The organism is Azospirillum fermentarium (assembly GCF_025961205.1).
Taxonomy (GTDB): Bacteria; Pseudomonadota; Alphaproteobacteria; order Azospirillales; family Azospirillaceae; genus Azospirillum; species Azospirillum fermentarium.
Map to the genome: position 1 here is coordinate 515,172 of NZ_JAOQNH010000002.1, position 227,523 is coordinate 742,694.

The 227,523-nt window shown below is 67.4% G+C and carries 208 protein-coding genes and 1 pseudogene (2 of these 209 running past the window's edge); 134 read left to right on the plus strand and 75 right to left on the minus strand.

Features of this window, described 5'->3' with window-relative positions; all coding sequences use genetic code 11:
* The 8 genes from M2352_RS17140 to M2352_RS17175 form a co-directional block, all read left to right on the plus strand.
* On the plus strand, positions 1–108 hold the final stretch of the coding sequence (locus M2352_RS17140; protein WP_257539454.1) for a hypothetical protein. The gene continues 441 nt to the left of window position 1, outside the view; only the last 108 of its 549 coding nucleotides appear in the window; its start codon lies beyond the left edge, outside the window; it ends in the stop codon at positions 106–108.
* A 64-nt stretch (positions 109–172) separates the two neighbouring features.
* On the plus strand, positions 173–589 hold the full coding sequence (locus M2352_RS17145; protein ID WP_257539457.1) for a hypothetical protein: 417 nt from the start codon (positions 173–175) through the stop codon (positions 587–589).
* Positions 582–1,226 carry an antitoxin of toxin-antitoxin stability system gene (locus M2352_RS17150; RefSeq protein ID WP_257539458.1) on the plus strand — a complete coding sequence of 215 codons (645 nt, stop codon included), beginning with the start codon at positions 582–584 and terminating at the stop codon, positions 1,224–1,226. The genes M2352_RS17145 and M2352_RS17150 overlap by 8 nt, the downstream gene beginning before the upstream one ends.
* Positions 1,227–1,384: 158 nt before the next feature.
* Positions 1,385–5,707 (plus strand): strawberry notch family protein, encoded by a 4,323-nt coding sequence (locus M2352_RS17155; protein WP_257539459.1) that lies wholly within the window; start codon positions 1,385–1,387, stop codon positions 5,705–5,707.
* Positions 5,707–6,744 (plus strand): DUF7146 domain-containing protein, encoded by a 1,038-nt coding sequence (locus M2352_RS17160; protein WP_209483351.1) that lies wholly within the window; start codon positions 5,707–5,709, stop codon positions 6,742–6,744. The genes M2352_RS17155 and M2352_RS17160 overlap by 1 nt, the downstream gene beginning before the upstream one ends.
* 307 nt (positions 6,745–7,051) lie before the next feature.
* The gene (locus M2352_RS17165; protein WP_209483349.1) at positions 7,052–7,978 is read left to right on the plus strand and encodes a DUF2493 domain-containing protein; all 927 of its coding nucleotides are present in this window, start codon (positions 7,052–7,054) and stop codon (positions 7,976–7,978) included.
* A gap of 151 nt (positions 7,979–8,129) precedes the next feature.
* On the plus strand, positions 8,130–8,570 hold the full coding sequence (locus M2352_RS17170; RefSeq protein ID WP_257539460.1) for a hypothetical protein: 441 nt from the start codon (positions 8,130–8,132) through the stop codon (positions 8,568–8,570).
* A gap of 569 nt (positions 8,571–9,139) precedes the next feature.
* Positions 9,140–9,466, plus strand: coding sequence for a DUF736 domain-containing protein (locus M2352_RS17175; RefSeq protein ID WP_209483344.1), 327 nt, complete (start codon positions 9,140–9,142; stop codon positions 9,464–9,466).
* Positions 9,467–9,507: 41 nt separating this feature from the next.
* Here the strand turns inward: M2352_RS17175 and M2352_RS26610 are convergent, their stop codons facing one another.
* A complete protein-coding gene (locus tag M2352_RS26610) occupies positions 9,508–9,792 on the minus strand; it encodes a type II toxin-antitoxin system VapC family toxin (RefSeq protein WP_373886134.1) in 285 nt (94 codons plus the stop codon).
* Positions 9,793–9,975: 183 nt separating this feature from the next.
* On the opposite strand from M2352_RS26610, the gene M2352_RS26615 reads away from it, so the two are divergent.
* Together M2352_RS26615 and M2352_RS17185 are read left to right on the plus strand one after the other, a co-directional pair.
* On the plus strand, positions 9,976–10,191 hold the full coding sequence (locus M2352_RS26615) for a transcriptional regulator domain-containing protein (RefSeq protein ID WP_122066901.1): 216 nt from the start codon (positions 9,976–9,978) through the stop codon (positions 10,189–10,191).
* Positions 10,139–10,771 (plus strand): DUF2285 domain-containing protein, encoded by a 633-nt coding sequence (locus M2352_RS17185; RefSeq protein WP_264665756.1) that lies wholly within the window; start codon positions 10,139–10,141, stop codon positions 10,769–10,771. Before M2352_RS26615 ends, M2352_RS17185 begins: the two co-directional genes overlap by 53 nt.
* Before the next feature lie 7 nt (positions 10,772–10,778).
* Here M2352_RS17185 and M2352_RS17190 read toward each other — a convergent pair whose 3' ends face one another.
* A complete protein-coding gene (locus tag M2352_RS17190) occupies positions 10,779–11,075 on the minus strand; it encodes a DNA -binding domain-containing protein (protein ID WP_281066326.1) in 297 nt (98 codons plus the stop codon).
* A 461-nt stretch (positions 11,076–11,536) separates the two neighbouring features.
* On the opposite strand from M2352_RS17190, the gene M2352_RS17195 reads away from it, so the two are divergent.
* The 34 genes from M2352_RS17195 (at position 11,537) to M2352_RS17360 (ending at position 44,093) form a co-directional block, all read left to right on the plus strand.
* Positions 11,537–11,809 (plus strand): helix-turn-helix transcriptional regulator, encoded by a 273-nt coding sequence (locus M2352_RS17195; RefSeq protein WP_165457007.1) that lies wholly within the window; start codon positions 11,537–11,539, stop codon positions 11,807–11,809.
* Positions 11,810–12,901, plus strand: coding sequence for a replication initiator protein A (locus M2352_RS17200; protein ID WP_112520471.1), 1,092 nt, complete (start codon positions 11,810–11,812; stop codon positions 12,899–12,901). It begins immediately after the preceding gene.
* Positions 12,898–13,551, plus strand: coding sequence for a ParA family partition ATPase (gene parA / locus M2352_RS17205; protein WP_209483342.1), 654 nt, complete (start codon positions 12,898–12,900; stop codon positions 13,549–13,551). The genes M2352_RS17200 and parA overlap by 4 nt, the downstream gene beginning before the upstream one ends.
* A complete protein-coding gene (locus tag M2352_RS17210; protein WP_112520469.1) occupies positions 13,548–13,802 on the plus strand; it encodes a hypothetical protein in 255 nt (84 codons plus the stop codon). The genes parA and M2352_RS17210 overlap by 4 nt, the downstream gene beginning before the upstream one ends.
* Positions 13,799–14,317 (plus strand): DUF2840 domain-containing protein, encoded by a 519-nt coding sequence (locus M2352_RS17215; protein ID WP_264665757.1) that lies wholly within the window; start codon positions 13,799–13,801, stop codon positions 14,315–14,317. Before M2352_RS17210 ends, M2352_RS17215 begins: the two co-directional genes overlap by 4 nt.
* Positions 14,314–14,859, plus strand: a complete 546-nt coding sequence (locus tag M2352_RS17220; protein WP_209483340.1) for a S26 family signal peptidase — start codon at positions 14,314–14,316, stop codon at positions 14,857–14,859. Before M2352_RS17215 ends, M2352_RS17220 begins: the two co-directional genes overlap by 4 nt.
* Positions 14,860–14,894: 35 nt before the next feature.
* Complete coding sequence (locus M2352_RS17225; protein ID WP_112520466.1) at positions 14,895–15,230, plus strand: DUF736 domain-containing protein; 336 nt, start codon at positions 14,895–14,897, stop codon at positions 15,228–15,230.
* Between the two features lie 4 nt (positions 15,231–15,234).
* The gene (locus tag M2352_RS17230; protein WP_257539462.1) at positions 15,235–15,945 is read left to right on the plus strand and encodes a lytic transglycosylase domain-containing protein; all 711 of its coding nucleotides are present in this window, start codon (positions 15,235–15,237) and stop codon (positions 15,943–15,945) included.
* Positions 15,946–17,098: 1,153 nt separating this feature from the next.
* On the plus strand, positions 17,099–18,331 hold the full coding sequence (locus M2352_RS17235) for a DUF3363 domain-containing protein (RefSeq protein ID WP_264666357.1): 1,233 nt from the start codon (positions 17,099–17,101) through the stop codon (positions 18,329–18,331).
* 346 nt (positions 18,332–18,677) lie between these two features.
* Positions 18,678–20,186 carry an MFS transporter gene (locus tag M2352_RS17240; RefSeq protein WP_264665758.1) on the plus strand — a complete coding sequence of 503 codons (1,509 nt, stop codon included), beginning with the start codon at positions 18,678–18,680 and terminating at the stop codon, positions 20,184–20,186.
* 13 nt (positions 20,187–20,199) lie between these two features.
* Positions 20,200–20,757, plus strand: a complete 558-nt coding sequence (locus M2352_RS17245; RefSeq protein ID WP_264665759.1) for a TetR/AcrR family transcriptional regulator — start codon at positions 20,200–20,202, stop codon at positions 20,755–20,757.
* A 4-nt stretch (positions 20,758–20,761) separates the two neighbouring features.
* Positions 20,762–21,826, plus strand: coding sequence for a hypothetical protein (locus M2352_RS17250; protein ID WP_166015869.1), 1,065 nt, complete (start codon positions 20,762–20,764; stop codon positions 21,824–21,826).
* 29 nt (positions 21,827–21,855) lie between these two features.
* A complete protein-coding gene (locus M2352_RS17255; RefSeq protein WP_264665760.1) occupies positions 21,856–22,074 on the plus strand; it encodes a hypothetical protein in 219 nt (72 codons plus the stop codon).
* Positions 22,075–22,117: 43 nt separating this feature from the next.
* The gene (locus M2352_RS17260) at positions 22,118–23,029 is read left to right on the plus strand and encodes a cation transporter (protein WP_209483329.1); all 912 of its coding nucleotides are present in this window, start codon (positions 22,118–22,120) and stop codon (positions 23,027–23,029) included.
* 55 nt (positions 23,030–23,084) lie between these two features.
* Entirely contained in the window at positions 23,085–23,381 is a 297-nt protein-coding gene (locus M2352_RS17265; RefSeq protein ID WP_209483327.1) for a DUF3817 domain-containing protein, read from the plus strand.
* Positions 23,382–23,749: 368 nt separating this feature from the next.
* Positions 23,750–24,649, plus strand: a complete 900-nt coding sequence (locus tag M2352_RS17270) for a LysR family transcriptional regulator (protein ID WP_209483325.1) — start codon at positions 23,750–23,752, stop codon at positions 24,647–24,649.
* Positions 24,650–24,803: 154 nt separating this feature from the next.
* The gene (locus M2352_RS17275) at positions 24,804–26,792 is read left to right on the plus strand and encodes a conjugal transfer protein TraG (RefSeq protein ID WP_209483324.1); all 1,989 of its coding nucleotides are present in this window, start codon (positions 24,804–24,806) and stop codon (positions 26,790–26,792) included.
* 14 nt (positions 26,793–26,806) lie between these two features.
* Positions 26,807–27,268 carry a ribbon-helix-helix domain-containing protein gene (locus M2352_RS17280; protein ID WP_237831581.1) on the plus strand — a complete coding sequence of 154 codons (462 nt, stop codon included), beginning with the start codon at positions 26,807–26,809 and terminating at the stop codon, positions 27,266–27,268.
* 146 nt (positions 27,269–27,414) lie between these two features.
* Positions 27,415–28,395, plus strand: coding sequence for a P-type conjugative transfer ATPase TrbB (trbB, locus tag M2352_RS17285; RefSeq protein WP_237831605.1), 981 nt, complete (start codon positions 27,415–27,417; stop codon positions 28,393–28,395).
* Positions 28,392–28,724: a TrbC/VirB2 family protein gene (locus tag M2352_RS17290; protein WP_010336161.1), complete on the plus strand. Its 333-nt coding sequence runs from the start codon at positions 28,392–28,394 to the stop codon at positions 28,722–28,724. Before trbB ends, M2352_RS17290 begins: the two co-directional genes overlap by 4 nt.
* Positions 28,724–29,005: a VirB3 family type IV secretion system protein gene (locus tag M2352_RS17295; RefSeq protein ID WP_257539467.1), complete on the plus strand. Its 282-nt coding sequence runs from the start codon at positions 28,724–28,726 to the stop codon at positions 29,003–29,005. Before M2352_RS17290 ends, M2352_RS17295 begins: the two co-directional genes overlap by 1 nt.
* 10 nt (positions 29,006–29,015) lie before the next feature.
* Positions 29,016–31,466: a conjugal transfer protein TrbE gene (gene trbE / locus M2352_RS17300; RefSeq protein ID WP_257539468.1), complete on the plus strand. Its 2,451-nt coding sequence runs from the start codon at positions 29,016–29,018 to the stop codon at positions 31,464–31,466.
* Positions 31,467–31,468: 2 nt separating this feature from the next.
* Positions 31,469–32,251 carry a P-type conjugative transfer protein TrbJ gene (gene trbJ / locus M2352_RS17305; RefSeq protein ID WP_237831579.1) on the plus strand — a complete coding sequence of 261 codons (783 nt, stop codon included), beginning with the start codon at positions 31,469–31,471 and terminating at the stop codon, positions 32,249–32,251.
* A 20-nt stretch (positions 32,252–32,271) separates the two neighbouring features.
* A complete protein-coding gene (trbK-alt, locus tag M2352_RS17310; RefSeq protein ID WP_237831578.1) occupies positions 32,272–32,559 on the plus strand; it encodes a putative entry exclusion protein TrbK-alt in 288 nt (95 codons plus the stop codon).
* 3 nt (positions 32,560–32,562) lie between these two features.
* A complete protein-coding gene (gene trbL / locus M2352_RS17315) occupies positions 32,563–33,930 on the plus strand; it encodes a P-type conjugative transfer protein TrbL (protein WP_013368414.1) in 1,368 nt (455 codons plus the stop codon).
* Entirely contained in the window at positions 33,927–34,616 is a 690-nt protein-coding gene (gene trbF / locus M2352_RS17320; protein WP_237831576.1) for a conjugal transfer protein TrbF, read from the plus strand. Before trbL ends, trbF begins: the two co-directional genes overlap by 4 nt.
* Complete coding sequence (gene trbG, locus M2352_RS17325; protein WP_257539469.1) at positions 34,613–35,626, plus strand: P-type conjugative transfer protein TrbG; 1,014 nt, start codon at positions 34,613–34,615, stop codon at positions 35,624–35,626. The genes trbF and trbG overlap by 4 nt, the downstream gene beginning before the upstream one ends.
* On the plus strand, positions 35,623–36,756 hold the full coding sequence (locus tag M2352_RS17330; RefSeq protein WP_108130983.1) for a TrbI/VirB10 family protein: 1,134 nt from the start codon (positions 35,623–35,625) through the stop codon (positions 36,754–36,756). The genes trbG and M2352_RS17330 overlap by 4 nt, the downstream gene beginning before the upstream one ends.
* 2 nt (positions 36,757–36,758) lie before the next feature.
* Positions 36,759–36,980 carry a DUF2274 domain-containing protein gene (locus M2352_RS17335; protein WP_108130984.1) on the plus strand — a complete coding sequence of 74 codons (222 nt, stop codon included), beginning with the start codon at positions 36,759–36,761 and terminating at the stop codon, positions 36,978–36,980.
* Between the two features lie 58 nt (positions 36,981–37,038).
* Complete coding sequence (locus M2352_RS17340) at positions 37,039–38,046, plus strand: MarR family transcriptional regulator (protein WP_145693913.1); 1,008 nt, start codon at positions 37,039–37,041, stop codon at positions 38,044–38,046.
* Positions 38,040–38,804: a hypothetical protein gene (locus M2352_RS17345; protein ID WP_108130986.1), complete on the plus strand. Its 765-nt coding sequence runs from the start codon at positions 38,040–38,042 to the stop codon at positions 38,802–38,804. Before M2352_RS17340 ends, M2352_RS17345 begins: the two co-directional genes overlap by 7 nt.
* The gene (locus M2352_RS17350) at positions 38,801–39,925 is read left to right on the plus strand and encodes a hypothetical protein (protein WP_108130987.1); all 1,125 of its coding nucleotides are present in this window, start codon (positions 38,801–38,803) and stop codon (positions 39,923–39,925) included. The genes M2352_RS17345 and M2352_RS17350 overlap by 4 nt, the downstream gene beginning before the upstream one ends.
* Before the next feature lie 65 nt (positions 39,926–39,990).
* Entirely contained in the window at positions 39,991–42,615 is a 2,625-nt protein-coding gene (locus M2352_RS17355) for an AAA family ATPase (RefSeq protein ID WP_257539470.1), read from the plus strand.
* Positions 42,612–44,093: a tyrosine-type recombinase/integrase gene (locus M2352_RS17360; RefSeq protein WP_264665761.1), complete on the plus strand. Its 1,482-nt coding sequence runs from the start codon at positions 42,612–42,614 to the stop codon at positions 44,091–44,093. Before M2352_RS17355 ends, M2352_RS17360 begins: the two co-directional genes overlap by 4 nt.
* A gap of 181 nt (positions 44,094–44,274) precedes the next feature.
* Here the strand turns inward: M2352_RS17360 and M2352_RS17365 are convergent, their stop codons facing one another.
* The 4 genes from M2352_RS17365 to M2352_RS17380 all read right to left on the minus strand — a co-directional run bounded on the left by M2352_RS17365 (position 44,275) and on the right by M2352_RS17380 (position 48,173).
* Positions 44,275–44,424, minus strand: coding sequence for a hypothetical protein (locus M2352_RS17365; RefSeq protein ID WP_264665762.1), 150 nt, complete (start codon positions 44,422–44,424; stop codon positions 44,275–44,277).
* Positions 44,425–44,690: 266 nt separating this feature from the next.
* Positions 44,691–45,413: a PIN domain-containing protein gene (locus M2352_RS17370; RefSeq protein WP_264665763.1), complete on the minus strand. Its 723-nt coding sequence runs from the start codon at positions 45,411–45,413 to the stop codon at positions 44,691–44,693.
* On the minus strand, positions 45,413–46,051 hold the full coding sequence (locus M2352_RS17375) for a hypothetical protein (RefSeq protein WP_264665764.1): 639 nt from the start codon (positions 46,049–46,051) through the stop codon (positions 45,413–45,415). Before M2352_RS17375 ends, M2352_RS17370 begins: the two co-directional genes overlap by 1 nt.
* A gap of 70 nt (positions 46,052–46,121) precedes the next feature.
* Entirely contained in the window at positions 46,122–48,173 is a 2,052-nt protein-coding gene (locus M2352_RS17380) for a type IV secretory system conjugative DNA transfer family protein (RefSeq protein ID WP_264665765.1), read from the minus strand.
* Positions 48,174–48,262: 89 nt separating this feature from the next.
* Here M2352_RS17380 and tnpA point away from each other — a divergent pair, with 89 nt between their 5' ends.
* The 4 genes from tnpA (at position 48,263) to M2352_RS17400 (ending at position 51,002) form a co-directional block, all read left to right on the plus strand.
* Positions 48,263–48,673, plus strand: a complete 411-nt coding sequence (gene tnpA, locus M2352_RS17385) for an IS66-like element accessory protein TnpA (protein ID WP_264665766.1) — start codon at positions 48,263–48,265, stop codon at positions 48,671–48,673.
* The gene (gene tnpB, locus M2352_RS17390) at positions 48,670–49,017 is read left to right on the plus strand and encodes an IS66 family insertion sequence element accessory protein TnpB (RefSeq protein WP_174471014.1); all 348 of its coding nucleotides are present in this window, start codon (positions 48,670–48,672) and stop codon (positions 49,015–49,017) included. Before tnpA ends, tnpB begins: the two co-directional genes overlap by 4 nt.
* 79 nt (positions 49,018–49,096) lie before the next feature.
* The gene (gene tnpC / locus M2352_RS17395) at positions 49,097–50,740 is read left to right on the plus strand and encodes an IS66 family transposase (RefSeq protein WP_264662671.1); all 1,644 of its coding nucleotides are present in this window, start codon (positions 49,097–49,099) and stop codon (positions 50,738–50,740) included.
* 16 nt (positions 50,741–50,756) lie between these two features.
* A complete protein-coding gene (locus tag M2352_RS17400; protein WP_264665767.1) occupies positions 50,757–51,002 on the plus strand; it encodes a hypothetical protein in 246 nt (81 codons plus the stop codon).
* Here M2352_RS17400 and M2352_RS17405 read toward each other — a convergent pair.
* The 5 genes from M2352_RS17405 to M2352_RS17425 form a co-directional block, all read right to left on the minus strand.
* Positions 50,984–51,211, minus strand: a complete 228-nt coding sequence (locus M2352_RS17405) for a hypothetical protein (protein WP_264665768.1) — start codon at positions 51,209–51,211, stop codon at positions 50,984–50,986. The genes M2352_RS17400 and M2352_RS17405 overlap by 19 nt on opposite strands.
* 90 nt (positions 51,212–51,301) lie before the next feature.
* The gene (locus M2352_RS17410; protein ID WP_264665769.1) at positions 51,302–51,730 is read right to left on the minus strand and encodes a hypothetical protein; all 429 of its coding nucleotides are present in this window, start codon (positions 51,728–51,730) and stop codon (positions 51,302–51,304) included.
* A 14-nt stretch (positions 51,731–51,744) separates the two neighbouring features.
* Entirely contained in the window at positions 51,745–52,341 is a 597-nt protein-coding gene (locus M2352_RS17415) for a hypothetical protein (RefSeq protein WP_264665770.1), read from the minus strand.
* Between the two features lie 82 nt (positions 52,342–52,423).
* Complete coding sequence (locus M2352_RS17420; RefSeq protein WP_264665771.1) at positions 52,424–53,590, minus strand: helix-turn-helix transcriptional regulator; 1,167 nt, start codon at positions 53,588–53,590, stop codon at positions 52,424–52,426.
* Between the two features lie 168 nt (positions 53,591–53,758).
* Positions 53,759–54,025 (minus strand): helix-turn-helix domain-containing protein, encoded by a 267-nt coding sequence (locus M2352_RS17425; RefSeq protein ID WP_264665772.1) that lies wholly within the window; start codon positions 54,023–54,025, stop codon positions 53,759–53,761.
* Between the two features lie 161 nt (positions 54,026–54,186).
* On the opposite strand from M2352_RS17425, the gene M2352_RS17430 reads away from it, so the two are divergent.
* The 4 genes from M2352_RS17430 to M2352_RS17445 are packed head-to-tail and all read left to right on the plus strand — an operon-like array spanning position 54,187 to position 57,081.
* Positions 54,187–54,828 carry a hypothetical protein gene (locus M2352_RS17430; RefSeq protein WP_264665773.1) on the plus strand — a complete coding sequence of 214 codons (642 nt, stop codon included), beginning with the start codon at positions 54,187–54,189 and terminating at the stop codon, positions 54,826–54,828.
* A 32-nt stretch (positions 54,829–54,860) separates the two neighbouring features.
* The gene (locus tag M2352_RS17435) at positions 54,861–55,730 is read left to right on the plus strand and encodes a hypothetical protein (RefSeq protein WP_264665774.1); all 870 of its coding nucleotides are present in this window, start codon (positions 54,861–54,863) and stop codon (positions 55,728–55,730) included.
* 20 nt (positions 55,731–55,750) lie between these two features.
* Positions 55,751–56,263, plus strand: a complete 513-nt coding sequence (locus M2352_RS17440; RefSeq protein WP_264665775.1) for a CC0125/CC1285 family lipoprotein — start codon at positions 55,751–55,753, stop codon at positions 56,261–56,263.
* Positions 56,264–56,283: 20 nt separating this feature from the next.
* The gene (locus tag M2352_RS17445) at positions 56,284–57,081 is read left to right on the plus strand and encodes a hypothetical protein (protein WP_264665776.1); all 798 of its coding nucleotides are present in this window, start codon (positions 56,284–56,286) and stop codon (positions 57,079–57,081) included.
* Between the two features lie 56 nt (positions 57,082–57,137).
* Here the strand turns inward: M2352_RS17445 and M2352_RS17450 are convergent, their stop codons facing one another.
* On the minus strand, positions 57,138–57,392 hold the full coding sequence (locus M2352_RS17450) for a hypothetical protein (protein WP_264665777.1): 255 nt from the start codon (positions 57,390–57,392) through the stop codon (positions 57,138–57,140).
* A gap of 78 nt (positions 57,393–57,470) precedes the next feature.
* On the opposite strand from M2352_RS17450, the gene M2352_RS17455 reads away from it, so the two are divergent.
* A complete protein-coding gene (locus tag M2352_RS17455; protein ID WP_264665778.1) occupies positions 57,471–57,992 on the plus strand; it encodes a hypothetical protein in 522 nt (173 codons plus the stop codon).
* 17 nt (positions 57,993–58,009) lie between these two features.
* On the opposite strand, the gene M2352_RS17460 is transcribed toward M2352_RS17455, so the two are convergent.
* Positions 58,010–58,471, minus strand: coding sequence for a hypothetical protein (locus M2352_RS17460; RefSeq protein WP_264665779.1), 462 nt, complete (start codon positions 58,469–58,471; stop codon positions 58,010–58,012).
* Entirely contained in the window at positions 58,468–59,985 is a 1,518-nt protein-coding gene (locus M2352_RS17465) for a type IV secretory system conjugative DNA transfer family protein (RefSeq protein ID WP_264665780.1), read from the minus strand. The genes M2352_RS17460 and M2352_RS17465 overlap by 4 nt, the downstream gene beginning before the upstream one ends.
* Positions 59,986–60,419: 434 nt before the next feature.
* Between M2352_RS17465 and M2352_RS17470 the strand changes: the two genes are divergently transcribed.
* A complete protein-coding gene (locus M2352_RS17470; protein ID WP_264665781.1) occupies positions 60,420–61,094 on the plus strand; it encodes a hypothetical protein in 675 nt (224 codons plus the stop codon).
* Between the two features lie 39 nt (positions 61,095–61,133).
* Positions 61,134–62,210 carry an IS5 family transposase gene (locus M2352_RS17475; protein ID WP_264662801.1) on the plus strand — a complete coding sequence of 359 codons (1,077 nt, stop codon included), beginning with the start codon at positions 61,134–61,136 and terminating at the stop codon, positions 62,208–62,210.
* Between the two features lie 223 nt (positions 62,211–62,433).
* On the opposite strand, the gene M2352_RS17480 is transcribed toward M2352_RS17475, so the two are convergent.
* Positions 62,434–62,946 (minus strand): DUF6650 family protein, encoded by a 513-nt coding sequence (locus M2352_RS17480; protein ID WP_264665782.1) that lies wholly within the window; start codon positions 62,944–62,946, stop codon positions 62,434–62,436.
* 452 nt (positions 62,947–63,398) lie between these two features.
* On the opposite strand from M2352_RS17480, the gene M2352_RS17485 reads away from it, so the two are divergent.
* Positions 63,399–64,319, plus strand: coding sequence for an ArdC family protein (locus tag M2352_RS17485; RefSeq protein WP_264665783.1), 921 nt, complete (start codon positions 63,399–63,401; stop codon positions 64,317–64,319).
* A gap of 49 nt (positions 64,320–64,368) precedes the next feature.
* On the opposite strand, the gene M2352_RS17490 is transcribed toward M2352_RS17485, so the two are convergent.
* From M2352_RS17490 to M2352_RS17505, 4 genes are all read right to left on the minus strand, one after another.
* Positions 64,369–64,581 (minus strand): hypothetical protein, encoded by a 213-nt coding sequence (locus M2352_RS17490; protein WP_264665784.1) that lies wholly within the window; start codon positions 64,579–64,581, stop codon positions 64,369–64,371.
* A 30-nt stretch (positions 64,582–64,611) separates the two neighbouring features.
* Positions 64,612–65,469, minus strand: a complete 858-nt coding sequence (locus M2352_RS17495; protein ID WP_264665785.1) for a hypothetical protein — start codon at positions 65,467–65,469, stop codon at positions 64,612–64,614.
* A 7-nt stretch (positions 65,470–65,476) separates the two neighbouring features.
* Positions 65,477–66,031 (minus strand): YkgJ family cysteine cluster protein, encoded by a 555-nt coding sequence (locus M2352_RS17500; RefSeq protein WP_264665786.1) that lies wholly within the window; start codon positions 66,029–66,031, stop codon positions 65,477–65,479.
* Between the two features lie 94 nt (positions 66,032–66,125).
* Complete coding sequence (locus tag M2352_RS17505; RefSeq protein WP_264665787.1) at positions 66,126–66,596, minus strand: conjugal transfer protein TraD; 471 nt, start codon at positions 66,594–66,596, stop codon at positions 66,126–66,128.
* A gap of 154 nt (positions 66,597–66,750) precedes the next feature.
* Here M2352_RS17505 and M2352_RS17510 point away from each other — a divergent pair, with 154 nt between their 5' ends.
* The 8 genes and pseudogenes from M2352_RS17510 (at position 66,751) to M2352_RS17535 (ending at position 75,736) form a co-directional block, all read left to right on the plus strand.
* Complete coding sequence (locus tag M2352_RS17510) at positions 66,751–70,464, plus strand: AAA family ATPase (protein ID WP_264665788.1); 3,714 nt, start codon at positions 66,751–66,753, stop codon at positions 70,462–70,464.
* Between the two features lie 48 nt (positions 70,465–70,512).
* Entirely contained in the window at positions 70,513–71,313 is an 801-nt protein-coding gene (locus M2352_RS17515; protein WP_264665789.1) for an HNH endonuclease, read from the plus strand.
* A 77-nt stretch (positions 71,314–71,390) separates the two neighbouring features.
* Positions 71,391–72,713: a hypothetical protein gene (locus M2352_RS17520; RefSeq protein ID WP_264665790.1), complete on the plus strand. Its 1,323-nt coding sequence runs from the start codon at positions 71,391–71,393 to the stop codon at positions 72,711–72,713.
* 140 nt (positions 72,714–72,853) lie between these two features.
* Entirely contained in the window at positions 72,854–73,651 is a 798-nt protein-coding gene (locus M2352_RS17525; RefSeq protein WP_264665791.1) for a type IV toxin-antitoxin system AbiEi family antitoxin, read from the plus strand.
* Complete coding sequence (locus M2352_RS17530) at positions 73,638–74,576, plus strand: nucleotidyl transferase AbiEii/AbiGii toxin family protein (protein WP_264665792.1); 939 nt, start codon at positions 73,638–73,640, stop codon at positions 74,574–74,576. The genes M2352_RS17525 and M2352_RS17530 overlap by 14 nt, the downstream gene beginning before the upstream one ends.
* A gap of 17 nt (positions 74,577–74,593) precedes the next feature.
* On the plus strand, positions 74,594–74,797 hold the full coding sequence (locus M2352_RS26620) for a DUF6615 family protein (RefSeq protein WP_406567276.1): 204 nt from the start codon (positions 74,594–74,596) through the stop codon (positions 74,795–74,797).
* A gap of 494 nt (positions 74,798–75,291) precedes the next feature.
* Positions 75,292–75,348 (plus strand): annotated as a pseudogene (locus M2352_RS26625) (hypothetical protein); the annotation flags it as partial.
* Between the two features lie 91 nt (positions 75,349–75,439).
* Entirely contained in the window at positions 75,440–75,736 is a 297-nt protein-coding gene (locus M2352_RS17535; RefSeq protein ID WP_264665793.1) for a hypothetical protein, read from the plus strand.
* Positions 75,737–76,249: 513 nt separating this feature from the next.
* Here M2352_RS17535 and thiE read toward each other — a convergent pair.
* The 4 genes from thiE to M2352_RS17555 all read right to left on the minus strand — a co-directional run bounded on the left by thiE (position 76,250) and on the right by M2352_RS17555 (position 80,509).
* Positions 76,250–76,900, minus strand: coding sequence for a thiamine phosphate synthase (thiE, locus tag M2352_RS17540; protein ID WP_264665794.1), 651 nt, complete (start codon positions 76,898–76,900; stop codon positions 76,250–76,252).
* Between the two features lie 4 nt (positions 76,901–76,904).
* Complete coding sequence (locus tag M2352_RS17545; protein WP_264665795.1) at positions 76,905–77,834, minus strand: class I fructose-bisphosphate aldolase; 930 nt, start codon at positions 77,832–77,834, stop codon at positions 76,905–76,907.
* Between the two features lie 143 nt (positions 77,835–77,977).
* Positions 77,978–80,068: an alpha-galactosidase gene (locus M2352_RS17550; protein WP_264665796.1), complete on the minus strand. Its 2,091-nt coding sequence runs from the start codon at positions 80,066–80,068 to the stop codon at positions 77,978–77,980.
* Between the two features lie 6 nt (positions 80,069–80,074).
* Entirely contained in the window at positions 80,075–80,509 is a 435-nt protein-coding gene (locus M2352_RS17555) for a hypothetical protein (protein ID WP_264665797.1), read from the minus strand.
* 129 nt (positions 80,510–80,638) lie between these two features.
* Here M2352_RS17555 and M2352_RS17560 point away from each other — a divergent pair, with 129 nt between their 5' ends.
* Positions 80,639–81,673, plus strand: coding sequence for an MBL fold metallo-hydrolase (locus M2352_RS17560; protein WP_264665798.1), 1,035 nt, complete (start codon positions 80,639–80,641; stop codon positions 81,671–81,673).
* A 133-nt stretch (positions 81,674–81,806) separates the two neighbouring features.
* Here M2352_RS17560 and M2352_RS17565 read toward each other — a convergent pair whose 3' ends face one another.
* Entirely contained in the window at positions 81,807–82,061 is a 255-nt protein-coding gene (locus tag M2352_RS17565) for a DUF4170 domain-containing protein (protein WP_264665799.1), read from the minus strand.
* 385 nt (positions 82,062–82,446) lie between these two features.
* Here M2352_RS17565 and M2352_RS17570 point away from each other — a divergent pair, with 385 nt between their 5' ends.
* Together M2352_RS17570 and M2352_RS17575 are read left to right on the plus strand one after the other, a co-directional pair.
* Positions 82,447–84,492 (plus strand): ABC transporter substrate-binding protein, encoded by a 2,046-nt coding sequence (locus tag M2352_RS17570; protein WP_264665800.1) that lies wholly within the window; start codon positions 82,447–82,449, stop codon positions 84,490–84,492.
* 73 nt (positions 84,493–84,565) lie between these two features.
* Complete coding sequence (locus tag M2352_RS17575) at positions 84,566–86,569, plus strand: PAS domain-containing sensor histidine kinase (protein ID WP_264665801.1); 2,004 nt, start codon at positions 84,566–84,568, stop codon at positions 86,567–86,569.
* A 43-nt stretch (positions 86,570–86,612) separates the two neighbouring features.
* Here M2352_RS17575 and M2352_RS17580 read toward each other — a convergent pair whose 3' ends face one another.
* Together M2352_RS17580 and M2352_RS17585 are read right to left on the minus strand one after the other, a co-directional pair.
* Positions 86,613–88,991, minus strand: coding sequence for a S8 family serine peptidase (locus tag M2352_RS17580; RefSeq protein ID WP_264665802.1), 2,379 nt, complete (start codon positions 88,989–88,991; stop codon positions 86,613–86,615).
* A 186-nt stretch (positions 88,992–89,177) separates the two neighbouring features.
* On the minus strand, positions 89,178–90,428 hold the full coding sequence (locus M2352_RS17585; protein ID WP_264665803.1) for a hypothetical protein: 1,251 nt from the start codon (positions 90,426–90,428) through the stop codon (positions 89,178–89,180).
* Positions 90,429–90,999: 571 nt separating this feature from the next.
* Between M2352_RS17585 and M2352_RS17590 the strand changes: the two genes are divergently transcribed.
* The 12 genes from M2352_RS17590 to M2352_RS17645 all read left to right on the plus strand — a co-directional run bounded on the left by M2352_RS17590 (position 91,000) and on the right by M2352_RS17645 (position 114,448).
* Positions 91,000–94,782, plus strand: a complete 3,783-nt coding sequence (locus tag M2352_RS17590; RefSeq protein ID WP_264665804.1) for a tetratricopeptide repeat protein — start codon at positions 91,000–91,002, stop codon at positions 94,780–94,782.
* Positions 94,779–101,096 carry a tetratricopeptide repeat protein gene (locus M2352_RS17595; RefSeq protein WP_264665805.1) on the plus strand — a complete coding sequence of 2,106 codons (6,318 nt, stop codon included), beginning with the start codon at positions 94,779–94,781 and terminating at the stop codon, positions 101,094–101,096. The genes M2352_RS17590 and M2352_RS17595 overlap by 4 nt, the downstream gene beginning before the upstream one ends.
* Positions 101,093–102,142 carry a pseudaminic acid synthase gene (pseI, locus tag M2352_RS17600; protein WP_264665806.1) on the plus strand — a complete coding sequence of 350 codons (1,050 nt, stop codon included), beginning with the start codon at positions 101,093–101,095 and terminating at the stop codon, positions 102,140–102,142. The genes M2352_RS17595 and pseI overlap by 4 nt, the downstream gene beginning before the upstream one ends.
* A 23-nt stretch (positions 102,143–102,165) precedes the next feature.
* Positions 102,166–102,909: a glycosyltransferase family protein gene (locus tag M2352_RS17605; protein WP_264665807.1), complete on the plus strand. Its 744-nt coding sequence runs from the start codon at positions 102,166–102,168 to the stop codon at positions 102,907–102,909.
* 44 nt (positions 102,910–102,953) lie between these two features.
* The gene (locus tag M2352_RS17610; protein WP_264665808.1) at positions 102,954–103,187 is read left to right on the plus strand and encodes a phosphopantetheine-binding protein; all 234 of its coding nucleotides are present in this window, start codon (positions 102,954–102,956) and stop codon (positions 103,185–103,187) included.
* A 12-nt stretch (positions 103,188–103,199) separates the two neighbouring features.
* Positions 103,200–103,454 carry a phosphopantetheine-binding protein gene (locus M2352_RS17615; RefSeq protein WP_264665809.1) on the plus strand — a complete coding sequence of 85 codons (255 nt, stop codon included), beginning with the start codon at positions 103,200–103,202 and terminating at the stop codon, positions 103,452–103,454.
* Positions 103,451–104,638 carry an AMP-binding protein gene (locus M2352_RS17620; protein ID WP_264665810.1) on the plus strand — a complete coding sequence of 396 codons (1,188 nt, stop codon included), beginning with the start codon at positions 103,451–103,453 and terminating at the stop codon, positions 104,636–104,638. Before M2352_RS17615 ends, M2352_RS17620 begins: the two co-directional genes overlap by 4 nt.
* The gene (locus M2352_RS17625; RefSeq protein WP_264665811.1) at positions 104,635–105,366 is read left to right on the plus strand and encodes an SDR family NAD(P)-dependent oxidoreductase; all 732 of its coding nucleotides are present in this window, start codon (positions 104,635–104,637) and stop codon (positions 105,364–105,366) included. Before M2352_RS17620 ends, M2352_RS17625 begins: the two co-directional genes overlap by 4 nt.
* A 74-nt stretch (positions 105,367–105,440) precedes the next feature.
* Positions 105,441–106,484, plus strand: coding sequence for a ketoacyl-ACP synthase III (locus tag M2352_RS17630; protein WP_264665812.1), 1,044 nt, complete (start codon positions 105,441–105,443; stop codon positions 106,482–106,484).
* A gap of 210 nt (positions 106,485–106,694) precedes the next feature.
* Complete coding sequence (locus tag M2352_RS17635) at positions 106,695–108,566, plus strand: flagellin N-terminal helical domain-containing protein (RefSeq protein WP_264665813.1); 1,872 nt, start codon at positions 106,695–106,697, stop codon at positions 108,564–108,566.
* A gap of 129 nt (positions 108,567–108,695) precedes the next feature.
* A complete protein-coding gene (locus tag M2352_RS17640; protein WP_264665814.1) occupies positions 108,696–109,109 on the plus strand; it encodes a flagellar biosynthesis repressor FlbT in 414 nt (137 codons plus the stop codon).
* Entirely contained in the window at positions 109,106–114,448 is a 5,343-nt protein-coding gene (locus tag M2352_RS17645) for a tetratricopeptide repeat protein (protein ID WP_264665815.1), read from the plus strand. Before M2352_RS17640 ends, M2352_RS17645 begins: the two co-directional genes overlap by 4 nt.
* Positions 114,449–114,467: 19 nt before the next feature.
* On the opposite strand, the gene M2352_RS17650 is transcribed toward M2352_RS17645, so the two are convergent.
* The 3 genes from M2352_RS17650 to M2352_RS17660 all read right to left on the minus strand — a co-directional run bounded on the left by M2352_RS17650 (position 114,468) and on the right by M2352_RS17660 (position 119,567).
* Entirely contained in the window at positions 114,468–115,193 is a 726-nt protein-coding gene (locus M2352_RS17650) for a sugar phosphate nucleotidyltransferase (RefSeq protein ID WP_264665816.1), read from the minus strand.
* A gap of 44 nt (positions 115,194–115,237) precedes the next feature.
* Positions 115,238–115,933, minus strand: coding sequence for a hypothetical protein (locus M2352_RS17655; RefSeq protein ID WP_264665817.1), 696 nt, complete (start codon positions 115,931–115,933; stop codon positions 115,238–115,240).
* 88 nt (positions 115,934–116,021) lie between these two features.
* Complete coding sequence (locus M2352_RS17660) at positions 116,022–119,567, minus strand: tetratricopeptide repeat protein (protein WP_264665818.1); 3,546 nt, start codon at positions 119,565–119,567, stop codon at positions 116,022–116,024.
* Positions 119,568–119,676: 109 nt separating this feature from the next.
* Between M2352_RS17660 and M2352_RS17665 the strand changes: the two genes are divergently transcribed.
* Positions 119,677–120,930 (plus strand): class I SAM-dependent DNA methyltransferase, encoded by a 1,254-nt coding sequence (locus tag M2352_RS17665; RefSeq protein WP_264665819.1) that lies wholly within the window; start codon positions 119,677–119,679, stop codon positions 120,928–120,930.
* A 45-nt stretch (positions 120,931–120,975) separates the two neighbouring features.
* Here the strand turns inward: M2352_RS17665 and M2352_RS17670 are convergent, their stop codons facing one another.
* Positions 120,976–121,815 carry a universal stress protein gene (locus tag M2352_RS17670; RefSeq protein ID WP_264665820.1) on the minus strand — a complete coding sequence of 280 codons (840 nt, stop codon included), beginning with the start codon at positions 121,813–121,815 and terminating at the stop codon, positions 120,976–120,978.
* 144 nt (positions 121,816–121,959) lie between these two features.
* Between M2352_RS17670 and M2352_RS17675 the strand changes: the two genes are divergently transcribed.
* From M2352_RS17675 to ybaL, 3 genes are all read left to right on the plus strand, one after another.
* Positions 121,960–123,621, plus strand: a complete 1,662-nt coding sequence (locus M2352_RS17675; protein WP_264665821.1) for an MASE1 domain-containing protein — start codon at positions 121,960–121,962, stop codon at positions 123,619–123,621.
* Positions 123,611–124,237 carry a response regulator transcription factor gene (locus M2352_RS17680; protein ID WP_264665822.1) on the plus strand — a complete coding sequence of 209 codons (627 nt, stop codon included), beginning with the start codon at positions 123,611–123,613 and terminating at the stop codon, positions 124,235–124,237. The genes M2352_RS17675 and M2352_RS17680 overlap by 11 nt, the downstream gene beginning before the upstream one ends.
* A 109-nt stretch (positions 124,238–124,346) precedes the next feature.
* Complete coding sequence (ybaL, locus tag M2352_RS17685) at positions 124,347–126,122, plus strand: YbaL family putative K(+) efflux transporter (protein ID WP_264665823.1); 1,776 nt, start codon at positions 124,347–124,349, stop codon at positions 126,120–126,122.
* Positions 126,123–126,128: 6 nt separating this feature from the next.
* Here the strand turns inward: ybaL and M2352_RS17690 are convergent, their stop codons facing one another.
* The gene (locus tag M2352_RS17690) at positions 126,129–126,677 is read right to left on the minus strand and encodes a hypothetical protein (protein ID WP_264665824.1); all 549 of its coding nucleotides are present in this window, start codon (positions 126,675–126,677) and stop codon (positions 126,129–126,131) included.
* Positions 126,678–126,790: 113 nt separating this feature from the next.
* Between M2352_RS17690 and M2352_RS17695 the strand changes: the two genes are divergently transcribed.
* A complete protein-coding gene (locus M2352_RS17695; RefSeq protein WP_264665825.1) occupies positions 126,791–128,014 on the plus strand; it encodes a hypothetical protein in 1,224 nt (407 codons plus the stop codon).
* Here the strand turns inward: M2352_RS17695 and pdxA are convergent.
* From pdxA to lptG, 3 genes are all read right to left on the minus strand, one after another.
* On the minus strand, positions 127,956–128,975 hold the full coding sequence (pdxA, locus tag M2352_RS17700) for a 4-hydroxythreonine-4-phosphate dehydrogenase PdxA (protein ID WP_264665826.1): 1,020 nt from the start codon (positions 128,973–128,975) through the stop codon (positions 127,956–127,958). The two genes, M2352_RS17695 and pdxA, sit on opposite strands and share 59 nt — an antisense overlap.
* Positions 128,975–130,435, minus strand: coding sequence for a peptidylprolyl isomerase (locus M2352_RS17705; RefSeq protein WP_264665827.1), 1,461 nt, complete (start codon positions 130,433–130,435; stop codon positions 128,975–128,977). Before M2352_RS17705 ends, pdxA begins: the two co-directional genes overlap by 1 nt.
* 115 nt (positions 130,436–130,550) lie before the next feature.
* Positions 130,551–131,648 (minus strand): LPS export ABC transporter permease LptG, encoded by a 1,098-nt coding sequence (gene lptG / locus M2352_RS17710; RefSeq protein WP_264665828.1) that lies wholly within the window; start codon positions 131,646–131,648, stop codon positions 130,551–130,553.
* 144 nt (positions 131,649–131,792) lie between these two features.
* On the opposite strand from lptG, the gene M2352_RS17715 reads away from it, so the two are divergent.
* Complete coding sequence (locus tag M2352_RS17715; protein WP_264665829.1) at positions 131,793–132,971, plus strand: DUF3095 domain-containing protein; 1,179 nt, start codon at positions 131,793–131,795, stop codon at positions 132,969–132,971.
* On the opposite strand, the gene M2352_RS17720 is transcribed toward M2352_RS17715, so the two are convergent.
* The 3 genes from M2352_RS17720 to M2352_RS17730 form a co-directional block, all read right to left on the minus strand.
* Positions 132,958–133,845 (minus strand): nuclear transport factor 2-like protein, encoded by an 888-nt coding sequence (locus tag M2352_RS17720; RefSeq protein ID WP_264665830.1) that lies wholly within the window; start codon positions 133,843–133,845, stop codon positions 132,958–132,960. The two genes, M2352_RS17715 and M2352_RS17720, sit on opposite strands and share 14 nt — an antisense overlap.
* 38 nt (positions 133,846–133,883) lie before the next feature.
* Positions 133,884–134,066, minus strand: coding sequence for a hypothetical protein (locus M2352_RS17725; protein ID WP_264665831.1), 183 nt, complete (start codon positions 134,064–134,066; stop codon positions 133,884–133,886).
* 150 nt (positions 134,067–134,216) lie between these two features.
* Positions 134,217–135,011, minus strand: a complete 795-nt coding sequence (locus M2352_RS17730; protein WP_264665832.1) for an HNH endonuclease family protein — start codon at positions 135,009–135,011, stop codon at positions 134,217–134,219.
* Positions 135,012–135,255: 244 nt separating this feature from the next.
* Here M2352_RS17730 and M2352_RS17735 point away from each other — a divergent pair, with 244 nt between their 5' ends.
* The 19 genes from M2352_RS17735 (at position 135,256) to M2352_RS17825 (ending at position 153,820) form a co-directional block, all read left to right on the plus strand.
* Entirely contained in the window at positions 135,256–136,452 is a 1,197-nt protein-coding gene (locus M2352_RS17735; protein ID WP_264665833.1) for a 4Fe-4S dicluster domain-containing protein, read from the plus strand.
* A gap of 3 nt (positions 136,453–136,455) precedes the next feature.
* Positions 136,456–136,932: a cyclic nucleotide-binding domain-containing protein gene (locus tag M2352_RS17740; RefSeq protein WP_264665834.1), complete on the plus strand. Its 477-nt coding sequence runs from the start codon at positions 136,456–136,458 to the stop codon at positions 136,930–136,932.
* Positions 136,933–136,965: 33 nt separating this feature from the next.
* Entirely contained in the window at positions 136,966–137,823 is an 858-nt protein-coding gene (locus tag M2352_RS17745) for an FAD/NAD(P)-binding protein (protein ID WP_264665835.1), read from the plus strand.
* Positions 137,824–137,825: 2 nt separating this feature from the next.
* On the plus strand, positions 137,826–138,641 hold the full coding sequence (locus tag M2352_RS17750) for an NADH-quinone oxidoreductase subunit B family protein (protein ID WP_264665836.1): 816 nt from the start codon (positions 137,826–137,828) through the stop codon (positions 138,639–138,641).
* Positions 138,638–139,954, plus strand: a complete 1,317-nt coding sequence (locus M2352_RS17755; RefSeq protein WP_264665837.1) for a Ni/Fe hydrogenase subunit alpha — start codon at positions 138,638–138,640, stop codon at positions 139,952–139,954. Before M2352_RS17750 ends, M2352_RS17755 begins: the two co-directional genes overlap by 4 nt.
* Before the next feature lie 624 nt (positions 139,955–140,578).
* Complete coding sequence (locus M2352_RS17760; RefSeq protein WP_264665838.1) at positions 140,579–140,803, plus strand: hypothetical protein; 225 nt, start codon at positions 140,579–140,581, stop codon at positions 140,801–140,803.
* A gap of 57 nt (positions 140,804–140,860) precedes the next feature.
* Positions 140,861–142,198, plus strand: coding sequence for a hypothetical protein (locus M2352_RS17765; protein ID WP_264665839.1), 1,338 nt, complete (start codon positions 140,861–140,863; stop codon positions 142,196–142,198).
* 214 nt (positions 142,199–142,412) lie between these two features.
* Positions 142,413–143,276 (plus strand): ABC transporter permease, encoded by an 864-nt coding sequence (locus M2352_RS17770; RefSeq protein ID WP_264665840.1) that lies wholly within the window; start codon positions 142,413–142,415, stop codon positions 143,274–143,276.
* Between the two features lie 23 nt (positions 143,277–143,299).
* Positions 143,300–144,067: an ABC transporter permease gene (locus M2352_RS17775; RefSeq protein WP_264665841.1), complete on the plus strand. Its 768-nt coding sequence runs from the start codon at positions 143,300–143,302 to the stop codon at positions 144,065–144,067.
* Between the two features lie 22 nt (positions 144,068–144,089).
* On the plus strand, positions 144,090–144,842 hold the full coding sequence (locus M2352_RS17780; RefSeq protein ID WP_264665842.1) for an ABC transporter ATP-binding protein: 753 nt from the start codon (positions 144,090–144,092) through the stop codon (positions 144,840–144,842).
* A gap of 204 nt (positions 144,843–145,046) precedes the next feature.
* Entirely contained in the window at positions 145,047–145,631 is a 585-nt protein-coding gene (locus M2352_RS17785) for a thioredoxin family protein (protein WP_264665843.1), read from the plus strand.
* 15 nt (positions 145,632–145,646) lie between these two features.
* Complete coding sequence (locus M2352_RS17790; RefSeq protein ID WP_264665844.1) at positions 145,647–146,411, plus strand: sulfite exporter TauE/SafE family protein; 765 nt, start codon at positions 145,647–145,649, stop codon at positions 146,409–146,411.
* 12 nt (positions 146,412–146,423) lie between these two features.
* Positions 146,424–148,028 carry an FAD-dependent oxidoreductase gene (locus tag M2352_RS17795; protein WP_264665845.1) on the plus strand — a complete coding sequence of 535 codons (1,605 nt, stop codon included), beginning with the start codon at positions 146,424–146,426 and terminating at the stop codon, positions 148,026–148,028.
* Positions 148,025–148,405 (plus strand): 4Fe-4S dicluster domain-containing protein, encoded by a 381-nt coding sequence (locus tag M2352_RS17800; RefSeq protein ID WP_264665846.1) that lies wholly within the window; start codon positions 148,025–148,027, stop codon positions 148,403–148,405. Before M2352_RS17795 ends, M2352_RS17800 begins: the two co-directional genes overlap by 4 nt.
* A 28-nt stretch (positions 148,406–148,433) precedes the next feature.
* Positions 148,434–149,513 (plus strand): ABC transporter substrate-binding protein, encoded by a 1,080-nt coding sequence (locus M2352_RS17805; protein WP_264665847.1) that lies wholly within the window; start codon positions 148,434–148,436, stop codon positions 149,511–149,513.
* Positions 149,510–150,736: an MFS transporter gene (locus M2352_RS17810; RefSeq protein ID WP_264665848.1), complete on the plus strand. Its 1,227-nt coding sequence runs from the start codon at positions 149,510–149,512 to the stop codon at positions 150,734–150,736. The genes M2352_RS17805 and M2352_RS17810 overlap by 4 nt, the downstream gene beginning before the upstream one ends.
* On the plus strand, positions 150,733–151,809 hold the full coding sequence (locus M2352_RS17815) for an ABC transporter substrate-binding protein (protein ID WP_264665849.1): 1,077 nt from the start codon (positions 150,733–150,735) through the stop codon (positions 151,807–151,809). The genes M2352_RS17810 and M2352_RS17815 overlap by 4 nt, the downstream gene beginning before the upstream one ends.
* Before the next feature lie 29 nt (positions 151,810–151,838).
* Entirely contained in the window at positions 151,839–153,458 is a 1,620-nt protein-coding gene (locus M2352_RS17820) for an FAD-binding protein (protein WP_264665850.1), read from the plus strand.
* Positions 153,455–153,820, plus strand: coding sequence for a 4Fe-4S dicluster domain-containing protein (locus tag M2352_RS17825; RefSeq protein WP_264665851.1), 366 nt, complete (start codon positions 153,455–153,457; stop codon positions 153,818–153,820). Before M2352_RS17820 ends, M2352_RS17825 begins: the two co-directional genes overlap by 4 nt.
* Before the next feature lie 2 nt (positions 153,821–153,822).
* Here the strand turns inward: M2352_RS17825 and M2352_RS17830 are convergent, their stop codons facing one another.
* The 26 genes from M2352_RS17830 to M2352_RS17955 form a co-directional block, all read right to left on the minus strand.
* Positions 153,823–154,587: an SDR family oxidoreductase gene (locus M2352_RS17830; protein ID WP_264665852.1), complete on the minus strand. Its 765-nt coding sequence runs from the start codon at positions 154,585–154,587 to the stop codon at positions 153,823–153,825.
* A 110-nt stretch (positions 154,588–154,697) separates the two neighbouring features.
* On the minus strand, positions 154,698–158,549 hold the full coding sequence (locus tag M2352_RS17835; protein WP_264665853.1) for a hypothetical protein: 3,852 nt from the start codon (positions 158,547–158,549) through the stop codon (positions 154,698–154,700).
* A gap of 54 nt (positions 158,550–158,603) precedes the next feature.
* The gene (locus tag M2352_RS17840) at positions 158,604–159,977 is read right to left on the minus strand and encodes an ATP-binding protein (RefSeq protein ID WP_264665854.1); all 1,374 of its coding nucleotides are present in this window, start codon (positions 159,975–159,977) and stop codon (positions 158,604–158,606) included.
* On the minus strand, positions 159,964–163,731 hold the full coding sequence (locus tag M2352_RS17845; RefSeq protein WP_264665855.1) for a contractile injection system tape measure protein: 3,768 nt from the start codon (positions 163,729–163,731) through the stop codon (positions 159,964–159,966). The genes M2352_RS17840 and M2352_RS17845 overlap by 14 nt, the downstream gene beginning before the upstream one ends.
* Positions 163,732–163,745: 14 nt before the next feature.
* On the minus strand, positions 163,746–165,068 hold the full coding sequence (locus tag M2352_RS17850; RefSeq protein ID WP_264665856.1) for an eCIS core domain-containing protein: 1,323 nt from the start codon (positions 165,066–165,068) through the stop codon (positions 163,746–163,748).
* Between the two features lie 9 nt (positions 165,069–165,077).
* Positions 165,078–167,567, minus strand: a complete 2,490-nt coding sequence (locus tag M2352_RS17855; RefSeq protein WP_264665857.1) for a hypothetical protein — start codon at positions 167,565–167,567, stop codon at positions 165,078–165,080.
* Positions 167,564–171,907, minus strand: coding sequence for a hypothetical protein (locus M2352_RS17860; protein ID WP_264665858.1), 4,344 nt, complete (start codon positions 171,905–171,907; stop codon positions 167,564–167,566). Before M2352_RS17860 ends, M2352_RS17855 begins: the two co-directional genes overlap by 4 nt.
* Positions 171,908–171,926: 19 nt before the next feature.
* Positions 171,927–172,355: a GPW/gp25 family protein gene (locus M2352_RS17865; protein WP_264665859.1), complete on the minus strand. Its 429-nt coding sequence runs from the start codon at positions 172,353–172,355 to the stop codon at positions 171,927–171,929.
* A gap of 4 nt (positions 172,356–172,359) precedes the next feature.
* Complete coding sequence (locus tag M2352_RS17870; RefSeq protein ID WP_264665860.1) at positions 172,360–172,659, minus strand: PAAR domain-containing protein; 300 nt, start codon at positions 172,657–172,659, stop codon at positions 172,360–172,362.
* 23 nt (positions 172,660–172,682) lie between these two features.
* On the minus strand, positions 172,683–174,485 hold the full coding sequence (gene vgrG, locus M2352_RS17875) for a type VI secretion system tip protein VgrG (RefSeq protein WP_264665861.1): 1,803 nt from the start codon (positions 174,483–174,485) through the stop codon (positions 172,683–172,685).
* The gene (locus tag M2352_RS17880) at positions 174,482–175,183 is read right to left on the minus strand and encodes a CIS tube protein (protein WP_264665862.1); all 702 of its coding nucleotides are present in this window, start codon (positions 175,181–175,183) and stop codon (positions 174,482–174,484) included. The genes vgrG and M2352_RS17880 overlap by 4 nt, the downstream gene beginning before the upstream one ends.
* Before the next feature lie 2 nt (positions 175,184–175,185).
* On the minus strand, positions 175,186–175,392 hold the full coding sequence (locus M2352_RS17885) for a DUF5908 family protein (protein ID WP_264665863.1): 207 nt from the start codon (positions 175,390–175,392) through the stop codon (positions 175,186–175,188).
* A gap of 30 nt (positions 175,393–175,422) precedes the next feature.
* Positions 175,423–175,911 (minus strand): phage tail protein, encoded by a 489-nt coding sequence (locus M2352_RS17890; RefSeq protein WP_264665864.1) that lies wholly within the window; start codon positions 175,909–175,911, stop codon positions 175,423–175,425.
* 24 nt (positions 175,912–175,935) lie between these two features.
* Positions 175,936–176,385 (minus strand): phage tail protein, encoded by a 450-nt coding sequence (locus M2352_RS17895; RefSeq protein ID WP_264665865.1) that lies wholly within the window; start codon positions 176,383–176,385, stop codon positions 175,936–175,938.
* Between the two features lie 50 nt (positions 176,386–176,435).
* Positions 176,436–178,334, minus strand: coding sequence for a phage tail sheath family protein (locus tag M2352_RS17900; protein WP_264665866.1), 1,899 nt, complete (start codon positions 178,332–178,334; stop codon positions 176,436–176,438).
* Between the two features lie 69 nt (positions 178,335–178,403).
* Positions 178,404–179,648: a T9SS type A sorting domain-containing protein gene (locus M2352_RS17905; protein ID WP_264665867.1), complete on the minus strand. Its 1,245-nt coding sequence runs from the start codon at positions 179,646–179,648 to the stop codon at positions 178,404–178,406.
* The gene (locus M2352_RS17910) at positions 179,648–180,244 is read right to left on the minus strand and encodes a DUF4255 domain-containing protein (RefSeq protein ID WP_264665868.1); all 597 of its coding nucleotides are present in this window, start codon (positions 180,242–180,244) and stop codon (positions 179,648–179,650) included. The genes M2352_RS17905 and M2352_RS17910 overlap by 1 nt, the downstream gene beginning before the upstream one ends.
* A 337-nt stretch (positions 180,245–180,581) precedes the next feature.
* Positions 180,582–181,301: an ABC transporter ATP-binding protein gene (locus M2352_RS17915; RefSeq protein ID WP_264665869.1), complete on the minus strand. Its 720-nt coding sequence runs from the start codon at positions 181,299–181,301 to the stop codon at positions 180,582–180,584.
* A complete protein-coding gene (locus tag M2352_RS17920) occupies positions 181,288–182,052 on the minus strand; it encodes an ABC transporter ATP-binding protein (protein WP_264665870.1) in 765 nt (254 codons plus the stop codon). Before M2352_RS17920 ends, M2352_RS17915 begins: the two co-directional genes overlap by 14 nt.
* Positions 182,049–183,068 carry a branched-chain amino acid ABC transporter permease gene (locus M2352_RS17925; RefSeq protein WP_264665871.1) on the minus strand — a complete coding sequence of 340 codons (1,020 nt, stop codon included), beginning with the start codon at positions 183,066–183,068 and terminating at the stop codon, positions 182,049–182,051. The genes M2352_RS17920 and M2352_RS17925 overlap by 4 nt, the downstream gene beginning before the upstream one ends.
* Positions 183,065–183,934, minus strand: coding sequence for a branched-chain amino acid ABC transporter permease (locus M2352_RS17930; RefSeq protein WP_264665872.1), 870 nt, complete (start codon positions 183,932–183,934; stop codon positions 183,065–183,067). Before M2352_RS17930 ends, M2352_RS17925 begins: the two co-directional genes overlap by 4 nt.
* Positions 183,935–184,003: 69 nt before the next feature.
* Positions 184,004–185,188, minus strand: a complete 1,185-nt coding sequence (locus M2352_RS17935) for an ABC transporter substrate-binding protein (protein ID WP_264665873.1) — start codon at positions 185,186–185,188, stop codon at positions 184,004–184,006.
* Between the two features lie 71 nt (positions 185,189–185,259).
* Positions 185,260–186,252, minus strand: coding sequence for an aldo/keto reductase (locus tag M2352_RS17940; RefSeq protein WP_264665874.1), 993 nt, complete (start codon positions 186,250–186,252; stop codon positions 185,260–185,262).
* Between the two features lie 29 nt (positions 186,253–186,281).
* Entirely contained in the window at positions 186,282–187,229 is a 948-nt protein-coding gene (locus M2352_RS17945; RefSeq protein ID WP_264665875.1) for a Gfo/Idh/MocA family oxidoreductase, read from the minus strand.
* 47 nt (positions 187,230–187,276) lie between these two features.
* Positions 187,277–188,179 carry a DUF1932 domain-containing protein gene (locus tag M2352_RS17950; protein WP_264665876.1) on the minus strand — a complete coding sequence of 301 codons (903 nt, stop codon included), beginning with the start codon at positions 188,177–188,179 and terminating at the stop codon, positions 187,277–187,279.
* Positions 188,180–188,313: 134 nt separating this feature from the next.
* Positions 188,314–189,537, minus strand: a complete 1,224-nt coding sequence (locus M2352_RS17955) for a LysR family transcriptional regulator (RefSeq protein WP_264665877.1) — start codon at positions 189,535–189,537, stop codon at positions 188,314–188,316.
* 282 nt (positions 189,538–189,819) lie between these two features.
* Between M2352_RS17955 and M2352_RS17960 the strand changes: the two genes are divergently transcribed.
* The 5 genes from M2352_RS17960 to M2352_RS17980 all read left to right on the plus strand — a co-directional run bounded on the left by M2352_RS17960 (position 189,820) and on the right by M2352_RS17980 (position 193,793).
* Complete coding sequence (locus tag M2352_RS17960; protein ID WP_264665878.1) at positions 189,820–190,491, plus strand: 4-carboxy-4-hydroxy-2-oxoadipate aldolase/oxaloacetate decarboxylase; 672 nt, start codon at positions 189,820–189,822, stop codon at positions 190,489–190,491.
* Positions 190,484–191,542 (plus strand): 4-oxalomesaconate tautomerase, encoded by a 1,059-nt coding sequence (locus M2352_RS17965; RefSeq protein WP_264665879.1) that lies wholly within the window; start codon positions 190,484–190,486, stop codon positions 191,540–191,542. The genes M2352_RS17960 and M2352_RS17965 overlap by 8 nt, the downstream gene beginning before the upstream one ends.
* 26 nt (positions 191,543–191,568) lie before the next feature.
* Positions 191,569–192,444, plus strand: a complete 876-nt coding sequence (locus M2352_RS17970; RefSeq protein WP_264665880.1) for an amidohydrolase family protein — start codon at positions 191,569–191,571, stop codon at positions 192,442–192,444.
* Positions 192,445–192,592: 148 nt separating this feature from the next.
* Positions 192,593–192,946 carry a protocatechuate 4,5-dioxygenase subunit alpha gene (locus tag M2352_RS17975; RefSeq protein WP_264665881.1) on the plus strand — a complete coding sequence of 118 codons (354 nt, stop codon included), beginning with the start codon at positions 192,593–192,595 and terminating at the stop codon, positions 192,944–192,946.
* A 4-nt stretch (positions 192,947–192,950) separates the two neighbouring features.
* Positions 192,951–193,793: a class III extradiol dioxygenase family protein gene (locus M2352_RS17980; RefSeq protein WP_264665882.1), complete on the plus strand. Its 843-nt coding sequence runs from the start codon at positions 192,951–192,953 to the stop codon at positions 193,791–193,793.
* Between the two features lie 111 nt (positions 193,794–193,904).
* On the opposite strand, the gene M2352_RS17985 is transcribed toward M2352_RS17980, so the two are convergent.
* Positions 193,905–194,843, minus strand: a complete 939-nt coding sequence (locus tag M2352_RS17985) for a helix-turn-helix domain-containing protein (RefSeq protein ID WP_264665883.1) — start codon at positions 194,841–194,843, stop codon at positions 193,905–193,907.
* Positions 194,844–195,058: 215 nt separating this feature from the next.
* On the opposite strand from M2352_RS17985, the gene M2352_RS17990 reads away from it, so the two are divergent.
* The 11 genes from M2352_RS17990 (at position 195,059) to M2352_RS18040 (ending at position 207,472) form a co-directional block, all read left to right on the plus strand.
* A complete protein-coding gene (locus tag M2352_RS17990; protein WP_264665884.1) occupies positions 195,059–196,222 on the plus strand; it encodes a cytochrome P450 in 1,164 nt (387 codons plus the stop codon).
* A gap of 52 nt (positions 196,223–196,274) precedes the next feature.
* Positions 196,275–196,598, plus strand: coding sequence for a 2Fe-2S iron-sulfur cluster-binding protein (locus tag M2352_RS17995; protein WP_264665885.1), 324 nt, complete (start codon positions 196,275–196,277; stop codon positions 196,596–196,598).
* On the plus strand, positions 196,598–197,839 hold the full coding sequence (locus M2352_RS18000) for an NAD(P)/FAD-dependent oxidoreductase (RefSeq protein WP_264665886.1): 1,242 nt from the start codon (positions 196,598–196,600) through the stop codon (positions 197,837–197,839). Before M2352_RS17995 ends, M2352_RS18000 begins: the two co-directional genes overlap by 1 nt.
* 249 nt (positions 197,840–198,088) lie before the next feature.
* Complete coding sequence (locus M2352_RS18005; protein ID WP_264665887.1) at positions 198,089–199,252, plus strand: ABC transporter substrate-binding protein; 1,164 nt, start codon at positions 198,089–198,091, stop codon at positions 199,250–199,252.
* A gap of 34 nt (positions 199,253–199,286) precedes the next feature.
* The gene (locus M2352_RS18010; protein WP_264665888.1) at positions 199,287–200,324 is read left to right on the plus strand and encodes a branched-chain amino acid ABC transporter permease; all 1,038 of its coding nucleotides are present in this window, start codon (positions 199,287–199,289) and stop codon (positions 200,322–200,324) included.
* Complete coding sequence (locus tag M2352_RS18015; RefSeq protein WP_264665889.1) at positions 200,321–202,144, plus strand: branched-chain amino acid ABC transporter ATP-binding protein/permease; 1,824 nt, start codon at positions 200,321–200,323, stop codon at positions 202,142–202,144. Before M2352_RS18010 ends, M2352_RS18015 begins: the two co-directional genes overlap by 4 nt.
* A complete protein-coding gene (locus tag M2352_RS18020) occupies positions 202,141–202,869 on the plus strand; it encodes an ABC transporter ATP-binding protein (RefSeq protein WP_264665890.1) in 729 nt (242 codons plus the stop codon). Before M2352_RS18015 ends, M2352_RS18020 begins: the two co-directional genes overlap by 4 nt.
* 24 nt (positions 202,870–202,893) lie before the next feature.
* Positions 202,894–203,724, plus strand: a complete 831-nt coding sequence (locus M2352_RS18025) for a universal stress protein (protein ID WP_264665891.1) — start codon at positions 202,894–202,896, stop codon at positions 203,722–203,724.
* A 136-nt stretch (positions 203,725–203,860) separates the two neighbouring features.
* On the plus strand, positions 203,861–204,664 hold the full coding sequence (locus M2352_RS18030; protein ID WP_264665892.1) for a crotonase/enoyl-CoA hydratase family protein: 804 nt from the start codon (positions 203,861–203,863) through the stop codon (positions 204,662–204,664).
* A 114-nt stretch (positions 204,665–204,778) separates the two neighbouring features.
* Entirely contained in the window at positions 204,779–206,653 is a 1,875-nt protein-coding gene (locus tag M2352_RS18035; RefSeq protein WP_264665893.1) for a feruloyl-CoA synthase, read from the plus strand.
* Positions 206,654–206,710: 57 nt separating this feature from the next.
* Entirely contained in the window at positions 206,711–207,472 is a 762-nt protein-coding gene (locus M2352_RS18040; RefSeq protein ID WP_264665894.1) for an SDR family NAD(P)-dependent oxidoreductase, read from the plus strand.
* Positions 207,473–207,548: 76 nt separating this feature from the next.
* Here M2352_RS18040 and M2352_RS18045 read toward each other — a convergent pair whose 3' ends face one another.
* On the minus strand, positions 207,549–208,136 hold the full coding sequence (locus M2352_RS18045; protein WP_264665895.1) for a MarR family winged helix-turn-helix transcriptional regulator: 588 nt from the start codon (positions 208,134–208,136) through the stop codon (positions 207,549–207,551).
* Positions 208,137–208,279: 143 nt separating this feature from the next.
* Between M2352_RS18045 and M2352_RS18050 the strand changes: the two genes are divergently transcribed.
* Positions 208,280–210,022, plus strand: a complete 1,743-nt coding sequence (locus tag M2352_RS18050; protein ID WP_264665896.1) for an acyl-CoA dehydrogenase — start codon at positions 208,280–208,282, stop codon at positions 210,020–210,022.
* A 26-nt stretch (positions 210,023–210,048) separates the two neighbouring features.
* On the plus strand, positions 210,049–210,930 hold the full coding sequence (locus M2352_RS18055; RefSeq protein ID WP_264665897.1) for an amidohydrolase family protein: 882 nt from the start codon (positions 210,049–210,051) through the stop codon (positions 210,928–210,930).
* 74 nt (positions 210,931–211,004) lie between these two features.
* On the opposite strand, the gene M2352_RS18060 is transcribed toward M2352_RS18055, so the two are convergent.
* The 8 genes from M2352_RS18060 to M2352_RS18095 all read right to left on the minus strand — a co-directional run bounded on the left by M2352_RS18060 (position 211,005) and on the right by M2352_RS18095 (position 216,146).
* Positions 211,005–211,376 (minus strand): histidine triad nucleotide-binding protein, encoded by a 372-nt coding sequence (locus tag M2352_RS18060; RefSeq protein ID WP_264665898.1) that lies wholly within the window; start codon positions 211,374–211,376, stop codon positions 211,005–211,007.
* A 6-nt stretch (positions 211,377–211,382) separates the two neighbouring features.
* Positions 211,383–211,721 (minus strand): phosphoribosyl-ATP diphosphatase, encoded by a 339-nt coding sequence (locus M2352_RS18065; protein ID WP_264665899.1) that lies wholly within the window; start codon positions 211,719–211,721, stop codon positions 211,383–211,385.
* Positions 211,714–212,496 carry an imidazole glycerol phosphate synthase subunit HisF gene (hisF, locus tag M2352_RS18070; protein ID WP_264665900.1) on the minus strand — a complete coding sequence of 261 codons (783 nt, stop codon included), beginning with the start codon at positions 212,494–212,496 and terminating at the stop codon, positions 211,714–211,716. Before hisF ends, M2352_RS18065 begins: the two co-directional genes overlap by 8 nt.
* On the minus strand, positions 212,493–213,242 hold the full coding sequence (gene hisA, locus M2352_RS18075) for a 1-(5-phosphoribosyl)-5-[(5-phosphoribosylamino)methylideneamino]imidazole-4-carboxamide isomerase (protein ID WP_264665901.1): 750 nt from the start codon (positions 213,240–213,242) through the stop codon (positions 212,493–212,495). Before hisA ends, hisF begins: the two co-directional genes overlap by 4 nt.
* Positions 213,239–213,814 carry a GNAT family N-acetyltransferase gene (locus M2352_RS18080; RefSeq protein WP_264665902.1) on the minus strand — a complete coding sequence of 192 codons (576 nt, stop codon included), beginning with the start codon at positions 213,812–213,814 and terminating at the stop codon, positions 213,239–213,241. The genes hisA and M2352_RS18080 overlap by 4 nt, the downstream gene beginning before the upstream one ends.
* Positions 213,815–213,817: 3 nt before the next feature.
* A complete protein-coding gene (gene hisH, locus M2352_RS18085) occupies positions 213,818–214,462 on the minus strand; it encodes an imidazole glycerol phosphate synthase subunit HisH (protein ID WP_264665903.1) in 645 nt (214 codons plus the stop codon).
* Positions 214,463–214,514: 52 nt separating this feature from the next.
* Entirely contained in the window at positions 214,515–215,114 is a 600-nt protein-coding gene (hisB, locus tag M2352_RS18090; RefSeq protein ID WP_264665904.1) for an imidazoleglycerol-phosphate dehydratase HisB, read from the minus strand.
* 93 nt (positions 215,115–215,207) lie between these two features.
* Entirely contained in the window at positions 215,208–216,146 is a 939-nt protein-coding gene (locus M2352_RS18095) for a nucleoside recognition domain-containing protein (RefSeq protein ID WP_264665905.1), read from the minus strand.
* Positions 216,147–216,251: 105 nt separating this feature from the next.
* On the opposite strand from M2352_RS18095, the gene M2352_RS18100 reads away from it, so the two are divergent.
* Positions 216,252–216,713 (plus strand): hemerythrin domain-containing protein, encoded by a 462-nt coding sequence (locus tag M2352_RS18100; RefSeq protein ID WP_264665906.1) that lies wholly within the window; start codon positions 216,252–216,254, stop codon positions 216,711–216,713.
* 66 nt (positions 216,714–216,779) lie between these two features.
* On the opposite strand, the gene M2352_RS18105 is transcribed toward M2352_RS18100, so the two are convergent.
* A complete protein-coding gene (locus tag M2352_RS18105; protein ID WP_264665907.1) occupies positions 216,780–217,196 on the minus strand; it encodes a bacteriohemerythrin in 417 nt (138 codons plus the stop codon).
* Between the two features lie 265 nt (positions 217,197–217,461).
* On the opposite strand from M2352_RS18105, the gene M2352_RS18110 reads away from it, so the two are divergent.
* Positions 217,462–218,262 (plus strand): Fic family protein, encoded by an 801-nt coding sequence (locus tag M2352_RS18110; protein ID WP_264665908.1) that lies wholly within the window; start codon positions 217,462–217,464, stop codon positions 218,260–218,262.
* Positions 218,263–218,293: 31 nt separating this feature from the next.
* On the opposite strand, the gene M2352_RS18115 is transcribed toward M2352_RS18110, so the two are convergent.
* Entirely contained in the window at positions 218,294–218,809 is a 516-nt protein-coding gene (locus tag M2352_RS18115) for an adenine phosphoribosyltransferase (protein ID WP_264665909.1), read from the minus strand.
* A gap of 190 nt (positions 218,810–218,999) precedes the next feature.
* Between M2352_RS18115 and M2352_RS18120 the strand changes: the two genes are divergently transcribed.
* The 10 genes from M2352_RS18120 to M2352_RS18165 form a co-directional block, all read left to right on the plus strand.
* A complete protein-coding gene (locus tag M2352_RS18120) occupies positions 219,000–220,142 on the plus strand; it encodes an ABC transporter permease (RefSeq protein ID WP_264665910.1) in 1,143 nt (380 codons plus the stop codon).
* A gap of 2 nt (positions 220,143–220,144) precedes the next feature.
* Positions 220,145–220,927, plus strand: coding sequence for an ABC transporter ATP-binding protein (locus M2352_RS18125; RefSeq protein WP_264665911.1), 783 nt, complete (start codon positions 220,145–220,147; stop codon positions 220,925–220,927).
* 5 nt (positions 220,928–220,932) lie between these two features.
* On the plus strand, positions 220,933–221,904 hold the full coding sequence (locus M2352_RS18130; protein ID WP_264665912.1) for an MlaD family protein: 972 nt from the start codon (positions 220,933–220,935) through the stop codon (positions 221,902–221,904).
* Positions 221,901–222,584, plus strand: coding sequence for an ABC-type transport auxiliary lipoprotein family protein (locus M2352_RS18135; protein ID WP_264665913.1), 684 nt, complete (start codon positions 221,901–221,903; stop codon positions 222,582–222,584). Before M2352_RS18130 ends, M2352_RS18135 begins: the two co-directional genes overlap by 4 nt.
* A gap of 105 nt (positions 222,585–222,689) precedes the next feature.
* Complete coding sequence (locus tag M2352_RS18140; RefSeq protein ID WP_264665914.1) at positions 222,690–223,490, plus strand: DUF6969 family protein; 801 nt, start codon at positions 222,690–222,692, stop codon at positions 223,488–223,490.
* 134 nt (positions 223,491–223,624) lie between these two features.
* Positions 223,625–224,752, plus strand: a complete 1,128-nt coding sequence (locus M2352_RS18145; protein ID WP_264665915.1) for a DUF2336 domain-containing protein — start codon at positions 223,625–223,627, stop codon at positions 224,750–224,752.
* 139 nt (positions 224,753–224,891) lie between these two features.
* Positions 224,892–225,524: a TerC family protein gene (locus tag M2352_RS18150; RefSeq protein ID WP_264665916.1), complete on the plus strand. Its 633-nt coding sequence runs from the start codon at positions 224,892–224,894 to the stop codon at positions 225,522–225,524.
* A gap of 100 nt (positions 225,525–225,624) precedes the next feature.
* Complete coding sequence (locus M2352_RS18155; RefSeq protein WP_264665917.1) at positions 225,625–226,377, plus strand: DUF3618 domain-containing protein; 753 nt, start codon at positions 225,625–225,627, stop codon at positions 226,375–226,377.
* Positions 226,374–227,246, plus strand: coding sequence for a YihY/virulence factor BrkB family protein (locus M2352_RS18160; protein ID WP_264665918.1), 873 nt, complete (start codon positions 226,374–226,376; stop codon positions 227,244–227,246). The genes M2352_RS18155 and M2352_RS18160 overlap by 4 nt, the downstream gene beginning before the upstream one ends.
* A protein-coding gene (locus M2352_RS18165; protein WP_264665919.1) for an XRE family transcriptional regulator crosses the window boundary here: on the plus strand, positions 227,247–227,523 show its start. 290 nt of this gene lie beyond the right edge of the window; 277 of the gene's 567 nt are visible here — the first part of the coding sequence; its start codon is at positions 227,247–227,249; the stop codon falls past the right edge of the window. It abuts the gene before it with no gap.

The following is a 227,523-nucleotide window of genomic DNA, read 5'->3' on the forward strand; positions in this document are numbered from 1 at the left end:
GAGGCGAGACGGCTGCGTTACCGCGCCGCAGCGCTGGAGGCCCGGCTGGTCGATCCCTTCTGGCGCGATGCCGCGGCTGATCTGCTCCACCTGCCACAGGCCGCGTGACCGTTACCCATCCCCGTCATTTCGCCCGGTGCCATGCCGGGCTTTCTTGTTTCAGGAGGCTGATATGGCCGATTACCACACCCACTTTTCCTGCCTGCTCGACGTTGGGACACATGAGAATGCCGTCCGTGCCGTCGATCTCTATAAAGCCTTGCCGGACGGAAGCAGCGCCGAACATGAACCCGCCAACAGCTTCCTGCTCTCGATCCAGCCTGAGCATGACGGTACGCAGCTCTGGATACGCGACGATGACACCGGCGACCCCGAGCATGTCATCCGGTTCGTCATACACTGCGCGGCCACCCTCGGCCTGACTGGATTATGGGGACTGCAATGGGCAAACAGTTGCTCTCGACCCCGCCTGGATGGGTTCGGCGGCGGCGCGCATGTCCTCGATCTCGCAACCGGCGAGACGGTGGACTGGATCGACACCGATGGCTGGCTTTCCTCGGTTCTCGAAGGGAGAGATCCCTATGCCTGAGATCATCGAAACCACCGTCTATCGCTTGGGCGAATTGTCCGATGCGGCGAAGGACAAGGCCCGCGCCTGGTATCGTGAGGGAGGCTTCGATTATGACTGGTACGATGCCGTCTATGAGGATTTCCAGCGTATCGCAGAAATCCTCGGGCTGAACCTCAAGACCCGCACCGTCCGGTTGATGGGCGGCGGCACACGGCAAGACCCCTGCATCTGGTTCCGCGGCTTCTCCTCGCAGGGGGACGGGGCTTGTTTTGAATGCTGGTATTCCTACCAGAAACATGGGCCGCGCCAGATTAGGGAATACGCCCCGCAGGACATCGAACTGCACCGCATCGCCGACGCCCTTCAGGCGATCCAGCGCCGCAACTTCTATCAGCTTCGCGCCGAGGCCAGCCATCGCGGCCATTATTATCACGAATACTGCATGGCGATCTCGGTCGAGCGAGACAGCCCGACCTGGCAGGACATGACCGCCGATGCCGAGGAGACGATCATCGAGGCGCTGCGCGATCTGGCTCGATGGCTCTACCGCCAGCTTGAACGCGAATATGACTATCTATCCTCGGACGAGGCGGTCGATGAAACCATCGCCGCCAATGAATACACCTTCACCGAAGCCGGTCGCCGCTTCGGATGATCCTGAGATGACACTGACAAGCGCCCCGCCGTCCGGTCGGGGCGCTTTTTTCATGCTGCGGTTTGAGAGTCAGAGGCTGGCCGGAAGGGGTTAAGTCCGGGTGGTCGAGAGAGAGCGCCGTCCGGATTTGTCCTTCCCGCTCTCCTGAGGTTCCCGACATGAACATGGTGTTTCCCGTGGCCGATGCGGTCACGCCGCTGGCGGCTGCGCCCGCGATTTTGGCTGCGGCCAGTCATTTGCTCCCCCATCTAGAACGCGGTGAGCGCGTCGATGCCGCCACCTTGCGCGGCGCGATGGAAACGGCCTTCGGCGCGTCCGACGCTACTGGCGTCTGGGACTGGAAGCTGGCCTATGAGGCCTGCGAAGTCGCCACAGTTCTCTTCCTTCGCAAATACGGAAAGGCGCTTTTCCGTAAAGCCGCTTCTCCGGCTGCACGGATTTCCGTGCTGGCAAAGATCGCGGGGCTGTTGCCCACGCAGACCCGGCGCTCCGAGGAAAGCCAGAACTTCCAGCAGTTTTCGACGCCGATCCCGCTCGGACTTGCAGCTCTGACGGCCGCCGCGATCATGCCTGATGACAGGGTTCTGGAACCCTCGGCTGGCACCGGCCTTCTGGCGATCCTGGCGCAGACCATAGGCGGTGCGCTGATCCTCAACGAATTCGCTGATACCCGAGCCGATTTACTCTCCTCGCTCTTTCCGGCCTTCGCCGTCACCCGGTTCGACGCCGCCCAGATCGACGATCATCTGGCCGCAGATGCCGTCCCGTCCGTGGTGCTGATGAACCCGCCATTCTCGGTCATGGCCAATGTCAGCGGACGTGTCGCAGATGCGGCCTACCGCCATGTTGCCTCGGCGCTGGCCCGTCTTGCTCCGGGCGGTCGGCTGGTGACGATCACCGGCGCTGGCTTTGGCCCCGAAGCTCCGGCCTGGCGGGAGGCTTTCATCCGCTTGCAGGCGCGTGGCCGTGTGGTGTTCACCGCCGCCGTCGATGGTGCGGTCTATGCAAAGCACGGCACCACGATCGACACGCGGCTGACCGTGATCGACAAACTGCCCGCCGACGATACTGGTATTTTTCCGGCCTCACCGGGCATCGCGCCTGATGTTGCCACGCTGATCGGATGGATCGAGGCGCATGTCCCGCAGCGTTCGCCGGTGTCATTGCCGAAGATTGCGGTGCCCGGTTCAACCGCCGCGCCGAAGACCGTGCGAGGCTATCTGGCCCGCGCGACAGCTGCGCGGCCTGCCGCGGCTCCCGCCAACGATCCCGAGGGCGTCGAACTTGCCTATGAGACCGTGGACTGGACGCCACCGGAAGGCGCTCGCCTGTCCGACGCGATCTATGAGGAATATGCGCTGCAATCGCTACGCATTGCTGGCGCGCAGCCGCATCCGACCAAGCTGGTGCAGTCTGCCGCCATGGCCTCGGTCGCACCGCCGAAGCCGTCCTACCGGCCCATACTGCCCGCTGACATCTGCGCGCGTCTGTCGAACGCCCAGCTCGAAACGGTGATCTATGCCGGGGAAGCCCATGCCGATCATCTCGCCGGCGCATGGACCGTGGATGAGCATTTCGACAATGTGAGCGCCGCGCCCGAGGATGCTGCCGGATCGATCCGCTTCCGCCGCGGCTTCATGCTCGGTGACGGAACCGGCGCTGGCAAGGGCCGCCAGTCCGCCGCCATCATTCTCGACAACTGGCTGCGCGGACGCCGCAAGGCGATCTGGATTTCCAAATCCGACAAGCTGATCGAGGACGCGCAGCGCGACTGGTCGGCGCTGGGCATGGAACGGTTGCTTGTCACGCCTCTGTCACGCTTTCCGCAGGGCGCAAAGATCACGCTGTCGGAAGGCATCCTTTTTACCACCTATGCCACGCTACGCTCCGACGACCGGGGCGAGAAGGTTTCCCGCGTCAAGCAGATCGTCGAATGGTTGGGGTCCGATTTCGATGGAGCCATTATATTCGACGAGAGCCATTCCATGCAGAATGCCGGTGGCGGAAAAGGCGAACGCGGCGATGTCGCCGCCTCGCAGCAGGGACGTGCGGGCCTGCGGCTCCAGCACGCGCTGCCCGATGCCCGCGTGGTTTATGTCTCGGCAACCGGGGCCACCACAGTACACAACCTTGCTTATGCACAGCGCCTCGGTCTCTGGGGCGGTGAGGATTTTCCGTTCCAGACCCGTGCCGAGTTCGTCGAGGCGATCGAAGCCGGTGGCGTGGCGGCCATGGAAGTGCTGGCCCGCGATCTGCGATCTCTCGGCCTCTATACCGCCCGCTCGCTTTCCTATGATGGCGTCGAATATGAACTGATCGAGCACCAGCTCACGGACGAACAGCGGCACATCTACGATTCATATGCTGCCGCCTTCGCCGTGATTCACGGGAACCTGGACGCGGCGATGGAAGCCGCCAATATCACCGGCAGCGAGGGCACGCTGAACCGGCAGGCGAAATCCGCCGCCCGCTCGGCCTTTGAAAGCACCAAGCAGCGCTTCTTCGGCCATCTGCTGACCTCCATGAAAACCCCGACCCTGATCCGGTCCATTGATGCCGATCTGGAAGCGGGCCATGCCGCCGTCATCCAGATCGTCTCGACCGGCGAAGCCCTGATGGAACGCCGGCTGTCCGAAATCCCGACCGAGGAATGGAACGATATTTCCGTCGATGTCACGCCCAGGGAGTATGTCGGCTCGTATTTGCAGCATTCCTTTCCGGTGCAGCTCTATGAGCCGTTCAGCGATGGCGAGGGCAATCTGTCGTCACGCCCTGTCTTCCGCGATGGTCAGCCGGTGGAATGCCGCGAAGCTGTAGCGCGGCGCGACGAGATGCTGGAGCAGCTGGGGTCGCTTCCACCTGTCCCCGGTGCGCTCGACCAGATCGTCCAGCGTTTCGGCACGGATATGGTGGCCGAGGTCACGGGCCGTTCGCGCCGGATCGTGCGCAAGGGCGAAGGAGCATCGGCACGCCTTGCGGTCGAGAACCGTGCGGCTTCTGCCAACCTTGCCGAGACGTCGGCCTTCATGGATGACCAGAAGCGCATTCTGGTCTTCTCGGACGCGGGTGGCACCGGACGCAGCTATCACGCCGAACTCTCGGCGAGAAACCAGCGCCTGCGCGTGCATTATCTGCTGGAACCGGGCTGGAAGGCCGATGCCGCCATTCAGGGGCTTGGGCGCACCAACCGGACCAATCAGGCGCAGCCGCCGCTGTTCCGACCCATCGCCACGGATGTCAAAGCCGAGAAGCGCTTCCTTTCAACCATCGCCCGCCGCCTCGACACGCTGGGCGCGATCACACGCGGCCAGCGCCAGACCGGCGGCCAGGGGCTGTTCCGTCCCGAGGATAATCTGGAATCCGCCTATGCTCGCGATGCGTTGCGCCAGCTCTATCTGCTGATCGTGCGCGGCAAGGTCGAGGGTTGCTCGCTCGAACGGTTTGAATCCGCCACCGGGCTGAAGCTGATGGACAGCAATGGTGTGAAGGACGAACTTCCGCCGATCACCACCTTCCTCAACCGCCTGCTGGCGCTGACCATCGAGTTGCAGGGCATCCTGTTCTCGGCCTTCGAGCAGCTTCTGCAGGCGCGGATCGACGGTGCGATTGCATCCGGCACCTATGATATGGGGCTGGAGACGCTGAAGGCCGAAAGCTTCATCGTCACCGACCGGCAGGTGATCCACACCCATCCGGGCACCGGCGCAGAAACGCGGCTCCTGACGCTCACAGAGCGCAAACGCAATCAGCCGGTCACGCTCGATGCAGCCCTGGCGGAACTGGATGATCCCCGCGCAAGATTGCTCATCAACGAGCGATCGGGACGTGCCGCCGTTCAGATCCCGACCACCAGCGTCATGCTGGATGATGGCGAGATCGAACGGCGCGTACGGCTGATCCGGCCCATGGAGGCGATGAACATTCCGGTTCGGGCGATGAGTGAGACCCATTGGCTTGAGGCCGATCGTTCCGCCTTCACCGTGGCCTGGAAGGCGGAACTGGCCGAGGTGCCGGAGTTCACCGACAGCATCCTGCATATGGTGACAGGGCTGCTTCTGCCAATCTGGAAACGCCTGCCGCAGGACTCCTCCCGCGTCTATCGGCTCCAGACCGACGAGGGCGAACGCATCATCGGTCGCCGGGTATCGCCGGCATGGGCTGCCAATGCCTCGACCAGTGGCGTCACCAGCAACCTGACACCGGATGCCGCCTATGCCGCGCTGATCGAAGGTCGCACGATCCTTGATCTCGCCGAAGGGCTGCAACTGCGCCGCGTCCGGGTCATGGGCGCCAGCCGGATCGAACTGACCGGCTTTACTGACGCAATGCGCGACCGGCTGCGGGCCTATGGCCTCTTCAGCGAGATCATCTCGTGGAAACTGCGCTTCTTCGTGCCGGTCGGCGCGATGGGACCGGAGATCATCGGCAAACTGCTTGACCGCTTCCCGGTCCTGCGCATCGGTGAGAGGGAGGCCGCATAATGGCGCGTCTCAACGCTTCCGAACTGGCGCAGCGTCTCGGCCGACAGGCCGAGGCGGTGTGCCGCCACTATCTGTCGAATGGGCGCAAACAGGGCAATTACTGGCAGGTTGGCGATGTCCGAAACACGGCAGGCCGGTCCATGTTCGTCCGGCTGCACGACAGCGTGAAAGGCATTGCCGGTAAATGGCAGGACTCGGCCACGGGTGAATATGGCGATCTGCTGGACGTGATCCAGGACTCGCTCGGTCTGATCGACTTCGCGGACGTTGCCGAAGAAGCCCGGCGCTTCCTCAGCCTGCCGCATCCTGAACCGCAGCCACCATTCCGTCCGTCCCGAACGCCAGCACCATCCGGATCATCCGAGGCCGCACGTCGCCTCTGGCGCATGACGCAGCCGCTGATCGGCAGTACCGCAGAAGCGTATTTACGCGGACGCGGCATTACGGATTTACGCCAGACCGCAAATCTGCGCTTTCATCCCAACTGTTACTGGCGGCCCGAGGACGATGGCCCGACCGAAGCTTGGCCCGCGATGATCGCCGCCGTCACCGACCTCGATGGCAGGATTACCGGCGCACACCGCACATGGCTGGCACCGGACGGTTCCGGCAAGGCACCCGTCGATCCGCCGAGGAAGGCAATGGGCGACCTGCTCGGACATGCAGTGCGTTTCGGTGATGTGCAGAATGTCATGGCGGCGGGGGAAGGTATCGAAACCATCCTGTCGCTGCGTCAGGCTCTGCCCACCATGCCGATGGTTTCCGCGCTCTCGGCCGGACACCTCGCGGCCATCCTGTTCCCGCCTCACCTGCGCAGGCTCTATATCGTCCGCGACAACGATCCGGCAGGTGACAGCGCCCGTGATAGCCTGGTGGACCGGGCGCACGAGGCCGGGATCGAGGCCATCACGCTCTCGCCCATGATGGGGGACTTCAACGAAGATCTCGCAACTCACGGGCTGGATGCCGTTCGGGCAGAGATCCGGGTGCAAATCGCTCCCGAGGACGTCAGCCGCTTCATGGCTTCAATCGCATAGCCGGCACGGGGCCGTGATCGGGCCGTTCCGATGCTGTCATGCGCACAGGCTGCATCCTGTCATCAGCAGAGGACCGCGCCTTGGCCTTCCGAGAGGGCGATCGGCCCACAAACGCTCCGGTCAGGCAATGGCGGCGCCCGACTGATTTCCGTCGGCGGGCAAGCCCGCCTTTACAGCGCGAAACAAATCAGCCGGGCTTTGCCATCAAGGCCCTCGCCAGAGGCTCGCGCTGCCAGACCGGAGCGCCCGTGGGCTTGTCTCGCCATGAAGGCCGCGACGGTCGCGGTCCAACTGACGGAAGCATCCCATGTACGCGCACGACGATTTCGAACCCGATCACAGCACGTCCCCGACCGGCCACGCCATCGAAGAACTTGAACTCTACGGCTACCGTCCCTCCGAAGACGAGGCCGATCCCCGGATCACACCCGAAGATCACGTCATCCAGGGCGCAGTCTCCGACATCTTCGACGCCCTGATTTCCACCATGGCCGACACCAGCCTCGATTTCGACCTCGACGAGATCCTGTGGTCCACCGTCAACACCTTCCACCGCGCTGTCGAGCGGATCGAGACCAAACTCGACGATAACGAGCAGGCACAGAAGCGTCTTCAGCGTGAACAGGACGGCAGCGAGGTCAAATCCGTCCAGCTCGAAACCCTGATCGGCGCGGGCCAAAGCCTGATCGAGCGCCGCGACAGCATGGAAACCTTCCGCGATACCGCCGCCGACATCTATCTGCGCACCACCGGCACGCCCTGGTCGCAACGCTCCGGCTCACGGGTCAACCATCGCCAGATGACCTCGGCCATGATCGACAGCCGCGACTTCATCGCCGCAAAACGCCGGGCCGACAATGAGGTGCTGCTGCCCGCCGGACCAAAGATCGCCTTCTCGGGCGGTGACACCACCGATCACCGGACGATCTGGGCCAAGCTCGATCAGGTCCACGCCAAGCACCCGGACATGGTCCTGATGCACGGCGGATCGCCCAAGGGCGCGGAACGCATCGCGGCCACCTGGGCCAATAACCGCAAGGTCGCACAGGTCGCCTTCAAGCCCGACTGGACGAAACATGCCAAGGCAGCACCGTTCAAGCGCAACGATCAGATGCTCGCCACGATGCCGATCGGGGTCATCATCTTCCCCGGCACGGGTATTCAGGACAACCTGGCCGACAAGGCCCGCAAGATGGGCATCCCGGTCTATCGCTTCGGGACCGGCAGCGCGTGAGCGCTGCCTTCCCACGTCATCATGAGCATGACGATAGCGCCCGCCGATCATTCCATGTCGCCTGGACAGGCATATTTATGCTATATGTCGCAGCGCGCCGTGGTGGTGGTGGAAGGCGCAACCGTCCAACCTTTTGCACGGAGACACCACCATGATCGTTCTCGGAATCCTCGTTTCCATCGCAGCCATCGGCACCATGTGCTGGCTGCTGTTCAATCTCGCCGTATTCGCCCTGCCGTTCTTTATCGGCCTGAATGCAGGCACCTGGTCCTATGGCACGGGGGCTGGCTGGCTCGGCAGCATCGCTGTCGGTCTTCTCACCGCTGGTCTGACACTGGCAGTCGGTCAGGGCCTGCTCATGCTGGTCCGCCCGATCTGGGCCCGTCTGCTGATTGCTCTGGCCTTCGTCGCTCCGGCGGGGATGGCCGGGTTTTATGCCACGCTTGGTATCGTCAAGCATATGATGCCGTCTGAAAAATGGCAGCTCATCTTCTCGGTGATCGGGGCCATTGCGGTGGGCGTAACAGCGTTCCTGCGCGTTGCGGGCATGGCGGCAGCCGGTCCAGCGGACGGGAACCTTGCACGCACCTGAACCGCAATGATCAGTTGATGGCGACCAGAAGCGAGTGCGGATCATCTTCCATCTTCGTCAGGAAAATGGTGGCAGACAGCGACCAGGCATCGGATCAGCTTGAGGCACAGATGCGGCTGATAGGAGCGCAGAACGGGGAGCACCAGTGTTTGTGGTCTTTCCAGTACCCGGTTGGGGGCAATGCCGGTAGAACAGGCCGGAAAGAGAGATGCGCATGGCCTGAGACGCAGGGCGACCGGCAAGGCCGGTGTTGCCCGTCTGGTCATCGTGATGGGGCCTCAAGATTGCCACGTCTCCGTTCAGCCCCCGTGTCTCGACCGCTCCAAACGGCCTCTTCAATGGCCTGATCTGGCCGAAGAACAGCGCGATGCGCTTCGACCGCTTTAGCGCAACAGCGTCGTCACAACTTTCTTCCCCTGACGGCAGAGCCGCCATTCCGCGCGGAACAAGAAAGTTTCTCCTGTGCTGTCCAGCCCCCAAAGGGGGTGCGCCAGCGTTCGTCTCCGGCCGGTCGATCGCCATAGAGGCCGCAATGGTGCGGGCTCGGAAACGGAAAACGGAGACTTAAAATGGCAACCATCGGCACCTTCAAGAAGACCGGCTCGAACGACTTCACCGGCGAAATCGTCACCCTGAGCGTCAAGGCCAAAGGCGTGCGCATCGTTCCCGACCTGCGCGCCACCGGCGAGAACGCCCCCAGCCACCGGGTTCTGGTCGGCCGCGCCGAAATCGGCGCCGCCTGGTCCAAGCGCTCCAACGAGGGCCGCGACTATCTGGGCCTCAAGCTGGATGATCCGAGCTTCAACGCCCCGATCTACGCCAACCTCTTCGATGACGAAGAAGGCGACACCTTCTCCCTCATCTGGTCCCGCCCCAACGGTCGCCGCGGCGACTGAGGCGCGGAACAAAGGCCCCGACCGGAAGGTCGGGGCCTTTCTCATACCCGCAGGAAAGCCGTCACGCCCACCGCAACCGCTACACCCGGTTCTCCACCCGCACGCCGGGCATGCGGACGAATTCCTTTTACCACGATCAGCCACTCGCTGCGGGCGTGTGCGCCGATCTGCATGTCGTGCGGCCCGCAAGGCGTGCCCGCACGCTCCAACTCGGCGCGGACCTGCGCAAAATGGGCGGCCGCCTTGTTGCCCTGCGGGCCGCGCTCTCGTCTGCGCCGGAACCGCGTAATCGCGCGTTTCCGCCATTCGGCTTCGATCACTGACACGGGAATGTCGTCAGGGTATCTCCCATGTGATGCGCAACAGTGCTAACGAGAGATTCTTTAATGGATTGATCGGGTTAGGCGATCCACTTATCGCGCTAGCCACGCTACCGCAAAACCAATCAATACCGCAGCCTTTTCAAGTCGGGCGTGGCCTTGTGCCGTCCGGCTTTGGGAGGACGCGCCATGCAGAGCATAGATTGGCGTATTCCGGCGGCTTATAAACGCATTAAAGACCTTCCGCCCGCCGGTTTCGCCTGGGAATATCTTCGTCGCAACGAAGACTATCGCCGTGACGTCGAGAGACTCACGCAGAGGAGAGAACCCGCGGGAGAAGAGGTTAACGCCTTTGCTTCCCGCTGGGGGGTGCGATTTCGCACACGACCCCGACGCGCAGCCTGACGGCGCACCGCCTTTCTGGTCGCCGCATTTCAATCCGCAGGCCATTATTCTGTCTCCGGTCGAGCAGAACGATCCGGATGGCGGGCGGCTTGTCGCTCTCGCACATCTCGATGGCCTGATCCTGCGCCGCGCACCGGATGGCTGGCACGCAATCTGGCGTGTCGGTGGGATGGAGCATCAATTCTGGCTGCCACAGGGCGCAATCGATGCAGCAGCTTTCTATGCTGCAATCCTGCCCATGGACGAGTTCATGGAATTACGCGCCCACGCGGCCCGCCGCCTCTGGAGGTGCCTGACAGGCCGCTCTCCGGGGCCGGATATTCGCGCCATGCCAGCGCAGCTTCGGCAATGGCACCTTCTGTCGCTGCGGGCGCTGGACGCACGGCTGCACGGCGAAAGCTATCGCGCCGTTGCCGAAGTCCTGCTCGGCTTCCGTGGCGACAAGGAAGATTTCGAGACTGATCCGCGCAAGAACAAGGCACGTCGTCTTGTTGCCCACGGCATCAGGATGATGCGCGGAGGCTATCGGCTGCTTTTGCATTATCCGGTCAAGCCGATTCCACGATCAAAAGGCGACTGAGGCAATCTCACCGATTCCTGTTTGCCGCAGCCTGTTCCAGTATTTGCCTGTAACCTTCCCGCGACAGCCATTGAGCGCGTTCCAGATGGCTCTGCCAGCATCGCCGGGTGCGCATCTCATCTGATGCCGGATCGCGGTGCAGAACAATTCGCGCCACTTCCTTCCAGTCGGCTTCCTCGGACTTGGCGTCCAGAAGGCGCAGATAGGTCACAAAGTGCTGCTCGTCATAGGCGGTGATGACATGGCCGGATGGAGCCAGATCATCCACATGGGGGTCAAGTTCGACGGGCGCTTTCACGGTCATTCCCCTTCTTTCAGAAGAGTTTCTGCGGTTCGCCCCCGCAATAAAACTCTCTGACTCCTGGTGATCGGGGAGTTAGTAACCGTGTTGAACGGCCCCATGGCCTTTAGCTGGAAAGCCTGTTGCATACGCCACAGGCTCCCCGACCATAGGGTCAAGGAGTGTGGTGCCGTCACGGCCGACACCAACCGTCAACAGGGGTTACTAAGCCCCGGAGCAGTGCGTCTGCCCCATCTGCATCCATAGCCGAACTGCGCGCGGATGTCTTGAGCGAATCCGCATCGGGCTCACTGAGTTGCTGAAATCTCACGTCTTTTCGCGCTGACATAGCCCCTTTCGGGGGTGCCGTCTGCGTATGTACGCAAATGCGGCACGCTACACGCCGCCGATCACTTCCCATGGTTCGCCATAGCGCGCCGCCGTCTCCGGCAGCCGCATCAACCTGACGAACCGGAGGTGATCTCATGGCCGAGCGCCGAAACGCGGACCTGCCACCGCGCATGCTGCGTACTCAGGAAGCTGCACGTTTCCTTGGCATTTCTCTTCGCACGCTGGAAAAACACCGGACCTACGGGACCGGTCCGACCTATCGCAAAATCGGTGGCCGGGTTCTCTACACGGTCGAGGATCTTCAGGCCTGGGCCGACATCGGCGCACGCAAATCCACCAGTGACAAGGACGTCGGCACGGTCTTTCCGGCTCGCCCCCTGACGCCTGAAGAGCGGAGCAAGCTCTGAATGCGGCGCGTCGATCACCCTGACGCCCTGCGACGAGAAGGCGGTAGCGAGCGCAGCCACCTCGATCCCTTCGTGGTCGCAACCGGCGATGCCAGTCCGCGCGACCAGCGCGATCTGATGGAGCGGCCTTTCTTCTCGCTGGCGAAGACGCCGCGCACGAAGCCCATCCTCTACAAGACCGCCGATGTCGAGGTGCAGGTGTTCGGGATGCCCGAACATGGCATGGCGACGATCTGGGATGCCGATGTGCTGATCTGGGCTGCAAGCCAAATCGTTGCCGCCGAAAACAACGGCATCAAGACATCCCGCTTCTTCCGCTTCACGCCCTATCATCTGCTGCGCGCCATCGGCCGCGACACCGGAAACCGCCAATATCTGCTGCTGAAGGCAGCGCTTGCCCGGCTGCAATCCACGGTCGTCGCCACGACGATCCGTAACGGCAAGCATTGGCGCCGCCGCCAGTTCTCCTGGATCAACGAATGGGAAGAGATGACCACGCGCGACGGTCGCGTTGAGGGCATGGAGTTTGTCCTGCCCGAGTGGTTCTACAACAGTGTCCTTGACCGTTCGCTGGTCCTGACCATCGACCCGGATTATTTCCGGCTGACCGGTGGTATCGAGCGCTGGCTCTACCGTGTTGCCCGCAAACACGCCGGACATCAGCCGCATGGCTGGCTGTTCGAGGTTGCGCACCTTTACCAGAAATCCGGCAGCATGGCCCGACCATCGGACTTTGCACTGGACTTGCGCCGCATTGCTGCCCGCCAGCCGCTGCCCGGCTACCAGCTTAAGATCCTGCGCGAGGATCGCCGCGAACTGCTGCGAATCCGCCCTGAAAATCTATCCACAGTGCCTGTGGATAACATTGTGGATGCCGTCGGTACATCAGGCGCAAAGGGTATCGGTACATCAGGCGCAGCACTATCGGCACATCAGGCGCACGAGCCCCAGTTAAGCCTCTGGAACGAAAAGAAGAATCCGACTGCTAACTTAGAATCTAACATAGAATCTAACTTTTCTTCTTTGACGCGCGCGCATGAAAGGCACGGTGCCAGTGCCACTTCCCGCCGACCTGGGCGGGGTACGCCATGATCGTCGCGCTCCTCAATCAGAAAGGCGGCGTGGGCAAGACCACGCTGGCGCTGCATCTTGCCGGAGCCTGGGCTGCGCAAGGCAAGCGGGTCATCCTGATCGACGCCGACCCGCAAGGCTCCGCACTGGACTGGTCAGAGCGGCGCAGCCATGAAGGGCTGCCAAGGCTGTTCACCGTCATCGGCCTTGCCCGCGATACCCTGCATAGGGAAGCGCCGGAACTGGCGCGTGACGCCGATCATATCGTCATTGATGGTCCGCCCCGTGTCGCTGGTCTGATGCGCTCAGCACTGCTTGCAGCCGACCTGGTGCTGATCCCGGTGCAGCCATCCCCCTTTGACGGCTGGGCCTCGGCCGAGATGCTGGCGCTTCTGAACGAAGCGCGCATCTATCGACCGGAGCTGTCCGCCCGCTTTCTGCTGAACCGATGCGGTGCGCGCACGATCATCACCCGCGAAACGGCCGAGACACTGGCTGACCATGATCCGCCCTTGCTGGCCACGACGGTTGGCCAGCGTGTCGCCTTCGCCGAAGCCGCACAGACCGGACGACTGGTCTCCGAGACTGATGGCGGCGAACGGGCCGCACAGGAGGTCACAGCGCTGGCGGCCGAAATCGATGGCCTCGGTATCGGGAGGATCGTGCCATGACACGTCCGCCTGTCAAATCCGGCTTCGCATCACGTCCGGGCAATCCCGATAGCTGGGTCAGAGCCGCCGATGCGCCGCCAACCGGCAAGACGGCGACGGAGGCGTTTACCGCCCGCCTGACCATCGACATCACGCCCGAACTGCGCGGGCGCATCAAGGTTGCCGCTTTCCGGCGTGGCGTCACCGTCGCCGTGATGCTGCGCGAGCTGCTGGTCCGCGAGTTTCCACCCATCGAAGGAGATCAGCCATGACCGGCAAAACCGTGCGCGCTGCGCATGAACATCCGCAGGCGGACGGGCCTGCACCGTTCACCACATTGGTCGAACTGACCTTCCAGAAGAATAAGGTCGAGCGGTGGATACGCTTCGGCCGCAAGAGCTTTGAGCAGATCATCGACCGCCGCCGCAGTCTGATCGGTTTTGCGCCCGAAAGCATCTTCGCACTCAATCGCTGGGCTTCCAACGATTACGGCACCATCGTCTCGCGGCTCGACATCCTGCGCGCTGTCGGGCGTGGCGAACCGTACCAGACCGTGCCCTTCGTTCGTCCTGGCGGCGAGATCCTGCTGCGTATCGATGGCTGGCGACAAGTCCAGCGGGTGTTGGCCCTGATCGATGCCGTGGACGCGCTAGGCGTCGATCCGGCCGATGTTGCGCCGGAGCATTGGCGGCACGTCCACAACCGTTTGAGTGCTGGTCAGGAACCCAATCCCTACACCCCGGAGCGCCATGCCGCATGGGTCAGCCGCCGGAGGATCGCACCATGAGCCGTCGTCATATCCTTGCCGTGTCCATGCTGGCCGTCGGCACGCTTGTCGTCACGGCGGTTGCCGATCTGCCAACCCGGCTGATCTGGAATGCGACTGCCAGCGCGCCCATCGGCTTCTACACAGTTGCTCCCGCCGATGCGCTCGAAGTGCCCGAACTGGTCGCCATCATGCCGTCTGAGCCGCTGGAGCGGTTCATGGTCGATCGCGGCTATATCGGACGCGGCGTGCCGCTGCTGAAGCGTGTCCTCGGCCTGCCGGGACAGCGCGTTTGCCGCAACGGTGCGACCATTACCGTCGATCATGTCGAGATGGGGGACGCGCTGGAGCGCGACCGCATGGGCCGCGATCTGCCGGTCTGGCAGGGCTGCCGCATTATCGGCGACGGTGAACTCTTCCTCATGAATTGGGACATCCGGGACAGCCTCGATGGCCGTTACTTCGGACCTGTTCCCGCCAGTTCCGTCATCGGCCGGGCGCTGCCGCTCTGGACCGATGGGGAAGGTGATGGCCGCTACGAATGGCGGGCGGCCACGCATTGAACCCACGCCGAAACCTCGACGACAGGAGATTTTTCATGCCACAGATCGGATTGTTCACGCGCGATGAAACGGGCTTTTCCGGGCGCGTTCACACGCTCACGCTCTTCCGTGAGCTTACCATCATGCCAGCCGAGCATTCGGACGCCGAAAACGCGCCGGACTACCGTGTCCATCACGGAGCTGATGACGGCCCCGAGGTCGGCGCTGCATGGAAACGCACCGGCGAAAAGGCTGGCGAATATCTCTCGGTGCTGCTCGACGATCCCGCCTTGCCGCAGCCGATCCGCGCCAACCTGTTCCGCGACGACGATGCAGGCTCGTCATGGTCGCTGCACTGGAGCCGCCCGCGGCCCCGCGAAGATCGGGACTGAGATCATGCGATCCCGCGCCCTTCTTCTCTTCACGGCCCTTCTGTCGGCTGGCAGCGGATTGACGCCAGCGCTTGCGCAGGTCACGCAGCAACCCGCGCCTGTCACTGCGCATCCCCATGCTGCTTTCATTGCCGAGGCGTCACAGCGTTTCGGCATTCCAGAGCACTGGATTCGGGCCGTGCTGCGTGTGGAAAGCGCGGGCGATGTGCGCGCCATCTCATCGGCGGGTGCAATGGGACTGATGCAGGTCATGCCCGATACCTGGGTGGGCCTGCGCAGCCGCCATGGCCTCGGACGCGATCCTTACGATCCGCGCGACAACATCCTCGCAGGTACGGCGTATCTGCGCGAGATGTGGGACCGGTATGGCAATGTCGCGGCCATGCTTGCCGCCTACAATGCCGGTCCCGGTCGCTATGATGAGCATCTGGCGACAGGTCGCACTTTGCCCGCAGAAACACGCGCCTATGTCGCCACGCTCGCACCTGTTCTTGGGCTTGCGACTGCGCCTGATGTGCCGACGATCGCGCCGCCGCCACCGCCAGATTGGCGCGAAGCTCCGCTTTTCGTGGCGCAATCCAGCGGCAATTCGGTTGCAGCCAATCAGCCGTCGAACGACGTCCGCGCAACCGTTCCTATGCGCGTTTCCGTCGATCAGGAGCCGCAGGACGGCGGCATATTCGTGGCCCGTGCGAGCAATGGAGATGCGCCATGACCATGACGTCTCCACGCGCTTTCGGTCCGCTTCCGGTGTGCAGTCAGGCAAGGGGTCGCCTGGCTGCATTCCCGGCAGGAAGGGCAAAAAGGGCAGGGAAGGCGGAGGGCAAGATAAAGGAAACCGGCACCCTGTCGGGCCGGTTTCTGGGCAAACCCTTGTCTGCACACTGTTTTGGGGCGCGGCGCACGGCACCCTGCTTTTGGGTCTCGCGTGCCGCGATATGGCGCAAAGCCTTGGCTTTGCTGGATTTTGACCGGCACTATAGCCGAATATCTGCCGTTTGCGTGCTTAAACGGCATGGGATGCGCTCATGAGTGCCGAGGACGAGAACCGCTTTCGCCCCAGGTCAGGTCGGATCAAATCCGACGCGCCGAAGGTGGGCAAGGCGAAGAGCTTTCTGACGCAGGCGAAGAAGCTGGCGCGTCAGCATAGCAACGGCCCCGGCAGATCATCATCATTCGCATCACGGACGTCCTCGTCGCCTTCATCTGGTTCGGCCGGAAAGAGCGGGAAGGCATCGCGGACTGGCAAAGGTCCGGGCGTCAAGCGTGGCCGCGGCGCGGCCTTTGTCCGCGCACGCGCCCTGTCGGGCGGCTGGCGGCACAGTGCGGCCGGCGTGCGCCGCGTCGTCGTCAAAACCCGGTACGTTCAGAACGCGGGGAAGAATGGCAAAGGGGCTGCTCATCTGCGCTATATCCAGCGCGATGGAACCTCGCGTGATGGCGAACGTGGCCAGCTCTATTCCGCCACCGACGATCGCGCTGATGGAGATGCGTTCCTTGACCGAGGCAAGGATGATCGCCACCAGTTCCGCTTTATCGTTTCGCCCGAAGATGCCGCCGATCTTACCGATCTCACCGAGCACACCCGCGATCTGATGAGCCGCATCGAGGCTGACCTTGGCACGAAACTCGACTGGGTGGCGGTCAATCACCACAATACCGGCCACCCCCATGTCCATGTCATCGTTCGGGGCAAGGACGATCTAGGCGAGAACCTGGTCATCAATGGCGATTATCTCGCCAATGGCATTCGTGAGCGGGCGAGCGAACTGACCACGCTGGAACTGGGCCCAGTGACCGAGATCGAGCAGAGCCGCAAGCTGTCTGCCGAAATCGATCAGGACCGCTTTACGCGCATCGACAGCACCATGACCGAGGAGGCCGACGAACGGTTCCTTGATCTGCGCCATGAACCGGCCGATGCACGCCGCCAGTTCAACCGCACGCTTCGCCTGCGCCGTCTCGCCAAACTGGAAAAGATGGGGCTCGCCACCGAACACGCGCCGGGCGTCTGGGAGCTCGGCGCGAAGATGGAACCGGCGCTGCGTGAACTTGGTGAACGCGGCGACATCATCCGCAACATGCACAAGGCGCTGAAGGCCGATGGGCAGGACCGTGATCCAATGACCTTCCAGCTTCACGATGCAGCACCCGCGGCGCCCATCACCGGACGCGTCGTGGACAAATATCTCACCGACGAGATGGGCGAGAACCTGACGCTCGTGGTGGACGGCATCGACGGGCGAACACACCATCTTCCCGGCATTGATCCGGCCCGCGTCGAAGATGCCCGGATCGGCAGCATCGTCGAAGTTGGCCCCGCCGATACGGCGCAGCGGCCGTCCGATCACACCATCGCTGCGATCTCGGAGAATGGTATTTACCGACCGAGCCGCCACCTCGAACAGGCGAAGTTCGAGGGACGTGTACCGGGCGGGGATTACGAGGGCTATGTAGATGCCCATGTCCGGCGACTGGAGGCGCTGCGCCGCGCCGGGATCGCTGAGCGGATCGACGCTGACCAGTGGCGCATCCCCGATGACTTCGAGAGTCGCGCCACCGCCTATGATGCCGGTCGCAACCGGCAGGCCAGCATTCGTGTCGTCTCTACCTTCGATCTGGAAAAGCAGATCGGCGCTGATGGTGCGACCTGGCTGGACCGGCGACTGGTTACGCCGGACGCTTCGGATATTACCCCGGCCGGGTTCGGTCAGCAGGTGCGCGAGGCTATGGACCAGCGGCGAGAGCATCATATTGCACAGGGCGATGCCACACGGCAGCAGAATGGACGCATCCTCTATCGGCGCAACCTGCTCGCCAATCTGCGCGAACGGGAAGTGGCCCGCGTCGGTGCGGAAATGGCCGGGAGCAAGGGCTTGCCGTTTCGTGCGGCTACCGATGGCGAGACCGTCAGCGGCAAGTTCACCGGGACCGCACATATATCGAGCGGCAAGTTCGCCATTATCGAAAAGAGTCACGAGTTCACTCTCGTCCCATGGCGGCCAGTAATCGACCGCCAGATCGGCCGCGAGGTTGCGGGCATCGTGCAGGGCGGATCGGTTTCGTGGCAGCTTGGGAGGCAGCGGGCATTGGGGTTGTAGTCACTGCTAGCCGGGCGCCATCATCGCGAAGACCAGCAGCAACCGGCCCGATCTTAACATGCTCAACTACGCCATTCGCTGAAGGGAATGTCGTGCAGGAAGATAAGGTGATTTTCTGAGCAGGAGTAGCCGTTGGGGTATTCACCGCGACGGCGTGGAGAGCCCTTATACTTAAAACCCGTCACGAAAATCCCGTCTCCCCTCTCGCTACTTTTGCTGCGGAACACTCAGTCCGAAAGGCGCCATTTGCATCATTCAGGGCGACGTAGCGCACAAAACTAATTGGGCTTGAAACCTTACAAACATGTTTGTATAGTTATGGCCATTCAAACAGGATGGCTAACCCATGACCGCCTCGCATTCGAACAGGTGGGTGCTGCTTGTGACCGTCGCCGCCGGTCTGCTGCTGATCACCCTCGATAACTCGGTTCTCTATACGGCGCTGCCGACGCTGACACGCGAACTCGGCGCTTCGCAGACGCAGGGGCTGTGGATAATCAATGCCTATCCGTTGGTGATGGCAGGCCTGCTGCTGGGCACCGGCACGCTCGGCGACCGCATCGGCCATCGGCAGATGTTCCTGATCGGCCTGGTGCTGTTTGGCATCGCTTCGTTGGTCGCGGCCTTCTCGCCGTCGGCCAACATCCTGATTGCGGCCCGGGCGTTTCTTGCCGTCGGCGCGGCGGCGATGATGCCGGCGACGCTGGCCTTGATCCGGGTGACCTTCCTCGATGAGCGCGAGCGCAACATCGCCATTGCGATCTGGGGATCGCTGTCGGTCGTTGGCAGTGCGCTCGGCCCGATCGTCGGCGGCTTCCTGCTGGAGCATTTCTGGTGGGGATCGGTCTTCCTGATCAACGTGCCGGTGGTCATCGTTGCGTTCCTCTCGACACTGGTCGTCGCGCCGAAGGGTGAGACCGACCATAGCAAGCCATGGGATCTGGTCTCCTCGCTGCAAGCGCTCGTGGCGTTGTCGGCGCTGGTGATCGCGATCAAGGAATCGGCGCATGTCGGTCAATCCTGGCTGGTGCCGGCCGGGGCGTTTGTCGTCGCCGTGGTGGCGAGCATCCTCTTCGTGCGCCGCCAGTCGCGCCTGACCTTCCCGCTGCTCGACTTCTCGATCTTCCGCAACGCCGCCTTCTCGTCGGGCGTGATGGCGGCGGCCTTCGCCATGTTCGCGATCGGCGGCATTGAGCTCGTCACCACGCAGCGCTTCCAGCTCGTTGCCGGCTTCTCGCCGCTCGAGGCAGGGCTGCTGGTTTCGGCGGCTGCGCTCGGCTCGCTGCCGACCGCGATGCTTGGCGGTGCGTTTCTGCACAAGATCGGCCTGCGCATTCTGATCGCGGGTGGTCTTGCCGCCGCATCGCTGGCTGTCGTGCTGGCGACCTGGGGCGTCACCCATGGCCTTGGCTGGCTGATCGCCGGCATGGTGTTGAGCGGGGCCGGCGTGGGCGCGGCCATGTCGGTGGCTTCGACCGCCATTGTCGGGAATGCGCCTGTGCATCGGGCGGGCATGGCCTCGTCGGTCGAGGAGGTGTCCTACGAGTTCGGCAGCCTGCTGGCCGTGGCCTTCCTCGGCAGCCTGCTGTCGGCGATCTACACGGCTTCGGTCATGCTTCCGGCGGGAGCGCCAGAGGCGATGCGCGACAGCATGGGCGGCGCGCTCGCGCTGGCAGCGCAAGCCGGAGCCGATGGTCAGGCGATCATCGATGCGGCGAGCCAGGCCTTCGATCGCGGCTATCTGACCGTGATGTATGTGGTCGCGGCGGTGCTGGCAGTGGGTGCGGTCATCACCGCAGTGCTGCTGCGCAACTATGGTCCGGGTTCGCAATCCTCGATCTATTCCTCGCACTGAGAGGAATGATCCGATGCGAACGAGCAAGCGCACGCAGATCCTCGATGCGGTCGTCGCCATCATCCAGCGTGATGGCGTCAACGCCGTCACCTTCGATGCTGTTGCGGAAGAGGCGAAGCTGACGCGGGGCGGGCTGATCTACCACTTCCCGTCGCGGGAAGAGCTGATCTTTTCGACCCACAAGCATCTGGCCGAAGGCTGGGAAAAGGCGATGGCGAAGGCGGCGGGCAAGAAAGCCGCCGCCGCAACGCCGGCGCAGCGATACGCGGCCTATGTGCAGACCTGCGCGCAGGCCGCCGATCGGGCGGAACTCCTGCTGATGCTTGAAAGCGCGGGCGAGGCCCGGCTCGGCGAACTCTGGCAGGATGTGATCGACCGCTGGGCGCCGCCTGTTCCCGAGACCGAAGACGAAGCTGCGCTGTCGCGGTTCATCGCGCGTCTGGCGGCCGACGGTCTGTGGGCGCATGAGGCGCTGTCATCGCGGCCGCTTCCCAAAAAACTCAAGGACCGCATCTGCCGCCGCCTCGTGGCGATGGCCGAGCAGGAGTCGAATCCCGTCAAAGGAGAGTGATGCAATGACCGACCGCACCCACAAACCGCTTACGGCAGTCGTCTTCGGGCTGGGCGTCACCGGACGCAAGATCGTCGAAATCCTTCTGGACCGGGAGGTCCGGATCGTCGCGGCGGTCGATGCCTTCCAGTTCCACGGTCTGGACGTCGGCGCCGTGCTTGGCTGGCCCGATATCGGTGTGAGCGTCATACCCGACGCTGAAGCGGCGTTTGCTGGCGGGGCGGCGGATATCGCGATCGTCTCCACCCAGAACGGCATCAGGGACATCTACCCGACGGTGAAGCTGTGCCTTGAGAACGATACCGACGTCATCACCATCGCCGGGGATGCCTACTTTCCGTGGGTCGACCAGGCGTCGAGCGAGGCGCGCGCCTTGCACGACCTCGCCGTGGCGCGGGGCAAAACGATATTGGGGACCGGCGTCCAGGATGTGTTCTGGGACAATATGCCGGTGCTGCTGTCCGGTGCGGCCGAGAGCATCACAGGCATTCATGGCCGAAGCGTCGCGCTCGTGGACAGTTATGGCGACTGGATCGCCGAGGGCCTGTGCATCGGCAAAGCGCCGGAAGAACTCGATCGGGGCTTCGCATCGCCCTTCGCCGGGGTCTTCATCGGGCCTCTGCACGACATGGCCGACAGGTTCGGTCTGACCGTCATCGACGCCGTCACGACTGTGGAGCCTGTCATCGCGCGCAAGGCCTTCCGGTCGGAAGAAGCCGGGATCGAGGTCAGTGCGGGGCATCTTTCGGGTCTCGATACCTGCCTGCGCCTCAACACCGTGGAAGGCGTGACGCTTTCGGCCCGTTTCATCAGCAAGCTGCGCGAAGACGGCGATTCAAATCACGCGACATGGGACATCGAGGGTAGCCCGGGCCTGAGCGTCTTCATGCAGGACCGGCACGATATCGTCACCACCAGCGCGACCGTGGTGAACCGCATCCCCGATGTCATCAACGCCGCACCGGGCTTCACCACTGTGTCAGCGCTTCCCGCGCCGGTGTTCCGGTTCCGGCCTCTCGGGGCCTATGCGCGCGAAGGTGGGCCGTCAGATGCGGCAATCTCTGAATAGGACGAGGCGAGGCCTCAAGGACAAGGAAGATGGAACGAAGCAAGCGACCGGACGAGAAGCAGCGCAAGCAGGAAGGCATACCGCTGGCCTTGAATTGGGCTGGCTGTGGCTTGGTTCTGCTGGCTTTCGCCCAACTGTTCAAATGGCGAACCAGTGGCTTCGACGGCTTCTATCCGGTCTTTGTCGCCTTCGGCTGCCTGATGATTGCGATCGGCGCGGTCATCTGGTGGCGCAGCAGGAAACGATGAACAGCCCTCAACGGACGAGGACGCCAACAATATCGGGGTAGGAATGACGGATAGTGAACTTGAACTGAAGGTGCTTCGGCTCCCGATCATCACAGGCGTAATCGTGTCAGCGCTGGCGTTGATCGCAGCGCCGCTGACCGGCTCACAGGCGATCCTGCTCGATGGATTCTTCGGGCTGATCTATCTCGTCACAGGGGTTTTTACCTATAGCGTCGGACGGCTCGTGCATCAGGGCGCGAGCCGGCGGTTCCCGTTCGGCTATGCGCCGCTCGAACCCCTGGTCAACCTGATCAAGAGCCTGCTGATCGCCGGCGTCTCCATGTTGTCGGTCTGGTATGCGGCCTCGAACCTCTTTGCCGGCGGCACGGACATCGAGTTCGGCGGCGCGGTCCTGTTCGCGTTTCTCTCGGCCTCGATCACCATCGGCATGGCGGCCTATGTCTGGATCCGTTATCGCCACGTCGACAGCCCATTGGTCCAGGGCGACCTGGCCGCGCGCATGATCGACGCCTTGACCGCCCTCGGCGCGTTGCTGGCGTTCCTGGTCGCCTATGGGCTTCACGCGAATGGCTATCAGGCCGCGGCCCGCTACGTCGACCCGGTGCTGACGCTGGCGCTGGTCGTTCTGACGGTCGGCATTCCGTATTCGCTCGGCAAGGGCGCCCTGTCGGAACTCATCTATGTTTCGCCGCCGGCGGCCGAGGTCGAGCCGCTGGAGGGCAAGGTTCGCGCCGTTCTTGCCGATCTGCCGCTGACTGCCCTGGACATCCGCACGGTCCGGATCGGCCGAACCTGGGAGATCATGGCGCAGGCGCAACTCAGACCCGATATCGATCTGGATGCCCACGCGGCGGACGATTACCGGGAGAAGCTGGCCGGGCAGTTCGCGCATGAGCGGCAGGCGGTCCGGGCGGTTCTCATCTTCACCTATCTGCCGACAGAGCCGCTAACCTGAGGGAGACGGCAATGGCCCCAACGACCCAATTTAAGAACAGGATTTCGAGACAAACATGCGACTTCAACTATTCCGCGGCATTGCCGTCATCGAAGGTATCACCACGCTCATCTTGTTCCTAATCGCAATGCCGCTCAAATATCTCGCCGGGAACGAAGCGATCATGCCGCTTGCCGGCTGGGGGCATGGCTATGCTTTCCTTGCCTATATGCTCTTCCTCGTGCCGGGCATGTGGGGAAAGGGCTTCACCGCGTGGGAGTGGACGCGAACTTTCCTCGCATCGCTGATCCCGTTCGGTACCTTCCTCAATGACCCCATGCTGAAGCGCAAAGCGCTCTCGGCACATGCGTGATCGCTGATGGGGTTTCCCGCCCATCATACTACCGGCACTGATGCCGCTGCGCCAGCCATCGGTCCGGGGCTGGTCGCGCGGGTGATGCGAGCAGTTCCAGCCGGACCGCTGGTCAACGCCGTCCATGTCTCGGTCATCAATATCGGTCGCGCATTCGGCGCTTGGGCAGGAGGTCTCGGGATTCAAGCCGGATATGGGCTTATCTCTCCTCTCTGGATCGGTCTCGTTCTGGCTATAGCGGGCATTCTCAGTCTCGCGCCACCCGCAGCGAGGCAGTTTGAAACAGTAAAGAGGTAGGAATGCGGAGGCGTCAGCAACGATATCGGCCACCGGATGCCCCGCTGACGCTTTCCAGCGTACGCATACCGATGGTAGCCCTCGTCCAAGCCCTCGCTGTCGCGGAATATCTCAGCTTCCATCGTGCGGCGCAGGCGCTCGGGACCAGTCAATCGAGTGTGAGCGCGCGGATCAAGGCGCTGGAGGCTGAACTCGGCGTCATCCTCTTCGACCGCAACACGCGCGGCGTCCGCCTGACCGAAGCCGGACGCCGCTTCGTCGATCAGGTCGATGACGCCATGGGCATCTTGGACCGGGCAATCAAGACCGCCGGGATGCCGGCACGTGGCGAGGAAGGCGAGCTTCACATCGGACTCCATGCCCTGACGCAAGGCTGTTTCCTAGACCAGCTGCTAGGGCGGTTCCGCAGCGAGCATCCGTGCGTCCGCCTGCGCATCACCGAAGGAACGGCGCGAGACGCGCAACTCATGATCCGCGAAGGCCGGCTCGATACCGCCTTTATGGCCTGCACTCACGAAATCCCCGACCTGCATTCCCGTGTAGTCTGGCGAGACTACCTCATGGCGGCGCTGCCAGTCGGTCATCACTTAGCGACACAAGCCGATGTCGAATGGCGACAGCTTTCGGCGGAAATCTTCCTTGTCCGTTATGGTGGCACCGGCCCGCAGGTCCATGATCTGATCGTGACGCGCGCAGCCGGGAAGTGGCCGGTGCCGACAATACTCCGCTTCGATGTCGGTCGCAGCGCGCTGCTCTCCATGGTCGCTGCCGGAAACGGTATTTCGCTCTTCGTCGCGGACGGTGCGACATCCAGCATGGCGAATGTTGCTTTCCTGCCGATCCGCGATGAGCCCGAAACTATCCCGTTTTCGGCCGTTTGGTCGCCCCGAAACCGAAACCCTACACTTTTGAGCCTGCTCACCCTAGCAACGGAAATGGGCCGCTTACGCCCGAAATCTGATTCGCGATAGCCCACTGTTAACGGTGCCGGAATAGTGCCGCCGTCACCCATCCGATTTGCCGCCGATTGTATTCTGCAGGCCGACGGCCACACCTTTGCTATTGCACCACGCGAAAACGACCATTCTCTGATCGGCTCCGTCTCTCTTGCCGATTGGAGCCTGTATGCGTGGAGGCCGAATACTCTGGGGCCAGATCATTGTCGTGCTCACCATCGTCGTGGTGATGGTCTGGGCTGCAACGCAATGGGTGGCTTTCCGGCTCGGCTTCCAGCCCCAGCTCGGCAACCCTTGGTTCGATATTGCCGGATGGCCATTCTATTATCCACCTGCCTTCTTCTGGTGGTGGTTTTCCTATGACGCCTATGCGCCCGGCATCTTTACCGAAGGCGCGTTCATCGCCACGGCAGGCGCGGTTCTTGCCATAGCTGCCGCTTTCCTCATGTCGATCATCCGGGCACGGGAAGCCCGCAATGTCGCCACCTATGGTTCGGCGCGATGGGCCGAGGACAAGGAAATCCATGCTGCCGGCCTGCTTGGTCCAGATGGCGTCGTGCTGGGGCAGCACCGCAAGGATTATCTGCGTCATGACGGCCCCGAGCATGTGCTGTGTTTTGCGCCAACCCGATCAGGCAAGGGCGTGGGCCTAGTCGTGCCGACGCTGCTGACCTGGCCAGGCAGTTGCATCGTCCATGATATCAAGGGCGAGAACTGGAACCTGACAGCGGGCTTCCGGTCAAGGCATGGTCGTGTCCTGCTGTTCGATCCGACCAATGTGCAGTCGGCAGCTTACAATCCGCTTCTGGAAGTAAGGCAGGGTGAATGGGAAGTCCGCGATGTCCAGAACATCGCGGACATCCTGGTTGATCCCGAAGGTTCGCTCGACAAGCGCAACCATTGGGAAAAAACCAGCCACAGCCTGCTCGTCGGCGCGATCCTGCATGTTCTCTATGCCGAGAAGGAAAAGACACTGGCGGGCGTCGCCAATTTCCTGTCCGATCCTCGCCGTCCCGTCGAGGCGACCTTACGCGCGATGATGGACACGCCGCATCTGGGCGAAGCCGGTGTGCATCCCGTCATTGCCTCGTCTGCGCGGGAGCTTTTGAACAAATCAGAGAACGAACGGTCTGGGGTGCTGTCCACTGCTATGTCGTTTCTCGGTCTTTACCGAGACCCGGTTGTGGCCCGCGTGACTCAACGCTGCGACTGGCGCATCGCCGATCTGGTCGGTGAGAAGGAACCGGTCAGCCTCTATCTCGTCGTGCCACCCTCGGACATCAACCGCACCAAGCCGCTGATCCGCCTCATCCTCAATCAGGTCGGGCGGCGGCTTACCGAGGAACTGGAAACCTCCGGCAAGCGGCATCGCCTCCTGTTGATGCTCGATGAGTTTCCGGCACTGGGGCGGCTGGATTTCTTTGAATCGGCGTTGGCCTTTATGGCCGGCTACGGCCTGAAAGCGTTCCTGATCGCCCAATCGCTCAACCAGATCGAGCGCGCCTATGGGCAAAACAACGCCATTCTCGATAATTGCCATGTGCGCGTGGCCTTTGCGGCCAACGATGAACGCACCGCCAAACGGATCAGTGATGCGCTCGGCACGGCTACGGAAATGCGCGATTCCACCAACTATGCCGGCCATCGCCTCGCGCCATGGCTGGGGCATCTCATGGTGTCGCGGCAGGAAACGGCGCGGCCATTGCTGACGCCCGGCGAAATCATGCAGCTTCCGCCCACCGACGAGATCGTCATGGTGGCGGGGGTGCCGCCGATCCGTGCTGCCAAGGCACGCTACTATGCTGATGCGCGGTTTCAGGAGAGGGTGATGTCACCGCCCGATCTGCGCAAGCAGCTGGTGAAAATCACCACATCGGCGCCAGATGACTGGACGAGCCGCATTGTCGCGGCTGCGAGCGGCAATGGACCCGCCTCAGATACATCCGATGACGATCCGGCCAATGCCGGTATCCGTCGTGAACCGGAACTGCCGGAGCATGAGGAAATCATCCCGCCACCTCCGCCACCATCGCAGGAGTTCGATTTTCTTGATGATGAGCCAGATGTCGATGCCGCCAAGGCCCGTGCCATGCGCCAACGGATGCGCATGGTCGCGCGGCAGGCGTCGCTTGACCCAAATGACGGCATCGAGCTGTGAGAACGGAGACAGGCATGACGACGCGCACCCGCATGAATGTCTATTTCGATCCCGCTCTGCTGAAACAGGTGGAAGCGCTGGCCTTGCGCCGAAATGTCTCGAAATCCGCCGTGATCGAGGCTGCTGTGGCATCCTTCATGTCAGGCGATACGACTGAACGGCTGGAAGCCGCCATGTCGCGCCGCCTGGACAAGCTTGGCCGTCAGTTCGACATGCTGGACGAGGATATTGCCGTGCTGGGCGAAACCCTCTCGCTATTTGTACAATTCTGGCTGACCCTCACGCCGCCGCTGCCAGACAGTGCAAAACAATCTGCGCGCATCAAAGGAAACGAGCGTTTCGAGGGATTCATGCAGTCCCTTGGTAAGCGCCTCGCCAACGGTGACAGGTTTCTCAAAGAAATATCGCACGACATGGCTGCGCTACACGACACCTCGCCGGGGGGTAAAACCGAAGGTGACGGCGATGGGATCTAGGATTGCAACCCGTCCTATTCACCGCCAGGCTCCGCCGATGGCCGCACGCGCGTAAACATCTGTTGAAACAGCCCAAAATCAGGTTCTTTTAATCGACCCCGATCCGGGGTCCGTCTTTTGCGCGCCCCGTCATGAACGGGGCCGCCATGACTGCATCACATCAAAAACCGGAAACGATTGCCCGTGGCGCGCGGATGCTGCGCACTGCGCTTGGGGCATCCATCGCCCGGTTTCTGGAAGATCCCGGTGTGGTCGAGGTGATGCTGAACCCGGATGGTCGTATCTGGGTGGATCGGCTTTCCGAAGGGTTGGCCGATACGGGGGAGAGGCTGTCCGCTGCCGATGGCGAGCGGATTGTGCGTCTCGTCGCCCATCATGTTGGCGCGGAGGTTCACGCCCGCGCACCCCGCGTCTCAGCAGAGCTGCCCGAAACCGGCGAACGGTTCGAGGGTCTATTGCCGCCCGTTGTCGCGGCACCCGCCTTTGCCATCCGCAAACCCGCCGTCGCGGTGTTCACGCTCGACGATTATGTGGCTGCCGGGATCATGACCGGTCTTCAGGCCGAAGTGCTGCGCCTGAACGTCGCCACGCGCGCCAACATCCTCGTCGCAGGCGGCACCTCCACCGGCAAAACCACGTTGACCAATGCGCTGCTGGCCGAGGTGGCGAAGACCTCGGATCGCGTCGTCATCATTGAAGACACGCGCGAGCTGCAATGCGCCGCGCCCAATCTCGTGGCCATGCGGACCAAGGATGGCGTGGCGACGCTCTCCGATCTGGTCCGTTCATCCCTGCGCCTTCGCCCTGATCGCATTCCGGTCGGTGAGGTCCGCGGTTCCGAAGCCCTCGATCTGCTCAAAGCCTGGGGCACAGGTCATCCCGGAGGCATCGGCACCATCCATGCCGGTTCTGGCATCGGTGCGCTGCGCCGCCTCGAACAGCTCATTCAGGAAGCCGTCGTCACGGTTCCGCGCGCGCTGATCGCCGAGACCATCGACCTTGTTGCTGTCCTTGCCGGGCGCGGATCGTCGCGACGGCTGGTCGAACTCGCCCGCGTCGATGGGCTGGGACCGGACGGCGATTACGCCATCACCCCTGCAACCACCTCAAAAGGAGACCCTTCATGATCCGCACGATTTCGCGCGGCTGCCGCATCATGGCAACCGCCGCCGCCGCTGTTTCCATCAGCCTGATGCTGGCGCCCGCCGCACACGCCTCCGGCTCCTCCATGCCGTGGGAGGCGCCGCTTCAGAGCATCCTTCAGTCGATCGAAGGGCCGGTCGCCAAGATCATTGCGGTAATCGTCATCATCGCCACCGGCCTGGCGCTGGCCTTCGGCGATACCTCGGGCGGTTTCCGCCGCCTGATCCAGATCGTCTTCGGCCTCAGCATAGCCTTCGCCGCCAGCTCCTTCTTCCTGTCGTTCTTCTCGTTCGGCGGCGGGGCGCTCATCTGATGGCGGGCGGCCTCGAACAGCTCTGCGCGGTGCCGGGATTTTCGATCCCGGTCCATCGGGCGCTGACCGAGCATATCCTGCTCGGCGGCGCACCGCGCTCCATCGCCATTGTCAACGGCACGCTGGCCGGGGCCGTCGGCCTCGGCCTTCGTCTCTGGCTGGTTGGCATCGCCATCTGGGCGGTTGGTCATTTCCTCGCGGTATGGGCAGCAAAACGCGACCCGCTCTTCGTCGAGGTCGGGCGCAGGCATCTGCGCATCCCCGGTCATCTGTCGGTGTGAGGGCGCGCGCATGATGAACCTCACCGAATATCGCCGCACCTCCGCTCGCCTTTCCGACTATCTGCCATGGGCAGCGCTGGTTGGCCCAGGCATTGTGCTGAACAAGGATGGCAGCTTCCAGAGGACCGCGAAGTTTCGCGGGCCGGATCTGGATTCTGCTGTCGCTGCCGAACTGGTTGCGGTCGCCGGTCGCATCAACAACGCCGTGCGCCGTCTGGGTTCGGGCTGGTCGATCTTCGTCGAGGCACAACGCTCCGAGGCCGCGACCTATCCCGACAGCAAGTTTCCAGATGCGGCCTCCGCACTGGTCGATGCGGAGCGCAAGGCCGGGTTCGAGGAAGCGGGCACACATTTCGTGTCCGGTTATTTCCTGACTTTCCTCTGGCTGCCGCCTGCAGAAGACGCCGCCCGTGCCGAAACCTGGCTCTATGAAGGTCGCGAACAATCTGGTGTCAATCCGCATGAGCTGCTGCGCGGCTTCATCGACCGCACCGACCGCGTGCTGTCGCTGCTCGACGGCTTCATGCCGGAATGCCGCTGGCTGGATGATACCGGTACGCTGACCTATCTCCATTCCTCCATCTCCACCAACCGTCATCGCGTCCGCGTGCCCGAAGTGCCCATGCACCTCGATGCGCTGCTGGCCGATCAGGCCCTGACCGGCGGACTGGAGCCGCGCCTTGGTGACGCGCATCTGCGCATCCTGACCATCATCGGCTTTCCTACCGCGACTACGCCTGGCCTGCTCGACGAGATGAACCGGCTCGCGTTCCCGTATCGCTGGTCAACCCGCGCCATTCTGATGGACAAGACGGATGCAACGAAGCTCCTCACCAAAATCCGCCGCCAGTGGTTTGCCAAGCGCAAATCCATCGCCGCGATCCTCAAGGAGGTGATGACCAACGAACAATCGGCGCTGGTGGATACCGATGCGTCCAACAAGGCGCTCGATGCCGACATGGCCTTGCAGGAACTCGGCGCTGACGTTGCCGGGATGGCCTATGTCACAGCGACCGTCACCGTCTGGGACATTGATCCGCGGATTGCCGACGAGAAGCTGCGTCTGATCGAGAAGATCATTCAGGGCCGCGATTTCACGGCCATGCCCGAAACCGTCAATGCCGTCGATGCCTGGCTCGGCTCGATCCCCGGACATGCCTACGCCAATGTCCGTCAGCCACCGATCTCGACGCTCAACCTTGCCCACATGATCCCGCTATCGGCCGTGTGGGCGGGGCCGGAACGGAACGAACACCTCGGAGCGCCCCCCTTGCTGTATGGCAAGACCGAAGGTTCGACGCCGTTCCGGCTTTCCCTTCATGTCGGCGACGTGGGCCATACCCTCGTCGTCGGCCCGACCGGCGCGGGCAAGTCCGTGCTGCTGGCGCTGATGGCGCTGCAATTCCGCCGCTATGAACGCAGCCAGATCTTCGCCTTCGATTTCGGGGGATCGATCCGCGCATCCGCGCTGGCCATGGGCGGCGACTGGCATGACCTCGGCGGCGGGTTGACCGAGGGATCGGAGGTGTCCGTCTCCCTGCAACCGCTAGCGCGAATTGGTGATGCTTATGAGCGGTCATGGGCCGCTGACTGGATCGCTGCGATCCTGATGCGTGAGGGCATGACCATCACGCCGGAGGTGAAGGAGCATATCTGGACGGCGCTGACCTCGCTGGCATCTGCACCCGTCGGCGAGCGCACCATCACCGGCCTTGCTGTCCTGCTGCAATCGAATGACCTGAAGCAGGCGTTGCGACCATATTGCATCGGTGGTGCCTATGGCCGGTTGCTCGATGCCGAGGCCGAACACCTCGGCCACGCCGATGTGCAAGCCTTCGAGATCGAGGGACTGGTCGGCACAGGAGCTGCGCCGGCTGTGCTGGCCTATCTGTTTCATCGGATCGGCGACCGGCTCGATGGTCGGCCAACCCTGCTTATCATCGACGAAGGTTGGCTGGCGCTGGATGATGAGGGGTTCGCCAACCAGCTCCGCGAATGGCTGAAGACGCTCAGGAAGAAGAACGCTTCCGTTATCTTCGCCACGCAGTCGCTCTCGGACATTGACGGGAGCAACATCGCGCCCGCCATCATCGAAAGCTGCCCGACACGGCTGCTTCTGCCGAATGAACGGGCCATCGAGCCGCAGATCACTGCGATCTATCGGCGGTTCGGCCTCAATGACCGGCAGATCGAGATCCTCGCGCGGGCGACACCCAAGCGGGACTATTACTGCCAGTCGCGCCGCGGCAACCGCCTGTTCGAGCTGGGCCTGTCCGAAGTCGGCCTCGCGCTCTGCGCCGCATCATCCAAAACCGATCAGACCCGCATTGCAGATCTCGTCGCCGAGCATGGGCAGGAGGGCTTCCTCGCCGCCTGGCTGCGCGATCGCGGCGTCGAATGGGCGGCGGAGCTGATCCCCGATCTCACCAATCTCATCCCCCAGACCGAAAAGGAGTCCTGACCATGACGATCCGTTTTTCCCGTTCCCGGGCCATGCTCATGGCGGCAACACTGCTCGCCGCGCCGCTTGCATTCTCGCCCATGCTGACCAGTCCGGCCCACGCACAGTTCGGTTTCGGCCGCATCGTCTATGACCCGACCAACTATGCGCAAAACCTGCTCACGGCCGCGCGCACGCTGGAGCAGATCAACCACCAGATCACCTCGCTTCAGAACGAAGCGCAGATGCTCATCAATCAGGCGCGTAACCTGACCAGCCTGCCATATTCCTCGCTCCAGACCTTGCAGCAGAGCGTCCAGCGCACCCAGCAGCTTCTGGCCCAGGCGCAGAACATCGCCTTCGACGTGCAGAACGTCGATCAGATGTTCCAACAGAAATACGGCAATGTCTCGCTCTCTGCCACCGACACCCAGCTTGTCGAAGATGCCCGTTCGCGCTGGCAGAACACAGTTGGCGGTTTGCAGGATGCCATGCGCGTGCAGGCCGGCGTGGTCGGCAATATCGACACCAACCGCGCCGAAATGTCGGCCTTGATCGGCCAAAGCCAGAATGCCACCGGCGCCTTGCAGGCAACGCAGGCGGGCAATCAGCTTCTTGCTCTCCAGTCGCAGCAACTTTCCGACCTGATCGCGCTGATGTCGGCCAATGGCCGGTCCGAGGCGCTGATCGAGGCCGAGCGTGCCACCGCCGCCGAACAGGGCCGCGTGCAGCGCGAGCGCTTCCTGACACCGGGATCGGGCTACCAGCCCGGCAATGCCCGGATGTTCGGCAACGGCAACAACTGACCGGACAGGAGGAGCGCGACATGGACGGCAAGATGCTGGCACGGCTGGGCGCGATCATATTCGTGGCTATCGCCATCACCGCCACGGTGATCGAAATGACCCGCGAGGATGAACCGGCGCAGAACCGTCCGGCTCCATCGCTTCAGCCCTCTGCCGATCCGCTGCGCCAGAGCCTGCGCCGTTGCCAGCAGTTAGGCGAGGCCGCCGTGAACGATCCCGGCTGCCTCGCCACCTGGGCCGAGAACCGTGACCGGTTCCTCGGCCGGACGCCGGTGCCCGCCGCCCCGCATCAGAACGGGGGAGAGTGAACCATGGGCGGCACCGGCGTCATCGACAATTTCCTGGGAGTCTTCACCAGCTACATCGACAGTGGCTTCGGTCTGCTTGGAGGTGAAGTCGCCTTCATCGCCACCACGCTGATCGTCATCGACGTGACGCTGGCGGCATTATTCTGGTCCTGGGGTGCAGATGACGACATCATCGCCCGGCTGGTCAAGAAAACGCTGTTCGTGGGCGTCTTCGCCTATCTGATCGGCAACTGGAACAATCTCGCGCAGATCATCTTCGACAGCTTTGCGGGTCTGGGCCTCAAGGGGTCGGGCACCGGCTTTTCCGCCGCCGATCTGCTGCGGCCCGGCAAGGTGGCGCAGACCGGCCTTGATGCCGGTCGCCCGCTGCTCGAATCCATCTCCGACATGATGGGCTACTGGTCGTTCTTCGAGAACTTCATCCAGATCGCCTGCCTGATGTTCGCCTGGGTGCTGGTGCTGCTCGCCTTCTTCATTCTCGCCGTGCAGCTCTTCGTCACGCTGATCGAGTTCAAGCTGACCACGCTGGCCGGTTTTGTGCTGATCCCCTTCGGCCTGTTCGGCAAGACCGCCTTCATGGCCGAGCGCGTTCTCGGCAATGTCGTGTCCTCCGGCATCAAGGTGCTGGTTCTGGCCGTCATCATCGGTATCGGCTCGACGCTGTTTTCACAGTTCACGGCAGGCTTCGGCGGCGTGACGCCGACCATCGACGATGCCATGGCAATCGTGCTGGCGGCCCTTTCCCTTCTCGGCCTCGGCATATTCGGTCCCGGCATCGCTTCCGGTCTCGTTTCCGGCGGCCCGCAGCTTGGCGCAGGTGCCGCCGTTGGAACCGGCCTTGCCGCAGGCGGCATGATGCTTGCCGGGGGTGCCGCCGCAGGGATGGCCGCGAAGGGAGGAGCCGCTGCGCTCTCTGGTGGAGCGGCTGCCGTTCGGGGTGGTGCCGCCGCCGCAGGTGCGGTGAGCGCCGCCTACAGTGTCGGTTCACTTGGCCAGTCCGGCGCTGCCGGTGTCGCCTCCGGTCTGGGCGGTGTTGCCCGTGCGGCAGGCTCCGCCGCCGCATCGCCCCTGAAGCGCGCGGCTTCCAAAGCCTCCGAAAGCATCAAGTCCAGCTTTTCTGATGGAGCGCGCGCCGGTTTCGGCGTCAGTGGCGGCTCTTCCACGGCTGGAACAGTCGGAGGTGCGGGCGAGGCAGCAAGCGCGGCGGCGTCACCCGCCGCACAGGCTGGCGGCTCTCCGGCATGGGCAAGGCAGATGCAGCGCAAACAGACACTCAGCCACGGCACGTCGATGGCCGCCCATGCCGTGCGCTCCGGCGACAGCCATGGCGGCGGCTCCTCCATCAATCTTTCTGAAAGTGACCGCTCATGAACATCTTCAAACGTCCATCTGCCCATTACGGCAAATCGCCCGAACCCGAGACGCCCTATCAGAAAGCTGCCCAGGCATGGGACGAACGTATCGGTTCGGCCCGCGTGCAGGCAAAGAACTGGCGCATCATGGCCTTCGGCTCGCTGATCCTCTCGGCTGGTTTCGCCGCCGCCCTTGTCTGGCAATCGGCGCGCGGGACGGTCGTGCCCTGGGTGGTGCAAGTCGATAATCTCGGCCAGTCGCAGGCCGTTGCGCCCGCCGTGGCTGACTATCGCCCGACCGATCCGCAGATTGCCTTCCATCTTGGCCGCTTCATCGAGCAGACGCGCTCGATCCCGTCTGACGCCATCATCGTGCGGCAGAACTGGCTGCGTGCCTATGAGTTCACCACGGATCGGGGTGCGGCAACTCTCAATGATTATGCCCGTGCCAATGACCCTTTCACCAAGGTCGGCAGGCAGCAAATTGCGGTCGAGGTGTCGTCGGTGATCCGCGCCTCGAATGACAGCTTCCGTGTCGCCTGGACGGAGCGCCATTACGAAAACGGCCAGCTCTCCACCACCGAACGCTGGACGGCGATCCTGACCATCGTGATCCAGACGCCGCGCGATGCTGAACGTCTGCGTGCCAATCCGCTCGGCATCTACGTCAATGCGATTTCATGGTCGCGGGAGATGAGCCAATGACCCGCAATATGGTCCGTGATTCCGGCTTGCCGGTTTTCCGTAAACCCGCTTTGGCGGCTTTGTTGCTGTCAGCGACCATGCTGGCCGGTTGCGCCACCAACCGCACCCCGCAGTTCAGCTATGATGCCGATGTACCCGCGTTGCCCGTGGTGCCGGCAGCCGTTACCGATGACCGCCCCCGGCCTTTGCACACGCCGCCGGCATGGACTGTGGCGCGCGGCGGGACCGTTGCAGCGACACCGACTGGCCGCGTCGAGAACGCCAATGCCGCCGCCCGTGTCGAACCACGGCGTGAGGGCTACTACAACGCCATCCAGATCTACCCCTGGTCGGAAGGGGCGCTGTTTCAGGTCTATGCCGCACCGGGGCAGATCACGACAATCGCGCTTGAACCCGGCGAAAGCCTGACCGGCGCGGGACCGATTGCAGCAGGCGACACCGCCCGATGGATCATTGGCGATACAGAAAGTGGATCGGGTACAAGCCGCCGCGTCCATATCCTCGTCAAACCGACCCGTGAGGATATTTCCACCAATCTTGTCATCAGCACGGATCGCCGCGTCTATCTCATTGAGCTTCGCGCCCGCGCGGCGCTCTATATGCCCGCTGTGGCCTGGGCCTATCCCGCGCTACCTGCCGGTCAGCGCGTGACCGTTCCGGCAGCCCCCATCATCCCTGTCGAGACGGCCCGCAACTATCGCTACGGACTGACTGGAGACACGCCACCGTGGCGCCCCATCTCCGTCTTCGACGACGGCCGCCGTGTCTATGTCGTCTTCCCGCGCGGCATTGTGCAGGGCGAGATGCCGCCGATCTTCGTCATAGGCTCCGAGGGCGAAACGCAGATCGTCAACAGCCGCATTCACCAGAACATCCTGATCGTGGATCGCCTGTTCGGTGCTGCCGAACTGCGCCTTGGCAGCGGTGATCGCCAGCAAACCGTCAGGATCGTCCGCGTTGAACAAAGGCAGGCAGCCCAGCCCGCAAAAACCGGGGAGAATCCGTCATGAGCGACGAGACCACCACCAACGCGCCTCCTATGCGCCTGCGCGCCGAGCCGCCGCGCGTCACCCGCCTGTCACGCAAGATGCTGGCTGGCGTTGGAGCTGTCGCGCTCCTCGGCATTGGCGGCGCACTGATCTATGCGCTCCAGACCCGCGACATGGGTGGAAATGGCGAGGAACTCTATTCCACCGAGAACCGCCCCACAGCCGACGGGCTGGCTGGTCTGCCGCGCGATTATACCGGCCCCGTCCTGGGTCCAGCTTTGCCGGGCGACCTCGGCGGCCCGATCCTCGACGCCCAGAACAGGGGGCAGCCCGTTACGCCGCCGGTTATGGCAGCACCAGCCCGAGACCCCGCCGAGGAACGTCGTCTTGCCGAAGAGGAAGCTGCACGTCTTAGCACCGTGTTCTTCCAGTCGGGGCAGCGATCAGCGACGACACTTGGCTCCAATATGCCGGGCCTTGCGGGTCTTGACCTTGGCGATCAGCCCGCCACGCAGGACCGCCATACGGCATTTCTGAATGGTCCGGTGGATCGCCAGACCGTTGCCATGGATCGGATCATGGTGCCAGTGTCGCCCTATATCCTTCAGGCAGGGGCCGTGATCCCGGCTGCAATGATTACCGGCATCCGTTCGGATCTGCCTGGCCAGATCACCGCGCAGGTCACGGAAAATGTCTATGATAGCCCGACCGGCGCGCTGCTCCTGATCCCGCAGGGAACGCGCATCATCGGCCAGTATGACGCCGGTGTGCAGTTCGGCCAGCGCCGTGTGCTGCTGGTCTGGAACCGCCTGATCCTGCCCAATGGCCGCTCGATCGTGCTGGAGCGCCAGCCCGGCGCGGACGCTTCCGGCTATGCCGGTCTGGAGGATGGCGTCGATTACCACTGGTGGGATCTGATGAAAGCAGCGGGCCTGTCCACGCTGCTCGGCATTGGCACGGAACTGGCGACCGACGACGAAGACCGTCTGATCCGCGCCATCCGCGACGGCGCACAGGACACCATCAATCAGGCCGGGCAGCAAATCGTCCAGCGTCAGTTGCAGGTCGCGCCGACCTTGACCGTCCGACCGGGCTATCCCGTCAGGGTCATCGTCACCCGCGACCTGGTACTCGAACCCTATAGGAACTGACCATGACAAAGCTGAAACTCGGCCCAGTCGTTGAAGACAAACCCGTCAAAGTGACGGTTGAACTGCCGGGCACGCTCCACCGTGATCTGATCGCCTATGCAGAGGTGCTGGCCCGCGAAAGTGGCCAGCCCGCTGCTGATCCCGTCCGGCTTATCGTGCCGATGCTGGAGCGTTTCATTGCCACGGACCGTGGCTTCGCGAAGGCTCGAAGGGGCAGAGGATAAGAAGATACGATAACGGCGACATTGAACGGTAACGTCATCAATGTTAGTGTGCGTTACCATGTTAGGAAAAGATCTCGATATAAGTGATTCGCAGTTTCTGGAAGCGCTGGAGCGCTATCTGGAAGAACTGCTTCATGCTCGCATCGTTGTTCGTGCATTCGAGGGTACGCGCAGCTTGCCGTCGTTTGTCGGGCGAGCTTACAGGCTTTATGAAACATATATTCTCGGGCACCACTGCATCATCGCTGCCAAGCTCGGAGATACAGGTACACCGGCAGATATCGCTAAGCACATCGACATCATCCGCAATGTCACCGACGCCACGGTGGTTTTCGCGACCATGAGCATTACCGCGCACAACAGGGCGCGGCTAATCGGTCAAGGTGTCCCCTTCATAGTTCCTGGCAACCAGCTTTACATCCCGGATTTGGCGATCGACCTACGCGAACATTTTCGTGCCCCACGCCGCCGGCAAGTGGCAGGACTATCGCCCGCTGCTCAAACGGTTCTTTTCCATCACATTCTGCATCTCGACAGGAATTTGGCAACGCCGTCCGCCTTAGCCGAACGGCTGCATTATTCGGCAATGTCAATCGGCCGAGCGTTCGATGACCTGGTGGCCGCCCGTCTCGCTGAAACCGTCAGACATGGGAAAGAGAGGCACATTAGCTTCAAGGCGGAAGGGCGACGCCTCCTGGAGGAAGCGACACCACATCTCCGCAGTCCGGTTCGTTCCATGAAATTCGTGCGTGGGAGCGCCTTCAGCGCACACCTGAAGTTGGCAGGGGAAACGGCGCTATCCCACCTCACGGAGCTGGCTAGCCCCCGTATCGACACTTTCGCCGTCGCCGCCAGCGACTGGAAAGCGATTTCGCAGGCGGCTGACCTTGTTGAAACTGACCGCGAAGAAGCCGACTGCATCATCGAGACGTGGTCCTACGATCCAGCCGCCTTGTCCGACACAAACACCGTGGACGTCCTGTCCTTGTACGCACAATTCCGGGATCATCGCGACGAGCGTGTCGCCATGGCTGCGGATCGACTTTTGGAGAAACTACCTTGGTAGCTGGCATTGATAAATTTCAGAAGTACTTCGCTGGCCATGAGGACCACTACGCCATCATCGGCGGGGCGGCCTGTGACCTCCTGTTCGATGAAGCCGGTCTCGATTTCAGGGCTACCAAGGATATCGACATGGTGCTCTGCGTTGAGGTGGTCGATGCCGCTTTCGGCACAGCCTTCAAAGCGTTTCTGGATGCGGGTGGCTACCAGGCACGCGAGCGCAGCACCGGCGACAAGGAATTCTACCGCTTCCACAAACCGTCGGATCAGAGCTTCCCCTTCATGATTGAGCTGTTTTCCCGCAGGCCGGGCACCCTCAACCTTCCGGAAAATGCGGAACTCACCCCCATCCCGGTTGAGGAAGACATCGTCAGCCTCTCGGCCATTCTGCTCGACGACGGATATTATGAAGCGTTGCAGTCCGCGAAGCGGAAGATCGAGGGCGTAACCGTCATCGATGAAACACTTCTCATCCCATTCAAGGCGCGGGCATTTCTCGATCTGTCCGCACGGGCCGAAGCCGGGGACAGGATCGACAGCAAAAACATCAAGAAGCACCGCAATGATGTACTTCGTCTGACCCAGCTTCTGCCTGGCGATGCCTCGATCACCTTGCCCGATCAAATTCGCGACGACATGCGACGCTTCCTTGATCTGGCAGCGGCGGACGACACTCTTGATCCAAAAGCGCTCAACGTGCCGTTTACCCGCGACGAGGCGATTGCCCTTCTCAGGTCTGTTTACAAGTTGGTCGATGCATGAGTCGAACCTTCATCTACAGCTTTACTCCGCCATCGCTGGACCCAGCCCCCGGGGCGACCATCACATTGGACGTCTCCGAGATCGAGGATGCCGGCATTCGCGAGGTGCTTCAAACGCCGGGCGCCGCTTACGGCGCATGGTCGATTCTCGATGCGCTGCTATCGCCTACCGGCATAGGCACGCCTTTCATCTTCAAGCAGCCGCTCGGGCAAGCTCGTGAAGTGAAGGTCGCGTTATCGGGTCTGTTCGGCAGATTCGTCGCCCGCGCCTATCTTGAACGCTACTTTGACCTCTCCATCTTTGCCCATCTCGGTAATCGTGTCGTCGATCTTGATCGACGCAAACGCGCCAAGATCGAGCGCCTCGCGCGAGGCGACCTACCCGACTGGATCGCGTGCAAATCCGATCTGACTTCGCTCACGATCGCAGAGGCCAAGGGCTGCCACGACCCAAGCGGAACAGCGAGGGCGCTTTCCCGCGCCTGGACACAAGCCGGACGGATCGACCTCACGGTCAAAGGCCGCAAGGTTACGGTGAAGAGGATCGCTATCGCCACGCGCTGGGGCGTGGCGAGTCCCAGCCCGGCCGACGCATATCTTTCCGTTCACGATCCGGTCGACATGGGCGAGGCCATCGACCCGCAAGACAAGGACGCCCCTTTCGTAGGCCTGCTTCGCTTGCATGTCGCCAGCATGATCGAACACCTCGGCCATGCAGAACTCGCCCAAGCGCTGCGTGATCTGACACGGCAGGCCCTCCCGCGTGCCTTGCAAAACACTTCGGCCCGAGCCCGCGCCACCTTGGACAATGCGGTGATTAGCGAAGTCGAGAAGGACGGCGATATCGGCGGCCTGGTTGGCGGGATCGTCACACGCGCGGGTCCGATCACCGATGCAAGCGCCAGCGCCGTCGATCAGGAGGCGTTGGCCCGGCTTAACCTTCGTCCGGTTTTCGTCGGCATCGATCGGGATCTGGTCCGCGCGGCAATCGATGGCGAAGCGGACACCATTCGCGGTCGTTTGGCCGCGAAGGCCAGTCCTGATGACTTTGCGCGCCGCGACGGCGCAGGCGGCTGGATCATTCCGCTTGGCGCGGAAAAACGCATTGTCGGCGGCGCATGACGGGGTGGCGACAATAGAACATCAGATGGCAGACCGCTGAAGACGGAGCCATGGGGGACCGAACGATGGATCAACAGAAGACTGACCTCTCGAACGAGGCTGCGGCGCTTGCAGACATACTGAAATGGTCAGTCGACCTGCCCGGCTGGCAGCGCGACGCCTTGCGTCGGCTGTGCGGCCAGACAAAGCTAGAACCTGCCGATGTCACGGCGCTCGTTGCGGTCTGCAAGGGCGGCACTCCCGCAGCTCCGCTGGATGCCACCCACATCCGTGACCCTGCCGCAAGCCATGCGGTCGTCAACCTCGGATCCTTGCATGGATTGTCGAATGTGAACGCGCTCGCGCCAGGCGAGCGGCTGTCCTTCGGCAAGACCGGCCTCACCGTGATCTATGGTGACAACGGTGCTGGCAAATCAGGATATGCCCGCGTCCTCAAGCAGCTTTGCCGGGCACGCTCACCGAAGGGTGATGCCATCCTTCCAAATATCTATGCCGGTGCAGGCGGCGTACCGACTGCCAGCATCGACTTTTTCATCGGCGGCCAGAAGCGAAACGCGACGTGGAATCAGGGCGGAGCAGTCGATCCTATGCTGTCCGCCGTCAGCGTCTTCGACTCCCGGACCGCCAATGTCCATGTCGAGAACACCAACGATCTCGCCTATACGCCCCTTCCTCTCCGCATTCTCGCCGGTCTCGCGCAGGCGTGCCAGGATGTGAAAGCCGAACTTTCGGCCGAAATCCATAAGCTGCAACAGCAAACGCCCGCCGTCCTCTCAAAACCCGAATGCAAGCCGGATACGGCGGTCGGCAAGATGATCGCCGGCTTGTCCGGAAAGACCAAACCCGACGCAATTGAGAAACTGGCTGGCCTGAACGCGCAGGAAGACGCGCGGCTTCAAACCCTCATTACCGATCTCGCTGGCGATCCAGCCCGGACCGTCCGTCAACTCCAGACTCAGGAAACCCGCATCAATGCAGTGATCGAACAGATCGGCAAGTTGACCACCGCCGCCTCTGAGCAGAACCGGACCGCGCTCCGTGAGGCTCATGGGCGTCTTGCAACTGCGCGAGCGGCGGCATTGGCTGCATCCGACGATCTTTTCGCCGCGGAACCTCTGCCGGACATTGGCTCGGATATCTGGAGAGCCCTCTGGGAAGCTGCTCGAACCTATTCACGCGAAGCGGCCTATCCAGAAAAGCCTTTCCCCGTGACAGGCCCGGATGCCCATTGCGTCCTGTGCCAACAGCCGCTCGGCGAGGAAGCCGTCAAACGACTGAGCAGCTTCGAAGCCTTCGTCCAAGACGAAAGCAAGCGCCGTGAAGAGGAAGCTGGCGTGGCTTATGACGATTTGCTGGAGGAGCTATCGTCGCAAAGTTTCCCCATGAAGGATCTGCCTTCATTCCTCGCGCTGATCCGCGACGATATCGGCCACGACGAGTTGGCTAAGATCCTTCGCCGCCAGATCGTCCAACTGTCCTGGCGGCTACGGGCGGTACTTCGAACCCACGCAAGCGAGGTTTTGCACACATTGCCGCCGGACGCGATCTCTGCGCCAGAGGAATTGCGTGATGTGCTGGTCGGGATTGCGACGCGGATCGAAGGCCTGGAATCGGAGGTAGGCTCTCCCCAACGTGCCTCCCTTATCATCGAGCGAGACGGCCTGGCCGACCGGAAATGGCTCGGCGTCGTGCAAGCCGACGTCCTTGCCCAAATTGAACGCTGCAAATCCATCGAGGCCCTGGAAAAGGCCAGTAAGGAAACGACCACAAACAAGATCACGACGCAGAGCGCCCGTATCGCGCAGGCTCTTGTCACCAATCGCCTGCGTGGCCGCTTCGCGATTGAAGTCGACAAGCTCGGCGTTGCCGGCCTCGCCATCGAGCTTCAACAGGCGAAGACCTCAGCGGGGGTGCCCTTCTTTCAGGTGCGTCTCATCAACAAGCCGAGCGAACCCGTCGGCAAGGTTTTGAGCGAAGGTGAGCATCGATGTGTAGCGCTCGCCGCTTTCCTCGCCGAGCTGTCGACCATCGACGCGCAGTCGGCGATCGTTTTCGACGATCCCGTGTCCTCTCTTGACCACCTGCACCGTGATAGGGTCGCCGCACGCTTGGCCGAAGCGGGCGAAACACGGCAGGTGATTGTGTTCACACACGACATGGCCTTCTTGCTTCTACTTGAGGAGGCCTGCCGGGCAACCAAGGACCGTGAAGCAACGCCGATCGCCTACCGGCTCATCAGTCGTGGCGCCGACAATTCCGGCTTCTGTCATCAAGACCCGCCAGCCAGCGTCATGCCGCTCGATAAAGTGATAGACGGAATGAAGGCACACCTTACGAATGTGAAAATCCACCACGAGCGCGGTGATCAGGCGAAATGGTTGCGGGAGGTGACATCCTTCCAAGACCAGCTTCGCACCTGTTGGGAACGGGCGGTAGAAGAGGTGGTCGGACCGGTGATCCGTCGCCTGTCACGCAAAGTCGATACGACCGGCTTGATCAAGCTTACCATCCTCACCGATACCGATTGCGCCACGATGCGTGAGGCCTTCGGCCGTTGCTCCGCGCTCCTTCATAGTCAGCCCGGCGAAATCAATCCCCGCCTGCCCTCAGCGGCGATGATCGAAAGCGAAATCAGCGCGCTAGCGAACTGGATCACTGACATTCGTACCCGCCAGGAGAGGGCCGCATGATGTCCATCAAACCGCTATTTCTAATGAATGTCGGTATCGGTAGTTGCGTGTCCCCGCAACCACTTCTTTCTAGGAAAATCAACGGGTTAAGCCAACGGCTTGACCCGTTTTTTATTGCCTGTCAGCCTTACACAGTCGTTACACACTTTTCGCGACTGGAGGCCGCCATGGTCAGCCACTCAATAAGAGGAGAAAAGGTTCAGGTCTACCGGCGCGAAAACAGCCGGTTTTGGCAGTGCTCGACCTTTCTCAATGGGAAAAACTATCGGAAAAGCACCAAGGAGGAGAGCCTTGCCAAGGCCAAGGAGGTGGCCGAGGACTGGTATCTCGAATTGCGCGGCAAAGCTCGGCTTGGTCTCATCAAGACAGAGAAAACCTTCCGGGAGGCATCCGCTCAATTCCTCCGGGAATACGAGGTCATAACCGAGGGCCAACGCAGCAAGAAGTGGGCGGAGGGCCATGCCATCCGCGTGCGCCTTCATCTCGATCCCTTCTTCGGCGATATGGGCCTGTCCGAGATCACGGCGGGCACGGTGCAGGAATATCGCATGCACCGGATCGTGACCGCCAAGGCTGGAAAGCCTGGGAAGAATGGGGAACCTGCCAAGCCCGGCAAAGCCCCGTCGCGCAGCACGCTCCATGATGAGGTCGTGACTCTCCGCCAAGTCTTGAAAACCGCCATCCGTCATAAATGGCTGGATCATCTCCCCGACCTTTCCCCGCCATACAAGACGCAAGGCAAGATTACGCACCGGCCATGGTTCAGCCCGGAGGAATATAAGCAGCTTTACGAGGCTGCACGGGCCTATGCGAAGGAGCCGTTCCACGAACACTATAAGTGGAACGCCGAGCAGGTCTACGATTTCATCCTGTTCATGGCGAATACGGGCCTGCGCCCGGACGAGGCTTTCAATCTTCAGCACCGCGACGTGGCGATTGTGGAAGACGATGCGACCGGCGAGGAAATCCTTGAGATCGAGGTGCGCGGCAAGCGCGGCGTCGGCCACTGCAAGAGCATGCCCGGCGCGGTGCGGGTCTACCGCCGTCTGCTGGCGCGGCCCAAGCCGGTGCGGGGAGAATCGCGCCGGGAAGGGCAGCGCCGCCGGAAGGAAGGGGGCGAGGCCCCGCCGCCGCCGGTGCCGGCGTTGCCGAAGCCGACCGACCTCCTGTTTCCCGGCAACCATATCAGGCTCTTCAACAATCTTCTCGACCGGACGAGCCTCAAATTCGACCGTGACGGCAAGCCGCGTACGGCCTACAGCCTCCGTCACACCTATATCTGCATGCGCCTCATGGAAGGGGCGGATATCTACCAAGTTGCGAAAAACTGCCGCACCAGCGTTGAAATGATCGAAAAACACTATGCGATCCATTTGAAGAACACGCTCGATGCCTCGGCGATCAATGTTCTCAAGACTAAGATGAAACTCAAACGGAAGAAGAAACCTGAAAGAAATGGTGACGATCCGGAGCCGTGATCGGATGTCTTCCGAACCGCCCGGCGGTTCGGGGCGCGCCCCTTGCGGGCAGCGCCTTGGGGGCTTGGCCCCCTTTCTCCGGCCTTGGGCCGTTTTTGTGTCGGTGATCTGCGTTATACCCCCGCCAAGAGTGGAGAGAGTCCGCGCATGCCTTGTCGAGCATGCGCGGCGGCGGGGGAGCCTACCGGCGCTGACGGCGCGGTGTCGCCCGGTAGCAGACCCGGAGCGTGAAGCTCGGGATGATGTGCAGCAGCCAGTGCAGTTCGAGGATAATCGTCAGTATCCGCATGTTTCTCTCCATGTTTCCGACCGCGCCCGTCGCGGCCTTCATGCGGGGGGTCTTTGCGACGGCGGTAGGCGGCTGCACCCTGTAGGGCCGGAACGGAGAGGAGGAGCGCGACAGCGCTTGCGGCCATGAGCCGATGGACGGCGCGATACAGGAACGCCAGAAGGACGCGAGGGGCGTGGGGCGGATGGAGATCGGAAATATGTCAGGCTGACGGGACAAAATCGAACTACGGTGCTGTCAGATAAATATCCGATCAAATATGGTGAAGGGAGCTTCCCGATAACTCGATAGTCCTAATTCAAACAAGATCATGCCCTGTCAATTTCATGCCGCGCCGCCGACCATGATGGGGCGTATTCGAGAGCGGCAGCAGAGAATTCCTGACGCAATGCCGGGTGCAGGCTGCTATGATTCTGCTCATAGTCAACCTTGTTCGAAGTTATAAAAACTTTATTGCGACGAAAACCGCTAGCCGTAAGCTCTGCCGCAATCCGCAGATAAGTCTCAGTTATGAGGCAATCCTTTACAGACTGCTTGCCGCGCGTTGCTGGCGGAGCCGCCATTTGGACACGGCGGACAGCCTTCACATATTCGCCATCGCTGTCTTCGACCATCAGACCCGTGCGCATGATTCTATCGGCAACATTTCTTCCGTGGCCAGGAAAGCCAAAAGCTGTAAGATCGATTGTCGCCGGAATATCTGTCGCTGTCGGAAAGGCGCGCATCCGAGTGAGAATGCCGCCGATCTTCTCGGTGAGTTTCTGAAGTTCTTTTGCAGCCTCCTCTTCGACCTTATCTACATGCTCAGTAAATTCATCGCTCGTTTGCTGATTGACGATCAATACAAGTTGTTGCGGCTGCGCTTCGGCGCGGACGAGCAAGGTATGCGCCGCGTCGATGTCGTGATGCCGGATGCTGTCCCGAATCGGGGAGCGCAGGAGATCCAAGACGGCGCATGTGTCGAGAAACAGCACCGGCGCGTCGGCGGCCAAGATACGCGCCACAGCGTCGTGGCAGAAAACGGGCGGCATCAGGTCTGGTCGTATTCGTTGAGAATGTCGCGCGCGAATTGGTATTCGCTACCGAGCTTCGCTGCGCGGTCTGCGGGCCATTCGAGTTCTTCGACCAGCCATCTCGCCAGGGAGTCAGCATCGAGCGACGAACCTTCCCTGTGGGCCTGAGCGATGAAAGCTGCCCAGCGCTTGAAGTCCAGCGGATGCGACGAGCCGGTGGACATGTTGGCAAGGGCCGAGAACTTCCTGAGAAGTTCGGCAGCCTCGGGCGAAACCCAATCGGTTATCACTGCTCTTCCAGAAGTGACATTCAGAGAAAATGCGCTGTCTACGGATATGAAAGGCCGCAATATATCGGAAAATTGGTCCAGTATATTATTGTATTGATCGAAGCTCAATTCGCCGGATTGGCGTGGAACGATGTTCGGAATGGACAGTTTTCCCGACTCCTTCAATACGAAGACCCCGCTGGGAGGCAAACCATCCTGATCCAGGGCGAAGGCAAATCCCGTGGCATCTTCACCAAAACCCGCAAGCCGCTTCTCAGCGTCAAGGTCTCGTCGCCATCCTGCCGGTAGATTCTTCGATATAACATCGATCAGAGCTATCAGCTTATCGTCGGGGCCAAATACCTCTAGGTCTTTAAATTTCTTCATATTAGCCCTGCCTTAAATATTAATAGTGACCATATCCTTGGCTCTTTGCCCCCTACAAAGCGCGGTACCGCTAGCCATGTGCCACAATATCATACACCGGCGCGAGCCTGACAACATCGCGTCTTGGCACCCTTGCCCTTGTCAGGACGGCAAGGGCGGTGTCGGGTTCGACGACGAGTTCGCCGAACTCCGCCGCTTCGATCAGCGGGGCGACGGCGAGCTTGGAGGCGGGGCTGTCCTGTTCGCCTGCCATGCTCTTCTTGAACAGGTGGAAGGGGTTGATGCTGCGGATGAGATCGCGGATGCGTCCGCCTTCGCCGAGTTCGAGCGTCGCGGCGGCGAGCGGCTGGTGACGGGCGGCGGCGAGGCGGCCCGATCCCTGCTGCGCCCATGCGGCGCTGCGCACTGTCGGGACGCCGGGGATGCTGTCGAGGGTCGGGCGGAAGCTCGCGCCGATGCGGGCCGTGACCATTTCGGCTGTTTTCGGCGAGCGGTTTTGCAGGGCGACGACCGAGCCGAAGAGGGTGAGGTATTTGGCGGCTTCCTGTTCGCCGAGCTGGGCCTGAATGCCTTCGACCGTCTGTGTCGCGGCGACGACGGCGAGTTCGAGGCTGCGGGCGATGCCGAGGATCGAGGCGTCTTCGCCGGTCGCGATTTCCTGCGCTTCGTCCATCACCAGCACGACAGGGGTTTCGCCGTCGCGCATGCCGAGATCGGCGCGGTCGCGGATGGCCGCGAAGAGGCGCGCCTTCAGCAGCGCCATCGCGGTGCGCCCGGCCTGCCCGTAGCGGTGCGCGGGGGCGAGGATGCCGATGCGCCCGCCTTTGAGGGCGGCGGCGATGTCGGCATCGCTCGCGCCTGCCGGGGTTTGCGCCCAGCGGAGCAGATCGGGATGGCCGGTGATCGTCGTGTACCATGCGCGCAGCGTCGCGACGATGCCGGAGCGGGTCTTGTCCTCAATGTTCGGCCATTCCTCGCGGAAGAAGGTCACCGCTTCATCCTGTTCCGGGTTGGCGGGATCGGTCTTGCCGATCAGCTCGGCGCTCGGGCCGCTGCGGGCGATGGACCAGATGCCCGCGAGGCTGTAGCTCGCGCCGCCTTCGACTTTCGCCAGCACGGCGGCGAAGCGCAGCAGCGCGGCGGCGCTGTCGTCGAAGAACTTGTCCTTGGCGTCGCGGCTGGCGAGGATGTCGCGGATGGTGGCGGCGATTTCAGAAGGGCGGAGACCTTCGATGAGCGAGATCGTGGAGCTTGCGGGATCGATGATCGTCATGCCGTGCACGAAGGCCGCGACTTCGCCCGGCAGCGAGCCCTTGCCGTCCATGACGATGAGGCCGATACCGTCCAGCGCGCCGAGCTGCTGGCAGAGCGGGCGCAGCACGCCCGCCGTCTTGCCCGAGCCGGTGCCGCCGGTGACGAGCAGATGTTGCATGAGGTCTTTGAGCGAGAGCGCCATCGGCAGCCCGGCGCTCGGGGCGAGCGCATCGCCGCGCGCGGCCATCAGGCCGAGGGCGGTGCCGAGATGCAGCGTCGGCGTCTGGTCGCGGATGGATTCCGCGATTTGCGCCGTGCGGGCGGCTTCGGTGCGGGCGGCCCATTTCGACGCGCCACCCACGGCCCAGGCGGCGGCTTCGGCGCTGTGCGCGGCGGCGAGATCGAGCAGCCTGGCGCGGATCGTCGCCGGGTTCGGCGCGAGCTTCAGCCGCAGCAGGGCGTGGATCAGCAGCGCCGCGAGCGTGACGAGGCCGAAGGGCGTCAGCGCCAGCGGTGCGAGGCCCGCCGACACCGCGACCCAGAAGCAGGCACGGGCGCGGGTGACGGCATCGGTCGCGCGCAAGTCCGTTTCGGCAATCTCGGCGGCGACGGGGCGGCCATCGGCGAGCAGCCAGCCATGCCGCCACGGGTCGGCGAGATCGGGCGGCGTCCCGGCGGGCACGTCGCGCAGGCAGACGCGCTTGACCAGCGCTTCCGCCGCCATGCGGGCGTCGGTTTGCGCCGCCGGGCGAAGCTGCCAGCGCACGGCATAGCGTGCGCCGAAGAGGCTCGCCGGAGTCGCGAGCAGGCAGAGAACGAGGCCGGTGCCGAGGCCGGTTTCGCCGCCTGCCAGATAGAGCGTACGCATCCGGTAAGCGCCGCCTTGGCAAAGTAGGGTCCGACGTCTGAGTTTTGCGTGGCGCGTCATCGCGCGGACGCAAACGAGTGGCAAACGTCATGGCTTACCAGCGGGTCGAGGTTCTGACGGGGACGGAGCGGCGGCGGAACTACACGCCGGCGGAGAAGGTCCGGATGGTCGAGGAGGCGTTCCGCCCCGGCGTGGTGGTGACGGAGGTGGCCCGCCGGCTGGGCGTGCACGAAAGCCTGCTGTATCGCTGGCGGGGGCTGATGAAGGCCACGGGGATCGCCGTGGGCGAACCGCCCAGCTTCACTGCGGTGACCATCACGCCGGAGCCGACCGTCACGGAACTGCCGGTCGTGGAGCCCCGTGCGCCATTGCCGCCTCCGGCGACGTCGGCCACGAGCCCGGCGATCCTCGAGGTCATCCTGCCCAGCGGGGCACGCCTGCGTCTGGAAGGGCCGGTCAACCCGGCCCTGGCGGCGGCCGTCATCGGTGCCCTGGCATGATCCCGGTGCCGAGCGGGGTGCGGGTGTGGCTGGCCAGCGGGCACACCGACATGCGCAAGGGCTGGGCGAGCCTGGCGTTGCTGGTGCAGGAACGCTTCGCCCAAGACCCGCACAGCGGCCATCTCTTCATCTTCCGCGGGCGCCGCGGCGATCTGGTGAAGATCATCTGGTATGACGGCCAGGGCAGTTGCCTGTTCATGAAGAGGCTGGAGCGGGGCCGTTTCATCTGGCCCACGCCGGCGGACGGCGCGGTGTCGATCTCGGTTGGGCAGATGGGCTATCTGCTCGAAGGCATCGACTGGCGCAACCCGCAGAAGACTTGGCGTCCCGAGACCGCAGGGTGACTGCGACACGGTGAATCGACGGGCCGGTTCAGGGGAGATTGCGACGGCTCGAAGGCGTGATCCCAGGTAAACTGGCGCCATGACCGCCGCCCCGCCCCCTGCCGCCGTGGCCGACGACATCGCCAGCTTGCGCGCCGCCTTGGCGCAGGCCGAGGCGCGGGCGGACGCGGCGGAAGCCGAAGCGGCGCGGGCCAGGGCGATGGCTTCGAACACCGAGGCGCTGATCGCCAGCCTGAAGCTGGAAATCGAGAAGCTCCGGCGCGAGCTCTACGGCACGCGCTCCGAGCGCAAGGCACGCCTGCTGGACCAGTTGGAGTTCCAGCTTGAAGAGCTGGAAGCGACGGCCAGTGAGGACGAGTTGGCAGCCGAGCAGGCCGCTGCCCGAACCACCGGGGTGACGGCCTTCACCCGCAAGCGGCCCTCGCGCCAGCCCTTTCCCGGCCACCTGCCGCGCGAGCGCGTCGTTGTGCCGGCCCCCGCGACCTGCCCGTGCTGCGGCTCGGACAAGCTGTGCAAGCTGGGCGAAACGATTACCGAGACGCTGGAGGTGATCCCGCGCCAGTGGAAGGTGATCCAGACGGTGCGCGAGCGGTTCTCCTGCCGGGCCTGCGAGACGATCAGCCAGCCGCCGGCACCGTTCCACACCACCCCGCGGGGCTGGGCCGGCCCCAACCTGCTGGCCACCATCCTGTTCGAGAAGTTCGGCCAGCATCAGCCGCTGAACCGGCAGGCCGAACGCTTCGCGCGGGAGGGCGTGCCGCTCAGCCTGTCCACCCTGGCCGACCAGGTGGGCACCGCCGCCGCGGTGCTGAAGCCGCTGCACGACCTGATCGCGGCGCATGTGATGGCGGCTGAGCGGTTGCATGGGGACGACACCCCGGTGCCCGTGCTGGCCAAGGGCAAGACCGATACCGGGCGCCTGTGGGTGTATGTGCGCGATGACCGGCCGTTCGCCGGCCAAGCCCCACCGGTGGCGCTGTTCCACTATTCCCGCGACCGCAAAGGCGAACATCCCGAACGGCACCTGGCCGGCTTCAAAGGCTGGCTGCAGGCCGATGCGTTCGCCGGCTACAACCGGCTGTACGAACCCGAGCGACAGCCGGGGCCGATCAGCGACGTGCTGTGCTGGGCGCATGCCCGGCGCGGCTTCTTCAAGCTGGCCGACATCGCTACGAACACCAGGCGCGGCAAGGATGCCCCGCCGATCTCGCCGCTGGCGCTGGAGGCCGTGACGCGCATCGACGCCCTCTTCGATCTCGAGCGTGCCTTGAACGGCAAGCCGGCGGCCGAGCGGCTGGCGGCACGCCAGGAGCATGGCGTCACCCTGGTAGCCGCGCTGGAGGGCTGGATGCGGACGGAGCGGGCCCGGCTCTCCCGCCATGCCCCCGTGGCCAAGGCGATGGACTACATGCTGACGCGCTGGGACGGCTTCACCCGCTTCCTCGGCGATGGCCGGCTGTGCCTGACGAGCAACGCCGCCGAACGCGGCCTGCGCGGGATCGCCCTCGGGAGGAAGGCGTGGCTGTTCTGCGGCTCCGATCGCGGCGGCCAGCGGGCGGCGATCATGTATGGCCTGATCACCACCGCCAAGCTGAACAACGTTGACCCGCAGGCCTGGCTCGCCGACGTGCTGGCGCGCATCAACGACATGCCACAAAACCGCCTGCACGAACTCCTGCCCTGGGAGTGGAAGGCGATGCGCGAGCAGGCAAAAGCTGCCTGACCGCGGTACTCAGCGGATGCTTACGATAGAGCAGCAGCGCGAGCAGGCCCGCAGCACCAAGCGCCAGCCATTCGAGCAGCCACAGGCGGACACTGAGGAGAAAGGCAAGGTGCCGGTGGTAGATCTGGCGGGCGAAGGCGAGATCGTCGTCGGGCTGATCCAGCGGCGGCCAGAAGGCGAGCGCGTCGAGACCTTCAACACCTTGCCAGAGATAGGTTGCGTAGGGCTGGCGGAATGCGTGCATCACCACCCCCGGAAATAGCTGCCGGTCGGCGAGTCGAACCGGGCGAGGACGATGCGGGTTCTGGTGACGGCGAGCGCGATCAGCAGCGCGACGATGAGCGCAGTGATGACAAGGCCCGGCCCGAGCGATGCGCCGCCGCCGGGCGGGCGCTGCCAGCGGACGGGCCGCTGCACTTCTTTGATGGCATTGAGCGCACTGTCACTCGCGCCCGAAGAGTTGGACGACATCCCGCCACCTCCCTGCATCATGCAGAGGAGGAGGTTAGCACATCCTGCTTTATACCGGGAACGCTCCCTTCAGCAGTCCGGATAGATTTGTCAAGGCTTGGGCGGCGATTTTCCAAGCTCAGGCGCGGATGCAGCGGGCTGCGGATCGGGCAAGACCGCCGGCTGGAGAGGCTGTTTGGCTGAATCGACCGGCGGCGACGGTGCAACCTCTTTGCTCGAAGGTGCCGTTGCTGAAGACGCCCCTGACGGCGAAGCGCCTGCCTTGCCGCCTGTGGCGCAAGGTCCGATATATAGAAAGCAGAGAGTGTTGTTTACGGCATTCGCGTTATTGGCAATCGTCGATATGTTGGCCAGAACGCCCAGAAAGGCAACGACACCAATAGCAACTTTGGGCCACAGCCCGAGTTTTGTCTTGCATACGATCAATTGATTATCAAAGTAAAGCTCATGCCCTTTTAACGTGAACCTCTCCAGATCTTTTTCTGTGATCCGGTGATGCCCAGTCAGGAGCTTTTCCATGATGTCTTCCCGTCTTAAGGAGAAGGAGTCCCTTGCGAACCTCTCATCCGATCAAGAAGTTCTTTTACATCCCTCTTGATGTCGCCGATATCTTTTGTATCTGATTTGATGGAAGCGAGCTGGGCGTCAATCCTGTCAAATTCCGGAGAGACGACTTCCTGCAAGGTACGGCGCGTGTCCTGACGACGGCGCTCTTCAATGCTCATTTCTTTGTTAATCTCTTCGATATTTTTCATGATGATATCAATCTCATTTCTATGGTTTATGGTCTTGGCGTTGACATCGCCGACATCGGCATCCTTGCCAACAAATCTCACTTTGTCAATATTCCAGTACCCGCAATACACAATGACGGCGCGCTTCACTGCATACTCTATCGCGTTGTGCTTTTGCTCATCGGTGATGGCGTTAAATTTTTCAATTTCCTTGATGCGATCTTCAAGCTGCAAGCTCGGCAATGCCCCGGCGGCATCCACGATATAGAGAGCTTCTATATTTTCTTCTTCGACGCCGAGAACGCGCCTTCGCAATTCGCTCAGCCGCCACGACGCTGCCTGTGCAAGCTGTTCGACAGGAGCGCCCGTCGCAATCAACTTCAAAATGATGCCCATTTGCGTACCTTCGGCATGCAGATTGTGTCGGAAAGACTAGCACACCCCTCTTGCCGCTTCCTGCGCATTTGTCTCGCGCCTTTCATTCCGCTCGCTCGTTCGCCGCCGCATTGGCGGCGCAGGCGGCGAGCGAGCGGGTCAGGACGGCGATCAGCTCTTGCTGGCTGCTGGTCTGGGTTTTGGCGAACACATGCTCAAGCTGGCGTTTGACGGTGTTGATGCTGAGCCCGGCATGCCGCGCATAGTCGGCGCGGTTCATGCCGTTGAGCAGCGACTCGGCAAGTTTCGCTTCCGCCCGCGTGAGACCGAAGGCGCAGGCGAGCGCGTCGGCGGCGGGGAGCGGCGACAGCACCGGGTCGCTGATGAAAAGGCAGATGCGCGCTGCCGCGAACAGCCGCCCGGCGGTCGCGTCGCTTGCGGTCGCATCTGTCGGGGCCGCCGGGGCGATGTGCAGCAGGAGATCGGGCAGGCCCGAGGGGCGTTTCGCGCGGACCAGCAGGGGCGATGCGGCGGCGTTGCCGTTGGCGGCGTCGGCAATCTGGCGGTCGAGCGCCTTGCGGGCGGCGCGGTCGTCGAGCAGCAGCCGCTTGCCCTGAAGCCGGAGGCCGTCGCCGATGCCAGCGATGCGCCGCGCCTGCCGGTTGGCGAAGGTCGCCGTCCCATCGCTGGCGAGCAGCACGAGAGCCGCATCGAGCCGGTCGAGCGCGCCTTCGAGCCCGGCCTGATCCGACAGCAGCGCCGAGACGCGCATCGTCGCCGCCATCGCCCGTTGCAGATGCGGCAGCAGGGCTTGCAGCAGGCGCTTTTGCGCCGCGCCGTAGAGTTCGGCGCGGTTCGGGCGCAAAAGCTGGACGCTGCCGATCCGCTGCGCGCCGGTTGCGAACGGCACCGACAGCAGCGGGCCGAAGTCGTAGCGCGGCAAGTATTCCTGATAGAGGCCGTCGCGCTGCCGGACTTCGGCGGGCAACTGTTCGTGGTCCGCCACGACCTGCCCGGCATTCGGCGCGCCGTAGCGCCAGCGCGGATCGCGGTCGTACCAGTTGGCATCGTAATCGGCCTGCGCCTCCTTCGGCACGCCCTGCTGGACGAGATAGCGGCGGACAGGAGCACTACCGGAGAAATCCGAGTCGAGGATATGGCCGCCCGTCGCGCCCACGGCGCGGCGCAGCTCGCGCAGCACGACAGCCCAGCCGTCCGGCTGCCATGGCGCGTCATAGATGATGCCGAGCAGTCGTTCATAGTCGGACACGGCCAAGCCCCCGCTCAACCCGCGTGAAGTGTGACTCAATCCGATGCAGCGGTGCAGCGAAATCACCCACCTGGGCGATGCGGCGGAAATTCCGCGCGGGGATGATCGCAAGGTCGGGCCTGCGCTTCGGGGCGCACCGGCATGGGAGGTCCGGCAGAGCAGGCAGCATCAATGCGAACGGAGCGCTTCCTTCACGGTATCGGCGGCGCTCTCCGCGATGCGCGCGAAGACCGGCCCGGCATCGATGCCGAGCGCGGCGGCGATGACCAGAAATTCCAGCAGATCGACGCGGCGCTGGCCGGTCTCATAGGCCGAGACGAAAGATTGCGGCTTGCCGAGACGGCGGGCGAGTTCCGCTTGCGTCACGCCCGCTTCCTTCCGCGCGGCCTCAAGGCAGGCGCCGACAAGCTTATGGTCCTTCGGCCCGATCCACACACCGCTCCCCTTCTCCGGCAGGCGAGCGGTTCGGTTAAATCAGAAAATCCGATATCGAAAATTCCGATATTCCGGAGTAGGATGCTGGCGGGTGCGGCCCAAGGCCGCCGCATCCCTGTTGTTGCGCCGCCTCCCTTCTCTCGCGCCTGAGGAGAAACAGCATGAGCCGGGCGTCTTACAGAAAAGAGCGTCAGGGTACGGATTGGACCTTCGAGACGCGGCCCGCATCCCCGCCCTTCCCGTGGGGCAGCGCCGCTCTCTGCTTTGTCGGCGGATTCGCGCTGTTCGTCATCCTCGCCGGAATGGTCTCGCGCGGCGGATCGGAAGTCCTGCCTTTCGTCGCCCTGTTCGCCTTCGCCATTCCCTTCGTCATGTGGAAAGGGCCGAAGGCGGCGCGCTATCGCCGCCCGGCCAGCTTTGTCGTCACGCCGACAGCGATCCGGGTTGCGCAGAATGTCGGGGATGCCGAACTCAAGCGCGCCGGGATTCACCGCCTCATCCTGCGCAATCACGTCTCGGATGGCGAGCTGGCCTATTCGCCTGCATCCACCTCCACCGTGTGCGTTGGCAGCGGCTTTGCCGGGATGACCGCCGTCGCAAGTGCGGTGGTCGCGACGGCGCTGTCCGACACCGGGCGGCAGGCGGCGGCGCACCACATGAAGCGGCTCGCCAAAGTCTCATGGCGGCTCGACGCTGAATCGGGCGGACGCGCCTGGACGCTCGCGGGCGGGCTCGACGAAAGCACCGCCTACGGACTCATGACCGAGGTCGGCGGCCTGATCGGCATGCGCGACGCGGCGTAACAGAATCGCAAAACACCTTCAGGGAGGTTCCCATGTTTCCGGGCCGGTCCATTGCTGCGGCGGCGCTCGTCTGTCTCGCCATTCCGGCATCCAGCGCGAAGGCGCAGCAGGCCGACAAGGCCGGGCAGACGGATGTCATCGGGCTTCAGCTCGGCATGAGCCGGGCCGATATCGAGAAGACGTTGCGCGCTCATAATCCCGAATTCAAGTTCAAGGAACAGGCGCAGGATATCGTGCTGCCGAACGGGCGGCCCGCGCTCGACGCGGCGACCGGGGAGCCCCGGAAATTCCTGACCTACCTTATCGCGGAGTTTCATGCGGGCGGCGACAATCCCTATTGGAAGCCGATCCGGGAGTTGGTCATCACCGCCTTCGCGGGCGAACCCGGAAAGGAGGTCGCCGGTTCGATCAGCCGCGCCGTCGCCTTCGAGCCGGGGCAGGAGCCGCCGACCGCCACCGTCGCCGACGGGCTGAAGGCCAAGTACGGCGCGAAGCCGACCGGCTATCTGGATGCGAAGACGGCGCATGAGTATTCATGGTACTTCGACACTAGGGGCCGCTATCAGGAGGGGAACGGCAAATCCTCATCCATCGAGCCCGTCATCGGCGGCTGCACCATCTATCGCGTCTATAACAATTTCGCCATCGATGCCAAGGTCGGCGTCCGCATCGCGCCCGCTACCAACGACCGCGAGAATTGCGGACAACTGGTCAGCGCGAAGATCGTCGCGCGGGACGACAACCCTGGGATTGCCGCCGGGCTCGGCGTCTTCCTCTCCAACGAAAAATACTTCCATGAAGGCTTGATCGCGCGGAAGGCATATATCGCGGCCTTGCAGGCGGGTGCACAGGCCAAGGACGCCGAAGCCGCCAAGCAACGCGGCCAGGGCGTCAAGTTCTGACGGCAGGCGGAGGGTGAACCATGTCCCGGAAACTTGCCGCCCTGTTGCCGTTCGCCGCCGCGTTGCTGCTGACGGGCTGTCTCGCGACGCCCTACGGCGAACTCGGTCCGTGGGGCGGCGGCGTGACTTCGACCCGGCTCGACGAGCGGCGGGTGTCAGTCTTCGCCAAGGGCAACAGCCGCACGGAGCTGGTCACGCTGCGCAACTACATCATCCGGCGCGCGGCGGAAGACACGATCAAGGCCGGTTACACAGCGTTCGAAATTCTGAATGCCGAGGGCGAGATCAGGACCGGCTATTACGTGTCGAGCGGGAGTTCATCCTATTCCTGCGGAAAGCGCGGCTGCGCGAGCTACTACACGCCCGCGCAGACGGTCGCCGTGCAGAACCCCGTCATGCAGGCGGATGTCTACATGTCCGACGAGAAGAAGCCCCGCAATCCCGCCAACGCCTTCTTCATCGCCGCCGATGTGCTGAAATTCATGGCGGCCCCGCAGCCTGCATCTTCGCCGCCCGAAACGGCGGCCAAGTGACATCCGGAAGGGAGCCGGTCATGGGGAGCATGAATTTCCGGAAGCTGGTGGTGCTGGGCATTGCGGCGGCGCTGTCGTCCGGGCTTGCGGGCTGCAATCATCAGGCGGGCAGTGCAGGTCTTCCCGGCCTGATCGGCGCGGCGCTCGGGCAGGATCACGGCAAGGCGACGCTTGTCGGCGTCTGGCGGCAATATGCGAACGGGCGGGAACTCGGAACCGCCCGCCTCGACAGATTCGAGGACGGCACTTACGCGATGACCAATCTGTACCAGCCGCCGAACGCGATCCATTCGCGCGGCCTCAGCGACGTCTATTTCGACGGGCGGCGATGGACGTTCAAATCCGACTGGGGCAACGTCGTCGCCAGCTTCGAGCTGGAGCTTGGTCCGGACGGCGCATTCCATGGCTGGTCATACCGGGACGGACGCCGCTACGAGCGGCAGCGCTATGTCAGGATTCAGGGTGGTGCGGCGGCGATCCCGGTGAAGAGCGAAGCCGCGCCGCAAGCGTCCGGGAGCGGCACGCAGGGCGAATCCCTCTGGAAGCTGGCCGAGCGGGAATATCCGCCTTCGGCCTACAAGCGCCGTCCGCCGCTGCGCAGCTTTCCGGATTGGGCGGTCGCCGCCTTTGTGAGCCGCAATGCCGATGACGAAGGGGTTTACCGGGTGCATCTGAAGAAGAGCGGCGGAGGCTGGTCGGTCGCCTGCAAGGAGGACTGGACGGACGTGCAGCCCTACAGCGCCTATGCGCAGCGATGCCCCGGCATCGACAAGGCGACCTATAAAGCGCTTCTCGGGAAGTTTGCCGTCATGGACTGACCATCTTTTGTATGCCCTAAGCAGATATGCGGAACATGCGTCTCCGTATATCGCGTTCAGCCGAAAGATGCGCCTTTGACGCGCCCATGAGCCTTCACTAAAATCACGTTCCGGTCCGGATCGAACTCGGTTTTCTTTGCTTTTTGGTCGGAAAGACTATTTTCAGGCGCGTCTAAGGGTTTTGCCGCAGGCAGGCATGAACGCGACGGGTAGAATATCATGGACAGGCTGCTTGCGATAAGGGTGCCAAGCACAATTCCCTTATAGAAAGACTTTTTGTCGAGCGGCGTATTTTCTTTATTTATGGCCATTTGTTTCTCCTTATTTTGCACGGCAATCAAGTATGGGAACTAGGCTGTTTTGTCAATTCCTCGAAGATGGAGGGCGTGATGAAGGCGGAATACGAGATTATTATAGAGCATGATGCGCCAATATCTTTGAGCGTTCTGTCTGATATACATCTGGAAATCAGCAGCGTCTTGGAAGGCATGGCTTTGGATTTTTTCAATGAGGAAATATTTCCGGGCATTGAACTGAGTGAGCGTGAGAAAGACGAGATTCTGGACCAGATCAAGGCGCAGAGTAACGACCTTGTTTGGATAAATTCCATAGAGCCAGGATCGACCAAAATTAAAGGGATGTTGATCGGTGTCGCTCTCTGGGCCGCCGCGAATATAGGTGGCGGCTTCATCGTGGATGCCATTAAGGGAACGGAGACCTATAAAACCGCTGTACAAGAAGCCGCCAAGCATACAGATAATTTTCTCAATAAATTCAAAAACGGCATAAACAGAAGGCGTGAGTATGAGCGTGACGAAAACAAGCCAATTCTCATAGCTGAAGTAGAAGGCCAGAAGGTTACGATACGTGTCATTCCTGCGGCGCGCCAAATGAATATGCCGCCCGGATAATCAATCACGGCGGCGGGTCATGGTTTCGGGTGCTTGTCTGTAATCATCGACCGGCGAGGGGGTAATATCCGCGCTGGTCGCGGTGCTGCACTGTTGCCCGGCGCTTTATTGCCAGTCGTAGCCACCAGAAGGCGCGAGCCGGGTGTCGGCAGCGTGACCGGCGTTCGGGCCGTGTCGGCGAGATCGCGCAGGCTTTGCCGGAGCAGATCATCGAAGCGCGGATCGGCGAAAGCAGCATTGAGGCATCCGGCAATGCTGAAGGGCACGTTCCATGCCGCCAGCCCGAGACGGGCATAGCGCGCCAGTTCACGCTTTCCGGTGTCGTGCTCCACGAGCGCCGCGAACAGCGGCAGCCAGACATCGCGTTCCGGCAGCTTCGGCTTGCCGGAGCGGGCCTTGAAGCCGTTGGCGGCGGCCCAGCCATAGGCGGCGTAGATCAGGATCGTCTCGACGGGCGGCGGGAGCAGTTCCGGCATCATCGGTGCGCTTCCTTCATCGCGGCGCTGGTCCGGATCGACGGCGCGGCCATGGCGGCGAAAGCCTTGTCGCGCAGGTAGCTCACCTTGCGCGCTCGCATCGGCGGGAGTCCGGCGATGAACAGCAGCTCGTCGGCGGGCGGCAGATTGCGGATTTCCGCCGGGTAGAGCAGCGGGCGGGCAATGGTGCTGTAGCTCTCCCCGCCCTTCATGGTCCTGTCCGCTTTGCGCTGGTCGCTGCGCACCGTCGCGCCGCGCGTCCCGAGCAGGCGGGAGAGGGTGTCGGCGGTGAGCGGATCGTTGACGCCGAACGCCTGAACGGCACCGGCATTGGCGATGAAGCTCTGCCAGCGTTCGCCATACAGCGCGCGGAGCTGCGACAGGTCTTGGATGACCGGCCAGAGCTGGACGCCGTAGCCCGCCATCAGGCCGATGGCCGTCTCGATCATCGGCAGCCGCCCGAGCGCGGCGAACTCGTCGAGGATGAAGAGGACCGGATTGTCAGGTCGCTGCGGCGTGTCGGCGAGCGTCGCCAGCGTCAGGCTCACCAGCAGGCGCAACCACCTTGCATGCGTTGCGATCCGGGGTGAGGGCAGCACCAGGTAGACGGTGGTCGGCCTGTGCTTCAGATCGGCGGGGTGGAAGCTGGAACCTGCCAGCACCGCGCCCATGCGCGGGCTGTCGAGGAAATGCGTGTGTGCCTGTGCGCTCGAAATCACCGAGGCGCGTTCCCGGTCGGGCTTCTGCCGCAGCCGGTTGGCCGCACGAGCGACGAGGCCGCCCGCCGCCTCGCTGGTCGTCATGAAGCCGAGCAGGATTGCGAAGTCCGCCGCATCCAGCGTCAGCAGGGCGCGGAGACGGGCGAGGTTGTGCAGCTCCGGCGGCTCGCTCGTGACGATGTAGAGGATGAGGCCCGCGATCAGCGCCTTTGCTTCCGTCTCCCAATAGGGATCGAGGCCGGAGGCCCCGCCCTGCGGCACCAGCGCCTCGGCGATCAGCGTCGCATCTTCGGCAAGATCGGGACTGGTCCCGTCGAGCAGATCGAAGGGATTGAAGGCGGCGGTGGGCTGGCCGGTGATTCCCCACGGGTCGAGGATATGCACGTCCTGTCCCATCGCCGCCCGCCGCGCTGCCGTCGCGCTTGCGTTCTCGCCTTTGGGGTCGATCACCAGCACCGAGCCGGGATAGGTGAGCAGGTTCGGGATGATTGCCGATACGCCTTTGCCCGCGCGGCTCGGGGCGACGGTCAGGAGATGCTTGTCGGTCTTGATGCGCAGCAGGCGCGGATAGAGCGGCGACGGCCAGCGCCCGAGGATCAGCCCGTCGCGCCCGAACGCACCGGCGCGGCGCAGATCGTGCAAGTTGGCCCAGCGGGCGGAGCCGTGCGCGGTGGCGGTTTCGTCGCGATGCGGCGCGAGGCAGGTCCAGAGTTCGGAGCCGATGGCCGCCGTCGCGGCGATGCCGAGCGCAGCGGAGGCTGGCGATAGTCCTTCCATCCATGACAGTGCATCGAGCATCGGCATAACCTGAAATCGGATGAACGATAGGAATAATATCATAAGTAGAACCGGAATTCCACTGGAAATAGATCGTTTCCAGTTTTTGCATTCGATGAAATGAGGACTGGGAAAGTTCTGATAATCGGGATGATGCATACGGAAATAAGAAAGCGGATATCGCCTATTCTTTATCGGTCTGTCTCAGAATGGAGATTGGCCGTAGCAGGGATGTAAAGGCAAGAGAACAGCAGAATCACTGGGATTCGCATGATGTCGGCGCGGGTATGGATTATTCCCGTAGCATATGAGCAACACGCGAACGCCGGATGCCTGCGGTCAGGCAAGGTATCTTTGCCGCCTTTTCTGACGGCGCGTGATGCGGGAATTGGATAGCGCGACATCGGCGTGGTAGCATGATTGCCCGCATAACGCAGCAGTATCGAGGATGCCGGATGTTCAATTCATTCTGCCCGGATGTCACGCCTGGACGAATAGAACCTTATATTCGAGCCTTCTGCAAAGATATCCGGGCAGAGTACGATCCCGTATATGTAAAAGTAGCCCCATTGGCGAATGCAGCCTTGAGGGACTGCTTTAATGTTGTGAAAAATCACTGCCATGGATATGGCGGAGAAATGGTCTTCGGGTGGAACATCTGGCTTTGGCCGAACGTCTGTCTTAAGGCGGAGCATCACGCGATATGGAGGAGTCCGGAGGACGGATTAATCGACCTGACCCCCAAAGAGAATTCTGCCGAAAATATTCTATTTCTTCCCGATCCTGAAAGAGTATGCGATGTCACCGGCGAGAAACGGACCTACAATATTTGCAAGAGGCTGAAGGCCGACCCTGACATCGAAGCGATGCTGTCCGCCGAACGCGCGCTCTTCGACTATGAAGAAGCTTGCACCGTTCCGGGGACGCAGGAGATGAGAGTCAACCAGAACGAATATCAAGTCTATCAGGTCAATAAGGCAATCGCGACGGCTAAAGTTGCTCTGAAATACTGCCGCGGCCCGAGCCCTTGCTGTTGCGGGAGCGGAGAAAAGTTTGCTCATTGCCATCGACCGGATATGGAAGAACTAACAGGGCGCGGAAAAAGGCTATGCCCGGCTGGCCGGTCGTGATTCTCTCATTTCGTAGAGAATGAGGCCGGCGAGGGGGCGATGCGGGGTTCGGACGAACGCAGCGAGGGTCTGTTCAGCTACGTGAGCTGTGAGGCTCGGGTTCCGGCCAACCACCCGTTGCGGGCGATCCGGGCCATCGTGGATGAAGCGCTGGAGGTGATGTCGCCAGCCTTCGAGGGTCTGTACTCGAAGATCGGGCGGCCGTCGATCGCACCGGAGAAGCTGCTGCGGGCGCTGCTGCTCCAGGCCTTCTACTCGGTGCGCTCGGAACGCCAGTTGATGGAGCAGCTTGATTACAACCTGCTGTTCCGCTGGTTCGTCGGGCTGTCGATGGACGCCCCGGTGTGGGACGTGACGGTCTTCACCAAGAACCGTGAGCGTTTGCTGGCGGGGGATGTGGCGGCCACGTTCCTGGCCACCGTGCTGGATCAGCCGCGGGTCAAGGCGCTGCTGTCGGACGAGCACTTCTCGGTGGACGGCACGCTGATCGAGGCGTGGGCCAGCGTGAAGAGCTTCCGGCCCAAAGATGGCAGCGGTGAGCCGCCGGGGCCGGGCCGCAACGGCGAGCGCGACTTTCACGGTGAGAAACGGTCCAACGAAACGCATGCCTCCACAACCGATCCCGAGGCGCGTCTCTACCGCAAGGGCAACGGGCAGCCGGCGAAGCTGGCCTTCATGGGCCACGCGCTGATGGAGAACCGCCATGCTCTGGTGGTGGATGTCCGGCTGACGGCGGCTACGGGCTTGGCCGAACGCGAGGCGGCGGTGTCGATGGTCGAGGCCATCTCCGGCTGCCACCGCATCACGCTGGGCGCCGACAAGGCTTACGACACCAAGGATTTCGTGGCGAACATGCGCCGCCTGGGCGCCACCCCGCACGTTGCCCAGAACACCAGCAACCGCCGCTCAGCCATTGATGGCCGGACCACCCGTCACCCCGGCTATGCCGTGTCCTTGCGCATCCGCAAGCGGATCGAGGAGGTCTTCGGCTGGATCAAGGGGGCGGGGCTGCGCAAGACCCGTCACCGCGGCACCGCCCGCGTCGGTTGGATGTTCACGCTGACTGCCGCCGCCTATAACCTGATCCGTCTGCCCAAGCTGCTGACAACGGCATAATCATCCCGGAGTCCGCCTGAATGGCGGCTCCAGGAGCCTGAGGGCGCGGAAAAAGGCGCCATCCAGACCAAAACAGGCCCCGAAAACACCATTTCCAAGCTTCAGCGGAGACAATGCCACCGCATCGGTCCGTTTTTCCGCGCCCTGCTAATCCGCCTGACGCAAAAACGGAGTTAGAAAGACGGGAATTCTGTAATGCCGTTGTCTCTTTTGGCGCCTTCTGTCAATCGTTGCCATCCAGCGCCGGAAGAACGGCGGCAAGCGCGCCCTCGACATTGATGTCGTAATAGGCGGCGAGCAGGGCGACTTGTTGTCCGACCGTTGCGCGGAACGCGCCGAGGGCGACAAAGAATCCCGGATTGCCGCCACGGCGGCGCTCGTCATGATCGAAAAAGCGGAACTCTTCGTTCCGGTCGTCATGGAAGCGGCGTCCCGCCTCGCGTATCGCCCGGAGCGGTGCGACGGCGAAGACATCGGGCGCAAGCGCCTGAAGCGTTCGGGTGCACTCCGCCCGGATTTCATGGATCGAGCGTTCGACTTGGCTGACCTCCTCCAATTCCATCGCATTGTAAAGAACGCGCCGGTCTTCGAGGAACAGCAGGAAGCGCCGCATGATTTCCGCGTCGGACGGGCCGGGATCAGCCCATTGCACGCCGCCGAAGGGGATGCTGATGCCGGTGATGCGCCGCGCGGTCGCCGCCGTGACCTTCCCGCTTTTCTTGAACCAGTCGCGCATGACGTTTCCCCCGGACTTGATAGCGCACCTTACCAGATATCCGATCAGAACTCATGTGCCCCGCCTTACAATCGGGTGAAGAGGGCGCGCCCCCGGCCCTGCGGCCAGGGTCAGGCTCTATGCGCCTTTGGCGCACCGGGCCGCCGGTGGCGTCCCGGCCCATGCGGGTGACGATCCTTCGCGCGCTCGCCGCAAACGGCGGCGAGCCGATGGCAGGCTGCGCCTGATTCCGTTCTTCAGAAAGTGGGGGCTTCGCCCCCGCCGGCGTCAAGGCTGAACCGGCGCTTTGCGCCGGCGGATGGCGGGGTTTCCCCGGCCTTCCTTCGCTGCGCGCCGTGCAGGCCGGGCGATCCCCCTCCCCGCCATCCGGCCCTGACGCCGGACACCCCCGCTCCCCGGCGCGGTGCCTCGCTTCGGGTTGCATGTGCAACCCGAATATGAGGAACAAGAAAATGACCAGCACCAGCAGCAAGGCGGATATTTACACCCGCATCACCGAGACCATCATCGCCGCCATCGAGGCAGGAGCAGGGGATTTCCGCATGCCGTGGCATGGTGCGGGCGACATGTCGCGGCCCATGAATATCATCAGCGGCAAACCCTATCGCGGCATCAACACGCTTGCCCTTTGGGCCGCCGGGCAGGAGAAGGGCTTCGCCTCGCCGGTCTGGGGAACCTACAAGCAATGGCAGGACAAGGGCGCGCAGGTGCGCAAGGGCGAGAAATCCTCCCTTGTCGTGTTCTGGAAGATCAGCGAAGCCGCATCATCGGAGGAGCAGGACAACGAAGGGGAGGAGCAGCAGGGGAAGGCCCGAATCCTGGCCCGCGCCTATTATGTCTTCAATGCCGCGCAGGTGGAGGGTTGGGAAGCGCCCGCGCTGCCGGTATTGCCGCCCGCCGAACGCATTGCCCACGCTGAAGCTTTCTTCGCCGGGCTGGGGGCGACGATCCGCGAGGGCGGGACACGCGCCTGCTACATCCCGAGCCGCGACGAAATCCACATTCCGCCCTTCGCCGCCTTCCGCGATGCGGTCGCCTATTACACGACGCTGGCCCATGAGGCGACACACTGGACGGCGCATCCGACACGCTGTGCCAGCGATCTCAAAGGGCGGTTCGGGTCGGAGAGTTACGCCGCCGAGGAGCTTGTCGCCGAGCTGGGGGCGGCTTACCTTTGCGCCGATCTCGGGCTTGCTTCGGAGCCGCGCCCGGATCATGCGGCCTATATTGCTTCATGGCTGAAGGTCCTGCGCAACGACAGCCGCGCCATCTTCACCGCTGCGGCGCGGGCGCAGGCGGCGGCGGACTGGATGCATGGGCGTTTGGTGGTGAAGGAGGGAGGTACAGAGGAGGGGGAGAGGGCCGCCGCGTAGGCGGCCCAGCGACAATGAGACATGAATGCTCACATGCGCAAAACTTGTCTTACATCGAAGGCGATCGATATGTCTTCTTTTTTCTGGCAAAAGAACTGCGAATTTTCTTGAAAAGATCACCAATTGATTCCCGAAGATTCATGGGAGGACCATCTGCTTCGGGAATAGATATCGGAATCATATTTCCATTTTGAGCCACGACATATTTTGCCCCGGTATTTTTATTTGTCTGAACATCATACCCATGCCATTTTTCTTTCATCGCAACCTCCCGCCTTGCCATCCAGCATGATTAGACCGACCTAAGGTGATGGGCAAGAGCTTTTTGGAAAAAGGGGACGACTACAACAAAAAATTCAGACATAATCTTTCTGCTTTTATACAAGCGACCACTATTGTTTGCGTCTATAGATATAGCATATGTAATAATTTTCCCATTTTCAAATTCTGCGACTGCAGAGTATGCGCATATGTAATAATCTCTAGAATAGTCTAGAGATTCTTCGTATACATTTCCAATGTTCTTTGGCGTTCTTCTAAAAATATAAAGATATTTCTTGTTTTGAATTGATCCCCAGCATGGAATTCCGGAAAGTTTAAACGATCTGCCCGCAACGCCTTGATCCGATCCAAACGATATATTTGAATTAAAGGCATGCCTTCCTGTTTTTCTCCCGAACGAAAATCTTAGAAAATCATCGCCGTCATTAACAACCAACAAAGCGATACGCACGTCTTCCAGGCTAAAATTAACGCTTATAGCGTCTACGAGATAGTCCATTATTCTATCTCTCAATATATTGTCTGCACTTCCCTTGCTCTTAATGTCTTCTGTTATGATAATCTTTGCTAGACCATTGAGGTCATCAACAAATTTTCTCGGGAGAACTGCAGAACGACAATGCAAATATACGAAAAACGAAAAAATCGACACAAGCGCCCAGAATATAATTACGTAGAATCTCACATTCTCCGTAAGTTTTGATTTATCCTCTGTCAGATAAGCTTCGCTAAGATTATCTTTAACGAAGTCAATATCCATAACGCTAGAGACCAAAGACTGAGGAATCACCTGAACAACCACAGGCACTATAGTGACGGCAGTAAACAAAATTACTTTAATGATTCCTCTCCACATTTCAATCCTCATGAAGAATCTATGCGCGGCAAGGAAAGAAATCTCGAATATCCCGCACCGTGCCGCCGATCTCAGCCATGGTGAAATGCAGCCAGCGGACATAGCTGGCGTAGATCGGATTCCCGTGGTCCGGCGGCCCGCCATATTGCATCTGAATGCGCCCCGGCTTGCAATCTTCGGGGTCGCCAACAGCATGGTAGATGCGGCAGGCAAGCGGGCGGTGGCGATAGATACCGCAGCCGCGATCCTTGGCAAGAAACGGACAGGCATCTTTATGGCCGGTGGAAAGCCCCGCGCCCGGTCGATACGGAACACCCGTCATCATCTGGATGTATTCCGCTTCCAGCGTGGTGATTTGAACGTCTATTTTGCAGCAGTGCGCACAGCCCATCGAGCAGGTGGCAAAAGTCCGGACAAAGGGGGCGAAGCGGTCGAGATAGGCATATATCGCCGCGAGCTTCTCACCCAGCGTCCGGCTGGCGTCATTCAGATAGGGGACCAGCGCATTTGCCGCATCGACCAGTTCCGGTGGAATCGGCGGCAGCTTGGGAAGAACCGACTTCGAGGTTGCCATTGCCTCTTCTCCGGCGGCGCGCTGTAGCGTTCGGTTGGGCAGTCTACGCGCATCGCGGGTCCAAATGCCACATTCTCGATGCCCGCACGGGCATTCATGGCCCGGCGACCTGCTGAAGCTGGTCAATCTTCCCGCCTGCCGCCGTGACGGCGGCGGTGGCATCGGCGAGTATGACGCGCCCCTCCCACTGTTGCATCAGCTTGTTCCAGCGGAAGCCGAGCTTCCGCAGCGCCGCCGCCGTCTCGGCTGAAACCCGCTCCGGGAACTTTGCCACCGCAACAACGCGGGCGTCCTCTTCGGCCTGAAAGTGCCTCCCACCTTCGCGCTCCCAGCGGGTGACCTGATCCTTGTCCTGTGCCTCATCGGCAATCCGGAGAAAGCACGCATACAAGGCGGACGGCGGCAGATGGTCGATCTTTGCCTTTACGATCAGCCCGCCAAGCTCTATGAGTTGCCGCGTCCGCTCCTTGCGTTGAGCCGCCTTCAGCCGCGACTCTTCCTGTTCGGCCTGCGCTTTCTTCCGCGCCGCCCGTTCCAGCTTTTCCGCGAGCGTGAGCCGTGCCATCGCATCCCTCCCTTTTGGAGGTAGATGAGCACAGCGCGGTTGAAAATCCACCCCCTCCGCCCGCGCCGCAGGTTATGCAGCAAGCCTTCATACGCAATATGCATCGTGCCGATGCAACCTTGCGAAGTGCACGGAGCCATCCCAATTTGGTGGTATGGCAATCGAATTCGCGCGCATCCGCTACGTCAAGCGTAGCGAAGGCGGCAACGCCTGCCGCTCTGCGGCCTATAACGCGCGTTCCGACGTGCGGTGCCAGCGCACGGGCGAGCGCTTTTTCTTCGCTCACCGGGACGGCGTTCTTCACCATGAGATGCTGTTGCCGGAAGGGGCCGACGCCCGCTTCGCCGATCCGGAAGTGCTGTGGAACGCGGCGCAGGCGGCGGAGAAACGGAAGGACGCGCAGGAGGCGCGTGAGCTTCTTCTCGCACTCCCCTGTAACCCTGAATTGGGATTGGACGACTGCCGCACGCTGGCGGCGGAATTCGCCGCCGCGCATTTCGTCAGCAAGGGCGTTGCGGTCCAGCTCGACATCCACGCCCCGCACGAAGGCGATACCAACATCCATGCGCACCTGCTGATCACGACGCGCCGGATCGAGGGCGCGGCGCTGTCGTCGGCGAAGGCGCGTGACCTTGATCCCGAGGTGCGGCGGCTGAAGAACGGCAAGGCGGCGGTGACGGAGGCCGAGCGCTGGGGCGTGGCATGGCGCGAGGCGCAGAACCTCTATTTCGAGCGGATGGGGCTTGATATTCGAGTCGATGAGACCGGCATCGTGCCGCAACGGCATGAAGGGCCGGTGCGGTTGCGGACGGTGCCCAAGGCCGCCGAGGCGCGGGCTGTCCGCACGGCGGCGGACAATGCCCTTGCCGCCCGCGATCCGGCGGAGATCGTCGCCACGCTGACGCGGCGGCAGGCGACCTTCACGGAACTGGATATTGAGCGCCTGATCAGGAAGCATGTCGCCGATGCCGGCGAGCGGCAGGCCATCCGCGCCGCCGTGCTGGCCCGGCCCGAGATCGTGCCGCTGCATGCCCGCTCTTCGGGCGAATTCGCCGGGCGCTACACGACGGTGCAGGTCCGCGCCGAGGAGCGGCAGGTTGCAGCCGACGCGGCTTCCATCGGCGTCGCGCGGGAAGCCGTCGCCGCGCGGCATGTGCGGGCGGCGGCAGAAGCCCGCACACTCGACGCCGAGCAGCGCGACGCCTTCCTGAAGGCGACGGGCACGGATGGGCTGGTCGTGATCGAGGGTCTTGCCGGGACGGGCAAGAGCTACAGCATCGACGCCATCCGCGATGCGCATGAGCGCGCGGGCTGGCGGGTGATCGGTCTCGCCCCGACCAACACCGTCGCCGACGATTTGCGCCGTTCGGGATTCAGGCACGGCAGCACGGTCCATCTTGAGCTTTACTATCAGGAGAACCCCGCCAAGCGCCGCGACCTGCCCGCATGGGACCGGCGCACGCTGGTGATTGTGGACGAAGCGGCGATGCTCGACACCCCGACCTATGCCCGCCTGATGCGCCGCGCCGCCGAGGCGCGGGCGAAGGTGGTGCTTGTCGGCGACGACCGCCAGCTCGCCAGCGTCGAGCGCGGCGGCATGTTCAGCGAGATCAAGGAGCGGCACGGCAGCGCCGTCATCCGCAGCGTGCGGCGGCAGGGCGAGGATTGGCAGCGGCAGGCGTCGCAGGACTTCGCCGAGGGCCGCGTCGCCGAGGGCTTGCGGGCCTATGCCGAACGCGGCTCGGTGCATTGGTCCGGCGACCTGGAGGAGAGCCGGGCGCGGCTTCTGTCCGATTGGGATCAGGACAGAAGCGAGCGGCCCGACGCGGCCCGCTTCGTCTATGCCAGCACGAACCGCGAGGTGAACCGCCTCAACCGCGCGATCCGGGATATCCGCGTCCGGCGCGGCGAGGTTGCGTCCGGCATCGAGGTCGAGACGGTGCGCGGGCGGCTGGAGGTCGGCATCGGCGACCGCATCCAGTTCCACGGCAACGACCGCCGCGCCGGAATCTATAACGGCGCGCTCGGCACGGTCGAGCGGATCGCCGGGACCGAGATCGTCGCCCGGATGGATGCGGGGCGCGAGGTACGGTTCGATTCCGCGAGCTTCGACCAGTTCGGGCTTGGCTATGCGGGCACGGTCTATCGCGGGCAGGGCAAGACGCAGCTTGAGGTGTATGCTCTCTATGACAACGCTTTCGCCTGGAACGCGCGCACGGCCTATGTCGGCATGACGCGGCACAAGGCGTCGGTGAACCTCTACGTCTCGACCGACCTTGCCGCCGACGAGATCGCCCTTGCCCGGCAGATGGGCCGGGTGCAGCGCGAGGAGGCCAGCCTTGCCTATGCCACTGCGGCGGAGGTGGTCGAACTCGACAAGGCGCGTTCGGATCGTGACGGGCGCGACGGCAGAGGCGGCGGCGAAGGGAAAGGTGCGATGCAGCAACCCCGCGACAGCAGGAAGAAGCAGGCCGAGGAAACGCCGCTCCCCGAGATCGCCGCGGACGATCCCGACCGCGCCGCGAAGCTGACCGATGCGATGGAGGAGCGCCGCCGCACGATCCTCGGGGCCGAGGAGGAAGACCGCCGCGCGAACATCACCGCCGACGAGGAAAAGCGCCTCGCCTTCGTCCGCGAAGCCGAACAGGCCGAGGCCGCCCGCGTCACGCGGATGAACGACGAGGCGGAGGCCGCCAGCCGGGCCGAGCAGCAACGCCTTGCCGAAATGCGCGAGACGCAGCCGCAGCACCATGTGCGCTTCGTCGCCGCCCGCACCGCCGATGCGACGCTCGCCCGCCGCCAGATGCGAGAAGCCGCGCCGCCGCCCGAGCGCGACCCGGCCCGCCCCGCCGACGATGCGCGTGCCGAGACGCAACGCGCACAGGGCCAGCGCGCCCAGCCGGTGCCGGACGACAGGGCGTTCCCGGCGTCGGCGCAGCTTCGCTACACCGAAGCGCTCGCCCGCCACTACAACCCGCGCGACCCCTATGGTTCGCTGGCGCAGGCGAGCTTGGCCGAGGCCGCCGCTTATCAGCGCGAACGCCACCAGCTTGACCATGCCATCGCTACCGAGCCCGATCCCGCCCGGCGGGATATGCTCAGCCTCCGTCGCGACATCGAACATGCCGACCATATGGCGCAGGTGCATGACCGGGTGGCCGGGCTGTCGCGCTGCATCGGCGGCGAAGCGCATGAGCGGCAGGCGGCGGCGCAGGCCGAACGCGCGAAGGACTTCCGCGAGCAGGCGAAGGACGGGCGGCAGCAATGGGAGGCGCGCGGCATCGACCAGCCCGCCCTATACCCGCCACTCGACGAAAAGATGCGCATCCGTCGGGAAGAGACGCGCATGCAGCAAAAGCACCGCGAGGCCGCCGGGCGCGAGCAACAGCGGGGTCGTGATGCGCCGGGGCGGGAGACTTCACCCCGCAACCATGCCCGCGAGGCGCAGACTCCCCCGATCCGCACGCCTGAGCAGGAACGGCAGGCGATGCAGCGTCTCGACCTTCCGGCACATGCCGAAAAAGCGCATGGCTACCGGGTCGAATGGGCCGACGATGCCCGCTTGCGGGCAACGCTCCGCCGGGGCGAGGGCAAGGAGGCCGAAACGCTCGACGCCAGCCGCGACTCCTCCGGCGCATGGTCCTACCGCAACGCCCGGACGCTCAGCGACCAGGGCGATATCGTGAAGTTCGAAGCCCTGCGCAGCCGTTCGACGCTCGGCGCAGCGCAGGACCGCTTGCGCCCGGTACTGGCCGAGGAGGAGCGCCAGCGCGGCGACCCGCTCCACCGCGAGACGCCGGAGCCGCAGCGCCAGCAGGACCGTGCCCGTCAGCAGCGGGAGCGCGATGATGACGAGCGGGAGCGGTGAAGGTACAAAGTCATTGTAGGGACAATGCGTTATATGGCGGGTTGAGCAATGAAATGCATTTGGTGCAAGAAGGACGATCAGGAACCTTCAATCGAACACATTATTCCTGAGGCTTTGGGATGCCCTGAAGGTTTTGTCCTCACCGGCGGCATAGTCTGTCGCGCTTGCAATAATGGCTTGGCGAGCTTGGATCGTGCGGTAATAGATGATTTTGATTTCCCCGCTTTCTTGGCGGGCATCCCTCGCAAAGGAGGACGCTCGCCTGCAATAATGAATCGCGGCAATGTTAAAGGTACATTCGGGCGGAAGGGGCCGGAAATTTCCTTCAATATGGATAAACATCCAGTTCAGGCACATGATGGAACGGTTTTGCCGCCTGTCGGCGGATCAAACCGGCATATCCGGGCTTCATTTGAACGCCGTGGAATGATGGGAAAAGTATCATTCTCGGCTGAGATTGGCCGAAATCCAAAATTTGTCCGTGGCATAGTGAAAATTGCATTTTCATCGGCAGCTTATTTTCTTGGTCCTGAAATAGTGATGTCTGACGAATTTGATAACATCCGGAATTTTGTGATTAATGGTCGTGGGAATAGAAAAATAATAATGCTCATGGGGGATTGTGATTCGTATTATAACCACGCATCGCCGCCATTTGTGAATGATACTGGAGATTATACTGTTAGATTCAGATTGGCTTATATCGATTTTCTCGTGGATATGAGCCGTGACCTTTCTATGTTTCCTGTTTTGCGGGAGAAAATGTTGGAGCTTCACGGAAAGACGGGGTGGACATATCTACCTCTTGATGGTCCTCCGCACAACAGAGCGAAGAAACGCCGCCGATGAATATTCTCCATATGATGATCCCGTATTGAACGGAAATATGATCGCCTCGCCAATATGACTCAATAAGTGAGGATAACATGAAGTCAAAATGGCTGAAGGAGCTGACATGGTTCCAAGGAATCATTGGAGCCGACGATCATCAGCTACCTATAAGATTCGGCGCTCATATCGATTTGGCAGGAGAGGTGGTTTTTACATTTGATCGAATCTGCTTTGATGACAAAAGTCGGTTTATATTCGATATATGGCATAAAGAGAGGCGTCATCCGCATTGGTTTTCTCTGACTGGCGAAGCCGAGGATGGAACGGAATTCAAAACGAAGAGCCTCTCTTTTGATTCCATAGGCCCTCATTCGGATGTGGTGAACGGTTGTTATCTTGTCCTTGTTGGCAATTGTGCGGAAGCCACCTTTACAAGGCAATTGGAAAAGCCTGTGGATGCGGCCTTTATCAAAACCCACCTGAAGGGCTTTAAGAGCTTTCCCAGCAATCACAAGCAATGTGAACTTGGCATGGTCGCAATTGCAGGGATGAGTGAATTTGACAACCCTGACCAAGTTACCGGATATATCGCCATTCAGGCTGAATCAAAAAGGGATAATCTTGATATATGGCGGTCAGATGTCGAGAAATTGATAGAACACATCCGCCGTATATTGTCATTTTCTTCTGGTACGAATTTGCGGCAGCCGGTCACGGAATTTTACCATGATAATATTGTAGAAATTTTTTGCTATTCTCAGGTTGAGCAGCGCAAAGATGCTTTCCCGGTGTTCCATTTCCTGAATCATGGGCCTATTCTGGAAGTGGCCATAAATTCTCATTTCCATCCTCCCATCGAAGCCAAAAGCCTATTCTTCATAATCGAATGGCTTTCCATGAATGCTACTTATAATGAATTTCGCTTGGTCGCAGGTATGACGGCTTTGGAGAATTTGATAGACTCAAACGCAACTGAAGATGAGGCGTTTTTCTTCCCGGAAGCTGATTTCGAAAAGATCAAAAAGGCTTTGAGGCGGGCTGTCCGTGAAACCACGACCGAAAGACTTCCTTCTTATTCCATGGATGATTTCAATAAACATCTTCCGGGAAAAATCAATGAACTGAACCGCCGCCCTTTGCGGGAAAAGATTTTCCTTCTTGCTGATCGCTGGGGTGTAGTTCTGGACGGAATCACCGAAAAGATGATTGGTGATGCGATATCTGCAAGAAACTATATCATCCATCGCGGCTCATATTACGAGGATGGTCTTGAGAAGGTACCGCTCATTGAACATGCAATTGTCATCCGGGAAATCGGCCTGCGTTTTGTCATGACGGCTATTGGCTATAAGGGAGAATACATATCCCTGCTGGGACAGTATCATTTCGCGAAATACCCTCCCACGCCGCCAGCTTGAGAGAGAGCCCAAAATCGCCGGAGAGTTGGGAAACTCTGTCCGTATAGTTTACAAAATCGCGCTTTTGCCAAGCTGGGCTTGGCAAAATTCCGCGTTCTTAAACCTTGTCGTTGGTTTGAGATTAAGCTATTTTGCTAAGTATGGCTGAGCAAAATGGCGGAAAGCTAAACCTTCTTGAGCGGACCCTCCCAGAGGGGTTGCTGGTCGATGCCGCCTGGATGGAGCGTCACGGCTATTCGAGGAGCCTGCGCAGTCAGTATGTTTCCGCAGGCTGGCTCATACAACCCGTGCGCGGAACCTATAAGCGGCCACGCGGTGAGTTGACCTGGGAGAAGGCCGTCGTCTCGCTCCAGACGCTTCTGGGCAGCGGCCTGTCCGTTGGCGGGCGCGTCGCCCTCGATCTTCAAGGCTTCAGCCATTATCTTTCCGCCGCCGGGCCGTCCATCATTCATCTCTATGGCGAGGCACCGCCACCCGGCTGGCTTGCCAAGCTGCCTCTGCCTCAAAAATTTGAGTTTCACAAAGCACAGACGCTATTTCGGAGGCTTCCAGAGAAGCCTGCTCTCCAGGAGGGCACGCTCCGGCATATTCCCGTCGCGTCCGAATGGCAACTGCGCGTCTCGACACCGGAACGCGCGCTGCTCGAAATGCTCAACGAGCTGCCAAGCCATGAAAGCTTCCATCAGGTCGATATGCTGATGGAGGGCCTTAGCGCACTCAGCCCCCGGCGGCTTCAATTGCTGTTGAATGACTGCCGTAGCGTGAAGGTAAAGCGGCTGTTCTTCTGGTATGCGGCGCGCCATCCGCATGCCTGGGTGAAGCAGATCGACCGCAATGCGGTCGATCTCGGCGCTGGCAAGCGCGTTCTGGCAAAGGGCGGCAAGCTTGATCCTGATTTGCTGATAACGGTCCCGGACGATCTCGATGCCCCTGTCTGAACGCTATCAGCGCCAAGTCGCGCTCCTGATCGCCGCTATGCCGTTCGTCGCAGCGGAAAAGGACTTCGCCTTGAAAGGCGGAACCGCCATCAACCTGTTCGTTCGCGACATGCCGCGTTTGTCGGTCGATATCGACCTGACCTATTTGCCGGTCGCCGGAAGGCCGGAGTCGCTGGCTGCCATTAATGCTGCGATGAAGCGTATGGCCGCTGCTATACGTGCCGGGCTGCGTGATGCGCGTGTCACGGAATCTATGAATGAACGCGAACAGGTCGTCACGAAGCTTGTCGTCCAGCGTGCGGATGTGCAGATCAAGATTGAGGTGACGCCGGTCTTGCGCGGCTGCGTCTTCGCGCCGGAACCGCGCGCCGTCTCCCCGGCTGTCGAAGACGCATTCGGCTATGCCGAAACACAGGTGGTGTCCTTTGCCGACCTTTATGCTGGAAAGATCATGGCGGCCCTTGACCGGCAGCATCCCAGAGACCTTTACGATATCCGCGATCTGCTGGCGAATGAGGGGATAACCGAGGACCTTCGGCGCGCCTTTCTGGTCTATCTCGTGAGCCATGACCGCCCGATGTCCGAAGTCCTGGCACCGCGCCGTAAGAATCTCGCCCAGGAGTTTTCGCAAGCCTTTGCAGGTATGACGGCTGAACCGGTCCCCCTGGAAGAGCTGGAGGCTGCGCGCGAAGCGCTGATCGCCACCATTACCGGTGCGATGCCGGAGGAACATAAGCAGTTCCTGACCGGCTTCAAACGCGGCACACCGGATTGGGGCTCCATCGGCTTGCCGGAAGCGGCTGACCTGCCAGCCGTCAAATGGAAGCAACTGAACCTGGACAAGCTTCCTGAAGCAGCGCGGACGCGCTTTATCGACCAACTCATCGCCGCGCTGGCGCGAGGCGGCGTAGCAGCGGAGGACTGACGGCGATGCTCTGTCAAATGGCCCGCCAGTTCCCGCCATTCGTCGAAAGCTTTTTAGAACGATCCCGCCGCTTGCGCCGGCGGTTCCGCGAAGAGACTGTTACCGATCTTTTGATGGGCAATCTCATCAGGGCTGGCAGGATTATCCGTTATCTAAATGGCCGGGGCGTTACGGTGCATAGCCGGGATGGCTCAAGCGTAACCGGATGGTCGAACGGCTAGAATCGAGGTATCAAAGGAAGGGGACGCGCACGCCGAGTCGCGCCTCGAAAGCATGGTTAAAATTACACAGAATCTTACACATTCACACATGTTAGATGATTTTCTCGTTTAAAAACAATTGCTTAGAGAGAAGCTGATCCGTCTCATAACCTGAAGGTCGTCGGTTCAAATCCGGCCCCCGCATCCAAACATTAAGCCGCTGACTTCATTATGAAGTCAGCGGCTTTTTGCTGTCCGGACCACCCCGCTCCAGACCGCTTCCGGAATCACATCGGAAGCATTCGGGCGGAAAGTATCCCTACGGTGTGAGCCGCGTTGTTGGTTTGTCGTTTCTGGCTGAAATTTGCAGCGATCGCGTCATCGCGCGCCTGCAAACGAGTGGCAAACGTCATGGCTTACCAGCGAATTGAGGTTTTGACGGGAACGGAGCGGCGGTGGAGCTACACGCCATCGCAGAAGGTCCGGATGGTCGAGGAGGATTCCGTCCGGGCGTCGTGGTGACCGATGCCGCGCGGCGGCTGGGCGTGCATGAAAGCCTTCTGTACCGCTGGCGGCGGATGATGACGCCGGTCGAGGCCCCGGTGGAGCCCGCTTTTGCAGCGGTCACGATTCTGCCTGAGCCGGTCACGGAGACGGCGGCCGGTGCCGCTGAGCGAGGCGGAGCAGGCGACCTACGACGCGCGGCACGCCGAGTACGAGCGGCTGGAGGCGAGCGAGCCGGCGGAAGCGGAGGAACTGGATCGGGTGGCGCGGCGCCTCGCCGAGATCGACCTGGAGCTGCGGGTACTGGAGGAGCGGCCGCTGGTCTACGAGACGGCCAAGGTGGCGCGGGGCGGGGTGTTCGTCAGCATCGACCTCGAGGGCGGGCTTCAGGTCGACCGCGGCTACGTGCGGCCGGAGGACGACGAAGGGCTGCGCCACTGCCCGAGCGGCTGCTGATCGAGCTGAGCGTGCACCGCACGCTCGCCCTGCGCGACGCGCTGGCGTTGGTGATGGGGTCAAATCCATAACCAAAGTTGTAACTGTCACCTTGGTCCTGGCCGTGGTGACCCATACCACGGGGCTGGCGACCATTCCCGGATTCGATAAGGTCGCTCAGATTTTTGAATACATAAAAAAGGCCCTGGAAATCACAATGGTGCTTTGACCTCACCGACTCCCGTCCCCCTCCTGGCCCTCTCGGGCTACGACGCTGGCAAACAGCCCCTTTCCCCGAGAGGAGAGCGAGATCAAGCGGCTTTGTTGATCTGATGCCGCTCGTCTGGGCATTTTATCGTGTCTGTAGCAAAGCCGGGGAGTGGCCGGCAGAACAGGAGACAACCATAACCGACGACGAACACCCTGCCGAAATGATAGCCGAGGCACGGGCGGCGGCGGGGCAAGTCATTCCCTTCAGCGCGGTCGCCGCATGGCTCGACACCTGGGGCACGTCCGGCACATGCCCTACACCCCTTATCCCTGCAACGCCGCGTCAATCGCCGCGTTGAATTCCTTGACCGCGGCGCCGGGGCCGGCGGGGTGGTTCCACACGGCGGTGACCACGGCGATGAAATCCGCACCCGCCTGCACCAAGGGCGCGCAGTTCTGGGCCGTGATGCCGCCGATCGCCACGCACGGCACCTCGATCATCTCCGCCCACCACGACAGCAACTCAGGCTCGGGGCGGTAGTCGGACGGCTTGGTGGTGGTGGGGTAGAAAGCACCGAACGCGACGTAATCGGCACCGGCCTCCGCCGCTTCCATGGCCAGATGGCGGCTGTCGTGGCAGGTGACGCCGACGATGGCATCGTTGCCGACGATGGCGCGGGCTTTTTTATAGGGGGTGTCGCTCTGCCCCACATGCACGCCGTCACACCCCGCCGCCACCGCCAGATCGGGACGGTCGTTCAGGATGAAGGCGACCTCGCGGGCCTGCGCGATGGGGCGCAGCACATCGCAGGCGCGGCGGATGGCGTCGTCGTCACAGTCTTTCAGGCGCAGCTGCACACAGGCGACATCGCCCGCGTCCAGCGCCTGGGCCAGCGGCACCGCGAACGCCGCCGGTTCGAGAACCGGCGGCGTCACGAGGTACAGGCGGCAGGGGTTCACCGTGGCCGCGGCCACAGGATCACTCCTTGCCCTGATAGATCTTCATGATCCGGTCGAGCAGCTTCAGCGCCTCGTCACGCGGACGCTGGAAGGCGTTGCGGCCGATGATCGAGCCGTTGCCGCCGCCGTCGCGGATGGCGCGGGCATCCTCGAACACCGCGTCTTCGCCCTTGGTCGCCCCGCCGGAGAACACAACGATGCGGCGGCCGTTGAACGAGCACTGCATGATGTGGCGCACGCGGTCGGCCTGGGTATCGATCTTGATGCCCTGGGCTTCATAGACCTTTTTGGCTTCCGCCTGCTCCAGATGGGCCGACGGCAGCTTCACCTTGATGATGTGGGCGCCCAGCAGAGCCGCCATGTGAGCGGCATAGCCGATCACGTCCATCGCCAGTTCGCCGTCCTTGGTCACGTTGCCGCCGCGCGGGTAGGACCAGATGACGGTGGCGATGCCGGCGGCCTTGGCTTCCTTCGACAGCTCGCGGATTTCCTCGTACTGGTTGTACATGGAATCGGAGCCGGGATAGATCGTGAAGCCGATGGCCGACGCACCGATGCGCAGCGCGTCCGCGACCGAGGCGGTCACGGCCTGGTCGGCGTCTTCCTTCTGACGCGACAGGCTGTTGGCGCTGTTCATCTTCAAGATCAGCGGGATCGAGCCGGCGAAGGTGTCGGCACCGGCTTCCAGCGACCCCAGGGGAGCGGCGTAGGCGTTACAGCCGGCGTCGATGGCCAGCTGGTAGTGGTAGTGCGGATCATAGCCGGCGGGATTCGGCGCGAAGCTGCGGGCGGGGCCGTGCTCGAAGCCCTGGTCCACCGGCAGAATGACCAGCTTGCCGGTGCCGCCCAGCTTGCCTTCCATGAGGATGCGGGCGAGGTTGGCCTTGACGCCGGGATTGTCGCTTTCGTAGTTCGCGAGAATCTCTTTGACGCGGCGGGTGAGCTTCATGGTGCTCGTCTCCCTTGGGGCGAATTCTTGAAAAGAGTGCGGCTCTGATAGCCCACCGCGCGGCGCTTTGCAATGGGCCGGTCACGGGTTTTTCACTGGTTATACCAATGATTCACCCCCGCTTCGGCCCGATTCCGCCCGTTCTATGACGTTTCGCCCCCGCAGCGCTCAAGGTGGAGGACCACCGCCTCGTCCGGTGTTCCGAGCGGCAGACGCAGCCCCGCCGCTGCCAGATGCGCGCCGGTGAAGCGCAGCCCCGCCCGTCCCCATGGCAGCGGGCAGGGCGACGGCTCCGGCACCGTCACCCGGTACACCGCACCGGGGGCCAGCCCCGGCAGCCGCACCGTGACGATGCCGGGGCGGGTGACCTGCTGGGCCACAAGATAAAGGGCCGAGCCGCCGTCCCCGGCCACAACCCCGTGTCCGGTGACGGCCCGGTCGTCCAGCGGCAGCCGCACCCAGCGTCCCCCGTGCAGCAGGGCGCGGTGCCGCTTGTGCAGGGCGATCCAGGCGGCCAGCCGGTCCCGCTCCTCGGCATTGATCCCGCGCAGATCCCATTCCACCCCCATGTGCCCGAACAGCGCCACGGCGCAGCGGAAATCAAGCTCCAGCCGCCGCCCGGTCACCGCCGATTGCCCGCGGCCCACGTGGGCTCCCATCACCTCGGGCGGAAAGAACAGGGTGAAGCCCCGCTGCATGGACAGCCGGTCGTGGGCGTCCATGCTGTCGCTGACCCAGATGCGTTCGCACCGCGCCAGAATGCCCCAGTCGGCCCGCCCGCCGCCCGACGCGCAGCTTTCGATCTCCAGATGGGGATGGGTGGCGCGCAGCCGGTCGATCAGGCGGTAGACGCCGGCCACCTGCCGCCGCACCGCCGGCTCCCCCTGCCACCCGGTGCCGGCAAGGTCGCGGTTCATGTCCCACTTCAGCATGTCCACCGGGGCGCTGCGCAGCAGGGCGTCGATTCGGGCGAACAGGTGATCGGCCACCGCCTCCCGTCCCAGGTCGAGCACGTACTGCCGCCGCCCGTCCGGGTCACCGGGCAGGCGCAGCAGCCAGTCGGGATGATCGGTGTGGAGCGTGCTGCCGGGGTTGACCGTTTCCGGCTCCACCCACAGGGCGAAACGCATCCCCAGCGCCCGCACCGCCTCCGCCAGGGGGGCGAGGCCGCCGGGATGCTTCGACGGGTCGGGCCACCAGTCGCCCAGCCCATGACGCTCGTTCACACGCCCGTGGAACCAGCCGTCGTCGAGAACGAAACGCTCCACCCCCACCGCGGCGGCGGCACGGGCCAAGTCGCCCAGCCCCTGCGGGTCGTGGGCATGATAGACCGCTTCCCAGGTGTTGAGATGCACCGGCCGTTCCGGCAGCGGCACGCGCGGCAGGATGCGGCGGCGCACGTGGGCGTGGGTGCGGGCCATCAGCCCGTTCAGCCCACCGTCGGCGGCCACGGCATAAGCCGGCGGCGTGCGGTACGTTTCGCCCGGCGCCAGCACCACCTCCCCCGGCAGCAGCAGTTCGCCGGCCATCAGAACCCGGGTGCCGGCGGCCAGGGTTTCCAGGGTCAGACGGTGGTTGCCGCTCCAGCCCAGATGCACGGCGAACAGGCTGCCGTGGACGGCGCCGAACCCGGCCTCGCCCGCCACCAGGGCCGGGAAACTGTCGTGGGAGGTGCGGCCCCGACGGTTCTCCCGCACCAGGGCGCCGGGGCCGATGGGCTGGCGGTGCTCCTGAAACTCGCGGATGTAGCCGCCCTCGAAGGTCAGCGCCTCGTCCACCCAGCCGGGCAGGGGCAGGCACAGCGCGGCGCACCCGTCGAGCCGGTACGGCTCCGCCCCATGGTTGGTGACGGCGGCGGTGCCGGTCAGCACGCCGGTGTCCGCGTCGAGTTCCCAGTCCAGCACCACCGACAGCGCGCCGCCGGGGTCGGCCAGCGTCAGGCTCAGCGCCTGTCCCTCGCCGGACACCGCGGTCACCGCCAGCCGCGGCGCCCAGCCGCCGCCGGCCCAGCGCCCGGACAGGGCCGGCAACCCGCCATAGCCCCAACCGGTCAGCGGCACCAGCGGCGCGGCGCCGCCGGGGTCGGGGGTGGCCGGCGGTTCGGCGTTCCACAGGCCGTCGGTGATCGCCGGCAGCGCCGGCCCCCAATAAAGCACCCGTCCGGCCCCGCGCGGGTCGATGACCAGGCTGACGCCGCCGCCGTGGCGGCGGAGCAGGGAAGGGGCCGCGGTCACCGCCGGTTACGCCCCGTCGGCGTCCGCGGAATCGCCGTCGCCGGTTTCGGGGGCAAGCCCGGCCACCGCCGCCGTTTCCTCCTGGATCACCGCCATGATGCGCATCAGCGCGTCGGCCTGCAGCGGTGTGGCTTCGTTCAGGCCGTTGGCGAACTTGCGGATGGCGCCGATGGCGCGGCGGCGGTTGACGTGGGCCTCGTCGCCGGGGCGGCGCGGTTCCACCACCGGGCCGTGATAGTAGGACGACCCGAAGGTCCATTGGCGCTTGCCGTCGCTGCGCCACTGCGACCCGTCGGCCAGCTCCATGCAGCGCCCGCCGTGGAGGAAGCGGCGGACGGTGGTCAGGCTCTGCGGCCCCTTCTCGCCCGACACGACGGTCACGGCGTCCCCTTCGCGGAAGGGGGAGGGATGGCGGGCGGCGCTGTCGTCGAAACGGGTCATGATGGGGGGCCGGGATCCTGAAGGGTACGGAATGAGTCGAAGGACGATGGGGCTTCTTGTAACACAAACTGGTGCCGGGCAAGCGCTTGGCCTAGGATCACGCAAACGTCAACCCTGCGGAGCCGTTCCATGACCACGCCCCTTCCCCCCGCCGAAGATCCCTTCGGCACCCCGCCGCCCGCCGGAACCGCGGTGGCGGTGGCGCCGGGTGTGTGGTGGGCGCGGATGCCGCTGCCCTTCGCCCTCAACCACATCAACATCTGGCTGCTGGAGGATGGCGACGGCTGGGCCGTGGTGGATTGCGGCTTCAACGACGACGCCACCCGCACGGCGTGGGAGGCGCTGTTCACCGGTCCCATGGGCGGGCGGCCCGTCACCCGCGTCATCACCACCCATTTCCACCCCGACCACATGGGGCTGGCGGCATGGCTGACGGCGCGGTTCGGCGCCACGTTCCACGCCACGCTCGCCGAATGGCTGTGGGGACGGATGCTGTCCATGCAGGGGGCGGAGGAATGCACGCCGCTGGCGGCCCGCTTCTACGCCGACGCCGGGCTGCCGGAGCCGCTGGCCGAGCGGCTGGCCCGGCGGGCCGACGCCTACCGTCTGGCGGTGCCGGAGGTGCCCGCCGTCCTTCACCGGCTGCGCGACGGCGACGGTCTCGCCATCGGCGGGCGGCGGTGGCGGGTGGTGGTGGGCCGCGGCCATGCGCCCGAGCAGGCGTGCCTGATGGGCGAGGAGGCCGGGGTGTTCATCAGCGGCGATCAGGTGCTGCCCAAGATCAGCCCCAACGTCAGCGTCTGGCCGCAGCAGCCCGACGAGGATCCCTTGAACGATTTTCTGGTCAGCCTGGAGGATGTGTGCCGGCGCGTGCCGGATTCGCTGCTGGTGCTGCCGTCACACGGGCGGCCGTTCCATGGGCTGCACGCCCGCGCCGCGGAATTGGCGAGCCATCACGCCGACCGGCTGGCGGAGGTGGCCGAGGCTTGCCGCGGCGGGCCGAAAACGGTGTTCGACGTGATGCAGGCCATGTTCCCGCGGGAACTGGACCCCATCCAGGTCCGCTTCGCCATCGGCGAAGCGCTGGCCCACGTCAATCACCTGCTGCACCGGGGCGTCCTGGTGCGGGAGGCGGGTGTGCCCGCCCGTTACCGCGCGGCCTGAACCGTTCCTGCGGAAGGCCCCGCCCGGCGCTCACGGGCCGGGGCCTTTCCGCGGGTGCGGACGATCAATGGTCCCGATCGGAACCGATCAATGGTCCCGATCGGAACCGATCAATGATCCCGATCGGAACCGATCAATGATCGTGGTCGTGGTCGTGGTCGTGGCCGCCGGTGGGATCCAGCAGGCGGTGCAGATGCACGATGAAATAGCGCATGTGGGCGTCGTCGATGGTGGCGCCGGTGGCCCCGCGCCACGCCTTCACCGCCGCATCGTAGTTGGGGAAGATCCCGACGATGTGGAGCTTGTTGGGATCGACGAATTCCTGGCTGTCGGGGCGAATGAGCTGGCCACCGAACACCAGATGCAGGAGCTGCTGTTTGTCGGGCATGGGCGCATGTCCTTAAAGGGGGGAAGAAAAATCGCACCGTCATAGCCCCGCGGCCCAGCTGCATCAAGGGAATTGCGATTGTTTCTCAGTGGTGTGACCACTTGCGGCGACGGTTAAGCCAGGGCGCTTCTCCCGGTTTCTTCCGGTTCATTTGCGCAAATCCGCGGCGTTTGCTGTTTGTGTAAGCATTCGTGTGGATGGGGGCTCTTCCCAGCACCCCCGCCATCACCGGCCGCATGGCCCGGTTTCCCCGGATTTCGGCGATTGGAACTCTTCCATAATACCCGAGTATGTTAGGGCCGCGCTTCCCGTCTCGGTTGCTTCATGGTACCACTTTGGTGCAGCCTCGTAAGGCCGGTGCCGGAAGAGGACACGAATCGGACCTATGACCCTGGGAGCCTTCCACACAGCCTCACAGCCCGGAACCGTCCCCCGGTTCGCCGGGGCCTTGGCGTTGCTGTGTCTGCTGGCCGGGGCGGTGCCGGCGCCGGTCCGGGCGGCGGACGGGCGGGCGTTCTACCGGGAAGCCCCGGCTCTGGCCGCCCATGTGGCGGCAGGCACCCTGCCGCCGGTGGCCGGGCGGCTGCCGGGCAACCCGCTGCTGATTCCGGTGGAAGAGGCCGGCCGTTACGGCGGCACGTGGCATCAGGCCATGATCGGGGAGGCGGACGGGCTGCTGCTCTACCGCACCATCGGGTACGAGCCGCTGATGCGGTGGGACGCCGCGTGGCGGCGGGTGGTGCCCAACGTGGCCCAGGCGGTGGAGGTGAGCGAGGACGCCCGCGTCTTCACCTTCCGCCTGCGCCCCGGCCTGCGGTGGTCCGACGGCGTGCCCTTCACGGCGGAGGATGTGCAGTTCTGGTTCGAGGATGTGTTGGGCAACCCCGACCTGACACCGCTGCCGCCGCCGTGGATGCCACGGGCCGGGGCCGGCGTGCGGCTGGAAATTCCCGGGACGGACACGGTGCGCTTCGTCTTCGCCCAGCCCAACGGGCTGTTCCTGCCGGCGCTGGCCTCGGGGCAGGAGCGGCGCGGACCGACCGACTATCCCCGCCATGCGCTGGAACGCTATCACGCACGCTACAATCCCGACGGGGCGGCGGCCATGGCGCGGGCCGCGGGGCTGAACGGCTGGGCCGCTTTGTTCCATCTGAAGGCCAACAGCTTCCAAAGCCTGTCGGATCTGCCCTCGCTGCTGCGCCGCCCGGTGCCGGTGCCGGCGGGGGGGCTGGCCGGGCCGGCGCTGCCCCCGGTTCCCATGGAGGCCGACGACGTGCCGGTGATCGGGGCCTGGCGCGTGGTGCGCTATGAACCCGGCCCGCCGCCGCGGGTGGTGGCCGAACGCAACCCCTTTTACTGGAAGGTCGATCCCGCCGGGCAGCAGCTTCCCTATCTCGACCGGGTGGAGGTGGCGCTGACGGACAGCGACGATTCCTTCCTGGGTCTGCTGCTGGACGGCGGCATCGACATGCAGGCCCGCCATGTGGTGATCCCCCAGGTGCAGGACCGGCTGCCCGCCCTGCTGGCGGACGGGTACCGTCCGGTGGCGATGCAGCCCGGCGACAGCAACGCCGTGCCGCTGATGCTGAACCTGACCCACCCCGATCCGGGCCTGCGCGCCCTGTTCACCCGGCGGGACGTGCGCATCGCGCTGTCCCATGCCATCGACCGGGCCGGCATCATCGCCGGCCCCCTGAACGGCCGGGGAACCCCGGCACAGGTGGCGCCGCGGCCGGAGTCGCGGTTCTATTCCGAACGGCTGGCCCGCCAGCACCTGGATTTCGATCCCGCGGCGGCGGCGGCCGGGCTGGAGTCCGCCGGGCTCGGCCGGCGGACTCCCGGCGGGGTGAGGATGATGCCCGACGGGCGCCCGGCGGCCTTCACCATCCTGGTGCGGGCCGACCGTCCGCACCAGGGGGCCGCGGCCCGCATGGTGGCCGCTGACTGGCAGGCCGCCGGCCTGGACGTGCGGGTGGAGGAACTGGACCGCGCCACCCTGCGCCGCCGGGTGCGGGCCAACCTGTTCGACGCGGTGATCGGATCGGGCGACGGCGGCATGGACCCGATGCAGGAGATCCACGGCTTCATTCCCGCCTTCGACGGCTACAGCGGCGCGCCCGCGTGGGAACGCTGGCGGGAGGCTCCGGCGGCGGACGGGGCCATGGTCCCGCCCGACCCGGTGCTGCAGCAACTGGACCTTTACCGCCGCATCCGCGAAACGGCGGATGCCGAGCGGCAGGATCGGCTGATGCGCGACATCCTGGCCATCGCGGCGGAGGAATTCTACGCCATCGGCATTGCCATCACGCCGGGGGGCGTGGGGGTGGTGCGCTCCGGTTTCCGCAACGTGCCGCGGAGCATGCCGGAAAGCTGGGTCTATCCGACGCCGGCCCCCACCAACCCGGCCCAATATTATGTGGAGGGGCCATGATGCCGCCGCCGGCCCGCAACAACGTGCCCATTCGTTTCAAACGCCCCATGGGCATCGCTGGGGGTGGCGGTCCATGCGCTCATTGCTGAGAAGTCTGGCTTTCCGCATCGGCGCCACGGTGGTGGTGGTCGAGCTGGTGGTGCTCGTCTTCATCGGTGCCTACGCCGTGCAGCGGCTGAGCAGCGAGGTGGAGCGGCGCACCCGCGACCGCATCGTCGTGCCGGGCGACATGATGGAACGGGGGGTGCTGGCTTATGACGCCGTGGCCGACCGCGACATCATGGCCAACCTGATCGGCCAGGAACTGGAAGAGGGGATGGTGGTCGGGGCCAACTGGAACGTGTTCCACGCCCTGCATCCGGCCAATCTGGGCCGCGACATCCGGCAAATTCCCGGCATCGACCCGGCGTGGTTTTCCGTGCGCGAACGGGGGCCGCGGCTCTACGACGTGACCGAGGGGGACCGCACGTCGCTGGTGTCGGTGACGCCGCTGTTCCTGCGCGGCACCGACATCCCCACGCTCTACACGCTGATCAAGGCCAACACCACCGGGCTGACGGCGCAGAAGCAGGTGGTGATCGCCAACGTGGCCGCCGCGTCGTTCGTCTGCGTGGTGCTGACGTCGGCGATCATCTTCCTGGCCTTCAAGCTGACGGTTCTGCGCCGCATCCGTGCCATGGCCGGCTATGTCCACCGCATCGGCGCCGGCGACGAGGACGCCCCGCCCCTGGCGGTGGCCGAGGACGAGCTGGGCCTGCTGGAGGACGGCATCAACCGGATGGCGAGCGACCTGTCCACCCGTGCCCGCCAGCGCGACCGGATGGAGGCGGATTTGCGGCTCAGCGAATCGCGCTTCCGCGACTTCACCGCCGCCGCGTCCGACTGGTACTGGGAACTGGACCGGGATCTGCGCTACGTGGCGCTGTCGGACCGCTTCTTCGAACTGCTGCGCCCGGCCCATGCGCCCATCGGGCTGCGCGCCGACCAGCTGGGGCCGGACGCGGCGGATCCCGGCGGGTGGGACGGCTTCATGGCGATGCTGGAACGGCGCGAGCCGGTGCACGAGTTCGACATCTCGTGGACCGACGGCCAGGGGCATGTGTCGTTCGCGCGGCTGGCCGGGCTGCCGGTGTTCGACGGGGCGGGCGCCTTCGTGGGCTACCGCGGCACGGGCCGCGACATCACCTTGCAGCGCCAGGCGTGGCAGACGCTGGAATCGCGGGTGGAGGAACGCACCCGCGCGCTGACCCGTGCCAACGCCGACTTGCAGGAAACGCTGGAGAACCTGAACCGGGCGCAGGCGGAGCTGGTGCGCTCGGAAAAGCTGGCGTCCCTGGGCGCCCTGGTGGCCGGGGTGGCGCACGAGATCAACACGCCGGTCGGCGTGGCCGTGACCGCCGCCTCCCATCTGGCCGACCGCACCCGCGACATCCACATGCTGGTGTCGCAGAACCAGATCCGCCGCGCCGACCTGCACAATTACCTGGAGCTGGCGGACGAGGCGGCGCGGCTGCTGCTGCACAACATGGAACGCGCGTCGTCGCTGATCCAGAGCTTCAAGCAGGTGGCGACCGACCGCACGTCGGAGATGCTGCGCCCGTTCGAATTGGGCAAGTACCTGGACGACATCATCAACAGCCTGTCGCCCACCCTGCGCAAGACCCCGCACCAGATCACCATCACCTGCGATCCGGGGATCGAGATGCTGGGCTATCCCGGCCTGCTGTCGCAGGTGGTGACCAATCTGGTGATGAACTCCCTGGTCCATGCCTATGACGAGGGGCAGACCGGGCACCTGTCGCTGACCGCGGTGCAGACCGATTTCCATATGGTGGAGATCGTCTACCGCGACGACGGGCGGGGGGTGGCGCCGGAAAACCTGCCCAAGATCTTCGATCCCTTCTTCACCACCCGCCGCGGCAACGGCAGTTCGGGGCTGGGGCTGAACATCGTGCACAACATCGTGACCGGATCGCTGAAGGGGCAGATCACCGTGGCCAGTGCCATCGGCCAGGGGGTGGTGTTCACCCTGCGCCTGCCCCGCCGCCTGACCGAGGATGCGTGCGCGGCGGAATGAACGGGGGCGGAGCCGCCCCCGTTCACCGTGCCGCCGATGCCGGTCAGTTCAGCGCCAGCATCTTGACCAGATTCGGCAGCCCGGCTCCTTGCATATAGGGGTCGCGCTGCAGATCCACGCACCCGTCCAGCAAGATGCGTTTCACCCGGTCGGGGTATCCGATGAACTCCCGCCGGCGGCTGAGAAAGGCCGCAAGGATGCCGGACACATGGGGGGCGGCCATGCTGGTGCCGCTCATTTCCACGTAAAGATGGTTCAGGGGGGGAACGAACGGCTGTCCCGGCGTGGGCGGCAGCGGGGCCCAGTCGTGCCGGGCGGAAACGATCCGTTCGCCCGGCGCCACCAGATCCGGCTTCCGCCGGCCGTCCGCCGTCGGGCCGCGGGACGAGAAGTAGGAGATGCCATAGGTGTGTGGGTTGGTCTTGTGCACCGACCCTACGGCGATGCATTCCTCCAGATTGGCGGGGTCGCCGATGCTGATGTCCATGTTGGCCTGGATGGTGCCGTTCTGGCTGTTCAGAGTGGCGAATCCGGCGTTGCCGGCGGCGACGCAGATCAGCACCCCCTGTCCCCACAGCCGGCGCAGTTCACGGCACAGCGGCGTGTGGCCGGTGCCGTAGACGCTGGGGTCGAAATTGCTGCCCAGGCTGAGGTTGATGCCGTGGACCGTCAGTTCGCGGGCGTTCTCGTTCAGGTCGAAGATGGTTTCCAGCGCCTTGATGATCCAGGCGTCGCGGCCCATGCCGTTGTCGTCCAGAACCTTGAACCCCATCAGCGAGCAGCGCGGCGCCATGCCGGCATAGACCGCGGGCTTGCCGTTCTGGTCCATGACATCCGCGCGCCCGGCAATGATGCCTGCCACATGGGTGCCATGGCCCTGGCGGTCGATGTTGATGAAGCCGTTCGAACCGGGCGCGGCCGGGGCAGGCGTACCGGTGGTGGTGCAATCGTACTGGGCGGTGACGTTGGCGTATTGCTGGAAGTGGGGGTGGCCCGCCTGGATGCCGGTGTCGAGAACCGCCCAGCAGATCCCGCGCCCGTCGGCGTTGTACCCGTGGTTGGCCGTATGGGCCTGGACGGTGTGGGCGGATTCGGCGATCAGGGCACGTTTCTCCGCGTTGTGCCAGATCCCGCCGATGTTGAGATCCTGAAACGACGACCGCAGCGCCTCCACCTCCAGCCGGGTCAGACGGGCGCAGACATAGCGGCGCAGCCGCTCCACCTCCGCTTCCCCGCCGTCGATCCCCTGGCTCTGCAGCAGCGTGTGGATGTGGGTTTCGACCGCCGCGCCCGTGGCGGCCAGCGTGCCGCCCCCGGCCCCGGCCAACTCGATCAGCACATGGTGCCGGTGGTCCCGCCCGCCGTCCTCCAGACGCTCGACCAGATTGCCGGCAATGGCGAAGGGGGCGATCACCTGACCGAAGGCGCTGCCGGTTTCGTCACGGACGGCCGCCCGCACCTCTTCCAACCCCAGATAGCCGGTGCCGGAATGAGGGTGGCGGGGGCTGTCCAGGTTGACGCGCCGCAGATCCGTGATGGTGCCGCCGCTGAATTCGCCGTTCAGGGTCTTGTCCAGCGCCACGGGGTCCAGCGGGTCGGCCACGTTCACCCAGCGCCGGACGCAGGGAGGGAAGGCCAGATTTCCGTTGTCCCAGGCCCGCAGCCGTTCCTGGACCATGGGCAGGCCCAGGGGGGAGCCGATGGTCAGGAACAGTTCGACGTCCAGATCCTCCTTCTTCAGGCGGCGCAGAACCTCGTAGGCGATCATCGAACCCTGGCTGTGGCCGATGATCACGAACGGCCCGCCACCCGCCGCCAGCCGGTCGGACAGGCTCTGGGTCATCTCGGTCTTGCGGTGATCCACATAGAAGAAATCATGGACGTCGCGCAGAAAGGCGCGGGTGATCCCCGGCATGGCCAGCCGCCATAGCCAATCCGCCGACAGGCCAAGCCCCTGGATGCCCGTGGTGCCCGGCTGGGGCGCGCTTTGCAGCATGGCGCCGGCAATGGCCTCCAGGGTTGCTTTGCGGTCCCGGTCGCCGCCGGACAGGGCGTCGATCTCCCGCTGGATGGCGGTCATGGGATCGGGTTTCTGCCCGCCCGCCAGCGCCATGATGGCATAGGGGGAGGCTTCGTCGTCGTCCACGCGGGTGTGGTCGGGCGACCCGCAGGACACGCCGTCTTCCGGGCGGGGATAATAATTCCGGTTGACCCAATAGGCCATCCGCGTCCGGTCGCCCATGGGGTGGCCGAAAAGGGCGGTGTCCCATTGGCATTTCAGCACGGATTCCGACGGCTTGTTGCCGATGCCGTGGATGTAGACGACGGTCCGCGCCCGGTCGGCCCCCAGCGGCATGGGGACGCCGCCGCCCATCGGCAGGGTGTGGTGGGTGAAGTGGGGCCGTGCGGACGAGATGATCACCGGTCCCGCTCCCCCACCGGGGGGGAGCGTGGGTGACGGGGGGATGTTCACGGCATTGACGGTACTATTTCCGCCGCCCGGGCCGGGGTTGAGGGTCGGCCCGGGCGGTATCGCCGTCTGGCTGGGTGCTGCCGGTTTGGGGCCGGGTTTTTCCTTGGTCATGGATCAGATCCTTCCGTTCCGGCGTCAGATGGATTTGCAGAGACGTGAAAGGTCCATCGGATTGGTGGGGCCGGCAGGGCGGTTGAGGTCGTTTGCCCGCACGTCCACGAAGTACGCCTGGTATCCGAAGGCCAGGGGCCGGTCGAAAAGCTGGACGAGTTCGACGCCGGTCGCCGCGGCACGGGCGAAGCTGGCCCCCAACTGCGGCCCCGACCCGCTGGCAAGAGCGGCGCGCAATTGATCGATCTGTTCCTGAAGCGCGGTGATCGCGGCGGCGTTCTGGGCCGCAGCCCCCTGTGCCGTTCCCGCGGTGCCGTTCTTTTCGCCCGCCGGGGCCAGATTGTTCTTGGCCGGCAGGGATGGCAGGGAAACCGGCGTCTGGCCCCCCTGCAGGCTGCTTTGCAGCGCGGCCTGGAGAAAGGCGGCCGACACACGGCTGTCGTCCGTCACGAAACGGACCCCGCGCAGATAGAAGATGCGGCGCATCAACACCAGTTGCGGCTGAACCTGTTGGGTGTCCCCCCGCTCCTGGCGCAACTGGTCGAGTATCTGGTAGGCGCCGCGCACCAGCCCTTTTCCATTCTCGCCAATGTTTCCAAAAAGGCTTCGGCCGGTGGTATCGCTGCAGGCGTTGTAGACGATCTGGCGCACCTGATCGTAGGGCACCTCCGCCATTTCCACCCCTTCGGGCTCCATCCGCAGGTACGAGGTGTGGCGCAGACCAAGCGAACCGAAGAATGTGGCGGCCAGCCCGGGCAGGAAGCCGCCCAGCGTCCCCTGGTCCACCGAGGCGAGGGTGTAGCCGGGTATGGCCGCCAGGGCGAGGGAGTCCGCCGGTGGCGCCGGGTCGTCCTTTGCGGCGGGTTGCTGGCGGTAGAAGACCTGCCCCGCGGCGGGCCGGAGCGCTGAACCGAGGTCGGCGTGTGAACGGGGAAACCGGGTCTTGAGGGATGGCCGGTTCTGGCGGGCCTGTTCGAACGCCGGCACCAGTTCTTCTGTCAGGAGAAGGGATGTTTCCTGCCAGATCGGGGTCTTGTCCCCCGGTTTGGCCGCTGAGGCGTCAACGATGTGCAACGCGCCGATGCGCAAGGTCTCGCTGAAGGGATAAATGGGCCGCATACTCAGCGTGTTGACGGATTCCGCCACCTTTTGGCGGATGTTCGGTGGTTCCGGTGTTCCGCACCCGCACAAGGCCAGAAGAGCGGTGGTGCTGCATAAAAAGGAAAGGGAGCGCCGCGGCGGCCGTGCAGCCGCCCCGTTGACGGGGTAATCCATCGTTTCCTCCACAATGAATGCACAGAGTAGGGAAGTCGCCGGCTCAAAAAGTCATGAGGCCGCCGTCTTTAAGGCGTGCCAACCTGGACGGCAGGAAAAAGAGAATGTTTCCCTGACAGGGATGGTCATGGGAAGGGGCGTATTCCCAAAATCCATATTTTTTGATATGGATGTTCGATAAGTAATTATCTCCATCAACTTCGTAAGAAGTCAACATTGATATACAAAAATAATGTCATATGAATAAAGTTATCAAAAAGAATATATTTGTATGTTCTTTTGTATTTTAAATAGAAACAGCGATATCTTTGGTGGAAAAAGTCATAAACAATATTTGTTCGCCATGCCGTTGCCGGATGATTTGGGTTTTTGGTTCTTTGATGGTAAGCATTCTTTCCATAAAGACAACAGGGTTTCTTTCCCCGGTTATGGGATGGACCCGGCAGGGTCGGCGCCGGTTCAGGCTTTTCTGGCCCGCGTGGCGTTCCCTGCGTATGGTTGCGGTCTTCGACGTGGCAGCCGGCGGGAACCTGTGGCCATACGCAAGGGTGAAACGCCCCATCCTTTGAACATGGCCCTGTCCCGGCACCGGGCCGGCGATTGGGCGGGGGCGGAGCGTGCCTACCGCGTCACGCTGGCCGGGGCGCCGGCGTCCGCCGATGCGCTGCATTACCTGGGGGTGCTGGCGCATCAATGTGGCCGCGATGACGCCGCGGTGCGGCTGATGGCGCGGTCGCTGGCCCTCGACGGGCGGCGGGCGGACGTGTTCGCCAACTACGGTCTTGCCCTCCACGCCCTGGGCCGGGTGGGGGAGGCGGAGGCGGCCTACCGCGCCGCCGTCGCCCGGCGGGACGATTATGCCGAGGCGCACAACAGCTTGGGCACCGCCCTGCAGGACCAGGGCCGGCTGGACGAGGCGGAGGCCCATTACCGCCGCGCTCTCTCCCTGCGCCCCGCCTATGACGAGGCGCGGCTCAACCTGGGCACCGTGCTGCGCGACGCCGGGCGCTGGACGGAGGCCGAGACGGAACTGCGCGCCGTGCTGGACCGCACCCCGGACAACGCCGCCGCCCTGACCGCGCTGGGCGTGGTGGAGAAGGAGACCGGGCGGGTGGAGGCGGCGGTCCGCACCCTGGACTCCGCCCTGCGCCACACCCCCGGCGACCCGGACGCGCTGGTCACGCTGGGGCTGATCCATGACGCCCGTGGCGACGGGGCGGGGGCGGAAGCGCTCTATGCCCGCGCGCTGGAATACGCCCCCGGCTTTCCCCTGGCCCGCTGGAATCTGGCCCTGCACCGGTTGGCGCAGGGGGACGGGGCGGGGTGGGAACTGTACGAATCCCGTTTCGACAGCCCGCGCATCCTGCCCCCGCCCACCACCCGCCTGCCCCCGTGGCGGGGGGAGCCGCTGGGTGGCCGGCGCCTGCTGGTGTGGCGGGAACAGGGGGTGGGGGACGAGATCCTGTTCGGCGCCCTGCTGCCCCGTCTGGCCGCCCGCCTCGACGGTCCGCTGGTGGTGGGGTGCGACGCGCGGCTGGTGCCGCTGCTTCGCCGCTCCCTGCCCGGCACGACGGTGCTGGCGGGGGCGGACCATGACGGGGCCGCCGACTGCCAGGTGCCCATGGGGTCGCTGGCCCACCGGCTGGGCTGGCGGCTGGACACGCCCATGCCGTCCCCCTGGCTGGTGCCCGATCCCGCCCGTGCCGCCGGGGCGCGGCGGTGGCTGGAGGGTTTGGGGCCGGGATTGACGGTGGGCATCTGCTGGCGCAGCGGCCTGACCCGTGGGGAGCGGCGCCACGCCTACACCACGCTGGCCGACTGGGCGCCGCTGCTGCGGCTGCCGGGGGTGCGCGTGGTGGTGGTGCAATACGGCGACTGCGCCGATGAGGTGGCGGAGGCCGAGCGGCGGTTCGGCGTCACGCTCCACCGCCCCGTGGGGCTGGATCTGAAGAACGATCTGGACGGGGTGGCCGCGCTCATCGCCGGGCTGGATCTGGTGGTGACGGTGGCAACCTCGGTGGGCGAGATGGCCGGGGCGCTGGGGGTGCCGGTGTGGCGGCTGGTGCCGGGTGGCCGCGATTGGACCATGCTGGGCACCCAGGCCCGGCCCTTCTTCCCGTCCATGCGCGTGTGGGCCGCACGGCGGGGCCAGCCGGTGGCGGCCCTCCTGCCCGCGGTGGCCGAGGCTTTGGCGCCGGGAGGCCGGCGCAATCCCCCTCTCCCCGCCGGGGAGAGGGATGGGGTGAAGGCCGCTTTTCGCGCGTCAGCCCGAAAAGCGAGCCGTGAGGCTCTCGAAACCTCAGATTCGGCGTTGCCTCGCAACGGTTCTCGGGCGTTCCGCGCGGCATCCGGCCTTCACCCAACCCTCTCCCCGGCGGGGAGAGGGCCTGTTGACCCGGTTTCGGAAGCCGAGGCCGTGGCCGCACTGGTGGAGGAGGGGTGGGCGCTGATCCGCGCCGGGCATCTGCCGCAGGCGGAGGGCGTGTTTCAGCGGGCGTTGGCCCTGTGCGACGGGGACGCCGCGGTGCTGGACGGTTATGCCGCGGTGGCGGAGGCCGCCGGGCGCCCGGATATTGCCGCGGAATTGCTGGGCCGGGCGGTCGAGGCCGAACCCACCGCCGACCGCCACGCCCGCCGGGCGGCGGCGCTGCGCGCCGTGGGCGGGCCGGCGCTGGCCGATTACGCCGCCGCGGTGGCCCTGGGTGCCGGCGATCCGGTGACGCTGGGCAACGGCGCCATGGCCGCGCTGGACGCCGGGCGGGCCGATCTGGCCGGGGAGTGGCTGGCGCGGGCGCTTGATCACGCACCCGATTGGGCCGGGCTGCACGCCAACCACGCGCTGCTGCTGCGGCTGGCGGGACGGCCCGTTGCCCCGGCGCTGGCGCGGGCCCTGGCGCTCGACCCCGCGCTGGCCGAGGGGTGGAACATGCGCGCCGGGCTTCTGGCCGGCAGCGATCCGGCGGCGGCGCTGGCGGCCGCCGAACGGGCGCTGGCGCTGGTGCCGGACCACGCCGGGGCGCTGGCCAACCGCGGGCTGGCCCTGCTGGGCCTGGGCCGGGCGGAGGAGGCCGCGGCGGTGTTCCGCGCCACCCTGCACCGCACCCCCCATGACGCCGCCGCCTGGGCCAATCTGGCCCACGCGCTGGTGGCGGCGGGGCGGGGGGATGCCGCGGGGCTGGCCTGGTGGCGGGTGATCTGGCTGGCCCCCGGCGGGGCGGAGGGATTCGCCGGTCTGGCCGGGCTGCGGCAGGGGCAGAACCGTTCCGAGGCGGCGTTGCGCGCCTGGGACCGGGCGCTGACCCTGCGCCCGGACGACGGCGGGTGGCGCTACAACCGCGCCAACGCCCTGCACGCCCTGGGCCGGGGGGACGAGGCCGACGCCGCCTATGATACGGTGGCGGACCTGCCGCTTGCCCGTTTCAACCGCGGTTACGCGGCGCTGGCCGCCGGGCGGCTGGCCGATGGCTGGCAGGGGCTGGAGGCGCGGTTCACGGCGGGGCAGGCGCTCCCCGACCGCCGGTTCCCCATCCCCCGCTGGCAGGGGGAGGCGCGGGCCGGCAAACGCCTGCTGGTCTGGCGGGAGCAGGGGGTGGGGGACGAGATCATGTTCGCCTCCGTCTATCCCGACATCCTCGGGCCGCCCCGCCGGCTGGCCGCCCCCTCGGTGGTGATCGAGGCCGACGCGCGGCTGGTGCCGCTGCTGGCCCGGTCCTTCCCCGCCGCGGTGGTGCGGGCGGAAACCGGCGCCCCCATGGACGCCGATTGCCACATTCCGGCGGGATCGCTGCCGGTGCTGCACCGCACCCGGCTGGCGGATTTCCCGGCGGTGCCGGCGTTCCTGCGCCCCGACCCGGCGCGGGTGGCGGCGTGGCGGGACCGGCTGCCGCCGGGCCTGCGGGTGGGGCTGTGCTGGCGCAGCGGGCGGGTGTCGGCGGAGCGCGCGGGCCATTACACCCGGCTTGCCGAGTGGGAACCGCTGCTGCGTCTGCCGGGGCTGGTGCCGGTGTGCCTGCAATACGACGGGTGCGCCGGCGAGGTGGCGGCGGTGGCGGCCCGCACCGGCATCACCATCCACACCCCCGATGGGCTGGACCTGCGCAACGACCTGGACGGGGCGGCGGCGCTGACGGCGGCGCTGGATCTGGTGGTGTCGGCGGGCACCTCGGTGGCCGAGATGGCGGGGGCGCTGGGAGTGCCGGTGTGGCGGCTGAGCCATCCGCGCGAATGGTCGGCGCTGGGCACCGGCTGCCGGCCCTGGTATCCCTCCATGCGGCTGTTCGTGCGGGGCGACGGCGAACCCATGGGCGCGCTGCTGCCGCGGGTGGCGGCGGCGTTGAAAGGAATGACGGAATGACGGGTGGCCGGGTTGGGGAATGGCTGAGCGCGGCGCTGGCCCGCCACCGGGCCGGTGATTGGGCGGAGGCCGCGGCCCTTTACGCCCGCGTGCTCGACGCCGACCCCGCCAACGCCGACGCCCTGCACCTCTCCGGCGTGCTGGCCCATCAGCGGGGGGACCACGCCGCCGCCGCCGGCCTCATCGCGCAGGCCATCCTGGCCGACGGCACCATGCCCGATTTCCACGCCAATCTCGGCCTTGTCCTCATGGAACTGGGGGAGGTGGGGGAGGCGCTGGCCGCCTTCGACCACGCGGCGGCCCTGTCCCCCGGTTTCGCCGCCGCCCACCACAACCGCGCCCTGGCCCTGGCCGCCCTGAACCGCAAGGAGGAGGCCGCGGCCTCCTACGCCGAGGCGGTGCGGCTCGACCCCGCGCTGGGCGAGGCGCACCTGAACCTGGGCGTGCTGCTGCACGAACTGGGGCGGGCGGAGGAGTCGCTCCCCCACCACGCCCGCGCGGCGGAACTGCGGCCCGATGATCCCACACCCTGGACCAACCGTGCCGTCGCCCTGCAAACCCTTGGCCGCAGTGCCGAGGCCGCCGCGGCCTACGCGGAGGCGGTGAAGCGCCAGGGCGGCGGGATGACGGCGCAGGTGGGGCTTGCCGCCGTGCTCCACGCCGCCGGACGGCTGGAGGAGGCTGCCGATCTCTATGTGGAGGCGCTGCGCGCCGACCCCCGCGACGTGGGGGCCCTGGTGGGGTTCGGGCTGGTGATGCGGGCCATGGGCCGGGCCGGCGATGCCGCCGCCTGTTTCGAGGCGGCCACCGCCGCCGATCCCGCCCGGCCCGAGGGCTACGACAATCTGGGCACCCTGCGGCTGGAGGCCGGCGACGCGGCGGCGGCGGCGGACCTGCACCGGGCGGCCCTGGACCGGCGCGCCGACGCGCCGGGGGCGTGGAACAACCTGGGCAACGCCCTGCGGGCGCTGGGCCGGGGAGGGGAGGCGCGGGCGGCATGGGTGCGCTCGCTGGCCCTGGACCCCGCCGGGGCGGTGGTGTGGAGCAACCTGGGCAACGCCTTGAAGGAGGCGGAGGAACTCGCCCCCGCCGAACGCGCCCAGCGCCGCGCCCTGGCGCTGGACCCGGCGGGACCGATGGTGTGGAACAACCTGTCGTCCACGCTCCACAAGCGCGGGCGGTACGGCGACTCCCTGGCCCCCCTGGCCCGCGCGGTGGCGTTGGACCCGGCCTATGCCGAGGCGCTGAGCAACCGGGCGCTGGCGGTCCAGCGCACCGGCGACGCCGCCGGGGCGGCGGTGCTGTTCGAACGCGCCCTGACGCTGAACCCCGACCTGCCGCTGGCCCGGTTCAACCGCGGCCTGCTGCGGCTGGAGCGGGGGGATCTCGACGGCGGCTGGCCCGATTACGGCTGGCGCTTCCTGTCCGGCCAGATCGGGCGCGGGCGGCAGCCGCCGGTCCCGCCCTGGCGCGGCGAGGACATTGCCGGCAAACGCATCCTGGTGTGGGGGGAGCAGGGGGTGGGGGACGTGATCCTCTTCGCCTCCCTCCTTCCCGGCCTGATCCGCCGGGCCGGGCGGGTGACCGTGGAATGCGACGCCCGGCTGGCGGGGCTGCTGGCCCGGTCGTTCCCCGCGGCCACCGTGCGGGCGGAAAGCACGGTCTGTGACTATGACCTGCATGTGCCCATCGGCTCGCTGGCCCGCGTGTTCCGGCAACGGCTGGGGGATTTTCCCGGCGGCGGGTGGCTGGCGCCCGATCCGGTGCTGGCCGAGCGCTGGCGGGGGCGGCTGGCGGCCCTCGGTTCCGGTCTGAAGATCGGCATCGCGTGGCGCAGCGCGTGGATGACCGAGGAACGGCGGCTGTCCTACACCGGGCTGGACGATTGGGCGCCGGTGCTGGCGCTGCCGGGTGTCCACATCGTCAACCTCCAGCACGACGACGAGACGGCGGACTGGCGCGGCGTGCCGCTGCACCGCTGGGACGATCTCGACCGCCGCGACGATTTCGACGGTATGGCGGCGCTGGTGGCCGGGCTGGATCTGGTCGTCGCCCCGGCGGTGTCGGTGGTCGAGATGGCGGGGGCGCTGGGCGTGCCGGTGTGGCGGCTGGGGCGGCGGGACTGGACGTGGCTGGGGGCCGGCGCCCGCCCGTGGTTTCCGTCCCAGCGGCTGTTCAGCCCGCCGCCGCACCAGCCCATGGCGGCGGTGCTGCCGGCAGTGGCCGCGGCGCTCCGCGCCCTGATCCCGCCCCCGGCCAAGACGGACACGGACGGGGCCGTCCGGCAGGTGGCCGCCGGGCTGGCCCGGCATCAGGCGGGGGATCTGGACGGGGCGGAGGCCGCCTACCGCACCGCCCTGGCGCTGGACGGGGACAACGCCGACGCCCTGCATCTGCTGGGCGTGGCGGCGCACCAGCGGGGGAACGATGGGGAGGCGGCGCGGCTGATCGCCGCCGCCATCGCCCGCCGTCCGGCGGTGGCCGAGATGCACGGCAACATGGGATCGGTGCTCCAGGCGCTGGGCCGGACGGACGACGCGGTGGCGGCGTACGAGGAAGCCTTGCGCCTGAAGCCCGCCTTCCCCGACGCGCTCAACAATCTGGGCAGCGCGCTCCAGACCCTGGGCGACGGGGCGGGGGCGGAGCGGCGGTTCCGCGCCGCGCTGCGCCACCGGCCCGGCTTTGCCGCCGCCCTGGTCAATCTGGGCGGGCTGCTGTTCGCCGCCCGCCGGTGGGAGGAGGCGCAGCGCTGCTTCGCCGAGGCCATCGCCAAAGACCCCGGCTCCTCTGCCGCCCGCACCGGCCTGGGCACCCTGCTGGCCGAACAGGGCCGCTGGGACGGGGCGGAGGAGCAATACCGCGCCGCCCTGGGCCTGGACGGCGGGGACGCCGATGCCTGGGGCGGGCTGGGGCAATGCCTGTTCCACCGCAGCCGCATTGCCGAGGCGGCGGACGCGCTGGCCCGTGCCGCCGCTCTGGGCAACCGGCGCGGGGCGGTTCTCGACCTGCTGGGGGCGGCGCTGCGGATGCAGGGCGATGCCGCCGGGGCGGTGGCGTGGCACCGGCAGGCGGTGGCCGCCGATCCCGAGCGGGCCGCGGGTTTCACCAACCTGGGCCTTGCCCTGGGGGCCGCCGGGGACGGGGCGGCGACGGTGGCCGCCCACCGCCGGGCGCTGGCGCTGCACCCGGCCTTCGTGGACGCCTGGGACAATCTGGGGGTGGCGCACCAGCGGCTGGGGCAGGGGGGGGCGGCCATGGCGTGCCACGCCCGCGCCCTGACCCTGCTGGGCGGGCGGGCGGAAAGCTGGGGCAACCGGGCCGCCGCCGCCCTGGCCGGCGGACGGACGGAGGATTGCCTGCACGACTCCCGCCGGGCGCTGGCGCTGGCGCCGGCCCTGGCCGGGGCGCTGACCACGCTGGGGGCGGCGTATCAGGCCGCGGGCCGTTTCGCCGTGGCGGCGCAGGCGCACCGCCGCGCCCTGCGCGTGGCCCCGGACCATGCCAAGGCGTGGTCGAACCTGGGCAGTGCGCTGGCCGGGCAAGCGGATTGGGACGGTGCGAAAGCCTGTCACGCCCGCGCGCTGGCGCTGGCACCGGCGCTTGCCGACGCGCTCCACAACATGGGCCACGTCCACCAGACCCGGAACGAGGACGGGCCGGCGCGGGTGCTGGTGCACCGGCTGCTGCGGCTGGCTCCCGGCCATGCCAAGGGGCGGATGAACCGCGCGCTGCTGCGGCTGGCCGCCGGGGATCTGGACGGCGGGTGGGCCGATTATGAATCCCGGTTTGCCGCCGGGACCGCGCAGGCCCGCCGCCGCTTTGCCGTGCCGCCGTGGCGGGGCGGCGACCCGGCGGGCCGGCGCATCCTGGTGTGGGCGGAACAGGGGCTGGGCGACGAGATCCTGTTCGGCAGCCTGATCCCCGATCTGGTCCGCCGCGGTGCGCGGGTGACGGTGGAATGCGACGCGCGTCTGGTGCCGCTGTTTGCCCGCGCCCTGCCGGGGGCCGTGGTCCAGGCGGAAGGGGCGGGAACGCCGCCGGACATCGACGCCCATATCCCCATGGGATCGCTGCCGGGGCTGCTGCGGCCCCGTGTCGGCGCTTTTGCACCGTCCCCGGCGTGGCTGGCGCCCGATCCGGTGCTGCGGGCCCACTGGCGGGACCGGGTGGCGGCCCTGGGGCCGGGGTTGACGGTGGGGCTGTGCTGGCGCAGTTCGCGCATCACCGCCGACCGGGCGGGGGCCTACACCCGTTTGACCGACTGGCTGCCCCTGCTCACGCTGCCCGGTGTTCGGGTGGTCAACCTGCAATACGACGACTGCGCCGACGAGATCGCGGCGGTGGAGGGGCGGGCCGGCGTGCGGCTGCACCGCTGGGACGATCTGGACCTGAAGGACGATCTGGAAGCGGTGGCGGCCCTGATGGCGTCGCTGGATCTGGTGGTCACCGCGCCGACGGCGGTGGGCGAGCTGGCCGGCGCGCTGGGGGTGCCGGTGTGGCGCATCGGCGGGCGGGGCGACTGGTCGCGGCTGGGCACCGGGGCGCGCCCCTGGTTCGCGCCGCAACGTGTGTGGGCCGAGGCCGTGGGACAGGACGCCGCATCCCTGCCGGCCCACGTTGTGCAGGAACTGTCCCGCTTTTCCCGGACGGACCCGCGTCCTATGATGCCGGTCCCCCGTCAGGAGACGATCATGAGCGCGCCGCTTCCCCCATCACCCCCCTCCGCCGTTCCGGCCCCGCCGGTGACGGCGGCATCGTCCGCGGCGGCGGTGGCGCAGGCGATGATCGACGCGCTGATGCCGTTCCTGACCGACCGGCAGTTCGACGCCGACAAGCTGAACCGCTTCGCCGCCCATGTGGAGGTGATGCGCACCCAGTTGCCCGCCGACGTGCGGGGGGAGATCGTGGCCCATCTGATGGTCAACCCGCCCAACGGCGACACCGTGCGGCTGCACTCGGTGCTGTTCCAGTTGTCGGGCGACCTCTATCATTTCGAACGCATCCTGCATTACCTGCTGCTCGGCGGGCGGGAGGTGGAGCCGGCCCTGCTGCACTACGTCTATTGGTGCGTGTCTCGGCAGCTTTTCCTGGGGCTGGCGGCGCCGGAGAAGCGCGACTGCTTCGTCCCCTGCGATTTCTACCGCTATTACGAGGCGATGGTCCGCCACATCGCCGATGTGTGGAACATCCGCCCGGCCCCCCGCACGCCCAAGCCCGGCCCGGTCCGGCGGGTGGCGGTGGTGACCAACCAGTTTTCCGGCGACCGCCACCAGCCGACCCGCGACTGTTTCGATTACGCCGCCCGGCTGAAGGACGATTGCGGGCTGGAGGTGGCGATCATCAACGCCAACCTGATGCCGTTGCAGGTGGAAAACCTGTTCATCCCCCCCATGATCGCCGAAATGGCGGGGTATGAGGAGGTGCAGACCGTCACCATGTTCGGACGCGCGGTACGCATGGCCTCCTTCAACGGGCGGGTCTTCACGGCGCAGAAACTGGCCGATATCGTCGGTGTGGTGGACGAGTTCGACCCCGACGTGATCGTGTCGTTCGGCGGGTCGAACATCGTCTGCGACCTGTTCTCCATCGCCCATGCCCGGCCCGTGGTGTGCCTGCCCACCACCTCGGGCATCACCATATCCCTGTCGCCGCTGGTGCTGGGGTATGACGAGCATGATTTCACCGGCGGGATCCCGGCGCTGTACCGCGCGCCCTTCGCCCGCCGGTTCCGCCCGTTCAACTTCGGCTTCTTCCTGCCGCCGGAAGGGGACGGCAACCCCGGCCCGCTGCCCCAGGCCCCGTTCCGCTTCGGCATCGTCGGCAACCGCCTGGATGTGGAGGCGGATGCCGCCTTCGTCGGGCTGGTGGACGACGTGCTCGACCGCTGCCCCGGCGCGGTGGCGGTGTTCGCCGGCGGGGTGGAGCATCTCCAGGGGCGCCTGGACGCCGCCCGCAACCGGGACCGGCTGGTCAGCATCGGCCATGTGAACGACATCCGTGCCTTTTACCGCCAGTGCGACGTGTTCCTGAACCCGCCGCGCCAGGGCGGCGGGGGCAGTGCGGCCATCGCACTGGGGGAATCGGTGCCGGTCGTCACCTTCCCCTGGGGCGATGTGGCCAGCGTGGCGGGGCCGCGGTTCCACACGCCCGACCGCGCCGCCTATGTGGACCGTGCCGCGGCCCTGTGCGCCGACGCGGGCTTGCGGGCGGAGCAGGGGGCGGCGGCGCGGACGCGGTTCGACACGGTGGTGGACCGCCGCCATTCCATGGCCCGGCTGCTGGCCTATTTCGAGGAGGCGCGGCGCATCCCATGAGCACCCAGACCGTCACCATCGACGGGCGCCCTATCGGCCCCGGCCACCCGCCCTATCTGATCGCCGAGCTGTCGGGCAACCACAAGGGCGAGCTGTCGCGCGCCCTGGCGCTGGTGGACGCGGCCAAGGAAGCCGGTGCGGACGCGGTTAAGCTCCAGACCTACACCGCCGACACCATCACCATCGACCACGACGGCCCCGGCTTCCTGCTCCAGGGGGGCCTGTGGGCCGGCTATACCCTGCACCGGCTCTATCAGGAAGCGCACACCCCGTGGGACTGGCACGCGCCGCTGTTCGCGCGGGCGCGGGAACTGGGGCTGACCATCTTCTCCTCCCCCTTCGACGCCACGGCGGTGGATCTGCTGGAGGGGCTGGGGGCGCCGGCCTTCAAGATCGCGTCGTTCGAGATCATCGACCTGCCGCTGATCCGCCGCGCCGCAGCGTCGGGCAAGCCGCTCATCATCTCCACCGGCCTCGCCACCCTGGGCGAGATCGAGGAGGCGGTGGCGGCGGCAGCCCCGGCCCCGGTGGTGCTGCTCCACTGCGTCAGCGGCTATCCCACCCCGGCGGCGGACTGCAACCTCGCCACCATTCCCCACCTGGCCGCCGGTTTCGGCGTGCCGGTGGGGCTGTCGGACCATACCCATGGCGTGGCGGTGCCGGTGGCCGCGGCGGCGCTGGGCGCCTGCGTCATCGAAAAGCACTTCACCCTGTCGCGGGCCGACGGCGGGGTGGATGCCGGTTTCTCGCTGGAGCCGGCGGAGTTCCGCGCCATGGCCGACGCCGTGCGCACCGCCTGGACCGCTTTGGGCCGCGTGGATTACGGGGTGAAACCCAGCGAGGCCGGCGGGCGCGATTACCGCCGCAGCCTGTACGTCACCGCCGACGTGCCGGCGGGCGGGGTGCTGAGCGAGGGGAACGTCCGCTCCATCCGCCCCGGCTTCGGCCTTCCCCCCCGCCATTTGCCCGACGTTCTGGGCCGCCGTGCCGCCCGTGCCCTGAAGCGGGGCGAGCCGCTGGCCTGGGACATGCTGGCCGCCCCATAACACGAAGAAACGGAGGATTTCCCATGCCGCTGGCCCAACGCATCGTCTGCGTGTCGCAGGCCCGCATGACCTCCACCCGCCTGCCGGGCAAGGTGCTGATGCCGGTGGCGGGGCGCCCGCTGATCCGCTATCATCTGGAACGGCTGATGCGGGCCAAACGGCTGGACGGGCTGGTGCTGGCCACCACCACCAACGCCACCGACGATCCGCTGGCCGAAGCGGCGGTGCAGTTGGGCGTGCCGGTGTTCCGCGGCGACGAACACGACGTGCTGGGCCGCTTCGCCGGGGCCGCCGCTGCCGCGCGGGCCGACATCGTGGTGCGGGTCACCGGCGACTGTCCGCTGATCGACCCGGCGCTGGTGGACGACCTGATCGGCTGCTTCGTGCAGGGGGAGCCGCTGGATTACCTGTCCATCGACCCCACCCGCTACCCCCGCGGCCTGGATGCCGAGATCTTCACCCGCGCCGCCTTGGACGCCGCCGATGCCGAAGCCACCGAGGCGGCGGAGCGGGAGCACGTCACCCCCTTCATCTACCGCCACCCGGAGCGGTTCCGGCTGGGCACGCCGCTGGCCCCGAAACAGGCGGTGCCGCCGCACCGCTGGTGCGTGGACGAACTGTCGGATCTGGAGCTGGTGTCGCGCATCCTGACGGCGCTGGGGCCGCGGGTCTTGTCCGCCGGGTGGCAGGATGTTTGCAAAGTTCTCGACCTCAATCCCGGCTGGACGCTGATAAACCGTGACATTCGGCAACGTCTGGTGCATTGACCCCGGCTTTGAGGATCACGTTTTTCCCGCGGAGGGTAGCACCCATGAACACCACCGAATTCCTGCTGGCCCTGGACGAAATGCTGGAACTGGACCCCGGCACCCTGACCGGCGCCGAGGCTCTGGAGGATCTGGAGAACTGGGATTCCCTGGCCGTCATCAGCTTCATTGCACTGGTCGATGAAAAGCTGGGGCTGGTGGTCGAGGGGGAAAAGCTGGTGAAGGCCAAGACGGTCGCCGACCTGCTGACCCTTGCCGGCGTCGCCGTTCCCGCCTGAAGGCGCCGGGATATGGACACCGCTGCCGTGCGGGCGATGATCGCCGAGGAACTGGGCCGCATCGCCGCCGACAAGGGGGAAACCCTGCCCGCCCTGGAACCCGCCACGGTGTTCCTGGACGGCGGGCTGCCCATCGATTCCCTGGACCTTGCCACGCTGCTGGTGGTGCTGGAACAGCGCACGGGCCTCGACCCCTTCCGCGCCGGTTTCCGCCAGTTCAACACGGTGGAGGAACTGGCGGTCCTCTACGCCGCGGCGGCGGCATGACCGAGCCGCCCGTCTGGATCGATCCCGCCTTCCGCCTGACCGAATACGGAGAGACGCTGGGCTGGCCGCAGCTTGCCCGGCGGGCCGGGGCGCTGGAACAGGCGTTCCGCGGCGGGCACGGGCGGGCGGTCTGCGACGGCAACCGGGTGGCGACGGTGATCGCCGCCCTGGTGGCCGCCGAACGGGCGGGGGTGGAACTGGCGCTGCGCCGTCCGGGGGTGGAGATCCCCGCCGGTGTCCCGGCGGCGGACGGGTTTGCCGTGCTGCTGCCCACCAGCGGCACCACCGGCGCGCCCAAGCTGATCCGTCACGGGCTGGACCGGCTGCGCGGGCGGCTGCGCGGCACGGGCGACGGCGGTGCACGCTGGCTGCTGACCTATGAACCGGCGTCCTTTGCCGGGCTGCAGGTGATCCTGACCGCGCTGGCTGCGGGCGCGGAACTGGTGGCCGCACCGGGGGAGGGGGCCGCCGGGCTGGCCCGCGCCGCCTTGGCCGCACGGGTGACCCGCATCAGCGGCACCCCGTCGTTCTGGCGCGCCTTTCTGATGGCGGTGGGGCAGGCTGTGCCGCCCCTGGCGTCCATCACCCTGGGGGGGGAGGCGGCGGACCAGCCGCTCCTGGACCGGCTGGCGGCGGCATTCCCCGATGCGTCCCTGCGCCACGTCTACGCCTCCACCGAGGCGGGCAGTCTGTTCGCCGTCGCCGACGGGCGGGCGGGCTTTCCGGCGGCGTGGCTGGAGAGCGGCAGCGACGGGGTGCGGCTGCGCATCGTTGATGGAATCCTGCAGGTGGACAGCCCCCGCGCCATGCTGGGGAAGGGCGGGTGGATCGACACCGGCGACCGGGTGACGGTGGCGGGGGACCGGGTACTGTTCGCGGGCCGGGCCGACGGGCGGGTGAACGTGGGCGGCGTCAAGGTCTCGGCGGAAGAGGCGGAGGCGCTGATCCTCGCCGTTCCGCTGGTGGCCGACGCCCTGGTGACCGCGGTGCCCAACCCCATCACCGGCCACATCCTGACCGCGGCGGTGGTGCCGGTGGCCGGCGCCGATCCGGCGGCGGTGCGGGCCGGGGTGCGCGACGGGGTGGCGGGGCTGGTGCCGGCGGCCCGCCCGCGGGTGATCACGCTGGTGGACACCATCCCGCTCGACGCCACCGGCAAGAAACGGCGGAGGGTGGAGCCGTGAGCGCCAAGCGTCACGTCATCGTCACCGGCGGCAGCCGGGGCCTGGGTCTCGGGCTGGTGGAAGCGTTGCTGGCGGACGGCTACCGCGTGTCCACCTGCTCCCGCGGGGCGGCGCCGGAACTGGAGCGTCTGGCCGGGCCGGACCTGTTCTGGCAGACGGCGCGGGTGGGCGACGGGGACTCCGTGCGCGCCTTTCTGGACGCCGCCATCGCCTGGGCCGGGGATTCCCCCCTGTGGGGGCTGGTCAACAACGCCGGCATCGCCCGCGAAGGCGTGCTGGCCACATTCCCCGAGGTGGACGCGGATGAGGTCATCCAGGTCAATCTGACCGGCGCCATGCAGGCGTCGCGGGCCTTTCTGCGCGCCAAGCTGGTGCGGCGGGGGCCGGGGCGGATCGTCAACATCTCCTCCATCATCGGCCAGCGGGGCTATGTGGGGCTGGCAGCCTATTCGGCGTCGAAGGCCGGGCTGGACGGGCTGACCCGCGCCCTGGCGCGCGAGGTGGGGCGGCTGGCGGTGACGGTCAATTCCGTCGCCCCCGGCTATCTCGACACCGAGATGTCGGGCACGCTCCAGCCCGGCCAGCGCGACCAGATCGTGCGGCGCACGCCGCTGGGCCGGCTGGGGCGGGTGGACGACGTGGTGCCGGTGGTCCGGTTCCTGCTGGGGGACGGGGCCGCCTTCGTCACCGGCCAGACCATCACCGTGGACGGCGGGATCACCGTCTGAAAGACGGCGGGATCACCGTCTGAAAGACGGCAGGATCACCGTCTGACCGGCGGTTCAACAGGGGGGAGGGGGCCATGGTTGCCAGCGTGATCGACGGGGTGCGGATCGCGGGCCTCGTCTCCTGCCTGCCGGGCCGGCGGGAAACCCTGGACCATCTCTCCGCCCGCTTCGGGGAGGAGGCGGCCAAGCGCATCGGCAAGGCCACCGGCATCCACGCCCGCCATCTGGCGGGGCCGGGGGAATGCACCTCCGATCTGGCCGAGCACGCCGCCCGCACCCTGCTGGACCGGCTGGGGTGGGAGCCGGGCGGCGTGGATCTGCTGATCCTGGTCACCCAGACGCCCGACCATCCGCTGCCGGCATCGGGCCTGCTGCTGCACCGGCGGCTGGGGCTGGCGAAGTCGGCGGCGGTGTTCGACATGGGGCTGGGCTGCTCGGGCTATGTCTATGGCCTGTGGACGGCGGCGGCGCTGCTGAAGGCGGCGGGGGGGCGGCGGGCGCTGCTGCTGGCCGGCGACACCACGTCGCGCGTGCTCGACCCCGGCGACCGGGCGGTGGCGCCGCTGTTCGGGGATGCCGCCTCGGCCACCGCGCTGGAGGTGGACACGGATGCCCCGCCCATGGCCTTCACGCTGGGCAGCGACGGGGCCGGCGCCCCCTATCTCATCGTGCCCGGCGGCGGCATGCGCGCACCCGACGAACCGAAACATCTGTTCATGGACGGAACCCAGGTCTTCGCCTTCACCCTGCGCGAGGTGCCGGGCAGCCTGAAGGCGGTGCTGGATCTGGCCGGATGGTCCATGGCCGAAGTGGGGCGGGTGGTGCTGCATCAGGCCAACGCCCAGATGATCCGCCATCTGGGGCAGAAGATCGGCGCCCGTCCCGATCAGACCGTGGTGGCGCTGGACGGCCACGGCAACACCAGTTCCGCGTCCATTCCGCTGGCCATCACCGACACGCTGGGGAGCGCGCTGGCGGCGGGCCCCATGCGGCTCCTGCTGTCGGGGTTCGGGGTGGGCTGGTCGTGGGGGAGCGCCGCGGTTACCGCCGGCCCGCTGGAGGTCTGCGCCACAATGACTCTCGACAGCATTTCCGTATCGGCAGAAACTGCCGGCTGAGCGCGGCAGTTTTTGCCATCCCGGCAGATTTTGCCCAGCTCGCCCGGCAAAATTTGCCGGTCTGGTTTTGCCCGGTGCAGGGATTACCACGTTCGGAAGGCAGTTTTTGCACTGGTACGTTTTTTGCCTACCCTGTCTAGCGGGGAATTAGTCCCCAGCCGGCGCTGATAAGCGGCAGCCGGCTCCAGATGCTCCAAAGGAGAGACGATCATGGCAAGCTCACCCGTCACGCTCACGGCTTCGATGCGGACGAACCTGCTTCAGCTGCAATCTGTGAATGATCAGATTTCGAAGAAGCAGAACATCCTTTCCACCGGCAACAAGGTCAACTCGGCCCTCGACGGCCCGACCGCGTTCTTCTCGGCCAAGGGGCTGAGCCAGCGTGCCGGCGACCTGACCTCGCTGAAGGACAGCATGGGTCAGGCGGTCAGCACCATCAAGGCCGCCGACAAGGGCATCACGGCCATCAACGACATGCTCGATCAGGCCCGCGGTCTGACGACCGCCGCCTATGCCGCCCTGGGCACTGATGCGTCGTCGGTCTCGAGCCGTGCATCGCTTGCCAAGCAGTTCAACTCTCTGAAGGAACAGATCGACAAGCTGGCCGGCGACAGCGGCTATGCCGGCAAGAACCTGCTGGCCGGCAACGGCATGTCGCTGGACAGTACCAGCGCGTCGCGCGCCCAGGCCAATTCCATGATCGGCGTGGACAACTCCCGCGTCACCAACGTCACCGCCACCGACACCTACGCGGTGCGCGTGAAGGGGACGGGTGCCGTCACGGGTGCCTCGGGCGACATCAACTCCGCCGAACAGGCCCACGGCCTGACGAACCTGAACGTCAGCGGCACCATCAGCGGCACCAAGGGCAATTTCAGCGACGTCTCGATCGAAGTGCGCGGTGCCACGGGCCGCGAGCGCACCTTCATCGTGTCGGACGGCTCCGAATCCCGCACCATCTCCTACTTCGACAACAGCCAGACGGCGGCGGCCACCACCACCACGGCGGCCAAGACCGGCACGGCGCAGGTGACCAACGTCAACGTCGGCGGCACGATCGAAGAGGGCGACACCTTCTCCATCACGGTGGAAGGCCAGACCTTCAAGTATTCCGCCACCGCCGATGACGTGGCTCTGGGCCAGGACGGCCGCAAGAACGTCGCCACCAAGCTGATGCAGTCGATCAGCGCCGCCCTGGCCGGCAACGGCCGTCTGGTCGGCAACTCGGTCGATATCGCCAGCGTGTCGGTGGACAACAACGGCACCATCACCCTGACCGGCAAGACCGACGCCCTGGTGTCGCGCGACATGGCGGTCAGCGCCCAGGCCGAGAACGCGGCCACCAAGCGCATCTCCGAAAGCTTCGCGTCGGGCACGGTGGTGTCGTTCACCGTTGACCGCAAGCTGCTGGAAGCTGCCGCCAACTCCGGCAACGGCACCTCCACCATCGAAAAGAAGGTGGACCTGCAGGTGAGCGCCACCAATCTGGCCGGCAACACCATCACCCGCGACGGCATGGCCGCCCGCGGTGAAGGCAAGCTCGCCAACGGTGAAAACTCCTTCGCGTTCGACACCGGCACGGTCCGCATGGACCTTGACCAGAAGACGCTGAAGCAGGCCGCCGACGCCAGCCAGGCCGCCAACCTGGTGACGGTGCAGGTGACCGACTCCAACACCAAGAACGATCTGAGCGTTCAGCTCAACGAGACGAACACCAACTCGATCGCGGTGCAGAGTCAGAACATGTCCACCAGCGGCCAGGGGCTGCAGATGGACTATGCCCAGAACGGCTGGACCGACCGTTCGGACATCGACAAGGCGGTGGCCGGTCTGGATCACGCCACCGATTACGTGCGTTCCGCCTCGCAGAGCCTGTCCACAAACCTCAGCATCATCACGACACGCGAAAACTTCACCAAGGAGTTCAGCGATGTGCTGACGGAAGGGGCCAACAAGCTGACCCTGGCCGACCAGAACGAGGAAGGCGCTGGCTTGCTCATGCTGCAGACCCGTCAGCAGCTGGGCACCATCGCTCTCAGCCTCGCCAACCAGTCGCAGCAGTCGATCCTGCGTCTGTTCTAAGCCGGCCAGTTGGGATAGGATCTATCAGGCGGTATGGGCGGCGGTATCAACCGCCGCCCTTCGTCGTCTCAGAAAGGCCCGCCGGCCCGGCGTGGCCGCCCGGACCCTGCCCGCTACGGATCTTTTTCCATGCCCCTGAAGTTCGTTCTGCGTCCCAACGAAAAGGTCATTATCAACGGCGCCGTGATCGGGGCCGGGGACCGTCCGGGATCGTTCTACCTGTACAACACCGCCAATTTCCTGCGCGGGCGCGAGGTGTTGAAGGAAGAGCAGATCGACAGCATCGAAAAGAAGCTCTATTTCGTTATCCAGCTCGTCTACATCTTCCCCGAGGACGCGCATCTCAATCTGGCGCGCTTCGGCACCATTTGGGAAGAGACCCGCGCCGCCCGCCCCGATGCCGCCGACGACCTGGACGAGATCGCCCGGCTGGTGGAGGCGCGCAACTATTACCGTGCGTTGAAAATCTGCCGGAAGATGTTCTCGGCGGCCGGCGACGGCGATCCCAACGGGGGGGATGACGCCCCCGGCTCCCATCCGTGACCGTGCCGCCTGGGAACCATGCCCAGGACGTGCTGCTGCGGGCCGTGGAGCGCCACCGGGCCGGGGCGGTGGCGGAGGCCGCCTCCCTGTACGGCCGGGTTCTGGCGCTGGCGCCGGGTCATGGCGATGCCCTGCACCTGTCGGGCGTGGCGGAAACCGCTCTTGGCCGGTGGCCGCGGGCGGTCCGGCGGCTTCAGGCGGCGCTGATCCTCGATCCCGATTTCGCCGAGGCGTGGTCCAGCTTCGGCACCCTGTTCACCGCCATGGGGCAACCGGAGGTGGCGGTTCTCTGCCATGCCCGCGCCCTGTCCGTTGCCCCGGCGCTGCCGGCGGCGCTGGCCGGTCTGGCGGCGGCGGCGCGCGCCCTGGCGGTGGTCCGCCACGGGGCCGGCGCCGTGGACGGTGCGGCGGCGGCGCTGGCCGTGGCGCTGGCGGTGGACCCCGCCGACGCGGTGGCCTGGAACAATGTGGGCGGATTGGGGGAGGATGACGCGCCGTTCCGGCGTGCCGCCCTGTCCCGGCCCGATTACGCCCGTGCCCATCTGAACCGGGGCCGTGCCGCGGCGCGGGGCAAGTGGCTGGAGCAGGCCGTGTCCCTGCTGATGCGCGCGGTGGCGCTGGAACCGGAGGGGGCTGAGGCGTATGGGCCCCTGGCGCTGGCCTTGCGCGACGGCGACCGGCTGGATGCGGCGGAACGGGTGCTGCGGCACCTGTGCCGGCTGGCCCCCGAGGATGCCGCCGCGTGGGTGGACCGTGGCACGCTGGAACAGATGCGCGGCCGGGCCGGGGCGGCGGGCCGGCTGATGCGGGCCGGGCTGGCGTACGATCCCGCCTGCACCGACGGCCTGAGCGGGCTGGGCCTGCTGTGCTGCGCCGCCGGAGACGAGGGGGAGGGGGAACGCTGGCTGGAACGCGCCCTGACCCTCGCCCCCGAATTGGCCGACGCGCGGCTGAACCGCGGGCTGCTGCGGCTGGGGCGCGGGTGTCTTGCCGCCGGGTGGCGCGATTACGGCTGGCGTTTCCGCGCCAAGGGCCAGGGCCAGCGGCACCCCGTGGGGGCCGTGCCCTGGAACGGGCGTCCGCTGTCGGGACGCACGCTGCTGGTGTGGCGGGAACAGGGGCTGGGGGACGAGATTCTGTTCTCGTCCCTCTACGGCGCGCTGGAACGGCTGGGGGGGCCGGTGGTGGTGGAGGCCGACGCACGGCTGGCGCCGCTGCTGGCACGCTCCTTCCCCGCGCTGACGGTGCGGGCCGATAGCACCGACGCCCAAGGGGGGGAGACGCTGGCGCGGGCCGGCGCGCATGTCCATGTGGCCGCGGGCAGCCTGCCGCTGGTGCTGCGCCCGCGGCTGGATGCCTTTCCCATGGTGGGCGGCTGGTTGGTGGCGGATCCGGTCCGGCGGGAACGCTGGCGGGGGCGGCTGGCGGCCCTGGGGCCGGGGCTGCGGGTGGGGATCTGCTGGCGCAGCAGCCTGATGACCACCGAGCGGCGCCATGCCTACACCCGGCTTGAGGACTGGGGGCCGGTGCTGTCCCTGCCGGGAATCCGTTTCGTCAACCTGCAATACGATGACTGCGCCGCCGAAATCGCGGCGGCGGAGGCCCGTTTTGCCGTGCGCATCGACCGCTGGGCCGATCTCGACCTCCGCAACGACCTGGAAGAGGCGGCGGCACTGGTGGCGGAGTTGGATCTGGTCATCAGCCCGGCGACGGTGGCGGGGGAATTGGCCGGGGCGCTCGGCGTGCCGGTGTGGCGGCTGGGTCATCCCGACTGGACCCGGCTGGGCAGCGGCGTGCGCCCGTGGTTCCCCGGCATGCGTCTGTGGCCGCCGGGGCGGGGGCGGGTGCCGGGGGCGGTGCTGCCGCGGCTGGCGGTGGAACTGGCGGCCCTGGTGCCTTCCCGGCCCGTGGACGACGGTGCGTGGCGGGACGATCTGGCCCGCGCCGTCACCCTGTACCGCGGGGGGCGGCTGGACGAGGCGGAAAAACTCTGCCGCGCCATCCTTGCCGCCGGGCGGGGCCGGGGGGAGGCGCACCAGCTTCTGGCCGTGCTGCTGCGGCGCCGGGGCGACCATGCCGCGGCGGCGGAACAGTTCACCGCGGCCACCCGTGCCGATGCCGGCAACGCCGCCGCCTGGGCCGGGCTGGCGGGCGCGCTGGACGGCCTGAACCGCGCGGAGGCGGCGGAACGGGCCCAGCGGGCCGCCCTGACCGCCGATCCGGCCCTGGCCTCGTCGTGGCTGAACCTGTCGGTGCGGCTGGTCCGGCGCGGGGGGAGGGGGGCCGGTACGGCGGCGCTGCGGGCGGTGCGCCTGTCCCCCGGCCTGACGGCGGCGTGGGTGCAGGCGGGTAATGCTCTGGCCCCGCTGCGGGCGGATGCGGCGCTGCGGCGGGCGCTGGCGCTCGACCCGGCGTCGGCGGACGCGCTCAGCAATCTGGGCACCCGGTTGCGGAACGATGGGGATGTGACGGCGGCGCAGGCGGCGCTGTCCCGCGCGGTAGCGGTGCAACCGGGCATGGCGGCGGCCTGGACCAACCTCGGCACCGTGTGGGGCAGCCTGGGCCGGGCGGATCGGGCGGCGGAGTGCCATCGCCGCGCGCTCGACCTCTCCCCCGGTCTGGCGGAGGCTCAGGCCAACCTGGGCCTGATGCTCCAGCGCGAGGGACGGGTGGACGAGGCGGCGGCGGCCTTTGCCGCGGCGGTGGCGGCGGCCCCGGACTTTGCCCAGGCCCACCACAATCGTGCGCTGCTGTTGCTGGAACACGGGGCGCTGCGCCAGGGCTGGCAGGAGCACGAATGGCGCTTCGCCACGCCCCAGTTCGCCGGGCAGCAGCGCCGCCTGTCCGCCCGCCCGTGGCGGGGGGAGAACATCGCCGGCAAACGCATCCTGGTGTGGGGGGAACAGGGCATCGGCGACGAGATCCTGTTCTCCGCCGCCATTCCCGACCTGATGGCCCGCGCCGGCCATGTGGTGGTGGAATGTGAGCCGCGGCTGGTGCCGCTGTTCGCCCGCTCCTTCCCCGGCGCCACCGTGCGCCCGGCGGGCGGCGGGGCCCGCGATGTGGACGTGCAGAGCGCCGCCGGGTCTCTGCCCCGTTTTCTGCGCCCGGCGCTGGCCCGCTTTCCCGCCCGCGCCGGCTGGCTGGTGGCCGACACGGCGCGGGCACGGGCCATGGGGGCGTGGCTGGATGGTCTCGGCCCCGGACTGGCGGTGGGCTTATCCTGGCGCAGCGCCGCCATGGAGGGGGAGCGGCGGTGGAGCTATGTCTCCCTGGCCGCCCTGGCGCCCCTGTTCGCCGTGCCCGGCGTGGTGTTCGTGTCGGTCCAGTACGGCGACACCGCGGACGAGATCGCTGAGGTGCGGCGGCGGTTCGGCGTCACCATCCACCAAGCCCCCGGCCTGGACCTGAAGAACGACATCGACGGGGCGGCGGCGCTGACGGCGGGGCTGGATCTGGTGATCGCCCCGGCGGTGTCGGGGGCCGAGCTGGCGGGAGCGCTGGGGGTGCCGGTGTGGCGCTTCGGGCGGTCCGACTGGACGCAGTTGGGCAGCGGCGTGCGGCCCTGGTACCCGTCCATGCGGCTGTTCCAGCCGGCGCGGGGGGCGGACATGGCCTCCACCGCCGCTCCCATGGCCGCGGCCCTGCGGCAACTGGCCGAACCGCCGGAGGAGGATGCCGACACCCTGCTGGAACGGGCGGCGGCCCTGCATCAAGCCGGTGACCGGGCGGGTGCCGCCCCCCTCTACGCCCACGTGCTGCGGCGCCGGCCCGGCGATCCGGTGGCGCTGCACCTGTCGGGGCTGCTGGCCCTGCAAGAGGGCGACGCGGTGGCGGCGCTGCCGGCCATCGCCGCTGCGCTGAGGCTTGATCCCGGCTATGGTGCGGCATGGGCCAGTCTGGGCGGCGCGCGGCTGGCGGCGGGGGATGCCGCCGGGGCGGCCGCGGCGTTCGGCGCCGCGTTGGCTCTGCGTCCCGCCGACCCGGCGGTGCTGACCAACCGCGGCAACGCCCTGCTGTCCGCCCGCCGCGCGGGTGAGGCCGTTTCGGCGCACCGCCGGGCGCTGGTTCTGGCCCCGGGGCTGGTGGCCGCGCGCGACAATCTGGGGTGCGCCCTGCTGGCCGCGGGCGATGGCGAGGGGGCGGAGCGTGCCCATGCCCGCGCGGTGGCCGACGCCCCGGACTTCGCCGCCGCCCACGCCAACCGTGCCATTGCGCTGCGCCGTCTGGGCCGGGTGCCGGCGGCGGTGGACTCGCTGCACCGCGCCGTCGCGCTCGACCCCGCCCAGTCCGACGCCGCCGCCACCGCCGGGCGCCTGTTGCGGGAGGTGGGGGACGATCCGGCGGCGGAACGCTGGTGCGCCCGCGCCCTGGCCCTGGACCCCGGCCACGGCGGGGCGGCGTTCAACGCCGCGCTGCTGCGGCTGGCCCGCGGCGATCTGGCCGGCGGCTGGCCCGGCTATGACGCCCGCTGGGCCGACCCCGAGGCGGCGGGGCACGCCCGCCGCTTTTCCATCCCGCCGTGGACCGGCGAAGACCCCGCCGGACGTCGCATCCTGGTGTGGGAGGAGCAGGGGGTCGGCGATTCCCTGCTGTTCCTGTCCTGCCTGCCCGATCTGGCGGCGGTTGCCGGCGGCGTGGTGGTGGAGTGCGAGGAACGGCTGGTGCCGCTGCTGGCCCGGTCCTGTCCGGGGGTGACCGTGCGCACGCCCACCGCCGATCCCCGCGACGCGGACTGGCATGTCCCCGCCGGGTCGCTGGCCCGCTGGCTGCGCCCGTCGCTGGCCCGTTTTCCCGGCCGTGCCGGCTGGCTGGCCCCCGATCCCGGGCGGGCGGCGCTGTGGCGGCGGCGGGTGGCGGCGCTGGGGCCGGGGCTGGCGGTGGGTGTCGGCTGGCGCAGCGGGGTGATGACGGCGGAACGGCGTGGCAACTACCTGCCGCTGGCTGCCCTGGTGCCGCTGCTGTCTCTGCCGGGCGTGGTGCCGGTCAGCATCCAGTACGGGGACACGGAGGCGGAGATCGCCGATGTGGAGCGGCGTTTCGGCCTGATCATCCACCGCTGGCCCGATCTGGACCTGAAGAACGATCTGGACGGGGCGGCGGCGCTGACGGCGGCGCTGGATCTGGTGGTGTCGCCGGCCATGTCGGCGGGCGAACTGGCCGGCGCGCTGGGGGTGCCGGTGTGGCGCTTCGGGCGGCGCGGCGACTGGACCCGGCTGGGCACCGGGGCGCGCCCGTGGTTCCCGTCCATGCACCTGTTCACCACCCCGCCGGGGCAGGGGCTGTACGCCGTGCCGCCGGCCATGGTGGCGGCCCTGCGGCGGATGGCGGGGCCGTAAAGGCCGGGGCGCGGATCGCCTACACCGCCCCGTCGGTGATGGTGCCGGCGGTGATGCGGTCGCTGCGGATGCCGGTGTCCACCACCTTGACGCAGGTGACATAGCCGCGCAGCCGGCCGGGCGCGACGCTGGGGAACACGTCGCCGGCCAGCGTGTCCATGTCGGTGGCGGCGATTCGGTCCATCATGGCGGCGGAAAACAGGTAAACCCCGGCGTCGATGATGCCGGGACCGGGGGCGGGGGGAAGGAAGCCGCGCACCCGTCCGTCCGCGCCCACATCGACCCGGCGGAAGCGGCTGGCGTCCTCCACCTCCACGCACAGCAGGGTGGCATCGGCCTGGGCCAGCTTGTGGGCGGCGACGAAGGCGCGCAGGTCCATGTCGGCGAAGCGGTCGGCCTTGACCATCAGCACCGGGTCGGACCGCAGGTCGTGGCGGATGAAGCGCAGCGCACCGGCGGTGCCCATGGGCTGCGGTTCGATGTGGCAGAGGATTTCCAGGCGGTTGGCCGCATCCCCCTGGGCCAGCCACGCCGTCACCTGATCGGCGTGGTGTCCCAGCGCCAGGATCACGCGGCTGGCGCCGTACCGGGCCAGATGGGCCAGCAGATGGTGCAGGAACGCCCGCCCGGCCACCGGGGCCAGCAGGCGCGCGTCGGCATCACCCGTTGCGTTGCGGATGCGCGACCCCAGCCCACCGGCCAGCAACGCCACGTCGATCCCGGCCAAGGCCCGCTCAGGCTTCACTCGTCTTCCTTTCGCGGACCATCGGGCGGGCTGTCTCCTGCCGCTCAGACAAAAAGGTTGAACGAACCCATCAGCTTTTGCGTTCCGGTCTGGCCGGAGGGCATCGACTGCATGTTCGACAAGGCGTCGGTCATCCCGCTCAGCATCGCCTGCTGGGCGCCGGAGAGGGAGAACGGACTATCCCCCTTGGCCGGCTGCTTGGCAACCGTGTCGAAGTCCTGGCTGTAATTGCCCATGCTGAGCTGGAGCGCGTAGTTTTTCGGATCGGACGCTTTTTCGCCCTTCTCGCGGGTGACGCGCAAGGTGTAATCGCCGCGGTCCAGGGTCATTTCGCCCTTTTGCAGCTTGTCGAAGTTGTCGAACTTGTCGCCCGCGTCCTTGTTGCTGTCGGCGACGACCACGCCCAGCTTGCTCATAAGCTGCACGCGCACGCCGTCATCCCCCACCTTGCCCAGGGTGGGTTCGCCCTTGGTGGTGACGCGGAATTTGTAGAAATCGACGGGATCGTTGGGGGCCAGACTGCTGACAACGTTCAGGCGGGTGGTGTTCTTGGCCAGAACCCCGATGTCGGTGGCGAATCCAGGGGTATTGACCGTGGATTTCTTCACATCCTTACGGAATTCCTGAGCATTGGCCGTCGGCTCGCTGGCCTGGGCCTTTGCGCGGTCAACGGCGGCCTTGATGGACTTGTTCAAGTCCGAGACCATTTGGTTGACGCCTGCAAGTCCGTCGTCGGCCATGCTCGCTCTCCCGTTCTTCCCTGGGGGCAACCTTGCGTGGTGCCGTGGGTCCGTTCCGCCGGATTCAGTCTACACTAGGCCGGCCCGTTTAAGCGATTGTTAATAGCGGTGCGCCGGGCTGGTCCAAGAGTTTATGCAGGTCTTGTGCCATCGGTATCACCACGCTGTCCAGGGGGGCACCGGGGGGTGGGGTAAACAGCCGCATGGCCGGGTACCACGGGCGGCAGCCGCTGCCCAGGCGGGTCCAATCGGACGGGCCGAAACGCCAGACGGGCACCCCCAGCGCGCCCGCCAGTTCCCCCGCCGACATGGCCGGCGACACCACCAGATCCAGGGCTGCCATCAGGGCCGCGGTGTTTTCGAAATCGTCGGTCAGGTCAAGATCGTCCCAGCGGTGGATCTTTCTGCCGCTCAGCGCTTCCGCCGCGGCAATTTCTGCCGCCACCGGCCCGTATTGCAGGTTGACCGCAACCAAACCGGGCACCCGCAGCAGCGGCGCCAGGGCCGGGGCGGTGATGTAGGAGGATTGGCGCTGCGCCGTCATCACCTGGCTGCGCCAGCCGATCCCCACCTTCAGCCCCGGCCCCAGGGCGGCCAGCCGCCCCCGCCAGCGTTCCACGAGGCGGGAATCGGCGGTGATCCAGCCGCCGGCCCGCCCGTCGGGGAACCGGGTCAGCCGCCCCCGCATCAGCGCCGGCAGCGACCCGGCGGCAATCTGCACCGCCGCGTCGGGGGCGGCCGTTTCACGGCCATGGGCGCCGATGCGCTGTTCCCGCACCTCGGCCCAGGGGAAGGAGCGGGCGAACAGCCCGGTCAGCCGCGGATCGCATTCCAAAACCACCGTGCCGCCCATGTCCCGCAGGGGGGGATAGCAGGACGCGAACAGGATCTCGTCCCCCACCCCCTGTTCCCCCCATACCAGCAGCCGGCGCCCGGCCAGCGCGTCTCCGCGCCATCCGGGGGCGGCGATCCGGCGGCCGCGCTGCAGATGGGGGCTGGAGAAGCGATGCTCGAATCCGGCCCATCCTCCGGGCAGATCGCCGGTTTCCAGCCGGATCAGCCCCAAATTCCACGCCACCAGGGGAAAGCCGGGGGCCAGCCGTTCGGCCCGGCGCAGCAGCCGCGCCGCCGGCCCGGTGCGCCCCAGCGCCTTTTCCAGCGAAGCCAGGTTGTTCAGCGTGTCGGGCAGGGCCGGCTGAAGCGCCAGTGCCTGCCGGTACTGGCGGGCGGCCCCGGCCACGGCGCCGCGTTTTTCCAGCGCCACGCCCAGATTGACGTGCACCGCCGGGTTTGCCGGGTCCAGCCGCCCGGCGCGGCGGTGGCAGGCTTCCTGCTCCGTCCCCTCGGTCACCAGGCCGCGGTGGGTGTAGGCTTCGGCGAAGGCCGGGCGCAGCGCCAGGGCGCGGGCGAAGGAATCGCGCGCCGCCGCCGGGCGGCCCAGCGCCTGCTGGATCAGGCCGCGGTGGTTGAACGCCTCGGCGAAGGCGGGGTCGGCGGCCAGGGCCCGGTCGATGCTGGACAATGCCTCGTCCTGGTGTCCCGCCTGATGATAGAGCAGCCCCAGCAGGTTCAGCGCATCGCCGTGGCGGGAATCATGGGCCAGCGCCTCGCGGTAGGCCGATTCCGCCGCCGCCAGCCGGCCCGCCCGGTGATGGCCGATGGCCCGTTCCAGCGCCTCCTCCGCCGCCGCCCGCGCGTCGGGGGCGGGCGGGGCGGGCCGCCGTGCCGCCGGGACCGGCACCGGTGGCGCCAGCCGGGCCAGCGCCGCGGCCATGGGCGCGATCACCGCGTCCATCGGCGCGCCGTGCGGCGGACGGAACAGACGGGTTCCGGGACACCAGGGCCGCGTGCCGGTGCCGAGCTGGGTCCATTCCCGCGGGGCGAAGCGCCACACCGGCACCCCCAGCGCGGCGGCCAGATCCCCCGCCGCCATGGCCGGCGAGACCACCAGATCCAGCGCCGCGATCAGGGCGGCGGTGCCGTCGATGTCGTCGGTCAGGTCGTGGCCGTCCCAGCGGTGGATGGTGACCCCGGTGCGCGCCTCCACGCGGCGGATTTCGTCTTCCGTCTCTCCGTATTGCAGGGAAACCAGATGCACGCCCGGCACCGCGAACAGCGGCGCCCAGCGGTCCAGCGGGACATAGCAGGGCCGGTGGTCGGGGGTCAGCATGGCCGTGCGCCAACCGATCCCCACCGTCAGCCCCGGCCCGAGTGCGGCCAGCCGGTCCCGCCACGCCGCCACCCGCACCGGGTCGGGCGCCAGCCACGGGGCCGCCGGCACCGCCGCCAGATCCCGCCGCAGCAGGCCGGGCAGGGAGCCGGTGGGGCAGTGGGCCGCCATGTCCGCGGGCGGTGCGCGGTCCAATTCCGCCTCATCCACCACGGTGACGGCGGGGAAGGAGCGGGCGAACAGGGGCACCAGCCGCGGATCGGTGTAGAGCGTCACCGGCCCCCGGGCCCGTGCGGCGGCGTCGGCCAGGGTGGCGGCGAACAGCGTCTCCATCCCCACGCCCTGCTCGCGCCACAGCACCAGCCGGCCCGTATCCAGCGGCGTGCCGTCCCACCGGGGCGGCGGCAGGGGGCGGTCAACCGTCACGGCGCGGGCGGCGAACCGCCGCTCGTACCCCGCCAGCCCATGGGCCAGATCGCCGTTCATCAGCGCCAGCAGGGCCAGCCCGTGGGTCGCGGTCGCCAGATCGGGGTTGCGGCTCAGCGCCTCCTCATGGCAGGCCATGGCCTCGCCGTAACGGCCCTGGGCGGCCAGCGCGTTGCCGAGATTGTGATAGGATTCGGCGAAGTCCGGCGACAGGGCGATGGCCTGCCGGTGACAGTCCTCGGCGTGTTCGGGGTGGTTCAGCCGGCGCAGCACCCCGCCCAGATTGTTCAGGGACGGCACATGGCGCGGATCGCGCCGCAGCGCCTCGCGGTAGGCGATTTCCGCCTCTTCATAGGTTCCGTGCTGCTGGAGGGCGGCACCCAGATTGTACCACGACCGGGCGTCGGCGGGCCGCTGGCGCACCACCAGCCGGTGCTGGGCCACCGCCTCGTCGTGGCGCCCGACGGCGGCCAGGGCGTCGCCCAGATTGTTGTGCGCCTCCGCCATGTCGGGGTCCAGGGCGATGGCGCGGGTGAAGGCCTCCACCGCCGCGTCCGCCGCCCCCAGGGTGCGCAGCGCGTTGCCCATGTTGAACCACGCCTTGCCGTGGGCGGGGTTGAGCGCCAGCGTCTGGTGAAAGGCGGTGACCGCCGCCGGGGGATGGCCCCAGGCGTGGAGCGCGTTGGCGAAATTGAACCGCGCGCCCGTGTGGGCCGGGTCCAGCCGCAGGGCGCGGGCGTGGGCGTTGGCCGCGTCCTGATGCCGCCCCAGGGCGGCCAGCACGCTGCCGTGGGTGTCGTGGAAGGCGGCGAGCCGGCGGTTGGCGGCGATGGCCCGCTCCACCAGCGCCAGCGCCTCCGCCGCCCGTCCCGTTTGCAGCAGCACGATGCCCAGCAGGTGCAGCGCGTCGGCGTTGCGCGGCTCCGTCCGCACCACCATGCGGTACAGCGGCTCCGCCCGGTCCAGCCGCCCGGCCTGGTGATGGGCCAGCGCTTCGTGCAGCCGTCCGGCGGCGGGGGAGGGGCGGGTGGAGGGCATGGTGATCCGGAAGGGTGCGGGCGGAAGGTGCGGAATGCCCTGTCATTCTACGCCCACGGCGGTAAAATTGCTGCGTTTTCGCGCAACGCCGTTTCGCCGGACGTCTTCCATGACCGAGCCCTCCCTCCCCCGGCGCCCGTCCCGTCTGGCCCGCCCCTCCGCCGGGGGGGATGCCGGGCTCCTGAACGAACGCGCCATCCGCACCGCCGCGGCGGGGGATGCGGGCGGTGCCGCGTGCCTGCTGCGCGCGGCCCTGGCGTGCGATCCCACCCACGGGGAAGCCTGGACCAACCTGGGCAAGCTGCTCGCCGACGGGGGGGAGGGGGCCGCCGGGGCCGCCGGCCACGCCCGCGCCCTGCGGCTGGGGCTGTGGCATCCGCTGGTTCTGTTCAATCTGGGGGTGGCGCGGCGGCAGGCGGGAGACCGGGCGGGAGCGGCCACCGCCTTCCGCGCCGCCGCCGTGATGGCACCGGACCATGGCGACGCGCTCAACAGCCTGGGCAATCTGGCGGAGCCGCCGGGGGCGGCGGTGGCGCTCTATCTGCGGGCGCTGCGGGTGCAGCCGGGGCTGGGGATCGTGCACGGCAATCTGGCCGGCGCGCTCTACCGTCTGCATCAGTCGGGAGGAGCGGCGGAGGCCGCCCGCGCCGCGGCCCTGTGGCTGGCCGCCTTTCCCGATGATCCCACCGCCCGCCACATCGCGCCTGCGCTGATCCGCGGGGATGGGGGGGCGGCGGAGACCCGTGCCTCCGATGCTTATGTCCGCACCACCTTCGACCAGTTCGCGGACGCGTTCGAGGACACGCTGACCGCGCTTGGCTATTGCGCGCCCCAGCGGCTGGCCGAAGCCATGGCGGCGGAAGGTGTGGAGCCGGAATCCGGTCTGTCGGTGCTGGATGCCGGCTGCGGCACCGGGCTGTGCGCTCCCTTCCTGCGCCCCGCCGCCCTGTGGCTGGAGGGGGTGGACCTGTCGGGCGGCATGCTGGAGCAGGCGCGGGCGCGCGGCCTCTACGACCGGCTGACGGAGGCGGAACTGACGGCGTTCCTCACCCGCCACCCGGCCCGGTTCGACGTGATCCTGGCGGCGGACGTGCTGTGCTATTTCGGGGATCTGGCGGAGGTGCTGGCGGCGGCGCGGGCCGGCCTGCGCCCCGGCGGGTTGCTGGCCTTCACGGTGGAGCGGCTGGCCGACGGGCGGCCCTACCGCGTCAACCCCCATGGCCGCTACGCCCATGCCCCCGGTTACGTGGAGGCGGCGGTGGAGGGGGCCGGGCTGCGGCTGTCGGTCCTGCGCGGCGAGGTGTTGCGGCACGAGGGCGGGCAGCCGGTGGCCGGGCTGCTGGTCACCGCCCGGCACCGCTGAGCCGCCAGACCGCTGAGGCGTCAGCGGGATCCGTTACGGCACCCGTCAGGGCGCCACATCGGCCAGCAGCGCGTCGCAGGACAGGCCCGCCACCACCTCCTGCGCCACGCTGCCCAGGATGGCGCGCATCACCCCGTTGCGCCGGGCCGATCCCAGGGCCACCACATCGTACCGCCCCTGGCGGGCGGCCTGGACGATTTCGGCAACGGGGGCGCCGATGCGCACCTCGCAGGTCACGGCATCGGGCGGGATGCCGTCCAGCAGGGCCGCGAACTCGTCGGCGAAGGCGCCGGTCAGGGCATCGCCCTCCGCCGTGGGCCGTGCGGCGGACGGCAGGTCGAGCACATGCAGCAGATGCAACGCCCCATCGGGCAGCAGCCGCCGCGCCGCCGCCACCGCCGCCCGCGACCGGGGGGAGAAATCCACCGGCACCAGCGCACAGGTGTAGGGGGCGAGCGGCTTGTCCCACACCGCCAGCACCGGCGTGCCGTCGGACACCGCGATCCGCTCCACCGTGGCGGGCAGGAACAGGCCGGTCATGCGGTTGCGGGCGTGGCCGCCCACCACCACCAGATCCGGTTGCCACAGCCCGGCATACCCCGCCACCTGCGGCCCCACCGCCCCGCCGCGCACCGCCACCACCCGCAGCGTCAGCCCGGCGGCACCGGGCACGGCCAGCAGCAGGCGCTGCAACTCCGCCTCGATATGGTGGAGGGGAAGGTGGGCATAGGGGCTGCTTTCCTCCTGCACGATGTGCAGGGCGGTCAGTTCGGCCCCGGCCTGGCCGGCAAGGGCGACCGCCCGCTCCATGGCCCGGTCCGATTTCGGCTCCAGGTCGGTGGCCAGCAGGATCCGTCCCAGACGGGTTTGCCGAAGGTCGGCCATATCGGTCGCTCCCTTGCCCTTTTTTCCTTCATGCTAAGATCGTGACCGGGGGCGGGGCCTGTCCATGCCGGGTACTACGGACCCTCTATCCGTATGAATACGGAAAACGGCGGGGAGCGGCTGGCGGGGTGGGGGGAGTGCGCTATGATCGGGCCGTTTTTCGTGGGGCGGGGGACTATGCCGGCGCTTTTCCGCAGCCGCTGGGCGTTCGCCGCGGCCTATCTGGCCGCCCATGTGACGCTGGACTGGGTCAGCTTCATTCACGAGGTGCCGCCTCTCAACATCACCCCCTGGAACCCTCCGGCGGGGCTGATGGTCGGCGTGCTGGCGGTTTTCGGGTTGCGGGTGGTGCCGCTGGTGTGGCTGGGGCTGATGCTGGCCGACATCGCGGTGCGCGGGCTGCCGGTGGCGCTGTGGGCGACGGGTCTGGCCAACAGCATCGTTGCCATCGGCTATGGCGCGGCGGTGCGCCTGCTCATCACGCGGATGGAATTCGACCCCCGACTGCGGCGGATGCACGACATCGTGCTGCTGTTGACCGGCGGGGCGGGGGCGGCGCTGGCGGTGGGGACGGGCTACATCGCCGTTCACACCCTGCTGGGCCTGTTCCCCTGGTCCTCCCTCCCTGAGGTGCTGATGCGTTTCTGGGTGGGGGAGGTGATCGGCATCGCCGTGCTGACGCCGCTGGTGCTGGTGTGGCTGAACAGTCCCCTGCGCCGGCTGTCGCGGGCCGAAGCGACGGAGGTGGGCGGGCAGGGGGTGATCATCGCCTTCACCCTGTGGCTGGATTTCGGCCCCCTGGCGTCGGAACGGTACGAGTATTTCTACCTGCTGTTCCTGCCGTCGCTGGCGGTGGCGGTGCGCCACGGGCTGGGCGGGGCGGTGTGGGCGTCGGCGGCGACCCAGACGGGGCTGATCGCCGCCATCCTGCTCACCGGGGTGGAAACGGCGCGCATGACCCATTTCCAGCTCCTGATGCTGACGCTGGCGGTGACCACGCTGCTGCTGGGGGCGGTGGTCAGCGAACGCCGCCGGGTGGAGGCCGCCATCCGCGAGCGCCAGTCCGATCTGGCCCATGCCGCCCGCCTCACCGAAGCGGGGGAGATGGCCGCCGCCCTGGCCCACGAGTTGAACCAGCCGCTGGCCGCCGCCATGAGCTATGCCCGTGCCGCCCGCAAGATCGCGGTGATGGAGGCAGCCTCCCCCCGCCTGACCGAGATCCTCGACAAGACGGTGGCGCAGGCGGAACGGGCCGACCGGGTGATCCGCAGCCTGCGCGATTTCGTGCGCAAGGGCGGGCGCGGGCATGCCGCCCTGCCGGTGGCCGGGCTGGTCGCCGACTGTCTGGCTCTGGCCGCCCCGCTGTCGGGCCAGCACGGCGTGCCGATCCTGGCCGAGGTGGCGCCCGGCCTGCCGCCGGTGCGCGGCGATGCGGTCCAGCTTCAGCTCGTCATCCTCAATCTGGTGCGCAACGCGGCGGAGGCCATGGACGGCGCCGCGTCCAACGCTCATACTGACGATCCCCGGCGGCGGCGCATCGTGGTGTTCGCCCAGCCGGCGGACGAACCGGGGTTCGTCGCCCTGGGCGTGCGCGACAGCGGCCCCGGCCTGTCGGGGGTGGTGGAGCGGAACCTGTTCGCCCCCTTCATCACCACCAAGGCCACCGGCATGGGCCTGGGCCTGTCCATCGCGCGCAGCATCGTGGAGGGGCACGGCGGCACCCTGGCCGCCCGGCGCCTTCCCCACGGGGAAACCGTGTTCCGCTTCACCCTGCCCGTTTACGGGGGCGAGACCCATGACGCCTGACATCCCGCCCGGCACCCCCGTCACCTTCGTCGTGGACGATGACGAGGCGGTGCGCGATGCGCTGGCGCTGCACCTGGACCTTGCCGGTCTGGTTGTCCGCCCGTGCGCCTCGGCGGCCGACTTCCTGGCCGCCGCCGATCCGGCCCAGCCGGGCTGCGCGGTGATCGACATCCGCATGCCGGGGATGGACGGGCTGGAGCTGCAGCAGGAGATGTCCCGCCGCGGCCTGACCCTGCCGGTCATCATCATCACCGGCCACGGCGACGTGCCCGCCGCCGTGCGCGCGTTCCGCGCCGGGGCGGTGGATTTCCTGCAAAAGCCGTTCGACGAGGATCTGCTGATCGAACGGGTGAAAGAGGCGCACGCCCGTGACGGCGCCGCCCGCCGCGCCAACGGCGAGGCCGCGGAGCTGCGCCGGCGCCTGGAGCTTCTCAGCCCGCGGGAGCGGGAGGTGATGGATCTGGTGGCGCAGGGACTGCCCAACAAGCTGATCGCCCGTCAGCTCGACATCGGCATCCGCACGGTGGAAACCCACCGGGCGCGGGTGCTGGAGAAGATGGGCGCGCGCAACGCCTCGGAACTGGCCCGCATGCAGATGACGATCGACGCTCCGTAATCACCGCTATTTCGCGGTGCAACCGGATCACCCACGTTTATGGGGCCGGGTGGTCCGTTGCGGCGGCCCGGTTCCCCACACGCCAGAGACGAAGGGACGACGCCGCGGCATGATTCACGCTACCCCCCTGATTTCCACCATCGTGGCCGGCATCGGCCTTGCCTTCCTGTTCGGCACGCTGGCCGCGTGGCTGCGGTTCCCGCCGCTGGTGGGGTATCTGATCGCGGGCATCGTGGTCGGGCCGCACACACCGGGCTTCGTCGCCGACCCGGCCCTGGCGTCGGAACTGGCGGAACTGGGCGTCATCCTGCTGATGTTCGGGGTGGGGCTGCATTTCTCGTTGAAGGATCTTCTGTCGGTCAGTTCCATCGCCATTCCCGGCGCCATCGTGCAGATCGGTGCCGCGACGGCGCTGGGGCTGGGGCTGGCGGTGCTTTTGGGCTGGAGCGTGCCGGCGGGCATGGTGTTCGGCCTGGCGCTGTCGGTGGCGAGCACCGTGGTGCTGCTGAAGGCGCTGCAGGAACGGCGGGAGATCAACACCCGCCGCGGCCAGATCGCCGTGGGCTGGCTGATCGTCGAGGATCTGGCGATGGTGCTGGCGCTGGTGCTGCTGCCGGCGCTGGCCAGCGCCATCAACGGCCCCGGTGCGGCGGGGGTCGTTGGCGGCCACGACTGGATCGCCGAGCGCTTCGACCTGGGGCTGACCGGCACGCTGCTGCTGACGTTCGCCAAGGTGGCGGCCTTCGTCGCGTTCATGCTGGTGGTGGGGCGGCGGGTGATCCCGTGGATGCTGCACATCGTCGCCCACATGGGCTCGCGCGAGATGTTCCGGCTGGCGGTGCTGGCCATCGCGCTGACGGTGGCGTTCGGGGCGGCCAAGCTGTTCGGGGTGTCGCTGGCGCTGGGGGCGTTCTTTGCCGGCATGGTGCTCAGCGAATCCGAACTCAGCCATCAGGCCGCCCAGGAATCGCTGCCCTTGCGCGATGCGTTCGCGGTGCTGTTCTTCGTGTCGGTGGGCATGCTGTTCGACCCGTCCATCCTGTGGCGGGAGCCGCTGCCGCTGCTGGGCGTGCTGTTCATCATCCTGATCGGCAAGTCGCTGGCGGCGTTCCTCATCGTGCTGGCCTTCGGCCATCCCCTGCGCACGGCGCTGACCATTTCGGCCAGTCTGGCGCAGATCGGTGAATTTTCCTTCATCCTGGCCGAATTGGGGGTGAAGCTGGACCTGATGCCGGAAAGCGCCCAGTCCTTCATCCTGGCCGGCGCCATTCTGTCGATCCTGATGAATCCGGTGATGTTCGCGCTGGTGGATTGGGTGCTGCGGCGCACGGCCCAGCCGGTCCCCGCCGCCGTGCCCGCAGCTCCCGAGCCGGCGCCGGAACTGCTCCACACCACCGCCCTGGAAAACCATGCGGTCCTGGCCGGCTACGGCCGGGTGGGTGCTCTGGTGGGGCAGGAACTGCGCGACCGCGGCGTGCCGCTGGTGGTGATCGAGGACGCCGACAAGCCGGTGGCCCAACTGACCGAAGGCGGGATGGAGGTCGTCGTCGGCAACGCCGCGAAACCGGAGGTGCTGAAGGCCGCCAATGTGGTGCACGCCCGCTTCCTGATCCTGGCGATCCCCAACGCGTTCGAAGCCGGGCAGGTGGTGCAGCAGGCCCGCACCGCCAACCCGTCCCTGCGCATCATCGCCCGCGCGCATGCGGACGTGGAGGTGGAGCACCTGACCGCGCTGGGCGCCGACGTGGTGATCATGGGCGAGCGGGAAATCGCCCACGGCATCACCGAAAGCCTGTTCGCCACCCCCCCCGCCGCACCCGCGGCGGCGGAGGAACGGGCGCTCCCGGCGCCGGAGGAACGCAAGCCGGAAGCCCCCGCCGCCTGATCCGCGTCAGCAGTCGGGAAACAGGCAGCCCTTTTCCCGGTGGGTCGGGAAAAGGGCCGTGGTCAAATGGCCGACCAGGGCGTCGAAGGCGGGATCGTCCGCCCCCTTGGGCGCGTCGAGCCAGCCGGTGGCGTAGGTCAGCGGCCCGCCGCGGCAGAAGGCGCCCATCACGATCATCGGCCCGGTGGGCGACGGGGCGGCCGCCGGCACCGGCTGAGACCCGCACAATTCGGAATCGGTCAGGTTGATGGGCGGGTTGAAGGCCAGCGCCACGCGGTAGCCGGGCCGGGCCGAGTCGCCCGGCGTGGTGGTGAAATTGGTGACGACGCCGGGAATGCGCCGCTGCATGGCGGCGGTGACCCGGCGGGCGAAGGCTTCGCCGTCGCCGCCGAACGGGTTGCCGGCGATGGTCACGCGGAAATCCCGCCCGGACGCGGCGTAGGACGCCTCGTTGATGGAATAGGCCGCAGACGGCTGGCTGGCGACCACGCGGGGTGTATCCGAACACCCCGCCAGCATGCCTGCGGCCATCATCGCCGCCATGAACCGCATCATCTCCGCCCCCTTCGGTATCCGAGCCTCTCCTACATTAAAGCACCCCACCGCCGGGTTCCAAGGGCCGCCGGCCCTTGGTAGGGTCAAGGGACGAACGTCCCTCGAATCTTCCCGTGCCTCTATACCCCCTCTTCCTCTCCATCGTCCTGTACGGCCTGTTGAGCCACCCGGCTCCCCCATCGGTGCGGTGGGTGGAGGCGGCGGTGGGCTGCCTGCTGCTGGCGGTGACCGGCGTCCGGCGTCCGGCATCCCTGCTGTCCGGCCACGCCGCGGCGGTGGCCGGGGATGGGTGGACGTGCGCCATGGCGCTGTCGTTCCTGTGGTTGGCGTGGGCGCCGCTGCTGCGGGGCCTGAGCCTGGGGTGGGATGGGGTGATGCGCGACGTGGTGCCGCTGGGGTTCCTGTTCCTGCCGCTGATGCTGGTGCCGCCCCTGCGCGCCCACCGGGCGCGGGCGGTGCGTATTCTTGTGGCGGCGCTGGCGCTGGCGGGGGTTCTGTTCGCGGTGCGCTGGTGGAATCAGAACGGCTGGGCCTTCGGCCTGGTGGGGGGCGTGCCGCTCGGCGACGGGCCGCGCTATTTTCTCAACGCGCCGTCGGTGCTGTTCGCCGGCATCGGCCTGACGCTGGCGGGCGCCGGGGCGCTGGCGGGCCGGATGCGCGGCGGGGGGCCAGCGGCGGTGGCGGGGCTGGCCGGCGGATTGCTGTGCCTGGGGGCGCTGGCCGGGGCGGTCCACCGTCTGGCGCTGGTGCTGGCGGTGTGTGCGCTGACCTGGGCGGCAGTGCGGCAGGCACGGGGGTTGGTGCTGGCCGCGGCGGCGGCGGCGTTGCTGGCGCTGATGGTGGAGGGCAGCCTGCCCGCGGCGCTGGCGCAGGCGTGGGAGAAAAGCCGGATCTACGGCGTCAACGCCCGCGGGGCGGAGCTTGACGCGGTGCTGGTCCAGGCGGGGGACGGGCCGTGGCCGCTGCTGTTCGGCCAGGGGTGGGGGGCGCTGCTGGCCAACCCGGCGGTGGGCGGGTGGCGGGTGGGGTACACCCACACCCTGGTCAGCTACGCCTTGTTCAAGGCCGGGATTCTGGGGCTGGCGGCGTTGACGGTCTATCTTCTGGGGGCGCTGCGGGCGGTACCGGGGCTGGTGCGGCGTCATCCCGTCCTGGCCGCGGCGGTGCTGCCGCCGCTGGCGGTGTCGCTGACGCTTCACACCAGCTTCAAGTACCTGGATTGCGGCCTGCTGCTGACCCTGCTGGTGCTGGCGGGGGAGGACGAGGGGAAGGCGCCGGTTACGGCGCCCCGTACCGCCGTGCCGCCATCGTGTCGGCCATCCGCAGCGCCGCCATGAGGCTGGACGGGTTGGCCCGCCCGGTGCCGGCGATGTCGGTGGCGGTGCCGTGGTCGGGGGACGTGCGGATGAACGGCAGCCCCAGCGTCACGTTCACGCCGGTGTCGAAATCCACCGTCTTCAGCGGGATCAGCGCCTGATCGTGGTACATGCACAGCACCGCGTCGTACCGGGTGCGGGCGGCGGCGTGGAACAGGGTGTCGGCGGGCCGGGGGCCGGTGGCGTCGATGCCGTCGGCGCGCAATGCTGCGATGGCGGGGGCGATGACGTCGATCTCCTCCCGCCCCATGGCACCGTCCTCGCCCGCGTGGGGGTTGAGGGCAGCCACGGCCAGACGGGGCGAGTCGATGCCGAAATCACGGGCCAGGGCCGCCGCCGTCACCCGCCCGCAATGGACGATGGCGTCGGCGCTCAACTGGTCCAGCGCATCGCGCAGGGACACGTGGATGGTCACCGGCACCACCCGCAGATCGGCGGTGGCCAGCATCATCACCGGCTCGTCGCTCATGCCGGCCAGATGGGCCAGATACTCGGTGTGGCCGGGATGGCGGAAACCGGCGGCGTAGAGGGACGATTTCTGGATCGGGTTGGTGACCACGGCCGCCGCCCGGCGGGAGCGCACCAGATCCACCGCCCGGTCGATGGCGGCGATCACCGCCGGCCCGTTGGCCGGATCGGGGCGCCCCGGCACCACCGCGGCGGGCAGGGTCAGCGGCAGCACCGGCAGCGCGTGGCCGAACAGGGCCACCGCCTCTTCCGGGCTGTCCACCGGACGGACCGGAACGTCGATCCCGATCTGTCCGGCCAGCCACGTCAGGCGGGCCGGGTCGTCGATCATGACAAAGGGCGGAACGCCCGCGTCCCGGCGCGCGGCCCAGGCCATGAGCGCCAGTTCCCCGCCGACGCCCGCCGGCTCGCCCATGGTCACGGCCAGGGGAAGGGGCGGGCGGGCGGCGGTCATCAGACGCGGTACTCCACGAAGGCGCCGCGGCGCAGGTCGCGCAGATAGCGGCGGGACAGCAGTTCGGCCCGTTCGTTCATCAGCTCCCGCTCGATCTCCTCGCGCGTGGGCATGGCGGCGGGGGTGGTGGAGGCCGGCGGCGGCGGAGGCGGCGGCGCCTCGGCCTGCTGCTGCGGCGGGGGTTCGGGCTGGGTGATGGTCACGCCGTCGCGCGAGCACACCATCAGCACCAGCGACCCGGCACCGCCGCTCAGCACCGGGCTGGCCTGCCCGATGGGGATCACGGCGACAAGCTGGCCGAGCTGGGGCGGCATGTCCTTGATGCGCACGGTGCCCAGGTCGCCCGACTGTTCCTGGCCGCTGGCCTTGGCGCGGGCGATGAAGTCGGAGCAGCCCTTGACCGACTTGCGCAGCTTTTCCGCCTGTTCGGCGGCGGGCTTGCGCTGCTCGGGGGTTTCCGCCGGGAACACGATCTGGACCACGCGGGCCTTGGCGTTGGCGGCGATTTCCACCTTGGGCGGCTGGGGCCGGGCCTGACGCTGCTGGGGCGGGGGACGGTTGGCCTGGGCCTGCGCCATTTCGCTGGTGGTGCTGCCGAAGGTGCGGCGGTCGCGCACCAGCATGACGTGATAACCGGCGGCGGTGCGCACCGGGGCCGACATCTGGCCGGGGCGCAGGGACTGGAGCGCCGTATCGAGTTCGTCGGACAGCTCGCCCGGACGCACCCACCCCATGTCCCCACCGTTCTGGGCGCCGGCGGACTGGGAGAACTGGCGGGCCACGGCGGCGAAATTGCCGGTGCGGCGGATGTCCTCGATCAGCCGGTCGGCGGCGCGGCGGACCTGATCGTCCTGGCTGGGGTTGTCCACGGCCAGGAAGATTTCGGCCACCAGATATTCCGGCTTGCCGATGTTGGCCTTGGCGTGCTGGAGGGCTGCCTCCACCTCCTCGTCGCCGATCTGCACTTCCTGGCGGATGCGGCGCTGGACCACCTTCTGCCAGGCGAGGGCCGCCTGGATCTGGGTCTGGAGGGTGGAGACGCTGATGTTCCGGCTTTTCAGCATCCCTTCCAGCTGCTGCCGGTTGAGGCGGTTCTGCTGGGCGATGCGGTCGATGGCCTGGTTGACTTCCTCCGCCGAGGCGGTGGCGCCGACGCGCTTGGCCTCCTGAAGCTGGAGCTGTTCGTCCACCAACTGGCGCAGAACCTGCGGCTGGAGCCGCTGGCGCACCTCCCCGTTGTCGGGCAGGCCGGCGTTCAGCAGCATCAGCCGCAGCCGCGCCTCCACATCCGACACGGATATGGCCTGATCGTTGACGACGGCGGCGATCCGTTCCGCCGCACGGCTGGTGGCGGCGGCGCTTCCCTTTTCGGCGGCAACACTGGTCCGGGCGGCGGACACCCCGACAATGCCCGCAACGGCGGCGGCGATGGCGGCCCCGACGGCACGCTTACTGACCATGGTCCTTACCCGTCTTCCCGTGATGCCCGAACGCTACGGCTTGATACGGCCCCGCCGCGGGCGTGTAAACCGACTCTGATAGCCGTCTGTTTATGGTTTTTCCATGGCTTTCGCATCAGCCGTCTTCCAGATGCAACAGAACCGCCGTGCCCAGAAGCAGCGTGATGCCCGCCGGCATCCACGCGGCCATGGCCACGGGGATGGTTTCCGACAGGCCGAAGGTGCGGATGATGTCGGTCAGCATGAACACCACGAATCCGGTGACGATGCCCGCCGACACCATGATGAGCGTGCCCCCCCGCCGCGGCATGCGCAGCGAGAAGGCGGCGGCGAACAGCACCATGGAACAGAACAGCAGCGGCTGGGCCAGCAGCGCGTTGTAATGCATCCGGTGGCGGGTGGCGGGGAAGCCGCTGCGCTCCAGCACCTGCATGAAGCGGGGCAGATCCCAGAACGAGATGGTTTCCGGCGGGGCGTAGCTTTCCTCGATGGCGGCCATGTCGAATTCGGTCGGCACGGTGTAGATGGGGGCCATCTGCGGGTCGCCCTGGGGCTTGTAGATCACCGCGTCGTGCAGTTCCCACCGCCCGCCGTGCAGCACCGCCCTGGGGGCGTCCACCCGCCCGCGGTACACGGATTCGTCGTCGCCGAACAGGAACACCGTGACGTTGGTCAGTTGCATGGTCTGCATCTGCACCGCTTCGGCGTGGATGAAATAGCGCCCGTCGTCGTCGCTCTGGCGCAGCCACAGCCCCGTGCGCGACACGTCCATGGAGCTGTTGCGCAGCTTCAGATAGCGGTTTTCCATCTGGTCGTAGCGGGCGATGAACACGGCGCCGATGGGGTTGACCACCATCACCCGCACCGCCCCGATCAGCAGCGCCACGATCAGCACCGGCGCCAGGAACTGCCACGCCGAAATGCCCACCGCCCGCGCCACCACCAGCTCGTTCGAGCGGGTCAGGCGCCAGAAGGTGAACATGCCCGCGAACATGATGACGAAGGGAAAGATCTGCTGCCCGATTTCCGGCAGTTTCAGGAACGCCATGTGCAGGACGATCCCGAAGGTGACGCTGGGCTTGTTGCTGGCCCGGCGCAAAAGCTCCACCGTATCCAGCAGGAAGATGATCCCCAGCAGGATCGCCAGCAGCAGGACGAACCAGAACAGGAATTGCCGGCCGATGTAGCGCGAAAGCGTGGCGGAGGAATACATGGTGATCCGGATCCGGGCCGCGGCGGTAGGTGGTGGCAGAGGCTGCCGCCACGGCTATGTACCTCCCTTCGGCATCCGAAACAATCGTCATGGACCGGCGCCGGGGGGTAACCCGCACGGGCCCAAGCGCATGGAGACGCAGCGATGAGACTTCCGGCCATCCGCGATTTCGCCGCCGAAGGGGCCGATCCCCGGCGTTTCGCCCCCCTGGACCGCGGCTGGGCCATCGCCGTGGCCGACGTGACCGGCAGCACGGCGCTGGCCGCCGCCGGGCGGGCGCGGGACGTGAATTTCGTGGCCGGCGGCGTGGTGGCGGTGCTCAGCGCGGTCCTGGCGGACGGGGACGGCGGCGCCCCCGCCTGCCAGTTCGGCGGCGACGGCGCCATGGCCGCCGTTCCGCCCGGCCGCCAGGACGCCGCCCGGCGGGCGCTGGCCGCCCTGGCCCATTGGGCGGGGGAACTGGACGTGCCCCTGCGGGTGGGCATGGTGCCGGTATCGGCCCTGGACGATGCGGGGCTGGAGGTGCGGGTGGCGCTGCAGGATTTCGGCAACGGCAACGCCTTCGCCCATTTCCTGGGCAGCGGCGTGGCGGCGGCGGATGGGTGGGTGAAGGCCGACACCCGCTGGCACATCCCGCCCGCACCCGGCGACCTGCCGGGGCTGGAGGGGCTGTCGTGCCGCTGGAACCCGGTGCCGCCCAGCCGAGGGGTGGTGCTGTGCGTCATCGCCGACCCCCTGCCGCCGGGGGAGGCGGGTTTTGCCGTGCTGCAGCGGCTGTCGGCGGACCTGGCCGCGGTGGTGCCGGTGGCCACCGCGGCACCCTTGGGCGACGGCGGGCGGCTGCTGCCCAAATGGCCGCCGTCGCGCCGCGCGCTGTTTCTGGAAAGCCGGGCGGTGCCCCGCGGGCGGCGGCTGAAGCGCGTTGCCGTGGCGCTGCTGGGGGCGGCCATCATCGCCGCGGTCAACGCCCTGGGCCGCCCGCTGTTGGGGGTGGACACCGCGCTGTACCGCCGGGCGCTGGCCCAGCGGTCGGATTACGCCAAGGAATCCGGCGGCCCGCGCTTCGTTCTCGACGTGACGGCGGACGAGGCTGCGGCCATCGAAGCGGTTCTGGACCGCTTCGCCCAGGCGGGAGACATCGTGTACGGCACCGCCCGGTCCGCCGCCACCACCATCACGTGTCTGGTGGGCGATTTCGCCGCCGACCGCCATGTCCATTTCGTGGACGGGGCGGATCTGGGGTTCTGGCGGGCCTCGGTGGTGCTGAAGGAGCGGCAGGCGGCGTTGAAGGCCGCCCGGCCCGAACCGCTCAACAGCCGTTGAGGGCCTTGATCCGCTCGATGAGCGGGGCGCCGCCGCGTTGGCTGACGGCCACCTCGGCCACCCCGTCGCAGCGCCGCCCGCTGGCGTGGGTGTAGGTGTAGCGCACCTGCACCATCCCCGGTTCCTGGGCGTTCAGCCCCAGCACCCGCAGCGGTTCGCGCATGGCGCCGTAATAGCGGCTGATGGCCGCCGGCTCATAGGCACCGCTGCCCCGTTTCTCGGGAATGAGGGCGCTGTTGGCCGCCGCACCGTCGGCGCGCGACAGCGCGTCGTAGAAGGCGCGGACCACCTGTTCCGGCGTCGCGGCGGGGGGGGAGGTGGGGCGCGGCGGGGCGGTCATGGCCGCCGGGCGGGCCGCCGCCGCGGGGGCGGCGGGCTGGGCCGGGGCGGCATGGGCCTGTGGCGCGGGGGCGGGCGCCGGCATCGCCGCCTTGGGCGTCAGGGCCATGGGGGTGAGGGCCGTGGGCGGCAGCGCGGCGGGCGAGCCGGCCTTCGGCGCGGCGGGCGGTGCGGCCACCACCGGCTGCGCCACCGTGGGGTGCGGGGCGGCGGGCGGCGGGGCGGGGTTCGGCTGCTGGGCCGGCGGCTGCGGCGCCGGCTTCACCGCCGCTTCCCGGACCGGAGCCGGCGAGGCCGGCACCAGCGACACCGGCGCCCCGGCGGTTGCGAGCGGCGTGCCGCGGGGGCTGCGCGGACCGCGGTAGCAGTCGTCGCGTTCGGCGGCGGTCTTCAGCGGCTCGCACCGCTCCATCCGTTCCTGGCACGCCCGGCGCAGGCCGTCGTCCAGGATCTTGTCGCAGGAGGGAGGGGCGGCCAAAGCCGGGGCCGCCGCGGATGCCACGGCGACGGCCGCCGCGATCAGGGGGATGCGCATGGGGAAAACAGACGGTAGCGGGAAGGAAGGGGACCGGATCAATTATGGCCCTGAAGCCGCTCCAAATAAAGGAGCAATGCCGGGTACAGCGGATGTCCCTTGCCGGCGACCCGCTGGCAATAGCGCTTGCCAGCCCCGGTTGCCAGCCAAGCATCCAGTTCGCCCCGGCTGCGCTTTTCCATGACCATGCGGTCGATCTTGTCGAGGATCTTGTGAGTCATCACGATGCCTTGCCCAAAATATGCCAGGCGAAGCGCCGTCCCGCACGGGGCGGCCCATCGTCTTGACTTGATGGGAATGACTATGGGCCGCCCCGTGCGGATTGTGGTGCGCGGTGTCGGCATGGCTTTCATGCTGCGCTGCACAATGATTTAGGGCTTGGCGGTGCGGCATTTGCGCAACAGCGTGCCCACCGCCTCCCGTTCCCGCGGATCCTGGGACAGGGACCAGTGGGTCTTCACCTCCACCCACGCGGCGATGTAGGGGCAGACGGCGCCGTCGTCGGGGGGCAGCCAGTCTTCCGGCCCCTTGGCGCCCTTGGACCGGTTGGCGGCGGCGGACACCACCACCAGCGTGTTGGGATCGGTCAGGTCGTTGGCATAGGCCGCCCGCCGCTCGCGGCTCCAGCGGGCGCCGCCGCTGTTGTGGGCCTCTTCCAACGGCACGCGGTGGTCGATGTCCAGGTCGGCGGGCTTGCGGAACTCCTCCCCCGTATAGGCGTCGCGCCAGCGCCCGAACAGCACGTGGCAGCCGTCGCGGGTCAGGCGCGGCGGCTCCAGGCTGTCGCGGATCAGCACCTCGGTGCGGGTGGTGCGGCAGTTGCCGTTGCGGTCCAGCCAATGCGGCCAGTCCTCGCGCGCGTAGCCGCGGGCGGTCTCGGCCTGCACGGGCAGGGCGTCGAACTGGGTCTGCACCTCGGTCCAGTCGATGGAGCCGGCATCCAGCCGGCGGGGGCGGCGCCACGGCTCATCCGCCTGGAAATCGGGGAGCAGAAGCTCGGCCACCAGGGTCAGGCCGCGTTTCAGCGTGCCGCGGGGCAGCCAGTGATAATGCTCCAGCGCCCAGACCACGGCGGCGAGCAACAGCAGGTTCAGCAGAACCCGCCGCCCCAGCCGGCGCAGGCGGGCCGTCAGGGTGGACAGGCGGGGAACGGGGGACGGAGCCATTGGGAGTGTACGCCGGGCAAGAGCGGGATGAAATCCCCCGAGTCGGGACAGTCTTCCTCATGGTGCGCCGCACCTTCGCGCCGCACCATGAGGAAGGCCCCCACCCCATGGGGGTATGGGTGGCGACATTGCGCCGCGGATGACCGATTTTTCCAGTCTTCTCATGGCTCTGACCCTTATTTCCCCACCACCGGGGGCGTATAGTCGGGAACGCCGGTCTGAGGAGGGGAAGGACTATCCGCCCATGGACAGCAACGACACCACCCGCACCACCCGCACCATCCGCCACACCCTGCGCCGGCTGGACCGGGCCGGGCTGGACGCCCTGACCGCCGCCCTGGCGGCGGACGGGCGGACGGTCATCGGTCCGCGTGCGCGCGACGGCGCCGTGGTCTACGACCCCATCGACGGGGCCCGCGACCTGCCCTGGGGCCTGATCGACGAGCAGGACGGCGGCCATTACCGGCTGGTGCCGGGGCCGGACAACGCTGCCTTCGCCCACGTGGTGGGGCCGCAGAGCTGGAAGAAATACCTGTACCCTGCGCGCCAGACCCTGTGGCACGGCCGGCGCGACGGCCAGCGCTTTTCGGTGGAGGTGCCGGCGGACCCGCCGCCGCGCTATGCCTTCATCGGCGTGCGGGCGTGCGAGCTGGCGGCCATGGCGGTGCAGGACCGGGTGTTCGGCGTGCGCGCCCATTCCGGCCAGTCGGCGGGGCAGCAGCAGTACACCGACACCGGCTACGCCGCCCGCCGGGCCGGCGCCTTCATCGTCGCGGTCAACTGCGCGCGGGCGGGGGGAACCTGCTTCTGCGCCAGCATGGGCACGGGGCCGAAGGTGGAGTCCGGCTATGACATCGCGCTGACCGAACTGACCGGGGGCGGCCAGTCCGTCTTCGTGGCCGAGGGCGGCAGCGATGCCGGGTGGGCGTTGCTGGACCACCTGGGTGCCCCCGATGCCGGCGACGGCGATGCCCGTGCGGCGGACCGGGTGGTGGCGGCCACGCGCGAGCACATGGGCCGCACCATGGTGCCCGGCGTCGAACGGCTGCTGGCGGACAATCTGGAGCATCCCCAGTGGGACGTGGTGGCGGCGCGGTGCCTGTCGTGCGCCAACTGCACCATGGTCTGCCCCACCTGCTTCTGCACCACGGTGGAGGACACCACCGACCTGACCGGCGAGCATGTGGAGCGGTGGCGGCGGTGGGATTCCTGTTTCACCGTCGATTTCTCCTACATCCACGGCGGCAGCATCCGCCAGGGGGCGGCGTCGCGCTACCGCCAATGGATGACGCACAAGCTGTCGCACTGGCACGACCAGTTCGGCACGTCGGGCTGCACGGGCTGCGGGCGATGTATCACCTGGTGCCCGGTGGGGATCGACATCACCGCAGAAGCCCGCGCCATCCATGAAACCGGCGCCGGCACGCATCAGGGAGGATAAGCCATGGTCGCCATCGAGGGTCTGGGCCGGCTGCTGGCCGAACACCCGTTCTTCCAGGACATGAAGCCGGACGTCCGCGATATCGTGGTCGGCTGCTGCGCCAACGCCCATTACCGCCCCGGCGAATTCCTGTTCAAGGAGGGGGGGAAGGCCGACCATTTCTACCTGATCCGCCAGGGTACGGTGGGGGTGGAGGTGCATGTTCCGGGCCGCCCCGGCGTGGTGGTGGAAACCATCGGCGAGGGCGACATCATCGGCTGGTCGTGGCTGGTGCCGCCCTATGTCTGGTCGTTCGATGCCCGTGCCATGGATCAGGTGCGCGCCATCACCATCGACGGTGCGTGCCTGCGCCCGAAGCTGGAGGCCAACCACGAGCTTGGCTACGAGATGTACAAGCGCTTCATCCCCATCATGGGGCGCCGCATCGGCGAGGCGCGCCTGCGCATCGTGGAGCTGACCACCGAACCGGGCCGCGACTGACCCCGCCTCATCCCCTTACGGAGTGCTGACCCCATGGACGGCGCCCTGCTTCCCCGTCCCGCCCCGGCGGACGATCCGATGGTCCCCCGCACCTTCCGCATCGAGCGGCGGGCGGCGGAGGTGGATGGGTGCTTCACCCTGACCCTGAAAGCCACCGACGGACGGCCCTTCGCCTTCCAGCCGGGGCAGTTCAACATGCTCTACGTCTTCGGCGTGGGGGAGGTGGCGATCTCGGTGTCCGGCGACTGCCGCGACCTCAACACCCTGACCCACACCATCCGCGAGGTGGGGACCGTCACCCGCGCCATGGCGAAACTGCGGGTGGGCGACGTGATCGGGGTGCGCGGCCCGTTCGGGCGGCCCTGGCCGATCGCGGAGGCGTACGGCAACGACATCCTGTTCGTCACCGGCACCGTGGGTCTGGCCCCGCTGCGCCCGCTGATCTACGAGGTGCTGAACCGGCGCGAGCATTTCGGCAAGGTGGTGATCTGCTATGGCTCCCGCGGCACCCACGACATCCTCTATGAAAAGCAGCTTCACCAGTGGCGCGGGCGGTTCGACCTCCAGGTCCACGTCACGGTGCATTCGGCCCCCAGCGGTTACCGCGGGCGGGTGGGCAGTGTCGCCAATCTGGTGAAGATCGCCCGTTTCGACCCCGACCACACCACCGCCTATGTCTGCCGGTCGGAAACCATGACCCGCCCGGCGGTGCAGGCGCTGCATGACCGCGGCATCACCTCCGACCGCATCTATGTGACGCTGGAGCGCAACATGAAGTGCGGTGTCGGCTTCTGCGGCCATTGCCAGATGGGGCCGTCGTTCATGTGCAAGGACGGGCCGGTCTACCGCTACGACACCATCGAGGACATCTTCACCGTACGGGAGCTGTGACCATGGCGGCTGTTCCGACAAAGCCCCGGCGCCGGCCCAAGCTGGCGGTGTGGAAATTCTCCTCCTGCGATGGCTGCCAGCTTTCGCTTCTCGACTGCGAGGACGAGTTGCTGGCGGTGGCCGAGGCGGTGGAGATCGCTTATTTCCTGGAAGCCACCCGCGCCGAGATCGCCGGCCCCTATGATATTTCCCTGGTCGAAGGGTCCATCGGCACCGCCCACGACGCCGCCCGCATCCAGCAGATCCGCAAGCAGTCCAAGGTGCTGATCACCATCGGCGCCTGCGCCACCGCCGGGGGCATCCAGGCGCTGCGCAATTTCCGCGACGTGGACGGATTTATCCGGGCGGTCTATGCCCGGCCCGACTACATCGACACGCTGGCCACATCCACCGCCATCCAGGATCATGTGAAGGTGGATTTCGAGCTGCGCGGCTGCCCCATCAGCAAGGAACAGTTGCTGGAGGTGCTCAACGCCTTCCTCAACCACCGCCGCCCGGTGGTGCCGCCCATGAGCCAGTGCATCGAGTGCAAGATGCACGGCACCGTCTGCGTCATGGTCGCGCGCGGCACGCCGTGCCTGGGGCCGGTGACCCAGGCCGGGTGCGGCAACCTGTGCCCGGCCCACGACCGCGGCTGCTACGGCTGTTTCGGGCCGAAGGAAACCCCCAACGTGGCCGCACTGACCAAGCAGTTCGCAGCGCTGGGCCGCACCGACGGCGACATCGCCAACGCGCTGCGCTCGTTCAACGCCAACGCCGAACCCTTCCGGGCGGAAGCCCAGCGCCGTGAAACCCCGCCACACCGGGTGCCGTCATGACCATCACCGAAACCGCCCCGTCCGCATCCCGCACCATCAAGGTTGACGCCCTTGCCCGCGTGGAGGGGGAGGGGGCGCTGACCGTGCGCGTGAAGAACGGCGTCATCCAGGATGTGAAGTTCCGCATCTTCGAGCCGCCGCGCTTCTTCGAAGCGCTGCTGGTGGGCCGCCCACTGACCGACGCGCCCGACATCACCTCGCGCATCTGCGGCATCTGCCCGGTGGCCTACATCACCGGCTCGTCCCAGGCGATGGAAGATGCGCTGGGCGTCGATGTGGGCGACGGCATCCGCCGGCTGCGCCGGATGATGTATTGCGGCGAATGGATCGAAAGCCACGTCCTGCACGCCTATCTGCTGCACGCCCCCGATTTCTACGGGCTGGAGGATTCCATCCAGTTGGCCCGCCAGGCGCCGGGGGTGGTGGAGCGGGCGCTGCGGCTGAAGAAGCTGGGCAACCGCATCCTGGAGGTGATCGGGGGCCGCGCGGTCCACCCCGTCAACACACGGGTGGGCGGATTCTACAAATCGCCGGACCGGGCGGCGGTGCGTGGGCTGATCGAGCCGCTGAAGCAGGCGGTGGAGGATTCGCTGGCAACCGTCCGCCTGTTCGCCGGGCTGGAATTTCCCCACTTCGAACCCGACTACACCTTCGTCGCCATGCACCACGGCACCGATTACCCCATCGAACGCGGGCGCATCGTGTCGAACCGCGGGCTGGACATCGCCATCGCCGATTTCGAGCAGCATTTCGACGAGGAGCATGTGGCCCATTCCAACGCGCTCCACGGGGTGATGAAGGACGGCTCCGGCCCCTACATGGTGGGGCCGCTGGCCCGCTACGCCCTCAACCACGCGCAACTGTCGCCCCTGGCGCGGGAGGCGGCGGCGGGCGCCGGGCTGGGACCGGTGGTGCGCAACCCGTACAAGAGCATCATCGTGCGGGCGGTGGAGGTGCTCTACGCCTGCGAAGAGGCGCTGAAGCTGGCCGAGGATTACCAGGAACTGGCCGTCCCCGCCATCGACCTGCCGTTCCGGGCCGGCACGGGCACCGGCTGCACCGAGGCGCCGCGGGGCATCTGCTGGCACCGTTACGGCGTGGACGGCGCGGGGCGGATCACCGCCGCCCGCATCATCCCCCCCACGTCGCAGAACCAGAAACAGATCGAGGCCGATTTGCGCGCGGTGGTGCAGGACAATCTGCACCTGCCCGACGACAAACTGAAATGGCGCTGCGAGCAGACCATTCGCAATTACGACCCCTGCATCTCGTGCGCCACCCATTTCCTGACCCTGACGGTGGAGCGGGATTGATGGACCAATGTCGTATAGAATGTATATAAACGCGAATAACGTCTTCTTTGTTATCAATCAGCCCCGCCTTTTTGGCGGGGCTTTTTGTTCTGTATTTTGCATCATTAGAGTGTGATCGGTTCAAACGGAATCGTTTGAAGCGTGAATCACACGGGAAAACCAAAAGCTTAGAGTCCTTCAGGTGCTTCAATAAGCACCTGAAGGACTCTAAAAAGATCGCGGCACTGCACGCGGACTGGACCGGGAGTCCGGCGAATCGGGAGGCTGCACCTTCCAGATGTGGCTGCCGGCGGACGGGGTGTCAGATATCTGACGTTTTCTGATACGCCGAAGCCGGGGCGGCAGGATATTTCATCAGATTTCGTAAGAATAAATAAGAATTAGATCATTGACAATATTTGATTGTTTGGCGCACTCTTTCTTCATGAAAAGATAGAGAAATTCATTCAATAATCAATAATGACATCAAATATAAAGTTATTACTTGATGAATATGCCTAAGTATTTAAAAATATTTCTTAATATATTGATGGAGAGGATATTTCGCGCCCGCCGGTTATACTGTTTCCTATACAGCATGGGAGTATGCTTGAGAACAAGACACAGCAGTCCAGCCCGAGCGGAATGATTCCCATCAGCGCATCGGTCGGCGGCGGTGCGGATACCGTCACTCCGCTGGGCTATTCCTTCTGTCCGCCCGCTACCGCTTCGGCCCCCCCGACGGTGGCGCCGGTCACCGTCGGCTCGCCCACTCCCGGCTCGGTCAACGTCGGTATCCGGCCCCTGATCCAATACGACTACAGCTTCGACGCCGCGAACGGCCGGCTGACCTTCACCGTGCGTTCGTGAACGCCTCCGCGGGCTTTCCGTCTGTCTTCAACGGCCCGAACCAAAGGAACGACATTCATGTCCGATACGACCCCAACCCTGATTCCGCCCCTGGTGGCGCCCCTGACCCCGACCCCGCTGCCGGCCCCGGTCACCGGTCTGACCGACAAGCAGGTGGCGGCGCTGGGTGGGACCATCGTTCCGCTCTACATCTACCCGATTCCGCCCAAGCAGTCGGATCTCGCTCCTTTCGAGCCTTCGACGGGAAAGACGTCCGATCAGGGCCACAAGATCGGCATCGTGGTGGATGTCACCATCCCGTCCACCGGCGCCACGGCCACCAACGTGCTGTATGAATTCGACACGGGTGGCAAGGGCTTCTGGGCCAGCCAGGGGCAGTTCACGGCGTCGGGCACCAACCCGGTCGTCCCGGCTTCGGGGAATGCCGCCAACCTGGGCGCCGTAATCACCCAGTATTCCAGCGGCATCACCTATCTGGGGACCGGTGTGGTCGCCACCGTCAGCCTCCCCCAGGCCGTCGTGCCCGACAACGGCCCGGTGCCCACCGTCACCACCGGCATGGCCGTGGTGGAAACCATCCTGGAACTGTCGGATGGGCAGGAGCTTCCCGGCTCCTTCCCTATCTTCGGGAATTTCTCCGGCGACTTCGGTGTGTCGCTGCAGCAGACGGCGACGGTGACGCCGCCGCTGAAGCACAACCTGCCGTATCCTTTCGACCTGCAGGTTCCCTCCCAGCAGCCCGCCCTGCTGAGCATCATGGCACAGCTCGGGGTGGACAGCTTCATCGTGGATCTGGTGACGCTCACCACGCCTGCGGCGGCGCCGGGGGCCGGCACGCTGCCGGTGAAGGCCGGGCGTCTGATCCTCGGCCCGTCGTCGGCCTTCGCACCCTATTTCCCGCAGTACCAAGCGATGACGGCGACCGGCACCACCTACACCCCGCCGCAGTCCAGCGCCTCCGCCGCCTCCGCCAAGCCCATCGCGACCTATGAGGAAGCGCTGCTCTTCGGCTCCCTGGCGGTGGCGTCGAATCAGGCGGTGGGCGTGCCGGTGGTGTTCGATACCGGTGCGCCGGGCGTGATGCTGCACAGCGGGGAGCAGCCCCCGCAGCTTTCCAAGGACGGCTTCACCCCCGTGGTGGGCGATCAGCTCCTCCTCAACACCCAGCTTGATAGCGGTGAGGGCACCGGGTTCGAATCCAACGTCCAGTCGCTGCTGTCCTTCACGGTGGGCGAGGTGATCGGCGAGAACGCCGCCAGCATGGCGGGGATTGTCGGCCAGACCCAGTCCGGCTTCATCAACACCGGCCTGACCACCTTCCTGGCGTACCAGATCATGTACGACCTGCAAAACGGCCTGATCCGCTTCCCGGCGCAAGGCAAAGCGACGACGTGACCCGTATCCGGGACAATTCCCGGTGAGATGACGGCCCGGAATCCCCGCCGCGGGGGTCCGGGCCTTTTCCCGTTTGGGTCTTTGCCCGTTACCGGGCGGTGGGGGTGGGAAGAGTGCTGCCGTCCAAATTTAACAATTCAAATTAGTTATTTTATCTATTCCACATGTATGCTGTATTATGTCCATTCGTTCTATAGGGAAATGGGGAATAGCCATGACACACCCGACAGGCACCCTGGTGGCGGAACGGTGGACGGCGGCCGCCGGGATGCCCGGCGGCTCCGGCCCCGCGGCCCTGGCCCGGCTGGCCCGGCGGCTGGCGGGGGTGCCGGACCGGCTGCTGCCGCTGGTGCTGCCGGCGGCGGTGCTGGCGCTGTGGCAGGCGGCGGCCTTCTGGGGCTGGCTCTCGCCCCAGATCCTGCCGCCGCCGCTGATGGTGCTGGACACCCTGGCCGATCTGGTGCGCACCGGCGAACTGGGGGACGCCATGCTGATCAGCCTGCAGCGGGTGGTGTCGGGCTTTGCCATCGGCGGCACGCTGGGGGTTGCGGTGGGGGTGGCCATGGGGCTGTCGAAACCGCTGGAACAGTACCTCAACCCGCTGTTCAAGGCGATTGCCCAGGTGCCGTCGCTGGGCTGGCTGCCGTTCCTGATCCTGCTGGTGGGCATCGGCGAATCCCTGAAGATCATCATCATCGCCAAATCCTGCTTCGTGCCCATGGTGCTGAACACCCACGAGGGCATCCGCGCCATTCCCCGCCAGTACAAGGAGGTGGGACAGGTGTTCCGGCTCGGCCGCTGGACCCTGATCCGCCGGGTGATGCTGCCGGCGGCGCTGCCGTCGGTGTTCGGCGGCGTGCGGCTGGCGCTGAGCCACGCGTGGATCGCGCTGGTGATCGTGGAGATGCTGGCCTCGACCGAGGGGGTCGGCTACCTGATGACCTGGGGCCGCACCCTGTTCCAGATCGACATCGTGATGGCCGGAATGGTGGTGATCGGCATCATCGGTCTGGCCATGGACGCCGGGCTCAAGCGCATCGAACAGCGCCTGCGCCGCTGGGCGCCCGATGCGGCCTGACGGGTGGGGAAGGGGGACGCGCCATGACCGCTGACCGCCACGCCGTTCTGCGCGGTGCCGCCGTGCCCCTGGGGCTGCTGGCGGCGTGGAGCGCCGCGGCTCATCTGGGCCTTGTGAATTCCCACCTGCTGGTGCCGGTGGAGCGGGTGCTGCTGGTGCCCTTCACCGATCCCCACGGGCGCAACCTGTGGCCGGGGCTGGCGGCCAGCCTGACGCGCATGGTGGCGGGCTTCGCCATCGGCGCCGGGCTGGGGCTGGTTCTGGGCGTGCTGATGGGGGTGTCGCGCACGGCCGAGCGCATGGTCGGCCCCAGCCTGAACGCCGTGCGCCAGATTGCCCTTTATGCCTGGATACCGCTGCTGACCGCATGGTTCGGCAGCGGCGATCTGGCCAAGGTGGCGTTCATCGCGCTCTCGGCGTTCTTTCCCATGGTGCTGAACACCCACGACGGCCTGCGCGCCGTGCCCGCCCCCTTGCTGGAGGTGGCGCGGGTGCTGCGGCTGTCGCCGGTGCAGACGGTGCGGCGCGTGCTGCTGCCCGGTGCCCTGCCGTCGATCTTCATCGGGGTGCAACTGGCGCTGATCTACGCCTGGATCGCCACGGTGGGGGCGGAATACGCCATGGGGCTGGGTCTTGGCGTCGGCACCGTGCTGTCGGAGGGGCGGGAGCATTTCCGCATGGACATCGTGATCGCCGGTGTCCTGACGCTGGCCCTGGTGGGCTATGGCATCAACACCCTGTTTGACCGTCTGTTCCGCCGGATGCTGGTGTGGCAGCCGGCGGGCCGCTGAGGATCGTAGGGGAGCATTCGTTATGGCTGTTGCGGGTACCTTGGATCTGCGCGGGGTCGGCAAGACCTATCACGTCAACGGGCAGTCGCTGCCGGTGCTGCACAACATCAACCTCACCGTCGAACCGGGCAGCTTCGTCGCCATCGTCGGGGCCAGCGGCTGCGGCAAATCCACCCTGCTGCGGCTGGTGATCGGGCTGGACGACGCCGACGGCGGCGACATCCTGCTGGACGGCACCCCCATCCGCGGGCCGGGGCTGGAGCGCGGCATCGTGTTCCAGGAACACCGGCTGCTGCCCTGGCTGACGGTGGAGCAGAACGTCGGGCTGGGGCTGGAGGCCAGCCGGATTCCCGCCGCCGACAAGCGCCGCTCGGTGCAGGAGCATATCGACCTTGTCGGTCTCGGCGGTTTTGAAAAAGCTTATCCCCACCAGTTGTCGGGCGGCATGTCCCAGCGCGCGGCCATTGCCCGCGGGCTGGTCAACCGCCCGGAAATCCTGCTGCTCGACGAACCCCTGGGGGCGCTTGACAGCCTGACCCGCGCCTATCTGCAAGACGAACTCCGCCGCATCCAGGCGCAGGAGGGTGTGACCATGCTGATGGTCACACACGACGTGGAAGAGGCGGTGTATCTGGCCGATACCGTGGTGGTGATGGAACCCCGGCCCGGCCGCATCCGCCGTGCGGTGACGGTGGGCCTTCCTCACCCCCGTGACCGCGCATCGGCGGACTTCACCGCCGTGAAGGACGAAATCCTCAAAGAACTCAGCCGTTAGAATTCATTTTCATCACCGAGTTGTTTGACGGGCTGGCGGAATTTGGTCCGCCGGTCCTTTGGTGCTGACCGATTGTCATGAAAAATTATTATCATTCCAATCGGATTTTCTTTATTGACTACTTATTTTATGGGTTTAATAATTTATTCCACACAAAGAAATTCGCAACTGCTTCCTCATCAACATTCCAGAAACGGAGTTCCCATGCCGCTGACCCCGTCCAACAGCCTGGCCCTTGGCACGCCGGCCCCGGCCTTCTCCCTGCCCGACCCGGCGGGGAAGGTGGTGTCGCTGGCGGATTTCGACGGGGCGCCGGCGCTGTTGGTGGCCTTCATCTCCAACCGCTGCCCCTATGTGAAGCTGATCCGCGAGGCGCTGGCCGCCTTCGCCGCGGACTACCAGCCGCGCGGGCTGGCGGTGGTGGCCGTCAACGCCAACGATTTCGACGCCCACCCGGAAGAAACCCCGGCAAAGACGGCGGAAGAGGCGGCGGCCGTCGGCTACGGCTTCCCCTATCTGGTGGACGCCGACCAGCGGGTGGCCCAGGCGTTCCAGGCGGCCTGCACCCCCGATTTCTTCCTCTACGACCGCAGCCGCGGCCTCTACTACCACGGGCAGTTCGACGACGCCCGGCCCAACGGCGCCACGCCGGTGACGGGCGGCGACCTGCGTGCCGCCGTTGACCGACTGCTGGCCGGCGAAGCGCCGCCGGCGGAGCAGAAAAACAGCATCGGCTGCAACATCAAATGGCGCCCCGGCAACGAGCCGGACGCCGTTCTCCCCGCCTGATCCGGTGCACCCCCCATGCCCATCACCGACCCGCTGTTCTACCTCGCCGCCGTTCCGGCGGTTCTGCTCGCCGGAATCGGCAAGGGCGGGCTGGGGGGATTGGGTCTGTTGTCGGTACCGTTGATGGCCCTTGTGGCCGGGCCGGTGCAGGCGGCGGGGGTGATGCTGCCGATCCTGTGCGTGATGGACCTGTTCGGCCTGTGGGCCTACCGCCGGTCGTGGAACGGGACGCTGCTGAGGGTGATGCTGCCCGGCGCCCTGATCGGCATCGGCGCCGGCACGCTGGCCTTCGGCCATCTGGACGAAGACGCCGTGCGGCTGGTCATCGGTCTGCTGGCGGTGGGTTTCGCCGGCCGCTACTGGCTGACGCGGCTGCTGGCCCGGCCCGAGGCGGCGGCACGGGCGCCGTCGCGGGCGGCGGGGGTGTTCTGGGCCGGGGTGTCGGGCTTCACCAGCTTCCTGGCCCATGCCGGCGGACCGCCGGTGATGGTGTGGCTGCTGCCCCAGCGGCTGGACCGCATGACCCTGGCCGGCACCACCGTGGTCCTGTTCGGCATCGTCAACTGGGTGAAGCTGGTTCCCTATGGCTGGCTGGGGCAGTTGGGCGCGGCGAACATGGCAACCGCCCTGGTGCTGTCACCCCTGGCACCGCTGGGCATCTGGATGGGCGTGCGCCTGACCCGCCGGCTGAACGACGGGCTGTTCCACCGGCTGAGTCACGCCGTGCTGCTGCTGACCGGGCTGAAGCTGTGCGCCGATGCCTTTTCCTCCTCCCCCTGAAGGACGTTTTGCATGACCGCACCTGTTGCCCACCCCGGTCCCGACGGCGTGGATCTCGTTCTGGATACCGACGTGCTGGTGCTGGGCGGCGGACCCGCCGGCACCTGGGCCGCCCTGGCGGCGCGGGAGGCCGGGGCCGCCGTCATCCTGGCCGACAAGGGCTATGTCGGCACCAGCGGCGCCACCGCACCGTCGAACACCGGCGCGCTCTATCTGCCCGACCCGGCGCAGCGGGCGGCCCTGATCGCCAAACGCTGGCCGGGCACCCATGGTCTGGCCGACCGCGCGTGGCTGGAGCGGACCATGGAGATCTCGTTCCGCCGCATCGACCAATTGGCGGACAAGGGCTATCCGTTCCCGGTGGACGAGACGGGGCAGACGTACCGCGCCAACCTGCGCGGGCCGGACTACATGCGCTTCATGCGCAAGCTGGTGCTGGAAGCGGGCGTGCGGGTGCTCGACCATTCCCCGGCGCAGGAACTGCTGGTGGACGGCGAGGGAACGGTGGCCGGGGCCGCCGGCTACAGCCGGCAGCAGAACCAGCGCTGGCGGGTGCGGGCCGGGGCCGTGGTCATCGCCACCGGCGGCTGTGCCTTCCTGTCCAAGGCGCTGGGGTGCAACGTGCTGACCGGCGACGGCTATCTGATGGCGGCGGAGGCCGGGGCCGTGATGTCGGGCATGGAGTTTTCCAGCGTCTACGGCATCGCCGCCGCCCACGCCTCGGTCACCAAGGGGCTGCCGTTCTTCTGGGCCACCCTGACCCACGAGGACGGGTCGCCGGTGGAGCCCAAGGGCGACCGCGCCACCACCATCGCCAGCGCGCATGTGTCCGGGCGCACCGTCTACGCCAAACTGGACAAGGCCGACGAGGCCATGCGCGGGTGGCTGCGCCGCAGCCAGCCCAACTGCTTCCTGCCCTTCGACCGGCTGGGCATCGACCCCTTCACCCAGCGGTTCCCGGTGGGGCTGCGGCTGGAGGGGACGGTGCGCGGCACCGGCGGCATCCGGCTGACGGACGAGACCTGCGCCACCGGCGTGCCCGGCCTCTACGCCGCCGGGGATGCGGCAACGCGGGAGGAGATCGGCGGCGCCAGCACCGGGGCCGGCGGCCCCAACGCCTCGTGGGCCATCGCCACCGGGGCGCTGTCGGGGGCGGCGGCGGCCGTCTTCGCCCGCACCGCCGGGACGGGGCGGGCCCTGCGCGCCATCGGCGGCGCCGGCCTGCGGCCGTCCGACGGCGGCAGCGCCATCGCGGCGGACGAGGTGGTGCGCGCGGTCCAGGCGGAGATGCTGCCGCCGGAGCGCAACCTGTTCCGCACCGGCGCCGGGCTGGACGCATCCCGCGACCGGCTGGACGGGGTGTGGACGGAAATCGCCGCCCGCCCGCTGTCCGGCGACCCGGTGCGGGTGCGCGAGGCGGCGGCCATGGCCGCCACCGCCCGCTGGATCGTCGCCAGCGCCCGCCAGCGCCCGGAAACCCGCGGCATCAACCGCCGCACCGACCGCCCGCTGACCGACCCCGATCAGGCCCGCCGCATCCTCAGCGGCGGCCTTGGCCGGGTGTGGGCGCGGCCCGTTCCTGAGACCACCGTCACCCGTTCGGGAGTTCCGTCATGATCACGCTCGTCAGCGAATCCCGGTGCGCCGCCTGCGGCCTGTGCGTGCGCGTCTGCCCGGTGAATGTGTTCGACCCCCACCCGGACGGGGTTCCCCGCATCGCCCGTGCCGCCGACTGCCAGACCTGCTTCCTGTGCGAGATCTATTGCCCCGCCGACGCCCTCTATGTGGCGCCCCAGGCGGACGCGGCGGTGACGGTGGACGAGGCGGATCTGGCCGCCCGCGGCCTGTTGGGCGGCTACGCCCGCGCGCTGGGCTGGAAGCGGGGCCGCATGGGCGGCACCGCCGAGGACCAGACCTTCCGCCTGCGCGCCGCCACGGCGGGCATGGAAATCCCCCGCCCGGCCCCCGCCGAGGGCACGACCCGCGCGGCCTGACCCCCCCTTTTCTCCGGAGAGACGTTCCATGACCAAGACCATGAAGACGGCGTGGCGGGCGGCGGTGGCCGCCGCCGCGGCGCTGCTGGCCGGCACCGCCCTGTCGGCCTCCGCCCTGGCGGCCGACGCTCCGTCCGTCATCCGCCTGGGCGGGCAGGGGGCCGGCTTCGGCAAGCCCTATGGCACCGGCATCATCGGCACGCTGCAGGCCAAGGGCTTCCTCGAGGACGAGTTCAAGGCCGACGGCATCAGGATCGAATGGACCTTCTTCACCGGCACCGGCCCGGCCATCAACGAGGCCATCGCCAACAAGCTGCTGGACTTCGCCAATTACGGCGGCTTGCCCAACATCGTCGGGCGGGCCGGCGGGCTGAAGACCAGGATCGTCGCCTCCTACGGCGTCGGCACCATCTATGTGGCGGCGCGCAAGGGGCTGCCCATCGCCTCCATCAAGGATCTGAAGGGGCGCCGGGTGGCGGTGGCCAAGGGCACCATCAACCACCTGTCCATGAACCGGCTGCTGACCGACAACGGGCTGACGGAAAAGGATCTCCAGATCGTCCACCTGACCGCGCCGGACCAGTTGGCGGCGCTGTCGTCGGGCGACGTGGACGCGGCATTCGGGTCGATCAATTTTCTGGGCCTGCGCGACAAGGGCATCGTCGATATCGTCGCCGACACCAAGGGGCCGCCCCAGCCGGCCAGCTTCTTCGGCGCCCTGACGGTGCATGAGGATTTCGCCGCCGCGTACCCCGATCACACCCGCCGCGTGGTCAAGGCGTTCGTCAAGGCCGCCCACTGGTCCTCGCTGGAGGAGAACCGCGAGGCGCTGATCGATCTGTGGTCATTGTCCGGCTCCCCCCGCGCCGCACTGGCCGAGGATCTGGCGGGGCAGGATCTGGCCCAGCGCAACAACCCGCGCATCGACGGCTTCTACCGCGCCCAGTACGTGAACGCCGTGGCCTTCGCCCAGGAAAACCGGCTGATCCGCGCGCCCATCGACCTGGACGCCTGGATCGACCCCAGCTTCCTCGATGCCGCCCTGAAGGAGCTGAAGCTGGACTCCGTCTGGCCCGAGCGCGGTGACGACGGCAAGCCGAAATCATGATCCTGCGCCTGCCGTCCGGGGAGACCCGCATCCTCGCCGCCATCATGGTCATCATCCTGTTCGTGATGATGGGCATGGGCATGGTGATCCCGGTGCTGTCGCTCTACGCCGATTCCTTCGGCGTCGGCGCGGCGCTGATCGGGCTGGTGACCACCGCCTTCGGCATCGCCCGGCTGGTGGTCAACCTGCCGGCGGGGATGCTGGCCGACCGTTTCGGACGGCGGTTCCTGCTGTGGGGCGGGCCGCTGATCCTGGCCGGCGCCTCGGTCGGCGCGGCGCTGGCCGGCGATTTCGTGGCGCTGGTGACGTGGCGGTTCCTCCAGGGCGTCGGCTCGGGCCTCTACATGACCGGCTCCATGATCGTGGTGGCCGATCTCAGCACCGCCGCCAACCGCGGGCGGCGCATGGCGGCGTACCAGTCGGCGTTGCTGACCGGGGCCGGGCTGGGGCCGGCGGCGGGGGGGCTGCTGGCCTCGTGGTGGGGGTATGCGGCGCCGTTCTGGGGCTTTGCCGTGGTGTCGGGGCTGGCCGGGCTGGTGGCGCTGGCCTTCCTGCCGGAAACCCGGCCCGTCACGCCCCCGGCACCGCCTGTGACCGGAAAGAGCGGCGGCGATGTGGCCCCGTTGATCCGCGACGGGCGGTTCGTGCGGGTGGCGCTGGTCACCTTCGGCATCTTCTTCACCCGCACCGCCGCCCAGTGGCAGTTGATCCCCCTGGTGGCCGCCTGGCGGTTCGGCATGGACCCGGCCCACATCGGCACGGCGCTGGCGCTGTCGGCGCTGGCCCATCTGGCGATCATCCCGCTGGCCGGGTGGCTGGTGGACCGGTATTCGCCGCGGCTCCTCATCTCCCTGTCCGCGGCGGCGGTGGCGCTGTCGCTGGCGGTGCTGGGCATGACGGATTCGGCGTGGCTGTTCTGGGCGGCGCTGGTGCTGCTGGGGCTGTCGCTGGGGCTGGGCGGGCCGGCGGCGTCGGCCTTTGCCGCGTCGTGCGCCCCGGCGGGCCGCACCGGCGCCACGATGGGGCTGCTGCGCACGGTGGGCGACGCCGGGTTCGTCGCCGGGCCGATGGTGGTCGGCGTGGTGATGGACATCGGCCACACCGGCCCCGGCGCCGGGCTGATGCTCAACGCCGCCCTGATGGCCGCCGCCGCCGCGGCCTTCGTCTCCCTTCCTTCTCCTCCCCCCTCATCGTCCCTGACAGAAGAGGCCGTGTTGCCATGAGCGTCCGTTCCACCCTCGTCTCCCTGCTGTCCGCCGCGGTCGTGGCCGCCGGCCTGACCGCCCCCGCCGCCACCCCCGCCGTTGCGGAAGAAGCCCCCGCCGCCGTCCGTTTCGGGTCGGTGGGCTTCGGCTCCGGCCAGCCCTACGGCACCGGGCTGATCGGCGTGGCCCAGGTCAAGGGCTTCGTCGAGGATGAATTCAAGGGCACGCCGACCAAGGTGGAGTGGACCTATTTCCACGCCACCGGCCCCGCCATCAACGAGGCGCTGGCCAACCGTCAGGTGGATTTCGGCGTCTACGGCGGCCTGCCCAACATCATCGGCAAGGCCGGCGGCCTGCCCACCCGCATCGTGCTGGCCGGCGGCCCGACCCGGGTGTTCGCCGTGGCCCGCGCCGACCAGCCCATCGCCGATCTGAAGGATCTGAAGGGCCGCCGCATCGCGGTGCAAAAGGCGACCATCATCCATTTCGTCCTGCTGCGCGCGCTGGAAGCCAACGGGCTGACGGAAAAGGACGTGACGCTGGTGGACCTGAAGAACGCCGACCAGCTGGCCGCACTGACCGCCGGCAGCGTCGATGCGGCGTTCGGGGCCAGTTTCCTGCTGCCGCTCCGCGACAAGGGGGTGGTGAAGGTGATCTACAGCACCCGCCAGGGCCCGTCCTCGGCCCAGACCTTCAGCGGCGTGCTGGTCCACAACGACTTCGCCAGGCAGTACCCGGAAGCCACCGCCAAGGTGGTCCGCGGCTTCGTCCGCGCCGCCCACTGGGCCTCGTTCGAGGAGAACCGGGAGGAGGCGGTGGCGGTGTGGTCCAAGTCCGGCATCCCCTCTGCGGTCCTGAAGGAGGATTACGACGGCGAGCCGCTGAGGAGCCAGTTCAACATCCTGATCGACGACTACACCCGCGCGCGCTTTGCCGACGGCATCGCGTTCGCCAGGCAGCAGAAGCTGATCCGCACCGAGATCGACCTCGATGCGTGGTTCGACCCGTCCTATCTGGCGGCGGCGCTGAAGGATCTGAAGCTTGAGGATTTCTGGCCCCGCCGCGCCGCGGACGGCACCCCGCGGTCCTGAACCCTGCCTGAGACAGAGGAGAAACACCCATGGTTCTTCCCACGCGGGTGACGGAATCGTCCCACGCGCTGACGCTCACCGCCGACGTGCTGGTGATCGGCGGCGGGCCGGCGGGATGCTGGGCGGCGCTGTCCGCCCGCGCTGCCGGGGCCAGCGTCGTGCTGGTGGAAAAGGGGTACGTGGGCACCAGCGGCGCCACCGCCCCCGCCAACACCACGCTGTTCTACACAGTGCCCGGCGACACGTTCCAGAACGACGCCATGCTGGACGACCGCATGGGCACCGCCCAGGGTTTCGCCGTGCGCAGCCATGTGCGGCGGGTCTATGACGAGACCACGGTTCAGATCGAACTGATGACCCGCTGGGGTTACCCCTGGCCGCGGAACGAGGAGGGCAAGGCGTTCTGCGGCAACCTGCGCGGTCCCGATTACATGGTGTTCCTGCGCAACCGCCTGCTGGCCGAGGGCGTGCGTGTCCTCGACCACAGCCCGGCGCTGGAGTTGCTGGGAGCGGGCGGCGTGGTCGCCGGGGCCGCCGGCATCCGGCGGCGGACGGGGGAGACGTGGGCGGTGCGGGCCGGTGCCGTGGTGATCGCCACCGGCGGCACCGCGTTCCGTTCCGGCACCGTCGGCACCCACAACCTGACCGGCGACGGCTATCTGTTCGCGGCGGAAGCCGGGGCGGGCTTCTCGGGCATGGAGTTTTCCGGCCAGTACGCCCTGGCCCCGCTGGAAGGCGGGCTGACCAAGGGCATCATCTATTTCAGCGGCAGCTTTTCCGACGGCGCCGGCCAGCCGGTTCCCCGCAACGAGGTGGCCGCGGCGCTGGCCGCCGGGCGCCAAGTCTATGCCGTGCTGGACAAGGCGGGGCCCTATCTCCAGGACGGCTACCGCCTGGGCCAGCCGAACATCTTCGTCTATTTCCAGCGGCTGGGCGGCAACCCCTTCACCGACCGCTACCCGGTCAAGCTGATGTACGAGGGCACGGTGCGTGCCGCCGGCGGGCTGGCGGTGAACGATGTGTGCGCCACCGGCGTGCCGGGGCTGTACGCCGTGGGCGACGCCACCACCCGCGAGATCCTGACCGGCACAGCCATGAGCGGCGGCGGGCCGGCGGTGGCGTGGTGCATCGCGTCCGGCACCTGGGCCGGGCGTGACGCCGCCGCCTTCGCCGCCGGACTGGGGGACAAGGCGCCCACCCGTGTGTTCGCGGGGCTGGGGCAGGCGGGCCTGCGCCCGCGGGTGGCCAAACCGTCCGTCGATGCGGCCACGGTCACCGCGGCGGTGCAGGCGGAAATCGTGCCGCCGGCCAAGAGCTTCCGGCGCAGCGCCCAAGCGCTGGCCCACACCGCGGGCGTGCTCGACGGGCTGTGGGCGGCGGTGCGCGACGGGCTGGCGCTGGACAGCGCCTACCCCACCCCCGACGCCCACGCCCGTGCCGTCATCCGTGCGCGCGAGGCGGCGGCGCTGGTGGCCACCGGGCGGTGGATCACCGCGGCGGCGCAGGCGCGCACGGAAACCCGCGGCCTGCACCGCCGGTCGGATTTCCCCGCCCGCGACCCGTCGCAGCACCATCACATCCTGACCGGCGGCCTGGACACCCTGTGGGTCCGCACCGCCCCCGCGCACGAGGAGGCCGTGGCCGCATGATCGAACTGGTTCTGGATGACCGCTGCATCGGCTGCGGATCGTGCGTCGATGCCTGCCCCGACGATGTGTTCGACGCATCCGCCGACGGCCCGCCGGTGGTGGCGCGCCAGGAGGATTGCCAGACCTGCTATCTGTGCGAACTCTTCTGTGCGGTGGACGCGCTCTACGTCTCCCCCCGCGTCACCCCCGACGCCACGGTGGACGCCGCGGCGCTGGAGGCGGCGGGGCTTCTGGGCGGCTACCGCCGCACGCTGGGCTGGGCGCGTGGCCGTCCCGGCGGCACGGACCGCGACCTGTCGTACCGCATGCACGAAGCCTTCCCCGAGCCCTTGGGCACGGCGTGGAAGCGGTCGGGCCTCTGACGTTACGTCCGCGTGATGGACACGCCGCCATCGACCACCAGCGCCGTGCCCGTCACGAAGCTCGACGCGTCGGAGGCGAGGTAGAGGGCCGAGCGGGCGATCTCCGCCGGGGAGGCCAGGCGCTTCAGGGCGTGGATGCCCTCCACGAAGCGCCGGGCCTCCGGCGTGGATGCCGCCGCCCGGCCCATGGGGGTGTCGGTGCCGCCGGGCAGCAGGGCGTTGGCCCGGATGCCGCGGGGGCCGTATTCCGCCGCGATCACCGTCATCAGCCCGATCACCCCCGCCTTGGCCGCGGCATAGGCCCCCATGCCGGGAAAGCCCACCGTGTGCCCGACGAAGGTGGAGGTGAAGATCAGCGACCCGCCGCCACGGGCCAACAGGGCCGGGATCTGGTGCCTGGCGCCCAGGAAGGCGCCGGTCAGGTTGACGTCCAGCACCGCCCGCCAGTCTTCCACCGCGATGTCCGGCACCGGGGCGGCGGGGCCCAGGATGCCGGCGTTGTTGAAGGCGACGTCCAACCCGCCGAACCGGCTGACCGCCGCCTCCACCGCGGCGGCGGCGGTGGATTCCTCGGCCACGTCGCCGGCCACGGCCACGGCGGTGCCGCCCGCCGCCGTGATCGCGTCCACCAGCCGGTCCAGTTCGGCCCGGCGGCGGGCCACCGCCACCACCGCCGCCCCTTCCCGCGCGAAGAGTTTCGCCGCCTCATAGCCGATGCCGGAACTGGCCCCGGTGACGATGGCGGTCTTTCCGTCGAGCTGTCCCATCCGATCCCTCCCGTTTTCAGGTTTGGCTGTGGGGACAGCCTGCCGGGGAGAGGGCGGGGGAAACACCCGTTTCTTGCGCTTTTTCGTTGCCGACGGCGGGGCCGGAGGGGTCACGCCGACGGCACATGCACCCCGCGCAGCACCCGCAGGGGTTCCGCGGTTTCGGCCAGCCGGGCCGGCGCCCCCCGCCCGGTGCGCAACGCCGACAGACGGAACAGGGTGAAGCGGCAATGGGCCGTGTCCTCCCCCACCGCTGCCGGGGCGGACGCGGGTGACAGGGGCCAGGGGGCCGGCGCCACGCCCGGCGCTCCCAGGGCCGCGGCGGGAAGCGTCACCCCCGCCGCCCGCCCGCTGCCGCCGTCCAGCCGGCGCAGCAGGGTTTCCACGGCCATCGGCGGCACCGACAGGGTGGAATCCGCCACGAACAGCACATCGGCCTTGGCCTTGCGCGCCACGGCCAGCGCCTCGTCGGCGGTGCCGGCGGGCAGGGGGAACACGCGGTCCTCCAGGCCGGGGATGGCCGGGGTGCCGCCCGGCACCGCCACCGCCACCACCCGGCGGCCCAGCCGTTCCAGCCCGTGGGCCTCGTCCACCAGGGCGGCCAGGGCCACGGGATCCGCGGTGCCGGTCAGGGCCAGCGCCACCCGCCGCACCGCCGCCTCGGCGCCCGGACGGCGGAACACCAGGCCGATGGTGACGGTCCCGCGGTCCGGCGGCAGCGTGTCCAGGTCGACCGGGGCCAGGGCGGGCGGCGGTTCCAGCCCGGCGGCCTGCGCCGCGGCGGCCAGGGCCGCGGCCCGTGCCGCCGCATCGCCGCGGGGCAGGGTGAGGGTGACCGCCAGCCGCCCGCCGGGGCGCAGGATCCGCGCCACCTCCTCCAGGGCCGGGGCGGGGTCGGTGCCCAGGCTGAACACCTGCTCCGCCGAGGCATCGGGGATGCCGTCCAGCAGCGTCACCGGGTCACCGGCCAGGGGGAGATGGTGGTAGGCGCTGTGGGGGTGCAGGGCGGCTAGCGCCCCCGCGGTTTCCGCAGCGCTCGCCGACAGGTCCAGCACCCGGCTGCACGGCCCCAGCCGGCTCTGCCACAGGGCGAACGGCAGCTCCCACCCCCGTTCCGCCGTCAGCCGGCGGCCCCGGGTCACGGCGGCGAATTCGGGGTAGGCGGCGTGGGCGCCGTGGGCCGCGGCGGCGGCGGGAACCGCGGGCAGGGGGGCGGACCCCGCCCGGTCCGCCTGCCGCCCCAGCCGCAGCGCCGCGTCCCGCGCCGCGTCCAGCGGTGATGCGCCGGGGGCCGGGGCCAGGGTGATGTCGGCGGGTTCCCCCGGCGGGCACAGGGTCACCGCCGCGGCGCCATAGAGGGCGGCCAGGGCCGCGCCGATGTCCTCGGTTCCCGGCGGGCAGGCCACCCGCCGCCGCCCGCCCCACGGGGCCGGCGGGTGGGTGGCCGGCGGGAAGCGGGCCAGGAATTCGGCGGCGGTGCGGCAGGCCACCACCGCGTTCATCAGCGCCACGTTGGCGGCGTAACGGGGGTTGGCGGTCCTGTGCTCGCCGTTGGCGGCGGTGCCGCCCGACAGCGGGTGGTACAGGTGATGGAGCACGCGGGACGTGCCGGTCACGGCACTGCGGCCCAGGAGCCGCGCCTTGGCGTACCACGCGTTGTCCTCGCCCCCCCAGCCGCGGAAGCCCCCGATCATCCCGCCGTAGCGCTGGACGAAGGCGGTGCGGGCCAGGATGGCGCTGCCGATGTCGCCCTTGCGGCTGCGGAACACGCGGGTGGGGGTGCAGCCGTCCGGCACCGCCCGTCCGGCGGCCACGGCGGCGCTGTCCTCCTCGGACAGGTAGCGGACCTCGGCCCAGGGCAGCAGGCAATCCAGGTTCAGCCGCCGGCATTCGGCCACCGCATCCTCGATGAATCCATCGGGAACCAGAACGTCCCCGTCCAGCCACAACAGGTGGCTGGTGTCGGCAAAGGCGGTGCCGGCGTTCATGGCGCGGGTCCTGATGAACTCGGGGGCCGGGATGAAGACGTGCACGTCGGCCAGCGCCGGGGCGATGCCGGACAGGTGCTCCTGCGGCCCCATCTCCACCACCACCGTGCGGGTCACGCCGCGGCAGGACTTCAGCCGCTCCAGGGTGGTCTTCAGCAGCCCCACCCGTTCGGCGCCGCCGATGGGGACGATCACCGTGCAGCCCGCGGGCCGGGTGTCCGCCGGCACCGGCAGCGGGGCCGGCGGGGCGGCGGCGGGGGCGGGCCGGGGCGGGACGGTGGGCGCCCCCGGCGGGCGCAGGCGGGGTCCGGCGGCGGGGCGGGCGTGGACCATGCCCCGCTCCACCGCCGGCAGCCACACATCGTTCCACTGGGTGGTGAAATCCCAATGGCGCTCCATCCAGCGGCGGTTGGCCCGGCCCTGTTCCTCCAGTGCCGCGGCGCCGCGTTCGATCAGGCCGGTCAGCACCGTTTCCAGATCGTCCAGCCCCGCCCGTTCGAAGGGCAGCGGCCCCTCGGCCCCGGCGCAGCGGCGGAACAGGTCGGCGATGGCCGGGCGGATGCCGACGCCGTTCACCACCACGCATCCCGCCGCCAGCCCCTCCAGGCTGTTGCGGTGGTAGCTGCCGGTCACGCATTCGTCGATGACGATGTGGGCGCGCCGCTTCATGGCCAGTGCCTGGGCGTGGCTGACCTGCCCGTCGCGGATCACCTGAAGGTCCAGGTCGTAACGGCGGGCCAGCGCGTCCAGAACCCGCAGGGTGGTGGCATAGCCCTTGCCGTGCCAATAGAGCCGGTGCCCCTCCGGGTAGCGTTCGTGCTTGCCGGAGGGAGTGTAGGCGATGGTGATGCGCGGCCCCTTGGGGCCGGGGCTGTAGTCCTCTTCCCACAGCGGCACGGGGTTGGGAACCGGGGTCCAGCCGGCGAATTCCGGCAGCGTGCCCTGGTACTGCGCCACCACCAGGCCGGGATAGCCGGCGGTCACCATGGCCGGGTCCACGTTCCACATGTAATTGTGGGCCAGGGTGACCAGCCCCTTGCCGGCCAGCAGCGGGCGGTGCTGCGGGTCGATGCGCCCGTTGTGCAGGATCACCGCGTCGGCCTCGGCCAGATGGCGGCGGGCCGCCTCCGGGTTGCGGGTCCATTCCACGTCGCCGGTGAAGGCCACGCCGTTGCCATAGGACGCCGTGGCCCACACCGTGCGCGCCCCATGGCCGGTGCCGTGGGCGATACAGCGGGCCAGCACCGGCGGCACCCCGGCCACCGGGGTGGTGGCGTAGGACACGATCTTCAGCCCCGGCGCGGCCACCGGCACCGGCGGGGCGGCGGCGAAATCCTCCACCGACTGCCGCGGCAGGCTGGTCAGCCGGCTGGTGGGGCTGAGGTTCACCAGCTCCACCCCCATCCGGCGGCAGGCGTCGGCCAGGGCGCCGTATTCACGGTCGATGGCGGCCAGCTCGCGGGCCAGCGGGTGGGTGCCGGTGGCGGCGAAGAAGTGGTTGGGCGTGAAATCCACCCCGATCAGCCCGATCCGCCGCGCCCCCATCAGCAGCGCCAGACACACCGCCACATAGGGCGAATTGCGGGTGTAGGGCAGGGTGTCCGCGCCGCCGACGTCGGTCCCGCCCCGCGTGCCCAGCCTGAACCGCACCACGGTGCACCCCGGCAGCGGCAGGTCCAGGTGGGTGAAGACGGCCTTGGCCCGGGTCTGCTGCACATGGGCGAACCGCCCGGCGGCGAATTCCGCCGGGGTGTTCAACACCACCAGATAATCGGGGTGGAACAGCCGCCCGATGTCGTTGACGCCGATGGTCACGAACCGGCCCGGCGGCCCCAGCAGCCGCACCGATTCCCCGCAGCCGCACACGACCACGCTCTGCCCGGCGTGACGGCCGCGGAACGCGGCCAGGGGGGCGGAAGGGGCGGCCCCCCCGTCGATGACCCGCAAGGGGGGATTCGTCTGCTGCGGCGGCATGGCCGGTGTCTCCGTAACGCCAAGAGAAAGGGGGATCAGGCGGGTGGGGGTTGGTCAGGGGCTGCGCCCCTCCTTCTGCAATTCCTCGCGGATGCCCTGGATCAGGTCGGCGGCGCGGATCACCGGGGGGCTGCGCTCCACCGCCAGCAGGCTGGCATGGCGCAGGACGTTGACGATGGCGCCGCCGGCCAGCTCGTAGCGGTCGGCCAGCGCCTGGAAATCCACCGCCGGGTCCAGGGTGAAGGCATCGTTGCGGAAGATGTCCTGCCACAGCCGCAGCCGGGCCGCGGCGTCGGGCAGCGGGAACAGGATGGATGACTGGAACCGGCGGGCGAACGCCTCGTCCATGTGGCCGCGGTGGTTGGTGGCCAGGATGACGGTTCCGGGGAAATCCTCCACACGCTGGAGCAGATAGGCGGTCTGCTGGTTGGCGGAGCGGTCGTTGGACGAGCGGGATTCGGTGCGCTTGCCGAACAGGGATTCCGCCTCGTCGAAGAACAGGATCCAGTTGCGGTGCTGCGCCTGGTCGAACAGGGCGCCCAGGTTCTTTTCCGTCTCGCCGATCCATTTGGACACGATGCGCGACAGGTCCACGCGGTAGACCGGGATGCCGTGCCGCTTGCCCAGCAGGCTGGCGGTCAGCGTCTTGCCGGTGCCGGGCGGGCCGTAGAACAGGCAGCGGTAGCCGGGCTTCAGCCGCCGGGCGAGATTCCACCCGTTCATCAGCGTGTCGCCGTGGCGCATCCAGCCATCCAGCATCGCCACCTGCCGGCGGGTGGCCGGTTCCAGCACCAGATCGTCCCAGTCCAGCGGGGTGGTGATCCGCTGGGCGGGAAAACCGGGGCCGGGGGGCGGGTCGTTCTCCTCCCCCGTCAGCAGCCGTTCCAGCCACGCCGGCGACGGGCGCAGCACCGCCGACAGCGCCGGCTCGTCGGAATGGCGCAGGTCCAGGTGCAGCACCCCGCGTGCCATCAGCGGGTGGGTGGGGCTGAGCAGGTGGCGGTGGGCCAGACGCCGCCCCTGGCTGTAGCCGCCCAGCAGGAACAGCGCGGTTTCCGCCGTGGGCAGGAAGCCGGCGTGGGCCTGCCCCGTCACCCCGCCGAACTGGGTGAAGCGCTGGCCGGTGGCCTTGTTGTGCAGCAGGAAGGGGTCCAGATGGTCGGGCGCCAGATGGGGGGCCAGCGCCAGGACCAGCACCAGCCGTTCCCCGTCCCCCAGCGTCAGGCTGCGCAACCCCTGGGAATAGGGGGTGCCGTCATCGCCGAGCGTCGGCGGCGGCGGCAGGGCGCCGTCCGCCGTCTCAGGCGTGAAGCGCAGGTCGATCACCTGCCGCAACCACGCCAGATCCCGTTCGACCGCGTCGCCGTTGGCCGTGTGGGCGGGGTGGGCCGCGGCCTTTTTCCGGCGGGGGGATTTACCAGGTGACATGCAGCGGCCCTTCCATCCAGCGGTGGTAGACGACGGCGACGCTCCACGGCATGCGGTCGAACAGCACGTCCACCGTCTTGCGCTGGACGGTCAGCGTCCATTGGTCGCCGGTGAACTCCAGCCGCCCTTCGCGCTGGACGAAGGTCTCCTGCAGCCCGGCGGGGGAGGTGTTGCTGATGATGGGCCAGTTGCCGATCACCGCCCGCAGCAGCCCGTCGCACAGCGTCCGGTCGTCGTCGGTCATGGGGGCCGCGGCGGCGATGGGGGTGACCAGCGGCAGGCCGCACAGGAGCTTGTTCAGGACCAGCGCCGGTTCGGGCGCGCCGCAGCGCCCGTCCGCCAGATACTGCAGCCGGTGGACGGCGCGCGACGCCGCCTCCGCACCCGTGATCCGCGGGGTGCCGTCATCGCCGGGGGTCAGCACCCCCAGGCGGTCGAACAGCATGGGCAGGAAGGGGGTGAACAGCACCAGCCCGGCGTTGGCCACATGGATCGTCTCGCCGGGGGCGGGCTTGCCGCCATCCTTGGACCGCCAGCGCCAGCCGGGCGGCTTGGGGGCTGCGGGCGGGCCGGACGGCGGCACCGCGGGGGTCACGGGATGGGGCGCGGGGTGAGGCTGGAGGGCGGCCGCCAGCCCGCCGTCCCCCGCCTCCCGCGCCAGGAAGCGGGCGCGGGCCAGCACGGTGGCGGCGGTGGCGGCATCCCCGGCGGTCAGGGCGGCGGCCACCCCGGCGACAAGCGCGTGGGCGGTGCGGTGCCCCGGCGCCACGGCGTGCAGCCGCGCCAGCAGGACGGCCCACACCAGGGCGGCGGGCGTCCCGCCTCCCCGCCGGTGGGCCGGGGCCGCCTGCTGCCACGCCGCCGTCAGCACCGCCGCCGCCTCGGTCAGAAAGGCGGCGAGCCCCGGTTCCAGCCGGTGCAGCAGCCGCCCGAGGATCTCGGCGGGAAGGTGGGCGGCCCAGCGCGCCCGCACCGTCTCCCGCCCCAGCCCGCGGGCAAGGGCGGTGTCCAGGCCGGAGCCCCCGGCGTCCAGCAGGGCGGCCAGGGCCCGCACAACGGCGCCGTCCAGCGGAACGGGGAGGTCGATGTCCCCCGCCAGCCACGCCAGCAGCCGGGCGTCGGGAATGGCGGCGGGCGGGGCCGGTTCCGGCGGCGGTGGATCGGCGGCGGCCGGGTCCGCCGGGGGTGGGGCCACCGCACCGGCGGCGTCCGGCGCCTGTCCGGCCATCAGGGCGGCGACGGCGGCCAGCAGCCTCTCGTCGTCGGTGCCTGTGCCATCGGTACCGGCCAGCGGCCCGGCGGGGGCGAGCGCCTGGGGGGCCAGCCGGCGCAGCAGCAGCAGCCCCCGTTCCCGCCCCAGCGCCGCCAGTGCGCGGCGCAGACGGGCGATGCGCTGCCCGGTGTCGGGGGTGTGGAACAGGGCCAGAATTCCTGTCAGCCCCTGATCGGGCAGGGCGGTCACCGCCCGCGCCACGGCTTCGGCCCCCATGCCGTCGGCGCCGGCCCACCAGGGGGCGGCCCCATGGTCCAGCCAATGGCGCACCGCCGCCTGACGGTCCAGCCGCCAGCCGGGCGGCGGGGCGCCGCCGAGGTCCAGGGCATCGCCGCACAGCAGGGCCGTCAGCACCAGCCGCCACGCCGCCGCCCCGTCGTCGGCGTGGCGGACCCAGCGGGACGCTTCCTCCGTCCGTTCGGGGTCGAGCAGGGTGGCCACGTCCTCGGGCACCAGCCGGGCCAGCAGCCGGTCGAGCCGCGCGCTCCAGGCGGCGGACGGGATGGTGGTGTCCGCCACCAGCCGGCGCAGCAGGAACGTCAATTCCCCCGGTTCCTGGACCAGCAGCAGGGCGAGCGTGGCGCCGTCCGCCTCGGGCCGCCCGTCGCGCAGGAAGCGCTCGGCCCGTTCCAGCAGGGTGGCGGCGGGCGGGACCGGCAGGGCCGGCAGATCGGGGAGCAGGGGATCGTCCGCCGCCCCGTTCCCGCCTCTCTCCCCGGCACCGGTCCGCCGCAGCAGGGCCGCCAGCCCGGCGGCGTCCTGGCCGGCGTGGGCGGCCAGATCGTCCACCAGGCCCGCCACGAAGCCCGGGCGGCTGGCGATGGCGCCCGACGGTGCCCGTGCGGCCCGGCGCAGGGCCATGGTCCACGCCAGATCGGCGAAGGCCGCCTCGGTCATGGGCAGCAGCCGGACAGCCCGGTGCCGCCGCACCAGTGCCGCCAGCACACCGCCCAGCCACCGCGCGTCGGCGGGAAGCGTGCGGGCCAGCAGCGCCCGCCGCCGTTCCCGCCCCATCCCCCGCACCAGCCGCAGGGCCGCCGGCCCGTCCCCGTCCAGCGCGCCGGTGTCGTCCGCGGCCTCCGCCCTGCCGCCGGGGGTGAGCGGGACGCCCTCGTCCTGCGCCAGTTCGGCGACCAGACCGGGCAGGCCGAAGGCGGCGGGCCGGCGCCCGGCGGTGCGCGCCAGCGACCGCAGCAGCAGCGCCAGCATCCGGCGGTACGGGGTGTGTTCCGCCGCCGCCACCCCTTCCAGCACGGCGCGCAGCCAGCTTCGCCGGTTGAACTGTGATCCGGGGTCGCGCAGCAGGTGGGCGACGGTCAGCAGGCGGGCCAGCGCTTCGAACCCCTCGGGCGACAGCAGGGCCAGCGCCTCCGTCCGGTGGGCCAGCACCAGCCCGGCCAGATAATCCAGGATCAGCGCCGCCTGTTCCGGCTCCAGCCGCCGAATCAGGGCGGCGAAGCGGGCCGGTGTCAACCGGTGCAGCAGGGTGCCGAGGACCGCCGGGCTGCTGGCGTGGCGGCGCAGCAGGGCCACCAGTTCCCCGTCGTCGCCGGGTGTGGCCGGCACCCGGAGCGGGGCGGCACCGGGGTGCGGCAGCGCCTCTTCCTCGGCCAGCAGATCCCGCAGCACCCCCGGCAGGGACGATGTGAGCGGCAGGCGGCGCCCGGCGCTTTCCAGCGTCCGCCGCAGCAGCGTCAGCAGGGCGGGGTACGCCACCCCCTCCCGCTCGGCGGCGCCGGCCAGCAGCGCCTGGAGGAAGCTGCGGCGGTTGAACTGCGACCCGGCCTCCCGCAGCAGGTAATCCAGCGTGACCAGCCAGAACAGCCGCTCCACCGCCGGTTCCGGCAGCGGCAGCAGCGGTCCGGCGCGGTGGATCACCACCAGATCGGCCAGACAGGCCAGGATCTCCGCCGCGTCCGCCGGGGCCAGGGCGGCCAGCAGCCGGCGCAGGCCGTCGCCGCCCATCTGCTGCACCAGCCGTTCCAGCACCGCCGGTTCCCGTCCGCGGCGGCGGATCAGGCCCGCCAGGGCCGCCGGCTGTTCCGCCGCCAGCCGGTTCAGCAGTACCGGCGGCGGCAGCGCATCCCCCCTGGCCCAGAACGGATAGACGCCACCGGTCAGGTAGGTGTCGGCCAGATCCAGCCGCGCGGCGGCGGAATCCAGCGCGGCGGCCCCGGCGCCGGGGGCGTGCAGGGCGCGCGGCACCGCGTCGGCCAGCGCCTCGGTCAAGGCGCGTTCGAAGACGGCCAGCGCCTCCCCCTCCAGCCCGTCGGCGGGGATGGTGCCCAGGTCCAGGTCCAGCCGGTCCAGCCGCACATGCATCCCCGGCGGCGCCATGCGGTCCAGCACCCGCTCCAGCACCCGCGGCAGGTGGCGGGCGGCCAGTTCCTCCACCCGCGGGCGCAGGAACAGCGCCTGATCCAGATCGGTCAGGGTCACGTCCAGGCTCAGCCGGCGGATATGGTGGGTGCGGCCGTCCATGGGGCGCCCTCGGGTCAGAACAGGTCTTTGCCTTCGTAGTCCATCTTCGTCCGTTTGCTGCGGTCCTCGTAGATGTCGGCTAGAGGCGTGACGTCGGCCTGATCCATCGTATCGGTCTTGAAATCGACCCCTTCGAATTGGCCGTCATCGACGACGAGGGTGTCGTATTCATCCTCGCTTTCCGCCTCGCTCTCATAGGCGTCGTCGTTCTTCAGCTTCTTCCGGTGGGCGTTGTTGAGTTTTTCGAAGCCGGCGGCATCGTCCGACCCCGTATAAGGATTGAGAAAGTTGTAATTTTTCGTGCCAAGGTAGGGAACCGATTCGGCCCGGCAGTTCTCGTGATCCTCCCCGCACGCTTCGTTGGTCGATGTGACGTAATTGACCTTGTAACCATCAAGGTCGTACTCATCCGATCCGGTGTTGAGCTTGTTTATATGGCGCACGGCACGCATGACGGCCTCGCTGTGGCTGCGCTTCTTGAAGCCGCCGACCTTTGTCCGAACCTTTTCATCGCTGAGGGTCAGTTTGCTCTTTCCCATCCCCATGCTGCGGGCAAGGACATAGAGCACCTTCCGTGTCTTCCCCCGCCCCTTGACGAACTTCACCTGCACGAAGTTGCGCGATCCCCCTTCGGCGAACTGAATGCGGCGCAGGAAACGGGCCTTGCTGGAGTTGATGGGAATGCGCTGGTGCAGAACACCGCCGATGGTTTCGTTGTGGGTTTCCCCGTCGGTGGATGTCGGGGGGCTCTTCATCCGCTGGATGATGCCGCGGGCCGCGAAGCGGGGGGCCGTGGGCCGGCCGGCGGGGCCGTCGGCCCGGCGCTGGATGGGTTTCGTCTGTACCGCCTGTCCCCCCAGCATGGTGGCTTCCGCCTCCAACACCGGGTCAGCGTTGACGGGGATGCCCTTCATCTGGGTGGTGACGGGCACGCGGCCCTGCATCTGCTGCACCACATGGCCGAGTTCGTGGGGGAGGTGGCCCTCCTGGCCGGGGGCAACATGGATTTCGGTGCCTTGGGTGATGGCGTGGGCCTTGAACTGGGCCGGGCGGGACGATCCGTAATGCACCCGCACGCTGTCCAGCCCCACCCCGGTCCGTGTCTCCATTCCCGTCTTCAGCGCATCGGGCAGGCCGGTGCGGTTGGGCTGCCGCTGGACCGGGGACGCCAGGGTGTCGGACAGGGCCTGCAGGCCCGCGCTCCGAGGTGCCGCGTCCAGCTTGGCGGCCAATTGGGTCAGACGGGCCTGCATCGGCCCGGCGGCTGCGGCCGGCGGCACCCGGTGGCCGGTGCCGGTTTTTCCTGCGGGCCGCTGTTCCATGGTATGGCTGGGCATGGCGGGTTCTTACCTTGATCCAGGGGGAGGGCCTTCGGGGGCGGGTTCGTCGGGGGTGCCTGTCCGGCAGGCGTCGAGGAAATGTTCAAGCCGGGCGCTGGCCAGCGCCCGCCGTTCCGGGTCGCCATCGGCCAGCGCCCAGACCCAGTCGGCGTGCAGGTGGCGGAAACGGTGCATCCGCCCGCCGTCCAGGAACAGGCAATCGACGGCGATGTGGGCGGGGGTGTTGCGGCGGATCACCGCCTCTGCCTGGGTGCGCCACACGGGGTCCGCGGCCTCGCGGTGGGACGCACCCACCACCGCGTCGATGCGGAAGCCGTAGCCGCTGCCGCCGGCGCCGGTGATGGCGGCGGCAGAGCGCAGCAGCGTGCGCTCGACGATGGTCAGGTGCCGCCGGTGTGGCCCGGTGCGGTGATGATGGCTGTGCAGCAGCCGGCGGATGGCTTCCAGTGCCGGCACCGGGCCGCGGTATTCCCCGATCACCCACCAGCGCCCGTCGGTGCCGAAACAGACCACCACCACCACGTCCCGCTGGGCATGAAACCCCATCCGGTAGCGGGCGGGATCGCCCAGGGCCGACAGCAGCGGCGCCGCCACCCGGTGGCCCTCCAGCGGGGGGGACGCGGTGGTGCCGGGCGGCGGCAGGTCGTCGAGCATCCGCTCCACCCCCATGAACTGCTCCCGGACGGTGTTCTGGAGGGCGTCGTCCAGGGGCTGGCCCCAGGTGGCGTCGGCCTGGCTGTCCACCTGAACGGCGCCGGTTCCATGGGCCTGGCCGTAGGTCTGCGCCGCCGGCCCGTGGGCGGCATCGACCAGATCCAGTTCGATCCGGCAGCGGATCTCCATGCCCGCCGACCCGCCGAAGCGCAAGGGGCGGCGGTAGTCGAAGCCCCGCCCGCGGTCGCGGGTGGCCGGCACCATGCGCACCAGCAGTTCCCGCTGCGCCCGCACCAGCACCGGCGGCGGCTGGACGCCGGCACGGGCGCGCATGGTGTGCGGCGGCTCCAGCCGCTGGGCGTACAGGGACAGCAGCAGCGACAGCACCCGCGATTTCCGTGTGCGCACCGGATCGGTGGAGCGCACGATCGCCGTCATCCCCTGGTCATAGGTGGGCGCCATCAGCGCCGTCCCGTCGGGCACGATGCCGGCCAGCGACTGCCAGACATAGGTCGTGGCCCCGCCGGTGCGCGGCGAATAGAGGTCGCGCAGAAAGGAAAGCTGGCTGAAGTAATCGGCCATGAGCTGGTCGAAGGGCATCAGATAGCCCTTGAACTGCCGGGCCTGCGCCTTGCGCGGCACGCTGGACCCCGCCGGCACGCCGGCGGCGTTGATGCCGTAGACATCGGGAAACTGGTTCTGCACCGAGGTGTAGGAGGCCAGATCCACCCGCCGCCCCTCGGGCGGCTTGTAATGGCTGCGGTATTCGGCGGGCAGGTCGTAGGTCTTGCGGTGCGTCCGCCACATCCGCCGCAGCAGCCGCATGACCCGGCCATCGTCGATGGTGCAGCGGGCCGTCCCCTTGTACAGGACCATGGTGCCGCCCGTCACCGCCGCCTGCGTGTCCAGCGACAGCAGGCTGTCGGGGGGCACGGCGATGGTGTCACCACTGGTGTAGGTGGTGTCCTGCCCGTCCACGCGCAGGGTCAGATCCTCCACCAGCAGCACGCCGGGCAGGGCGGCGGTGATATCCACCAGATCGGACACGGCGATGGTGGCGGGATAGGGGCGGAGCTGGGTGTCGCCGATGAAGCCGCGCAGCATCAGCGGCCCGTCGAAGATCTCGGCGGTGCTCTTTCCCGCCGCCGTCTGGGCGGCCAGGGGCGTGCGCCTGGGCTCCGGCGCCAGGTGCAGGGCAAGGGCGAACAGCACCTCGGCCATCACCTGATCGGGATCGGCGCTGCTCTCGATCAGCACGCGGGCGCCGGCCCAGGTCCGCACCAGGGTCAGGACGGTGACGGTGCCCACGTCCTCGCACAGGGACCGGTGGCCGTTGTAGCAGGCCAGCAGCCGTTCCACCGCCCGTCCCACCCGGCGGCGGTCGGTGCATTCGGTGGAACCGCTGCCGGCGGTGTAGACGCGGAACCGGTACAGCCCGGCCACTCCGCCGCTCTGGTCCGCCGGCAGGGGATCGCACCAGACGTTGAAGATCTCCGGCACCCGGTCCAGCAGCATCCGGCGCAGGTCGTTGCCGGTGACCGGGTCGGTGGGCAGGATGGCGGTGACCGGGTACAGCCCCTGGCGCCACAGCTTGACCCGCCCGGTCCGGGGGGCGGCCAGCAGGTCGGCGGTGGGGTAGAGCGCGCGGTACGACAGCTCGGTCAGGGCGAAGCAGAGCTGCTCCAGCGCCGTCACGCCGGGGTCGGAAAAGTTGTAGTCGGTCCAGATGTCCCCGGAAAGCCGCTGGACCAGCCGGATGCCCTCGGTGCGCAGGACGGCATAGTCCAACCCGGCGTCGGACGGCGGCTTGGTGGACAGGGTGCTGGGGGCGGTGGTGCTCACGATGCGGCCTCCGTGCCGGCCGTCTGCCCGCTGCTCCCTTGGCCGCCGGATACCGTGGCGGGGCGGGGGCGGACGGTGCCGGTGATGGTGTGCTCCACCGCCGAGGTCAGGTAATGGGGCTGTGCACGCGCGTCGCCGGGGTCGTAGGCCAGCGACAGGCTGCGGATGGCGGCCACATAAGGGCGGCGGCGGATGAATTCGGCGATGGCCGGCTCGGTCCAGTAATCGGGCGGGCGCGGCTCCAGGCCGGTGGGCGGCCACGGCGACAGCCATGCGATCAGGTCGCTGTTCATCCGCTCTTCCAGCAGGGACGGGGATTCCACGTTGCGGAAGGTCAGGTCGGCGGTGACGGCGATGCGCACATAGACCGGGTTGTCCACCTGCACCGTCACGAACGGGCTGGTCAGCCGGACCAGCGTCGCCTGCACCTGCCCCAGCAGGGTGGTGCTGACCGTGGGGGCGGTGGAATCGCTGCCTTCCGCGGCATCGGGCCCGGCCACCACCACCACCCGCACGGTGCCCGGCGGCGGCTGTCCCGCCCCGGACCCGGCGGTCAGCACCGCCGCCTGCCACAGCGATGGGAAATCGGCCAGGATGATGCGGTTGTAATCCCAGGCCTGGACGGCGCGGTTCTTGTGGCGCATCCGCTCGCCGATCCACACGTGATAGGCATCGCCCGTGGCCTTGGACCGCCCCACCGACGACGGCGCCGGCTGGGTGATGGTGGCGATGCCGGGCAGGCCGCCGCCGCCGCTCTGTTTGCTGATGGACCCGGCGGGCAGAGGGGTGTCCTGGCTCTCCGCCCCGCCCGGCCCGGTCCACGTGGCGGTCAGCGCGTTGGTGGAGACGTCGGCCAGGAGTGGAAAGGAACCGGCGTCGCTCTGGGTGGCGGCCCGCAGCCAGCACAGCCCGTCCGTCCCGGCCGTCAGGCCGCTGACATCCAGCGACACGATGCCGGAATTCTGCATGCCGTCGGTGCCGTCGGTCACCACCGCCCCGTCGCCGGTCAGGGATGACCAGCCGCCGGCCGTGCTCTGCCACCATTCCACCGGCGGGCGCGTGCTGGTGGTGGTGCTGCCGTCCAGCAGGAACAGCATGGTCAGGATCGCCGTATCGTCCGAGGGCGTGCCGCTCAGCCCGATGTAGAGCGCTCCCTCGTTCTCGACCGGGGCCAGCAGCGGCACCGTGCCCCCCTCGGCCCATGCCGGCGCCGATGACCCGTCGAAGGGCAGCAGCAGGGAATAGACCGACCCGCCGCCGCTGTCCGCCGCAACGGGCAGGGCGGCCTGGGCCTGATAATCCACCGACACCGCCGACAGCGACGGCACCCACGGCTGGTTGGGGTAGTATAGGGTGGCGGTGCCCGACCCGCCGCCCGAGCTTCCGCCACCCGAGCTTCCGCTGCCGGCGTCCCCCCCGCCCGTGCTGTTGTACCCGTCGATGCAGGATTGCAGCTTGCCCGCATGATACTGGGTGAGGCTGGATTGGGCCGTCATCACCGCCGCCCCCATCACCGGGCGGGCCACCGCCTGGGACTGGCCGGCGGTGGCGGCGCGGGCCGACGACACCTGGCCGGCGGCGGCCAGCACCATCCGTGCCTGCTCCAGCCCGTCCGACGCGGTGGCGCCGATGGACCCGGCGTTGGTGGTGATCCAGTTCTGCAAGGTGGCGGTCACCGACGCGGCATCCGGCTGGCCGCTGCCGCGCAGGCGCTGAATCACCGATCCGCCGGTGCCGGTGGTCTGGGACAGGGCGGTGCTCAGGTTGCTCCGCCACGTCGCCGCCGCGTCGGCGGTCAGGGTGGACAGACCGTCGTTGACGGCCTTCAGCGCCACGCCGTTCAGGCCCGACACCGCCTGTTCGGTGGCGTCGGACAGGGAGTCCTCGTAATCCTCGCTGGAGGATTCGGTGTTGGCCTTCAGCACCCCGTCGAGAAGACCGGCGGCGGTGGCCACCTTGGCGCTGCCGGCGCAGCTGCTGGCGCAGGTCTCGGCAGCCGCGGCGGCAGCCGCCGCGGCGGGCATCTCGCGCAGGGCCGCGGCCATCACATTGCTGGCATACAGGGTGTCGCCGAAGGCATAGGGCGGTTCCGTCAGCGACAGACACAGCGCGCTGTCGGACGGGTCGTACCATGCGGGCGGGGTGGCGGCGGCGACCGGCAACGGGCCGAAGCCGCTGGCCCCCAGCACCGGCGCGTCCGCCGCCGGCACGTCGGACCCGGCCTCGGTACGGAAAAGATAGGTGGTGCCGGTGGCCGCCCCCAAATCCCACCAGCCGGGATTGGCGACGCTGAAGGCGCCCAGGAAAGTCTGGTTGGTGAACAGCGTGCCCGGCGGCACCGCCGTCCCGTCGGGGTTGATGACGTACCCCTGGTAATAGCCCTGGAACCCGGTGCTGGTCTGGGGCAGCCCGTACCACGTCAGCGTGACCGACAGGGCGGTGACCTGCTTGACGAACAGTTCCGGCGCGGTGATGGCCAGGGTGCCGTTCTGCACCGCGGGGGAGCCGAATGGGGCGAAGGGCGTTGTGCTGTCGGGCGCCGCCGCCGGCACCGGTCCGGTGGGGGTGGACAGGGTGACGCTGGTGAAACCGGTGACCGACACCGCGGCGGTCAGCCCCGACAGGCTGAGCGGCGCCACCACGCCATAGGGGTTGACCGTCACCGTGGTGGTGCCGTCGCTGACCGTCACCGCTTCCTGCCGGAACACGGCCATGACGGTGGGCAGGCTGCCGGCTGACGCCGGGGTGCCGGCGGGCGACGGCAGGGCATCCGCCGCCGCCGGTGTCGCCGACAGGGCGGTCAGGGCATCGGCCCCGCCGGTCAGGGTGAAGCTCAGGGCATAGGGTTCGTCCTGCCCCTCCTCCTGCTCCGCCGGAGGGGTGACGGTGTAGCCGGGGATCTCCACCCATCCCCCGGCGGTGGAGTAGCAAAGGGTGAAGCAGCCCTGCAGCACCTGGGCCAGGGCGTCGGTGGTGCTGATGCCTCCCGCCGCCGTGGCGATGGCCGACAGCCGGGCGTTGACCGTATCGGTCAGGCTGGCGGCGGCGATGGTCAGGGTCAGCGTCACCGTGCGCTCGCCGCCGGTCAGCAGCAGCGCGGGGCTGGACACCGCGAAGCCCAGGGTGGCGTCGGTGCTGACCAGCGACCCGTCGGTGCCGGCCTGGTCGGCGCCGAACACCGGAAAGGCCGATGCGATGGCCGGGGGCTTGGACGACAGGACGGCGGTGCCGGTGAACACCCCCGACGGTGCCTCCGGGTTCGATTGCGGGTCCGATGCGGCCGTGCCGTCCACGATCACCGTGCCGTCGGCCACCCGCAGGGTGCGCAGGGCGCTGACGGCCAGGGTCTGGACGTCCAGCGGCTGGCCGGTGGTGTAGGTGATCTCCTGCCCATCGGCATCGGTGCCGGCTGAAAAGCGGGTGCCCGCAGGCACGGCCGCGGGGATGGCGGCGGCGGTGTCGGCGGCGGCGGTCAGGGTCAGATAGACGCGTCCCGGCACGGCATCCCGGTTGGTCTGCCCAATAACCGTGTTGTGGTAGAACAGCACCAGCCGCCCGGCGAAGCTGTTGACCGTCCGCTGGGCATGGCGGAACAGGGTGCAGAACGCGATGTAGAGGCCCGCCTGCGGCGCGTGGGTGCCGGATTTCAGCGTTTCATCCAGCGCCCGCCGGGCTTCGGCGCTGAGATGCAGCAGGCTGCCCAGCAGGGTTTCCACCAGATCCTCCAGCAGCGGCAGCAGCCGGGCGAACCAGTCGCCGTTCAGCGCCGCCAGCCCCATGGCCCGCCCCGCCGCCGGCTGCAGGCCCCAGTGGGACGCCAGATGCGCCCGGTCCAGCCGCAGCCCCAGATGGGGCGGGGTGGCGGCGGTGTGCCCGGCCACCGGCAGCAGCCGGGGGGCGATGTCCTGGCGGATCTCCCGCCGGATCAGACGGGCCAGATCGTTGCCGGCATTTTCAAGGCTGAGGTGGCTGTGGTCCAGGATGCGCAGCAGCCGCGCCGTCACCGCCAGCACCCGCCGCAGCCGGTCCAGGCGGCGCTGCTGCTGCCCCGCCCCGCCGATGGCCGTCATGTCCCGCCGCAGCTCCATTTCCAACGCCGGCAGGTCCAGGGTGATCAGGGTGGCCAGGGCGATGGTCGGGTCGCTGATGAAGAACACCGACCAGTCCCCGTCCGGCCTGTCGTTCAGGCCGTAGAACACGATCAGCCGCCCGTATTCGGCGGAAAAGGCCAGAAGATCGGCAAGGCTCCGCCCATCCGCCGGGGCCTGCGCCGGGTCGGGGGCGTCGGCCATGCGGTCGATCTGGCTTGCAGCACCGTTCAGGATCGGCGTCGCGGTCATCTCCATCGGTGGGGCCGGATCACGTCGGCGGCGGCGGCAACGTCGCCTCGATCAGGTAGAAGGGATAGACCAGATTGCTGCGCACGTTGGTCTGGCGCACCAGGAACGCGATGGTGATCTGGACCTGCCCCGCCCGGTAGTCGATGGTCTCCACGCTCACCTCCTCCACGTCGATGCGCGGCTCCCAATCCAGGATGGCCTTGGCGACCAGGGAACGAATCTGGTTGGCCGCGGTGGTGGTCAGGGTGGTGAACACCTTGTCCCACAGCGACGCGCCGTAGGCCGGCAGCATCAGCCGCTCCCCCAGCCGGGTGGACAGCAGAATCCACAGGCTTTCCTTGATGTCCTGCACCCCCTTGCTCATGGTCACCGACGCCGCCGTGCGGTCGAAGGTGGGGGGGAAGCTCCAGCCGGTGCCGAGGAACGGCGCGTCGTCGGTGTAGGTCATGGCCCTATCCCCCGATCATGACGGTGGGCAGGCCCATGACGACGGACCCGCCGTGGACGGTGCTGTCGCCCATGCGCGCCGCCGGCATGCTGTTGATCAGCACGGTGGCCGATCCCTTGGCGATGCTGTCGGGCGGGCCGACGCAAAAGCAGGTGTCGCCCACCCGCGCCGCCGGCAGCCCCCCGATCAGCACCGTGGCCGAGCCGGGGCCCAGCACCGGCCCCCCCACGTGGGGAATGGGGGGAACGCCCGGCGTTTCCATCGGGCAGACGTGCATGTCGGTCAGGCGGGCGGCGGGGGGCATGGCGGTCCTCGTCCTCTCCGGTCTCAGTTGATCTTCACCAGGGCGCCCTGGACGGTCACGATCCCGGAGGAGGTGAGCTTCGCCTCGGCGCTGCCCTGGGCGCTGAAACTGGCGTCCGCCGTCTGCTTGATGGTCGCCCCCTTCACGCTGACCGTGCCGTTGGCCGACAGCGACAGGTTGCCGTCGGCGGAGACGGTGACGTTTCCCCCCGCCGACAGGCTGATGTTGCTCTTGCTCTTCACCGTCACGCCGCTGCCGTCCAGGGTGACGGTGTTGCCGTTCATGTCCTTGACGGTGATGCTCTTGGCGTCGTCGTCCAGCCGGACGCTCTGGCCGCCGGGGGTGCTGATCTCCACCGCCTTCTTGTCCTCGAAGAAATCCAGGCGCAGCTTGGCGCGGGTGACGATGCTCTTCTGGTTGTTTTCCGCCGCGGGCGTGACGGGGGGCGGGTTCTTCTTGCTGTACAGGCTGCCGACGATGACGGCGAAGCGCGGGTCGCCGTTCATGAACGCCACCACCACCTCGGACCCCACCTCGGGGTAGAATTCGGCGCCGATGCCGTTGTAGGCGTAGAAGCTGCCCAGCCGTGCCCACACCCCCAGCGAGCCTTGGGCCTGCAGCAGCGGCAGGGTGACGTAGACCCGGAACTCGCCGTCGGGATCGGTGGCGATCTTCTGCACCAGCCCGGTCTGGAGGTTGGGCCCCGGCGGCAACTGCCCCGACGCGCCGGGGGCGGGGATGTCGGGGGTGGTGGCGCTGAACCAGTCGGGCGACAGCCCGGCCTCCACCGTGGTCCGCCAGAAGCCGCCGGTCACCGAATGATGCACGGCGCCGATGACGTAATCGCCGTTGAACCGGCCGCCCAGGCCGGCCAGCGTGATCATCGCGCCGGTCTTGGCCAGGGCGCTGCCCTGGAAGCTGACCTGCCCGCGGTTCTTGGCCAGGGTGTTCTTGGTCAGGTCGGCGGACGACCACGCGGTCAGGTCCGCCGTGCCCAGCGTGCCGCCGGTCTGCTGCAGGAACTGGGTGATCCCGAACACCTTGGCCAGATCGGCGGACGAGATGTTGCCCGGCGCCGAGACCGAGGTGGCGGCGGCGCCCGATTTCGCCAGCGCCTGCGTCGCCGGATCCCAGGCATAGCTCTGGATGGCCGATGCGCTGTACTGGGTGGCGGCGTCCATATCCGCCTGGAAATCCAGGATGGAATCGCCGAACGTCACGGTCAGCACCGGCGACTGGCTGGTATCGGGCGGGGCGACGGTGACCTTTCCGGCGTCGGCCATCACCATCATGCCGTTGAGCTGCGCCCGGATCACCATCAGATCCCAGGCGCTGGCATAGTACTGCACCACCGTCGGCTGGGTGGCGCTGGTGGCGGTGACCGACGCCGTGAGCCCGGCGCCGGTGATCAGTTTGGTGATCAGCGCGCTGTCGGTGATGTTTTCATAGATGGCGTTGCCGCGGGCCAGGGTCATGGCCATGGCCTTGTCCGTCGCCTCCACCACCAGGCGGGAGGCGGTGTTCTCGCCGATTTCCAGCCCCTGGCGGTAGATGATCCCGGAAAACACCGTCGTCTCGCTGCCGTCATAGCCCAGGCCGATGGTCAGGGTGGCGCCGGGGATCAGGGTGCTGCTCTCGCTGATGGGAAAGGTGCCGGTGGCGGCATCGCCGTCGGTGATGACCAGCCGCGCCTTGGGCAGCTTGTTCACGCCGTGCCACACGTCGATGGACACCACCTGCCACGAACTGTCGAGGGCCGAGCCGTTGGCGGTGATGGTGAAGCTGACCAGCGCGCCGGAAAGCTGTACGGGGGAGGGGGCGGTCATTGGGCGGCGGTCCGGTCCAGGGGGGGGAACAGAAGCTGAGTGCCGGGAACCAGCGTGCGGAACGTGTTCAGCCCGTTGAATTCGGCGACGCGCAGGTAATAGAGGCTGCTGCCGTAGATGCGGTAGCACAGCGTGGGCAGCGAATCCCCCGCCACCACCGTGACGATGTGGGTCAGGTCGGGGGAGCTTTTGTTTTCCTGCTTGGCGAGCTGCTGTTCGCTGGTGAAGCCCAGGAAGCTGACCGCCATGCGCGCGCGCAGCGGCGTGCCGTCGGGCTTGAAGAGGGTGTAGTTGATGTTCAGGGTCTTCAGCCGGCACTGGAACTGGAGCTGCGCCCACGACAGCAGCACGAAGTTGGGGCTGTGGATCTTGCCGTTGTATTGCAGCACCAGCGCCTTGAACTTGTCGATCAGCCCGGCCACCCCGTCGGCGGGGGCGTCGGGGGTGCCGGTGATCGGGCTGGGCACCACGCCGGTGGCGTCGAACACCAGTTCGAACGACACGCTGTCGGGGCCGACACGGTTGAAGTTGGGCGACGGTCCGCCACTGCCCTGCGCCTGCCGGTCGTTGTAGCAGATGGCGTATTGGTAGGAGTACGAGGCCGGGTTGATCCACACGGTATAGGGATCGCCGACCTGAGCCGTGAAGTTCTGGTCGGAATAGGCCGTGATGATCATCTTTTCCAGGCCGCCGGCCATGATCAGCGCCCCTGCCCGGCCTTGAGCGCGCGCAGCACCTCGCGGATGCAGCGCTCGACCACCGCATCCATCTGGGATGGGGTCAGGCCGCCGTCCTCGCAGCCGCAGCCGCCGTTCCCGCCCCGGCCTTGCCCGTCCTCGCCGGCGGCGGGGGCCGCCGGGCCGCCGACCGCCATGCGCACCCCGATCTCGCTGATTTCCAAAGGCATGGACACTCCCCGGTTTCGGTTCGGCGGCGGTTACGGCACGGCGATGCGCGTGACCGTGGAATATGAGAACTCCAGCACCTCGGTCAGCACGTCGTTCTTCATGGAATCGAACGGGCCGGTGACCCAGCGCACCGGCCACGCCCGCTCGAAATTCCACGCCGCCAGGGGTGAACGGTCCGTCCCCAGCAGCATGACCACGATGGTGTTGGTGGTGATGGGGGCCGCATAGGTGGACCCCACCGTCTGCCCCGCCCACGTGGCCAGATAGGAGGCCCCGGTGACGAAGCCCCGCTTCAGCACCAGATTGCTGGCGCGGGTGGGTTTGGGCAGGCGGTGGACGTAGCGGTTCTCGCCCCCCTCCTGCAATTCTTCCACGTCGATCCGGGCGTCCAGCCCCGACACCTCCTGAAAGCTCGCGTCCGACTGGGTGGTGCCTTGGGCCGCACCGCTGCTGCCCGCCACCGAGACGGAGAAGCTGAACGCCGGTGCCGGATAAAGGACCGTAGAGGTTGTCGTCATGGCTGGAACGCCCGCACCGTCGGTTTACTGGGTGGCCACGACCAGGGTTTCGTACGCGACCTCGACGCTTTCGACCGCGACTTCGTTGCCTTCGGACTTCAGGTCGGTGCCGGTGATCTTGGTCGGCCAGGCGTTGTTCAGCGTCCACACGATCTTGGGCGCGCCGGTTTCGTCCAGCAGGTTGATGACCACCGTCTGCCGCTGGATGGTGTTCATCTTGATCTGGTTGAACCAGTTCCACAGGGTGTTGTCGTTGACGAAGATGCCCTTGCGCATGGTCACGTTGCCCACCTTGCCCAGGCCCGGCATCTTGATGGGGTAGAAGCTGGGGCTGTCGCCGTGGCGGTATTCGATGGGCCGGGCTTCGGAGTCCAGCCCGCTGACCTCCTGAAAGCTGACGGTGCTGCCGCCGATCTGGACCGAGAAGTAAAATTTAGGAAGGGGCCAAATATTGTTCTGCGTTTCGCCGCTCATAATGCTCTCCCGTCAATGGCGTGTGGGGGGACGGCCGTCCTGGGGCGCCGTTACGACCCCTGCATGGTCTGGGTGAAGGTCAGTTCGATGTATTCGGCCGGGCGGACCATCTGGAGCGTGACCGACACGATCATGTAGCCGTCCAGAATGTTCTGGGAGGTCATGGTGGTGCCCAGCCCGCACTGCACGCTGAAGGCGTCCGAGGCCTTGTCGCCCATCAGCCCGCCCTGCGACCAGACGCCGGTCAGGAAGTTGGAGATCATGCTGATGACCGTGGTCCAGGTCTGGCCCACGTTGGGGGCGAAGACGAACGGCTGGATCGCCGCCTTGATCGACTGCTCGATATAGACCAGGGTGCGGCGCACCTGGATGTAGCGGTAATCGCCGCTGTTGCCGTCGAGCGTGCGGGCACCCCACACCACCGTGCCGCGGTTGGGGAACGTGCGCAACAGGCCGATGGACTCGCCGTTCAGCGGCACGTTGTAATCTTCCTGCTGCTCGTCGGTCAGGGTCACCTTGGGGGCGACGACCGACAGCAGGGAGACGTTGGCCGGGGCGTTCCACACGCCCTTGTTGGCGTCGTTCTTGGTCCAGATGCCGGCCATGGCGCCGCTGGGCGGGGCCACGTTCAGCTTGTCCAGCATGATCTGCAGAATCTGTCCCAGCAGCGGCAGGGCGTTCAGCAGATAGTTGTTGGTGGTGGTGATCTGGCTGTTGATCTGGCTCTGGGTCAGGCTGTTGCTCCACGCCTGCGGCTTGCCGTCGGGCGGGTAGGCGGTGGAGACGTAGCCCAGCACCTCGGTCAGCTTGGTCCCGCTGTAGGTCTGCGTGGCCTGGGTGGTCAGCAGCTGGTTCATCAGCACGATGCTGGGATAGGTGTCGCCGGTGCTGTCGCCGTACAGGCTGGTGTAGTTGACGTCGCTGGACGTCAGGACCGACACCTCGATCGCCGGGGCATAGGCGGTGCCGTAGCTGAAGCTGTCCGCGGCGGCGCTGGTCGCCTCATAAAACGCGGTGCGGGTCGTCTCCAGCCCCGTGGGGGTCCAGTTGTCCGCATTCACCGCGCCCGGCAGGTCCAGGATCGCCACGCGGTCCTTCAGAGAGGCCGACTGGCTGAGCATGCCGCACACCACGTCGCTGTACGGGCTGCCCGACGCGGTGGTGGTGCCGTCGCTGACCATCTGGTATTTCAGCAGGCAGGCGTCGGGCACCACGACCATGGTCGGCCCCGTCGTCTGCTGGGCCACCGTCAGGCCGCCCTTCAGCGCCTCGCTGGACGCGCTGGACAGTTGGATCGGCGACTGCGAGGGAGAGGCGGAAACCTCCTGCGTGCCGTAATAGTTGGCGACCGACACCACGTAGCAGTTGCCGCCGCCGTTGTTGTAGAAAAGCTGGACGGCGGTGTAGAGGTTGAACCGCGCCACCTGATCCGGGTCCGAGCCGGCGACTTTGGGGTTGTTGGGCGTGACCTCGTAATTCAGAAGCTGCGGCGCAAGGGACGGCGAGGACTTGGCAGGCGATGACTTCGCGGGCGATGCCGGCGAGGCGGGGGATGCCGGGGATCCGGTGGTCACCTCGTTCGACAGAACGTCGGAAAACCACGCCTGGAAATCGTACGGCAGGGTGGTGCCCAACGACGGGCTGGCGACCGCCGGGCTGGCCGGCGACGTCACGGGGCTGGCCGGCGAGGCGGGAGCGGATGAGGCCACCTCGCTGACATAGTACTTGGTGTCGAAGGGGCCGCCGAAATAGCTCTCGAAATCGGCCAGCGAACCGATGGGGATCGCCTGATTGTAGACCGGTTTGCCGCTGCTGGGATCCTTGGCGGTTGCGGTATAGCCGATGAACACGGGAATGGCGGTCGCCACCCCCACCACCGACGGTGCGAAGGCGGGGAATTCGGTGATGTAGACGCCTGGCGTCTTGCGGTTCATATAACTGCTGGCCATAGAACTCCGCTCCTTCGCGGTCGGGGTGGATAATGGCGCCGTGCCGTTCCGCCGGTGGGCGGCGGAGCGTCAGGCGTAGATGAAAATTTCCGAAACGCCCCCGTCGCCGCCGGCCGCCGCCGGCCAGACCGGGGACGCCGCCGCCGCCGGCAGCGGGTCGATTTTGATGTCCTGTTCGCTGCCGTCGGGGTCGCTGCGCTGGCCGGTCAACCGGAAGCGCTGCGTGGGATACTGGCGCAGCGGCAGCGCGGAGAGGGACGTGAACAGGACCGCGGGAATCCCGTTGGGCAGAAGCACCGGCTGGGGGGCCTGGGTGAAATCCGCACCGCTGCCCTCGATCCGCAGACCGCTGAATGTCCCCCCCGGCCCCAGCGGCGACAGATAATAGCGCCATTGGGTGGAGCGCGCCTGAAACGGCAGGACATAGGTGACGTTGCCCATGGCGTCGTCATCGCCGCCGCCCTGGTCCTCCCACAGCGGCGGCACGGGATAGATCCCCGTCATGGACGGGTTCGGCTGGGTCAGCAGAACGTCGAGCAGGCACAGCGGCGCCGGGTCGCCGACGGTGTAGACGACGGTGCTGGCGGAGACCTCGGTGCCATCGCCGTCGGCGGTGGTGACCGTGTAGATCCCCAGGGGAAGGCCGGAGAAGTCGATGGTTATCTGCACCGCCTGCGCGCTGGGCGGCGGGGCGGGTTCCTTCTTGACGACCGCGCCGGACAGGTCGGTGACGGTCACCACCTGTCCGGGGCTGACCGGCACGGTCATCTCGGTCCCGGTGACGGGATAGAGATCCTGCTGCGACAGGTAATCCCCCCGGCAGAACCGGATCACCGGCCCGTCGGCGTGGGCCTGGCTGTTGCAGGCGTACAGGTTCTGTTGGTTGGGGTTGGTGGTGATCGGCAGGTCGGTGATGTTGACGAAATCGGCGTTGCCCGATTGCAAGGTGAAGGTCAGGCGGGTCCAGCAGCCGGGCTGCCCGTCGCCCGGACTGGCCGGTGTCGCCGATTGGGCGCGCAAATAGGCGATCAGGCCCTGCGCGTCGGCCCGGTTGTAATAGACCGCGAACCCGGCCTCGCCAGCCCGGAAGAGCAGATTGAGCTGGCTCATCAGCGCCACGCTGTCCGGCGACGGGGTGACGGTGAAGCCGGGGCAATGGTCCCGGACGTTGTTGAAGAACCGGTGGCGGAAGTCGATGCGGAACAGCAGGGTGTAGCGGTCGTCCCGAACGCTGCCCGCCGCACCCTGCCCCGGTGCGGGCTGCACGGGCGGCCGGTACTGGAAACGGCGCGTGGTGGAGGCGCTGCGGCTCATCAGCCCCCGGCTCCCGGCGCTTTTTCGTAAATGCCGCCGCCCTGAACGGCGTAAGACCGCGCCGTCATGGTGGTGTCGCCGTTGAACGGCAGCATGCGCAGCTTGTAGAAGACGCTGGGCAGGTATTTCGTTCCCAGCATCCCCATGATGTAATTGATCTCGACGGGGTTGATGTTCACGAATTCCAGCGTGATCTTTTCCGTCTGCGGCGGCAGGTCGGGGCAGTTGGCGTGGGTCAGGGCCGGGCTCTGCTGGAAGAACGAAATGACCCGGGAAATCGCACCCAGCCCCGTTGCGTATTGATTGTCGGTAAAATTCGCCAATAAAATCAGATAAAGATCAATATAGATCGGAGGATTCACCGTATAATATTGATTGACCCCCGGTTGTGTTGCCGCATAAGTGCTGATCGTGGTTTCATTCGTGATGCTGTAAACGCTCATCACGACTTTGTTCTTGGCGTTTTCATTGACGCTGCCGTCATGTCCGACCAAGCTGGTCAGGGTCACCCAATCATCTGGCCTATTCTCAATATTGCTCAAATAAGAATTCAGTCTCTTTTGAATAGCTTCCAGGGTTGAGCGAATCAAATCCATGACGGATTGGCCCTATCTTAAGTTATAATTAAAACATACCAACGTATGATAAACTGTAATCTTGTAACTATTTTTAGATATGATTACGCCATCGGGAATTGTCAAGAATGTTATATAGTTCCAATTATATTATCGAGCCGACTCGAAGCATTGTCTATTTGTAGGGATATTGAGTAATCCGAAGAAAATCGAATAAAGCAACTTCTGATATTGCGTAACGCAATGGTGAAGAGTGGGAATTCCACCTGTGGCGGTGATGCCGGAACGGCGGCAGGCCCCTGCCGGGGGGCAGGGGCCTGGAATCCGTGGCCATCATTGAAGGGGGGAGAGGGATGCGCTACGCCGCCAGCGCCACGCCCAGATGGCGTTCCATCAGCGCGTGGTCGTCGCGCGCTTCCGCCGCCGGTCCCATATGGACCACCTGCCCGCGGTCCAGCATGACCACGGTGTCGGCGAAGTCGAGCGCCCGGTCCACCTGCTGTTCCACCAGGATGAGGGTCATGTCCAGATGGGACAGGGCCTCCATCAACTGGTCGCAGATGACGGGGGCCAGCCCTTCCAGCGGTTCGTCGAGCAGCAGCACCGACGGCTGGCCCAGCAGGGCGCGGGCGACGGACAGCATCTGCTGCTCGCCGCCGGAAAGCTGGCCGCCGCCGTTGCTGCGCCGTTCCTTCAGCCGGGGAAACAGGGCATAGGCTTCCTCCAGGGCCGAGCGGGGGCGGTTCTTCAGCCCGGTGATGAGGTTCTCCTCCACCGTCAGCGATTTGAAGATGTCGCGGGTCTGGGGTACGAAGCCCAGGCCCGCTTCCGCCCGCGCGGACGAAGACATGCCGGTCAGTTCCACCCCGTCCAGCCGGATGGACCCGGCGTGGCGGTTGGTCTGGCCCACCAGGGTGGCGAGCGTGGTGGTCTTGCCCACCCCGTTGCGGCCCAGCAGCGCCACCCGGCCCTTGGGCGGCACGGAGAAGCCCAGATCCTCGATGATGCGGGTCTCGCCGTAGCCGGCGGTCAGGCCGGAAATCTCCAACAGTCCCTTGGCGTTGTTAGTGGTGGGCATTGGCGCGGCTCCCCAGATAGACCTCGCGCACGCGGGGGTCGGCGGTGATCTCCGCCGCCGTGCCGCTGCACAGCAATTGCCCCTGCGCCAGCACGATGATGCGCTTGGCGAAGCGGAACACCAGATCCATGTCGTGCTCGATCATCAGCACCGCCAGATCGTCGGGCAGCCGGTCGAGCGCGTCGAGGATGCGGTGGCTTTCCGAATGGGGCACGCCCGCCGCCGGCTCGTCCAGAATAAGAACCTTGGGCTTCATGGCCAGGGCCAGCGCGATTTCCAGCAGGCGCTGCTGGCCATAGGCCAGCGTGCCCACGGCGGTCTCGGCCACCGGGGTCAGGCCCATGCCCTCCAGCAGCTCCGCCACCTCGTCGGCCAGGCCGGGGATGCGGCGGACGTTGGCGAACAGGCGGAAGGTGCGGCCCGTGCGCTCCAGCACCGCCAGTTCCAGATGCTCGCGCACGGTCATGCTGCGGAACAGGCGCGCCACCTGGAACGAGCGGATCAGCCCGCGGCGCACCCGCGCTTCCGCCGACTGGCGGGTCACGTCGTGGCCTTCGATGCGGATGGTGCCGGCGGTGGGGGGAATGACCCCGGTGACCAGATTGACGAAGGTGGTCTTGCCCGCCCCGTTCGGGCCGATCAGCGCGCAGCGGTCGCCCTTGCGCAGCTCCATGGTGATGTTGGACGACACCTGAAGCCCGCCGAAATTCTTGCTCAGGCCATCCACCTGCAACAGCGGTGTCCCGGTCATGACCGAACTCCCTTCACCAGCGGCATCAGACGGGCCGACAGCGACGCGATGCCGCCCGGCAGGAACAGGACGATCCCCATCAGGAACAGCCCGATGAACAGCATCCAGTGGAACGGATCGGTGGACGCCAGGATGTGGTGGATCGCCATGAACGCCACGGTGCCGATCACCGCACCGTAAAGACGCCCGGTGCCGCCCAGCACCAGCATGATCATCGCCTCCGCCGACCATGAGAAGCCGGCGCTGTCCAGGCCCACGATGCCGCTGGTGATGGCGGTCAGGGCACCGGCGATGCCGGCGAACACCCCGGCCACCCCGTACATGGACACCAGATAGCGCCGCGGCGACCCGCCGAGTGCGGCGATGCGCAGCGGCTCCTCCTTCACACCCCGGCAGGCCAGCCCGAAGGGTGAGCGCACGATCCGCCGCGCCACCAGAAAGCCCACGATCAGCACCGCCAGCGCGAACAGGTACGATGTGCGGCCATACAGGTCGAAGCGGAACAGCCCCAGCACCGGCGCGGGGTCGATGCCCGACAGCCCGTCGCTGCCCCCGGTCCAGTCGCGGGCCTTGTTGGCGACCTCCTGCACGATTTGGGCGACGGCGATGGTCAGCATCAGCAGCGTCAGCCCGCGGGCGTGCAGGATCAGCGCGCCGGTGAGCAGTGCGATCAAACCGCCGGCCACCCCGCCGATGCCCAGCAGCACCAGCGGGTCGGACACCCAGTTGACCGCGGCGATGCCGGCGGCATAAGCCCCGGTGCCGAACATGGCGGCGTGGCCCAGCGTGGCGATACCGCAATAGCCCAGCACCATATCCAGCGACATGACGAACAATGCCGCAGCGGTGATACGGGTCAGCAGCCCCAGATCGTTGGGGAACAGCCAGAAGGCGCCCAGGCCGACGGCGGCCATGGCCACCACCGGCACGGCGTCGGCCACCAGGGTGGGCAGGGTGGTGCGGCGGGGAAGGGGGGTGGTGCCGGTGGTCATGGTGTCGGTCCCGTGGGCGCTCATGCCGACCTCCCCTGGAAGAAGCCGTGTGGCCAGCGGAACAGGATCAGGATGAGGGCGGCGTAGAAGAAGAACTCGCCGAAATTGGGGATCAGATACTTGCCGGCGGTGTCGATCACCCCCAGCGTCAGCGCCGCCATGGCGGACCCGAAGATGCTGCCCGCCCCGCCCACGGCCACCACGGCCAGGAACAGCACGATGTAGCGGATGGCGTAATAGGGTTCCAGCGGCAGCAGTTCCGCCCCCAGGACACCGCCCATGGCCGCCAGCCCGGTGCCGAGCGCGAAGGTGGCCATGTAGAGCCGTTCGGTGCGGATGCCCAGGGCCGCGGCCATGGCCGGATCATCCACCGCCGCCCGCAGCCGGATGCCGAAGCTGGTGCGTTCCAGCAGCCACCACAGGGCCAGGATGGTCACGGCCCCCATGCCGATCACGAACGCCCGGTGGATGGGAATGGATTTCGGCCCGAGATTCAGGGTGCCGGTCAGCATCTCCGGCAACGGCACGCGTTTCAGCGTCGGCCCGAACAGATAGTTGATGGTGGCGACGATGACGAAGGTCAGGCCGATGGTCAGCAGCACCTGGGCCAGTTCGTTGGCCGAGCCGTAGATGCGGCGGTAGAGAAGTTTTTCCAGCGGCAGCGTCGCCGCCACCGTCAGCAGCACCGCCGCCACCAGGGCCAGCCCATAGGGCAGCCCCATATCCTGTGCGGCGTAGGAGGCGACATAACCCGCGGCCATGGCAAAGGCCCCGTGGGCCAGATTGACCACCCGCATCAACCCCAGCGTGACCGACAGCCCGACCGAGATGATGAACAGGATCATCCCGTACGCAACGCCGTCCACGGCGATGCCGAATACCGTTTCCATAGCGTGACTCCCAGCCGCCCGCCGCCCGCCGGCAGCACCGGCGGACGGTGGGCGGTAAGCCCAAGGGGATTACTTACCGGCCTTGAAACCGTAGTCCGGCTGGTTGGGGAAGGCGGCGATCTCCGTGTTCTGGAGCTTGCCGTTCTTCGGCTCGGTCACGCGCAGATAGATGGTCTGGGTCACATGGCGGGACTCGGGGTCGATCTTCAGCGGCCCGCGCGGGCTTTCCCACGTCATGCCCTTTACCGCGTCCACCGCCTTCAGCCCGTCGGACTTGCCGCCGGTGGCCTCGATCATCTTGTAGATGACGTGGGTGCCGTCATAGGCGCCGACCGAGGTGAAGGTCACGGTGTCGGTGGACCCGAACAGCTCCTTGTGCTTGGCGACGAAGGCGCGGTTCAGGTCGGAATCGTGGACCTGGCTGTAGTTGAAGGTGGTGACGATGCCGTCGGCCGCGTCACCCAGGGCCGGCAGGTCGGGTTCCTGGGTGATGTCGCCGGGGCCGTAGAACTTGACGCCCTTGGCCTTCAGCCCGGTGTCGTTGAACGCCTTCGCAAAGGCAAGCGTGGTCGGGCCGGCGGGCAGGAAGGCATAGATGGCCTGGGCGCCCGAATCCTTGATGCGCTGCATGAAGGGGGCGAAGTCGGTGGACTTCAGCGGCATGCGGATGCTGTCCACCACCCGGCCGCCTTCGCCCTCGAACGTCTTCTTGAAGGCGGTTTCGCCGTCGATGCCGGGGCCGTAGTCGCTGACCGCGGTGGCGACCTTGGTCACACCCTGCTTGGCGACGTACTGGGCCAGCGGCACCGTGTTCTGCCACAAGGTGAAGGAGGTGCGCACGTAGCGCGGCGACTTTTCGGTGATGGCCGAGGTGGCGGCGTTGAAGATGACGCAGGGGATGTTGGCTTCGTCGATCAGCGGGGCGACGGCCAGCGCGTCGGGGGTGAAGAAGAAGCCGGCGAGATATCCCACCTTTTCCTTTACGATCAGTTCCTGGGCCAGCGCCTTGCTCTGGGCCGGGTTGGCCTGATCCAGATCCTTGTAGATGAATTCAACGGTGTCGCCGCCGACGGTCTTGCCGTGCTGGGCCTGATAGACCTCGATCGCTTCCTTGAAGGTCTTGCCCACAGTGGCGAAGGGGCCGGAGAAGGGGGCGACCACGCCCACCTTGATGGTGCCGGCCCAGGCCGCACCGGTGCCGAGAGCGATGGTGAAGACGGCACCCAGCAGGGTGCTGCGCAGCGTTCCAGACATGATTCCTCCCACAAGGATCGGCCCCCACCCGCTGGTCTTGCTGTTGTTGCGGGGCAGGGGTGACGATGGTTTTACGTGAACTCTTCGGTATCGATTTCCGCCTGGGTGGCGGCGTTGTACCGGGGGCCGTGAACGGCGTGCGGCGGGAACAGGGCGTCCAGTTCCGCCACCGTCGCGGCATCCAGTTTCACCGCCGCCGCCCCGGCATTCTCGTCCAGATGATCCAGACGGGTGGTGCCGGGAATGACGGTGATGTCGTCACCCTTCGCCAGGACCCAGGCCAGGGCCAGTTGGGCGGGGGTGCAGCCCACCTTGGCCGCCACCGCCGTTGCTCCCTCAAGCAACGGCTGGTTGGCGGCGAAGAGGGCGGGGGTGAAGCGCGGCATGGCCCGGCGAATGTCCTTGGCCTCCAGCGTCTCCACCTCGGTCAGGGCGCCGGTCAGGAACCCGCGGGCCAGCGGGCTGAACGCGACGAAGGCCGTGCCCAGGTCGCGGCAGGCGTCCAGCACCGCGATTTCCGGGTTGCGGCTCCACAGGGAATATTCGCTCTGCACCGCCGTGATGGGGTGCACGGCGTGCGCGCGGCGGAGCGTGGAGGCCGACACCTCCGACAGGCCGATGGTGCGGATCTTGCCGTCCTTCACCAGATCGGCCAGCGCGCCGACGCTGTCCTCGATGGGAATGCGCTTGTCCCAGCGGTGCAGATAATAGAGGTCGATGACGTCGGTGCGCAGGCGGCGCAGCGAGTCCTCGCAGGTGCGCTTCAGCACCTCGGGCCGCCCGTCGATCTCGCGCACGCCGGCATCGTTGCGGAACATGCCGCATTTGCTGGCCAGCACGAACTCGTGCCGCCGGCCCGCCAGAACCTCGCCCAGCAGGGTTTCGTTGGCCCCGAACCCATAGAGTGCTGCGGTGTCGAAGAAGGTGATGCCGAGATCCAGCGCCCGGCGCAGGATGGCGCCCGCGTGTTCGGGCGACGGCGGCACGCCGTAGGCGTGGGACAGGTTCATGCAGCCCAGACCCACGGCCGACACGGAGAACGGCCCCAGCGTGCGCTTTTCCATTGCCATCAATCCTTCTTCGCCGTGCCGTGTTACGCGTTCAGGCATTCTTCCAGACGGTGCAGCGTGCGCATGGCCGGCAGGCACTGGGCGACGCTGGCGTTCGGTTCCCGCTTGTCGCGGATGGCCGAGAAGAACTCGCGGTCGATCAGTTCGATGCCGTTGTTCGACACGGTGACGCCGCTAAGGTCGATCTTGTTCTCCTTGCCATCGTACAGGTCGTCGTACCGGGCGATGTAGGTGCCGTTGTCGCAGATGTAGCGGAAGAAGGTGCCCAGCGGCCCGTCGTTGTTGAACGACAGCGACAGGGTGCAGACGGCACCCGACGGCACCTTCATGCCGATGCTCATGTCCATGGCGATGCCCAGCGTCGGGTGGATCGGACCCTGGAGCGCCTGGACCTTATCGGCCACCTCGCCGGTCTGGTACTGGAACAGGTCCACCGTGTGGCAGGCGTGGTGCCACAGCAGATGGTCGGTCCAGGTGCGCGGCTGACCCAGCGCGTTCATGTTGGTGCGGCGGAAGAAATAGGTCTGCACGTCCATCTGCAGAACCTTCAGCTCGCCGGCCTTGATGCGGTTGTGGATCCACTGGTGGCTGGGGTTGAAGCGGCGGGTGTGCCCGGCCATGGCGACCAGCCCGGTGGCCTTCTGCACCTCGACCAGACGCTCGGCGTCGGCCAGGCTGTCGGCCATGGGGATCTCCACCAGCACGTGCTTGCCGTGTTCCAGGCACTGGATGGCCTGGGAGGCGTGGACCGGGGTGGGGGTGGCGAGGATCACCGCCTCCACGTCGCTGCGCTCCAGGCTTTCCTTGAGATCCTTGGTCCAGTGGGGGATGCCGCGGGCCTTGGCGAAGCCTTCGATATCGTCCGGCCCGCCGCCGACCACCGACACCACCTCGATCCCATCGATGGCGGAAACGGCTTCCAGGTGCTTCATGCCGAAGGCGCCGGCGGCGCCCGCAACGCAGATCTTCATTGTTTCCTCGTCAAAACGGAATTCTTGTTCGTTCGCAGGGGCGCGGATCAGGGATTGTCGAGCTTCGCCAGGATGGCGTCGGCCAGCGCGCCGTAATTGTCGGGGCCGATGGCGGCGGCGTTCAGCTTCAGATCGCCCACCCGCTGCTGCCATTCCACCGCGGCCCGCGCCATGGTGCCGCCCAGGCCCAGATCGTCCACGGTGCGCGCCACCTCCCGCATTTCGGCGGCGCGGCGGATGCCGTGGGTCATCACCCGTTCCTGCATATACGCGGCCTTGGCCTTGAAATCGAAACCGGGGTAGGTGACGTCCAGCGAACTCAGGACCACATCGTCCACCCCGGCCTTGCGCCCGGCCAGCACGCATTCCAGGAACAGCGCCTCCATCCCCTTCATCATGATCGAGCGGATCATCTTGATGGAGGAGGCGGCACCCACCACCGGCCCGGCGACCTTGGCCTTCATGTCGAGCGCGCTCAGGGCGGCCAATGCGGCGTCGGCGTGGGGGCCGGCCAGCAGCAGCGGCGTGTGGTGGCGTTTGGGATAGACCGGGGCCATCACCGCGGTGTCCACATAGCGCCCGCCCGCCGCCTCGATCAGCCGGGCGGCCTCTTCCTTGGTGCCGGGGGCGCAGGAATTGCCGTCGCAGTAGAGCGCACCATCCTGAATGCAGGCGGCGGCGGCCCGCGCGGCGTCCAGCGCCTGATCGGCCGTGACGAGCGAGAGGACGATGGCCGCCCCATCCAGGGCCGCGGCCAGCGTCTCCCCGCCCGTCACGTCGGCAGCGGCGTAATTCGACCACTTCAGGTTGCTGACGGCGGGATCGGGTGATGCGGTTTTGATATCGAAGGCGGCAACCGGCGCCGTCACCCCCGCGTCACGCCAGCCGGTGCGGAAAGCGGTCGCCGCTTCCCCGAAGCCGATGAAAGCCACCTTGCCCGTCTGCGTCATCGCCGCCTCGCATCCTTCAGCCATCGGTCCGTATGTATTCTAGGGGTATCCCACCGGACACCGCAGAGGAAATTCGATGACGGGCCGGGCTATTCGATTTTTAAATAGCCCTGTGAACGGAAAACCAATGGCTCTCACGTCCGCCGCACCGGCGACACCGCCTGCCCCCCCGCTTCGCGCAGCAGCGCCATGAACCGTTCCTGCATGGGCGTGGGGCGCCAGCCCCGGCGGATGGTCAGCCCGATGGGCCGTGCCGTGTCGGGCAGGTCCAGCGGCAGCACCACCAGAAGGCCCAGGTCGTGTTCGTGGCGAATCTGATGGACCGAGACCAGCGTCAGCCGGTCGCTGCCCAGCAGAAGGCCACGCACCAGAATCTGCGAACTGGTCTCGATCAGGCCGCGGGGCGGGGTGGTGCCGAACAGCATCTCGAAGCGGTCGCGGGTGGGCGTGCCCCGGCGCGGCAGCACCCATTGATAGTCCCTGAGATCATCCAGCGTCAGCCCCGGCTTGCGGCTCAAGGGGTGGAAGGCGCGGGCCACCACCGCCAGCGGATCGTCGAACAGCGGTTCCTGCTCCACGTCGGCGATGGGCAGCGGGTCGCGCAGCGCGCCGATCAGCACGTCGATCTCGCCATGGCGCAGCCCGTGCAACAAATCATCATAAGGACCGTCGATGACGTCGATTTCCACATCGGGACGGTCGCGCACCAGACTGTTGATTGCCGTGGGCAGGATGAAGGGGCGTGACAGGGGCATGCTGCCCACCACGATTCGGGTGGTGTCGCCGCCGCGGGTTTCCGCCACCTCGGCAAAGCCCTGCTCCAGCTCGGCCAGGGCCAGTTTCACATGCTGTACCAGAGCCTTGGCCGCGGGCGTGGTGGTGATTCCGGTCGGGGTGCGCACGAACAGCCCCAGCCCCGACAGCCGTTCCAGGTCGCGGGCGGCCCGGTGCATGGTCGGCTGGGAAATGCCGGCGTTGCGGGCGGCGAGGCTGAAGTTGCCGGCGTCCGCCACTGCCGTCAGCGCCCGCAACTGCGCCGCCGTCAGCAACTGGTCGAAATCGGGGAAACCGCGGACACCCTTGCGCCCGCCGATGCGGATCGCGTCGCGCGTGCCGGTGCGCAGCCGGTCGATGGCCCGCTCCGCCCGCTCCAGGAACAAAGCACCCGCCGACGACACGCTCATGCCGTCGGGGCGGCGGTCGAACAGGGATGCCCCCACCTCCTCCTCCAGCTTGGCGATGGCCTGGGTGATGGCGGGCTGGGACAGGTGGACATGCTCCGCCGCCTGGCTGATGGACCCGCGGCGGGCCACCTCGCAGAAGGCACGCAGGTGGCGGATGTTGGGGATCTCTTTCATGGGATTTTGCTGCGCCGCAACATGGGATTGGAAAGGCCTATAGCAAAAGCTTATACGATCGCCGCGAGATCGAAATAGAAAAAGCGGCCGCATGAGCGGATGATGGCTTCATCAAAGCTTGAGAAGAATTCCCGAGGGAGCGGGACACCACGGCCACCAGCGGCTCAGCCCCGTGCAGACGGAGGTATGCGCTGGACAATGAAGGGACTCCGCATGGGCGGAATCCGTCAGGTTGTGGACGCTTCCCCGCGGTCTTATCCCCGAACTCGCGGATGGACAGTGATGAACGTCGTCGTGCAAAACATCGAACGGGCCGATGCGGCGGTGATCGCCGGACTGGCTGAATGCGGCGTGGCCGCGGTCCATGAAGCGCAGGGGCGGATCGGCCTGCTGGCCTCGTACATGCGGCCCATCTATGCCGGGGCGCAGGTGGCCGGCTCGGCGGTGACCATTTCCGCCGCACCCTGCGACAACTGGATGCTGCACGTCGCCATCGAACAGCTCAAGGCGGGCGACATCCTGGTCCTGGCCCCCACCTCGCCGTCGGACGCCGGCTATTTCGGCGACCTGCTGGCCACCTCGGCCATGGCGCGGGGCTGCCGCGGGCTGGTGATCGACGCCGGCGTGCGCGACATCCGCACCCTGACCGAAATGGGCTTCCCCGTGTGGTCCAAGGCGGTGTGCGCCCAGGGCACGGTGAAGGAGACGCTGGGGTCGGTCAACGTGCCCATCGTCTGCGCCGGGGCCGCCATCAACGCCGGTGACGTGATCGTGGCCGACGACGACGGCGTGTGCGTGGTCCGCCGCGACGACGCCGCCACGGTGCTGAAGGCCGCCCAGTCCCGCATCGCCAAGGAAGAGGAAAAGCGCGTCCGGCTTGCTGCCGGCGAACTGGGCCTCGACATCTACGACATGCGTCCGCGGCTGGCGGAAAAGGGGCTGAAATATGTCTGACGGCGTGCGCTGCATGTGGATGCGCGGCGGCACCTCCAAGGGCGGGTATTTCCTGGCCGGGGATCTGCCGGCGGACACCGGCGCGCGCGACGCTTTCCTGCTGCGCGCCATGGGATCGCCCGACCCGCGCCAGATCGACGGCATGGGCGGGGCCGACCCGCTGACCTCCAAGGTCGCGGTGGTGAAAAAGTCGGAGCGGCCGGGCGTGGACGTGGATTACCTGTTCTTGCAGGTGTTCGTGGACAAGCCCGTGGTCACCGACGCCCAGAACTGCGGCAACATCCTGGCCGGCATCGGGCCGTTCGCCATCGAACGCGGATTGGTCGCGGCCCGCGACGGTGAAACCCCGGTGACCATCTTCATGGAAAACACGGGCCAAGTGGCCGAAGCGCTGGTGCCGACGCCGGGCGGCGTGGTCAGCTACCGCGGCGATGCCCGCATCGACGGGGTTCCCGGCTCGGCCTCGGCCATTCCGGTGGAATTCCGCGACACCGCCGGGTCGAGCTGCGGGACGCTGCTGCCCACCGGCAACGCGGTGGACGAGATCGACGGGGTGGCCGTCACCTGCATCGACAACGGCATGCCGGTGGTGGTGCTGCGGGCCGAGGATCTGGGCGTGCGCGGCGACGAGACCCGCGAGGATCTCGACGGCAACACCGAGCTGAAGGCCCGGCTGGAGTCCATCCGGCTGAAGGCCGGACCGCTGATGAACCTGGGCGACGTGCGCGACAAATCGGTGCCGAAGATGTCGCTGGTCAGCCGGGCGGTGAATGGCGGGGCGATTTCCACCCGCACCTTCATCCCGCACCGCTGCCACGCCTCCATCGGCGTGCTGGGGGCGGTCAGCGTCGCCACCGCCTGCGCCCTGCCGGGATCGCCCGCCGCAGCCTTGGCCGTGGTGCCCGAGGGGCGGCGCAAGAGCCTGAGCATCGAGCATCCGACCGGCGAGATGACGGTGGTGCTGGAAACGGACGAGGGCGGGCAGGTGACCCGCGCGGCCATCCTGCGCACCGCGCGCAAGCTGTTCGACGGCGTGATCTTCGCCGACTGATACCGGTTTTCGAAAAGGGACCATCCATGGACGCCGATTACCTGCCGTTCCACCCCAATCCCAGCAAGCCGGCCTACCGCCCGCCGCCGGGATCGGTCGATGCCCATTGCCATGTGTTCGGCCCCGGCGACGTCTTCCCCTATGCGCCGGAACGCAAGTACACGCCGTGCGACGCGCCCAAGGAAAAGCTGTTCGCGCTGCGCGATTTCCTGGGTTTCGAGCGGAACGTGATCGTCCAGGCCACCTGCCACGGCCGCGACAACCGGGCGCTGGTGGATGCGCTGCGGGCATCGAACGGTCTGGCCCGCGGCGTCGCCTCGGTCGGGCCGAACGTGACCGAGGATGAACTGCGCGAGATGGACGAGGCCGGCGTGCGCGGCGTGCGCTTCAACTTCGTCAAGCGTCTGGTGGACTCCACGCCCAAAGAGGTCTTCCTCGGCATCGCCGAGAAGATCGCCAAGTTCGGCTGGCACATCGTGGTCTATTTCGAAGCGCAGGATCTGGAGGGGCTGATCCCCTTCATCAAGCAGCTTCCCACCGTCGTGGTGGTGGACCACATGGGCCGCCCCGACATCGCCAAGGGCGTCGATCATCCCGACTTCCAGCGCTTCGTCGGGCTGATGCACGACCTGCCCACCCTGTGGAGCAAGGTGAGCTGCCCCGAGCGCCTGAGCCTGCAGGGGCCGCCGTCCTACGACGACGTGGTGCCGTTCGCCCGCACGCTGGTCGATACCTTCCCCGGCCGCGTGCTGTGGGGCACCGACTGGCCGCACCCGAACATGAAATCCCACATGCCCGACGACGGGCATCTGGTGGACGTGATCCCGCGGATCGCCACCACCGAAGAGAAGCAGAAGGCGCTTCTCATCGACAACCCGATGCGCCTTTACTGGAACACTTAAATACCACTGGCCTCAAACGCCGGCGCGGGCATCAGCCCGCTTGGCTTCCGCGGGCATGTGCCCGCGGGGCCGCCGTCGCGGCCCTCCAGTGGTACGGGTCAAAGAGCCGTACCATTGGGATAAGAACCACACACCCGGAGGAAATAGAATGGAACCCGCCAAGACGCTGGAGCCGATCCCCGGCACCATCATCTTCGACGGCGCCATGGCCGTCAAAGGCTACGCGCTCAACAAGATGTGCTACACCTTCAACGGCGCTGCCGCGCGCAAGGAATTCCTGGCCGACGAAGACGCTTATTGCGCGAAATTCGGCCTGACGCCGGAACAGACCACGGCCATCAAGGAACGCAATGTCCTGGCCCTGCTCGATAACGGCGGCAACATCTATTACCTGGCGAAGTTCATCGGCATGCTCGGCCTGAACGTCCAGGACATCGGCGCGCAGCAGACCGGCGTGAGCGTCGAGGAATTCAAGGCGAAACTTCTGGCCGCGGGGCACTGAGATCATGGCACGCATCGTTGGCGGTATCACCACCTCCCACATTCCGGCGATCGGCAACGCCATTTCGCGGGAAATGTTCGAAGATCCGTACTGGAAGCCGTTCTTCGACGCCTATCCCCGCGCGCGGGAATGGCTGGACGAGGTGAAGCCCGACGTGGCCATCGTCGTCTACAACGACCACGGCCTGAACTTCTTCCTCGACAAGATGCCCACCTTCGCCATCGGTGCGGCACCGCAGTACACCAACGACGACGAAGGCTGGGGCCTGCAGCCGCTGCCGCCCTACCAGGGTGACCCGGAGCTGTCGTGGCATATCATCAATTCGCTGGTGGCCGACGAGTTCGACATCTGCTCGTGCCAGGAAATGCTGGTGGACCACGGTTTCACCGTGCCCATGTCGCTGATGTGGCCCGACCGGTCCAAGATGACCGTCAAGTCGATCCCGGTGGCGGTGAACACGGTGCAGCACCCGCTGCCGACCCCGGCCCGCTGCTTCAAGCTGGGTCAGGCCATCGGCCGCGCCGTCGCCTCCTTCCCCAAGGATCTGAAGGTGGTGGTTCTGGGCACCGGCGGGCTGTCGCACCAGCTCGACGGCCAGCGGGCCGGGTTCATCAACAAGGAATTCGACCTGATGTGCATGGAGAAGATCGTCAGCGATCCCGAGGCGCTGACCCGCTACTCCATCCATGATCTGGTGCGTCTGGCCGGCGCCCAGGGGGCCGAGCTGATCCTGTGGCTGATCATGCGCGGCACCATGACCGGCACGGTGTCCAAGGTTCACAGCAACTATCACATCCCGATTTCCAACACCGGTGCGGGACTGCTGGTGCTGGAGAACGCCGTCTGATCCGGGCGGCGTGCCCCTCCCGCTGACGGGGCGGGAGGGGTGTTTTCTCCCCCGCTTTTGATCCGGCGGGGGATTATGGTGGCTGACTGTCCGAATTGTACATTCTTCCCCTCACTCCCCCCGCGCTTGCCTGCGAAAGGCCGCGGGGGTTTTTCCCGTGAGCTTCTTGAAGAAACGGTTGAAGTACGCCGGGTCCTGAAACCCCAGTTCGTACGCGATCAGCGACACCGGGGCGGCGATGTAGATCAGCCGCCGCCGCGCCTCCAGCAACAGCCGGTCCTGCACCACCTCGAACGCCGACCGGTTGGCAAGCTGCCGGCACAGCCGGTTCAGCCGCGATTCCGTGATGCCCAGTTCGTCGGCGTAGCGCGGCACCAGCCAATGTTCGGCGAAATGCGCCTCCACCAGCGCGCGGAAGCGGGTGAACAGCTCGGTGCGCACCCGTTCGGGCGCCGATGACGGCCCGATGGCGGCGGCCCGGCGCCGTTCCAGCAGCAAAAGCACCCCCCGCACCAGCCATTCGCACATCAGGTCGCGGCCAAGCTGCGGCCAGCGGAATTCCATCATCAGATGGTCCAGATGGGCCGCCATCCGCCGCACGCCCTGGGGATCGCCCGCCAGATCCAGCACGCAGGGCGACACGAACAGCGCCTCGAACAGCGGGCGGCTGCGCGGGCTGGCGCCGTCGAACAGCAGCGCTTCGGCCACCGTCAGCACCACCCCCTGCGTTCCCGGGCGGAACTGGAAGGAATGCACCACCGCCGGCGGCACCACCACCGCGCAGGGGGCCACGGCGTCGATGGTCCGCCCGTCGAGCTGCACCCGCGCCCCCCCGTCCTGCATCACCACAAGCTGGAACAAACCCCGGTGGGTGTGCAGCCCGATGCCCCAGTCATAGAGGTGGCTGCGGCTCTGGATATCCTCGATATGGATGAATTCGGCGTCGGTGGCGCGCGCCTGCTCCCCATAGAGGGTGTAGAGCGGCACGCCGTCGGCATCCCACACCGTTGCGTGCGGCGCAATATCGGCGGTATCCGCTGCGGTTGCCATTCCCCGGCCCTCCCCATTCCCTCATTTTGCCTGAATAGTACAATTTTTTTGCCCCTTCGTCCATTTCCGGGCGCATGGTTCTGGGGCATTCTCTGTCGTGTGACGGGCGCAGCGACGACCGGAAAGAGACGTCCCGCCCCCCGGAATTTTCCAAAAAAGACCAGATGGCGCCCAGGCCCGCGGCTGAGGCGGGCGCCCGTGGAGGATCAACGCCCATGTTCCGTTTCGACCCCTATTCTCCGGCGGTGGATGCCGATCCCTTTCCGTTTTACAAGACGCTGCGCGACGAACACCCGTGCTTCTGGTCGGACGAGGCCAACATGTGGGTGCTGTCGCGCTACGACGACATCGTGACGGCGCTGAACGACTGGGAAACCTATTCCTCCGCGCGGGGGAATCTGATGGACGAGATGCCCAACCGCGCCGGCGCCACCCTGGGCACCACCGATCCGCCCCGCCACGACCGCCTGCGCGGGCTGGTGCAGTTCGCCTTCACCAAGAAGGCGGTGGAGGGGCTGACCGAGCCGGTGCGCGCCTCGGCCAACCGGGCGCTGGACGCCATCCAGGGCGAAAAGACCTTCGATTTCGTCAGCCAGTTTTCCAGCAAGGTGACGGTGGACGTGCTGTTCGGCCTGTTCAACCTGCCGCGCGAAAACGAGAAGATGGTCCGCGACAAGGCGGTGCTGATGGTCCAGTCGGACCCCGCCACCCGCCAGAAGGGGCCGGAGCACCTGGCCGCCTTCCAGTGGATGAGCGAATACGCCAAGTCGCTGGTGGAACTGCGCAAGGCCGAGCCGGGCGACGACCTCATCACCGCGCTCATCACCGCGGAAGTGGACGGCGAGAAGCTGGCCGACCGTGAAATCCAGATGACCATCACCACGCTGATCATGGCCGGCATCGAATCCCTGTCGGGGTTCCTGACCATGTTCGCCTACAATCTGGCCGACCACCCCGACGCCCGCCGCCAGCTGGTGGCCAACCCGGCGCTGATCGCCGACGCCATGGAAGAATCCCTGCGCTACAACACCTCGGCCCAGCGGTTCCGCCGCTGCCTGCAGCGTGATGTGGAACTGCACGGGCAGGTGATGCGCCAGGGTGATTTCGTCTGTCTGGCCTATGGCTCCGGCAACCGCGACGACCGCCGCTTCCCCAACGCCCATATCTACGACATCGCCCGCAAGCCCAAGGGGCATCTGGGCTTCGGCGGCGGCGTCCACGCCTGCCTCGGCACCGCGTTCGCCCGTCTGGCATCCAAGGTGGCGTTCGAGGAACTGCTGAAGCGCGTGCCCGACTTCACCCGTGTCCAGGACCAGTTGCCCTGGATGTCCTCCACCACGTTCCGCAGCCCGACCCGGCTCGAACTGGCGGTGGGCTGAGATCAAACCATAAAAAACCCACCAGCACCTCTTCTCGGAAGGAATCATCCTCATGGCCAAGATCACGTTCATTTCCCACGACGGCGCGGAACAGGTGGTGGAGATCCCCACCGGCTGGACCGTGATGCAGGGCGCCGTGCAGAACGGCGTCGATGGGATCGAAGGCGAATGCGGCGGTTCGTGCGCCTGCGCCACGTGTCATTGCTATGTGGATGAAACCTTCGCCGGCACCCTGCCGGCGCCCAGCCAGACGGAAGAAGAGATGCTGGAGTGCACCTCGTCCGAGCGCAAGCCCAACAGCCGCCTGTCGTGCCAGATCAAGGTGACGCCGGAGCTTGACGGCATGACGCTCCACCTGCCCGAAACGCAAAGCTGATGGCCCCGGCGATGGCGGAACCCGAAACCGGCGGCATGGTTGTCGCCGGGGCGGGGCAGGGCGGCCTGCAGGTGGCGGAATCCCTGCGGGCGGAGGGCTACACCGGCCCCATCACCCTGATCGGCGACGAAACCCAGCCGCCCTACCACCGTCCCCCCCTGTCCAAGGCACTTTTGAACGGGGAGGTGACGGACGCCCAACTCGGCATCCGCGGGCTGGACTTCTTCGAACGCCAGCGCATCACGCTGCTGACCGGCGTGCGGGTGTCGTCCATCGACCGGGCGGCCCAGGTGGTGCGGCTGGATGACGGGCGCTGCCTGTCCTATGACGGGCTGGCGCTGGCCACGGGATCGCGGGTGCGGCCCCTGCCGGTTCCGGGCGCGGAACTGGAGGGGGTGTTCGGCCTGCGCACGCTGGACGACGCCCACCGCATCGGGGCGGCGCTGGACGCCGCCGAACGGGTGGTGGTGATCGGCGGCGGCTTCATCGGGCTGGAGGTTGCAGCCTCGGCCCGCAAGCGTGGGCGCACGGTCACGGTGCTGGAAGCGGCCCCCCGCCTGATGGCGCGGGTGGTGGCCCCGTTCGTGTCCGACTTCTACGCCGATCTTCACCGCTCCCACGGTGTGGATGTGGTGCTGGGGGCGCAGGTGGTGGCGCTGGAGGGCAGCGGCGGCACGGTCACCGCCGTCCGCACCGCCGACGGCACCGTCTATCCCGCCGACGCGGTGGTGGCCGGCATCGGCATCATCGCCAACGACGATCTGGCGGTGGCCGCCGGGCTGGCGTGCGACCGCGGCATCATCGTGGACGACTGCGCCCGCACCAGTGACCCGCGCATCACCGCGGTGGGCGACTGCACCGTCCGCATCGCCGACGGGGCCGCCCCCCGCCGGCTGGAATCGGTGCAGAACGCGGTGGAGCAGGGCAAGGCGGCGGCGGCGGCGCTGCTGGGCCGCGAACGCCCCTTCACCGCCGCCCCGTGGTTCTGGTCCGATCAGTACGACGTGAAGCTGCAGATGGTCGGCCTCTCGTCCGGTCACGACCGCATCGTGGTGCGCGGATCGCCCGCCGAACGGCGCTTCTCGGTGTTCTACTTCCGCGATGGCGCGCTGATCGCCATCGATTCGGTCAACCGCCCGCCCGATCACATGACCGGGCGCAAGCTTCTGGACAAGCGGGTTCCGGTCACCCCGGAACAGGTCGCCGACGAGTCTGTCCAACTGGCCGCCTTGGCGCGGTGAGGCCATGCCGCCCTCGCATCCGGCAGCCCCCTTTCCTGACGGGAAGGGGGCTTTTTTTATTCTGCGTCATTTTATGCCCGTTTATGTCCGTTTCCGGGTCACAACCCGGCTTTACGGAACCCCTCATAACTGTTATAAACAATAACAGTTCTGGCAGCCGCAACGACGGCTGCCGCCGGTGCCGGCATTTTCGTCACCCTGCGCCGCACCGCACAAAAACAATCCGACAATCGCGTGGAGGAAACCCTTATGACCGAACGCCGTTCGTCTCCCGGCACCCGCCTGCGCCGCACCCTTCTGGCCGCGGCGGCGCTGCTGGCCGTTCCGGGTGCCGCCCTGGCCGACATCACCGTCGGCCTGATCGTGCCGGCCACCGGCTCCACCGCCGCCATCGGCATTCCGGCCAAGAACACCGCCGCCTTGTTCCCCGAAGAGATCGGCGGGGAAAAGATCCGGCTGCTGGTGGTCGATGACGCCTCCGACCCCACCCAGGCCACCACCCAGGCCCGCCGTCTGGTGACGGAAGAGAACGCCGACGTGCTGCTGGGCTCGGTGATGACCGGGGCGGCCATCGCGGTGGCCGGCGTGGCGCGGGAAAACGCCGTGCCCCATCTGGCGCTGTCGCCCATCGACCTGCCGGCGGGCAAGGACGAATGGACCTTCCGCCTGCCGCAGAACGTGACGCTGATGGCCATGGCCGTCATCGACCACATGAAGAAGAACAACGTCAAGACCATCGGCTTCATCGGCTTTGCCGACGCCTGGGGCGATTTCTGGCTGCGCGACCTGAAGACGCTGGCCCCGTCCGCCGGGCTGAAGGTGGTGGCGGAGGAACGCTTCGCCCGCGCCGACACCTCCGTCACCGGGCAGGTGCTGAAGCTTTTGGCCGCGCGCCCCGACGCCGTGCTGGTGGGCGGGTCGGGCACCGCGTCGGCCCTGCCGCACATCACGCTGCGCGAACGCGGGTACAAGGGTCCGATCTACCAGACCCACGGGTCGGTGACGCAGGACTTCATCCGCATCGGCGGTGCGGCGGTGGAGGGGGCCATCCTGCCCTCCGGTCCCGTGATGGTGGCCGAGCAGTTGCCGGAATCCGTCCCCATGCGCCCCCTGGCGCTGGAATACGTGACCAAGTACGAGGCCAAGTACGGTCCCCAGACCCGCGCCCAGTTCGGCGCCCATGTGTGGGACGCGGCCCAGGTGCTCAAGCGCGTGGTTCCGGTGGCGCTGAAGTCGGCCAAGCCGGGCACCAAGGAATTCCGCACGGCGCTGCGCGATGCGCTGGAAAGCGAGAAGGAGGTCGTCGCCTCCCAGGGTGTGTTCAACTACACCAAGGATGACCATTTCGGCCTGGATTACCGCGGCTATGTGCTGCTGAAGGTCGAGAACGGCACCTGGAACCTGGTGAAGTAAGGCATCCGCATCCCGCGTGCCCATGGAGGCGGTTTTGGACTCGACCATCGTCTTGTTCCTGGCGCAGGACGGGGTGACCAACGGTGCCGTTTACGCGCTGTTGGCCCTGTCGCTGGTGCTGGTCTTCACCATCACCCGCGTCATCTTCATCCCTCAGGGGGAGTTTGTTGCCTATGGCGCCTTGACGCTGGCGGCGTTCGAGCGGGGGCTTGTCCCGCCGACCGTCCTGCTGGCGGTGGGGCTGGGGGTGGCGGCTCTCCTCGATGATCTGATCCGCGACCCCGCCGCCCGCCGCCCGGCGCGCCTTGTGCGCGCCGCGGTGGTGGACGTGGGCTTGCCGGCGGCGGTGCTGGCGGCGTCCGTCATCGCCGCTCCCCGCCATTGGGGGCCGGCGGTGGAAGTGCCGTTGACCCTGGCGGCGGTGGCGCTGCTGGGGCCGTCGCTCTACCGGCTGGTCTACCGCCCGCTGGCCGAAGCGTCGGTGCTGGTGCTGCTGATCGCGTCGGTGGGCGTGCATCTGGCGCTGGTCGGGCTGGGGCTGCTGTTCTTCGGGGCCGAGGGGTTCCGCACCGCACCGCTCAGCACCGCCACCTACGACATCGGCCCGGCCATGGTCACGGGCCAGAGCCTGTGGGTTCTGGGGGTGACGGCGGCGCTGATCGTGGCGCTGTGGGCCTTCTTCGGCCACACCCTGACCGGCAAGGCGCTGCGCGCCACCGCGGTCAACCGGCTGGGCGCGCGGCTGGTGGGCATCCCCACCGCGTCGGCCGGCCGGATCGCCTTCGCCCTGGCCGCCTTCATCGGTGCCTTGTCGGGGGTGCTGATCGCCCCGGTGACCACCGTGTTCTACGACACCGGCTTCCTGACGGGGCTGAAGGGCTTCGTCGCCGCCATCATCGGCGGGCTGGTCAGCTTCCCGCTCGGGGCTGCCGCCGCGGTGCTGGTGGGGCTGGTGGAGGCGTTCGCGTCCTTCTGGGCCAGTTCCTTCAAGGAAGTCATCGTCTTCACCATCATCATCCCGGTTCTTCTGTGGCGTTCCATCCGCACCGTGCATGTGGAGGATGAGGAATGAGCGTGCCGTCCTCCAAAACCCTCACCCCCGCCTCGTGGGCGGGCCTTGGCGGCGGGGCGTCCCGCCGTGCCGGGCTGGCGCTGCTGGCCGTGGGCGCGGTGCTGCCCCTGGTCCCCGCCACCCCGGAAATCTGGATCACGCTGCTGAACGGCATCGGCATGGCGTCCCTGGCCGTGATGGGGCTGGTGCTGCTGACCGGCATCGGCGGCCTGACCTCGTTCGGGCAGGCGGCGTTCTGCGGCTTCGGCGCCTACACCACCGCGGTTCTGACCACCACCTACGGCCTGTCGCCGTGGCTGACGCTGCCGCTGGCGGTGGCGCTGACCGGCGTTGTGGCGCTGGTGCTGGGGCTGATGACCGTGCGGCTGTCGGGCCATTACCTGCCGCTGGGCACCATGGCCTGGGCCATCAGCCTCTATTACCTGTTCGGCAACATGGACGCGCTGGGGCGTCACGACGGCATCTCCAGCATCCCGCCGCTGAGCATCGCGGGCTATCCGCTGTACGAGGGGCGGGCGGTCTATTACGTCATCTGGGCCTGCGTCCTGCTGGCGGCCCTGGCCACCCTGCGTCTGCTGGATTCCCGCGTCGGGCGGGCGATCCGGGCGCTGCGCGGCGGGGTGACGGCGGCCGAGGCGTTCGGTGTGGATACCGGGCGGGTCAAGCTCACCGCGTTTGTCTACGCCGCACTGCTGGCGGCGGTGTCGGGGTGGCTGTTCGCCCATGTGCAGCGGGCGGTGAACCCCACCCCCTTCGGCCTGAACGCCGGCATCGAATACCTGTTCATGGCGGTGGTCGGCGGTGTCGCCCACATCTGGGGGGCGGTGGCCGGTGCCGCGGTGGTCACGCTGCTGAAGGACCAGCTTCAGGCCATCCTGCCGCGGCTGTTCGGCGGCTCGGGCAATTTCGAAGCGATCATCTTCGGCGTGCTGCTGGTGCTGCTGCTGCAATACGCCCGCGACGGGCTGTGGCCGCTGGTGCAGCGGGTGTTCCCGCCCCGCGCCCCGGCGCCCCCGCGTGGCGATGCCGAGCCGCTGCCCCGCCGCGCCATGCCCGACGCCGGGTCGCCGCTCCTGGACATCCGCTCGCTGCAAAAGAGCTTCGGCGGCCTGCTGGCGGTGCGTGACGTGGGGTTCGAGGTCAAGGCGGGTGAGATCATCGGCCTGATCGGCCCCAACGGGGCGGGCAAGAGCACCACCTTCAACCTCGTGACCGGCGTCCTGCGCCCGTCGGCGGGGGAGGTGCGGCTGCAAGGGGCGCGCATCGGCGGGCTGCCGTCGCGCACCATCGCCCGCCGCGGCGTGGCCCGCACCTTCCAGCATGTGAAGCTGCTGCCGACCATGAGCGTGCTGGACAATGTGATGCTGGGCGCCCACCTGCGGGGTCACGCCGGGGTGATGGGGGCGGTGCTGCGCCTGGACCGCACCGAGGAGGACCGCCTGCGCCACGAGGCCGTGCGGCAGTTGGAGCGCTGCGGCCTGGGCGACAGCCTGCACCGCCCGGCGGGCACGCTGGCCTTGGGGCAGGCGCGGGTGGTGGAAATCGCCCGTGCGCTGTGCCTGGACCCCATGCTGCTGCTGCTGGACGAACCCGCCGCCGGCCTGCGCCACGCGGAAAAGCAGGCACTGGGCAACCTGCTCCGCCGCCTGCGGGCGGAGGGCACGGCGATCCTGCTGGTCGAGCACGACATGGATTTCGTGATGGGGCTGGTGGACCGTCTGGTGGTGATGGAGTTCGGCGCCAAGATCGCCGAGGGCCTGCCCGCCGAGATCCGCAACAACCCGGCCGTTCTCGAAGCCTATCTGGGGGGGATCGAATGAGCACCGCGCTTTTCGAACTGGATGGCGTGTCGGTTTCCTATGGCCGGATCGAGGCGGTGCGGCAGGTGTCCCTGTCCATCCAGCCCGGCCAGATCGTCACCGTGGTCGGGGCCAACGGGGCGGGCAAGACCACGCTGTTGAACGCGGCCATGGGCATCCTGCCGGCCACCGGGGCCATCCGCTTCCAGGGCCGGGCGGTGGACGCCCTGTCCATCGAGGAACGGGTGACCGCCGGCATCGCGCTGGTGGCGGAAAAGCGCGAGCTGTTCGCCACCATGGCGGTGGAGGACAATCTGCGCCTGGGTGCCTACACCCGTCCCCGCGGCGAGCGGGTGGCCGATGCGCTGGAGGAGGTCTACACCCTGTTCCCCCGGCTGAAGGAACGCCGCAAACAGGCGGCGGGCACCATGTCGGGGGGCGAGCGGCAGATGCTGGCCATGGGCCGCGCCCTGATGGCCAAGCCCCGCGTGCTGATGCTGGACGAACCCAGCCTGGGGCTGGCCCCCCGCATCGTGAAGGAAATCCTGGAGCTGGTGTCGGACCTGCGCCGCACCGGGGTCGGCATCCTGCTGGTGGAACAGAACGCCCGCGCCGCGCTCCGCATCGCCGATTACGGCTATGTGATGGAAACCGGCACCGTAACGCTGGAGGGGCCGGCATCGACGCTGGCCGCCGATCCCCGCGTGATCGAAAGCTATCTCGGCCTGTCGGGCCAGGCCGCCTGACGGGGCCGGAGGGGGGAAACACCCATGTCGCACACCTATCCTGTCCGCAACATTCTGGTTCATCTCGACCACGGCCCCCGCACGCCGGTGCGGCTGGGGCTGGCGGTGGCTCTGGCCCGCCGCCACGGCGCCCGCCTGCTGGGCCTGTTCGCCGAGCACGGCAAGGCCCATTCGGTGGGGGTGGTGTCGGTGTGGCCGAGCGATGCCTACCGCGCCGCGTCCGCCGCCAGCCGCGATGCCTTCGCCACCGCCACCGAGGGGCTGGCGGGTGCCGAGTGGCGCGATGCCAACCGCGGCGGCGCGGCGGAGGTCATCCAGGGCGTCACCGACGCCGCCCGTCACGTGGATCTGGCGATTCTGGGGCAGGAGGCCGACGACGGCACCTCCCTGGTGCCGCCGGGCATGGTGGAGCAGGTGATCCAGCACGCCGGGCGCCCGGTGCTGGTGGTGCCCTATGCCGGGCCGGTGGCGGTGCCGTTCCGCCGCCCGCTGATCGCCTGGAACCACAGCCGCGAATCCGCCCGCGCGCTCAACGACGCCCTGCCGCTGATGGCGGGCGGGGAGGGCGCCACCCTGGCCGTCTTCAGCCGCCACCCGGAGGAGGAGCAGGCCAGCACCGCCGATTGCGTGCGTCACCTGTCCTGCCACGGCATCCCCGCCACGGTGGAGATCCTGGCCGCCGACGGCATCGGCATGATGGACATGCTGCTGAACCGTGCGGCGGACGAGGGGGCCGACCTCTTGGTGATGGGTGCGCACGCGGCGGGCAGCGGTTTCCCCGGCCTGCACCGCGGCGGCGGCGGCACCCGCCACATCCTGGGACACATGACGGTTCCGGTGCTGATGTCCTGCTGACGGGCAGGGCCATGGGACCGGGATGGGGGAGGGGCGGAAAAAACGTTGTGGAACAACGCCAAGACCGCCGTTGCCCCGCCCGCCCTTAAATGTTATAATTCATAACAATGATGACGAATAAATGTGAGGTCGAACCATGACTGCCGGTGAACGGATGATGGAAGCGGTGCTGCCGGCTTCCCTGCGGGCGGAACTGCGGGGCGATGTGGCGGTCCTGTGGCTGACGCGGCCGGAAAAGCGCAACGCGCTCAACGATGAAACCATTCTGGGGATCGAGACCTTCTTCGCCGCCCTGCCGCCGGAAGCCCGCGCGGTGGTGATCGCGGCGGACGGCGAGAATTTCTCCGCCGGGCTTGACCTGTCGGAAATCACCGAACGCTCGACGGTGGAGGGCGTTGCCCACTCCATGATGTGGCACCGCGCGTTCGAGAAGATCGAATTCGGGCGCGTGCCGGTGGTGTCGGTGCTGAAAGGGGCGGTGGTCGGCGGCGGGCTGGAACTGGCCTGCGCCACCCATGTGCGGGTGGCCGAGCGCACCGCCTATTACGCCCTGCCCGAGGGGCAGCGGGGGATCTTCGTCGGCGGTGGTGCGTCGGTGCGGGTGCCGCGGCTGATCGGGGCGGCGCGGATGGCCGACATGATGCTGACGGGCCGGGTGCACGACGCCGAGAGCGGTTACGCGCTGGGGCTGTCGCAGTATCTGGTGGAGCCGGGCGAGGGGTTGCCGAAGGCGCTGGAGCTGGCCGGGCGCATCGCCGCCAACGCCCCCATCACCAACTTCGCCGTCATCCACGCCCTGCCGCGCATCGCCGAGGCCGACCCCCGCCAGGGCTTCATGATGGAATCGCTGATGGCCGCCGTGGCCCAGGGCAGCGACGACGCCAAGCAGCGGCTGCGCGCCTTCCTGGAGAAGCGGGCCAAGAAGGTGACCGAATTCTAAGGCCGCGGGCCGGGCGCAACGACGCCCCCGCCGTGCCCTGACACCACCACGCAAAAGCCGGAAAGCGGGATGGAAACACCCCCGCCCGGCGCGTTCTCGGGAGGAACGCTTACCATGACGCATCCGATGCGCCCCGCGCGCCTCGGCGCCACGGCGGTGTCCGTGGACCGCCGGGACGACGGCACATTGCTGGTCCGCTCCGCCATGGAGCTGGTGCCCCACCCCGACAAGATCACCCTGTGCCTGGAACGTTGGGCGCGCGAACGCCCCGATCACCTGTTCCTGGCCCAGCGCACCGCCGAGGGCGGCTGGCGGGAGCTGACCTACGCCGACACGCTGGTGCGGGTGCGCCGCATCGCCCAGGCGCTGATCGACCGCGGCCTGTCGCCCGACCGCGGCATCGCCATCCTGTCGGGCAACGACATCGAACACGCCCTGCTGGGATTGGCGGCGCAATACGCCGGCATCCCCTATGCGCCGGTGTCCACCGCCTATTCCCTGGTCAGTTCCGATTACGCCAAGCTGCGCCACGTGCTGGGGCTGGTGACGCCGGGGCTGGTGTTCGCCGCCGACGGCCTGCGCTTTGAACGCGCGCTGCGCGCCGCGGTGCCGGCGGGGGTGGAGGTCGTCACCACCACCGGCATCCCCGAGGGTCTGGCCGTCACACCCTTCGCCGCCCTGGAGGCCGCCGAGCCGACCGCGGCGGTGGACGCCGCCCACGATGCGGTGGGGCCGGACACGGTGGCCAAGCTGCTGTTCACGTCCGGGTCCACCGGCATGCCCAAGGGGGTCATCAACACCCAGCGGATGCTGTGCTGCAATCAGGAAATGCTGCGGCAGATCTATGCCTTCCTGGCCGACGAGACGCCGGTGCTGGTGGACTGGCTGCCGTGGAACCACACCTTCGGCGGCAACCAGAATTTCAACATCGCGCTCTACAACGGCGGTTCCTACTACATCGACGACGGCAAGCCGGTGGGTGACGCCATCCGCCCCACCGTCGCCAACCTGCGCGACATCGGCCCCACCGTCTATTTCAACGTGCCCAAGGGGTACGAGGCGCTGGTCCCCCACCTGCGCGCCGACGCCGACCTGCGCCGTACCTTCTTCAGCCGGCTGAAGGCGCTGTTCTATGCCGGGGCCGGGCTGGCGCCGCACATCTGGGAAAGCCTGGAGGAGATGGCGATCGAGACCTGCGGGGAAAAGGTGGTGTTCGTCACCAGCCTCGGCTCCACCGAAACCGCGCCCTCGGCCATGATCTGCAACCGCGCGGTGGACCGCCCCGGCGTGGTCGGCGTGCCGGCGCCGGGGGTGACGGTCAAGCTGGTCCCCACCGCCGGCAAGCTGGAATTCCGTCTGCGCGGCCCCAACGTCACGCCCGGTTACTGGCGCCAGGACGACCTGACCGCCAAGGCGTTCGACGACGAGGGCTATTACTGCATGGGTGACGCCCTGCGCTTCGTCGATCCCGACGATCCCGGCATGGGCTTCATCTTCGACGGGCGCATTTCCGAAGATTTCAAGCTCGCCACCGGCACCTGGGTCAGCGTCAGCACCCTGCGTGCCGATGTGCAGCGGCACTTCGCCCCGCTGGTCAGCGATGTGGTCATCACCGGCCACGACCGCGACGACGTGGCGATGCTGATCCTGCCCGATATCGCCGCCTGCCGCGACTATTGCCCCGACTTCGCCCGCGGTCTGCCGGACGCCGAGGTGGTGCGCCACCCGGAGGTGCGCGCCCGCTTCCAGGAACGGCTGGACAGCTTGGCCGCCAAGGGCACGGGCAGTTCCAACCGCATCGCGCGCGCCATCGTCATGGACGACCGCCCGTCCCTGGACGCGGGTGAGATCACCGACAAGGGGTCGCTGAACCAGAAGATCATGCTGGCCCGCCGCGCCCCCCTGATCGAGGCGCTCTACGCCGCCGAACCGGGGCCGGACGTGCTGGTCGCCGCCGTCCCCGCCCGGCGCGAACGCGCCACCGCCTGATAAGCCCTCTCCCCGCCGGGGCGGGAGAGGGTGATCGTGAAAAAGGAAGCTCACATCATGGATATCCAGGGACAGGCCGCCATCGTCACCGGCGGCGGTTCGGGGCTGGGGGCGGCCACGGCCCGCGCGCTGGCCGCCGCCGGGGCCAAGGTTGCCGTGTTCGACATCAACGCCGACGCGGCATCCGCCATCGCCCATGAGATCGGCGGCATCGCCGTGCGCTGCGACGTGTCGGACGGGCCGGGGGCGGCATCCGCCATCGCCGCGGCGCGGGAGGCGCACGGGGCCGCCCGCGTGCTGGTGAACTGCGCCGGCATCGGCACCGCCAAGCGCATTCTTGGCCGCGACGGCCCCCAGCCGCTGGAAGACTTCGACCGCGTGCTGCGGGTCAACCTGCTGGGCAGCTTCAACATGCTGCGGCTGGCGGCGGCGGACATGGCGGCTCTGGACCCGCTGGCCGACGGCGAGCGCGGCGTGATCGTCTCCACCGCTTCCGTCGCCGCCTATGAGGGGCAGGTGGGGCAGGCGGCCTACGCCGCGTCCAAGGGTGGGATCGCGGCTTTGACCCTGCCGGCGGCGCGCGAACTGGCGCAGTTCGGCATCCGCGTCATGACCATCGCGCCGGGGCTGTTCCTCACCCCCATGATGCACACCCTGCCCGCCGAGGTGCAGGCCAGCCTGGGCGCGTCGGTCCCGTTCCCCAAGCGGCTCGGCAAGCCCGAGGAATACGCCGCCCTGGCGCTTCATTGCGTCCAGAATGCGGCGTTGAACGGGGAGGTGATCCGGCTGGATGGAGCCTTGCGGTTGCCTCCCCGTTGATAAAGGGGGGAGCGAAGGGCTTCCCGCCCTTCGCGCATCCCGGTCAAGGGCCGGAAGGCCCCTGGATCCCGTCTTTTTACTCCGTCTTGCGGCGGCGGGGTTTGGAGGGCGGCGGGGCGTCGCTGTCGGCGTCCTCGTCCACCGGGCCGCCCATGTCGGTCAGGCGGCCCAGCAGGGCGCACAGGTGGGCGTGGGTCTCGTCACCGCCCAGCAGCGTGCGGATGCGGCCCTCGTGCTCCCGCCACAGGGCGGTCAGTTCACCCACCAGTGCCGTGCCCTTGGCCGTCAGGTGCAGCGCGTGGGACCGGCGGTCGGTGGCGGCCAGCTTGCGTTTCACCAGACCGCGGGCCTCCAGCGAATCCAGCAGCGGCACGAAGTTGGTGCGCTTGATGCTGAGGGCGGCACTGACCTGCGACTGCTTCAGGCCGGGGTTGCGGGCGATGATGACCAGGACCGAGAACTGCGCCGGGCGGATGTCGGCGGGGGCGAAGGTGCGGATGAAGTCGGTGAACACCGCCATCTGCACCCGTTTCAGCAGAAAGCCGATGGATTCGTCCAAAAGCCCCATGTCCACGGCGCTTTCCACCGCCTCCACCCCCGTATCGGGGCCGGGGGTGGCTTTCGGGCGGCGGGTCCGCGGCGGTTTGGCGGGGGTCTCGGTCATGGTGCGGGTCTGCCGGCAACGGGAAGGATCGGTTGCCGGACCATAGCCCAAGTGTCCCGCCGGCGCACAGCGGATTTGACACGATCATCATTGTTATGAATCATGACAGTAATAACGAAGCACGAAGGGGAGGAACCGGCGGCATGACCTTTACCGCACCCACGGGCGATATCATCGCCACCCTGACCGACATCGCCGGCCTGGACGCCATCATCGCCGAGGGGCTGTTCGACGGGCTGGACCGCGACCTCGTGACCGCCCTGCTGGATCAGGCCGGCGCCCTGGCCGAAGGGGTTCTGGCCCCGCTGAACGTTCCCGGTGACCGCACCGGCGCGCGGTGGGCCGACGGCGCCGTCGCCACCCCGCCCGGTTTCCCCGACGCCTACACCCAATGGCGCGAGGGCGGGTGGAACGGTGTCGCCGCCCCCGACGCCTGGGGCGGGGCGGGGCTGCCGGTGATGCTGAACACCGCGGTGATGGAGATGCACACCGCCGCCTGCATGGCCTTCGGCCTCGGGCCTGTGCTGACGCAAGGGGCGGTGGATGTGCTGCTGGCCCACGGCAGCGACGCTCTTCGTGCGGCCTATCTGCCCAAGCTGGTGTCGGGCGAATGGACCGCCACCATGAACCTGACCGAGCCGCAGGCCGGGTCCGATCTGGCGCTGTTGCGCACCCGTGCGGTGCCGGCGGGCGACGGCACCTACCGCATCACCGGGCAGAAGATCTTCATCACCTACGGCGACCACGACCTGACGGACAACATCGTCCATCTGGTGCTGGCCCGTCTGCCCGACGCGCCGCCGGGCACCAAGGGCATCTCCCTGTTCCTGGCGCCCAAGATCCTGCCCGATGGCACGGCCAACGACCTGCGCTGCGCCGGGATCGAGCACAAGCTGGGCCTGCACGCCAGCCCCACCTGCACCATGGCGTTCGGCGATGCCGGCGGTGCCATCGGCTGGCTGGTGGGGGAGGAGAACCGCGGGCTTGCCTGCATGTTCACCATGATGAACCGCGCCCGTCTCGCCACCGGACTGCAGGGTGTGGCCATCGCCGAGCGCGCCACCCAGCAGGCCCTGGCCTATGCCCGCGAGCGCAAGCAGGGCCGTGCCCTGAACGGTACCGGCCCGTGCCCCATTGTCGAGCATCCCGACGTGCAGCGGACCTTGCTCTCCATGGCGGCCCAGACCGCGGCGGCGCGTGCCGTCGCCTATGTCACCGCCACCGCGATCGACCGCGCCGAACGCGCCCATGACGAAGGGGCGGAGGCGCTGGCCGGGCTGATGACCCCGGTGGTCAAGGCGTTCTGCGCCGACACCGGCATCGCCGTCGCCGATCTGGGCATCCAGATCCACGGCGGCATGGGGGTGGTGGAGGAAACCGGGGCGGCGCAGCACCTGCGCGACGTGCGCGTGACCTCGATCTACGAGGGCACCAACGGCATCCAGGCCATCGACCTCGTAACCCGCAAGCTGCCGCGTCAGGGCGGGGCGCTGGTCGCCGCCCTTCTGGCCGAATGGAAGGCCATGGCGGCGGAGGCGGCGGAGGTGCTGGGCGGGGCTGCCGCCGACCTGACCGCCGCGCTGGACGCGCTGGAACGGGCCACCGGCTGGCTGCTCACCGTGGGCCGCACGCCGGAACAGGCGCTGGCCGGGGCTTCGCCCTATCTGCGGCTGTTCGGGCTGACCGCTGGGGCGGCCCTGCTCGCCAAGGGGGCCACCGCCGCCCGCACCCGCCAGCAGGCGGGGGAGGACGCCCCGGCTCTGGAGCGCCGCATCGTGCTCGCCCGCTTCTACGCCGCCAACATCGCCCCCGCCGCCCCCGGCCTGGCCCGCACCGTCATGGCCGGCGGCGGGTTCGTGGGCGAGGCGCTGGCGGTTCTTTCCTGATTTTCCTGCAACGGGACATTCGTATCATGGACATCGACTCTCTGGTCGCCATCGACATCCACACCCACGCGGAGAAATCCTGCCGCGCCCCGCTGCTGGAAGAGGCGCTGGCGATGGAGGAGGCCAAGGCCAAGTACTTCAAGAACGATCTGGGCCAGCCGGGCATCCCGGAAATCGCCGAATACTACCGTTCGCGCAACATGGCCTGCGTCATCTTCCCCGTGGACGCCGAATGCTGCACCGGCATTCCCCGCGTGCCCAACGACGAGGTGGCGGAACTGGTGGCGCAGAACCGCGACGTGATGATCCCCTTCGCCAGCATCGACCCTGCCCGCGGCAAGGTCGGCGTGCGCGAGGCGCGGCGGCTGGTGGAGCAGTACGGGGTGCGCGGCTTCAAGTTCCACCCCACCATGCAGGGGTTCTTCCCCAACGACCGCATGGCCTATCCGCTCTATGAGGTGATCGCCGAATACGGCCTGCCGGCGCTGTTCCACACCGGCCAGACCGGCATCGGGGCGGGGATGCCGGGCGGGGCGGGGCTGCGGCTGAAATATTCCAACCCCATGCATCTGGACGACGTGGCGGCGGATTTCCCCGACATGCCGATCATCCTGGCCCACCCGTCCTTCCCCTGGCAGGAAGAGGCGCTGGCGGTGGCGACCCATAAGCCCAATGTCTACATCGACCTGTCGGGCTGGTCGCCCAAGTATTTCCCGGCCATCCTGGTGCAGTACGCCAACAGCCTGCTGAAGCACAAGATGCTGTTCGGCTCCGACTTCCCGCTGATCACACCGGACCGCTGGATCGCCGATTTCGACAAGCTGAACATCAAAGACGACGTGCGCCCCTTGATCCTGAAGGAAAACGCCGCCCGTCTTCTGGGCCTGAAGACCAACGGCTCGCACTGAATTTCATTTGTGGGATGCAAGGGCCGTTGGCCCTTGCCGGGGGGTGTCGGGGGCGAGCAGCCCCCGACGACTGTTCACTCACCCTTGCCGATCATCCGCCCCAGATCCCGCCCCGCAAAAATATGCAGGTGCAGATGCGGCACCTCCTGATGCGCCGCCTCGCCACAGTTGGACAGCACCCGATACCCCGGCTCGGCAGCCCCCACCAGACGGGCCACCTCGCCCGCCGCGCGGATCAGGCCGGCGATTTCAGCCTCCGACGCTTCGGCGCTGAAATGGTCCCAATCCACGTACGGACCCTTGGGGATGACCAGCACGTGGGTGGGGGTCTGCGGGTTGATGTCGTGGAAGGCCAGGGCGTGGTCGCTCTCGTATACCTTCTTGCACGGGATCTCACCGCGCAGGATGCGGGCGAAGATGTTGCCGGTATCGTAGGTCTTGGCCATGTGTGCTCACCCCTTGGGACGCGAATTCTTCTCGTCGATGCCGCTGGTGCCCTCGCGCGCCGCCAGCTTGGCGAAAACCGCTTCCGGTTCCACCCCCGTGGCCGCCCACAGCACCAGCAGGTGATAGAGCAGGTCGGCGGATTCGCCCACCAGCGCATCCGTGTCGCCGCGCATGGCCTCGATCACCGCTTCCACCGCTTCCTCGCCCACCTTCTGGGCGATCTTGGGCACGCCGCGGCTGAACAGCTTGGCGGTGTAGCTGCTGGCGGGGTCGGCCCCCTTGCGGGCATTGATGGTGGCGTAGAGCCGCTCCAGCACCGCAGCGGTCGCCTGCGCCTCAGACATGCGCCGCGGCCTTCTTCACCGGGCGCACCGGGATGCCGGCCTCGGCCAGTGCTGCCTTGGCCTGCCCGATGGTGTAGGTGCCGAAGTGGAAGATGGATGCCGCCAGAACCGCCGTGGCGTGGCCGTCGCGGATACCCTGCACCAGATGGTCCAGCGTGCCCACCCCGCCCGACGCGATGACGGGAATGCCCAGCGAATCCGCCACCTTGCGGGTCAACTCCAGGTCGAAGCCGCTCTTGGTGCCGTCACGGTCCATGGAGGTCAGCAGGATCTCCCCCGCCCCCAGGGATTCCATGCGCTTGGCCCATTCGATGGCGTCCAGGCCGGTGTTGTTGCGCCCGCCGTGGGTGAACACCTCCCACTTGCCGGGGGCCGTCTGCTTGGCGTCGATGGCGACGACGATGCACTGGCTGCCGAACTTCTCCGCCCCTTCGCGCACGAACTCCGGGCGGTGGACGGCGGCGGTGTTGATCGACACCTTGTCGGCCCCGGCGAGGAGAAGCTTGCGGATGTCTTCCACCACGCGCACGCCGCCGCCGACGGTCAGCGGCATGAACACCTGCTCCGCCGTCCGCCGCACCACGTCGAAGATGGTCTCGCGGTTCTCGTGGCTGGCGGTGATGTCCAGGAAGGTCAGCTCGTCGGCCCCTTCGCGGTCATAGATGCGGGCCTGCTCCACGGGATCGCCGGCGTCCACCAGATCGACGAAGTTCACCCCCTTGACCACCCGCCCGTCCTTGACGTCCAGACAGGGGATGACGCGCATCTTCATCATTGGCCGGCACCTTCGGTCACGGGGGCGGACAGCAGAGCCAGGGCCTCCGCCGGGTCGATGCGCCCGTCATAGAGCGCGCGGCCGCAGATGACGCCCTGAATGCCCGAGGCCTCCTCGCGCTTCAGCGCCTTCAGATCCTCGATGCTCGACACGCCGCCCGACGCGATGACCGGGGTGGTCAGGTGGAACGCCAGATCGGCGGTGGATTCCACGTTCACGCCCCCCATGGCGCCGTCGCGGTTGATGTCGGTGTAGATGATGGCCGACACGCCCGAATCCTCGAACTTCAGCGCCAGATCCAGCGCCTTCACCTCCGACGTCTCGGCCCAGCCGGCCACCGCGACATAGCCTTCGCGGGCGTCGATGCCCACGGCGATCTTGCCGGGGAACAGGCGGCAGGCCTCCTTGACCAGTTCCGGCTGGCGCAGCGCCACCGTGCCCAGGATCACCCGCGACATGCCCTTGGACAACCACATCTCGATGGTGGCCAGATCACGGATGCCGCCGCCAAGCTGTACCGGGATGGTCACCGACGACAGGATCCGCTCCACCGCGTCCCCATTCACCGGGCGGCCGGCGAAGGCGCCGTTGAGATCCACCAGATGCAGCCACTCGAACCCCTGCTCCTGAAAGGCGCGGGCCTGTTCACCGGGATCGGTGTTGAAGACCGTCGCCTGGCTCATCTCGCCACGCACGAGGCGGACGCAGGCACCATCCTTGAGGTCGATGGCGGGGTAGAGGATCATGGCAGGGACTCGTTCGTTTGGGACGCGGGAGGGGGGGATGTCAGATCTTTATAATAATAATGCCCGGCAACCGGACGCCCGTCCACCCAGGCATAGTTGGGGTGTGTGCCCCAGAGGGTGAAACCCGCCCGTTCATACAAGTGAATGGCCGCTTCCTGGGTGGCGCGGACGTCGAGATTGAGAATGCGGAAACCCAGCGACCGCGCCTCGTCCTCCACCGCCTGGACCAGCCGGCGCGCCACGCCGTTGCCGCGCGCCCATGACGCCACGAAGGCGGTGGTCAGGGTGCAGGCGTGGGACTGCGCCTCGTTGTTGCGGGCGGGGCGGACCAATTGGGCGGAGCCGGCGATCACCCCGTCCAGCCGGCCGATGAACAGGATGCGTTCCGGCACGATCAGCACGCCGCGCCAATAGCGCTCCATGATTTCGCGCCCCGGCGGGGTGACCCAGCCGAAGCCGCCGCCGGCCCGGATGGCCTCGTCCGCGGCATCGCACAGGTCGTGCAGGTCGGCGGGGCGGAGCTTGTCGCCCGCCTGTTCGACGGTGACGGTGCGCTTGGCCTGCTCCGTCATCGCTTACGGGTTCCAGGTCAGGAAATTGGTGATCAGCGCCAGCCCGGTTTCCTGGCTCTTTTCCGGGTGGAACTGGGTGCCGACCAGATTGTCGCGCCCGATGGCCGCGGTGACCGGACCGCCGTACTCCACCCGCGCCAGCGTGTGTGCCGGGTTGGCGCAGACGAAGTGGTAGGAGTGGACGAAATACCCGTGCGCCCCCGCCGGCAGGTTGCGCAGAACCGGGTGATCGGACACGATCTCAAGCTCGTTCCAGCCCATGTGCGGGATCTTCAGCGCCGGGTCGGCGGGGGTCAGCTTCAAGACCTCTCCCCCGATCCAGCCCAGGCCGGCGTGGTCGCCGTGCTCGCGCCCGATGGTGGCCATCAACTGCATGCCCACGCAGATGCCCAGCATGGGGCGCCCGCCGCGGATGACGGCTTCGCCCAGCGCATCCAGCATTCCCGGCACCGCCGACAGGCCGCGGCCACAGTCGGCGAAGGCGCCGACGCCCGGCAGGATCACCCGGTCGGCCCGCCGCACCACATCGGCGTCGGCGGTGACGGTGACGGTCATGGACAGGCCGGCATCCGCCGCCGCCCGTTCCACCGCCTTGGCGGCGGAGCGCAGGTTGCCGGAGCCGTAATCGATCAGGGCGACGGTGGGCACGGGGAAGCCTCGTTGATCTTCGTCGGAAAACAGGTGGGGCGGGGCAGGGGGGTCAGAGCGACCCGCCCAGCGTGCCCTTGGTGGACGGCACGGCGTCGGCCTTGCGCGGGTCGATCTCCACCGCCGTGCGCAGCGCGCGGGCCAGCGCCTTGTAGCAGCTTTCCACGATGTGGTGATTGTTCTCGCCGTACAGGTTTTCCACGTGCAGCGTGACCCCCGCCGCCCCGGCGAACGCCTGGAACCATTCGCGGAACAACTCGGTGTCCATGTCGCCGATCTTGTCGCGGCTGAAATGGACCTTCCACACCAGATAGGGGCGGTTGGAGAAATCCAGCGCCACGCGGGTCAGCGTCTCGTCCATGGGCACATAGGAATGGCCGTAGCGCTGGATGCCCTTGCGGTCCCCCAGCGCCTGGGCCACGGCCATGCCGATGGCGATGCCGCTGTCCTCGGTCGTGTGGTGGAAATCGATGTGCAGGTCGCCCTCGGCCACCACCGTCAGGTCCATCAGGCTGTGCCGGGACAACTGCTCCAGCATGTGGTCGAGGAATCCGATGCCGGTGCGGACGTCGTAGACGCCGGTTCCGTCCAGATTGGCCGCCACCCGGATCCGGGTTTCGTTGGTGTTGCGCTCGATGGAGGCGCGCCGCATGACCGTGCTCTCGTCTTTGTTACCATTGAGTGTTTATCAGGAACGGCCCGCCTATGCCAGACGGAGGATGCCGCACGGCACAATCCGCCGCTCCTACCCAAGAAGAATATGGCCCGCGGTGCGGATGACGATCCCCACACACCCGCCCAATGCCGCCGGGCGCCACACCGCCGCCGCCCGCCGCCCCGCCGACATCAGCACCGCCAGCCCGGTCAGGTCCAGCGGGTGGATCAGAAAGCCGGCGCTGGCGTTCAGCAGGGGCACGCTCAAGGTGCCCTGCTTCAGCATGTCGCCCACCACCCCCAGCATGGCCGTCCCCCCGGCCACCAGCTTGGTCAGGGTGGGCAGCACCAGCAGCGGGTCGATGGACAGCGCCCCCAGCGCCGGGGCCAGCAGCGCCGTCAGCCCGTCGATGGCCCCGCCCTGGCGCAGCCCCATCACCGCCGCCAGCGACAGCACCAGCATGGGAATGGCGCCGATGGTGATCTTGAAGGCATCCGTCCCCGCCCGGTTGATGGCGTCGAGAATACCCTTGGCGTTGTCGGCGGTGGGGTGGCGCAGGGTGTCGTCCAGCCGCTGTTCCTCCGCCGACAGATGGCGCCCGAACAGGTAATAGGCCGCCGCCGCCGCGGCCAGCCCGCCCACCAGCGACAGCACCAGCACCGGCACGGGACGCAGGCCCAATGCCGCCAGCGGGAACACCGCGTTGGCCTGGGCCATGGCCAGCACCATGGCGAAAGTGGCGGCCAGGTGGCGGTCGGAGGTGCCGCGCTGCTCCATCATCGCCAGCGTGGCGACGGGGGCGGCGAAGCTGACGAAATTGACCTGCAGCGCCGCGAACACCCCGAGCCCGGTCAGGCCGAAGGGCCGCAGCAGCGGCGCCAGCCGCCGCACCAGCCGGTCGAGGACGCCGAAAGCCTCCAGCACCCGCATGATGGCCAGCATCACCACCATGACCGGCAGCAGCACAAAGAAGGACAGCTCCACCGCCGCGCGGCCGGCGGGCAGGATGACGTCGGCAAGGATGTTCATGGCGGCGGACTATGCCACCGCTTGCGCTGCGAAAACAGCGGCTTCGGAACACTCCCGCCTTCCGCCCGTTGCTTGGGGACAGTGAACCGAAACCAGGACCGTTTCATGGACATCTACGACCGGATCGAGAAGGATCATGACACCGTGCGCGGCCTGATGACCCGCATGTTCGATCTCAAGGCCACCGAAAAGGCCAAGCGCCGCGCCCTGTTCGACGAGCTTCAGCGTGAATTGTGGGCGCACCAGAAGGTGGAGGAGGCGGTGTTCTACGCCGCACTCGCCAAGGCCCGCGAAGCCAAGGACGAAGCGGCCGAAGGGCTGAACGAGCATCACGTCATCAGCGGGCTGCTGGACGAGCTGAACGGCATGCCCGACGACGGCACCGCGTGGGAGGCCAAGTTCAAGGTGATGACCGAACTGCTCCAGCATCATCTGGACGAGGAAGAGGACGAACTGTTCGACGAAGCGCGCGAAGCCCTGCCCGACAGCCGGGCGGAGGAGCTGGCCGCCCTGTTCGAGGAGCGCAAGCAGCACGCGCTGGAAGCGCTGAAACCGATTGCGCCATAGGGAAAATTCCTGAACTCCCCTCTCCCCCGGTGGGGGGAGCGGGGAAACCGTATCACTATGGCTTCGTCACACCGCGGTTTCGGCCATATAGGGCCGGTAGCGGACGTCGGTGGTCTGGATGTGCTCGATCAGCCATTCCTTGAGCAGCAGGATCAGGTCGATTCGCAGCATCATGGCGTGCCCGCTCTCGAATTCGTCATGCAACTTGGCGATTTCGTCGATGAAATAGCGGTGGGCGGCCAGGTGGGTTTCCAGGTCCGGGTAGCCGTGCTCCCGCATCATCCCTTCTTCGCGGCTGAAATGGACGTCGGTGTAATCGCGCAGACCCGTCAGCAGCGCCTTCAGGTCGTCCTTGCCGCGGGTCGCCACGTTGGTGCGCAGCAGGCCGTTGAACATGTCGATCAGCCGGCGGTGGTCATCGTCCAGGACATCGATCCCGACGCTCATGTTCGTATCCCAGGTGACAAAATCGGGGGTCGTCATCGGCGGTTCCTCCGGTGTCTTGAACGTCGGGCTGGTGATCGGCGGTCCCCGGGCGGTGCGGTGGATCGCCGCGCCGGGGTTGATCTCATGAAAGACGAACACACCCGCCCGATCAAGCGCCATCGGAAGCGGCAAAACCCCGCATGGCAGGACCGGGGGCGGGGTGTGGCAATTCCCCTTCCGGCGGCGGCGGCGAACCCCTATACAGAACGGTGCCGCCCTGGCGTACGGGCGGGGCGGCGCTGGTGACGGGGCGGGGATTCCCATGGGATTGCTGGACGATATCACGCGCAAGAAACGGGCGCTGGACGCGGCCCGGCCGCTGCCGCCCGCGGCGGTGCGCGAGCTTGCCAACCTGTTCGAGCTGGAGCTGACCACCGCCTGTCTGGCGCTGGAAGGCGGCTTGCTGGAACCGGAGGAGATCCTGGAGGTGCTGGCCAAGGGTGTGGTGCTGCGCAACCGCCCGCAAAAGGATCAGCTTTTGGCCGCCAACCACCTTCAGGCCCTGGAGCTGACGGCCCGGCTGTGCGAACAGGCTGCCACCGTGGTCACCGAACGGACGGTCATGGCCTTCCACAAGGTGCTCTACGCCGGCATCGACCCGGTGGCCGGGCGCTACCGCGACGGAATCCCCGATGACGCCGCCGACGGCTCGGTGCCCGATCCGGCCAAGGCGCGGGTGTCCATGTCGGCGCTCAGCGGCTGGCTGCGGCGGGTGGAGATGGGGCACGAAACGGCGGTGGAGGCCCATTACCGCCTGTTGATGGTGCGCCCGTTCGAGCAGGGGAACATGGCGGTGGCGATGCTGCTGGGGAACCTGATCCTGAACCGGGCCGGCTATCCCCCCGTCATCCTGCGCGACGAGTTGCTGGACACCTATTTCGAGGTGGTGGACCGCGCCCGCACCGTGGGCGACAAGGGGCCGTTCCGCGACTTCCTGCTGGGGCTGCTGAACGAAAGCCTGGATCTGTGTCTGCAGGCCGCGGCCCGTGCCGCCGCCGCCCGCCAGCCGGCGGAAGCCGTGACCGTCACCGTGGACGGCGCCCCACCGGGCCGGATGGGGTAACGCCCGCCGGCGCCACCCCGTTTCCAGCCCGTCAGGAATCGTAGGACATCAGGGATGTGTAGGGCACGTCCAGCTTGCCCCGCCCGTTGAGGAAGGTCAGTTCCACCAGGAAGGCGGCGCACCGCACGTCGCCGCCCACCTGCCGCAGCAGGCTGATGGCCGCGGCCATGGTGCCGCCGGTGGCGAGCAGGTCGTCCAGAACCACGACGCGCTGGCCGGGCTTCACCGCGTCGGCCTGCACCTCGATGGTGTCGGTGCCGTATTCCAGGTCGTAGGAATAGGCCACCTTGTCCCCCGGCAGCTTGCCGTGCTTGCGCACCATGATGAAGCCGATCCCCAGGGCCGCGGCCAGCGGGGCCGCCAGCAGGAAACCGCGGGACTCGATGCCCACCAGCAGGTCGGGCTGGTGCGGGCGGATGGCGTCGGCCAACTGTTTCACCGCCTCCTGCCACGCCGGGCCGTGGGCCAGCAGCGGGGAGATGTCGTAGAACAGAATCCCCGGCTTGGGAAAATCGGCGATGCCGCGGATGTGGTCTTTCAGGTTCATGGGGGCTGGCCGTTGCAAGGGAAAAGGGCGGTGGGCGGCAGTCTAGGCACGGCATCCGTCCGGCGGCAAGGCGGTGGTTCGCCGCGCTGCCTCGCAAGACCGGCCATTGCCGTCGGGGAAAAGGATTATTACCGTAAAGGAAGCCCGGTAAAAGAAGGCCGGCAGGCGGAACGGAATGGAAAGGCGGGGCATGGCGCCACAACAGGCGTGGCTGGAGACGGCGGCGGACGAGGCCGCGGGCCACTGGACGGCCGCCGCCGCCGGGCGGTGGGATCTGCGCGGCGCCGGGCGCATGGCCGCCACCCTGGACCGGCTGGGGCCGGACCGGGACGGCGTGCCCGTGCGCATCGACCTGTCGCGGCTGGAGGCGCTGGACACCGTGGGTGCCCTGCTGCTGTCCCGTCTGGCCGCCCGGCTGGAGGGGCAGGGGCACGCCGTGACCGTCGATCCCATCCGCCCCGAACACGCGGCCCTGTTCGCCGCGGTGCAGGAGGCGGATCACGCCCCGCCCCCCGTGCCCGATCCCGGCCATCACATCCGCGCCATGGTCGAACGGCTGGGCCGCGCCACGGTGGAGGCGATGAAGGAAGGGCGCGCCCTGCTGAACTTCCTGGGCCTGATGACCATCACCTTCCTGCGGCTGGCCCGGGCGCCGTGGCGCATCCGGTTCCGCGCCGTGGTGTTCCACATCGAGCAGACGGGGCTGAACGCCCTGCCCATCCTGGGGCTGCTGACGTTCCTGATCGGCGTGGTGCTGGCGTTCCAGGGGGCGGACCAGTTGCGGCGGTTCGGGGCCGACATCTACGTGGTCAACCTGCTGGGCGTGTCGGTCCTGCGCGAGATCGGCACGCTGATGACCGCCATCATCGTGGCGGGCCGTTCCGGTTCCGCCTTCACCGCCCAGATCGGGACCATGAAGGTCAACCAGGAGGTGGACGCCATCGCCACCCTGGGGCTCGACGTGATGGAACTGCTGGTGGTGCCGCGGGCGGTGGCGCTGATGATCAGCCTGCCGCTCCTGTGCTTCTTTGCCGACATGATGGGGCTGCTGGGGGGGGCGGTGATGAGCTATTTCGTGCTCGATATCACCTTCGGCCAGTTCATCAAGCAGCTTCACGCGGCGGTGGGGGTGAACCATTTCATCGTCGGCATCGTCAAGGCGCCGGTCTTCGCGCTCACCATCGCGCTGGTGGGCTGCTACGAAGGGCTGAAGGTGTCGGGGAGTGCGGAAAGCGTGGGCCGGCTGACCACCAAGGCGGTGGTGGAGTCCATCTTTCTGGTCATCATCATCGACGCGCTGTTCTCCATCCTCTTCTCGTTCCTGAAGGTGTGACCATGGCCCCGCCGGATACGGGAACGGAGATGGTGATCCGCGTGCGCGGGCTGGTGACCCGGTTCGGCACCCAGACGATTCACGACGGCCTGGACCTCGACGTGCGCCGGGGGGAGGTGCTGGGGGTGGTCGGTGGCTCCGGCACCGGCAAATCGGTGCTGATGAAGGAGATTTTGGGCCTGATCCGCCCCGCCGCCGGCACCATCGAGCTGCTGGGCCAGGATATCGCCCGCCTGTCGGCGCGGGAGGAGATGGCGCTGAAGGCGCGCACCGGGGTTCTGTTCCAGGACGGCGCCCTGTTCAGCTCCATGACCGTGGCGGAAAACGTCATGGTGCCGCTGAAGGAACACACCGACCTGCCGGGCGGCCTGATCGCCGACATCGCGCGGATCAAGATCGCCATGAGCGGCCTGCCCCCCGGCGCCGGGGCGAAGTACCCGTCGGAGCTGTCGGGGGGCATGCGCAAGCGCGCCGGGCTGGCCCGCGCGCTGGCCATGGACCCCGACATCCTGTTTCTCGACGAACCCACGGCGGGGCTGGACCCCATCGGCGCGGCGGCGTTCGACACGCTGATCCGCAATCTGCAGAAGAGCCTGGGCCTGACGGTGTATATGGTGACCCACGACCTGGACAGTCTGACCACCATCTGCGACCGCATCGCCGTTCTGGTGGACCGCAAGGTCCGGGCCGCGACGCTGGAGGAGCATTTGCAGGACGATCATCCCTGGATCAGGGAGTATTTCCATGGGCCGCGCGGCCGGGCCGCCCGCCGGGCGGAGGGCTGAGGGCCATGGAGACACGCACCAGCTACACCCTGGTCGGCGCCTTCGTTCTGGTGCTGCTCGCCGGCCTGTTCGGCTTCACCGTGTGGATCGCCAAGGTCCAGTTGAAGGAGGGGCGGGACATCTACCTGACCTACTTCACCGGGTCCGTCACCGGGCTGCAGGAAGGCAGCCCGGTGCGCTACCGCGGCATTCCCATCGGCACCGTCACCGACATCCGCCTGGACCCCAACCGGGTCAGCCGCGTGCAGGTGACGGTGGAGGTGCAGCCGGGAACCCCGATCAAGACCGATTCCATCGCGTCCCTGGAGCTTCAGGGCATCACCGGCGGCGCCTATGTCCAGATCAACGGCGGGACGGAGAACAGCCCGCGCCTGCGCGACGAATCCAAGGACGAGATCCCCATCATCCCCTCCCGCCCCTCCACCCTGGCCGAGGTGGTGGATGCGGCACCCCAGATCCTGAACCGGGCGCTGGCGATCACCCAGCGGCTGGAGGATATGCTGAGCCCGGAAAACCAGCAGGCCATCACCCGGACCCTGGCCAACGTCCAGCGCCTGTCCGATGCGGTGGGCGGCCGGTCGGACGAGATCGGGGAGACCATTTCCAACCTCCACGCCGCCAGCCGCAGCCTGCGCCAGAGCGCCGACACGCTGGGCCCCCATGTGGACGAGGCGGTGGTCCAGGCCACCCGCACCCTGGTCAGCGTGGACGGGGCGGTGAAATCCTTCCAGTCCGACATGCGCGGCCTGTCCCAGGCGGTGCGCGAGGCGTCGGGACAGCTCGGCGCCATCCTGGGCGACAACCGCCGGCCCATGCGCGATTTCGCCGCCACCGGGCTTTACGATCTCAGCCTGCTCATCAGCCAGTTGCGCGACGTATCGGCGCAGGTGTCGCGGGTGTTGACGCGGGTGGAAAACGATCCGACCAATTTCCTGTTCGGCGGAACCCGCCAGGGTGTGGAGGTGCGCAGCAAATGACGCCGGTTCAGACGACCACGACTCCTCCGCCGGCGCATCCACGGCGCCTGTTCCTGCTGACGGGCATGGCCGCGGCGCTGGTGGCCGGTGGATGCACCGTCATCAACCCCACCGCCCCCCAGCTCTACACCCTGACCCCGGCTGCGGATTTTCCGCCCGCCGCCGGCAGCCCCGCCACATGGCAATTGCTGGTGGAAGCCCCCACCGCCGCCGCCAGCCTGGACACCCCGCGCATCGCCGTGGCCCAGACCGCGACCGCCATCGACTATTTCGCCGATGTGTCGTGGACCGACCGCGCGCCGAAGATGATCCAGGGGCTGCTGGTCGAATCGTTCGAGAATTCCCGCCGCATCGTGTCGGTGGGACGGGACACGGTGGGCCTGCGCTCCGACTTCGTGCTGAAGGCGGAACTGCGCGATTTCCAGGCGGAATACACCAACCCCGGCGCGCCGGCCCCGAATCAGGTGCGGGTGCGGCTGTCGGTCAAGCTGGTGTCCATGCCCCAGCGCACGATCGCGGCGGGCGAGGTGTTCGACGCGGTGGTGCCGGTGGATGGCCGTGCCTTCCCCACCGTGGTCAACGCCTTCGACGCGGCGCTGAGGACGGTGATGGCCCGCACGGTGGAATGGACCCTGCGCACCGGCAACAGCGCCCCCCGTCCGGCGGTGGCGTTCCCCTGAAAGAGACGGCGGGGCACGAGAAAAACCATGCTGCGGTGACGGGTTCCCAGGCATACTGTTGCCGGGCCGGACGGCCGGCCACGGGTGAACAGCATGGGAGCCGCCATGGAAGCCGCCAGGGAGCACGGCACGCCGCCGGTCCAGGAAGCGTTCGCGTTCGAGCGTCTGCCGCGCAGCGAGCTGGAAGCGCTGGCCGGCGCCGCGCGGGAGGTGCGGGCCTGCCAGCGGGTGCTGGCCAAGACCGGCGACACGCTGGTGGGCGAACTGCTGCGCGGCCACGGCACCGTGTACGAATGGCGCCATTACCCGCCGGGCGACGTCTATGACGCCGAATACCATGCCCAGTATTATTACCATTGCCACCCGGAGGGGGAGCGTCCCGCCGACGAGCACGGGCATTTCCACACCTTCCTGCGCGCCTTCGGCATGCCGGCGGGGGTGGCGCCGGCGCCGCTGCCCGATTTCCGGCGTCCGGCGGCGGAAAACGACGTGCTGTCCCACCTGATCGGCATCGCCATGGACCACATGGGGCGGCCCATCCGCCTCTTTACGGTCAACCGCTGGGTGACGGGGGAGGTGTGGTTCCCCGCCACCGACGTGGTGCGGATGCTCGATTGCTTCATCATCGACCATGCCCGCCCGTCGTGGCCGGTCAACCGCTGGATCACCGCGGTGATGCGGCTGTTCCGGTCCGAGATCGCGGCCCTGCTGCACGAACGCGACGCTGCCCTGGCCGCCTGGGCCGCCGCGCACCCCGATTCCTATGCCTACGAGGACCGCGGGCTGGAAATCCTGTCTCAGCGGACCATCGACGTGGACGGCACGGTGGCGCGGGTGGAGGCCGCCCTTCACGGATCGCGGCCCCGGCGGTCCTTCCTGCCCGAGGCGCCGCTGCCCGGGCCTTGATTCCGGCGTGTATAAGAAAAGGGCTGTTTTAAGGAAGCGGCAAAACTTATCTGTTCCTATAACCGGTGGCGCCATGCTGGATCATGCCACCGGACGGAGACAGCCGCGGTGCGGCAGGGAGAGGGCGGTTAACCATGAGCGATGCCCACTTGAGCGACAAGCTCACCAAGGAAGATGTCGTCCGTCTGATGGCGGACCCGTCCCCGGCCACCCGTGCCGATCTTGCCGTCAAGCTTGCGCACAACTTCGACGATTCCTCGCTGACCGAGACCGAACGCCGGATGGCGGAGGAGATCATCCGCGTCATGGCCCAGGATGCCGTGGTGCGGGTGCGCCAGACCCTGGCGGAAAACCTGAAGGGCAATCCCAAGCTCCCCCGCGAGGTGGCGCTGACGCTGGCCCGTGATGTGGAGGCGGTGGCCATTCCCGTGCTCAGCGTGTCGGAGGTGCTGACCGAACAGGATCTGGTGGAAATCGTCCGGTCGGGGGGGGAGGGCAAGCACACCGCCATCGCCCGCCGCCCGACGGTGCCGGCCAGCGTGGCCGACGCCCTGATCGAAAGCGCATCGGAACGCGCGGTTGCCGCCCTGGTCGCCAACGAAGGGGCGCAACTGGGCGAAAAATCGCTGGGCCGGGTGATCGACCGCTTCGGCGAATCGGAATCGGTGCAGGAGCCGCTGGTCCACCGCTCCCGCCTGCCGCTGACCATCGCCGAGCGGCTGGTGGCGGTCGTGTCGGAAAAGCTCCAGAACTATCTGGTCGTCAACCACGAGTTGCCGCCCAAGGTCGCCGCCGATGTGATCCTGCAAAGCCGGGAGCACGCCACCGTCACCCTGGTCAGCGGGGAGAACGACGAAGCCGCCCTGGAACGGCTGGTGGTGCAACTGGTGCGCACCCGGCGGCTGACCCCGTCGCTGCTGGTGCGGGCCTTGTGCATGGGCGACATCGCGTTCTTCGAGATGGCGGTGTCGTATCTGGCCAACGTGCCGCTGACCAACACCCGGCTTTTGATCCACGACGCCGGGCGGCTGGGGCTGAAATCGGTCTATGAGAAGGCGCGCCTGCCTTCGGCCCTGCTGCCGGCCTGCCGCATCGCCATCGACGTGCTCAAGGAAACCCCCTTCGACGGCGAGGAGCGCGACCTTGAGCGGCACCGCCGCCGGGTGATCGAGCGCATCCTGACCCAGTACGAGGATCTGGCCCCCGACGATCTGAACTATCTGCTGGACAAGCTGGGCGATCTGATCCGCCCGGCGGCGTGAGGCGGGGCTCCCGCCGGCTGTGGCGGGGGCACGACACCGTGAGGTTGTTTGCGGCGCGGCAGGCTTTGGCCGCTTGCGCCGGGGCTTGCGGATGCCTAATCAAGCATCTGTCATTTGCTCCGATGTAAGGACTGCGCGCGTGTTCGAATCGCTTCTGCCCGAACTTCTGGCCCTGGCCCAGGTCGTCTTCATCGATCTGGTGCTGGCGGGCGACAACGCCATCGTCGTCGGCATGGCGGCGGCGGGGGTGGCGCCGGACAAGCGGGCGCGGGTGATCTTCTGGGGCATCGCCGCGGCGGTGGTGCTGCGGATCTTCTTTGCCCTGGCGACCACCCAGCTTCTCGACATCATCGGCCTGACCTTTGCCGGCGGCATCCTGCTGTTGTGGGTCTGCTGGAAGATGTTCCGCGAGATCCGCGCCCAGAGCGCCGAGGACGAGGGCGCCGGCGTGGTCGCGGGCGAGGATGCCGCGTCCGCCCCGCGCAAGACCGTGGGCGCGGCGGTGCTGCAGGTGGTGATCGCCGACGTGTCCATGTCGCTGGACAACGTGCTGGCGGTGGCCGGGGCGGCGCGCGAGCATCTGTGGGTTCTGGTGCTGGGGCTGGTGCTGTCGGTGGCGCTGATGGGGGCGGCGGCGACGGTGATCGCCCGCCTGCTCAGCCGGTTCCATTGGATTGCCTACATCGGTCTGGCGGTCATTCTTTATGTGGCGCTGGAGATGATCTGGCGCGGCGGCGGGCAGATCGTCTTCTTCGCCCAGCACATGTCGTAAGCGAGCACAGGCCGCAAGAAGGACCGGGCTGGGGGAACCTTCCCCCCGCGGCGGCGTTTCCGGTGGAACCACCGAGGAACCGCCGGAAGGACCGCCGCCGATGACAGCCCATGGGATGGGCGGGGAAAGCCCCGCCGCCGAGAGCCCCGCCGCCATCGAAAACGACATCCGCGCCATCCGTGCGCGCATGGACGCCACCCTGGACGAGATCGAAGCCCGCCTGTCCCCCGCCGGTCTGGGCGGGGGCGTGCTGGACGCGGTGCAGGAGGCGTTGGACGGCCGCCCCGGCCGCATCGCCGCCGCCATCCGCGACAACCCGGTGCCGGTGGCCCTGATGGGCATCGGCGCCCTGTGGCTGGCGTGGGCGGTGTCGCGCACCGGGCGGGATGGCCAGCGGGCCGGGCACCAGCCGGAACTGGATCACCGCAGCCTGCTCGCGCTGCTGTCCCACCTGACCGAGGTGTGCCGGCAGGGGGCCGTCGCCGCGCGGATGCTGGCCGAGCGGCGGGGAAGCAGCGACGGGGTGGAGGATCGGCTGATCGGGCTGGGCTCCCTGTTCGAGCGCTCCGCCGCGGTGCTGGAGCATGAATACCTGCGCATGGGCGGGGTCAGCACGCCGGGCGCTCCGGTCATTCCCCTGTGGGCCGGGGTGTTCGACGCGCTGAACACCGGCCTTCCCCCGTCGCAAATCCTGTTTCGGCTGGAGCAGAGTTTCGACCGCGCCCTGGATCTGTTCCGCGACGCCCTGCACCGGGATCTGCCCGACGAGGTGCGGGTGATCGTCGGTTCCCGCCACCACGACCTGAGCGCCGGGCGCAACCGGCTGGCCGCGGTGCGGGAGGCGGTGCTGTGAACCTGCTGTGGCGGGTGTGGCAGCGGCAGAGCAAGGACAACATCGGGATCGTCGCATCGGGGGTGGCCTATTACGCACTGATGTCGCTGTTTCCGGCCCTGGCGGCCCTGGTCTCCCTCTACGGGCTGGCCGCCGACCCGGCGGGGGTGGAGGCGCAGGTGGACCAGTTCGCCGGCCTGCTGCCCCCCGACATCCTGTCCATGCTGCGCACCCAGGCCCACGCCATCGCCGAGGCTCCCGGCCAGGGCCTGAGTGTCGGTGTGGCCCTGGGCCTGCTGCTGACCCTGTGGAGCGCGTCGCGCGGGGTGAATGCCCTGATCACCGCCCTCAACATCGCCTATGACGAGGAGGAGCGGCGCAGCTTCGTGGTCCTGGCGTTGCTGTCCATGGGGCTGACGCTGGGGGCGCTGGTGTTCTTCATCCTGACCGTGACCATGGTGGCGGTGGTGCCGGCGGTGCTGGCGTTCCTGCCGCTGGGGCCGCTGGCCGGTCTGGTGGCGCTGGTGCGCTGGCCGATCCTGGCGGTGGCCTTGGCGCTGGCGCTGGCGGTGGTCTACCGCTTCGGCCCGTCGCGGCGGGTGGTGCGGTGGCGCTGGATCACCTGGGGCAGCGCCACGGCGGTGGCGCTGTGGCTGCTGGGATCCATCGGCTTCTCCCTCTACGTCTCCCACTTCGCCAGCTACAACGAAACCTATGGGTCGGTGGGGGCGGCGGTGGTGCTGCTGCTGTGGATGAACCTGTCGGCCTATGCCGTGCTGCTGGGGGCGGAACTGGACGCGGAGCTGGAGACGGGCGGCACGTCCGGGCGCGATCACGGGAGTGCGGATTCGGCTGTTGAGAACGGCGGAAAAATCTCTTATAAGAGATGAATGGATCAAATAAGAGACGATGCGGAATCAAAGATCGCCCAGCGGATCCGGTTCGAGCGCGAGGCCCGCACCTGGTCGCTGGCGGATCTCGCCGCCCGCGCGGATGTGTCGAAGGCCGCCATCAGCAAGATCGAGCGCGGTGAAACCAGCCCGACGGCGGGTGTGCTGGTGAAGATCGCCGGTGCGTTCGAACTGACCCTCGCCGGCCTCCTGCTCCGTGCCGAGGGGGACGCACCCCGGCTTGTCCGCTGTGCGGATCAGGCGTTGTGGCGCGATC

What these genes read in the sequence shown, in the direction of transcription:
- M2352_RS17845 (WP_264665855.1), bottom strand. Translation starts at nt 163,731, where the DNA reads ATGGACGGCCGCACCCACCATATCCGCCGGCTGAGCCTGGACGTGACC.
- M2352_RS18015 (WP_264665889.1), top strand. Translation starts at nt 200,321, where the DNA reads ATGAGCGTGCCGTCCTCCAAAACCCTCACCCCCGCCTCGTGGGCGGGC.
- M2352_RS17755 (WP_264665837.1), top strand. Translation starts at nt 138,638, where the DNA reads ATGACCATCACCGAAACCGCCCCGTCCGCATCCCGCACCATCAAGGTT.
- M2352_RS18110 (WP_264665908.1), top strand. Translation starts at nt 217,462, where the DNA reads ATGGGATTGCTGGACGATATCACGCGCAAGAAACGGGCGCTGGACGCG.
- vgrG (WP_264665861.1), bottom strand. Translation starts at nt 174,485, where the DNA reads ATGACCGCCCCCTCCCCCGTACAGCTTTCCGGCGCGCTGGTCAGCTTC.
- M2352_RS17720 (WP_264665830.1), bottom strand. Translation starts at nt 133,845, where the DNA reads ATGCGCATCCCCCTGATCGCGGCGGCCGTCGCCGTGGCATCCGCGGCG.
- M2352_RS17665 (WP_264665819.1), top strand. Translation starts at nt 119,677, where the DNA reads ATGACCGAGCCCTCCCTCCCCCGGCGCCCGTCCCGTCTGGCCCGCCCC.
- M2352_RS17880 (WP_264665862.1), bottom strand. Translation starts at nt 175,183, where the DNA reads ATGGCCGGCGGCCTGGAAAAGATGATCATCACGGCCTATTCCGACCAG.
- M2352_RS17585 (WP_264665803.1), bottom strand. Translation starts at nt 90,428, where the DNA reads ATGGATTACCCCGTCAACGGGGCGGCTGCACGGCCGCCGCGGCGCTCC.
- M2352_RS17150 (WP_257539458.1), top strand. Translation starts at nt 582, where the DNA reads ATGCCTGAGATCATCGAAACCACCGTCTATCGCTTGGGCGAATTGTCC.
- M2352_RS18005 (WP_264665887.1), top strand. Translation starts at nt 198,089, where the DNA reads ATGACCGAACGCCGTTCGTCTCCCGGCACCCGCCTGCGCCGCACCCTT.
- M2352_RS17620 (WP_264665810.1), top strand. Translation starts at nt 103,451, where the DNA reads ATGACCGAGCCGCCCGTCTGGATCGATCCCGCCTTCCGCCTGACCGAA.
- trbL (WP_013368414.1), top strand. Translation starts at nt 32,563, where the DNA reads ATGGGCGGCACCGGCGTCATCGACAATTTCCTGGGAGTCTTCACCAGC.
- M2352_RS17575 (WP_264665801.1), top strand. Translation starts at nt 84,566, where the DNA reads ATGCGCTCATTGCTGAGAAGTCTGGCTTTCCGCATCGGCGCCACGGTG.
- pseI (WP_264665806.1), top strand. Translation starts at nt 101,093, where the DNA reads ATGAGCACCCAGACCGTCACCATCGACGGGCGCCCTATCGGCCCCGGC.
- M2352_RS17965 (WP_264665879.1), top strand. Translation starts at nt 190,484, where the DNA reads ATGTCTGACGGCGTGCGCTGCATGTGGATGCGCGGCGGCACCTCCAAG.
- M2352_RS17735 (WP_264665833.1), top strand. Translation starts at nt 135,256, where the DNA reads ATGGACAGCAACGACACCACCCGCACCACCCGCACCATCCGCCACACC.
- M2352_RS17800 (WP_264665846.1), top strand. Translation starts at nt 148,025, where the DNA reads ATGATCACGCTCGTCAGCGAATCCCGGTGCGCCGCCTGCGGCCTGTGC.
- M2352_RS17865 (WP_264665859.1), bottom strand. Translation starts at nt 172,355, where the DNA reads ATGACCTACACCGACGACGCGCCGTTCCTCGGCACCGGCTGGAGCTTC.
- M2352_RS17295 (WP_257539467.1), top strand. Translation starts at nt 28,724, where the DNA reads ATGGCGGGCGGCCTCGAACAGCTCTGCGCGGTGCCGGGATTTTCGATC.
- M2352_RS17210 (WP_112520469.1), top strand. Translation starts at nt 13,548, where the DNA reads ATGACACGTCCGCCTGTCAAATCCGGCTTCGCATCACGTCCGGGCAAT.
- ybaL (WP_264665823.1), top strand. Translation starts at nt 124,347, where the DNA reads ATGATTCACGCTACCCCCCTGATTTCCACCATCGTGGCCGGCATCGGC.
- M2352_RS18045 (WP_264665895.1), bottom strand. Translation starts at nt 208,136, where the DNA reads ATGACCGAGACCCCCGCCAAACCGCCGCGGACCCGCCGCCCGAAAGCC.
- M2352_RS17525 (WP_264665791.1), top strand. Translation starts at nt 72,854, where the DNA reads ATGGCTGAGCAAAATGGCGGAAAGCTAAACCTTCTTGAGCGGACCCTC.
- M2352_RS17910 (WP_264665868.1), bottom strand. Translation starts at nt 180,244, where the DNA reads ATGGATTTGATTCGCTCAACCCTGGAAGCTATTCAAAAGAGACTGAAT.
- M2352_RS17590 (WP_264665804.1), top strand. Translation starts at nt 91,000, where the DNA reads ATGGCCCTGTCCCGGCACCGGGCCGGCGATTGGGCGGGGGCGGAGCGT.
- M2352_RS17795 (WP_264665845.1), top strand. Translation starts at nt 146,424, where the DNA reads ATGACCGCACCTGTTGCCCACCCCGGTCCCGACGGCGTGGATCTCGTT.
- M2352_RS17570 (WP_264665800.1), top strand. Translation starts at nt 82,447, where the DNA reads ATGACCCTGGGAGCCTTCCACACAGCCTCACAGCCCGGAACCGTCCCC.
- M2352_RS18115 (WP_264665909.1), bottom strand. Translation starts at nt 218,809, where the DNA reads ATGAACCTGAAAGACCACATCCGCGGCATCGCCGATTTTCCCAAGCCG.
- trbB (WP_237831605.1), top strand. Translation starts at nt 27,415, where the DNA reads ATGACTGCATCACATCAAAAACCGGAAACGATTGCCCGTGGCGCGCGG.
- M2352_RS17445 (WP_264665776.1), top strand. Translation starts at nt 56,284, where the DNA reads ATGGGGAGCATGAATTTCCGGAAGCTGGTGGTGCTGGGCATTGCGGCG.
- M2352_RS18135 (WP_264665913.1), top strand. Translation starts at nt 221,901, where the DNA reads ATGACGCCGGTTCAGACGACCACGACTCCTCCGCCGGCGCATCCACGG.
- M2352_RS17830 (WP_264665852.1), bottom strand. Translation starts at nt 154,587, where the DNA reads ATGGGACAGCTCGACGGAAAGACCGCCATCGTCACCGGGGCCAGTTCC.
- M2352_RS17280 (WP_237831581.1), top strand. Translation starts at nt 26,807, where the DNA reads ATGACGACGCGCACCCGCATGAATGTCTATTTCGATCCCGCTCTGCTG.
- hisF (WP_264665900.1), bottom strand. Translation starts at nt 212,496, where the DNA reads ATGATGAAGATGCGCGTCATCCCCTGTCTGGACGTCAAGGACGGGCGG.
- M2352_RS17330 (WP_108130983.1), top strand. Translation starts at nt 35,623, where the DNA reads ATGAGCGACGAGACCACCACCAACGCGCCTCCTATGCGCCTGCGCGCC.
- M2352_RS17360 (WP_264665761.1), top strand. Translation starts at nt 42,612, where the DNA reads ATGATGTCCATCAAACCGCTATTTCTAATGAATGTCGGTATCGGTAGT.
- M2352_RS17410 (WP_264665769.1), bottom strand. Translation starts at nt 51,730, where the DNA reads ATGGAAAAGCTCCTGACTGGGCATCACCGGATCACAGAAAAAGATCTG.
- M2352_RS17450 (WP_264665777.1), bottom strand. Translation starts at nt 57,392, where the DNA reads ATGGCCATAAATAAAGAAAATACGCCGCTCGACAAAAAGTCTTTCTAT.
- tnpB (WP_174471014.1), top strand. Translation starts at nt 48,670, where the DNA reads ATGATCCCGGTGCCGAGCGGGGTGCGGGTGTGGCTGGCCAGCGGGCAC.
- M2352_RS17730 (WP_264665832.1), bottom strand. Translation starts at nt 135,011, where the DNA reads ATGGCTCCGTCCCCCGTTCCCCGCCTGTCCACCCTGACGGCCCGCCTG.
- M2352_RS17160 (WP_209483351.1), top strand. Translation starts at nt 5,707, where the DNA reads ATGGCGCGTCTCAACGCTTCCGAACTGGCGCAGCGTCTCGGCCGACAG.
- M2352_RS17740 (WP_264665834.1), top strand. Translation starts at nt 136,456, where the DNA reads ATGGTCGCCATCGAGGGTCTGGGCCGGCTGCTGGCCGAACACCCGTTC.
- M2352_RS18025 (WP_264665891.1), top strand. Translation starts at nt 202,894, where the DNA reads ATGTCGCACACCTATCCTGTCCGCAACATTCTGGTTCATCTCGACCAC.
- M2352_RS17690 (WP_264665824.1), bottom strand. Translation starts at nt 126,677, where the DNA reads ATGATGCGGTTCATGGCGGCGATGATGGCCGCAGGCATGCTGGCGGGG.
- M2352_RS17660 (WP_264665818.1), bottom strand. Translation starts at nt 119,567, where the DNA reads ATGCCCTCCACCCGCCCCTCCCCCGCCGCCGGACGGCTGCACGAAGCG.
- M2352_RS17440 (WP_264665775.1), top strand. Translation starts at nt 55,751, where the DNA reads ATGTCCCGGAAACTTGCCGCCCTGTTGCCGTTCGCCGCCGCGTTGCTG.
- M2352_RS17905 (WP_264665867.1), bottom strand. Translation starts at nt 179,648, where the DNA reads ATGAGCCGCAGCGCCTCCACCACGCGCCGTTTCCAGTACCGGCCGCCC.
- M2352_RS18050 (WP_264665896.1), top strand. Translation starts at nt 208,280, where the DNA reads ATGACCTTTACCGCACCCACGGGCGATATCATCGCCACCCTGACCGAC.
- M2352_RS18120 (WP_264665910.1), top strand. Translation starts at nt 219,000, where the DNA reads ATGGCGCCACAACAGGCGTGGCTGGAGACGGCGGCGGACGAGGCCGCG.
- M2352_RS17415 (WP_264665770.1), bottom strand. Translation starts at nt 52,341, where the DNA reads ATGGGCATCATTTTGAAGTTGATTGCGACGGGCGCTCCTGTCGAACAG.
- pdxA (WP_264665826.1), bottom strand. Translation starts at nt 128,975, where the DNA reads ATGACCGCCGCCCGCCCGCCCCTTCCCCTGGCCGTGACCATGGGCGAG.
- M2352_RS17725 (WP_264665831.1), bottom strand. Translation starts at nt 134,066, where the DNA reads ATGACTCACAAGATCCTCGACAAGATCGACCGCATGGTCATGGAAAAG.
- M2352_RS17780 (WP_264665842.1), top strand. Translation starts at nt 144,090, where the DNA reads ATGGCTGTTGCGGGTACCTTGGATCTGCGCGGGGTCGGCAAGACCTAT.
- M2352_RS17335 (WP_108130984.1), top strand. Translation starts at nt 36,759, where the DNA reads ATGACAAAGCTGAAACTCGGCCCAGTCGTTGAAGACAAACCCGTCAAA.
- M2352_RS17435 (WP_264665774.1), top strand. Translation starts at nt 54,861, where the DNA reads ATGTTTCCGGGCCGGTCCATTGCTGCGGCGGCGCTCGTCTGTCTCGCC.
- M2352_RS17195 (WP_165457007.1), top strand. Translation starts at nt 11,537, where the DNA reads ATGGCCGAGCGCCGAAACGCGGACCTGCCACCGCGCATGCTGCGTACT.
- tnpC (WP_264662671.1), top strand. Translation starts at nt 49,097, where the DNA reads ATGACCGCCGCCCCGCCCCCTGCCGCCGTGGCCGACGACATCGCCAGC.
- M2352_RS17760 (WP_264665838.1), top strand. Translation starts at nt 140,579, where the DNA reads ATGATTCCCATCAGCGCATCGGTCGGCGGCGGTGCGGATACCGTCACT.
- M2352_RS17165 (WP_209483349.1), top strand. Translation starts at nt 7,052, where the DNA reads ATGTACGCGCACGACGATTTCGAACCCGATCACAGCACGTCCCCGACC.
- M2352_RS17995 (WP_264665885.1), top strand. Translation starts at nt 196,275, where the DNA reads ATGGCCAAGATCACGTTCATTTCCCACGACGGCGCGGAACAGGTGGTG.
- M2352_RS17430 (WP_264665773.1), top strand. Translation starts at nt 54,187, where the DNA reads ATGAGCCGGGCGTCTTACAGAAAAGAGCGTCAGGGTACGGATTGGACC.
- M2352_RS17950 (WP_264665876.1), bottom strand. Translation starts at nt 188,179, where the DNA reads ATGACGCAGACGGGCAAGGTGGCTTTCATCGGCTTCGGGGAAGCGGCG.
- M2352_RS17235 (WP_264666357.1), top strand. Translation starts at nt 17,099, where the DNA reads ATGACCGAGGAGGCCGACGAACGGTTCCTTGATCTGCGCCATGAACCG.
- lptG (WP_264665828.1), bottom strand. Translation starts at nt 131,648, where the DNA reads ATGTATTCCTCCGCCACGCTTTCGCGCTACATCGGCCGGCAATTCCTG.
- M2352_RS17495 (WP_264665785.1), bottom strand. Translation starts at nt 65,469, where the DNA reads ATGAGGATTGAAATGTGGAGAGGAATCATTAAAGTAATTTTGTTTACT.
- M2352_RS17885 (WP_264665863.1), bottom strand. Translation starts at nt 175,392, where the DNA reads ATGCCTTTGGAAATCAGCGAGATCGGGGTGCGCATGGCGGTCGGCGGC.
- M2352_RS17350 (WP_108130987.1), top strand. Translation starts at nt 38,801, where the DNA reads ATGAGTCGAACCTTCATCTACAGCTTTACTCCGCCATCGCTGGACCCA.
- M2352_RS17240 (WP_264665758.1), top strand. Translation starts at nt 18,678, where the DNA reads ATGACCGCCTCGCATTCGAACAGGTGGGTGCTGCTTGTGACCGTCGCC.
- M2352_RS17835 (WP_264665853.1), bottom strand. Translation starts at nt 158,549, where the DNA reads ATGCCGCCGCAGCAGACGAATCCCCCCTTGCGGGTCATCGACGGGGGG.
- M2352_RS17365 (WP_264665762.1), bottom strand. Translation starts at nt 44,424, where the DNA reads ATGAAGGCCGCGACGGGCGCGGTCGGAAACATGGAGAGAAACATGCGG.
- M2352_RS18030 (WP_264665892.1), top strand. Translation starts at nt 203,861, where the DNA reads ATGACTGCCGGTGAACGGATGATGGAAGCGGTGCTGCCGGCTTCCCTG.
- M2352_RS17265 (WP_209483327.1), top strand. Translation starts at nt 23,085, where the DNA reads ATGCGACTTCAACTATTCCGCGGCATTGCCGTCATCGAAGGTATCACC.
- M2352_RS17610 (WP_264665808.1), top strand. Translation starts at nt 102,954, where the DNA reads ATGAACACCACCGAATTCCTGCTGGCCCTGGACGAAATGCTGGAACTG.
- M2352_RS17785 (WP_264665843.1), top strand. Translation starts at nt 145,047, where the DNA reads ATGCCGCTGACCCCGTCCAACAGCCTGGCCCTTGGCACGCCGGCCCCG.
- M2352_RS17955 (WP_264665877.1), bottom strand. Translation starts at nt 189,537, where the DNA reads ATGAAAGAGATCCCCAACATCCGCCACCTGCGTGCCTTCTGCGAGGTG.
- M2352_RS17815 (WP_264665849.1), top strand. Translation starts at nt 150,733, where the DNA reads ATGAGCGTCCGTTCCACCCTCGTCTCCCTGCTGTCCGCCGCGGTCGTG.
- M2352_RS17595 (WP_264665805.1), top strand. Translation starts at nt 94,779, where the DNA reads ATGACGGGTGGCCGGGTTGGGGAATGGCTGAGCGCGGCGCTGGCCCGC.
- M2352_RS17940 (WP_264665874.1), bottom strand. Translation starts at nt 186,252, where the DNA reads ATGGAAAAGCGCACGCTGGGGCCGTTCTCCGTGTCGGCCGTGGGTCTG.
- M2352_RS17850 (WP_264665856.1), bottom strand. Translation starts at nt 165,068, where the DNA reads ATGCCCAGCCATACCATGGAACAGCGGCCCGCAGGAAAAACCGGCACC.
- M2352_RS17370 (WP_264665763.1), bottom strand. Translation starts at nt 45,413, where the DNA reads ATGCCGCCCGTTTTCTGCCACGACGCTGTGGCGCGTATCTTGGCCGCC.
- hisA (WP_264665901.1), bottom strand. Translation starts at nt 213,242, where the DNA reads ATGATCCTCTACCCCGCCATCGACCTCAAGGATGGTGCCTGCGTCCGC.
- M2352_RS17170 (WP_257539460.1), top strand. Translation starts at nt 8,130, where the DNA reads ATGATCGTTCTCGGAATCCTCGTTTCCATCGCAGCCATCGGCACCATG.
- M2352_RS17775 (WP_264665841.1), top strand. Translation starts at nt 143,300, where the DNA reads ATGACCGCTGACCGCCACGCCGTTCTGCGCGGTGCCGCCGTGCCCCTG.
- M2352_RS17530 (WP_264665792.1), top strand. Translation starts at nt 73,638, where the DNA reads ATGCCCCTGTCTGAACGCTATCAGCGCCAAGTCGCGCTCCTGATCGCC.
- tnpA (WP_264665766.1), top strand. Translation starts at nt 48,263, where the DNA reads ATGGCTTACCAGCGGGTCGAGGTTCTGACGGGGACGGAGCGGCGGCGG.
- M2352_RS17980 (WP_264665882.1), top strand. Translation starts at nt 192,951, where the DNA reads ATGGCACGCATCGTTGGCGGTATCACCACCTCCCACATTCCGGCGATC.
- M2352_RS17355 (WP_257539470.1), top strand. Translation starts at nt 39,991, where the DNA reads ATGGATCAACAGAAGACTGACCTCTCGAACGAGGCTGCGGCGCTTGCA.
- M2352_RS17990 (WP_264665884.1), top strand. Translation starts at nt 195,059, where the DNA reads ATGTTCCGTTTCGACCCCTATTCTCCGGCGGTGGATGCCGATCCCTTT.
- M2352_RS17655 (WP_264665817.1), bottom strand. Translation starts at nt 115,933, where the DNA reads ATGGCCGACGACGGACTTGCAGGCGTCAACCAAATGGTCTCGGACTTG.
- M2352_RS17465 (WP_264665780.1), bottom strand. Translation starts at nt 59,985, where the DNA reads ATGCTCGATGCACTGTCATGGATGGAAGGACTATCGCCAGCCTCCGCT.
- M2352_RS17670 (WP_264665820.1), bottom strand. Translation starts at nt 121,815, where the DNA reads ATGGCCGACCTTCGGCAAACCCGTCTGGGACGGATCCTGCTGGCCACC.
- M2352_RS17340 (WP_145693913.1), top strand. Translation starts at nt 37,039, where the DNA reads ATGTTAGGAAAAGATCTCGATATAAGTGATTCGCAGTTTCTGGAAGCG.
- M2352_RS17250 (WP_166015869.1), top strand. Translation starts at nt 20,762, where the DNA reads ATGACCGACCGCACCCACAAACCGCTTACGGCAGTCGTCTTCGGGCTG.
- M2352_RS17275 (WP_209483324.1), top strand. Translation starts at nt 24,804, where the DNA reads ATGCGTGGAGGCCGAATACTCTGGGGCCAGATCATTGTCGTGCTCACC.
- M2352_RS17745 (WP_264665835.1), top strand. Translation starts at nt 136,966, where the DNA reads ATGGACGGCGCCCTGCTTCCCCGTCCCGCCCCGGCGGACGATCCGATG.
- M2352_RS17255 (WP_264665760.1), top strand. Translation starts at nt 21,856, where the DNA reads ATGGAACGAAGCAAGCGACCGGACGAGAAGCAGCGCAAGCAGGAAGGC.
- M2352_RS18080 (WP_264665902.1), bottom strand. Translation starts at nt 213,814, where the DNA reads ATGACGGAGCAGGCCAAGCGCACCGTCACCGTCGAACAGGCGGGCGAC.
- M2352_RS18040 (WP_264665894.1), top strand. Translation starts at nt 206,711, where the DNA reads ATGGATATCCAGGGACAGGCCGCCATCGTCACCGGCGGCGGTTCGGGG.
- parA (WP_209483342.1), top strand. Translation starts at nt 12,898, where the DNA reads ATGATCGTCGCGCTCCTCAATCAGAAAGGCGGCGTGGGCAAGACCACG.
- trbK-alt (WP_237831578.1), top strand. Translation starts at nt 32,272, where the DNA reads ATGGACGGCAAGATGCTGGCACGGCTGGGCGCGATCATATTCGTGGCT.
- M2352_RS17935 (WP_264665873.1), bottom strand. Translation starts at nt 185,188, where the DNA reads ATGTCTGGAACGCTGCGCAGCACCCTGCTGGGTGCCGTCTTCACCATC.
- M2352_RS17945 (WP_264665875.1), bottom strand. Translation starts at nt 187,229, where the DNA reads ATGAAGATCTGCGTTGCGGGCGCCGCCGGCGCCTTCGGCATGAAGCAC.
- M2352_RS17175 (WP_209483344.1), top strand. Translation starts at nt 9,140, where the DNA reads ATGGCAACCATCGGCACCTTCAAGAAGACCGGCTCGAACGACTTCACC.
- M2352_RS17860 (WP_264665858.1), bottom strand. Translation starts at nt 171,907, where the DNA reads ATGACCGCGACGCCGATCCTGAACGGTGCTGCAAGCCAGATCGACCGC.
- M2352_RS18055 (WP_264665897.1), top strand. Translation starts at nt 210,049, where the DNA reads ATGGACATCGACTCTCTGGTCGCCATCGACATCCACACCCACGCGGAG.
- M2352_RS17480 (WP_264665782.1), bottom strand. Translation starts at nt 62,946, where the DNA reads ATGCGCGACTGGTTCAAGAAAAGCGGGAAGGTCACGGCGGCGACCGCG.
- M2352_RS17605 (WP_264665807.1), top strand. Translation starts at nt 102,166, where the DNA reads ATGCCGCTGGCCCAACGCATCGTCTGCGTGTCGCAGGCCCGCATGACC.
- M2352_RS17680 (WP_264665822.1), top strand. Translation starts at nt 123,611, where the DNA reads ATGACGCCTGACATCCCGCCCGGCACCCCCGTCACCTTCGTCGTGGAC.
- M2352_RS18145 (WP_264665915.1), top strand. Translation starts at nt 223,625, where the DNA reads ATGAGCGATGCCCACTTGAGCGACAAGCTCACCAAGGAAGATGTCGTC.
- M2352_RS17765 (WP_264665839.1), top strand. Translation starts at nt 140,861, where the DNA reads ATGTCCGATACGACCCCAACCCTGATTCCGCCCCTGGTGGCGCCCCTG.
- M2352_RS18155 (WP_264665917.1), top strand. Translation starts at nt 225,625, where the DNA reads ATGACAGCCCATGGGATGGGCGGGGAAAGCCCCGCCGCCGAGAGCCCC.
- M2352_RS17190 (WP_281066326.1), bottom strand. Translation starts at nt 11,075, where the DNA reads ATGACCGTGAAAGCGCCCGTCGAACTTGACCCCCATGTGGATGATCTG.
- M2352_RS17475 (WP_264662801.1), top strand. Translation starts at nt 61,134, where the DNA reads ATGCGGGGTTCGGACGAACGCAGCGAGGGTCTGTTCAGCTACGTGAGC.
- M2352_RS17145 (WP_257539457.1), top strand. Translation starts at nt 173, where the DNA reads ATGGCCGATTACCACACCCACTTTTCCTGCCTGCTCGACGTTGGGACA.
- M2352_RS17545 (WP_264665795.1), bottom strand. Translation starts at nt 77,834, where the DNA reads ATGAAGCTCACCCGCCGCGTCAAAGAGATTCTCGCGAACTACGAAAGC.
- M2352_RS17825 (WP_264665851.1), top strand. Translation starts at nt 153,455, where the DNA reads ATGATCGAACTGGTTCTGGATGACCGCTGCATCGGCTGCGGATCGTGC.
- M2352_RS17155 (WP_257539459.1), top strand. Translation starts at nt 1,385, where the DNA reads ATGAACATGGTGTTTCCCGTGGCCGATGCGGTCACGCCGCTGGCGGCT.
- M2352_RS17975 (WP_264665881.1), top strand. Translation starts at nt 192,593, where the DNA reads ATGGAACCCGCCAAGACGCTGGAGCCGATCCCCGGCACCATCATCTTC.
- M2352_RS17520 (WP_264665790.1), top strand. Translation starts at nt 71,391, where the DNA reads ATGAAGTCAAAATGGCTGAAGGAGCTGACATGGTTCCAAGGAATCATT.
- trbF (WP_237831576.1), top strand. Translation starts at nt 33,927, where the DNA reads ATGAACATCTTCAAACGTCCATCTGCCCATTACGGCAAATCGCCCGAA.
- M2352_RS18035 (WP_264665893.1), top strand. Translation starts at nt 204,779, where the DNA reads ATGACGCATCCGATGCGCCCCGCGCGCCTCGGCGCCACGGCGGTGTCC.
- M2352_RS17750 (WP_264665836.1), top strand. Translation starts at nt 137,826, where the DNA reads ATGGCGGCTGTTCCGACAAAGCCCCGGCGCCGGCCCAAGCTGGCGGTG.
- M2352_RS17200 (WP_112520471.1), top strand. Translation starts at nt 11,810, where the DNA reads ATGCGGCGCGTCGATCACCCTGACGCCCTGCGACGAGAAGGCGGTAGC.
- M2352_RS17805 (WP_264665847.1), top strand. Translation starts at nt 148,434, where the DNA reads ATGACCAAGACCATGAAGACGGCGTGGCGGGCGGCGGTGGCCGCCGCC.
- M2352_RS17380 (WP_264665765.1), bottom strand. Translation starts at nt 48,173, where the DNA reads ATGCGTACGCTCTATCTGGCAGGCGGCGAAACCGGCCTCGGCACCGGC.
- M2352_RS17630 (WP_264665812.1), top strand. Translation starts at nt 105,441, where the DNA reads ATGGTTGCCAGCGTGATCGACGGGGTGCGGATCGCGGGCCTCGTCTCC.
- M2352_RS17870 (WP_264665860.1), bottom strand. Translation starts at nt 172,659, where the DNA reads ATGCCCCCCGCCGCCCGCCTGACCGACATGCACGTCTGCCCGATGGAA.
- M2352_RS17470 (WP_264665781.1), top strand. Translation starts at nt 60,420, where the DNA reads ATGTTCAATTCATTCTGCCCGGATGTCACGCCTGGACGAATAGAACCT.
- M2352_RS17615 (WP_264665809.1), top strand. Translation starts at nt 103,200, where the DNA reads ATGGACACCGCTGCCGTGCGGGCGATGATCGCCGAGGAACTGGGCCGC.
- M2352_RS17810 (WP_264665848.1), top strand. Translation starts at nt 149,510, where the DNA reads ATGATCCTGCGCCTGCCGTCCGGGGAGACCCGCATCCTCGCCGCCATC.
- M2352_RS18095 (WP_264665905.1), bottom strand. Translation starts at nt 216,146, where the DNA reads ATGAACATCCTTGCCGACGTCATCCTGCCCGCCGGCCGCGCGGCGGTG.
- M2352_RS18105 (WP_264665907.1), bottom strand. Translation starts at nt 217,196, where the DNA reads ATGACGACCCCCGATTTTGTCACCTGGGATACGAACATGAGCGTCGGG.
- M2352_RS17290 (WP_010336161.1), top strand. Translation starts at nt 28,392, where the DNA reads ATGATCCGCACGATTTCGCGCGGCTGCCGCATCATGGCAACCGCCGCC.
- M2352_RS17715 (WP_264665829.1), top strand. Translation starts at nt 131,793, where the DNA reads ATGAGACTTCCGGCCATCCGCGATTTCGCCGCCGAAGGGGCCGATCCC.
- M2352_RS18000 (WP_264665886.1), top strand. Translation starts at nt 196,598, where the DNA reads ATGGCCCCGGCGATGGCGGAACCCGAAACCGGCGGCATGGTTGTCGCC.
- M2352_RS17260 (WP_209483329.1), top strand. Translation starts at nt 22,118, where the DNA reads ATGACGGATAGTGAACTTGAACTGAAGGTGCTTCGGCTCCCGATCATC.
- M2352_RS17270 (WP_209483325.1), top strand. Translation starts at nt 23,750, where the DNA reads ATGGTAGCCCTCGTCCAAGCCCTCGCTGTCGCGGAATATCTCAGCTTC.
- M2352_RS17900 (WP_264665866.1), bottom strand. Translation starts at nt 178,334, where the DNA reads ATGGCCAGCAGTTATATGAACCGCAAGACGCCAGGCGTCTACATCACC.
- M2352_RS17230 (WP_257539462.1), top strand. Translation starts at nt 15,235, where the DNA reads ATGCGATCCCGCGCCCTTCTTCTCTTCACGGCCCTTCTGTCGGCTGGC.
- trbE (WP_257539468.1), top strand. Translation starts at nt 29,016, where the DNA reads ATGATGAACCTCACCGAATATCGCCGCACCTCCGCTCGCCTTTCCGAC.
- trbJ (WP_237831579.1), top strand. Translation starts at nt 31,469, where the DNA reads ATGACGATCCGTTTTTCCCGTTCCCGGGCCATGCTCATGGCGGCAACA.
- M2352_RS18130 (WP_264665912.1), top strand. Translation starts at nt 220,933, where the DNA reads ATGGAGACACGCACCAGCTACACCCTGGTCGGCGCCTTCGTTCTGGTG.
- M2352_RS17490 (WP_264665784.1), bottom strand. Translation starts at nt 64,581, where the DNA reads ATGAAAGAAAAATGGCATGGGTATGATGTTCAGACAAATAAAAATACC.
- M2352_RS17460 (WP_264665779.1), bottom strand. Translation starts at nt 58,471, where the DNA reads ATGATGCCGGAACTGCTCCCGCCGCCCGTCGAGACGATCCTGATCTAC.
- M2352_RS18140 (WP_264665914.1), top strand. Translation starts at nt 222,690, where the DNA reads ATGGAAGCCGCCAGGGAGCACGGCACGCCGCCGGTCCAGGAAGCGTTC.
- M2352_RS17510 (WP_264665788.1), top strand. Translation starts at nt 66,751, where the DNA reads ATGGCAATCGAATTCGCGCGCATCCGCTACGTCAAGCGTAGCGAAGGC.
- M2352_RS17220 (WP_209483340.1), top strand. Translation starts at nt 14,314, where the DNA reads ATGAGCCGTCGTCATATCCTTGCCGTGTCCATGCTGGCCGTCGGCACG.
- M2352_RS17555 (WP_264665797.1), bottom strand. Translation starts at nt 80,509, where the DNA reads ATGACCCGTTTCGACGACAGCGCCGCCCGCCATCCCTCCCCCTTCCGC.
- M2352_RS17925 (WP_264665871.1), bottom strand. Translation starts at nt 183,068, where the DNA reads ATGAGCGCCCACGGGACCGACACCATGACCACCGGCACCACCCCCCTT.
- hisB (WP_264665904.1), bottom strand. Translation starts at nt 215,114, where the DNA reads ATGCGGCGCGCCTCCATCGAGCGCAACACCAACGAAACCCGGATCCGG.
- M2352_RS26620 (WP_406567276.1), top strand. Translation starts at nt 74,594, where the DNA reads ATGGCCCGCCAGTTCCCGCCATTCGTCGAAAGCTTTTTAGAACGATCC.
- M2352_RS18125 (WP_264665911.1), top strand. Translation starts at nt 220,145, where the DNA reads ATGGCCCCGCCGGATACGGGAACGGAGATGGTGATCCGCGTGCGCGGG.
- M2352_RS17840 (WP_264665854.1), bottom strand. Translation starts at nt 159,977, where the DNA reads ATGTCACCTGGTAAATCCCCCCGCCGGAAAAAGGCCGCGGCCCACCCC.
- M2352_RS17400 (WP_264665767.1), top strand. Translation starts at nt 50,757, where the DNA reads ATGCTTACGATAGAGCAGCAGCGCGAGCAGGCCCGCAGCACCAAGCGC.
- M2352_RS17960 (WP_264665878.1), top strand. Translation starts at nt 189,820, where the DNA reads ATGAACGTCGTCGTGCAAAACATCGAACGGGCCGATGCGGCGGTGATC.
- M2352_RS17930 (WP_264665872.1), bottom strand. Translation starts at nt 183,934, where the DNA reads ATGGAAACGGTATTCGGCATCGCCGTGGACGGCGTTGCGTACGGGATG.
- M2352_RS18020 (WP_264665890.1), top strand. Translation starts at nt 202,141, where the DNA reads ATGAGCACCGCGCTTTTCGAACTGGATGGCGTGTCGGTTTCCTATGGC.
- M2352_RS17215 (WP_264665757.1), top strand. Translation starts at nt 13,799, where the DNA reads ATGACCGGCAAAACCGTGCGCGCTGCGCATGAACATCCGCAGGCGGAC.
- M2352_RS17675 (WP_264665821.1), top strand. Translation starts at nt 121,960, where the DNA reads ATGATCGGGCCGTTTTTCGTGGGGCGGGGGACTATGCCGGCGCTTTTC.
- M2352_RS17635 (WP_264665813.1), top strand. Translation starts at nt 106,695, where the DNA reads ATGGCAAGCTCACCCGTCACGCTCACGGCTTCGATGCGGACGAACCTG.
- M2352_RS18065 (WP_264665899.1), bottom strand. Translation starts at nt 211,721, where the DNA reads ATGTCTGAGGCGCAGGCGACCGCTGCGGTGCTGGAGCGGCTCTACGCC.
- M2352_RS17890 (WP_264665864.1), bottom strand. Translation starts at nt 175,911, where the DNA reads ATGACGACAACCTCTACGGTCCTTTATCCGGCACCGGCGTTCAGCTTC.
- M2352_RS17375 (WP_264665764.1), bottom strand. Translation starts at nt 46,051, where the DNA reads ATGAAGAAATTTAAAGACCTAGAGGTATTTGGCCCCGACGATAAGCTG.
- M2352_RS17985 (WP_264665883.1), bottom strand. Translation starts at nt 194,843, where the DNA reads ATGGCAACCGCAGCGGATACCGCCGATATTGCGCCGCACGCAACGGTG.
- M2352_RS17705 (WP_264665827.1), bottom strand. Translation starts at nt 130,435, where the DNA reads ATGGTCAGTAAGCGTGCCGTCGGGGCCGCCATCGCCGCCGCCGTTGCG.
- M2352_RS17455 (WP_264665778.1), top strand. Translation starts at nt 57,471, where the DNA reads ATGAAGGCGGAATACGAGATTATTATAGAGCATGATGCGCCAATATCT.
- M2352_RS17770 (WP_264665840.1), top strand. Translation starts at nt 142,413, where the DNA reads ATGACACACCCGACAGGCACCCTGGTGGCGGAACGGTGGACGGCGGCC.
- M2352_RS17915 (WP_264665869.1), bottom strand. Translation starts at nt 181,301, where the DNA reads ATGCCCACCACTAACAACGCCAAGGGACTGTTGGAGATTTCCGGCCTG.
- M2352_RS17405 (WP_264665768.1), bottom strand. Translation starts at nt 51,211, where the DNA reads ATGTCGTCCAACTCTTCGGGCGCGAGTGACAGTGCGCTCAATGCCATC.
- trbG (WP_257539469.1), top strand. Translation starts at nt 34,613, where the DNA reads ATGACCCGCAATATGGTCCGTGATTCCGGCTTGCCGGTTTTCCGTAAA.
- M2352_RS17515 (WP_264665789.1), top strand. Translation starts at nt 70,513, where the DNA reads ATGAAATGCATTTGGTGCAAGAAGGACGATCAGGAACCTTCAATCGAA.
- M2352_RS17225 (WP_112520466.1), top strand. Translation starts at nt 14,895, where the DNA reads ATGCCACAGATCGGATTGTTCACGCGCGATGAAACGGGCTTTTCCGGG.
- M2352_RS18100 (WP_264665906.1), top strand. Translation starts at nt 216,252, where the DNA reads ATGGACATCTACGACCGGATCGAGAAGGATCATGACACCGTGCGCGGC.
- M2352_RS17565 (WP_264665799.1), bottom strand. Translation starts at nt 82,061, where the DNA reads ATGCCCGACAAACAGCAGCTCCTGCATCTGGTGTTCGGTGGCCAGCTC.
- M2352_RS17500 (WP_264665786.1), bottom strand. Translation starts at nt 66,031, where the DNA reads ATGGCAACCTCGAAGTCGGTTCTTCCCAAGCTGCCGCCGATTCCACCG.
- M2352_RS17920 (WP_264665870.1), bottom strand. Translation starts at nt 182,052, where the DNA reads ATGACCGGGACACCGCTGTTGCAGGTGGATGGCCTGAGCAAGAATTTC.
- M2352_RS17505 (WP_264665787.1), bottom strand. Translation starts at nt 66,596, where the DNA reads ATGGCACGGCTCACGCTCGCGGAAAAGCTGGAACGGGCGGCGCGGAAG.
- M2352_RS17245 (WP_264665759.1), top strand. Translation starts at nt 20,200, where the DNA reads ATGCGAACGAGCAAGCGCACGCAGATCCTCGATGCGGTCGTCGCCATC.
- M2352_RS17560 (WP_264665798.1), top strand. Translation starts at nt 80,639, where the DNA reads ATGACCACGCCCCTTCCCCCCGCCGAAGATCCCTTCGGCACCCCGCCG.
- M2352_RS17485 (WP_264665783.1), top strand. Translation starts at nt 63,399, where the DNA reads ATGACCAGCACCAGCAGCAAGGCGGATATTTACACCCGCATCACCGAG.
- M2352_RS17640 (WP_264665814.1), top strand. Translation starts at nt 108,696, where the DNA reads ATGCCCCTGAAGTTCGTTCTGCGTCCCAACGAAAAGGTCATTATCAAC.
- M2352_RS17790 (WP_264665844.1), top strand. Translation starts at nt 145,647, where the DNA reads ATGCCCATCACCGACCCGCTGTTCTACCTCGCCGCCGTTCCGGCGGTT.
- M2352_RS26615 (WP_122066901.1), top strand. Translation starts at nt 9,976, where the DNA reads ATGCAGAGCATAGATTGGCGTATTCCGGCGGCTTATAAACGCATTAAA.
- M2352_RS17895 (WP_264665865.1), bottom strand. Translation starts at nt 176,385, where the DNA reads ATGAGCGGCGAAACGCAGAACAATATTTGGCCCCTTCCTAAATTTTAC.
- M2352_RS18060 (WP_264665898.1), bottom strand. Translation starts at nt 211,376, where the DNA reads ATGGCCAAGACCTACGATACCGGCAACATCTTCGCCCGCATCCTGCGC.
- M2352_RS17970 (WP_264665880.1), top strand. Translation starts at nt 191,569, where the DNA reads ATGGACGCCGATTACCTGCCGTTCCACCCCAATCCCAGCAAGCCGGCC.
- M2352_RS17820 (WP_264665850.1), top strand. Translation starts at nt 151,839, where the DNA reads ATGGTTCTTCCCACGCGGGTGACGGAATCGTCCCACGCGCTGACGCTC.